Source organism: Pedobacter rhodius (assembly GCF_027213645.1).
Taxonomy (GTDB): Bacteria; Bacteroidota; Bacteroidia; order Sphingobacteriales; family Sphingobacteriaceae; genus Pedobacter; species Pedobacter rhodius.
Map to the genome: position 1 here is coordinate 865,072 of NZ_JAPWGL010000001.1, position 230,686 is coordinate 1,095,757.

At 39.0% G+C, this 230,686-nt stretch carries 162 protein-coding genes, 1 other RNA gene and 1 riboswitch (2 of these 164 running past the window's edge); of the genes, 88 read left to right on the plus strand and 75 right to left on the minus strand.

Annotated features, from left to right (window positions below; translation table 11 throughout):
• The 3 genes from O0931_RS03830 to O0931_RS03840 all read right to left on the minus strand — a co-directional run.
• Positions 1–462 carry the 5' portion of a nitrilase family protein gene (locus O0931_RS03830; RefSeq protein WP_269414223.1) on the minus strand. It extends 342 nt beyond the left edge of the window, so the window shows 462 of its 804 coding nt (coding positions 1–462); the start codon lies at positions 460–462; the stop codon falls past the left edge of the window.
• A 20-nt stretch (positions 463–482) separates the two neighbouring features.
• Positions 483–1,628, minus strand: a complete 1,146-nt coding sequence (locus O0931_RS03835; RefSeq protein WP_269414224.1) for a methionine aminotransferase — start codon at positions 1,626–1,628, stop codon at positions 483–485.
• A 181-nt stretch (positions 1,629–1,809) separates the two neighbouring features.
• Positions 1,810–2,649 (minus strand): CvfB family protein, encoded by an 840-nt coding sequence (locus O0931_RS03840; protein WP_269414225.1) that lies wholly within the window; start codon positions 2,647–2,649, stop codon positions 1,810–1,812.
• 260 nt (positions 2,650–2,909) lie between these two features.
• On the opposite strand from O0931_RS03840, the gene O0931_RS03845 reads away from it, so the two are divergent.
• Together O0931_RS03845 and O0931_RS03850 are read left to right on the plus strand one after the other, a co-directional pair.
• A complete protein-coding gene (locus O0931_RS03845) occupies positions 2,910–3,485 on the plus strand; it encodes a nitroreductase family protein (protein WP_269414226.1) in 576 nt (191 codons plus the stop codon).
• A gap of 167 nt (positions 3,486–3,652) precedes the next feature.
• Positions 3,653–4,105, plus strand: a complete 453-nt coding sequence (locus O0931_RS03850) for a 3-oxoacyl-ACP synthase (protein ID WP_269414227.1) — start codon at positions 3,653–3,655, stop codon at positions 4,103–4,105.
• Positions 4,106–4,495: 390 nt separating this feature from the next.
• Here the strand turns inward: O0931_RS03850 and O0931_RS03855 are convergent, their stop codons facing one another.
• The 4 genes from O0931_RS03855 to O0931_RS03870 all read right to left on the minus strand — a co-directional run bounded on the left by O0931_RS03855 (position 4,496) and on the right by O0931_RS03870 (position 8,901).
• On the minus strand, positions 4,496–5,665 hold the full coding sequence (locus tag O0931_RS03855) for an RsiV family protein (protein ID WP_269414228.1): 1,170 nt from the start codon (positions 5,663–5,665) through the stop codon (positions 4,496–4,498).
• Positions 5,666–5,703: 38 nt separating this feature from the next.
• Positions 5,704–6,585 (minus strand): polysaccharide deacetylase family protein, encoded by an 882-nt coding sequence (locus O0931_RS03860; RefSeq protein ID WP_269414229.1) that lies wholly within the window; start codon positions 6,583–6,585, stop codon positions 5,704–5,706.
• An 11-nt stretch (positions 6,586–6,596) separates the two neighbouring features.
• On the minus strand, positions 6,597–7,961 hold the full coding sequence (locus O0931_RS03865; protein ID WP_269414230.1) for a M1 family aminopeptidase: 1,365 nt from the start codon (positions 7,959–7,961) through the stop codon (positions 6,597–6,599).
• Between the two features lie 61 nt (positions 7,962–8,022).
• Complete coding sequence (locus O0931_RS03870) at positions 8,023–8,901, minus strand: polysaccharide deacetylase family protein (protein ID WP_269414231.1); 879 nt, start codon at positions 8,899–8,901, stop codon at positions 8,023–8,025.
• 175 nt (positions 8,902–9,076) lie between these two features.
• Here O0931_RS03870 and O0931_RS03875 point away from each other — a divergent pair, with 175 nt between their 5' ends.
• The gene (locus tag O0931_RS03875) at positions 9,077–11,584 is read left to right on the plus strand and encodes a S9 family peptidase (RefSeq protein WP_269414232.1); all 2,508 of its coding nucleotides are present in this window, start codon (positions 9,077–9,079) and stop codon (positions 11,582–11,584) included.
• Positions 11,585–11,970: 386 nt separating this feature from the next.
• Positions 11,971–12,858 (plus strand): SMP-30/gluconolactonase/LRE family protein, encoded by an 888-nt coding sequence (locus tag O0931_RS03880; protein ID WP_269414233.1) that lies wholly within the window; start codon positions 11,971–11,973, stop codon positions 12,856–12,858.
• A gap of 341 nt (positions 12,859–13,199) precedes the next feature.
• Here the strand turns inward: O0931_RS03880 and O0931_RS03885 are convergent, their stop codons facing one another.
• The 10 genes from O0931_RS03885 to O0931_RS03930 form a co-directional block, all read right to left on the minus strand.
• The gene (locus O0931_RS03885; RefSeq protein WP_269414234.1) at positions 13,200–14,840 is read right to left on the minus strand and encodes a TldD/PmbA family protein; all 1,641 of its coding nucleotides are present in this window, start codon (positions 14,838–14,840) and stop codon (positions 13,200–13,202) included.
• Between the two features lie 56 nt (positions 14,841–14,896).
• Complete coding sequence (locus tag O0931_RS03890) at positions 14,897–16,234, minus strand: TldD/PmbA family protein (RefSeq protein ID WP_269414235.1); 1,338 nt, start codon at positions 16,232–16,234, stop codon at positions 14,897–14,899.
• A 7-nt stretch (positions 16,235–16,241) separates the two neighbouring features.
• Positions 16,242–17,879 (minus strand): TldD/PmbA family protein, encoded by a 1,638-nt coding sequence (locus O0931_RS03895; RefSeq protein WP_269414236.1) that lies wholly within the window; start codon positions 17,877–17,879, stop codon positions 16,242–16,244.
• Positions 17,880–18,016: 137 nt separating this feature from the next.
• Positions 18,017–19,333, minus strand: a complete 1,317-nt coding sequence (locus O0931_RS03900) for a TldD/PmbA family protein (RefSeq protein ID WP_269414237.1) — start codon at positions 19,331–19,333, stop codon at positions 18,017–18,019.
• Between the two features lie 2 nt (positions 19,334–19,335).
• Positions 19,336–20,970 carry a TldD/PmbA family protein gene (locus tag O0931_RS03905; protein WP_269414238.1) on the minus strand — a complete coding sequence of 545 codons (1,635 nt, stop codon included), beginning with the start codon at positions 20,968–20,970 and terminating at the stop codon, positions 19,336–19,338.
• Between the two features lie 88 nt (positions 20,971–21,058).
• Complete coding sequence (locus O0931_RS03910; protein ID WP_269414239.1) at positions 21,059–22,846, minus strand: hypothetical protein; 1,788 nt, start codon at positions 22,844–22,846, stop codon at positions 21,059–21,061.
• Positions 22,847–22,848: 2 nt separating this feature from the next.
• Positions 22,849–24,981: a DUF4175 family protein gene (locus tag O0931_RS03915; RefSeq protein ID WP_269414240.1), complete on the minus strand. Its 2,133-nt coding sequence runs from the start codon at positions 24,979–24,981 to the stop codon at positions 22,849–22,851.
• On the minus strand, positions 24,968–26,335 hold the full coding sequence (locus O0931_RS03920; RefSeq protein WP_269414241.1) for a BatA domain-containing protein: 1,368 nt from the start codon (positions 26,333–26,335) through the stop codon (positions 24,968–24,970). The genes O0931_RS03915 and O0931_RS03920 overlap by 14 nt, the downstream gene beginning before the upstream one ends.
• A 2-nt stretch (positions 26,336–26,337) precedes the next feature.
• Entirely contained in the window at positions 26,338–27,225 is an 888-nt protein-coding gene (locus tag O0931_RS03925; protein ID WP_269414242.1) for a DUF58 domain-containing protein, read from the minus strand.
• On the minus strand, positions 27,218–28,222 hold the full coding sequence (locus tag O0931_RS03930) for an AAA family ATPase (protein WP_269414243.1): 1,005 nt from the start codon (positions 28,220–28,222) through the stop codon (positions 27,218–27,220). The genes O0931_RS03925 and O0931_RS03930 overlap by 8 nt, the downstream gene beginning before the upstream one ends.
• Before the next feature lie 151 nt (positions 28,223–28,373).
• On the opposite strand from O0931_RS03930, the gene O0931_RS03935 reads away from it, so the two are divergent.
• From O0931_RS03935 to O0931_RS03980, 10 genes are all read left to right on the plus strand, one after another.
• A complete protein-coding gene (locus O0931_RS03935; protein ID WP_269414244.1) occupies positions 28,374–29,003 on the plus strand; it encodes a DUF4159 domain-containing protein in 630 nt (209 codons plus the stop codon).
• 19 nt (positions 29,004–29,022) lie between these two features.
• Positions 29,023–29,796: an NIPSNAP family protein gene (locus tag O0931_RS03940; protein WP_269414245.1), complete on the plus strand. Its 774-nt coding sequence runs from the start codon at positions 29,023–29,025 to the stop codon at positions 29,794–29,796.
• Entirely contained in the window at positions 29,796–30,758 is a 963-nt protein-coding gene (locus O0931_RS03945) for a ligand-gated ion channel (protein ID WP_269414246.1), read from the plus strand. Before O0931_RS03940 ends, O0931_RS03945 begins: the two co-directional genes overlap by 1 nt.
• Positions 30,759–30,956: 198 nt before the next feature.
• Positions 30,957–31,316, plus strand: a complete 360-nt coding sequence (locus tag O0931_RS03950; RefSeq protein WP_269414247.1) for a response regulator transcription factor — start codon at positions 30,957–30,959, stop codon at positions 31,314–31,316.
• Between the two features lie 101 nt (positions 31,317–31,417).
• Positions 31,418–31,783: a transfer-messenger RNA gene (gene ssrA / locus O0931_RS03955) on the plus strand.
• A 464-nt stretch (positions 31,784–32,247) separates the two neighbouring features.
• Positions 32,248–35,160, plus strand: coding sequence for a SusC/RagA family TonB-linked outer membrane protein (locus O0931_RS03960; protein ID WP_269414248.1), 2,913 nt, complete (start codon positions 32,248–32,250; stop codon positions 35,158–35,160).
• A 19-nt stretch (positions 35,161–35,179) separates the two neighbouring features.
• Positions 35,180–36,667, plus strand: a complete 1,488-nt coding sequence (locus O0931_RS03965) for a RagB/SusD family nutrient uptake outer membrane protein (RefSeq protein ID WP_269414249.1) — start codon at positions 35,180–35,182, stop codon at positions 36,665–36,667.
• Positions 36,668–36,699: 32 nt separating this feature from the next.
• The gene (locus O0931_RS03970; RefSeq protein ID WP_269414250.1) at positions 36,700–37,248 is read left to right on the plus strand and encodes a discoidin domain-containing protein; all 549 of its coding nucleotides are present in this window, start codon (positions 36,700–36,702) and stop codon (positions 37,246–37,248) included.
• A gap of 185 nt (positions 37,249–37,433) precedes the next feature.
• Positions 37,434–38,786: a Gfo/Idh/MocA family protein gene (locus O0931_RS03975; protein ID WP_269414251.1), complete on the plus strand. Its 1,353-nt coding sequence runs from the start codon at positions 37,434–37,436 to the stop codon at positions 38,784–38,786.
• A 398-nt stretch (positions 38,787–39,184) separates the two neighbouring features.
• Positions 39,185–40,285: a phosphotransferase enzyme family protein gene (locus O0931_RS03980; RefSeq protein WP_269414252.1), complete on the plus strand. Its 1,101-nt coding sequence runs from the start codon at positions 39,185–39,187 to the stop codon at positions 40,283–40,285.
• A gap of 560 nt (positions 40,286–40,845) precedes the next feature.
• Here the strand turns inward: O0931_RS03980 and O0931_RS03985 are convergent.
• Positions 40,846–42,045 carry a pyridoxal phosphate-dependent aminotransferase gene (locus tag O0931_RS03985; protein WP_269414253.1) on the minus strand — a complete coding sequence of 400 codons (1,200 nt, stop codon included), beginning with the start codon at positions 42,043–42,045 and terminating at the stop codon, positions 40,846–40,848.
• A gap of 62 nt (positions 42,046–42,107) precedes the next feature.
• Entirely contained in the window at positions 42,108–42,500 is a 393-nt protein-coding gene (locus O0931_RS03990; protein ID WP_269414254.1) for a DUF1573 domain-containing protein, read from the minus strand.
• Between the two features lie 170 nt (positions 42,501–42,670).
• On the opposite strand from O0931_RS03990, the gene O0931_RS03995 reads away from it, so the two are divergent.
• Positions 42,671–45,091, plus strand: coding sequence for an alpha-ketoacid dehydrogenase subunit alpha/beta (locus tag O0931_RS03995; RefSeq protein WP_269414255.1), 2,421 nt, complete (start codon positions 42,671–42,673; stop codon positions 45,089–45,091).
• A gap of 232 nt (positions 45,092–45,323) precedes the next feature.
• On the opposite strand, the gene O0931_RS04000 is transcribed toward O0931_RS03995, so the two are convergent.
• The 8 genes from O0931_RS04000 to O0931_RS04035 form a co-directional block, all read right to left on the minus strand.
• The gene (locus O0931_RS04000; protein WP_269414256.1) at positions 45,324–45,932 is read right to left on the minus strand and encodes a DUF1684 domain-containing protein; all 609 of its coding nucleotides are present in this window, start codon (positions 45,930–45,932) and stop codon (positions 45,324–45,326) included.
• A 153-nt stretch (positions 45,933–46,085) separates the two neighbouring features.
• Positions 46,086–47,183, minus strand: a complete 1,098-nt coding sequence (aroC, locus tag O0931_RS04005; protein WP_269414257.1) for a chorismate synthase — start codon at positions 47,181–47,183, stop codon at positions 46,086–46,088.
• 92 nt (positions 47,184–47,275) lie between these two features.
• Entirely contained in the window at positions 47,276–48,544 is a 1,269-nt protein-coding gene (aroA, locus tag O0931_RS04010) for a 3-phosphoshikimate 1-carboxyvinyltransferase (protein WP_269414258.1), read from the minus strand.
• Positions 48,545–48,805: 261 nt separating this feature from the next.
• A complete protein-coding gene (locus tag O0931_RS04015; RefSeq protein WP_269414259.1) occupies positions 48,806–49,945 on the minus strand; it encodes a chorismate mutase in 1,140 nt (379 codons plus the stop codon).
• An 83-nt stretch (positions 49,946–50,028) separates the two neighbouring features.
• Positions 50,029–50,862, minus strand: a complete 834-nt coding sequence (locus tag O0931_RS04020; RefSeq protein ID WP_269414260.1) for a prephenate dehydratase — start codon at positions 50,860–50,862, stop codon at positions 50,029–50,031.
• Between the two features lie 571 nt (positions 50,863–51,433).
• Positions 51,434–52,399, minus strand: a complete 966-nt coding sequence (locus tag O0931_RS04025) for a sterol desaturase family protein (RefSeq protein WP_269414261.1) — start codon at positions 52,397–52,399, stop codon at positions 51,434–51,436.
• Between the two features lies 1 nt (position 52,400).
• On the minus strand, positions 52,401–53,459 hold the full coding sequence (gene aroB / locus O0931_RS04030) for a 3-dehydroquinate synthase (protein WP_269414262.1): 1,059 nt from the start codon (positions 53,457–53,459) through the stop codon (positions 52,401–52,403).
• Positions 53,459–53,665 carry an RNA-binding S4 domain-containing protein gene (locus tag O0931_RS04035; RefSeq protein WP_123205727.1) on the minus strand — a complete coding sequence of 69 codons (207 nt, stop codon included), beginning with the start codon at positions 53,663–53,665 and terminating at the stop codon, positions 53,459–53,461. The genes aroB and O0931_RS04035 overlap by 1 nt, the downstream gene beginning before the upstream one ends.
• A gap of 92 nt (positions 53,666–53,757) precedes the next feature.
• On the opposite strand from O0931_RS04035, the gene O0931_RS04040 reads away from it, so the two are divergent.
• Entirely contained in the window at positions 53,758–54,945 is a 1,188-nt protein-coding gene (locus O0931_RS04040) for a proline dehydrogenase family protein (RefSeq protein WP_269414263.1), read from the plus strand.
• A 100-nt stretch (positions 54,946–55,045) separates the two neighbouring features.
• On the opposite strand, the gene O0931_RS04045 is transcribed toward O0931_RS04040, so the two are convergent.
• From O0931_RS04045 to O0931_RS04065, 5 genes are all read right to left on the minus strand, one after another.
• Entirely contained in the window at positions 55,046–55,366 is a 321-nt protein-coding gene (locus O0931_RS04045; protein ID WP_269414264.1) for an Mpo1-like protein, read from the minus strand.
• Positions 55,367–55,373: 7 nt separating this feature from the next.
• Entirely contained in the window at positions 55,374–56,009 is a 636-nt protein-coding gene (locus O0931_RS04050) for an HAD family hydrolase (RefSeq protein WP_269414265.1), read from the minus strand.
• A gap of 74 nt (positions 56,010–56,083) precedes the next feature.
• Positions 56,084–56,284 carry a hypothetical protein gene (locus O0931_RS04055; protein WP_269414266.1) on the minus strand — a complete coding sequence of 67 codons (201 nt, stop codon included), beginning with the start codon at positions 56,282–56,284 and terminating at the stop codon, positions 56,084–56,086.
• Positions 56,285–56,336: 52 nt separating this feature from the next.
• On the minus strand, positions 56,337–56,519 hold the full coding sequence (locus tag O0931_RS04060; protein ID WP_269414267.1) for a hypothetical protein: 183 nt from the start codon (positions 56,517–56,519) through the stop codon (positions 56,337–56,339).
• 440 nt (positions 56,520–56,959) lie between these two features.
• Complete coding sequence (locus O0931_RS04065; protein WP_269414268.1) at positions 56,960–57,325, minus strand: hypothetical protein; 366 nt, start codon at positions 57,323–57,325, stop codon at positions 56,960–56,962.
• Positions 57,326–57,630: 305 nt separating this feature from the next.
• Between O0931_RS04065 and O0931_RS04070 the strand changes: the two genes are divergently transcribed.
• Positions 57,631–58,407: a helix-turn-helix domain-containing protein gene (locus O0931_RS04070; protein ID WP_269414269.1), complete on the plus strand. Its 777-nt coding sequence runs from the start codon at positions 57,631–57,633 to the stop codon at positions 58,405–58,407.
• 2 nt (positions 58,408–58,409) lie between these two features.
• On the opposite strand, the gene O0931_RS04075 is transcribed toward O0931_RS04070, so the two are convergent.
• Together O0931_RS04075 and O0931_RS04080 are read right to left on the minus strand one after the other, a co-directional pair.
• Positions 58,410–59,105 (minus strand): NUDIX hydrolase, encoded by a 696-nt coding sequence (locus tag O0931_RS04075; protein WP_269414270.1) that lies wholly within the window; start codon positions 59,103–59,105, stop codon positions 58,410–58,412.
• Position 59,106: 1 nt separating this feature from the next.
• Entirely contained in the window at positions 59,107–59,778 is a 672-nt protein-coding gene (locus O0931_RS04080; RefSeq protein ID WP_269414271.1) for an HAD family hydrolase, read from the minus strand.
• A 132-nt stretch (positions 59,779–59,910) separates the two neighbouring features.
• Here O0931_RS04080 and O0931_RS04085 point away from each other — a divergent pair, with 132 nt between their 5' ends.
• Positions 59,911–61,062 (plus strand): aldose epimerase family protein, encoded by a 1,152-nt coding sequence (locus O0931_RS04085; protein WP_269414272.1) that lies wholly within the window; start codon positions 59,911–59,913, stop codon positions 61,060–61,062.
• Here O0931_RS04085 and O0931_RS04090 read toward each other — a convergent pair.
• Genes O0931_RS04090 through O0931_RS04105 form a run of 4 tightly spaced genes read right to left on the minus strand, consistent with a single transcriptional unit; the run spans position 61,054 to position 63,881 of the window.
• On the minus strand, positions 61,054–61,893 hold the full coding sequence (locus O0931_RS04090; RefSeq protein ID WP_269414273.1) for an amidohydrolase family protein: 840 nt from the start codon (positions 61,891–61,893) through the stop codon (positions 61,054–61,056). The genes O0931_RS04085 and O0931_RS04090 overlap by 9 nt on opposite strands.
• Before the next feature lie 10 nt (positions 61,894–61,903).
• Complete coding sequence (locus O0931_RS04095; protein ID WP_269414274.1) at positions 61,904–62,233, minus strand: L-rhamnose mutarotase; 330 nt, start codon at positions 62,231–62,233, stop codon at positions 61,904–61,906.
• A gap of 1 nt (position 62,234) precedes the next feature.
• Positions 62,235–63,089, minus strand: a complete 855-nt coding sequence (locus tag O0931_RS04100) for a fumarylacetoacetate hydrolase family protein (RefSeq protein WP_269414275.1) — start codon at positions 63,087–63,089, stop codon at positions 62,235–62,237.
• Between the two features lie 27 nt (positions 63,090–63,116).
• Complete coding sequence (locus O0931_RS04105; protein ID WP_269414276.1) at positions 63,117–63,881, minus strand: SDR family NAD(P)-dependent oxidoreductase; 765 nt, start codon at positions 63,879–63,881, stop codon at positions 63,117–63,119.
• A 733-nt stretch (positions 63,882–64,614) separates the two neighbouring features.
• Between O0931_RS04105 and fucP the strand changes: the two genes are divergently transcribed.
• The 3 genes from fucP to O0931_RS04120 all read left to right on the plus strand — a co-directional run bounded on the left by fucP (position 64,615) and on the right by O0931_RS04120 (position 67,862).
• Positions 64,615–65,943 carry an L-fucose:H+ symporter permease gene (gene fucP, locus O0931_RS04110; protein WP_269414277.1) on the plus strand — a complete coding sequence of 443 codons (1,329 nt, stop codon included), beginning with the start codon at positions 64,615–64,617 and terminating at the stop codon, positions 65,941–65,943.
• A 33-nt stretch (positions 65,944–65,976) separates the two neighbouring features.
• Positions 65,977–66,765, plus strand: coding sequence for an L-fucose dehydrogenase (locus O0931_RS04115; RefSeq protein ID WP_269414278.1), 789 nt, complete (start codon positions 65,977–65,979; stop codon positions 66,763–66,765).
• Between the two features lie 77 nt (positions 66,766–66,842).
• Complete coding sequence (locus O0931_RS04120; RefSeq protein ID WP_269414279.1) at positions 66,843–67,862, plus strand: zinc-binding alcohol dehydrogenase family protein; 1,020 nt, start codon at positions 66,843–66,845, stop codon at positions 67,860–67,862.
• Positions 67,863–68,129: 267 nt separating this feature from the next.
• Here O0931_RS04120 and O0931_RS04125 read toward each other — a convergent pair whose 3' ends face one another.
• The 5 genes from O0931_RS04125 to O0931_RS04145 form a co-directional block, all read right to left on the minus strand.
• Positions 68,130–69,830 (minus strand): sodium:solute symporter family transporter, encoded by a 1,701-nt coding sequence (locus tag O0931_RS04125; protein WP_269414280.1) that lies wholly within the window; start codon positions 69,828–69,830, stop codon positions 68,130–68,132.
• A gap of 18 nt (positions 69,831–69,848) precedes the next feature.
• Positions 69,849–71,339, minus strand: coding sequence for an L-arabinose isomerase (araA, locus tag O0931_RS04130; protein WP_269414281.1), 1,491 nt, complete (start codon positions 71,337–71,339; stop codon positions 69,849–69,851).
• Positions 71,340–71,430: 91 nt separating this feature from the next.
• Positions 71,431–72,132, minus strand: coding sequence for an L-ribulose-5-phosphate 4-epimerase (locus O0931_RS04135; RefSeq protein ID WP_269414282.1), 702 nt, complete (start codon positions 72,130–72,132; stop codon positions 71,431–71,433).
• Positions 72,129–73,826: a ribulokinase gene (locus tag O0931_RS04140; RefSeq protein WP_269414283.1), complete on the minus strand. Its 1,698-nt coding sequence runs from the start codon at positions 73,824–73,826 to the stop codon at positions 72,129–72,131. Before O0931_RS04140 ends, O0931_RS04135 begins: the two co-directional genes overlap by 4 nt.
• A gap of 444 nt (positions 73,827–74,270) precedes the next feature.
• Positions 74,271–75,302: a GntR family transcriptional regulator gene (locus O0931_RS04145; RefSeq protein WP_269414284.1), complete on the minus strand. Its 1,032-nt coding sequence runs from the start codon at positions 75,300–75,302 to the stop codon at positions 74,271–74,273.
• A gap of 118 nt (positions 75,303–75,420) precedes the next feature.
• Between O0931_RS04145 and rhaT the strand changes: the two genes are divergently transcribed.
• The 5 genes from rhaT (at position 75,421) to O0931_RS04170 (ending at position 82,810) form a co-directional block, all read left to right on the plus strand.
• Positions 75,421–76,512 (plus strand): L-rhamnose/proton symporter RhaT, encoded by a 1,092-nt coding sequence (rhaT, locus tag O0931_RS04150; protein ID WP_269414285.1) that lies wholly within the window; start codon positions 75,421–75,423, stop codon positions 76,510–76,512.
• 27 nt (positions 76,513–76,539) lie between these two features.
• Positions 76,540–78,660, plus strand: coding sequence for a bifunctional aldolase/short-chain dehydrogenase (locus O0931_RS04155; RefSeq protein WP_269414286.1), 2,121 nt, complete (start codon positions 76,540–76,542; stop codon positions 78,658–78,660).
• A gap of 299 nt (positions 78,661–78,959) precedes the next feature.
• Entirely contained in the window at positions 78,960–80,243 is a 1,284-nt protein-coding gene (locus O0931_RS04160; RefSeq protein ID WP_269414287.1) for a sugar isomerase, read from the plus strand.
• A gap of 19 nt (positions 80,244–80,262) precedes the next feature.
• The gene (locus O0931_RS04165; RefSeq protein ID WP_269414288.1) at positions 80,263–81,648 is read left to right on the plus strand and encodes an FGGY-family carbohydrate kinase; all 1,386 of its coding nucleotides are present in this window, start codon (positions 80,263–80,265) and stop codon (positions 81,646–81,648) included.
• Between the two features lie 13 nt (positions 81,649–81,661).
• Positions 81,662–82,810 (plus strand): alpha-hydroxy acid oxidase, encoded by a 1,149-nt coding sequence (locus O0931_RS04170; RefSeq protein WP_269414289.1) that lies wholly within the window; start codon positions 81,662–81,664, stop codon positions 82,808–82,810.
• A 727-nt stretch (positions 82,811–83,537) separates the two neighbouring features.
• Here the strand turns inward: O0931_RS04170 and O0931_RS04175 are convergent.
• Positions 83,538–84,815: a peroxiredoxin family protein gene (locus tag O0931_RS04175; protein ID WP_269414290.1), complete on the minus strand. Its 1,278-nt coding sequence runs from the start codon at positions 84,813–84,815 to the stop codon at positions 83,538–83,540.
• A 140-nt stretch (positions 84,816–84,955) separates the two neighbouring features.
• A riboswitch (SAM riboswitch) is annotated at positions 84,956–85,063 on the plus strand.
• A 323-nt stretch (positions 85,064–85,386) separates the two neighbouring features.
• Here O0931_RS04175 and O0931_RS04180 point away from each other — a divergent pair.
• The gene (locus tag O0931_RS04180; RefSeq protein WP_269414291.1) at positions 85,387–88,554 is read left to right on the plus strand and encodes a SusC/RagA family TonB-linked outer membrane protein; all 3,168 of its coding nucleotides are present in this window, start codon (positions 85,387–85,389) and stop codon (positions 88,552–88,554) included.
• Between the two features lie 10 nt (positions 88,555–88,564).
• The gene (locus tag O0931_RS04185; RefSeq protein ID WP_269414292.1) at positions 88,565–89,998 is read left to right on the plus strand and encodes a SusD/RagB family nutrient-binding outer membrane lipoprotein; all 1,434 of its coding nucleotides are present in this window, start codon (positions 88,565–88,567) and stop codon (positions 89,996–89,998) included.
• Positions 89,999–90,719: 721 nt separating this feature from the next.
• Here O0931_RS04185 and O0931_RS20115 read toward each other — a convergent pair.
• From O0931_RS20115 to O0931_RS04195, 3 genes are all read right to left on the minus strand, one after another.
• Positions 90,720–90,836, minus strand: a complete 117-nt coding sequence (locus O0931_RS20115) for a GIY-YIG nuclease family protein (RefSeq protein ID WP_428982631.1) — start codon at positions 90,834–90,836, stop codon at positions 90,720–90,722.
• Between the two features lie 891 nt (positions 90,837–91,727).
• Positions 91,728–93,125: an IS4 family transposase gene (locus O0931_RS04190; RefSeq protein ID WP_269414293.1), complete on the minus strand. Its 1,398-nt coding sequence runs from the start codon at positions 93,123–93,125 to the stop codon at positions 91,728–91,730.
• Between the two features lie 114 nt (positions 93,126–93,239).
• Complete coding sequence (locus O0931_RS04195; protein ID WP_269414294.1) at positions 93,240–95,324, minus strand: AAA family ATPase; 2,085 nt, start codon at positions 95,322–95,324, stop codon at positions 93,240–93,242.
• Between the two features lie 316 nt (positions 95,325–95,640).
• Here O0931_RS04195 and O0931_RS04200 point away from each other — a divergent pair, with 316 nt between their 5' ends.
• From O0931_RS04200 to O0931_RS04210, 3 genes are all read left to right on the plus strand, one after another.
• A complete protein-coding gene (locus O0931_RS04200; RefSeq protein ID WP_269414295.1) occupies positions 95,641–95,874 on the plus strand; it encodes a hypothetical protein in 234 nt (77 codons plus the stop codon).
• A 154-nt stretch (positions 95,875–96,028) separates the two neighbouring features.
• Positions 96,029–97,234, plus strand: coding sequence for an HlyD family secretion protein (locus O0931_RS04205; RefSeq protein WP_269414296.1), 1,206 nt, complete (start codon positions 96,029–96,031; stop codon positions 97,232–97,234).
• Positions 97,231–99,450, plus strand: coding sequence for a peptidase domain-containing ABC transporter (locus O0931_RS04210; protein WP_269414297.1), 2,220 nt, complete (start codon positions 97,231–97,233; stop codon positions 99,448–99,450). The genes O0931_RS04205 and O0931_RS04210 overlap by 4 nt, the downstream gene beginning before the upstream one ends.
• 3 nt (positions 99,451–99,453) lie before the next feature.
• Here O0931_RS04210 and O0931_RS04215 read toward each other — a convergent pair whose 3' ends face one another.
• Both O0931_RS04215 and O0931_RS04220 read right to left on the minus strand, forming a co-directional pair.
• Positions 99,454–100,227: an HAD-IIA family hydrolase gene (locus tag O0931_RS04215; protein ID WP_269414298.1), complete on the minus strand. Its 774-nt coding sequence runs from the start codon at positions 100,225–100,227 to the stop codon at positions 99,454–99,456.
• Positions 100,228–100,856: 629 nt separating this feature from the next.
• A complete protein-coding gene (locus O0931_RS04220) occupies positions 100,857–101,933 on the minus strand; it encodes a fatty acid desaturase family protein (RefSeq protein WP_269414299.1) in 1,077 nt (358 codons plus the stop codon).
• A 288-nt stretch (positions 101,934–102,221) separates the two neighbouring features.
• On the opposite strand from O0931_RS04220, the gene O0931_RS04225 reads away from it, so the two are divergent.
• From O0931_RS04225 to O0931_RS04235, 3 genes are read left to right on the plus strand one after another with little or no spacing between them, the layout of a single operon-like run.
• Positions 102,222–103,727 (plus strand): ankyrin repeat domain-containing protein, encoded by a 1,506-nt coding sequence (locus O0931_RS04225; protein ID WP_269414300.1) that lies wholly within the window; start codon positions 102,222–102,224, stop codon positions 103,725–103,727.
• A 2-nt stretch (positions 103,728–103,729) separates the two neighbouring features.
• Positions 103,730–104,215, plus strand: a complete 486-nt coding sequence (locus O0931_RS04230) for a DUF2271 domain-containing protein (RefSeq protein ID WP_269414301.1) — start codon at positions 103,730–103,732, stop codon at positions 104,213–104,215.
• A 14-nt stretch (positions 104,216–104,229) separates the two neighbouring features.
• On the plus strand, positions 104,230–106,416 hold the full coding sequence (locus O0931_RS04235; RefSeq protein ID WP_269414302.1) for a PepSY domain-containing protein: 2,187 nt from the start codon (positions 104,230–104,232) through the stop codon (positions 106,414–106,416).
• A 322-nt stretch (positions 106,417–106,738) separates the two neighbouring features.
• On the opposite strand, the gene O0931_RS04240 is transcribed toward O0931_RS04235, so the two are convergent.
• Positions 106,739–107,743 (minus strand): FAD:protein FMN transferase, encoded by a 1,005-nt coding sequence (locus O0931_RS04240; RefSeq protein ID WP_269414303.1) that lies wholly within the window; start codon positions 107,741–107,743, stop codon positions 106,739–106,741.
• 1,088 nt (positions 107,744–108,831) lie between these two features.
• Here O0931_RS04240 and O0931_RS04245 point away from each other — a divergent pair.
• The 7 genes from O0931_RS04245 (at position 108,832) to O0931_RS04275 (ending at position 130,735) form a co-directional block, all read left to right on the plus strand.
• Positions 108,832–111,165, plus strand: coding sequence for a hypothetical protein (locus O0931_RS04245; RefSeq protein ID WP_269414304.1), 2,334 nt, complete (start codon positions 108,832–108,834; stop codon positions 111,163–111,165).
• The gene (locus tag O0931_RS04250) at positions 111,162–112,259 is read left to right on the plus strand and encodes a DUF928 domain-containing protein (RefSeq protein WP_269414305.1); all 1,098 of its coding nucleotides are present in this window, start codon (positions 111,162–111,164) and stop codon (positions 112,257–112,259) included. Before O0931_RS04245 ends, O0931_RS04250 begins: the two co-directional genes overlap by 4 nt.
• The gene (locus O0931_RS04255; RefSeq protein WP_269414306.1) at positions 112,256–112,672 is read left to right on the plus strand and encodes a hypothetical protein; all 417 of its coding nucleotides are present in this window, start codon (positions 112,256–112,258) and stop codon (positions 112,670–112,672) included. Before O0931_RS04250 ends, O0931_RS04255 begins: the two co-directional genes overlap by 4 nt.
• A gap of 1 nt (position 112,673) precedes the next feature.
• Positions 112,674–119,165, plus strand: coding sequence for a hypothetical protein (locus O0931_RS04260; protein WP_269414307.1), 6,492 nt, complete (start codon positions 112,674–112,676; stop codon positions 119,163–119,165).
• Positions 119,166–119,167: 2 nt separating this feature from the next.
• Positions 119,168–119,986, plus strand: a complete 819-nt coding sequence (locus O0931_RS04265; RefSeq protein WP_269414308.1) for a hypothetical protein — start codon at positions 119,168–119,170, stop codon at positions 119,984–119,986.
• Between the two features lie 634 nt (positions 119,987–120,620).
• Positions 120,621–130,460, plus strand: a complete 9,840-nt coding sequence (locus tag O0931_RS04270) for an RHS repeat domain-containing protein (RefSeq protein ID WP_269414309.1) — start codon at positions 120,621–120,623, stop codon at positions 130,458–130,460.
• Complete coding sequence (locus O0931_RS04275) at positions 130,457–130,735, plus strand: hypothetical protein (RefSeq protein ID WP_269414310.1); 279 nt, start codon at positions 130,457–130,459, stop codon at positions 130,733–130,735. The genes O0931_RS04270 and O0931_RS04275 overlap by 4 nt, the downstream gene beginning before the upstream one ends.
• A gap of 105 nt (positions 130,736–130,840) precedes the next feature.
• Here O0931_RS04275 and O0931_RS04280 read toward each other — a convergent pair whose 3' ends face one another.
• The 3 genes from O0931_RS04280 to O0931_RS04290 are packed head-to-tail and all read right to left on the minus strand — an operon-like array spanning position 130,841 to position 132,205.
• Positions 130,841–131,485, minus strand: coding sequence for an OTU domain-containing protein (locus O0931_RS04280; RefSeq protein ID WP_269414311.1), 645 nt, complete (start codon positions 131,483–131,485; stop codon positions 130,841–130,843).
• A 55-nt stretch (positions 131,486–131,540) separates the two neighbouring features.
• Positions 131,541–131,861 carry a hypothetical protein gene (locus tag O0931_RS04285; RefSeq protein ID WP_269414312.1) on the minus strand — a complete coding sequence of 107 codons (321 nt, stop codon included), beginning with the start codon at positions 131,859–131,861 and terminating at the stop codon, positions 131,541–131,543.
• 8 nt (positions 131,862–131,869) lie between these two features.
• Positions 131,870–132,205 (minus strand): helix-turn-helix domain-containing protein, encoded by a 336-nt coding sequence (locus O0931_RS04290; protein WP_269414313.1) that lies wholly within the window; start codon positions 132,203–132,205, stop codon positions 131,870–131,872.
• A 368-nt stretch (positions 132,206–132,573) separates the two neighbouring features.
• Here O0931_RS04290 and O0931_RS04295 point away from each other — a divergent pair, with 368 nt between their 5' ends.
• The 6 genes from O0931_RS04295 (at position 132,574) to O0931_RS04320 (ending at position 140,306) form a co-directional block, all read left to right on the plus strand.
• Positions 132,574–133,107, plus strand: a complete 534-nt coding sequence (locus O0931_RS04295; protein WP_269414314.1) for an REP-associated tyrosine transposase — start codon at positions 132,574–132,576, stop codon at positions 133,105–133,107.
• 416 nt (positions 133,108–133,523) lie between these two features.
• A complete protein-coding gene (locus tag O0931_RS04300) occupies positions 133,524–134,180 on the plus strand; it encodes a hypothetical protein (protein WP_269414315.1) in 657 nt (218 codons plus the stop codon).
• A gap of 925 nt (positions 134,181–135,105) precedes the next feature.
• Positions 135,106–136,908, plus strand: a complete 1,803-nt coding sequence (locus O0931_RS04305) for a hypothetical protein (RefSeq protein WP_269414316.1) — start codon at positions 135,106–135,108, stop codon at positions 136,906–136,908.
• 34 nt (positions 136,909–136,942) lie between these two features.
• Positions 136,943–138,592, plus strand: a complete 1,650-nt coding sequence (locus tag O0931_RS04310) for a hypothetical protein (protein WP_269414317.1) — start codon at positions 136,943–136,945, stop codon at positions 138,590–138,592.
• A gap of 1 nt (position 138,593) precedes the next feature.
• Positions 138,594–139,229, plus strand: coding sequence for a hypothetical protein (locus O0931_RS04315; RefSeq protein ID WP_269414318.1), 636 nt, complete (start codon positions 138,594–138,596; stop codon positions 139,227–139,229).
• A gap of 66 nt (positions 139,230–139,295) precedes the next feature.
• Complete coding sequence (locus O0931_RS04320) at positions 139,296–140,306, plus strand: PorP/SprF family type IX secretion system membrane protein (protein ID WP_269414319.1); 1,011 nt, start codon at positions 139,296–139,298, stop codon at positions 140,304–140,306.
• 1 nt (position 140,307) lies between these two features.
• Here O0931_RS04320 and O0931_RS04325 read toward each other — a convergent pair whose 3' ends face one another.
• Positions 140,308–142,308 carry a T9SS type B sorting domain-containing protein gene (locus tag O0931_RS04325; protein WP_269414560.1) on the minus strand — a complete coding sequence of 667 codons (2,001 nt, stop codon included), beginning with the start codon at positions 142,306–142,308 and terminating at the stop codon, positions 140,308–140,310.
• Between the two features lie 123 nt (positions 142,309–142,431).
• Positions 142,432–143,247, minus strand: a complete 816-nt coding sequence (locus O0931_RS04330) for a LytR/AlgR family response regulator transcription factor (protein WP_269414320.1) — start codon at positions 143,245–143,247, stop codon at positions 142,432–142,434.
• A gap of 667 nt (positions 143,248–143,914) precedes the next feature.
• Between O0931_RS04330 and O0931_RS04335 the strand changes: the two genes are divergently transcribed.
• The 3 genes from O0931_RS04335 (at position 143,915) to O0931_RS04345 (ending at position 150,298) form a co-directional block, all read left to right on the plus strand.
• Entirely contained in the window at positions 143,915–144,973 is a 1,059-nt protein-coding gene (locus O0931_RS04335; protein ID WP_269414321.1) for a hypothetical protein, read from the plus strand.
• 895 nt (positions 144,974–145,868) lie between these two features.
• On the plus strand, positions 145,869–149,042 hold the full coding sequence (locus O0931_RS04340) for a tail fiber domain-containing protein (RefSeq protein WP_269414322.1): 3,174 nt from the start codon (positions 145,869–145,871) through the stop codon (positions 149,040–149,042).
• A gap of 677 nt (positions 149,043–149,719) precedes the next feature.
• Positions 149,720–150,298 carry an RNA polymerase sigma-70 factor gene (locus O0931_RS04345; RefSeq protein ID WP_269414323.1) on the plus strand — a complete coding sequence of 193 codons (579 nt, stop codon included), beginning with the start codon at positions 149,720–149,722 and terminating at the stop codon, positions 150,296–150,298.
• Positions 150,299–150,699: 401 nt separating this feature from the next.
• On the opposite strand, the gene O0931_RS04350 is transcribed toward O0931_RS04345, so the two are convergent.
• Positions 150,700–151,752, minus strand: a complete 1,053-nt coding sequence (locus tag O0931_RS04350; RefSeq protein ID WP_269414324.1) for a hypothetical protein — start codon at positions 151,750–151,752, stop codon at positions 150,700–150,702.
• 380 nt (positions 151,753–152,132) lie between these two features.
• On the opposite strand from O0931_RS04350, the gene O0931_RS04355 reads away from it, so the two are divergent.
• From O0931_RS04355 to O0931_RS04385, 7 genes are all read left to right on the plus strand, one after another.
• Positions 152,133–153,266 carry a FecR family protein gene (locus tag O0931_RS04355; RefSeq protein ID WP_269414325.1) on the plus strand — a complete coding sequence of 378 codons (1,134 nt, stop codon included), beginning with the start codon at positions 152,133–152,135 and terminating at the stop codon, positions 153,264–153,266.
• A gap of 269 nt (positions 153,267–153,535) precedes the next feature.
• Positions 153,536–156,841: a SusC/RagA family TonB-linked outer membrane protein gene (locus O0931_RS04360; RefSeq protein WP_269414326.1), complete on the plus strand. Its 3,306-nt coding sequence runs from the start codon at positions 153,536–153,538 to the stop codon at positions 156,839–156,841.
• A 1-nt stretch (position 156,842) separates the two neighbouring features.
• Positions 156,843–158,213 carry a RagB/SusD family nutrient uptake outer membrane protein gene (locus O0931_RS04365; protein WP_269414327.1) on the plus strand — a complete coding sequence of 457 codons (1,371 nt, stop codon included), beginning with the start codon at positions 156,843–156,845 and terminating at the stop codon, positions 158,211–158,213.
• Between the two features lie 70 nt (positions 158,214–158,283).
• Positions 158,284–159,216: an ABC transporter ATP-binding protein gene (locus O0931_RS04370; protein ID WP_269414328.1), complete on the plus strand. Its 933-nt coding sequence runs from the start codon at positions 158,284–158,286 to the stop codon at positions 159,214–159,216.
• Entirely contained in the window at positions 159,217–161,520 is a 2,304-nt protein-coding gene (locus O0931_RS04375; protein ID WP_269414329.1) for a Gldg family protein, read from the plus strand.
• Between the two features lie 181 nt (positions 161,521–161,701).
• Complete coding sequence (locus tag O0931_RS04380; RefSeq protein ID WP_269414330.1) at positions 161,702–162,142, plus strand: hypothetical protein; 441 nt, start codon at positions 161,702–161,704, stop codon at positions 162,140–162,142.
• Positions 162,143–162,232: 90 nt separating this feature from the next.
• Positions 162,233–162,415: a hypothetical protein gene (locus O0931_RS04385; protein ID WP_269414331.1), complete on the plus strand. Its 183-nt coding sequence runs from the start codon at positions 162,233–162,235 to the stop codon at positions 162,413–162,415.
• A 211-nt stretch (positions 162,416–162,626) separates the two neighbouring features.
• Here O0931_RS04385 and O0931_RS04390 read toward each other — a convergent pair whose 3' ends face one another.
• Both O0931_RS04390 and O0931_RS04395 read right to left on the minus strand, forming a co-directional pair.
• Positions 162,627–163,592 carry a gluconolaconase gene (locus O0931_RS04390; protein WP_269414332.1) on the minus strand — a complete coding sequence of 322 codons (966 nt, stop codon included), beginning with the start codon at positions 163,590–163,592 and terminating at the stop codon, positions 162,627–162,629.
• Between the two features lie 5 nt (positions 163,593–163,597).
• Positions 163,598–164,797, minus strand: coding sequence for a PQQ-dependent sugar dehydrogenase (locus O0931_RS04395; RefSeq protein WP_269414333.1), 1,200 nt, complete (start codon positions 164,795–164,797; stop codon positions 163,598–163,600).
• 236 nt (positions 164,798–165,033) lie between these two features.
• Between O0931_RS04395 and O0931_RS04400 the strand changes: the two genes are divergently transcribed.
• Positions 165,034–165,222 carry a hypothetical protein gene (locus O0931_RS04400; RefSeq protein ID WP_269414334.1) on the plus strand — a complete coding sequence of 63 codons (189 nt, stop codon included), beginning with the start codon at positions 165,034–165,036 and terminating at the stop codon, positions 165,220–165,222.
• An 87-nt stretch (positions 165,223–165,309) separates the two neighbouring features.
• Positions 165,310–166,158 (plus strand): SDR family oxidoreductase, encoded by an 849-nt coding sequence (locus tag O0931_RS04405; protein WP_269414335.1) that lies wholly within the window; start codon positions 165,310–165,312, stop codon positions 166,156–166,158.
• Positions 166,159–166,314: 156 nt separating this feature from the next.
• Here O0931_RS04405 and O0931_RS04410 read toward each other — a convergent pair whose 3' ends face one another.
• The 4 genes from O0931_RS04410 to O0931_RS04425 form a co-directional block, all read right to left on the minus strand.
• A complete protein-coding gene (locus O0931_RS04410; protein ID WP_269414336.1) occupies positions 166,315–166,740 on the minus strand; it encodes a DUF1810 domain-containing protein in 426 nt (141 codons plus the stop codon).
• 48 nt (positions 166,741–166,788) lie between these two features.
• Positions 166,789–168,180: an amidohydrolase family protein gene (locus tag O0931_RS04415; RefSeq protein ID WP_269414337.1), complete on the minus strand. Its 1,392-nt coding sequence runs from the start codon at positions 168,178–168,180 to the stop codon at positions 166,789–166,791.
• A gap of 53 nt (positions 168,181–168,233) precedes the next feature.
• Positions 168,234–170,123: a serine hydrolase domain-containing protein gene (locus tag O0931_RS04420; RefSeq protein WP_269414338.1), complete on the minus strand. Its 1,890-nt coding sequence runs from the start codon at positions 170,121–170,123 to the stop codon at positions 168,234–168,236.
• Positions 170,124–170,210: 87 nt separating this feature from the next.
• Positions 170,211–171,341 carry a helix-turn-helix domain-containing protein gene (locus O0931_RS04425; RefSeq protein WP_269414339.1) on the minus strand — a complete coding sequence of 377 codons (1,131 nt, stop codon included), beginning with the start codon at positions 171,339–171,341 and terminating at the stop codon, positions 170,211–170,213.
• Positions 171,342–171,838: 497 nt separating this feature from the next.
• Between O0931_RS04425 and O0931_RS04430 the strand changes: the two genes are divergently transcribed.
• The 3 genes from O0931_RS04430 to O0931_RS04440 all read left to right on the plus strand — a co-directional run bounded on the left by O0931_RS04430 (position 171,839) and on the right by O0931_RS04440 (position 175,232).
• Positions 171,839–172,597 (plus strand): DUF72 domain-containing protein, encoded by a 759-nt coding sequence (locus tag O0931_RS04430; RefSeq protein WP_269414340.1) that lies wholly within the window; start codon positions 171,839–171,841, stop codon positions 172,595–172,597.
• Positions 172,598–173,223: 626 nt separating this feature from the next.
• Positions 173,224–174,414 carry a glycosyltransferase family 2 protein gene (locus O0931_RS04435; RefSeq protein WP_269414341.1) on the plus strand — a complete coding sequence of 397 codons (1,191 nt, stop codon included), beginning with the start codon at positions 173,224–173,226 and terminating at the stop codon, positions 174,412–174,414.
• The gene (locus tag O0931_RS04440) at positions 174,411–175,232 is read left to right on the plus strand and encodes a galactosyltransferase-related protein (RefSeq protein WP_269414342.1); all 822 of its coding nucleotides are present in this window, start codon (positions 174,411–174,413) and stop codon (positions 175,230–175,232) included. The genes O0931_RS04435 and O0931_RS04440 overlap by 4 nt, the downstream gene beginning before the upstream one ends.
• Here the strand turns inward: O0931_RS04440 and O0931_RS04445 are convergent.
• The 5 genes from O0931_RS04445 to O0931_RS04465 all read right to left on the minus strand — a co-directional run bounded on the left by O0931_RS04445 (position 175,229) and on the right by O0931_RS04465 (position 182,213).
• Complete coding sequence (locus O0931_RS04445) at positions 175,229–176,281, minus strand: glycosyltransferase (RefSeq protein WP_269414343.1); 1,053 nt, start codon at positions 176,279–176,281, stop codon at positions 175,229–175,231. The two genes, O0931_RS04440 and O0931_RS04445, sit on opposite strands and share 4 nt — an antisense overlap.
• 4 nt (positions 176,282–176,285) lie before the next feature.
• Complete coding sequence (locus tag O0931_RS04450) at positions 176,286–177,614, minus strand: bifunctional PIG-L family deacetylase/class I SAM-dependent methyltransferase (protein WP_269414344.1); 1,329 nt, start codon at positions 177,612–177,614, stop codon at positions 176,286–176,288.
• A complete protein-coding gene (locus O0931_RS04455; protein WP_269414345.1) occupies positions 177,607–178,752 on the minus strand; it encodes an acyl-CoA dehydrogenase family protein in 1,146 nt (381 codons plus the stop codon). Before O0931_RS04455 ends, O0931_RS04450 begins: the two co-directional genes overlap by 8 nt.
• Positions 178,749–179,840: a glycosyltransferase gene (locus O0931_RS04460; protein WP_269414346.1), complete on the minus strand. Its 1,092-nt coding sequence runs from the start codon at positions 179,838–179,840 to the stop codon at positions 178,749–178,751. The genes O0931_RS04455 and O0931_RS04460 overlap by 4 nt, the downstream gene beginning before the upstream one ends.
• A gap of 174 nt (positions 179,841–180,014) precedes the next feature.
• On the minus strand, positions 180,015–182,213 hold the full coding sequence (locus tag O0931_RS04465) for a hypothetical protein (RefSeq protein WP_269414347.1): 2,199 nt from the start codon (positions 182,211–182,213) through the stop codon (positions 180,015–180,017).
• A 450-nt stretch (positions 182,214–182,663) separates the two neighbouring features.
• Here O0931_RS04465 and O0931_RS04470 point away from each other — a divergent pair, with 450 nt between their 5' ends.
• The 7 genes from O0931_RS04470 to O0931_RS04500 all read left to right on the plus strand — a co-directional run bounded on the left by O0931_RS04470 (position 182,664) and on the right by O0931_RS04500 (position 193,485).
• Positions 182,664–183,263: an RNA polymerase sigma factor gene (locus O0931_RS04470; protein ID WP_269414348.1), complete on the plus strand. Its 600-nt coding sequence runs from the start codon at positions 182,664–182,666 to the stop codon at positions 183,261–183,263.
• A 74-nt stretch (positions 183,264–183,337) separates the two neighbouring features.
• Entirely contained in the window at positions 183,338–184,528 is a 1,191-nt protein-coding gene (locus O0931_RS04475) for a FecR domain-containing protein (protein WP_269414349.1), read from the plus strand.
• 189 nt (positions 184,529–184,717) lie between these two features.
• A complete protein-coding gene (locus tag O0931_RS04480) occupies positions 184,718–188,281 on the plus strand; it encodes a SusC/RagA family TonB-linked outer membrane protein (RefSeq protein WP_269414350.1) in 3,564 nt (1,187 codons plus the stop codon).
• Positions 188,282–188,328: 47 nt separating this feature from the next.
• Complete coding sequence (locus tag O0931_RS04485; protein WP_269414351.1) at positions 188,329–189,870, plus strand: RagB/SusD family nutrient uptake outer membrane protein; 1,542 nt, start codon at positions 188,329–188,331, stop codon at positions 189,868–189,870.
• A gap of 53 nt (positions 189,871–189,923) precedes the next feature.
• Positions 189,924–191,048, plus strand: a complete 1,125-nt coding sequence (locus O0931_RS04490; protein WP_269414352.1) for a TlpA disulfide reductase family protein — start codon at positions 189,924–189,926, stop codon at positions 191,046–191,048.
• Positions 191,049–191,052: 4 nt separating this feature from the next.
• Positions 191,053–192,165 (plus strand): AhpC/TSA family protein, encoded by a 1,113-nt coding sequence (locus O0931_RS04495; protein WP_269414353.1) that lies wholly within the window; start codon positions 191,053–191,055, stop codon positions 192,163–192,165.
• A 534-nt stretch (positions 192,166–192,699) separates the two neighbouring features.
• A complete protein-coding gene (locus O0931_RS04500; RefSeq protein WP_269414354.1) occupies positions 192,700–193,485 on the plus strand; it encodes a protein-tyrosine phosphatase family protein in 786 nt (261 codons plus the stop codon).
• Between the two features lie 46 nt (positions 193,486–193,531).
• Here O0931_RS04500 and O0931_RS04505 read toward each other — a convergent pair whose 3' ends face one another.
• A complete protein-coding gene (locus O0931_RS04505; RefSeq protein ID WP_269414355.1) occupies positions 193,532–193,813 on the minus strand; it encodes a hypothetical protein in 282 nt (93 codons plus the stop codon).
• A gap of 401 nt (positions 193,814–194,214) precedes the next feature.
• Here O0931_RS04505 and O0931_RS04510 point away from each other — a divergent pair, with 401 nt between their 5' ends.
• Positions 194,215–194,403 carry a cold-shock protein gene (locus O0931_RS04510; RefSeq protein ID WP_269414356.1) on the plus strand — a complete coding sequence of 63 codons (189 nt, stop codon included), beginning with the start codon at positions 194,215–194,217 and terminating at the stop codon, positions 194,401–194,403.
• 431 nt (positions 194,404–194,834) lie between these two features.
• Here O0931_RS04510 and O0931_RS04515 read toward each other — a convergent pair whose 3' ends face one another.
• The 4 genes from O0931_RS04515 to O0931_RS04530 form a co-directional block, all read right to left on the minus strand.
• Positions 194,835–195,965 carry a TIGR03364 family FAD-dependent oxidoreductase gene (locus O0931_RS04515; protein ID WP_269414357.1) on the minus strand — a complete coding sequence of 377 codons (1,131 nt, stop codon included), beginning with the start codon at positions 195,963–195,965 and terminating at the stop codon, positions 194,835–194,837.
• The gene (locus tag O0931_RS04520) at positions 195,962–197,272 is read right to left on the minus strand and encodes a DUF5690 family protein (RefSeq protein WP_269414358.1); all 1,311 of its coding nucleotides are present in this window, start codon (positions 197,270–197,272) and stop codon (positions 195,962–195,964) included. The genes O0931_RS04515 and O0931_RS04520 overlap by 4 nt, the downstream gene beginning before the upstream one ends.
• Positions 197,273–197,276: 4 nt before the next feature.
• Complete coding sequence (locus O0931_RS04525; RefSeq protein WP_269414359.1) at positions 197,277–197,960, minus strand: HAD-IA family hydrolase; 684 nt, start codon at positions 197,958–197,960, stop codon at positions 197,277–197,279.
• Between the two features lie 78 nt (positions 197,961–198,038).
• Entirely contained in the window at positions 198,039–198,617 is a 579-nt protein-coding gene (locus O0931_RS04530; RefSeq protein ID WP_269414360.1) for a helix-turn-helix domain-containing protein, read from the minus strand.
• Positions 198,618–198,767: 150 nt separating this feature from the next.
• Between O0931_RS04530 and O0931_RS04535 the strand changes: the two genes are divergently transcribed.
• From O0931_RS04535 to O0931_RS04555, 5 genes are all read left to right on the plus strand, one after another.
• Positions 198,768–199,343 (plus strand): HD domain-containing protein, encoded by a 576-nt coding sequence (locus tag O0931_RS04535; RefSeq protein ID WP_269414361.1) that lies wholly within the window; start codon positions 198,768–198,770, stop codon positions 199,341–199,343.
• A gap of 181 nt (positions 199,344–199,524) precedes the next feature.
• Positions 199,525–202,806, plus strand: a complete 3,282-nt coding sequence (locus O0931_RS04540) for a SusC/RagA family TonB-linked outer membrane protein (RefSeq protein ID WP_269414362.1) — start codon at positions 199,525–199,527, stop codon at positions 202,804–202,806.
• Positions 202,807–202,829: 23 nt separating this feature from the next.
• Positions 202,830–204,428, plus strand: coding sequence for a SusD/RagB family nutrient-binding outer membrane lipoprotein (locus O0931_RS04545; protein ID WP_269414363.1), 1,599 nt, complete (start codon positions 202,830–202,832; stop codon positions 204,426–204,428).
• Positions 204,429–204,558: 130 nt separating this feature from the next.
• Entirely contained in the window at positions 204,559–205,680 is a 1,122-nt protein-coding gene (locus tag O0931_RS04550; protein ID WP_269414364.1) for an alkaline phosphatase family protein, read from the plus strand.
• A gap of 164 nt (positions 205,681–205,844) precedes the next feature.
• On the plus strand, positions 205,845–207,365 hold the full coding sequence (locus O0931_RS04555; protein ID WP_269414365.1) for a choice-of-anchor I family protein: 1,521 nt from the start codon (positions 205,845–205,847) through the stop codon (positions 207,363–207,365).
• 941 nt (positions 207,366–208,306) lie between these two features.
• On the opposite strand, the gene O0931_RS04560 is transcribed toward O0931_RS04555, so the two are convergent.
• The gene (locus O0931_RS04560) at positions 208,307–209,035 is read right to left on the minus strand and encodes an esterase family protein (RefSeq protein WP_269414366.1); all 729 of its coding nucleotides are present in this window, start codon (positions 209,033–209,035) and stop codon (positions 208,307–208,309) included.
• A 61-nt stretch (positions 209,036–209,096) separates the two neighbouring features.
• Entirely contained in the window at positions 209,097–209,684 is a 588-nt protein-coding gene (locus tag O0931_RS04565; RefSeq protein WP_269414367.1) for a GDSL-type esterase/lipase family protein, read from the minus strand.
• A 536-nt stretch (positions 209,685–210,220) separates the two neighbouring features.
• Here O0931_RS04565 and O0931_RS04570 point away from each other — a divergent pair.
• From O0931_RS04570 to O0931_RS04590, 6 genes are all read left to right on the plus strand, one after another.
• On the plus strand, positions 210,221–211,495 hold the full coding sequence (locus tag O0931_RS04570) for a DUF4861 domain-containing protein (RefSeq protein ID WP_269414368.1): 1,275 nt from the start codon (positions 210,221–210,223) through the stop codon (positions 211,493–211,495).
• A 14-nt stretch (positions 211,496–211,509) separates the two neighbouring features.
• On the plus strand, positions 211,510–211,653 hold the full coding sequence (locus O0931_RS20200; RefSeq protein ID WP_487362614.1) for a cellulose binding domain-containing protein: 144 nt from the start codon (positions 211,510–211,512) through the stop codon (positions 211,651–211,653).
• 378 nt (positions 211,654–212,031) lie between these two features.
• Positions 212,032–213,495, plus strand: coding sequence for a patatin-like phospholipase family protein (locus tag O0931_RS04575; RefSeq protein ID WP_269414369.1), 1,464 nt, complete (start codon positions 212,032–212,034; stop codon positions 213,493–213,495).
• Between the two features lie 18 nt (positions 213,496–213,513).
• Positions 213,514–214,188: a hypothetical protein gene (locus O0931_RS04580; protein WP_269414370.1), complete on the plus strand. Its 675-nt coding sequence runs from the start codon at positions 213,514–213,516 to the stop codon at positions 214,186–214,188.
• Between the two features lie 73 nt (positions 214,189–214,261).
• Positions 214,262–214,588 carry a hypothetical protein gene (locus O0931_RS04585; protein WP_269414371.1) on the plus strand — a complete coding sequence of 109 codons (327 nt, stop codon included), beginning with the start codon at positions 214,262–214,264 and terminating at the stop codon, positions 214,586–214,588.
• 117 nt (positions 214,589–214,705) lie between these two features.
• Positions 214,706–214,885 (plus strand): fibronectin type III-like domain-contianing protein, encoded by a 180-nt coding sequence (locus tag O0931_RS04590; protein WP_269414372.1) that lies wholly within the window; start codon positions 214,706–214,708, stop codon positions 214,883–214,885.
• Between the two features lie 282 nt (positions 214,886–215,167).
• Here the strand turns inward: O0931_RS04590 and O0931_RS04595 are convergent, their stop codons facing one another.
• Positions 215,168–216,070: an AraC family transcriptional regulator gene (locus tag O0931_RS04595; protein WP_269414373.1), complete on the minus strand. Its 903-nt coding sequence runs from the start codon at positions 216,068–216,070 to the stop codon at positions 215,168–215,170.
• 234 nt (positions 216,071–216,304) lie between these two features.
• Here O0931_RS04595 and O0931_RS04600 point away from each other — a divergent pair, with 234 nt between their 5' ends.
• From O0931_RS04600 to O0931_RS04630, 7 genes are all read left to right on the plus strand, one after another.
• Complete coding sequence (locus O0931_RS04600) at positions 216,305–219,382, plus strand: SusC/RagA family TonB-linked outer membrane protein (protein WP_269414374.1); 3,078 nt, start codon at positions 216,305–216,307, stop codon at positions 219,380–219,382.
• A gap of 17 nt (positions 219,383–219,399) precedes the next feature.
• On the plus strand, positions 219,400–220,872 hold the full coding sequence (locus tag O0931_RS04605; protein WP_269414375.1) for a RagB/SusD family nutrient uptake outer membrane protein: 1,473 nt from the start codon (positions 219,400–219,402) through the stop codon (positions 220,870–220,872).
• 195 nt (positions 220,873–221,067) lie between these two features.
• Complete coding sequence (locus O0931_RS04610; RefSeq protein WP_269414376.1) at positions 221,068–224,328, plus strand: family 78 glycoside hydrolase catalytic domain; 3,261 nt, start codon at positions 221,068–221,070, stop codon at positions 224,326–224,328.
• A gap of 44 nt (positions 224,329–224,372) precedes the next feature.
• Complete coding sequence (locus O0931_RS04615) at positions 224,373–225,803, plus strand: L-arabinose isomerase family protein (RefSeq protein ID WP_269414377.1); 1,431 nt, start codon at positions 224,373–224,375, stop codon at positions 225,801–225,803.
• A 225-nt stretch (positions 225,804–226,028) separates the two neighbouring features.
• Entirely contained in the window at positions 226,029–226,898 is an 870-nt protein-coding gene (locus O0931_RS04620) for an AraC family transcriptional regulator (protein ID WP_269414378.1), read from the plus strand.
• A gap of 338 nt (positions 226,899–227,236) precedes the next feature.
• Complete coding sequence (locus O0931_RS04625; protein WP_269414379.1) at positions 227,237–229,732, plus strand: glycosyl hydrolase; 2,496 nt, start codon at positions 227,237–227,239, stop codon at positions 229,730–229,732.
• A gap of 9 nt (positions 229,733–229,741) precedes the next feature.
• Positions 229,742–230,686: the 5' end (the start) of a glycoside hydrolase family 31 protein gene (locus O0931_RS04630; protein WP_269414380.1), read on the plus strand. It continues 1,203 nt past the right edge of the window; 945 of the gene's 2,148 nt are visible here — the first part of the coding sequence; its start codon is at positions 229,742–229,744; its stop codon lies off the right edge, out of view.

Sequence of the window (230,686 nt, forward strand, 5' to 3'; positions counted from 1 at the left end):
ATCGTAGCAAATGGCCAATCTTATTTTCCAGCCTTTAAGTTCGACAATGAGTTTATTTTTTCCCGGGCTGAAGTTTTTATCTTCTTCTCCTAAACCGAATAAATGTCGTTTATCATAATATTTATAGTCGCCGTTTTGTTCCATCCAAATCAGGCGATTATAGTAATTTCCGTTTTCTTTTATAATTAAACTTCCGGTTACCACGCTGTTGTATTGATAGGCCATTTTTTGCATCCATTGCATGGTAAAACCACCCATTTCTTCCGCTAAAGCTTCCGAATTCATGCTGAAACCACTGTTAAACATTTCAGGTAAGATAATTAAATCGGTTTTTTCACGAACGCCCATAGATAATCGAAGCGCAAGATTTAAAAGATTTTTCTCTATGTTTTCCCAAAAAAGATAAGCCTGAAAAACGGTTACTTTCAGGTTTTCTATCTGCGTGTAAACAGGTGCTTCCATATGTTTAGTATTTCAGAATGTTAAACATTTTTTAATTTTTTTGCTGCTGATTCAAGGGTTAAATTTTCTTTGGCAAAGCAAAATCTGATAATTTTATGGTCGGTTGCTTTTTGGTAAAATGCAGAGACAGGTATCGTTGCAACTCCGAATTCTTTTATTAGCCTGATGCTGAAATCGGTATCCTTTTCATCGCTGATTTTACTGTAGCTCGCACACTGAAAATATGAACCTTTACAAGGTAACAACTCAAACCGGCTTTCAGCTAAAAGCCCTCTGAAAAAGTCACGTTTTTTCTCGAAGAAAGTTGCGATTCCACTATAATTGCCTGGTTCTTTAATGTAATCAGCTATAGCTTGTTGCATCGGACTATTAACGCTGAAAACATTAAATTGGTGTACTTTTCTAAATTCTTTAGTTAACGGTTCAGGAGCGAGGCAGTAACCCAGCTTCCATCCGGTAGCATGTAAGAGTTTGCCAAAAGAAGCAATAACGAAACTTCTTTTCTTTAATTCGGGGAAGAGCATTACACTTGTATGTTTTTGCTCATCGTATACTAAATGCTCATAAACTTCGTCGCTAAGGATTAAAATATCAGTTCCGCTAACCAACTTGATCAGCAATTTCATATCTTCTTCTGATAAAATACTACCTGTTGGATTTTGCGGAGAATTTAGTATAATCATCCTCGTATTTGAGGTAAAAAGCTTTTTTACCATATCCCAATCGATATCGTAATTTGGTGGTGCAAGCTCATATGTTTTTACCTGTCCACCTAAAAGCTTTATGGTTGGCGCATAACAATCATAAGCGGGTTCAAAAATTATCACTTCATCACCCGGATTAATTATCGCTGCCAGTGCCGTAAAAATAGCTTGAGTTCCGCCGGCAGTAATTGTAATTTCAGTATCAGGATTATATTTTACACGGTATAATTTTTCTACTTTTTCGGCAATTGTTTCCTTTAAGAAAGGGTTACCGGGCATTGGTGCATATTGATTGAAACCATCTTTCATGGCTTTACTAACCAGTTCAGTCAATTTCGGATCACAAGGATAATCCGGGAAACCCTGGGATAAATTGATGGCATTGTGCTCTGCCGCAAGCTTAGACATCACCGAAAAAATGGTAGTACCTATGCCGGGAAGTTTCGATTGTATATTCAGCATGTATAAGCGAAAATAGCAAAAAAAGCCTGAAAGATTATAGCCTAATTTACAGATGGATTACCAATCGCGGTGAGGATTTAAAAGAGAAGTTTAATTTAAATGAATTTTTTGCCACGGAAACACTGAATTTACAGAGGTTAAAGGCCGAGTCCATGTGTTTCCGCAGCTATTTTCGTAAAAACTAATCTTCATCTGTCAATAACCTTATCGAGTCATCAGAAAGTACAATCAGGCGTTCCTTATAAAGTGATCCGATCGTTTTCTTGAAAGCGCTTTTGCTAATCTGGAAACGGTGATAAATTTCTTCGGGAGAACTTTTATCGCCTAATTCGATTACGCCGCCACTCTTTTTTAAGGCAGCCAAAATCATTTCTTTTGAGTCCAGGATATGTCCATAACCACTAGGCTGCAAGGTTAAATCTATTTTACCTTCTACACGGATTTTTTTGATCCAGCCTTTCCGATGTTCGCCGATTTGAATGTTATCGAAAACCTCGTTGTGGTAAAGTAAACCGATATAAGTGTTGTTAATAATGGCATTAAAACCTAAATCCGTTTCTTCCGTAATTAACAAACTTACTTCATCGCCTTCCTCGAAATCAAAGTCTTCCTCCTCAACGAAATCGTATAATTTGGATGAGGCCAGCAAACGGTCGTTATTTTCATCCAGATACAAATAAACGACATATTTGTAGCCTTTTTGCATAGGTCTTTTTTGCGCTTTCGTTGGCACATACACATCTTTATCAATGCCTAAATCCATGAAAACACCATCATCGCCATCTGAAACGACTTTTAAAAAAGCAAAGTCACCCACTTCGGCATATGCTTTCTGGGTAGTGCCTGTTAACCGGCCATCTTTTTGGATGTACACAAAAACGCTGATATTATCGCCAATCTCCAAACCATTTGGAACATATTGATAAGGCAGTATGACTAATTTATCACCATCTGTTAAGTTTAAACCAGCTTCTGTTTTGCTTAAAACTCTTAATTCGTTATATTTTCCTATTTCAATCATAATTCGGGCTAACCATTTTCTTCAATGATTTATTTTGTAAAGTTAATAATCTTAAAAGGTTACACTGTATTTATTTTATTAGGGTGTCAAGTATCAAGTATCAAGTATGGAGTATCAAGTATCGAGTATTGAGTATCGAGTATCAAGTATTGGGTAAGGAGAATTAACTGGCAAGACATTAAAGCGTCAAATCTTTCAATTTGATAAATTTGCCTTTCGCTTTCAGCTTTAGTTTTTTAGCTTTTCGTTACTTTTACCAAATGAGTACAGCATACGAAACAATCGTTAAAATTATAAAAGAGCGGCGCAGTATTTTTCCTGCGAGTTATATAAATAAAGAGATCCCGGTTGGGGTGATTAATCAAATTTTAGAAACCGCTAACTATGCGCCAACACATAAATTAACGCAGCCCTGGCGCTTTGTCGTTATCAGAAAAGCAGGTTTGGAAAGGTTAGGTGCGGAACTGGGCAGTTTGTATAAAAACCTGGTCTCACCGCAACAATTTCTTCAAAAAAAGTACGACAGTTTTGCGGAAAAAACAAGTCAGGCAAACTGTATTATCGCTATAAATATGCACTTAAGTGGTAAGATACCTGAATGGGAAGAATTAGCAGCAGTATCCTGTGCTGTTCAAAATATGGCTTTAACGGCTGAAAGTTTAAAGGTAGGTGCTTACTGGAGTTCTCCGCCGTTAATTGATGATTTGGGTGATTTTTTAGGCTTAGAAGAAAATGAAAAATGTATCGGGCTTTTCTATATGGGTTATCACAACGAAAAACCATGGGCACCAAACCGTACTTCGATGGAAGAAAAGGTTCGGTGGATTGAGGAGTAGTAGTTTTTATATTGCTGAATTGTTTTATTGTTGAATTGTCTGAAGAATTTCTTAACACTTCAGCGATTAACAATCTGGTTTTATGTTGTTAATTCCATTATCCATCTTCCATTTCCCATCATCCATCTACCATTACCTATTTTCCATCAAACATCTTCCATCAAACCATGTCTTCTCTAAAATCTCAACTTTATCAGCTGTGCTTAACTTTTATTCAAAACAGGATAGAAAATATAGAATATTCAATGCGGCAAGCAAGGCAAGCATCAAACGATGATACAAAAAGCAGCGCTGGCGATAAATATGAAACCACCCGCGAAATGATGCAGCAGGAAATGGACAGAAACAGCAAACTATTGTATGAGGCCGGACAACAGAAAATCGCATTGCAGCAAATAGAAAACGTAAGTGCTGTTAAAGAAGTGAAAAACGGGAGTTTGGTTTTAACATCTGCCGGAAATTTTTACATCAGCATTAGTGCCGGAGAATTAAAAGTTGATGGTCAAACTTTCTTTGCCGTATCGCAAGCTGCGCCAATTGGCCGGCTTTTCATTGGGAAAAAAGCAGGAGATGAATTAAATTTTAACGGAAAGAAATATCTGATCTTGGAAGTTTTGTAAACAGTAGCGTTGACAACTCTTTTATCGTGCTTGACAGGAAGTTGTCAAAGCTGCGTTATTTAATTGATCGTCATTTCGGGCAAAGGCTGGAAATCTTTTTTTTGGCATTAAATGAATTTATTTTTTGCGTAATCTGTGCAATCGGCAGAAAGAGCATAATTGTTAATGATTAGTGGAAATATCTGATCTTGGAAGTTTTGTAAACAGTAGCGTTGACAACTTTTCTATTACGCTGGCCGGAAAGTTGTCAAAGCTGCATTATTAGCTGATCGTCATTCTAGTGCAGCTGATGAATCTTTTTGTTGCGTAATCTGTGAAATCTGCGGGAACAGCAAAATGGTTTAATACGATAATGGTCCGGGAAGATACATACCATGGAACTGATAAAGTTTATTTTATACCTATTCTCGATGCAAAACCCGGAACTAAATAGGGTTTAAGCTCCGTAAAAGGAATAAAAACGACAATTTGTCCTTGTGCATAACTTGCAACTTCGTATGGATTATACATAAATGCCAATCCGTTATCATTGAAATAGAAATTATTATTTGGTTTTAAAAAGTTATCGAAAAGTACTGTGCTGATTTTATCCTGGGGTTTAATGTTATATTGTTTTCTCAGGTTTTTTTCGAGTAATGTTTGAAGTGTATTCGAATTAATTTTTACTACATCACTTAAAACCATTTGTTTTTTGTTCATTACATCCAAACAATACAGTGTGCTGCTGTAATTGCCATGTGCACCTCCGGTGTAGGCATCAGCGAGGAAATTAACAACTACGAGGCCATTATCATTATAAGCTAAAGATTGCTGACTATTACTGGTGTAATTCATCCATTCAAGGAAACCCCTGTCCGGCCCATTTTTTTGCTGCTCTGCAATTTCTTTTTTATAATCAGCAAAATACGCATCAGCAATTTTCCTGAATGCCATCGCTCTGTCTAAGGAACCTAAGTTAATACCTGAAATACGTTTAAGTTGATTATCAAGCCATTTGCCGGATTCGTTATTTGTTTTTGATTGAAGGTATTCAAAACTAATTTCTGCAACTGGCGATTTTGGCTTGTCTGTAAAGGCTTTAACAGAATCCTGATAAACTCCCGTCGAAAAAGTATAGCTGCCTTCAGGGTATTTTTCGTCCAGTAAAACAGGATATTTTTTTGTTTTATCGCCGCTTTCCCAAATTCCTTTAAAACCTATGCCTGTCCATTTTAAGCTTATTTTAGCTTGCTTTGCGTCTTCATTGAAATAGTAATCATAGAAACTATTTTCGAAAAGTACAACGCTGTCTTTTCCGATTAAAGTGTCAGTAGAAAGGTTGAGCCATGAACCATCGTAGTAATAATCGCCATTATAATCGCCATTAAATTTTTGTAGATGCATAATAACCTGTTTACCGGCAATGGTTCCTTCTAATCTTTTATAAAAATTTTCGGTTAATTCTGTATTTACCTTTTTGTTACTGCCGGAAGTTGTATCATCACCGGTTTCCGTTTTGGAATTGGTGCAACTGGAAATGAGGAGTAATCCTAATGAATAAAAAAGAATTATATTTTTCATAAAAAACGATTAGTAAGCACAATAAGTTACAGCTGAGACTAGGTTTTTGTTTTATTAAAACTCTTATTAATGCTGTAATAAAGGTTTTTTGCCGTATATCTTCCAGGGTCGATTATGCGTCTGATGGTATAAAGCGGGTAGTTTTCATCTCTTGCGGTAGATAAAATAAATGCGGCTTTAAAACCATGTTCTTTTAATTTATGGAGATTAGCTGCTTTAAGAACACCATAAGGAAAAGCAAAATATTCTACCTTTTTACCAGTAATTTCTTCCAGTTTTTTGGTCGGTTTATCAATTTGGGTAGTCCAGTCTTCATCGGTAAACTGCGCGAAATTTTTATGATCGTACGTATGACTTGCAATGGTATTCCCTTCATCAGACAGTTGTTTAATCTGTGCTGCAGTCATATAATTAATCCGGCCTTTTCTGCCTATCGAAACCGTCATGATAAAATAAACCCCTTTAAAACTATACTTTTTTAGGGTAGAGGCACCCGTTGTAAACTGATCTTCATCGGTATCATCGAAAGTTATCATAATTGGTTTTTGGGGTAATTTTGCGCCGTATACCAGGTAATTGTAGAGCTGATCAGGTAAAATGGTATGGTAGCCGCTATCGGCCAGCATTTTAATGTGCTCCTTAAATTTATCAGGTGCAATTATGTCATCATGGGCCCTTTTGCTGTCGCTTGCAATCGTATTTCTGATTTGATGGTAACATAAAACAGGAACTTCGCGACGGCTTAAAATCGTTTTATTATCGGCAGGTTTTGTGTTGCCTGAATCGATTTTCACGGATTCCGAAGCGGGTTTATCTGTCGTTTTTTCTTTGCCCGAGTTATGGGTACAGGCCGTTAAAAACAATCCAAAAGCGGTAATTACGAAAAATGAAGCGTTTGTAGTTAATTTTGTTTTGTTCAATTTTATAATGTTTATTTAATTAAAGATACGGCGTTTTCAGACATAATAAACGATTTCTCATAAGCATCCCATTCTTTTTGTGTGATACCGGATTTCAGCGCATTTCTTTTGAAGAAATCATAATCTGTTAATTCATTTTTTGTTTTAAGGCATGTATTTAAAAATTTAAATACGCGCTTTTCGCCAATCATTTGTTCCAAGCCTCTGAGTAAAAACGGACCATATGAATACCTGTAGGTTCCAGACATACTATTCATGTCTTTTATCGTGTTTAAGGGGACTGCATTGAAATTTTTTAATTGCTTTCCTTTATTTTGAAAATAGGTTGTTGCAAACTGTTTTCCGAATTTTTCTTCAGTTGCCTTAACGGATAAGTATTCAGCTGTGGATTCTAAAAAGAACCAAAACAGTGTAGCGTTAGGTTGTAAAACATTTCCAAAATAATAATGGGCGATTTCGTGAGCGATATACGGGTAATCAGTAGAATCTTTCAGTTTAGCATGCTCTTCATCAATCATATCGCCAAATTTAGTTCCTGCAAATGCAATCGTTGGAAAGGCAACAAAAGCCCAGCTTCTGCCTTTATTATATTTTTCTACAGCATCATGTTCTATGAATACATTTTTTGTATCGTAAGGAATGTTTAAAGCCTTAAAATAATAGGCTTTCATTTCGGCAATATTATCTTCGAAAACATGAAGTTGTTTATTATTCAATTTTGTATTCAGAAATAAGGCACCCTTAGCTTGTTGAACAGCATAATCTCCGATAAAAAGCATAGGTGCTATGGCAATGTCAGATTTAAAAGTACCAACAGGTCCAGGTTTCGGCAAATCGCCATTTACGAAAATCGTTTTTGAATCTTTACTCGTTACCTGAATATCATAAGTCATTTGTTCGATTAACCTGTCGTTTTTTACATCATAAATGATTGGATACCATTTAGACTGATCGGCTGCCCGCATCGTTTTGCCATTGAAAGCGATTAATCCTTTAAAATCGATAAAGTTTAATGTATCCGTGTAAATTGGAAATGCTCCGGTATAAGTGATGTGTAATCGCTTGGGGTTTACGAGCACGGTATCTCCTTTTTCGGGAACATAAACCAAGCCTTCGCCACGCATTTTGCCATTATAAAATCCCGAATAACTTAAGGTTTTGTTCGAAGAATCTTTAATGGCTTTGATGTTAAAGCCCTTATTCAATAAAACCTGATAGTCGTTTCCTAAATCGGGGATATTGCTTAAAACGAAATCGCAGGTGATTTGACCTGTAGCCATTACAACTTCAACTTTGCCGCTTAAATGCGGGCTTTGCGCTTTAAGTGTGCAGAACGTAGAAACAAATAACAGAAGCGTAAAGATTTTTCTCATCATACCTGGTTATAAAAGATTTCAAAAAAGAAAACCCCAATTTTCATCTAGGTTTATAAAGTTACTAAAAACTATTTTTAATGCTATTGCTCAGTGTTTTCGGACTCCAGTAACCACTTGCAATAATTCTGCGGATGGTGAATAGCGGATCCTTTTCATCACGTTTGGTTGATAACTGGTAAGCCATTCTGAACCCGCGTTTTTTCAATTCCGGAATCCCTTCAGCATTCCATAAACCAAAAGGGTAGGCAAATTCTGTCATTTTTTTGCCCGTAATTTCTTCCAGTTTTTTAGTCGGTTTATCTAATTGTTCTTCCCAATCTTTACCGGAATATTTTTTAAAGTTTTTATGGTCGTACGTATGCGAGCCAATTACATTTCCTTCGTCTGCTAATTGTTTAATCTGTTCCTTCGTCATGTAATTTACAAATTTTCCCTTTCTGCCGATGGAAACCGTCATGATGAAATAAACTGCTTTATAGCCAAGCTTATCGAGGGTAGGGCGCACAACCGTAAACTGATCTTCGTCTGTATCATCAAAAGTCAGCATAATCGGTTTGCTTAGTAAAGCCGCTCCGGTATTCAAATAGGCATAAAGTTGATCGGGTAAAATGGTGTGGTAACCGCTATCGGCCAGCATTTTCATCTGGTCTTTGAAATTCTGAATTTCAACTATGTAATCTTTGCCAACCTTTCCATCAGTAGGTTTCCAGTTTCTAACCTGGTGGTAACATAAAATTGGCACTTGTTTTCTGGCGAGAATGGTCTTCGCATCAGCTGCTTGTATTTTGGAGACGTCTATTTTGCCCGACGTTAAGCCCGACTCTTTTGTGGTTTGTTGAGTAGAATCGGCAGCTTTACTGCTTTCTGGTTGCGAGCTGGATTGGCAGCTTGCAAATAGCGCTACGCCTGCAGTTAAAATGATTAAAAAATTGAATTTCATAAATAAGTATTTCATGCAAAACTATAAATTCTCCTAAAAAATAGTCGTTAAATAGGGTTGTGTTGATAAATAAATCATACCTGCAACTTTTTTCAAGCTATCGCATTTTTTACATGCCTGATGCAGCATAATTGTAGCTAATTGAATAATTTAGGCCACTCAAAACCAGGCATTAATGAATAAATTTTACAAACTCGTTTTATGCGCCCAACTTTTATCGTTTGCAGGCGTCGCACAAAATAAAACATTTACGATAACCGAAAACGCACAAACTCAACCTAAAGCAAATTACCAGCTGGCCTCCAGGTTTTCGCCTAATAAGCTTAAGAAAATGGTTTATTCCACTGCTGTAGATCCGCACTGGCTTAAATTGAGCAATCGTTTTTGGTATACGTTCGAAAGTCCGAAAGGCAAATTTTGGTATTTGGTTGATCCTGCAACAAAATCAAAAAAACTGCTGTTTGATAATGCAAAACTTGCTGCAGACATTACCCTAATTGTTCGCGATCCTTTCGATGCGGAACATTTGCCTTTGGAAAATTTAAAATTTGCAGCCGATGAAAAAAGCGTTTCTTTTGAAATAAAGAGTACGGTTGATGAACTAAAACCGGATAGAAAAGATAAGAAAGCTGCCGATTCAATGCAGAAGAAAATTTATGCTTTTAAATACGATTTGGCAACCACCAGGCTTACGGAGGTACCTAATTTCAGCAAACCTAAACCAAAACCCATGTGGGGTTCTGTGGCACCGGATTCATCGGCTATTATCTTTTCACGCAATTATAATTTGTATTGGATGGATAAAGAAAACTACAAAAAGGCGGTTAAAAATGAAGATGACAGCACAATAGTAGAACACCAGTTAACTAAAGATGGTGTAAAATTTTATTCATACGGAAACGATGGCGACGGGGAAAATAATGTAGAAAACGAAAAGAACAACAAAAAACGAAGGGGTGCTTATGTACTATGGTCGCCGAATGCCAAATACTTCGTTTTAGACAGAACCGACTCGCGTAAGGTTAAGGATTTATGGGTGATTAATAGTGTTACACCCGGTCGCCCAACTTTAGAAACCTACAAATATCAAATGCCGGGCGAAGCGGAAGCCCCTCAGGATGAAGTTTTACTTTTTGATTTTGCCGCTAAATCGTATAAGAAATTAAATGTTTCTGCTTTTAAAGACCAGAGTGTTTCGGTTTGGAGTAAACCATCTTTAAATAAAGACCGGGATAACGAATTTCGTCCTTCGGTTTGGTTAGGGAATGATAGTCAGTTTTATTTCTCCCGTACCAGCCGCGATTTAAAACGCATTGATATCGGTACGATTGAAATTGCAACTGGTAAGGTTACGCCTTTAATTGATGAACGTTTTAACACTTACGTTGAAGTAAACCGTCCGGGATTGATTAACGATGGAAAAGAACTGATTCACTGGAGTGAACGTGATGGCTGGGCACATTTTTATCTTTTCGATGGAAATGGTAAGCTTAAAAATCAGATTACAAAAGGCGCTTTCCATTGCGAAAGTATAGTGAATATCGATGAAAAAAAACGTGTTCTATATTTCACTGCAAACGGTCGCGAAGCGAAAGAAGATCCGTATTACCTGCACTTATACAGCATTAATTTCGATGGTTCGGATATGAAATTGCTGAATGCAGGCGATTTTGATCATTTATCGAACATGAACGATAACAATACTTATTTCGTGGATACCTATTCGAGGGTAAATACGGCACCAAAATCTGCCGTTTACGATAAAAACGGAAAAAAGGTGATGGATTTGGAAACAACAGATTTATCATTATTAATGGCTGCAGGATATAAATTTCCTGAACCATTTAAAGTAAAGGCCGATGATGGTATTACCGATTTATATGGCGTGATGTATAAACCATTTGATTTCGATCCGAATAAAAAATACCCCATTATTGAATACGTTTACCCTGGCCCGCAAACCGAAGCCGTAAACAAGGCATTCAGTAAAGGGATGGACAGAACGGAGCGTTTGGCCCAGTTTGGCTATATCGTAATCACGGTTGGGAACCGTGGTGGAAATCCTTCACGCTCTAAATGGTATCATACTTATGGTTACGGTAACCTTCGGGATTATGGTTTGGCCGATAAGAAAACAGCTATTGAACAACTGGCTTCAAAATATGCTTATATTGACGAAACAAGAGTTGGTATTACCGGTCATTCCGGTGGTGGTTTTATGTCTACAGCTGCAATGCTGGTTTACCCGGAGTTTTTCAAGGTGGCAGTTTCCAACGCAGGTAACCACGATAACAGCATTTATAATCGTTGGTGGAGTGAAAAACATCATGGCGTAAAAGAAATTGTTTCTTTAAAAGGCGATACTTCTTTTAAATACAGCATCGATAAAAACCCCGATTTAGCAAAGAATTTAAAAGGACACCTTTTATTAATGCATGGCGACGTAGATAACAATGTTCATCCGGCAAACTCCATTCGTGTGGCTAATGCGTTAATGAAAGCCGGCAAACGTTTCGATTTTCTGATTATTCCGGGTCAGCGCCACGGTTTTGGCGACATGACGGAATATGCCTTCTGGAAACTGGCCGACCATTTCAATAAATACCTGATTGGCGATTTTTCGAGTCCTGAAGATGTAGATTTAATCGAAATGGACAGGGATATTGAAAAAACAGGTAAATAGATGTTTTTATTTAGGTTTATCAATTCAACCCGACTTTGAGAATATATATGGCTGTTTATTAAGATGTTATGTCAGTTTGAGCCTGTCGAATACCTTTTTATAATCGATAACAAAAAATATTTGTCCTTCAATCGACTTGCTCCATGCAAGCCAGCTCAGGATTGACAAATATTTTTTGTTATCTTCCTAACTTATAGCATTGAGACTGTGGAAGGTAGGGATGAATCTTAAGCTTGTTTTATAATTATTACAAAGATTTCTCCGCTTCGGTCGAAATGACGACTTTTCGTCCTGTCATCTCGATTGTAGCTTCGCCCGAATCCGATAACTATCGGATGAAGATTTGAATCAAGTTGATGAATCTTCCCTGTAAATTAATATTATTCATGAAAAAATACGCCCTGATTCCAATTTTAATCTCGCTTTCATTGTCTTCATTCGCTCAATCTTCGAATCAAATTTTTATTCAGGACAGTTTGAAGTTAATTTCCTCACAATTTAAATTTACAGAAGGTGCTTCGGTTGATAAGCAGGGAAATGTGTTTTTTACCGACCAGCCAAATGATAAAATCTGGAAATACGATATCAATGGACAACTGAGTTTGTTTATGGATAAATCTGGCCGGGCTAACGGAACTTATTTCGATAAAAAAGGTAATCTGATTGTTTGTGCTGATGAAAATAACCAAATCTGGTCTATCGATAAAAACAAAAAGATAACGATTCTATTTTCCGATTTTGAAAGCAAAAGGGTTAATGGCCCGAATGATATCTGGCTGGATGCAAAGGGAGGAATTTACTTTACCGATCCCTACTACCAGCGTGATTACTGGGCCAGGCAAAAGCCTGAGCTTAATGGAGAAAAGGTTTACTATCTTCCGAAAGGAAAGAAAACTGCAGTTGTAGTCGCCGATGATTTTAAACGACCAAATGGAATTGTGGGTACACCTGACGGGAAATATCTTTATATTGCAGATAGGGTTGCGGACGTAACTTATCGGTACGAGATTAACAAAGACGCATCGCTGAGCAATCGCAAACTTCTTCTTAAACAAGGTTCGGATGGGATGACACTGGACAGCGATGGAAATATTTATATTACCGGAAAAGGTGTTGATATTTACAAGCCAACCGGCGAAAAAACCGGGCATATTGATGTGCCTGAGAACTGGTGCGGCAACATCTGTTTTGGCGGCAAAAATCGGAATATACTTTTCATAACGGCATCAAAATCTATTTATATGATTCCAACAACAGCAAAAGGCGTGGAATAAAATAAATAAGATTGTATCAAAGTTTCAGGCATTCATCCACGAAAAATTAGATTTTTAATGGTCGTCATTCCTGATTTAATTGCGAATCCTAATGCAAAATATTCTAACTCCCCGGTCTGTGGCTCACAGACCGGAATCAATACTTAATGGTTTGTGAGCCACAAACCATTAAGTATTGACTAGAAATCCTAATGCAAAATATTATAATTTTTAAAACTAGTTTCCCGTCATCTCGATCCGATAGCTATCGGATGAAGCGCAGCGAAACGACGAGAATTTAGCGCTTTAAGATTCCCGTATGCACGGGAATGACGTTATGAATATAAAATAACCACATTTTCTTACCCCAATCTTCTGCCTGTATTAATCACATTTACACCATTGAAACGAGTGGTCGCACTTCCGTGAGAGACGGCACTGGCCTGACCTGGCTGACCTTTTCCATCTGAAAAAGTTCCGCCTAAACGGTAATCATTTTTATCACATCGCTGAACACAAGAATTCCAGAATTCCTGCGTATTTGCCTGATAAGCCGCATCTTTAAACATGCCAACAATTTTGCCTTCCTTAATTTCGTAAGCCAATTGTGCACTGAACTGGAAGTTATAACGTTGCTGATCGATTGAGTAGGAGTTTCGGCCAAACATGTAAATGCCTTTTTCCACATTCTTAACCATATCTGCTGCACTTAAAGCTGCATTTCCCGGGGCTAATGAAACATTCGGCATTCTTTGAAACTGGATGCTGTCCCAGCTGTCTGCATAACAACAACCTTGTGAAGCTTTTAAACCCAATATATGTGCCTGATCGCGAATGGTTTGGTAATTTACCAGAATTCCATCTTTAATGATGTCCCAATTTCCGCACTTCACACCTTCATCATCATAACCAACGGCGCCCAAAGAACCGGTTTCTGTTTTATCGGCAAGGATATTGACTTCTTTGCTTCCAAAATTAAATTTTTTCGACTCCCATTTGTCGAGCGTCAAAAAGCTTGTGCCGGCGTAGTTTGCTTCATAACCTAAAACACGATCCAGTTCTGTCGGGTGACCAACAGATTCGTGTATGGTTAAAAATAGGTGAGAGGGATCTAAAACTAAATCGTACTTGCCTGGTGCAATCGGTTTGGCCTTAAGTTTTTCATCAACATGCACGGCTGCTTCGCGAACGTCTTCCAGGATGTCGTAGCGCTTCTTGTACATCGTTACCGGTCCGCCTTTAATTTTTTCCGAATCTTTTGGATTTAAATATTCAAAACCCATACCCATTGGTGCACTTAAAGCATTTCTGGTTTCGAACTTACCACTTGCTGAATCCGTTTTGGTTAAAGTAAAGGTTGGCCAGATTCTGTGGATATCCTGATCGATGTAAGAACCATCAGTTGAGGCAAAATATTTCTGCTCATTAATCATAAAAAGATTTGAGTTGATGTATTTTGCACCACCTTTCATGGCTTCACTGTTTACCTTTAAAAGTAAATCAACCTTATCCTTAATCGGCACTTCAAAAGCATTGATTTCGATTGGTGTTTTCCAGCTTACCTCGCCATAACCTTTTTGCGGTGCTAGCTGTACCGGTTCTTCCATTAACTTAGAATTCCCTTTTGCAATCGCAACGGCAGCTTCTGCGGCTTTGGCAATGCTGGCGTTATCAAGGTTATTGGTTGCAGCAAATCCCCAGCTTCCGTTGGCGATAACACGTACACCCAAGCCGTAAGATTCTGAATTCGAGATGTTCTCAACTCTGGTTTCCCTTGTTGCAACAACCTGATTTAAATACCTGCCGATGCGGACATCGGCATAAGTTGCACCTTTGCTTTTTGCTGCGTTAAGCGCAACATCGGCCATTTTTTTCTTCAGGGCTACATCAACAGGCGTTAAAGATTCTTCTACAGAAATAATTTTGCCAAAAGCAGGCATGTTGGGTATCATGGTTGCACCAAGTCCAACGCCTGTCATATATAAAAAATCTCTTCTTCTCAATTTTTGAAAATTTTAATGGTCATAAAAAGGGCGGTTAATTGCCTATCTTAAATTATCTAAATCGCATCCGATAAAGAGGTGAAAGTGAAATCCCTGATTTTCAAAGGCGGCAATATGTAGTTTATATTCGATTCTGCACTGACGGTCCTTTCTGATTTTCCTAATTCCTCTAAGTTGTTGAGCATAATTATCGGACTTTCGTTAAATCTAAAGTTTTTTACCGGAAACTTGATTTCTCCATTTTCGATGTAAAAGGTACCATCCCGGGTTAATCCTGTGAGTAGTAATGTTTGAGGATCAACAGGTCGGATGTACCATAAACGGGTTACCAGTATTCCCTTTTCAGTTCCTTTAATTAATTCTTCCAATGATTTTGTTCCGCCCTGCATGATGGCGCCGCCCGGAGTAGGAATAGATTTGATGCCTGTTTTTTGTGCCCAATAGCGGGAAGCATACAGGTTTTTAACGATACCTTTTTCAATCCAGTTTACTTTTTCCTGAGGGCGACCATCGCCCGACCAAACGGCTGTTGGAAGTTCCGGGTGCCAGGGATCGGAGTAAATATTTACCCTTTCATCTAACAATTGTTCTCCCATTTTTGTCTTACCGCCCGGTTTACTCATGGAGCTTCTACCTTCATCTGCACGCCTTGCATCCATATCAAAGAAAAGGTTCTCCAGCATCACCGCTACAGCTGTTGGTTCTAAAATAACGGTATACTTTCCGGGTTCTACAGCTCTGGCCGCAACAGAAGATAATGCTTTTTTTGCCGCAATTGCAGTAGCTGCTTCAGCATTTAATTTTGTAAAATCATTATAGCCTTTGGTGGCGTATCCGGAGCCCTTGCCATCTTCCGTTTTTACCGTAATATTAAAAGCCACATTAGTATACTTATTATACGCAAACAAACCTTTACTGTTCATCAATGCAGAAATACCCGCACTGTTGGAAAGAAAACCAGCAGCAGTTAATTTATTCGCTTTTGCTTGTTCGAGACTGGCTTGAACAGCATCTGCTCTTTCTTTTGCACCCATTTTTGCCGTAGACTCTGAAAAAGTTGGTGATTCCGGTCCATATTTCTGCGGACCCAGAAAAGGCATAAATTCAGGATTTTCTGGCGCTAATTTTGCCAATTCTTCTGACCTTCTTACCACTTTTTCTAACGAGGCATCGTCAAATTCATTGATGGTTGCGGTACCCGATTTTTTGCCAAATGCAGAAGTTACCACCAAACTATTTGTGCTGGTACCTCCACTTGTGGATACAGAGTTTCTGGCATATCGGATGTTACCGCTATCTGCACCCGATAAATTTATTTCGCATTGCTCTGCTTTTGAGTAGCTAAGTGTTTTAGTTAAAAGTGCTTTTGCTTGCTCTTGGGTTAATATAGGCATAATTTTATCAGATTTTCCTTGCGGTGTTGATCACATTAACTTTATTAAAACGTGCTGTAGCTGATCCGTGAGACACAGCACTTACTTGCATCGGTTGTCCTTTGCCATCAAAGAAAGATCCGCCCAGGCGATAGTCACTTTGGTCGCAAATTGCCACGCAGGAATTCCAGAATTCCTGCGTATTGGCCTGGTAGGCAACATCTTTAAGCATGCCCACAATTTTACCCGCTTTGATTTCGTAATAAAGCTGGCCACCGAATTGAAAATTATATCGCTGTTGATCTATAGAGAATGAGCCGTCTCCGATAATATAAATTCCTTTTTCCACATTTTTTATCTGCTCTGCAATCGTTAAAGGCTGTTTACCTGGCTGCAAAGAAATATTGGCCATACGCTGAAACTGTACATTACTCCAGTTATCGGCATAACAACATCCCTGCGAGTGTTCCAAGCCAAGTATGTGCGCCTGATCTCTGATGGCCTGATAGTTAACTAATATACCATCTTTAATTACATCCCATTTACCACATTTCACACCTTCATCATCATAACCTACAGCCCCTAAAGAGCCTGTTTCAGTTTTATCAGCTGTAATATTTACCTCTTTACTGCCATAATTAAATTTTTTACTTTCCCACTTATCCAAAGTCAGGAAACTGGTTCCGGCAAAGTTGGCTTCATAACCCAAAACACGATCCAGCTCAGTGGGATGGCCGCACGATTCGTGAATGGTTAACCATAAATGTGATGGATCTAAAACAAGGTCATATTTTCCCGGCTCTACCGATTTGGCTTTAATTTTTTCACCCACCTGTACTGCGGCCTGTTTTGCATCTTCCAGCATATCATACCTTCCTTTATATAAGGTACCTGAAGCGGTTTGTATCTTATCTTCTGCCCGGGCATTTAAGTATTCATAACCTTTGCCCATAGGGGCGCTTAACGCATTTCTTGTTTCAAATTTCCCTGTTGCTTTATCTATTTTGGTTATAAAAAAAGTCGGCCAGATGCGGTGGATATCCTGATCAATGTAAGATCCTTCGGAAGAAGCAAAATATTTTTGCTCATTAACCATAAATAAGATCGAATTGATATAATCAGCCCCGCCTTTAATAGCAGCATCATTTACAGCCAAAAGCATATCTGCCTTTTCCTTTATGGGCACCTCGAAAGAATTTTTTTCGATTGGTGCTTTCCATGTTACTTCTCCATATCCTTTTTGCGGAGCCAGTTTAACAGGCTCACTTTGAAGGCGGCCATTTTCTTTGGCAATAGCAACGGCAAGTTCTGCGGCTTTTGCAATGCTATCTTTATCCATTTTGTCAGTCGCGGCAAAACCCCAGCAACCGTTTGCAATTACCCTGATACCAATACCATAGGATTCGGTATTTGTAATGTTTTCAACTTTGTCTTCCCGGGTAACCACAAATTGATTAAGGTACCGGCCTACACGGACATCGGTATAAGTTGCGCCTTTAGAACGTGCAGCGTTTAAAGCGACATCTGAAAGTATTTTTTTTACTGCCGGATCAATATATTCTAAAGCCCGTTCTACAGGAATTTCGTTCCCGATAACAGGAATAGCCGGAAACATTGCAGCGGCAGCGCCGACACCGGCTAAATAAATAAAATTTCTACGTTTCAATGTATACTTTTTTTAATGTTTTAGAATGAAGCAAAAAACCGGCATTGGTTATCACTTAAAATTTGAATCGCCATTTACGTAAAGAGAAGAGTTTATTTTAAAGTCTTCTCAGAACTGGAAATGGCGATTCTGCTTAATTAAATAGCGTCTGATAATGATGTAAAAGTAAAATCACGGATTTTCATCGGCGGAATTAATCCGCTTCCTGTTCTTACCGGTTTACCCAATGCTTCAACATTGTTTAGCATAATTACCGGACTTTCATTAAACCTGAAGTTTTTAATCGGGAATTTGATTTCACCATTCTCAATATAGAAAGTACCGTCGCGGGTTAGCCCTGTTAATAATAAAGTTTGCGGGTCAACAGAACGGATGTACCAGAAACGCGTTACCAAGATGCCTTTTTCTGTGCTTTTTATAAGATCCTGTAAAGATTGATTACCGCCTTCGATAATAACACCACGGCTAAACGGAAGGGGTTCGACACCTTTTTGGGCCGCCCAATACCTGGAATAAGCCAGGTTTTTAACCACACCTTTTTCTACCCATTGCGTTCTCTTGATTGGCAAGCCATCTCCCGACCAGGTTGATGATGGTATCTCCGGATTTAAAGGGTCAGAATAAATATTTACATTTTCAGAAAAAAGTTGTTCGCCCAAACGGGTACCACCGCCTTTTTTACTCATAAAACTACGGCCTTCATCTGCACTACGCGCATCGAAACCCCTGAACATATTGCCTAAAATATCACTTGCGGCAAGCGGTTCCAAAATAACTGTATATTTTCCGGGCTCAATGGCTTTTGCGCCGGCCGAACCATTGGCTTTACCTGCAGCAATTTTACTAAGCGCAAGTGTATCCATTTTGGCCAGGTCGTTGAAATCTTGTTCTACATAGCCTGAACCGGTTCCTTGCTTGTTTCTTACCGTTACCGAAAAAGATACGTTTGTTCCTTTGTTGTAGGCAAATAAACCTTTCGAGTTCATTACCGCATTAAAACTTGTAGAATTTTCCAGGAAACCTGCAGCATCCAGGCCAGCTGCTTTTGATACGCTTAAGCTTTTACCAACCATTTCCGCCCTGGTATCGGGCGTCATAGCTGCGGTATTTGCATTGAATGTTTTCGATTCAGCAAAAGTTTGCGGGCCTAAGAGCGGCATGAACTCCGGATTTTCGGGTGCAAGCATTGCCAGTTCTTCTGCTCTTCTAACCACCTTTTCAAGCGAAGCATCATCGAATTCATTTATGGTTGCCGAACCGGTTTTTTTGCCGTAGGTTGAACTTACCCCTAAACTCATGGTGCTGATTTGTCCTGCTGTTGAAACTGCGTTACGGGCGTAACGAATGTTGCCACCATCAGAACCTCTTAAACTTACTTCGCAGAAATCGGCTTTTGAAAAGCCTACCACTTTTTTTAATATCGCCTGGGCTTCTTCTTTACTTAAAATCGCCATAATTATATTTTTCTTGCTGTATTGATAACATTAACTCCATTAAATCTCGCAGTAGAACTACCGTGAGAAACTGCACTACTTTGCGAAGGCTGACCTTTTCCATCATTAAATGAGCCACCCAAACGATAATCGCTTTCATCACAAACCGCGTTGCAAGAATTCCAGAATTCTTGTGTATTGGCCTGGTAAGCTACATCGTTTAACATACCAACGATTTTTCCTTCTTTGATTTCGTAGAAAATTTGTCCGCCGAACTGGAAATTATAACGTTGCTGGTCGATAGAAAAACTACCATCGCCAATGATATAAATGCCTTTTTCAACATTTTTAATCATATCATCAACGCTTAATTTCTCTTTACCCGGTTGAAGTGAAACATTTGGCATACGCTGAAACTGAACATCATCCCAGCCTTGCGAATAACAACATCCGTTCGATTCTGTTAAGCCAATAATATGTGCCTGATCGCGAATGGCCTGATAACTTACCAAAATGCCATCTTTAATCAAATCCCATTTCTTACATTTTACGCCTTCATCATCATAACCAACTGCACCTAAGGAGCCGACCTGGGTTTTATCTGCAACAATATTTACTTTATCGCTGCCAAATTTGAACTTTTTCGATTCCCATTTATCCAGGGTTAAGAAACTTGTACCTGCGTAATTTGCTTCGTAACCCAACACACGGTCCAGTTCAGTCGGGTGACCAACGGATTCGTGAATGGTTAACCAAAGGTGGGAAGGATCTAAAACCAGGTCATATTTACCTGGCTCAACCGATTTTGCCTTGATTTTCTCTGAAGCCACACGTGCAGCCTCTTTAACATCTTCAAGCATATCGTAACGGCCTTTGTAGCGGGTTACAATGCCACTTACTTTATCTTCCGGACGTGCATGCATATACTCATAACCTTTACCCATCGGCGAACTTAAGGAGTTTCGGGTTTTGAACTGGCCCGATGCCCTGTCGATTCTGGTTACATTGAAATTTGGATAAATGCGATGAACATCCTGATCGATGTAAGAGCCATCAGTAGAGGCAAAATATTTTTGTTCGTTAACGGCAAAAATTACGGAGTTAACAAAGTTAGCGCCGTTTTGCATGGCAATGTCGTTCACATTCAAAAGCAAGTCTACTTTCTCTTTAACAGGAACTTCAAAAGCATTAATCTCAATAGGCGTTTTCCAGCTTACCTCCCCATAACCTTTTTGAGGGGCTAATTGAACGGGTTCGCCCTGAATTTTTGAATTGGCCTTTGCAACGGCAACAGCTTGTTCTGCGGCCTTTGCGATAGCATCTTTAGTTACATTGTTGGTTGCTGCAAAACCCCAGCATCCGTTGGCCAAAACACGTATGCCGACACCATAAGATTCAGTATTGGCTACGCCCTGAACACGCTTTTCTCGGGTTGCAACGAACTGATTCAGGTAACGGCCGATGCGGATATCGGCATAGGTTGCGCCTTTGGATTTTGCAGCATTTAATGCAACATCGGCCAGTTCTTTTTTAATCTTCACATCAACTCCGTCCAGCGCCTGCAGAGGGTCTATGGGAGTTCCGAATGCGGAAAGGTCGGGAAGCAGCAAAGCGCCCATACCCATTCCGGATAAATAGAGGAAATCTTTTCTTTTCAATTGGTTCAGTTTAGGTGATTTACGATTCCAATATAGCCAATTATGCGTTAAAATGGCTACTTGGTTTATAACATTTTAGTTTCAAAAGTTATTTTGCGTCCAGAATTCTCGATTCGAACCATAAAAAGGCTGAAGCGAAAAGAAACCCAATAAAAAACCACCATAGGGATACGTCCTCCTGATAAAAAAGATCAGTCGTTGCCGTTTTCCGTTGTTGATTTTTCGATTTATCTGCAAATAAATGTGTTAAGTTTATTTTCTGTTGGTTTCTTAATGCCTGCCAATCTGTATTTCTGTAAACATAAAAGGACCTTGCAGACTGATTTACAGATAAATTGTTCCAGCCGTGGGTTGTCGGCCAAAAAACAGCATCCCATTCAAACGGAAGTTCGATATTTTGTCTTGGCCCCAGTTTTATACTGTCGATTTTTAACAATGGTACTTTTCCCGCTTCGGCAAGATCGACTACAAATCTTGTTTGCTCATTTATTGAAGGAAACTGTGGAAATGTTTTAACGGACTGAATTTCTAATTTTTTCCTTGCTGTTTTTGATAAAATTTCAGACCAGTACTTTGCATAATCATCGGTTTTGCCGGAAAGCAGCCAGTTAAAAGTGGAGGAAATTGAAGAAATTAATATCTTTCCCGAACCTATAATGGTACTGTTTACCAAAATTTTACCGCTTCCATCAATAATTACCGGCTGGTCGTTCCGAGCAGTTTTTAAAAATAAGGTTTGTTCCAAAGGTAACCTTGGGAATTTATAATTTTCATCCTTTAATAATAAACTCAACGGTTTGTATTTTGAAGCCGGCGACTCAAACCTGCTGAATTTTCCGCTAAGCGCGGTAGCGGGTTTAGGATTTGAAATTCTGATGAATAAACCCATTCCGGTATTTACTGCATTTTCTATTGATTGCCTTTCATCCGGGCCTATTGCCTTCAACGCTTCCTCATCAATGATTAAAACATCGAACTTTTTTAAGGAAGCAGTATTGATTCGGTTCAGGTTCAGGCTATCTATGTTCAGAAAATCCGAACTGTATTTGTTTTTACTTATCTGGCTTCTGAAAGCCAACGGGTATTGATTATCGTAAAGCCATTTCTTTAAAAACTTATATTCAAAATCAGGAAATGAAGCTAGAATTAAAACTTTCATTTGTGGTTGTTCGGCAACCAAAAATGGTACGGGTTCTTTTGCCAGCGTGTCGTTTCCCTGTAAAGCAATTAGCTGATAAATTGCGCTGCCGGTTTGTTTTGGCTGATTTTTGAATGAAAAACTTTTGGTAGATTTAGCTTCAACCGCAATAGAATCAATAGAATTTCCCAGTCCTTTAAATAAAAGTTTTACGTTTTTCCTGTTGCTGTTTTGATAAACGCCCTGAACCTTCAACTGTTCCGTGGTTTTAATTTCAGGTAGCCAGTTGGCCGAAATTATGCCATTTGGCTTTTCAGAAGGGTGAAAACTTATACCATAGCCTTCTAAGTTTTTTAATTCTTCATTGGCTAAGCCGTAACCATATACATTAATTTTTCTAATGTCTTTATGCGTGGCCAGGAAATAGGAGAGGTCTGGAATTGAATTCGCCTTGATGCCTTTAATTTCTGCTGAAGCAAATGAATATTTTGTGCCTTTTAATTTTGCAACGGAATCAGGATTTGTTCCTGCGGTAAGCAAAATTATTTCATTTGCGCTTTGCTTCAAATGCGTGTTATATGTTATTGGAATAATCAACAAAACAAAACAAGCTACAGCAATTACATTAGCCAAAACCCGCCAGATTAACCTCGCTTTACTTGCTCTGGAAAACTCTTTGTATAATAAAAAAGCTAATAAAAATAAGCATAAGGTTATAGCGATATATTTGAATTCCATAGCTATCTGCCTGTTTTATTTAGGTTATGAAAATAGTTTTGATATAAAGCCGAAGCCGGGAGCGCAACTGGTGTTTGCGGCTTTGCCGATTCACCTTTAATCATTTTTTGGATCGCCTGCTGGACGATCTCAATGTTTTTAGTTTGCAAATTTTTACCGGCGGATAGTTTTCTCAAACTCGTTAAAGCATTGAGGTAAGTCGCCGGATTATCGGCTGCAGCACCAATCATATACTTTTCCGTTTCACTTAGTAAAAATTTATCGCCTTCAATAAATTTTTTGCCCGATTTTCGGCTTTCTAACAATGCAAGTGCAGTTTTCAAATGCGCTAATCGCTGATCTTTCTGCGCTGCCGACATCTTTTGAACGGGCTGGGTAATTTTATCCAATTCACCGCTCAGGCGTTTTTCGGGTTTCAAGGCAGCTGTTTTAACTGTTGTTTTGGCTACATAAGCCCTTGATTTTTGCTGCAAATCTTTCAATAACCTCAATGCTTTATACTCATAAGGTAAGGCGTCCTGCGGTTTATAGGTTCTTAAACGCAACTCTGAATTCCACATTTCAGTTAAAACAGCTTTTAACTGCGCTTTCATTTCAGGTTCAAAGAAAGTGGCATCTTCGGCAATATCATGCTTGTGGGCGTATTTATCCATTATTGCTGTTACGTCGCCGAATTTTTCTTGTTCGCCCTTGCCTTCGGCATGTTCATCGTGGTCATCATGATCACCTCCAATTTCCGTTTCATTTTCTTCGCCCAAAAACTGGCCGTAACGTAGCCTCAAAAGCTTTTGATCGATACCCAAATCATTACTACGTGTTTTAAAAGCATCAGCAGAAAGCGTGGATTGCTCTTTTAGTAGTTTTTCTGTGTCAATTATAATTTGCCGCTGACTTCTGAAATACTCCGGAACGAGGTTTACGCCATTCGTCATTCCGGCCATACTCATCAGTTCAGTAGTATCTACGATCGAAACAAAATAAACATCAGAACGGCTCGACTGGCCATGGTTATCCATTGCCTTAATGAAAAAGTAAAGTTCATCGCCCGGTTTCATACCGAGGCTTTTCAAATCGATTTGCCTGCGCAGAGAAATACTTTTCTGGTTATTAAAACTGGTATTGAAACTCAATTTCTTTTCGGTGAAGCTCACGCCTTCGCCCTTTCCACTGGCCATTGTGGCTGAAATAAAAGCATCATTGATGCCATAATCATCACTTAAGGCAACATTTAAATTAAATTTTTGCGGCTGACCGATATCAATAGTGGTGCGTTGTTTTGGCTGTGTAATTTTGATGTGTACGGGTAAATCAGGAATAACTTCGATTTGATATAAATCTGATTTTTTGCCTTCTACCTCCAATTGATAAAAACCGGATTTTTCAATCGTTTTTGAAAAAGTCCAGGTTGTAGCCGCTGGATTTTGTGGTTTCAGTACAATCGATTCCTTGTCATTAAAAATGATTTTTAGATTTTTGATTGCAATATTGGTTTCGATGTTCCAGTTTACCTTAGCACCAATTTCTGCTTTAACCGAAAATTGTTTTTGTTTACGTTCCGATTTTCCGGTATAGACAGGTGGAATTACGGTTAAACGGAAATCAGAAATTTCTGCAGGTATATTTTCCTCCATTACCGGCGCAGAAGTTTGATTTGATGCAACGGATTGATATGCTTTCTGGATTTGAGGGATTTTCGTAATGGCAAAACTCATTAATAAACCCGCTAAAAGAATAGCTAAGCCAAGATAAAGTCTTTTTACCGGTTCTTTCGGAGGGCTAATTTCAGAAATTCTATTTTCAATTTTGGCGAGTTGTAATTTTTGCAGCATTGACAATTCAGCCGGATTTTGAAGCAGTAAATCGGCACTTTCTTCCAGTTCAGGGTATTTATTGTTTACATACCTGGAAAAATCTTTATCAGAGGCTTTCCAGATCGGTTTGGTGAACAACAAAATGGCCAAAACAAGCGGCAGAGTAATAGCAGAGAGCCATGGGGACAGGTGTAAAACGTACACAAAAACTGCCGATAAAACCAAGGCAATTGCTAAGCTTATCGCAAAAATGCGAAGCAAATAAAGTGTTATCCATCTTTTTCGCAAGCGATGTATCCAGTTTTGTCCTTCAGTTTTTAGCATAAATACCGTTTTTTTTACTGAATGATAAAATACGTTCGATAACAAAAATTATAAAAGCGACAATCCAGAATATTTGGTTTACCGGTTCATTTTGACTGGTTTTTACGGCTGCTATTATTTTATCGGTTTGAATAATTTCTTTTTGATTGATGGCTAAGCGTCTTTGATCAGCGGGGTTATTTTCAAAGCCAAAATTTTCTGCTTTTTCATTATTGATTATAACCGGCATTAAAGCCTTTACAAAGGTTTCGTCCCAAACCAATTGATTCCATTGCGGATTGAAGCGGCTGTAAAAGTGAAAAACAGATAAATTGTTTATGTTTTCCCTGGTTAAAATTGGATTTCCAAAGCCATCTGTCCAGGTTTTTTCGAAGGCTTTCGGTGCCTCAATTCTCTTTCTTGATTTAATTTTTTGCCCGTCAATATCAATAAAAGAAGTTTCAGTAATCACTTTTCCTTTTTCGTATTGAAATAAAGTTCCATTTGTATCAATTGCCGATTTGAATTTTCCTGAAACCGGTTCATCAGACAGCCAAAAACCAATATTTGCTTTTCCGCCAGGATTAATTTTTATCTGCCTGCCACTAAAACTGCCGATTGCATTTAAGGCGGCAATCAGGTATTTTTTATCTTGATTGCCAGGCGTTTCATAAATTACAATTTTAAGAGCTGCGGCGTCGTTATTTTTAACCGGAACATAAACAGTATTTGAAGGATTTGATTTTGCTTCATATTTCTTTCCGGCATAATCCGTAATCCAGCTGCTTAAAGTATCTGTCTGATTTAAAGGCTTCCACTTCAGCTTATATGAGATTTCAGGAAGTTTATAACCAAACTCATTCAAAGGGTTGTCTGCGAATAGGTAAACCGTATTTCCTGAAGGAACCACATTATTCAGTTGATTAAGCAGCGAGGTATAGCGCAATGTTCTTCTTTTTGAAGTCTCTGTATTTACTGTATCCTTTAGACTTAACGTGGTAAATCCGGTATCAAAATCATGAATTTCATAACCCAGTTTTGTTAAAGAATCGATGGTTTTTCGATTATCTTTAAAAACCCTGGGGAAATTCGATTTCCCGACCAAAATCCAGCCGGTACTTTTTCCTGATAAAGTTTTCCTGATAAAAGGCTGCGCGAGAATAAAAGCGGCAAGAATTAAAAGCAGACAGCGTAAAACAAGTAAAAGCCAATCGTTAATCCTGAAACTTTTTGAACTTGCCCTGGAACTTTCCCCTAATAGAGAAATGCTTCCAATTTTTAATATTTTACCTTGCTTAACATTCCACAAATGTATAATCAGCGGAATAATTAAACCTGCAAGCGCCAGTAAACCTATGGGATATAAAAATTGCACAGTTAAATTCTAAGTTTACTTCGTTGTTTTAAAAAATCTCTTAATGCCTGGTCTAATGGTTCATCCGTACACATGGTTCTGTAGAAAATCCGTCGGTCGAGCATTTTAACGCGTGTTTCTTCTAAATAATTTGCAAACTTGGTTTTATATTCCGCTCTCGCTTTTGTCTGATCGATTTGAATGGTTTCACCCGTTTCCAAATCTTCGAAAGTGGTATAGCCTTTAAAGTCTAAATCGAGTTCGTTTCTCGAAACCACATGGAAAACCACTATTTCATGTCGAAGCGTATTTAAGGTATCGAGCAGGTTGATGATTTCATCGTCGGTTTGGTATAAATCAGTTACAAAAATTAATAATTCGCGTTTTTGTGCGCCTGCAAAAAGTTCTTTATAATGTATTGGCTTGGTAAATGTTCCATCGGGATTTATCGATTCCAGCTGATAAAACAACCTGGTCAGATGTTGAAAATCCTGCTTTGGTGTCATCGAGAAAATCCCTGAATGCTGAAAAACGTATAATCCGATGGCATCGCCCTGTAAGTTGGCTAAATAAGCTAATGAAGCACCAAGGTATTTTGCATAATCGATTTTCGTGAAATCGCCATCACTGTGGTTCATCGAAGCACTGGCATCAATCAAAATCCGAACGGCGATATTCGTTTCCACTTCTGATTCGCGAATGTAATACCTATCCGAACGGGCGAACATTTTCCAATCCAGCGAACGCAAATCATCGCCCGGCTGGTAGCTTCTGTATTGGCTGAACTCTAATCCGGCACCTTTAATGGTGCTTTTGTTAATGCCGCTCATAAAACCGTCTATCGTCATCTTCGCCGATAAATTCAGTTCTTTAATCGCCATCAATACTTTCGGATCGAGTAGTTTACTCATTAATAATCGCTTTTGGTTTCGAAATCGCTTTAATCAACTCATCAGTTACCTTATCGGCCGATACATTTTCAGCTTCGGCCTTAAAGTTCATTAAAACCCTGTGGCGAAGAACCGGGTAGGCCATTGTTTGTAAGTCTTCTAAAATAACTGCATACCTTCCCTTAAATAAAGCTCTTGCTTTTGCCGTTAAAATTAGCGCCTGGCCAGCCCGCGGACCCGCACCCCATCTAACCCATTCTTTAACAAAAGCGACTGAAGTTGTATCCGGCCGGGTGGCACGGATAAGTTCACTTACATACGTTATTAAATCATCGCTGATACTGATTTCCCTGGTAATGGCCTGCAATTCTTTAATTTCCGCGGCGCCGATAATCGGGTTGATAACTAGTTTTTTACCCCCTGTCGTGCTGCTCAATATCCTCGCCTCTTCTTGCGCCGTTGGATAACCGATTTTGATGTATAAAAGGAAACGGTCTAACTGCGCCTCGGGAAGGGGGTAGGTGCCGGCCTGTTCAATCGGGTTTTGTGTGGCAAGAATAAAAAATGGCCGGTCTAAAGGATAGGTTTGTCCTCCGTAGGTTACCTCAAACTCCTGCATGGCTTCTAAAAGTGCCGACTGCGTTTTCGGTGGTGTTCTGTTTACTTCATCCGCTAAAACGATATTGGCAAATAACGGCCCTTTATTGAATTTGAAAAAACGCTTGCCTGTTACATGGTCTTCTTCCAATATCTCTGTTCCAACGATATCAGTTGGCATTAAATCGGGCGTAAACTGAATTCTTCTGAAGGAAAGATCCAAAGCTTGCGACATGGTTTTTACCATTAATGTTTTGGCCAGGCCCGGTACACCTTCTAAAAGGCAATGGCCTCCAGCCATTAAGGCAATCAGCATTTCTTCAATAATTACGTCCTGGCCGACAATAACTTTCTGTATTTCGCTTTTTAGTGAGGAGATCTTTTCGATCAATATTTTTAGGTTGCTTTCTGAACGCTCCAAAACGGTTGATTTTTTTAGTAAGTGAGATATTGTGCCTCAATATAGGGCTTAAAGGCAGATATTTTTAGCCCGACTGAAAGAATATCAAAAAATTTACAAGATAATCGCGATAAAAATCTGAATTAATAAAAATTGGCGGTAATTTAGGACGATGCAAAGATCTAAATTCACATTTGCGAGACTAAAGTATAATTCAGGCGATTGGGAAACGGATCAGCGTATGCCTTCAAATATCTTAAACTCACTATTGGAGTACACAACCATTCCATTGGATGAAGAGGAAAAAATTGTTGAGTTGAGTAGTCCTGATTTATTTAAATATCCTTTCTGTTATTTAAGCGGTCATAAACTAGTGCAATTCAGCCAGCAGGAGGCGGTAAATTTTAAAACCTATGTACATAATGGCGGTTTCGTTTTTGTTGACGATTGCAATCACGATATCGACGGTTTATTCGCCCGTTCTTTTGAAACACAGATGAGCAATTTATTCGGGCCAACCGCACTAAAAAAGATTCCGAATAATCACGGTATTTACAATTCATTCTTTAAATTTGAAAAAGGTCCGCCAACAACTTCATTTGAATTAAATGGCTGGGGTGACGATTTAGTGCACGATTACTTAAAAGCGATAACCATAAACAACAGAATTGGCGTTTTGTACAGCAATAAAGATTACGGTTGCGAATGGGATTACGATTTCAGAAACAAACGCTTTTTAGCCGAAGACAATACCAAATTCGGCGTCAACATTATTTTATATGCCATGGGCATAAACAGCTAAAAAACTAAAACCAAATATTTTGAAATCTACACTAACCAAACTACTCCTGCTTGCGGTAGTTTTAATAGCTGCGAACACAGGTGCTTACGCTGCTAAAAATCAATATTATTATCAACTCAAAGTTTACCATCTAAAAACTTCGGCGCAGGAAGCAATGGTTGATGCCTATTTAAAAGACGCGTTTATACCAGCAGTTCATCGTGCAGGTATAAATAGTGTAGGTGTTTTTAAACCGATTGCAAAAGATACCCTGGAGCAACTTGTATATGTTTTCATTCCATTTAAAAAGATGGATGATTTCTTAAAGCTGAACGAAACCTTAGTCAAAGACAAAGCATATTTGGAAGCGGGAGCTGCGTTTTTGAATGCGGAATATAATGCCCCTCCGTATACCAGGTTGGAGTCGATCATCTTGAAAGCATTTTCGGCGATGCCTGAGTTTGCCATTCCTAAGTTAACTACGCCAAAAAGTGAAAGGGTTTACGAGTTAAGAAGCTATGAATCGGCAACAGAGGGCCTTGCCATAAATAAAATCGGGATGTTTAATGATTACGAGGTAGCGATTTTTACAAAACTGGATTTCAATGCGGTTTTTTACGGACAGGTCATTTCCGGAAGTAAAATGCCAAACCTGATGTATTTAACAACCTTTAATAACAAAGCCGACAGAGATAAACATTGGATTGCTTTCGGCGAAGATTATAAGAAAATTAGTGGATTACCTCAGTATCAGCACAATGTTTCCAAAAATGTAACCCTGTTTTTATACCCGACAGATTATTCTGATTTATAATGATCAATACAAGATTTTTAATCCTGCTTTTCATTTCCCTGAATTTTGGTTATGCTGCTTTCGGTCAGGATAAAAAACCGGATACCGTTAAAACCGGGATCTATGTAACCAGTATTCATGATATAAATTTTAAGGATAAAGAATACACAATTGATTTCTGGCTATGGTTAAAATATAAAAACAAGGATTTTAATTTTGTAGATAACCTCGAAATTCCGCAAGCTAAAGAAGTAAAAAAATCATTTTCAACAATAGATACCAGCGAAGCGCAAACCTATCTTTTAATGAAAGTTCAATGCATCATGAAGGACTCGTGGACGATTAATAATTTTCCTTTTGATCATCAGGTACTGCGGTTGTCTATTGAAAATTCACAGTTTGATTCCGGCTCACTTATTTTTATACCCGATACCGTTGGCAAACAATTCGACCCACGTTTCACACTCCGTGGATGGGATATTGACAGCTTAACAACATCGGCCGGAATAAAAAAGTATGAAACTGCTTTTGGCGATGAAAGCATAAAACCTGCACACACCGAATACAGTAATTTTAAAGTACGCGTAGGGATTAGCCGGGATGCATTCGGCTTGTTTTGTAAAATGTTTTTAGGGATGTATGTTGCCTTCCTGATTTCCTTTATGTGTTTTTACATTCACTCCGACAGTATTGATTCGAGGTTTGGGTTAAGTGTAGGTTCGCTGTTTGCCGTAATCGGAAATAAATACATTATCGATGGCTCGCTTCCCGATACCGTAACTTTTACCCTTGTTGATACTTTACATGGCATAACGCTTCTTTTTATACTGGCCACCATAGTTTCGACGGCAATTTCTTTAAGGCTTATTAAAAAAGACAAATTAGCACAGGCCAATAAGTTTGATAGCAGGTTTGCTGTGATTTTATTAGCACTTTATGTCGTATTAAATGTTTTTTTCATAGTCAATGCTGTTAGTGCGTAAAGTTTTTTAATAGATTTTCCTCAAATCGTCGTTGCTGCGCAGGCGGGAACCCTAATGTTTTAGGGTAAGCTTTTGTTATTTTTCCTTAGGCTCATCCTTGCACCGGCTACCGACACCTTATTGGAGTTTTTAATGCATTATAAACCAAAACATTATCGGTATAGTTTGGTTACTATAATGAAATTAAAATTTATTGATATGGGCAAGCGAATCTGTGTGCTGGAAGATAATGACGCGATAAGGGAAATTATCAGCTTTATTTTAGAAGAAGCGCAATACGAAGTTAAATATTTTAAAAATATAAAAGAGTTTAAGCAAGGTGCAAATGGATTTAATGCAAATTTATTTCTGCTGGATGTAATGCTGCCCGATGGAAATGGTTTGGATTTATGTTGCGAATTAAAGGCTGATTCGGCAACAGCTGATATGCCTGTCGTTATGATGTCGGCGAATTTTTCTGCAGCAGAAATGTACAGCAGATGTAAGGCTGAAGACTATATTCATAAACCTTTTGATATTGATGATTTTGTAAGCCGGGTGGATGCTCAAATACATTAGCACGAGTTTCAACTTTTAAAATATCAATTTACATATCCATTGCGGCATATTTTTTGTATCTTTGTTGTTCTGTTTCGCAGGTTTTGCCTTCAAACGGAAATGGGGCCGTTCCTGGATTTGACAGGGTGGCGAGGGTTATGTTAGCATGCAGTGCGTTGTACGGAGAGCACTTAAAGTGAACGTTCACATTTTAGTTGGCGAAAATACTTACGCCTTAGCTGCCTAGTTTAGAACTAGCTAGCTTTTGTCCCTCTAACTGCTGCTGGGTTGGGTTAGAAACCGGGGCATCGAAACAACAAAGCTGGCCTTAAGGCGATGCGACTTAAGGTGAGATAAAGCATCTAAGGATTTAAATAAGGTCGGTTTTCAGCCCGTTTATTTCCCGAAAATTAACTGAAAAATAAGCATGTAGAAGGTATAATTTATCTCACAACTGGACAAGGGTTCGACTCCCTTCGGCTCCACAAATCTTTAAAAAATCCGCGAAATTTTAATAATCTCGCGGATTTTCTTTTTAATTACTATTGTTAAAAAAGCCTAGTCTTTTAAATTCATTATAAATATCCCCATCCATCAAACGTTTGCGCATCATTTGTTCGCAATCAATTTTTCTTTTTTTTGCTGCCCTTACTGAAATAATTATCATCAAAAAAAAATGGGCTGGTTCCCGTCCGAAATGGATTTCTTTCTTTAAAAATCTTTCCGCTAAATAAAATTACGGCTTAAAACAAAACGTTGCTTATCAAACGTTTGCGCTTCATTTGTTTGTGAAGCATTCCGGCCATCGCCCTATATTGGCCTAACCGATAACCAAAAAAATTATGGAAAAAGACTTCTATACGGCTGACGGATAGGTATTAACCTTTGCTTCAAAACCACCTATTCATGCTGTAACCACAGTATTCAAACTAACCTAACTAACCACAACAAAATGAAAAAACTATTACTTTTTTTAATCCTGCTATCTTCGATGCACAAACTCTATGCACAAGAGTTAGCTGTTTCAGGAACAGTAAAGGATAACAAAGGGCAACCAATACCCGGCATCGTTGTTACCGAATCAGAAAGAAATACTTCTACCCAAACCAATGGGGAGGGCTATTTCAGCATCAAAACATCAAAAGCTTCCACTTTAGTTTTCCGGGGCATTGGTTATACCAGCCAGAGCGTTAAAGCTACTTCATCTGTAATCAACATCAGCCTGGTTGAAAGTACAACCGATTTAAGCGATGTAATGGTTGTGGGCTACTCCACCAAAAAACGCTCAGAATTAAGCAGTGCGGTTTCCGTTGTTTCGGGCGAGAAACTAAATGATGTAACATCCGTTAGCCTCGGAACGCTTTTACAGGGTAAAGTGCCTGGTGTTGTTGCGTCTTCCGCTTCGGGCGATCCAACTTCAGGTTCCAGTATCGTTATACGCGGTGCAGGAACCATTAACGCCAGCACCGGTCCGCTTTATGTAGTAGACGGCAACATCGGTGGCTCTTATAACCCATCCGATGTAGAATCGGTAACCGTACTCCGCGACGCTGCGGCTACAGGGCTTTATGGTTCGAGGGCAGCAAACGGTGTGGTTATCATCACCACCAAAAAGGGTAAATCCGGCGAAACGCGTTTCAGCTTGAGTTCGGTTGTCGGTTTTGCGAAGGCAACCACAGGAAATTTTAAACTGATGGATGCGCAACAGCTTTACGATTACCAGTCTACATTTTTTACACCCGCCCCCGCATCGTTAAACAACAATACCAACTGGTGGGATCTGGCTTTCCGGAATGCGATGGTTAACAACCATACCTTAACCGCGAGTGGCGGTACAGAAAAAAGCCAGTTTTACATCGCCGGAAATTACTACAAAGAAGAAGGTACTTTAATAGATAACGACAAGACCCAGTATAGCTTACGGGCAAATTTAACTTCACAATTAACTAAAAGATTAAAGTTAACCGCTTTATTAAACGGTTTGTATGTAAACGATAATTACAATTCTGCCGGAACCGTTTACCAGGCGTATTTAAATTTACCTTACGATCCGGCTTACAATACCGATGGAACACCTGTTGATGCCCGTTATGGTACCTGGTATGGCCGCGACCGTTCCAACTTCCTGCATTCGCTGCAATACAATTATTCAAAAGCAAGAAGTTACCGCACAACCGCCGACTTAAACCTCGATTATAATATTTTAGATAACCTTACGCTTTCTACTTACAACAGAGCCAATATTTACAATTACCGCAGCAGCTCTTATTATGATAAAAGAACCAAAGAAGGCGCAACCAACAACGGCAGTGCATACCTTGGTAATTCTTTTTCTTCAACCTTATTATCTTCAAACCGCTTAAAGTACAATGTAACTTTTGGTCAGCATAACCTTAGCGTATTGGCCGTTGGTGAAATTGAAAAAGGCTATTCGGATTCGAACAGTGCCAGTGCAAAGGGGCTTCCGGCCGGCAGAGATGCTTTTAGTACCGCAACGGATATTATTAACAACCCTACAGGCGGGTACGATAATTACCAGTTTATAAAGTACCTGGCGCAAGCCGATTACAGCCTGGCCGATAAATACTTTGCCGTGGCCTCTGTAGTGAATGAGTATTCTTCGAGGTTTGGCAGCAATAATCCGGATGCAACTTTTTATCAGTTGGGTGCATCGTGGATCATCACCAAAGAAAAGTTTATGGAATCGGTTAAGCCCATCAGTTTTTTAAAGCTGAGAGCGAGTTATGGAACAACCGGTAATGCCGATGGTATCGGCTATTACGCCTCAATGGGCTTATACAATATCAATTCGAATGCAAGTTATGCCGGTTTGCCCGGTGCGGCGCCAAGCCAGATGGCTAATCCTGATTTAACCTGGGAAAAATCGAAATCCGTTAACCTTGGTCTTGATATCCAGCTTTTTAAAAGGATTGACATCAGCATCGATGCTTATCAGAAAACAAACTCTTCCTTACTTTTCTTCAGGGAATTACCGGCAACCACGGGGTACAGCGGCGTTTATGAAAACGTTGGCGTTATCCGGAACAGGGGATTGGAACTGAACATCACCTCGAAAAACTTCGTAAAAAAAGACTTTACCTGGGAAACAAATTTCAATATTGCCTTAAACAGAAATAAGGTGTTGGAAGTAAACCAGGGCAGATCCGAAGTGTATGCAGGTGCTTCTCAACCGATTGGCGTGGGCCATAATATGGACGAATGGTTTATGCCGGTTTGGGCAGGTGTCGACCCGGCGAATGGAAAACCACTATGGCAAAATTCTATTGCCGATGCAGATGGAAATAGCTATGTGCTTTATACAAATACTTATAACCTGGCCTCAAGGGTTTACACAGGAAAATCTTCCGCACCGAAATTTACGGGTGGTTTAAGCAATACCTTTTCTTATAAAGCGTTTACCCTGAGCACTTTCTTTAATTTTGTTTACGGAAACTACGTATACAATACCAGCCGTTTTTATTTTGATAACGATGGCTTGTATGAAAGTTACAACCAGATGCAGTTGGCCAATGGCTGGTCGCGATGGGAAAAGCCGGGCGATATCGCTACACATCCAAAACCGGTATTCGGCCGTTCTGATGCTTCCAACCAGACGTCTACCCGTTATTTAGAAAACGGAAGCTATTTAAGGTTGCGAAATGTAACCCTGGGCTACAATGTTCCTGCAAATTTTGCGAAGAAACTATACCTGCAAAATGCAAGAATCTTTGTAAGCGGCGATAACTTGTGGACGCTAACCAGGTTTTCGGGAACAGATCCTGAAGTTGATTTGGCCAGCGGCGATTCCAGTATAAAATACCCAACCAGCCGCAAATTTATGTTTGGTATTAACATTTCTTTTTAATTCTAACCTAGTTCAAATTATGAAAAAGAATATCATTCTAGCCGCTGTTTTAACCACGGTTTTAGCTACTACGGCCTGCAGAAAAGAATATTTCCCGTCCACCCAAATTGATGAAACTTCGGCATTAACCAATGCCGGCGACATTGAAACGGCTACCATTGGTACCTATGCATTGTTTAAAGATCTTAATTATGTAAGAAGCGGGCATTTCCTTACCGAATTCCCTTCTGATGAGGTTGCACAAGGTCAGAATTCTTCTGATGATTTAACCAACCTTTATAAATACACACACCTCATCAACTCTTCACATGCCTCATTATTCTGGAGCCAGTCTTACAAAGCTGCCGGAGCAGCAAACAAGATTATCCAGGTAATTGATGATAATGCAACAAGCGATCTGAAACAGTTAAAAGGCGAAAACCTGTACATCAGGGCAATGATGCATTTTAATTTAGTCAGGATATTCGGTCGGCCTTATTACCAGAATTCAGGTGATAACCCGGGTATCCCGATTTTAAAAGAAGGTTTAACCGACGATCAGAAACTTACCCTTCCACGAAGTAAAGTAAAGGATGTGTATGATTTTATCATCGCAGATTTAATTAAAGCAGCTGATTTAATGACCGTTGCCAAAACCAATCCATTTGCCTCAAAAGAGGTGGCTTATGCCTTATTATCGAGAGTTTATTTATACCAGGAAAATAATCAGAAGGCCATTGAATACGCCAGTAAGGTTATATCTTCAGGCAGGTATGCGCTTTTGCAGGGTGCTGAATACCAGACGTATTTCCGTGCTGCACCCGAAGGAAATAAAGAAACGATTTTTTGTACCAGGCACATCAAAACAGAAGATAGGGGCTATTCGGCCATCGGCTCCATGTATTACAGCGGCGATGCTAATGGTGTGGCACAAAATCAGGCCTTTAGCGGTTGGGGCGAAATTTATGCGTCTAAAAAGTACTTCGATTTTCTTTCCACCAATCCGGCAGATAAAAGGCTAAGCTTCATATCTTCCTACAAAGTAAATGGCGTTGTTCAGAATAATACCAAGCTAACGCCCAACACGCCCATGCATTATATAAACAAGTATAACCTTCAGGAAGGTATTGTTAACTTGAGCTCGCCTGTTTACCTGCGCTTATCAGAAATGTATTTAAACCGTGCAGAAGCCAATGCTAAACTGAATAACGACCAGCTTGCGCTTGATGATGTAAATATAATACGTACCCGGGCAGGAATTCCGAACTATACCATTGCTTCGGTAGCGGCAGCCGGAAAAAGTATTCTGGATGTGGTATTGGAAGAAAGATGGCTTGAACATGCTTTTGAAGGACAAAGGGCGTATGACTTATTCAGGAACGGACGTTCGATGATTCGTAATTATCCGGGCACACATGCGGTAAGCGGCAATGTAAACCAAACCGTTACAGCTTTTGATAACCGGGTGGTGTCCTATATTCCTTTAACAGAGATAAACAAGAACCCGGCGCTAACCCAAAATCCTTAGTTTCAGGCACAGATAAAACTAAATTTAAACAGATGAAAAAAATTATGTTGAGCCTGCTTGCAGGTGTAGCCTTGCTCATCACTTCCTGTGATAAAGCTGATGGCATATTATTCGAAGATAAATCTACAGCGATAAAAGCAGACAAAAGTAGCTGGACGGCAACCGCAGATAGTGAAACACCCGATGGATTGGAAAACACAGGCAAAGCCTCGGCTGTACTGGATAATAACCTGGCGACCTACTGGCATACCGATTATTCAGTAAGTAATCCTGATTATCCGCATTGGATTTTAATCGATATGAAAAAGGATTATAAACTAGTTACGGTGGTGGTAACCAACAGGCAGGGTGCTACACCGAATAAATCGGGCATGAAAAAATTCAGTCTTCAGGGCAGTAGCAACGGAACCACTTTTTCCAACCTCGGTACCTTTAATTTCGCCATAACAAATGATCCGCAAAGTTTTCCGGTATCATCTGCATCAGCTTATCGATATTTAAAATTAACCGCCCTGGAGAGTCAAACCGGAACAACAAAACATACTTTCCTGGCTGAAATAGATGTTTTTACGGTTAAATAATCCACTAACTTCGATCATTCGTGATCCGATAGCTATCAGATGGCGAGTGATTGATTAAAGTAAATAAGGAAGTCTTTTAAGATAATCTAAAGGAACTCTCACAACCAAAATAGAAATTAAAAAACCATATTAACCGGCTTTCAAAAGTTTAAGGCCGCTTAATTATAAAATTTAAAAACAGAAAAATGGAACGCAGAGCATTTATTAAAAACAGTACCATAACAGCTGCAGGGATTACGATTTTACCCAGCGGAAGTTTATTTGCCTCAAGTGATACCGCAAAAGTAAGGCTAGGTTACATTGGCGTTGGCGCCCGTGGAATGAGCCATATTTCTGAAGGTACACTTCGTGATGATGTAGAGATTGTAGCCATTTGTGATACGCAGGAACGCTCCTTAAAAATCTGCAGGTCTTTTATTGCAAAAAAGGGCAGGCCGGCAGCTGTTGAATACACCGGCGGAACGGATGCCTACAAAAAATTACTGGAAAGAAAAGATATTGATGCCGTTATCATTGCAACACCATGGCAGTTTCATAAAGACCAGGCTATTGATGCCATGAAAGCTGGGAAATATGTGGGTTGCGAAGTTATCGCCGGACTTACCGTACAGGATCATTGGGATATTGTAAATACCTCTGAAAAAACAGGCATGCCTTACATGACCCTGGAGAATGTTTGTTACCGCAGGGATGTAATGGCCGCCTTAAACATGGTGCGGCAGGGTGTTTTCGGAGAACTGGTGCACCTGGAAGGTGGCTATCAGCATAACCTTCGGAATGTATTGTTTAACAATGGTAAAGATTATTATGGTGGCGGTGTTGAATATGGGCCGAATGCACTAAGTGAAGCGCAATGGCGGACGCAATTTAATATTGACCGGGATGGCGATTTATATCCTACACATGGGGCTGGACCCATTATGCAGTATGCAAATATTAACAGGGGAAACCGCTTTACCAATCTGGTGTCTTTCAGTTCAAAAGCCCGTGGCCTGGCAGCCTACGTAGAAGATATGGCGCCCGGGCATCCGAATGCGAAGCTTAATTACAAAAACGGTGATGTAACCACTACGTTAATTAATTGTGCAAATGGCGAAACCGTGCTTTTAAGTCACGATACACATCTGCCGAGGCCTTATTCTATCGGGTTCAGGGTACAGGGAACGGACGGCATCTGGATGGATGTAAATAAATCTATTTATATAGAAAAAGATTCCAAAGGTGATGATAAATGGCAACCTGTTAAAGAGTGGTTTGAAAAATACGACCACCCGCTTTGGAAAAAATACGAAAAAGAAGCCGTAGGTGCAGGACACGGTGGTATGGATTGGTTTGTGTTCAATGGCTTTATCCAGGCGGTAAAACAGAAAAAACAAACGCCGATTGATGTTTATGATTCTGTAACCATGAGTGTTATTGCTCCACTTTCAACCAAATCACTTAAAGAAGGTAATATGCCTCAAAAGTTTCCTGATTTTACGAAAGATAAATGGAAAGAAAGAAAAAATGTTTTTGCAATTGATGATAGTGGGTTTTAAAATACCAGGTTCGTTAACTGATAGCCCCTGTTGATCCTATTTTCAGGAATGATGTGGAATATTTATTCGAAGCGCAAGACCAGTAGTGCTTGGTTGGCTTCGGTCCCGCTTTTGCTGCAAGTCCTCACTGCGTTCCGGGCTTTACGCTACAATCGGGGCTATGTTACACAGTTTGCTGCTTTTCGGTTGCTTTTTTTTGTGTACTGCCCCTTGTTTCTAAGCCCGATGGGAGCGGCATCCTTTTTGGGTAAAATATGGTTTAATTTTACCGGAAACTTCCCAAAAAGATACAGCGAACAAGCGGGGCTGCCGGCCGCCACAGGCAATGTACTTACGCTTTCTAAAAAAAATGGTAATTAAGATTAGGAATTAAATATCCTGCAATAAAAAATAAATAAATGATTGAAAAAGTGTTGAAAGCCTACGGACTGGATGATATAAAATGTGATGTTAAACCTTTCGGGAATGGTTTAATTAATAAAACCTGGAAAGTTTCCAGTAGTGATGCACAATATATTTTACAAAAAGTAAACACCAAAGTATTCCGGTTTCCTGAACGTATTGCGGAAAATACACTAATGCTGAAGAACTACCTGGATAGCGTTGCACCGCAATATTTATTTATTGCGCCATTAAGAACAATAACAGGCGATGTAATATTGGAAGATGGCGAATCTGTTTACAGGCTTTTTCCTTTTATTGCCGACTCGTATACCATTGATACGGTTACCGAAGCAGACCAGGCCTACCATGCGGCTAAACAATTTGGAAAATTCAGCAGGGTACTTGAAGCTTTTAATCCGGATGGCTTGAATGTTACAATTCCCGATTTTCATAACCTTACGCTGCGGACAGCACAATTTTTTGAAGCTTTAAAAAATGCTAGTCAACAGCGGTTGAAAACAGCAGATTGGGCAATAGATGTTGTGAAAAAATGTTTATGGATCGCAAAGCGATTTGATGAACTTATCGCAGGAAATGGTTTGAAGACCAGGGTAATACATCATGATACTAAAATAAATAATGTGCTTTTAAACATTAATAATGGTTTTGGTATAGGTGTTATCGATTTAGATACTGTAATGCCGGGCTATTTTATCAGTGATGTTGGGGATATGATGCGAACCTATTTATCGCCTGTAAATGAAGAAGAAACCTCGTTTGATAAAATTACCGTTCGTTCGGACATATTTTTAGCAATATATAAAGGCTATATGGAAGAAATGCACCGAAGTTTAACGAATACCGAAAAAGGACTGTTCATTTACAGCGGACAATTTATGATATACATGCAGGCACTCCGGTTCTTAACGGATTACCTGAATGGTGATATTTATTACCCGGTTGCCCATGCCGAACATAACCTTATGCGGGCGAAGAATCAGCTTGTTTTATTGATGGAATACACGAAATCTTCGGCAAATTTTGAAAAAATTATTAAAAATTATGAGCTTAGCGCCACCCTAACCCTCCCCAAAGGAGAGGGGGCTGCTTTTTGAAAATTTCTTGTTGTTTCCCTAAGCACAGTCTTGCCTCGGCTGGCCGCCGAATGGCTCTTACCTTTTTCTTGATAAAAAGGAACAAAACCGAGCATTTTCTGCGAGCTCATGAATGCGATTAAAAGCAATATAAACAAAGGAATAAATCAAGACTTGGACCTCTGATGTCGTATAAATTCGTTAAAGCTTTATTTTCGGCAACACAAGCCCCACGATGAAAAATCGGGGAGGACACGCTACCACGGTCAGTGGTGGTTAGAAAGAATTTGCAAAAACTTTAACGTCCTGAGCGTAGTCGAAGAGTCTCCTTCCGTCATTTCCTATGCCGGATAGCAGGGTGCTTAAGGACTTGATGTATATGCCTGCTGCTTTTTTCGGAAGACACTCATACATCCAGATCCCCTCCTTATTTCAAGGAGGGGCCGGGAGTGTTTTTTGCTGTTAACTATCGTTTGGTGTCTCACCAACCAGTAAAAAACGTTTATTAATTCGCCATCGGATAACGGTACTTAATTTTCCCGCTATTTCGCGGCTCGTAAATTACGAACCGGAACAACAAATTAAATCGTCCGTCCAGGGTATTGTTGTAAAGCAATTTCCAAACAATCCATTGCTTTATTTAAATCTTCGGTGTTTAAAACATAAGCCATACGCACTTCATTTTTACCAGAACCCGGTGTCGAATAAAATCCGGTTGCAGGCGCCATCATAACCGTTTGGTTTTTATGGCTAAAATCTTCTAAAATCCATTGGCAGAATTTATCCGCATCGTCAATCGGGAATTTGGCAACCACGTAAAACGCACCACCCGGATTCGGACAGAAAACACCATCTATATTATTTAAACGTCCAACTAAAGTGTCCCTGCGTAAAGTATATTCTGTATTTACTTTTTCAAAATAGGCATCAGGTGTATCAACGGCTGCAGCTCCGGCAATTTGTTCAACCATTCCCGGACTCAATCTGGCTTGCGCAAACTTTAATCCCGAAGCGATAACCTCTTTGTTTTTCGTAATTAAACAGCCTAAACGGGCGCCGCAAGCACTGTAACGTTTAGAAACCGTGTCCATAATTACAACATTTTCATCCAGTCCGTCTAAATGCATCGGCGAAATAAATTCCCGGCCATCGTAGCAAAACTCGCGGTAAGCTTCATCAGAAAACAAAAACAAATCGTATTTGACACAAAGCGTTTTTAAAGCTTCCAGTTCTGCTCTCGAATATAAATAGCCTGTAGGATTATTAGGATTGCATATAATAATTGCTTTTGTTTTATCGGTTATTAACTTTTCAAATTCGGCGATAGGGGGAAGCGCAAAACCATTTTCTATATAAGATAAGATAGGTTTTACAACGACATTACTCATGCAGGCAAAGCCGTTATAATTTGCATAAAAAGGCTCAGGAATAATAATTTCATCGCCCTCGTTAACACAAGTTTGCATGGCGATGGTTATGGCTTCAGAACCGCCAACCGTTACCAGTATATTTTCGGGCTTAATATTATAGCCTAGTTTATTGTAATATTCAGTCAGTTTTTCACGGTAAGCCAGCGTACCTTCTGAGGGTGTATAGGCCCAAACGTTAAAATCAATGTTTTTAATCGCATTTAACATGCCTTCAGGGGTTTCAATATCCGGCTGACCTATATTTAAATGAAAAACTTTTTTACCGTCTCTTTTTGCTTTATCTGCAAATGGGGTTAACTTTCTGATTGGTGATGCAGGCATCTGCAAACCTTTTTGTGAAATTTTTGGCATGGTGCAAAAATAAAAAAGTCCCGGTGAAAACCGGGACTTTTTAAATATTATCGTTTAAAAAATTACTTAGATGCCGAAGCAACAGTTTCACCTTTAATATAAAGTACTTTTACAGGTGTTTTAGCATTTGATGTTACCGTTACTGTTTTTGTAAAAGGTTGTGGAGCACCTGCAGCACTGAACGTTACTGAAATAGTACCTGTTTCGCCTTTTTTCAAAGGAACGGTTGTGTATTTCGGTACTGTACAACCACAACTTGCTTCTGCTTTTGTAATAATTAGTGGCTCCTCGCCAATGTTGGTGTATTTAAAATCATAAGTTACAGGTTTGTTGACTGTAATTTTACCAAAATCATGTGTTTCAGCTTCAAATTTAAATTCAGCAGGCTTAGTTTGTGCATTTGCCATCAAGCCAAAACCCATTACAAAGGTTAATAATACTAAGATCTTTTTCATATTTATGTATTGAAATCGTTTTTAAATTTACTAAAACAAATTTAATATTTATATATAGAAACAAAAACTATTCCAAATATTTTTTACTAATCCATATATAATTTTACAATTGATGATAAAGGCAAACTTTTAATTTTCCATATATTTGCCGCAACCAATATTTGATTGCGATGCAGAATGAAAAATTGATTACCAACTCTATTGATACTTCTGAACTAAGTTTTAATGATTTTAAATCTATTGTTATAAATGATTATAAAATAGCTTATGAGAGTAGGCAGGCCAGTATTTTAGGTCGCAGGGAAGTGTTAACCGGGAAGGCGAAATTTGGTATTTTCGGCGACGGAAAGGAAGTTCCTCAAATCGCGATGGCCAAAGCCTTTAAAAATGGCGATTGGCGCTCTGGCTATTACCGCGATCAAACTTTTGCATTTGCAGCCGGAATATCTACAATTAAGGAATTTTTTGCTCAATTGTATGCAAATCCTACCGAAGGCGCTGATCCTTTTTCAGGTGGCCGACAAATGAATTGCCATTTCGCAACTAAATCGGTTAATGAAGATGGCAGCTGGAATGATTTAACTCAAATTAAAAATGTTTCTTCAGATATATCGCCTACAGGAGGCCAAATGGCACGCCTCGTTGGTTTAGCTTATGCATCAAAATTATTCAGAAATAATAAAGAACTTGATTACCTAAAACATTTTTCTGTTCATGGAAACGAAGTTGCCTTTGGTACAATTGGCAATGCTTCAACATCAGAAGGTGTGTTTTTTGAGGCAATAAATGCTGCAGGTGTTTTACAAATCCCTATGGCAGTTTCCATTTGGGATGATGCCTACGGCATATCGGTTCCCGCAAAATATCAAACAACAAAAGAAGATATTTCTGAAGTTTTAAAGGGTTTTCAACGGGATGAAAAAAATCCCGGATATGAAATTTATAAAGTTAAAGGCTGGGATTACCCTGCATTGTGCGAGGTTTACGAAAAAGCGATAAATATTTGTCGTGAGGAACATGTGCCCGTGCTGATTCACGTTACCGAACTTACCCAGCCACAAGGCCATAGCACCTCAGGTTCTCATGAAAGGTATAAATCAAAAGATAGGCTAAGCTGGGAAAATGAGCACGATTGTATTGCAAAAATGCGCGAGTGGATGCTGGAATCGGCAATTGTATCTGATGAAGAACTTGCAGAATTGGAGAAAACAGCCAAAATTTTTGTTCGTAATGCACAAAAGGAAGCCTGGAACGAGTTTTTAGACAGTATGAAACCTGAGCAAAAGTTCGTGGTAGATTACATTTCAGCAATGGTTAAAAGCCAGCCTGAGCTTGCAAAAATTTCTTCCCAATTGGCTGCTACCGCAGATGCACAACGACGGGAAATTTTTGTAGCTGCCCGCAAAGCGATTAGATTGTCTGCCGGAAAACCTTCGGCAGAACGCGAAGCTTTGGTAAACTGGTATAAAAGTCAGGACAAATTAAACTATAACAGGTACAATTCGAAACTCCACACCAATGGCAGTGAAAGTCCTGATAAAATAACTATTGTAGATGCAGTTTATGATGAACTGTCGAAAATGGTCGATGGACGTGAAGTGCTGAATGCATGCTTTAATGAAAATTTTGCCCGTGATCCTCGATTAGTTGCTTTTGGTGAAGATTTAGGAAATATCGGGGATGTAAATCAGGGTTTTGCCGGCTTACAAACCAAATATGGCGAATTAAGGGTAACAGATACCGGCATTCGTGAAATGACCATTATGGGTCAGGGTATTGGCCTGGCGATGCGTGGTTTAAAACCAATTGCAGAAATTCAATACCTGGATTATCTGATATTTGCCTTAAATGTTTTGAGTGATGATCTGGCCTCGCTATCTTACCGTACAAAAGGCATACAAAAAGCGCCGGTAATCGTAAGAACCAGAGGTCATCGTTTGGAGGGTATCTGGCATTCCGGATCGCCAATAAGTATGATTCTTGGTTCGCTAAGGGGTTTGCATTTATGTGTGCCAAGAAATATGACCCAGGCTGCAGGCATGTACAATACCCTTTTCCGGGCTGATGAACCTGCAGTAGTTATCGAATGTCTTAACGGTTATCGTTTAAAGGAAAAGTTACCAAATAACGTCGGCGAATTTACAGTACCATTAGGAAAGGCAGAAGTTCTGGAAGAAGGAACTGATATTACTGTGGTTTCTTATGGTTCGACCTTAAGGATTGTGCAAGAGGCCGCAGAGGAGTTGGCTGCAATGGGTATTTCTGTTGAAATAATAGATCCTCAAACGCTTTTACCTTTCGATAAAACAAATGTTTGTGCTGCATCACTAAAAAAAACAAATAAACTTTTAGTGGTCGATGAAGATGTTCCGGGTGGTGCTTCTGCTTATATTCTTCAACAGATTTTAGAAGGCCAGAAAGGTTATTTTCATTTAGACGGACAGCCACAAACATTATCGGCAAAGGCACACAGACCACCTTTCGGTTCAGATGGCGATTATTTCAGCAAACCATCAGTTGATGATGTAATAGAAACCGTTTACCAGATGATGCATGATTCAAACCCGGCGAAATATCCTGCTATTTTTTAAAGCAAGCGTTAATTGATTCAGAGGGGCAGATGTGTATTTGCAACTGCCCGCTGTAAATTACAGGTTTGAATTTGACTTGAAATGATCTGATTTCACACGAATCAAATAAAAGCGGCTGTATCATAAATATGAAATGTTATCCTGAGCGAGCTTGCATTGAGCGAAGTCTATTGAAGGACAAATTTTTGTTTTAATTATCAAAAGTTCTTCGACAGGTGCAGACAGAAATAACTTATTTCCTGTGCTTCTTTTCCCCGGTATAAAGTTTTTCGCCGGCTTTGATTTCCAATTGTAAGTCATTTTCTTCAGGAGGTACCGGGCAGCGATAACCATCACTATAGGCACAATATGGATTATAAGCTTTATTAAAATCGACCTCAATTTTATTATTTACAATTTCTTTAGAACTTAAATCGATATACCTGCCACCACCGTACGTTTCTTTATTGTTGGTTTCGTCAGTAAAGGGAAGGAAAAGTAAATCCTTGTATTGAGGATTATTTGCCAGGGCGATGCTTTTGTATAAAGTCATTGTAATTGCTTGCCCATTTAAATTGAAATTGATTTTTGCGTAGCGATAAAACTCTTTACTTGTGCCGTCATAAGTCGGCATTTTGAAAACCTTTTCGTTTTTTAAAATTTCGACATTGGCTAAAACTCTATAAGTGCTGTCCGCATCATAAAAATGAAGATTTTGTAAATCATTCTCTTTTAAAGGCGAATTTGATTCCTTTATGAAATCTTGCTTGTACCCTTCGCGATGTTTGACGATTTGCTCGGAGTAAGACTGCGCAAAAGTGTTTAAGCCGATGAGTAAAAGGAGGAAAGGGAGAAATTTCATAATTTATTTTGCATATCTGTTGTTAGTTTGAGCCTGTCTAAGACCATTAAATTGCCATCTTTTCGCCTGAAATGCAACGAAACGGAGAAATCTTTAATTTATATTTCCTACTACAAAGATTTCTCGGCTGCGCTCGAAATGACGGCCTAGTACTTACACCACGCTCACTTTATTTCTTAAAAACTGGTCTGCCAAAACTAAAGCTGCCATCGCCTCAACAATAACAACTGCTCTTGGCACAACACATGGGTCGTGACGACCTTTTCCTTTAATTTCTGAAGCCTCGCCCGCTGCATTAATCGTTTGCTGGTTATGCATAATCGTAGCAACCGGTTTAAAAGCAACTTTAAAAGTAATATCCATTCCGTTTGAAATGCCCCCCAAAATGCCACCGGCAAAATTGGTGGTCGTTTTAAAAACTTTTGAATCAGCAGCTTTTGGTTGAGGAATATCGTTATGTTGAGAACCTCTTAATTCACTTCCGGCAAACCCGGAGCCATATTCAAAGCCATGAACGGCATTAATACTCAACATTGCCTTGCCTAAATCGGCATGTAATTTATCAAAAACAGGTTCGCCCAAACCGGCCGGGCAACCTTTAATTACACAGCCAATTTTACCGCCAACGGTATCGCCGTCTTTTCTTACTGAGTCAATAAATTCAATCATTTCATGCGCAGTTGCCGGATCGGCACAACGAACGATGTTTTCTTCCCTGATATTGAGCAATGCGGACAAATCATTGCTTTCTAAATTCGGTGCTTCAATGGTTCCAACCGATGTAACGTGAGCGAAAATCTCTATACCTTGTTGCTTTAAGAATAATTTGGCAATGGCACCTGCGGCTACACGGGCAGCCGTTTCACGAGCCGACGAACGGCCGCCACCGCGATGGTCGCGGATGCCGTATTTTGCATCATAAACGTAATCCGCATGGCTCGGGCGATATACATCAACGTTGTGTCCGTAATCTTTCGAACGCTGGTCTTCATTTGGAATTAACAAGGCAATCGGTGTTCCGGTGCTTTTACCCTCAAAAATGCCCGACAAAATCTGAACGGTGTCGCTCTCTTTTCTTTGCGTGGTAATTTTCGACTGACCTGGTTTACGCTTATCCAATTCTGATTGAATAAAATCCAGGTCGATAGCCAATTGCGCCGGGCAGCCATCAATAATTACCCCTATAGCTACGCCATGAGATTCGCCAAAGGTCGTGATACGAAATAGTTGTCCGAATGAGTTGCCTGCCATTTTTATTTTAGATTGATGATTTTGGATTTACGATTTTTTGAGTTGTTTTTCACCTTGATACTCGATACTTACTACTTGATACTAACTACTTGCTACTTGATACTAACATCAAACCCTGCCTTTTTCAAATCTTCCCAAAAATAAGGATAAGATTTTTCGACCACCTGCATTTCTTCAATTTCAACTTCGTTGATTAATAAGGCAAGCGGCGCAAAGGCCATAGCCATACGGTGGTCCTCGTAAGTAGCGATCGTAATTTTTTCCGGAAAATAAAGTTCATCTGTATTCAGTGTGTAAACCAAATTATCTTCGGTTAGCGTTACGCCAATTTTAGCAAGTTCATTTTGAAGCGCAGCAATACGGTCAGTTTCCTTTATTTTCAAGGTTTCCAGACCAGTAAAAGCCATGTTTTTACCTAATGCAGCTGCAATTACAATAACGGTTTGCGCTAAATCAGGACAAGTTTTTAAGTCTAAAACCTGATTGGATTCTAAAGACAGACCTAAATTGCTGATTGAAATTCCTTTGTCAGTTTTTTCTGTTGCAATTCCGAAAATTTTCATGATTTTCTGGATTTGGCTATCGCCCTGTAAACTTTTCTCTTTTAATGCAGGTAAACTGATTTCAGCTTCTTCAGCCAGGGCTGCAATGCTGTACCAATAAGACGCAGCGCTCCAATCAGGCTCAACAACTAATGTTGCTGCTTTAAAAGCTTGTGGTTTTATAGAAATTGAATTTCCTTTCCAGGAATGTTCGATACCTACTTCAGCCAGCATATCCAAAGTCATATCTACATAGGGCTTTGAGGTTAGTTCGCCCTCAATTTCTAAAGTTAAACCCTGAGGCAGGACGGGGGCAATCATCAGCAATGCTGAAATGTACTGACTGCTTACATCGCCTTTAATTTTAACTTCAGCTGTTTTCTGATTTAACGGGCCAGTAATATTCAACGGAGGAAATCCATCATTTTCTGCATAAGAGATAACTGCACCAATGGTTTTCAAAGCCTCAGCTAAAATACCGATCGGGCGTTGTTTCATTCGTTCGGTTCCGGTTAACAGAAAATTACCATTTTTTGCAGAAAGATAAGCAGAAAGAAAACGCATCGCCGTGCCCGCAGGTCCAACATCAACCGTTGTCGATTCCTGAATTCCGACTTCCGATTCTTCTTCCAGATTATTTAAAATACCATTTAGTGTAACCGTATCGGCAGCATTTGACAGGTTTTCTACTTTAACTAATTTATTGCTTAAAGCGCTTATAATCAAAGCTCTGTTACATTCGCTTTTCGATCCTGTTAACTGGATTTCCGTGTTAATATTCCTGGTTCCTTTAAAAGAAACTAAGGCATTTTTTGACATTTTATTCTGGTTTTATGCTCAATGAGTCGTCTTTAAATGTTCGTCATGTTGAGCCTGTCGAAACACTTTTAAATAGTTCGTCGACAAGCTCAGAATGACAATTCGTAAGATACAACGCCATTATATTTTATAAATCATTACTGTATGAGCAGTTGTTAAAAAGCTATCATTTTAAGATTGCTTCGTGCCTCGCAATGACGTGGTACTTTTGCTTTCGGTTTTCGTTTTTCGCTTTGCTCTTTAAGCTTTAGTCTTTCGGCTTTAAGCTTTCACTTCAGTATGTTGCTCAGCAGCAATTCCTTTTTCAGCTTTGCCTGCATTCATAATCTCCGTTTGTTTACGGATAGATTCACCGTGCATCAATTCTAAGAATTTTTCTGTGAAGTTTAAATCTAACTTTAAAGCTTTTGCGAAAGCATGACCTTTTTTAATGATGGCGTCCCAACGGTTAACCTGTAAAATCGTTACCTGATTATCACGTTTGAATTCGCCGATTTTTTCAACGATGGCCATACGCTCGCCTAATTTTTGCAATAAAACATCATCAATTTTATCGATTGATTTACGTAAATCAGCTAGTTTATCAGCGAAAGCTTCGTTTGGTGCCTCTGGCTCACGAACAGTTAATCGGTCTACCAATTCTGCCAATGCAGCTGGTGTAACTTGTTGTTTGGCATCTGTCCATGCAACTGATGGGTCAACATGCGATTCAATCATTAAGCCTTGCATATCTAAATCCAAAGCTTTTTGAGAAATGTAAGGGATCAACTCACGGTTACCGCAAATATGGCTTGGATCGTTGATGATTGGCAATTCAGGGCATAAAGTTTTTAATTGAATAGCCAGTTCCCACATGGGTTCGTTACGGAAAGAACTTTTTTCGAACGAAGAGAAACCGCGGTGAATCGCACCAATTTTAGTAATTCCGGCACCGTTAATACGCTCGATAGCGCCAATCCACAATTGTAAATCAGGGTTTACCGGGTTTTTAATTAATACCGGAACATCATGGCCTTTTAATGCATCAGCAATTTCCTGAACAGTAAATGGATTTACAGTAGAACGTGCACCAATCCAAAGGATATCTACACCGGCTGCCAAAGCCTCTTCAACGTGTTTTGCATTTGCAACTTCAACAGCGGTAGGTAAACCCGTTTCTGCTTTTGCACGCTTTAACCACTCTAAACCGATACTTCCGATACCCTCAAATTCTCCCGGACGCGTACGTGGTTTCCAGATACCAGCCCTTAAAACCGATACTTTACCGGTAGCAGCCAATAAATGTGCTGTTATTAATAATTGCTCTTCAGTTTCTGCACTGCATGGTCCAGAGATAATTAATGGTTCGTTGTTAACGTTTAACCAGGTGTTTAAAGGTTGGATGTTTAAATTAAGTTTCATGATTTATGGCTTGTAATATTTTATAATTCGATTGTTTAATTGCTTTATTGTTGCTGATTCGTAATTCTAAAATCGTAGTTTCTCTATACTTTATCATTCTTTAAATATTCTCCGAGAATGTTGAAATTCGAGGTGTACTTTAAGGCTTTCCTAACGGCCTTGTCATACCTTTCTGTGCTTGGCCATTCTAAGTCGACGTAAAAATAATATTCGTTTCGTTTACCCAGTACCGGCATAGATTGTATTTTTGTTAAGCTTACATCCTGCTCTGCGAAGATATTCAGCACTGTTGCCAGTGAGCCAGCTTTGTGCCCAACCTGAAAACAGATTGATGCTTTGTTTATTTTTTTACCCTCATCAGTTTTGTCTTTTTTAAGGATGAGGAAACGGGTATAGTTTTTCTTGTTTGATTCTACCCGGCGTTCTAATATATTTAGCCCGTAAAGTTCTGCAGCTAAGTTATTAGCGATGGCCATGGTATCCGTTAGTTTTTCCTCCTGGATGCGTTTTGCACAAGCGGCGGTATCGTTACTTTCCACAATCTTGATATGAGGGTAATCGTAAAAGAAATCGATGCATTGACGGATGGCAATAGGGTGGGAGGTTACAATTTTGATGTCCTCGAATTTCACACCCGGCAACGCCATTAAGTGCAATTGAATTGGCAAATATACCTCGCCAACTACTGAGAAGCCATAATCGCGGATTAACGTGTAGTTTGGTAATAAGCTACCTGCGATGGAGTTTTCGATGGCCATTACAACGAAGTCGGCTTCATTTTTCTCCAGCTTGTCGCAGGTTTCTTTAAATGAGTTACACTCTACAGTTTCGATGTTTTTACCAAAGAACTTGTAGGCTGCCTCTTCATGAAAAGATGCTTTAATACCTTGAATTGCTACTCTTTTTGTCGTTTCCATTTTTGCGTAAAACAAAAAAGTCCCGGCTGTTTGCCGGGACTTTTTTATACATTTTAATATTGTTATATATCTTTTTGCATATTAGCCCCGGCTCTCACTAAAATAGTAAAAGTAACCAAAGTAATATGTGTTGAATAATTTCATTTTTGTTTTTGAATGAGCCAAATGTAATAACAAAATTTAATTTGTCAATAGGAAAATGAAAATAATTTTAATAAAACTTAATTTTTCTTGATTTAGACCGTTTTTGAGATGGGTATGAAATGTGGTTTCAATTGTTATTGGAGGCTGTCGATGATAAACACTTTTTTGAGATTTGCAGGTATGCTCCTAGTATCCCCCGCGGGCGGGGGAATTAAAGGGGGTGGTTTTTTTAAGTATGCATTATTCTTAGCTAAAAAATCCTCCCCCTTGCCCCCTCAAGAGGGGGATAGCATGGTGCAGAACCTCTCGATTTTCAAAAAAACTCTAAACAAAAACGGTCTGTAAAATACAGACCGTGATTTATGATTTATGATTTTTTATTTCGCCATATAACCCACGATTTAAATCGTGGGTTATATGACTAAAGCTATCCCGTTGAGCTCAGCTCTCGTTGCTGGTCATTAAAACCCTTAACCTTATTGTTCTCTTTAGTCTGCTTTTCTAATTCTTCAGCCTCGCGTAACTCTTGTTGCATTAGCTTTGCAATTTTGGTGCTGCCATCGTGGCTCCAGCCCGGCGGATTAAGAATGTATCTCACCTTATCCATAAAAGTTGGGGCTTTTTTAACATCGGCAGTAAGGGCAATAAACTCATGGAAAATAATGTTAACCGGACCGGTATCTTTAGGTTGTGTTGTTAAGCCATATTTAATTTCATCTTCAGGTAATTCAGCCTGAAAAGTTCCAAACCATCTGTCCCAGAGAATTAAAACCATACCCATATTTTTATCGAGGTAGCGCACATTACTGGCATGGTGAACGCGGTGGTGCGATGGTGTTACGAAAACATATTCGTACCATTTCGGGAAGTTGATTTTATATTGCGTATGAACCAGGTTACCGTAAATCTGTGTAACCAGATAAGCAAAAAGTATATCCATCGCCGTGAAACCCATAAATGCCAAAGGCAAATAAAAGAACACACGATATAAAGGCTCGAAAACAGTAGAACGGAAACCCGTTGTTAAATTGAAATATTCTGATGAGTGGTGGGTAACATGCATGGCCCAGAAAAAGCGAACATAATGACCAACCGTATGCAGAAACCAATACAGGAAATCCTGCGCTAAAATCAAAACCAACCAATAAATCCAGACATTCGAGATTTGAAAAAGACGGAACTGATAGCAGTACTCCAGCAAAAAGAATGTTGCTGTTTTCATCCCCAGATTAATGATCACCGCCGCAGTCATTAAATAGATGTTCGTCCAGGTATCGCGTTTGGTGTATAATTTTTTGTCGTGTGCATAGCTGAAATACATTTCAACCAGGGTTAAAACGATTACAAAGCCAAATAACCCGCCGACAGAAATATCACTTCCGGTAAATTTCATTTTACAAACTGTTATAATAATCCAAACTGCTTAAAATATCGGCTGTACTTACACGGCAGTTAAACGTGCATTTGCCTGTCGTTTCTAAAAGAGAGAATAAAATATTACCATCCTCATTCTTTTTATCGCTTTGCATTAACGTTAAAAGCGTTTCGAAACTTTCTTTTTTAATATGGTATTTTGGATATAACGATAAAATATAATCGCTGATATCTTTCAGTTCTTCTTTCGTTAAACCGCTGTTTTTGATGGATAAGGCGGCCTCGCAAACAAAACCAATGGCAATCGCCTCACCATGTGTTAATGGATTTTCATCATTTGCTAAAGAATAACTTTCTACAGCATGACCAATCGTGTGACCGAAATTTAAAATCTTGCGCAGATTTTTTTCATGTGGGTCGATGGTTACCACTTCATTCTTAATCTCAACTGAGCGGTAAATATCTTCAGCAGATGGCCTTAGATAATCAGTAGTTTTTAATTTTTCGTAGTAGTCCTTATCGTAAATTAAACCATGTTTTATCATTTCGGCAAAGCCTGATAAAAGTTCACGCTGTGGCAGGGTTTTTAAGAATTCAGTTTCAATAAAAACCATTTGCGGAAGCGTAAAAGTACCCACCATGTTTTTAACATTATCGATATCAATCCCTGTCTTACCGCCAACCGAGGCATCAACCTGCGAAAGCAGGGTAGTTGGAACATTAATGAAATCGATACCGCGTTTATAAGTTGAAGCGATAAAACCGCCCATATCCGTAATCACTCCACCGCCTAAATTTATCATTAAACTTTTACGGTCGGCCTCAAAATCCAAAAGCGTTTTCCAGATGCCGATACAAAAATCGATATTTTTGTTTTCTTCTCCGGCAGAGGTTTCAATTAAATCGAAATCAGCAAAATCATCCAGCATTGATTGAAAAACCGGTAAACAGATTTCGCTGGTATGTTCATCAGCAAGAATAAAAACATTGCTGTATTTATTGCTTTCTAAAAGGTTTTTTAAGGCATCTAAATTGCTTTCGAAATAAAGCGAATGGCCTGCGCTTGTTAAGGTTTCCATTATATTACTTCGATTTTATCCTGTCCAAAAGTGATGATGTCGCCAACCCTGACTTTATAGCGTTTGCGAAATTCTACTTCTCCGTTGCATTTAACCAGGCCATCCATTACGGCAGCCTGGGCATCGCCACCTGTTCCAACCAAACCGGTTGCCTTCAGCAACTGGATTAATGGGATAAATTCGCCTTCTAATTTAAATTGTATCATTTTGCTGCAAAAATACGATTATTTCGAGGTTTTACGTTCGTAGAATGGATGCTTTTTATAATTTTGCATCCGTCTGACTTATTAAACACCAAATGATTGATTCATCCCCCAATAAACAACCTAATTTCGATAACACGGAAGTTGCTTTTCGTCAAAAGACCAATGCGGAATTAAAAAAGGCATTTTGGCTTTTTAAAATGATTGGCAATAACTTTTTAACCAAGGTTGGTCCAACGATAACTAATTTCTTTTTGAATATTGGATTGCCTATTCAGGGTGCCATTAAAGCAACTATTTTTCAGCAGTTTTGTGGCGGCGAAACCATCGCCGAGTGCGATAAAGCCATTGCTCAACTGGCAAAAGGTGGTGTAGGAACCATTTTAGATTATTCGGTTGAAGGGGAGGAAGAAGAAGTGGTTTTTGATGAAACCTGTCAGGAAATTATCCGTACCATTCTCCGGGCCGATGGCGACCCGAACATTCCGATTACCGTTTTTAAAATTACAGGCATCGGTCGTTTTGCCTTGTTAGAAAAGTTAGATGCGAAACAAACTCTAACGGACAATGAACAGGCAGAGTTTGATAAGGTAAAATTACGTTGTGAAATGATTTGCCGCACCGCTTTTGATAAAGGTGTGCCGGTTATGATTGATGCCGAGGAGACCTGGATTCAGGATACCATTGATGAATTGGCTTTAGATATGATGCGTAAATTTAATCAGGAACGCATAATTGTTTACAATACTTACCAAATGTATCGCCATGATAAACTGGCAGATATGAAAGCCGATCACTTAATTGCCAAAGCTGCCGGTTTTATTTTAGGTGTGAAAATGGTTCGTGGTGCATATATGGAAAAAGAGCGCAAACGTGCTGCTGAAATGGGCTATCCGTCGCCAATTCAACCCGATAAAGAATCATCTGATAAAGATTATAATGAATCGTTGCGTTATTGTGTAGATCATATTGAAGAAATAGCCATCGTTTGCGGCACGCATAATGAAGATAGCAGTCGTTTGTTAACTTACCTTTTAGAAGAAAAAAAAGTGGCGCATAATCATCCCCATGTCTATTTTGCACAATTATTGGGCATGAGTGATAACCTGAGTTTCAATCTTGCCGATGCGAACTACAATGTAGCGAAGTATGTACCTTACGGACCGATTAAAGCGGTAATGCCTTATTTATTCAGAAGAGCACAAGAAAATACTTCAGTTGCAGGACAGACCGGTAGAGAGTTAGGATTGATTGAAAGGGAATTGAAGAGAAGAAAGCTTTAGTTTACTGTATTGTATTGTCATTCTGAGGAACGAAATCTTGTTTCATAGGTTGCAGATTCTTCGTTCCTCAGAATGACAGCATGAGCAGATTTGCCGCAAATTATTTCCTCGCCACAAAACCCTGCTTTCCGGTTAGCAAATCATAAAACAAAATAAAATCGCTTGCTAAACTATAGCCTGGATATTGAAATGTGGCGGGTTTGTTTTTTTCGAAGAAAAAATGACCCACCCAGGCAAACCCATAACCTAAAACCGGCATGGCTAAGAAAAAATGCCAGTTATGGAACAGAAACCCGGTTATAAATGCAAGCACTACCAAACCTGTACCGATAAAATGCAAAATTCTGGAAGTTGTATTGGTATGCTGACTTAAATAAAACGGATAAAATTCCCGAAGCGATTTAATTTTTTTTTCTGCCATAGTCGATTTATAAAATTCCGTTTGCTTTCAGAAAAGAGGCTAATTGAGCTGGTTTCTCTGTCATTAACAACGTATTCAAGCCAACTTTTTTAGCACCCTCAATATGCTGCGGACTATCATCAATAAATAAAGTTTCTGCCGGATTTAGGTTATTCTCTTTCAAAACCTGCTCAAAAATATTTGTGTTTGGCTTGCGTAGTTTCATGTGTTGAGAAAAATAGGCTTTCTCAAAATAGTCATCGTAGTTGTTAATTTGAAAGGTTGTTTTCAGGTAGTTGATAATCCAATCGTAGTGGATATCGTTGTTATTACTCAAAAGAAATGTACGGTATTTTTCTTTGACTTTAAGCAGCAAATCGTGGTTTTCCTGGATGGTTCCAATTAATAAGCTGTTCCAGGCATCATCAATTTGCGCATCAGTAAGCCCAGGTTTATTTGCTGCCTTTCTAATCCCTGATCTGAATTCTGCAGGTGAAATTGCCCCGGTTTCAAAATCATCAAATAATTGATTATGTGCTTTATGTGCAAAGAAATTCTCAATGTCTGTGATGCCAAGCTTTTGAAATGAAGCCTGGGCAATTTTAAAATCAATGTCGAAAATTACATTTCCGTAATCGAAAATAATGTTTTTAATGTTTGGCATAAATGGTTAATAATCTGCCAAAAATATGCTTTATAAATTGTTTTTGAAGTTTAATTCAAAAAAACTATTTCAGCTTAACATATGTTTTTTACCTTTCTGATGTCTATCTGCTTTCCATTTTTCAGATGAAAAATAAAAAGCCAGAATTCATCATTATCTTTAATTTCAACTTCTTCAACCGTTCCGGATGCACCTTTTTCATTTCCAATAAGTACGCCCTTTTTAATCTCTAACAATGCTGATGTTGGCGTGTTTTCATTGATTATAACCATCATGTGCTAAATGTAATGCGTTAATATGTTAGCGTATTTTTTAAAAAAAAATCTTTTACTTTTTTATGGTTATTGTTCTGCCGGTAACCAAATTGAACACATAAGTCCGATATAAAGCATCTTCAATAATTTCTATACTTTCTACCAAGCCTGTTTTACTAAAAGTATCGGTAACCATATCTCCCTTTTTTACCGCTTGTAATTCTTCATTTGGCGTTTCATTATTCAATCTTTTCATTTGTTAAAGTTAGTCTTATATAAAAATAATTCCTCCTGGTTTTTGTTTTCATGATGGTCGCCATTTCGTTTACTGTGCGATTATTCAGCGTTTATAGTGGTGCAAAAAAGGCGTAATACCCTTAAAAAACCGCAGTTTGCGTAAAACACAGTTAAAACATATCAACGCTTTATTCCAAATAAGAATACTTATTTTTATAAAGTCTGTTTAATGTCATTTATTAATCCTATCTTACAGGATGGGAGATACACTTAATTTAATACTTGGCGTTATTTTTATTGCAGGCGGTTTCAGCGTTTTTTGCGTCATTTTTGGCGGTGGCAAAAAAGGTTAGCAAATTATTTTAGATCATTTTTCTTAACCGCAATTTGAAAATGAATGCTTATTCATTTAAATTAATTGCTTCTTTTATTGTATGCTGCATTTTTTGAAAAGCAGTATTAATCTACATTTGGAGATGAAGCACTTTTATTGGTTATGTCTGATAGTATATCTCCATTTAACTGATTAATCCATACCACAATTTCTTTTATTCGCAATTTTCCCCTTATATCTTTCGGTAAGTCTTTCGAATAAGTAAAACTGTAATCACTGAAGTTTTTAACATCACTGGTTGTTGCGATATAAAAATAGCCACCTTTATTTGCTTCCCACACATACCAGAAAAGTGTATCAGGTTCATTATAGTTGGTATGTTTAATGTGTGATGAATAAATATCCATTCTAACAACGTCCGGTAGAGGAACATCTTTTTTACAAGCAGTAAAAAAAGCGCACAATAATATAATGATTATATATTTTCTCATAACGTTTGACAACATCATAAAGATAATATAGTTTTAATTTTTATGAAAAAATGTCTAATTTTGTAATTTTAAAACTACATTTGTATTTTATTTTGATTAGCCTGTAGTCGTATAAATTTGTGTTAAATTATAAAACAATTTGTTTCGTTAGCAGTTTATACTCATTAAAATTGCTTTTTATACCATAGGGTGCGCTTTTTTAATCTATAAATACCGCTTCCCTGATGAAATTAAATTGCTTATATTGAAATGTAATTTTTAACAGATATGGCATGTCTAAATAAAAAAAGATTTTTTGATATAAAATGATACATCTTGAAATTATCAAGGGCAGATTTAAAAAGGATAAAGCTTTAAATGCAGAATTTCCGATAAGGCTGCTGGTTATTAAAGAAGCAACAGGTTTGTTATGTATGAATTCCGGCGATTATGTGCTTTCACCCGGGCGGGTGTTTTTCATCCCTGAAGAGGGCATAATACGTTTGGAAGCTGATGTCACATCTGCCTACTGGCTGAGTTTCAGTGGATTATTATATTCAGAATTTTTATTGCAGCATAGAGATGCCCAATCCAGAAATCTGTTTATGTCTTTATCCTTTAAAGATTTAACAAATATTCAGGCTCAAAAGGCATTTACTTTATTAGAACAGTTAAAAAGAGAAATCCTGGCTAAACGTGATGTTTCTTATCTTGCACAGTACCTGTCATTAATTCTCGGCTTTTCGGCCGTTTTAAATGCTGAGCTAATGGATTTAAATGTTGATGAGCTGCAGCAGGTTTTAAGATTCAGGGCTATTTTGGAACAATATTTTAAATCAGAAAGGTCGACTGAATTTTATGCTGCGGGTATGGGGATGAATTCGAGAAAATTAAATGCTTTTCTAAAAAAAGCATTTAATAAGAATTTGCCCGAATTATTATATGCAAGGCTTATCCGCGAGGCTGAAGAACTGCTGATTCATACAGATTATTCCATGTCGATGATTGCAGAAATACTTGGTTTTGGACAGGCAAATTCATTTGTAAGTAATTTCAAAAAAACGAAAGGCATATCTGCACTGGAATTTCGGAAAATAAATTAGTGCTATTTTGGCTTCGATATAAAGTTTAAAAAAGATTGGAATTGCGCTTTATGTTTTTGCTTATCCAGTTTAAAATAAAATGCACCCCTTCTCGAGCCGGATTTATCTTTTTCGGCCAGTTTAATCAATAAGCCGCTGGCTGTAATTTTTCTGATAAAGTTCCGGTTATCTATAGGCGAATCATAAACCTGTTCGTACAAATTCTGTAGCTGTGGAATGGTAAATTTTTTGGGTAATAATTCGAATAAAATAGGATGTAATGCAGCCTGATACCTTATTTTATCCATAGCTGCCTTTACCATAATGTTATGGTCGAAAATTAATTCCGGTACTTCTTTAAGCTTAAACCATTCCGCATGGTATTGATCATTTATTTGTTTGCTATACTTATGGATATCAATCAGCGCAAAATAAACAACGGAAACCGTTCGTTCAATCGGATCTCTATCCGGCTGTCCGTAAGCATGCAATTGCTCCAGATAAACATCATGCAGACCTGTAAGTTCCAGTAGGATACGTTTAGCTGCGCCATCTAAATCTTCACCAGGCCCAATAAAACCGCCCATTAAACTCCATTGGTTTTTTACGGGCTCTATCGCTCTTTTTATGACTAAAAGTTTAAGATGTTCGCCATCGTAACCAAAAATAATGCAATCTACAGCAACAAGAACAGGATTTTGATTTATATATTTTACCATTTTACAAGAACGTTTTTAAAATTGGATTTTTGAAGTTATCAATAAAACCTAAAATATTTAAATATCCATCAAATTCTTTAACATCATGAGTAGTTGTAAGTACAATACATTTCATTCCCGCATTTAATGCAGATTCTACACCTTTTGGTGCATCTTCAAAAACAAGGCAATCTGCTGGTTTAACGCCTAATTGTTCGGCAGACTTTAAAAAAGTTTCTGCATGGGGCTTGCTTATCCTAACATCATCAGCACTAACAATAGCATCAAAATAATTGCGGATTTTTAATCCGTCGATAACAAAGTTGATATTGAAACTTATCGCCGCTGAACCTATCGCCATTAAAATCTCATGTTGTTTGGCGGTTTCCAGAAATTTATCCAGCCCTTCAATAAGTGCAAGTTTTGAGAAATAGGCTTCCTGATAACGTTTTTCCTTATCAATAGACAGCGTCTGTATTTCTTCGCGTGTAAACCGATTTTTGCCGAAAATGCGTTCTAACACTTCATGATTTTTACCATACATTTCCTTCTTGACCAATTCATAAGAAAGATTTTCTTTTAAATCTTCGTTAATAATTTTATGCCATGCACGCGTATGGTATTCCATATCGTTTATCATGGTGCCATTTAAATCAAAAATAAAAGCTTTAGGTTTAAAATCTAAAATTTGCATATTATCGGCTAAAGTATGTGATTTTTTCCTGATGTAATAAATCCCTTTACCAATTATAAATGAAATTATATTATAATCGTTATAATAACGTTAATTATTTTATTACTTTAGCCTTAACCAAATTAAATCTTTATGAAAAAAAATATTCTTTCAGCAATATCCCTTGCCACACTATGTCTGTCTACTGCTTTATTTTCTTGTAACCCTTCAGCAGAAAAAAAAGCTGCGGAAGAAGTAAAAACTGATTCGTCGGGTTATCATACTACATTAGATGGTAAAAATGTTTCGCTTTATACATTGAAAAATAAGCAAGGTGCATCCGTTTCTATTACAAATTATGGTGGTAGGGTAGTTTCACTTTTAGTACCCGACAAAAATAATAAGTTAACAGATGTGGTTTTAGGATACGACAGTCTTGGTGCTTACCGTAAAAAAGGCGAACCGTTTTTTGGTGCATTAATCGGACGGTATGGCAATAGGATTGGAAAAGGAAAATTTAATCTTGAAGGAAAAGATTATCAGTTACAGCTAAACGACGGACAGAATACATTGCATGGCGGTAAGGATGGTTTCTTTTCTAAAGTATGGGATGCAAAACAGATTGATGCGCAGAAATTAGAATTAACTTATTCTTCAAAGGATGGCGAAGCAGGATATCCCGGCAAATTAGACGTTAAGGTTACTTATACTTTAACGGATGATAATGCCTTAAAAATTGATTATACGGCAACGACAGATAAAACGACAATCGTTAATTTAACCAATCATGCCTACTTCAATTTGAATGGCGAGGGAAACTCAACAATTCTTGATCACGAATTATATATTGATGCAAATGCGTATACACCAGTTGATTCGACATTGATTCCCACCGGTAAATTGCAGCCTGTAGCAGGTACGGCTTTTGATTTTAATAAAGCAAAAACGATTGGTAAAAATATTGAGGAGAAAGATCAGCAATTAACTTTCGGCAAAGGTTACGACCATAATTTTGCCTTAAATAAGCATGATGAAAAAAAGGTAATCGCAACCGTTAAAAGTACAATTACAGGCATTACCATGGAAGTTTATACGAGCGAACCCGGTCTCCAGTTTTACAGTGGTAATTTTCTAACCGGTGAAACCAAAGATGGGAAAGGTGGTAAATCTTACCCTCATCGTTCGGCATTTTGTTTAGAAACACAACATTTCCCTGATGCACCAAATCATGCTAATTTCGCGTCTACCGTACTAAAACCGGGCGAAATTTATAAAACAACAACAACCTATAAATTTTTAAAGTAAATCTTGACTTTCTAATTTATAGAAAGAAGATGCACAATTCAGGAAGAGGTTTTCCTTTTCCTGAATTGTGAATTTTGAAGCATATTTGGCAACCAGATTGAACCAGTCGGCATAAGGTCTGCTTAACAACACCACAGGCCAATCACTACCATACATTACACGATTGGTTCCAAAATGTTCGAAGATCACATCAAAACAGTTAAAGATCTCTATTTCCTTCCAGTTTTTCCAGTCTGCCTCTACTAATAAGGCAGAGAGTTTACAGTAAACATTTGGGTTTTGGGCAAGTATTTTAATGTTTTCAGCCCAGGTTTTTAAGTCCTGGCTTTTAACATCAGGCTTACCACAATGATCCAGCACATAAGGCTGATCGGCAGCTTTATCTACCAGTTTTATAATATCCGGAAGTTGATCGTGGTAACATAAAAGATCGTAGGTATAATTAAACTTTTTTAAGGTTTTGATGCCCCTAACAAAATCTTCAGATAAAATAAAATCAGCATTTTCTGCCTGAAGCACATGTCGCCATCCTTTGATTGTTTTAAATGAAGACCAGTAGTTCAGGCGTTCTTCTAAATTTTTATTTTTTAAATCAACCCAGCCTACAATACCTTTAATGATTTCATTTTGCTCGGCCAGGGTTAGCAGAAAATTATTTTCTTCTTCTGCCTGATTTGCCTGAACAGCTATGCAACCGGTAATTTGCAGTTCGCTATACGTTCTGATTAAATTTTTGGGTGTAAAATCTTTACGAATGGCATTCATTTCTTCATTAATCCAGGCATCTCTTACCGGATCGAAGTTCCAAAAATGTACATGCGTATCAATCATAACAATAAATTTAGAGTTTAAAAATATTTTCCATCATTATCCATTTCTCTCCCGGTTTGGCGCCAGGTAAAGCTTTTTGGTAATTCCACATTAACGTTTCCCATTCCTGAACTTTTTCATTTTCTAAATCTGCCTTTGCTTTAGCTTCCAGAGAAAATGAATCATTTACATCCATAATCATAAAAAGGCGGGTTCCTAAAAGATAAATTTCCAATTCTTCTATTCCAGCCGATTTTATGCTCTCCAGAATTTCCGGCCAAACGGCTTCGTGATATTCTTTGTAAGCTTCAATCAGCTTTTCATCATTAATTAAATCGAGTGCAAAGCAATATCTTTTCATGCTATATTTCATTATAAGCTTTAACAACTTGTTTGCTGCTTCCCAATCCATCGATACCTAATTCTACAACATCACCAGGCTTTAGGTACCAGGGCTCTGGTTTTTGGCCTAAACCAACGCCGGCAGGTGTTCCTGTTGTTATCACATCGCCAGGCAATAGTGTCATAAACTGGCTGATGTATGAAACCATAAAAGGCACATTAAAAATCAGGTTTGATGTATTTCCATCCTGTAACGTTTTGCCATTAACGGTTAACCAGAGACGTAAATTGTGAACATCCGCAATTTCGTCAGGTGTTGCAATAAATGGTCCGATAGGTGCGAAAGTATCGCAGCTTTTTCCTTTTACCCATTGTCCGTTTCTTTCTAATTGAAATTCACGCTCGCTGTAGTCGTTATGTAAAACATAGCCTGCAATATGTTTTAAGGCATTTTCTTCTGATACATAACTTGCTTTTTTACCGATTACGATTGCAAGTTCAACTTCCCAGTCTGTTTTTTTACTGTTTTTTGGGATAATTAAATCATCGTTGGGACCAACAATGGCAGATGTTGCCTTGAAAAATAATATCGGTTCTGCAGGAATTGCTGCATTTGTTTCTGCGGCGTGGTCTTTATAGTTTAGGCCAACACATATAATTTTTGAAGGCCGGGCAAGGGCCGCACCCAAACGTATGTTTTTATCAACTTCAGGTAAATTGGCATTTTGCACATCGGCTGCGAGTTTTTCTAACCCATCACCAGCAAAAAAAGCCTCGTTATAATCTGTAACCAGCGAAGAAACATCATAATATTTATCCTCTATAATCACACCTGGTTTTTCCGAGCCCGCTTCGCCAAATCGTATTAATTTCATTGTAAATTATTTATCTTATTTAGTATTTTAATTGTTTAAGGTTGTAAAGCCGCCATCAATAGGGTAGTCGCAACCCGTTATGAATGAGGCTTCATCGCTGCATAAATACAAAGCTAAAGCTCCAATTTCTTCAGGCTTTGCCATTCTGCCTATTGGTTGTGTTTTAGAAAGTTTTTCGAACATTTCAGGAATATTATCGGGATAGTTTTTTTGCAAAAAGCCATCTACAAAAGGGGTGTGAACCCTTGCAGGGGAAATGGAGTTACAACGGATGTTTTCTCCGATGTAATCTTTAGCAACGCTCATGGTCATTGCTTTAACGGCACCTTTTGCTGCGCTATACACAAAACGGTCGGGTAAGCCAACTAAAGAAGCGATTGAAGCCATGTTGATGATAACGCCGCCACCGGATAACCTTAACTGCGGTATTGCTGCATATAAACAATTATACACGCCTTTAACATTAACACGCATTACCCTATCGAAATCAGCTTCTTCAGTGGTATCTGCTTTGCCTATGTGGGCAATGCCTGCATTATTAACCAAAATATTGATTGGTCCGACTTGTTTAAAAATTTCATTAACAGCATTGTGGTCGGAAACATCACATGCATAACTAAATGCTTTAGAACCAGCGGCTTCTATTTCACTTAAAGTTGTTTCGGCCTGTTCAGTTCCAAGTTCAATAACATGAACTTCTGCACCTTGTTTGGCAAGTATTGTTGCGATGGCTTTTCCAATCCCGCTTCCCCCACCTGTAACCACTGCTCGTTTATTTTGTAATGAAAACATATTTTATATTATGGGTTTAAAATAGAAATAATTTAATAAAATTATCAATAGAATTGAGCAAAATCACATTTCTAAATAATTTTATTATGATTTTTTTGTTATCAGTTTACAAATAAAAAGGTAATTTTTGAATAAAATTTTCATTTTTTGCCTAAATATTAACTGATATTGTCATAAGGTTTTTTACATAAACAATAACAGTTTCAGTTTTAAGAAAATGAGATTTGTTTAATGTATTAAGGTTTAAGTTTCTTTGAAATTTACCACCGCAATCTTTCCATAACTTCTTAATAATTAAGCTTCGATACCATTAAGGCATTAAGTTATTCGGAGAACTATCACATATCTTTTCTTAATTTTCTTAACTTCTTAATGGTAAAGCTTTATATACCGTTAAGGCATCAAGGGTTAATGGCAAATTAGAATTAAAAACTTAATCTATTCATGATGCAATTGTTTCTTTGTACATAAACCTTCTTTAAATTTTAGTGTACTTACCGTTTTAATATGCAAATTGAAGCGATAATTCTGCATAATTTAGATAATGAATATATATTTTCGTATTTAAAAAACGTATATATTTGAATTTATGCTGTTTTGCTTTTTTGTCGATTTCTTAAATCGATTTCAATAAGTCTTAACCATTTATAAACTAAATTTAACAAACTGGCTTTGTGTGAATTATAAATGCACCTGACCAAATTTTAAATGTGATTAGCTAAAACCAAATATAATGAACCACAATACACAGCCGGGAATTGTAACCGACGGCAATTCGTCATCAGGAAAAAAATATTTATTACCACTCATTTTAATTACAAGCTTGTTTTTCTTCTGGGGGTTTGTACATAACCTCGACCCGGTTTTAATTCCTCACCTTAAAAAAGCATTTCGACTAACCGATTTAGAAACATCATTAGTAGACTTTTCAGTTTTTATCGCCTATTTCTTAATGGCTTTACCAGCTGGTTACGTAATGCGCAGGTGGGGCTATAAAAGCGGTATCATTTTGGGCCTTTCACTTTTTGCAATTGGCTGTTTGTTGTTTTTACCTGCGGCAGATACCCGTCAATATGTGTTCTTTCTAGGTGCCTTATTTATAATTGCCTGTGGATTAACATTTTTAGAAACAGCTGCAAATCCTTATGTAACAGTTTTAGGTCCGCCGGAAACCGCAACCCAAAGGTTAAATTTCTCACAATCATTTAATGGTTTTGCCGCGTTTATGGCACCAATTGTGGGTGGAAAATTTATACTTTCAGGGGTTAATTATTCGGATAGTGAATTAGCAAAAATGCTTCCGGAAGCTAAAGAAGCTTATTTGGCACATGAAGCGAGTAGTGTTAAAGGACCCTATTTAATTTTGGGCTTAATTATTATACTGGTTACCATATTGTTCATTTTTACAAAACTACCTGATATCAAAGAAGACAAAGAGGTAACAGAAGATAAACACAGAAGCGCTTTAGAAAAAATAATACACGCATTACGCCATAGTCATTTGCGCTGGGCGATTTTAGCCCAATTTTTTTATGTTGGTGCACAGGTTTGTGTATTGAGTTTTTTTATCAGGTTTATTACTGTATCGGCAAATATTGATGCCTCTGAGGCGAGTTGGTATTCTGGTGCAGCAGGCTTAGCCTTTATGGTAGGCAGGTTTGCAGGTACTTTTTTAATGAAATATATTGCACCGAACCGTTTATTAATGTTCTACGCATTAGCAAGTGCATTACTTACATCTCTAGCAATTTTTGGTACCGGTGCAATCACTATTTATGCCTTAATTGGTGTAGCATTTTTTATGTCTATCATGTTTCCGACCATATTTAGTATGGGAATTGCCGGCTTGGGTACCGATACAAAAATAGGCTCATCACTTATTGTAATGTCAATAGTTGGTGGTGCACTGCTACCATTGAGTTTAGGCTATATTTCTGACTTGACAAAAAATATTCAATACGGCTATTTAGTTCCGTTATTATGCTTTATAGTTATTCTTTTCTATGGATGGAAGGTTTGGAAACCTATACAAATTGAAGGAGAGATCAGCTTAAAAGATTAAATTTTCATGATTTTTAAGAATTACTAGTTTTATATGGATTTACAGTTAAAAGAAAAAGTTATTGTTATTACCGGTGCTGCAAAAGGCATTGGGCGCAGTATTGCAGAAGTATTTGCGAAGGAATACGCAATAGCAGTAATTGTTGGTAGAAAAGCAGAAGATAATCAGAAAGTAGTTGATGCAATTGCGGAACAAGGCGGTAAGGCTGCTCAATTTGTTGCAGAGTTATCTAATCCTGAAGATTGCGAAAAAGTAGTTTCAGCAATCGTTGCTAAATTTGGCCGAATTGATGGTTTGGTTAATAATGCCGGTGTTAATGATGGTGTAGGATTAGAAAGCGGAAATTATAAAGACTTCATGGCCTCACTACATAAAAACGTAGTTCATTATTATTTAATGGCACATCATGCTTTGCCCGAGTTAATCAAAAGCAAAGGTGCAATCGTAAACATTACTTCAAAAACAGCTGAAACCGGACAAGGAAATACCTCAGCTTATGCTGCCGCAAATGGTGGAAGAAATGCGCTTACGCGTGAATGGGCAGTCGAATTGTTGAAATATGGAATCCGTGTTAATGCAGTTGTTGTCGCCGAATGCTGGACGCCCGCATACGAAACCTGGATTGAAACTTTGCCTGATGCACAAGCTAAACTGGATGAAATTACAGCAAAGATTCCTTTAGAAAACAGAATGACTACTGCTGAAGAAATTGCAAATATGACCGCGTTTTTAATGTCAGATAAATCAAGCCATACAACCGGACAAATCATCCATGTTGATGGTGGCTATGTCCATTTGGATAGAGCTTTGGCGAATGCTTAATTCACGATGTCATCTTGAGCCTGTCGACAGATAATCGATAGTCTTCCACAAGCTCAGACTGAAAACAACTAAATAAAATGAAAACCCTTACCTGTACAACGCCGGGCGTTTTTGAATATTCAGAAGCAGAAAAACCAGAACTCAAAAGTGGGCATGCGATTATCAAGATAAAGCGAATTGGCATCTGCGGAACCGATTTACATGCATTTGAAGGTACGCAGCCTTTCTTTAATTATCCAAGAATTTTAGGTCATGAACTTTCCGGAGAATTGGTTGAAGCAGATGGCGCCGTTGGTTTTAGAATAGGCGAGGCCGTTACTTTCATTCCGTATTTCAATTGTGGCGAATGTATTGCCTGCCGGATGAATAAACCAAACTGCTGTGTTAAAATGCAGGTTTGTGGGGTACATGTGGATGGCGGAATGCGTGAGTATTTACAAGTTCCGTCCAAAACACTTTTACACGGTGAAGGGTTGAGTTATGATGAACTGGCTTTAGTAGAACCTTTGGCTATCGGAGCCCATGGTGTTCGCAGGGCTGATGTCCAACCTCGCGAATTTGTTTTGGTTATTGGCGCCGGTCCGATTGGCTTGGGGACTATGGAGTTTGCCAGGATTGCCGGTGCAAAAGTTATCGCCTTAGATATTAATGAAGACCGCCTGGCTTTTTGTAAAGATAAATTGAGGGTTGCCCATGTGGTTAATGCGCTGTCACCTGATGTCATTCAGCAACTTAGCAATATCACAAATGGGGATATGCCTACCGTTGTAATTGATGCAACCGGAAATCAGAAAGCCATAAATAATGCCATAAATTACATGGCTCATGGCGCCAGGTTTGTATTAATTGGCCTGCAAAAAGGCGATTTAATATTCAGTCACCCCGAATTTCATAAACGGGAATCTACTTTGATGAGCAGCAGAAATGCAACAATTGAAGATTTTGAACATGTGATCAAATCAATGAAAGCAGGTTTGGTAAATCCTACAAATTACATCACACACCAGGTAAAATTCGAAGAAGTAAAGGATGAATTTGAAAAATGGTTAGATCCGAAGAATGGTGTAATCAAAGCAATGGTTAGGATAGAGAATTAGTTTTTAGCCACAAATTCCGCCCCTAATTTGTCATTTGTACGCATGCAGGAATTTTGCTGCTTATTTTATACATCCAATAATTCTCCTGCAGATATTGGTGATTTTCGCAGATTTCCTCATCCATAAGTCGTCATTCCCGCGTATGCGGAATCTTAAAGCATTTGTAAAAACCATAATTAAAAATATTCGTTTATCATCAACTAATAAAAGAAAGGGCAATTTTCTACATGAAAATTGCCCTTTCTTTTATTATGAAGTTAAAGTTAATTACCAGAATTTTACGTAAATAAGTGTTATCAAAAGTAAGGTAACAACAATCAATACTAAGGTTGATGGAGCAACTTTAAACATCGATTTATCCAGTTCGAACGCTTTAGGGTTCACTTTCGGGCCTAATAAACTCAGTCCTACCATTACTATCATCGTGAACAAGAACGACAAACCCATACATATCAAGAATGGAATTTCATAAATGCCATCTTTATTAAGGTAGGCTGTGTATAAGAAATTATCGTGGCCAAACCAAATCGGTGCATAATTATTGAAAACAACGGAAAGCAAAAATCCGGTAATTAAACCTGCAATTGCTGCCGTGCCTGTAGTCCGTTTCCAGAACATACCCAAAATAAACATAGCAAATACCCCGGGACTTATAAAACCTGTATATTTTTGGATAAAAGTAAATCCTCCTTCACCACCAATACCCAATAAATCATCCCACGTTAAAACAACGGACATTACTATTGCAACAAAAATACTTACGCGGCCAATAACAACCAATTTCTTTTCACTGGCATCTTTATTAATGTATTTTTTGTAAATATCTAAAGTCCAAATGGTAGAAATACTATTGGCCTTACCCGCCAGAGATGCTACAATCGCTGCTGTTAATGCCGCCAGCGATAAACCCTTTAAGCCGTTCGGTAAAAAGGTTAATACCGCAGAATAGGCATTATCTGCAATTACTTTACCATCGGGTGCCATTTCATGTTGTAATGCGCCGTTCCTATGTAATACGTAAGCGGCAATACCTGGTAACATGACGATAATCGGCATCCCTAACTTTAAGAAACCGGCAAATAAGATACCTGTTCTCGCTGTTTTTAAATCGGCGCCCAGTGCTCTTTGCGTAATGTATTGATTACAGCCCCAATAGTTCAGGTTCACAATCCACTGGCCGGCAAAATACATGGCAATACCAGGCAAAGCCAGGTATTTATTTACATATTCCTGCGATGAATTTGCATCCGGTTTTGCTAAAATCATTTTAAAATGGTCTGGCGAATCTTTCATCAACATTTTGAAGCCTGCAATGGCATCTCTTCCTAATCCAAAGTGATCACTCACCATTGTTAACGCGATGTAAGTTGTAACTAAACCGCCCGCAATTAAGACAATTACTTGAATTACATCTGTAAAGCCAATTACTTTCATCCCGCCAAGGGTGATAATTAATGAGAATGCAGCTAAACCAACAACGATATATTTAAAATACATCGGGTCAACCATGCTGCTAATCGCAATAGAACCCAGGTATAAAATAGAGGTAAGGTTTACAAAAATGTATAAGAACAACCAGAATATAGCCATTATTAAACTTACCGTTTCATTGTACCGGGTTTGCAGAAACTGCGGCATCGTAAAGATTTTATTCTTGAGGTAAACCGGAATAAACCAAACCGCAACAATAATTAATGCAATAGCGGCTACCCATTCGTATGCAGCAACGGCTATACCCACCTGGAAACCCTGACCGCTCATACCGATAAACTGCTCGGCAGAAATGTTAGATGCAATAAGTGAAGCACCGATTGCCCACCAGGTTAAAGAACCTTCGGCAAGAAAGAAGTCGTGACTTCCTGATGTAGCTTTATTTTTCTTACTACTGTAAATCCAATAACCGTAAGCGGAGATTAAGATAAAGTAAAAGATAAAAACGGTGTAATCGACCGTTGAAAATCTGTTCATAATGGTTTTATTTGGTTGTTATTTATAAAAAACTTCATTCCAATGAAGCTCGTTTCTAAACTGGTTTATTTTGGTTTCAGCGCCGATGTTAATATACTCGATGCCTGCGATATTTGCAAAATCAGACAGGTGTTCGGTTGTTAAATTCTGACTGTAAGCCGTATGATGCGCGCCACCCGCGTAAATCCACGCTGCACAACCCGTTTTCATATCCGGAAGGGGTTTCCAAAGTACCCTTGCAACCGGAAGATTCGGTAAGTCGTGTTCCGCCTCAACGGCTTTAACTTCGTTAACCAATAAGCGGAAACGATTGCCCATATCGATTAAAGAAGCATTTAAAGCGTCGCCACCGGCAACATTAAAAACCAAACGGGCAGGATCTGCCTTGCCGCCAATTCCTAACGGATGAACTTCCAGGCTTGCCTTTCCTTTTGCTAATGAAGCATCAACTTCGAGCATGTGCGAGCCTAAAACCATAGAATTTGCGGGATCGAAATGGTAAGTGTAATCTTCCATAAAAGCATTTCCACCGGCTAAACCCGAACCCATAACCTTACAGGCGCGTACCAAAGCTGCAGTTTTCCAGTCGCCTTCACCTGCGAAACCATAGCCATCGGCCATTAAACGTTGCGCTGCGATGCCCGGAAGCTGAATCATGCCATGCAAATCTTCAAACGTATCAGAAAAACCTTTGAAATTACCATCTTCTAAAAACTTCCTCAAACCTAATTCGATTTTCGCCGCATCATAAACTGAAGAATGTCTGGCGCCACCGGCTTTTAAATCATCAGCCATTTCATACGTTTCCTCGTATTCCTTCAATAAATTTTGAACAGCATCTTCATCTACAGCGTTAATTATCGCAACCAAATCGCCTATACCGTAAGTATTTACCGAGAAACCGAATTTCATTTCTGCCTCTACTTTATCGCCATCCGTAACGGCAACATAACGCATGTTATCGCCAAAACGGGCAAATTTAGCGCCTTGCCAATCGTGCCATCCGGCTGCAGCCCGGCACCAGGTATCTATCTGCGAAGCAACTTCTTCATCTTCCCAATGGCCCACAACGACTTTTCTGTCTTTACGCATACGGGTTACCATAAAGCCAAACTCTCTGTCGCCATGCGCACTCTGGTTCAGGTTCATAAAGTCCATATCTATGGTATTCCATGGAATATCGCGGTTGAATTGGGTGTGTAGATGCAACAATGGTTTTTGCAAAACATTTAAACCTCTAATCCACATTTTAGCAGGGGAGAAGGTGTGCATCCAGGTTACCACGCCGATACAATTCTCATCGGTGTTTGCATCTTGTAAGGTTTCGAAAATTTCATCAGTATTTTTTACAATAGGTTTGTAAACCACCGAAACCGAAATTTTTGAATTGTTATTTAACGACTTTGCAACTTCTTCTGCATGTATTGCAACTTGTTTTAGTGTTTCTTCTCCGTATAAATCCTGCGTTCCTGTAATGAACCAAACTTGTAATTTTTTTAAATCAATCATTATATATTTTGTTTAATCGCTTAATTGTATTAATTGGTTAACTGAAAATAGCTTGCGCAATAGTCTGTGTGCTCAAAGACTGTATAAGTACTTATTCTTGCCCATAATAAGCATCAGCACCGTGTTTACGCTCATAATGTTTCTTTATTAAAGAATCTTTTAACCTTGGCGCATTTGCATTAATTTGTTCGGTTAGTATGGCCATTTGGGCAACTGCCTCTAAAACCGCACTATTGTAAACAGCCTTTTCAGCCGTTTTTCCCCAGGTGAAAGGTGCGTGGTTGCCTACCAAAATCATCTCTACTTCTTTATGGCTTAAACCCAAACGCTCAAAATGATTCATAATCTGGAAGCCGGTTTCATACTCATAATTTCCTTTAATCATCTCGTCATCCATTGGCGGAGCGCAGGGAATATCAACTGTTAAATGGTCGCCATGGGTAGTACCAAAAATCGGAATTGCTCTTTGTGCCTGTGCCCATGCTGTTCCGTAAGTAGAATGGGTGTGTACGATGCCTCCTATAGCTTCCCAATGTTTGTAAAGTACTGCATGCGTTTTGGTGTCAGAGGATGGGCGTAAATTTCCTTCAACGGTATTTCCGTCAAAATCCACGATTACCATTTTGTCAGCAGATAAATCCTCGTAAGGAACACCACTTGGTTTTATGGCAAATACGCCTTTATGTCTATCAGCAGCACTTACATTTCCGAAAGTAAAAAGCACCAAACCCAATTTTGGTAATTGCATGTTGGCTGCATAAGCCTGCTCTTTTATATCCTGATAATTGCTCATGATAGGTATGGTTTTACGTCTTTTTTATTGTATTTCTCAATATATCGGCCCAAGCCTAAATACTGTTGGTAATGCTGGCGATAAATTTTTCTGTTTTTGAGCTGCGGCTGATACTCTTTCTCAAATCCGGTTCCCATTGCTTTCATTGCGGTTTCGATATCCGGATAAATGCCTGCTGCAACCGCGGCGAACATGGCCGCACCCAAAGCACAGGTATGCTCAAAACGATGAATGCGGATTGGCATTTCCAAAACATCGGCCATCATTTGCATAATGTATGATGATTTTTTTGCCACGCCGCCAATACCAATAATTCCTTTTACCGGTACGCCTTGTTCTTTAAATCTATCTACAATTGCTTTCGCCCCAAAACAGGTTGCGGCTGCCAAAGCCCTGAAAAATCTTGGTGCATCCGTGCCCAGACTAAGTCCGGTGATGGCGCCTTTTAACTCCTGGTTGGCGTCTGGTGTTCTTCTGCCGTTCAGCCAGTCTAATGCTAATTCCGGGTAATCTTCATCCGGTAATTCTGAAGCTTGTTTGCTTAAATTTGCAATAATTTTATGTTCAAGTTCTTCTTTTAAAGCCTGGACGGTATGCGCATCAATCAGGGTTGATTCAGCTAATAAATTATTAATTGGCCAGCTAATCAGGTTTTTAAACCAGGCGTAGGCATCGCCAAAGGCAGACTGACCGGCTTCCAAGCCAGCCATGCCTGGGATAACCGAACCGTTTACTTGTCCGCAGATGCCATTGACCAGCTTGCCTTCCATATCTTTATTTGGCGCTACCAGAATATCGCAGGTACTGGTTCCCATAACTTTACTTAAGTAGTAAGGCTCGATTTGTCCGCCAACGGCGCCCATGTGTGCATCAAAAGCACCAACGCCTACAATTACAGCTGTGCTTAAGCCTAATTTATCGGCCCATTCGGCGCTTAAATTTCCTGCCGAAATATCCGAAGTATAGGTGTCTTTGAATAGCTTTTCACGATAACCTTTCAACAAAGGGTCTAAACTTTCGAAAAATTCTGCCGGAGGCAATCCATCAAATTCTTCGGCCCAAAGTGCTTTATGACCGGCAGCACAACGGCTACGCTTCATTTCTTTTACATCGGTTTTCCCACTTAGTAAAAATGGAATCCAGTCGCAATGTTCCACCCACGAAACGGTGCTTTTTCTTACCTGCGCATCAACCCTTAAAATATGAAGCAATTTAGACCAGAACCATTCAGAAGAATAAATTCCACCAACATATTTTAAATAGTTAACCGGAAATTTTGTGGCGTGATTGTTAATTTCTGCCGCTTCTTTTACAGCGGTGTGGTCTTTCCACAATACAAACATTGCATTTGGATTTTCAGCAAATTCAGGTTTTAAGGCTAATGGTGTACCGGTTTCGTCAACGGCCACCGGGCTGGAACCTGTGGTATCGATAGAAATTCCCCTTACAAAAGAAGCAGATTCGCCTCCCGCTTTTGCAATACAATCTTTAATGGTATGGGTTAATCCCTCAATATAATCTAAGGGGTGTTGCCTGAATTGATTGAGAGAAGGTTTACAATATTGGCCTTTTTGCCATCGTGGGTAAAGAAAAACAGAAGAGGCAATTTCCTTTCCGTTTGCGGTATCGACCAAAACGGAGCGGACAGAATCTGTCCCGTAATCCACGCCAATTACATAGTTTGCTGTGCTCATAACAATAAATAAATGTCTAATTAACGTTTATTTATTTGAATTAAAAAATTTTTGTTGTGTTTTTGATTGTTATAAATTTCAACATTGATTTGTGTAGCGTGTTTGAGTTGTTTTTTCGCAGATTTACGCGGATAAATACAGGATGCGGATATAGTTTCGTAGAAGGTTATTATGTTGTGTTATATTTTCCCGCAGATTTTCGCAGATAAGGAGCGCAGATTTACGCAGATAGATATATGATACGGATATAGTTTTACAGGAGTTTATTATGTTGTTTTATATTATTTCCGCAGATAAGGAGGGCAGATTTACGCGAATAAAAATAACAATGAATAAAATTTTGAACTATGGGTGTGAAAATCCCCGAAAATCTGCGGATAAAATCAGCATAAATCTGCGGGGAATTAGGTTAAATGATTTCATTTGCATCAGTGAGAAACCTTTTTAAAGCGACTTCCTTAAATTCAAATAAAAAGGAACATGTATTTTCTTCCTGATGTTATTTAAAATACAATTTGCAGTTTCCGTACCCAGCATGGCAAAATCAGTAGAAATGGTTGTAATGCCGTTTAAAATAATTCGTTTCAGAGGTATCTCATTATAAGAGATTACGCCAACATCTTTACCAACTTCCATTTCCAGGGCAAGTAATCTTTCAATCAGTGTAACCAAATCATCTTCCATTAAACTGATGTAAACTTCACCTTTGCCAATCTCTTCAATGATTATATTATCTACAACTTTATGATTAAAAGCATATTGCTGGCAAAATCTGTAAAAGCCATCCAAAATCTCTTTCGGGAAATAGGTATTTTTGGGGAAGATAATTTTTAAAGTATTGTATTTGGAAAGTGGTGTTAATGCCTGTTCAAGTGCATTGTAAATGTCCTGTGCAAAATTCTCATAAACAGCTGCATATTCACCGGTAATTCCGGGAAGTAATTTGTCGAGAATAATTAATTTTTCTCTTGGAATGGCATTTATAATGTCCTGCGCTTTTTCATCGCCTTCATTAAAATGAGGAATAATTACATAGTGTGTGTAACCATCTTTTTTATTATTCAGCAGGCTTTTAAAAAGAGAAAAATCGTTGTTGTAGATGTATAAGTCAATTGCAGCCTGTTCGCCAATGGCTTTCGTAAAGGAATCGTATATAATTTTTTTATGTGTACTTAACTTATTAAATAGCAGACAAATTTTAAGTTTCCTTGAAAAATCGGTGTTAATTACAAAATAACCTTTGCCCGGAATGGATTCGATAACACCAAGTTTTCTTAACCGGCGGTAACCTTTTTCTGCAGTATCTCTCGATATTTCTAAAACGAAACTCAATTCGTTTATAGAAGGCAGCATATTTCCATTTTGAATTTTTCCGGTTTCAATCGCATATAAAATCGTATTAACTAACTGCTTATATTTAGGTGTAGCAGAATATTCATCTATAATAATATGGCTGATTAAATCTTCGGATTTCAAAACGGTGGATTTATTTTTTCCAAATATAACAAATCACATTTCTTATTAGCATGACAGTACATAACAGTTAAGTTTATTTCAATTTCTACATTCGAAAACCAAATATAAAACCAATACTATGCAAGCAATTTTAGGCGTAATTTTTCATTTTATCGGCGGGTTTGCCTCCGGGAGCTTCTACATTCCTTATAAAAAAGTTAAAGGCTGGGCCTGGGAAAGCTATTGGATTGTTGGTGGTATCTTTTCCTGGTTAATTGTACCGCCTTTAGCTGCATTCTTAACCGTTCCAAACTTTACAGATATTATTGCAGGTACGAGTGGCAGCATATTATTATTAACCTATTTTTTTGGTGTTCTCTGGGGTATCGGCGGTTTAACTTATGGTTTAGGCGTTCGTTATTTGGGCGTTTCGCTCGGCAGTAGCATTATCCTTGGCTTATGTATGGTATTAGGGTCGATTTTACCATCTATTTATTTCGATTTCTTTCCGCAAGCAGGCAAGGATACTTTTACCATGTTTATTACAACTGATTGGGGAAGAATGGTATTGCTTGGACTTTTAGTCTGTGTTTTAGGAATTATTATCTGTGGTAAAGCAGGTACTATGAAAGAAAAAGAGATAAAAGCAGATGTAACCGACCCTCATGGAATGGAAGTTAAAACTGAATTTAAATTTGGTTTAGGCTTATTTGTAGGGATTGTTTCCGGCGTTTTAAGTGCCTGCTTCAACTTCGGCATCGAAGCCGGAAAACCAATGGCCGATGCTGCAAATGCAATATGGAAAGCCACTAATCCTTCAGAAAACGGAAATTTTCTTTTTCAGAATAATGTAACTTATATCATTGTGCTCTGGGGTGGTTTAACCACAAATTTTATCTGGTGTATGGTTTTAAATGCCAGGAATAAAACTTTTGGCGATTATACCAAAGCAAGTACTCCATTATTAAAAAACTACATTTTTTCTGCACTGGCAGGTACCACATGGTTTCTTCAATTTTTCTTCTACGGAATGGGCGAAAGCAAAATGGGCAATGGTGCCAGTTCGTGGATTTTGCACATGGCCTTCATCATTTTAATAGCGAATGTTTGGGGCTTGGTTTTAAAAGAATGGAAAGGCGTTTCGAAAAAAACCTTAACCACAGTTTTAGTCGGTATCCTCACCATCATTGCTTCCGTATTAATTGTGGGATATGGTAATTCAATTAAATAAATTTTAAAAAGTAAAATATCAATATAGATGTCTGTTAAAGAAACAAATTATAAGTACGTAAGTTACTTATGGGATGAAGAAGAGGCTGCAAAATTAGCCGGAGATGAAGTAGCATTGTTAATCTACCGCTCTAATTTATTGGGTGCCGATTTGCGTTTAACCAATTATGGCGGTGGCAATACGTCGTGTAAATTATTAGAAAAAGATCCGCTTACAGGTTCAGAAACTGAAGTAATGTGGGTTAAAGGTTCGGGTGGCGATTTGGGTACATTAAAGAAAAGCGGCTTGGCTGCGCTTTATGTAGATAGGTTGCGACGCCTGAAAAATATTTATCGTGGTGTAGAACATGAAGATGAAATGGTTGAACTGTTTAACCACTGTATTTTTGATTTAAGTTCGAAAGCACCTTCAATTGATACGCCTTTACACGGATTTTTACCTTTTGCGCATATCGACCATTTGCATCCTGATGCGGCGATAGCAATTGCGGCAGCAAAAGACGGGAAAAAAATAACCGAAGAATTATTCGGCGGAACAATCGGCTGGGTGGAATGGAAAAAACCTGGTTTTGAGTTAGGTTTAACTTTGAAAAAATGTTTAGATGAAAATCCGGGAATTCGTGGAATTATGTTGGGTTCTCACGGTTTATTTACCTGGGGCAATACGGCTTACGAAAGTTACATCAATACTTTAGATGTTATTGAAATCTGTTCTGATTATTTAGCACAGAACTATGGTAAAAAAGCTCCGGTTTTCGGCGGACAAAAAATAGAAAGTGCCGAAGCGGATAAACGCAAGAAACAAGCTGCAACATTAGCACCCGTTTTACGTGGATTATGTTCTTCAAAACAACACATGATTGGTCATTTTACAGATGATGTGCGTGTTTTGGAATTCATTAACTCAAATGATTTAAATCGCCTGGCACCGATGGGTACCAGTTGCCCTGACCACTTTTTGAGAACTAAAATCAGTCCGCTGGTTTTAACACTTGCGGCAGATGCAGACTTATCAGATACAAAAGCTTTAAAGGAAACTTTAGAGCCTTCTTTCGAGGCATACCGGGCAATGTACACCGATTATTATGAAACTTGTAAACATCCGAATAGTCCGGCAATACGCGATACCAACCCGGTAGTGATTTTATATCCCGGAATCGGGATGTTTACCTTTTCGAAAGATAAACAAACGGCAAGGGTAGCTGCAGAATTCTACATCAACGCCATTAATGTGATGAAAGGAGCTGAAGCCATTTCAGAATATACTTCGTTGCCGCATCAGGAAGCTTTTAATATTGAATACTGGTTGTTGGAAGAAGCAAAATTGCAACGCATGCCAAAACCAAAACCACTAACCGGCAAAATTGCTTTAATTACAGGTAGTGCCGGTGGAATTGGTAAAGCAATAGCGAAAAAATTTGTTGCGGAAGGCGGTGTAGTGATTTTAAACGACATGAATGCGGAACGTTTAACAGCTGCCGGACAAGAATTCGCAGCCCAGTTCGGTAAAGATTCTTACAGCATGGCAATTTTAAATGTGACCAGTCAGGAAGATATCAATGCTGCTTTCGATTCGGCTGCATTGGCTTTCGGTGGTATTGATATTGTAGTTAACAACGCAGGTTTGTCCATTTCGAAAACAATTGGCGACCATACCGAGAAAGATTGGGATTTATTGTATGATGTTTTAGTTAAAGGCCAGTTTTTTATCACACAGGCAGCAACAAATACCATGCAAAAGCAAAATATTGGCGGCGATATCATTAATATTGTAAGTAAGAATGCCCTGGTTAGCGGGCCAAATAATGCCGGTTATGGAAGTGCAAAGGCCGCTCAATTGCATTTAAGCAGGTTAAATGCTGCGGAATTAGGTACCGATAACATCCGTGTTAACGTCGTAAATCCCGATGCGGTAATCAGCGATAGCAACATCTGGGCTGGTGGCTGGGCAGAGGGCCGGGCTAAGGCATACGGCATTACCGTTGCTGAATTGCCGGCATATTACGCAAAGCGGACTTTGTTAAATCAAATTATTTTACCTGATGATATTGCAAATGCATGTTTCGCATTCGTTGGCGGCTTACTGCAGAAATCGACCGGAAACGTTTTAAACGTTGATGGTGGCGTTGCTATGGCATTTGTGAGATAACAATAGCCTTGGTTTGTGAGGATACAGTCCATGGATATAAGACAAAAGAAAATAATTGAAATATTAGCCCGGTTTGTGTCCTCACAGGCCGATACAAAATAAATATTGTGAAGCTAAATGAATTAGGACTGAAAATTTCCTGAATAATGTTAAAAATTAGTTTTAGTAAGTTGTTTCGAAAAGGCCTGCAGCTCATCGCAGGCCGAAATAACTTTTAAAGCAAAGTGGCGCATTCACAACAAGAATAAAATATTACCTAACCTCAGTTTGTTTATACAAGCTGTTAATAGAACAGACCCATGAATATTGAGCAGAACCAAATAGAAAAACATAACGACGCCCTGTTAACTTCGCATCAGCGTAAAATCAGCTTTTTAAAGGAAGAATGGTCGCATATTGATTTAGAAAATGTAATCCAAAAACTTGTTGATTTTCAAATCGCAATTCCGAGCTGGGCATTGGGTACCGGTGGAACACGTTTCGGCCGTTTTGCAATTACGGGTGGCGAGCCACGAACCATTGAAGAAAAAATTGAAGATGTAGGCTTACTTCATGCATTAAATGGTGCGAGCGGTGCTATTTCTTTGCATATTCCATGGGATATTCCACAAAATGCCGGGGCTTTAAAAAGCCTTGCCGCTGGTTATGGTCTGAAATTCGATGCCATGAACTCGAATACTTTTCAAGACCAGGCAGGTGCCGCACATAGTTATAAGTTTGGCTCTTTACAAAATGTAAATAAAGCTATCCGCAAGCAGGCAATCGAACATAATATTGAAGTTATAAAACATGGTATTGCGTTAGGTTCTGACGCATTAACGGTTTGGCTTGCCGATGGTTCTTGCTTTCCCGGTCAGCTGAACTTCCGTAAAGCATTTGAAAATACTTTAGAGAGTTTGCATGAAATTTATGCTGCATTGCCAGAAGACTGGAAAATGTTTGTTGAGTATAAAGCCTTCGAGCCAAATTTCTATTCAACCACGGTGGGCGATTGGGGGCAATCGCTTCTTTATGCGTCTAAACTTGGCAAAAAAGCATATACATTGGTCGATTTAGGTCACCATTTGCCGAATGCGAATATCGAACAAATTGTGTCGCTACTTTTAATGGAAGGCAAACTAGGTGGTTTCCACTTTAACGATTCTAAATACGGTGATGATGATTTAACCGCCGGAAGCATAAAACCTTATCAACTTTTCTTAATTTTTAACGAATTGGTTGAAGGAGTGGATGCAAAGGGAATGAATCATGCTAAAGATTTAGGCTGGATGATAGATGCTTCACATAACGTAAAAGATCCGTTAGAAGATTTATTACAATCTGTTGAAGCCATTATGATTGCTTACGCGCAAGCATTATTAGTGGATAGAAAAGCTTTAAATGCTGCTCAAGACAATAATGATGTGGCGAAGGCACAGGAGATTTTACAAAATACCTTCCGCAGTGATTTAAGAGCTTTAGTTGCTGAAGCCCGGTTAAGGGCAAATGCGGCTTTATCGCCGATTAATTTATACCGTGAACTTAGCGTTCGCCAGAATTTAGTAAAAGACAGGGGCTTAGGAACCGTTGCTACAGGTTTATAATTTAAAGAGGGGATAAAAAATGCCAAAAACCGTTGTCGCGATATTTGATGTAGGTAAAACAAATAAAAAATTGTTTCTGATTGATGAACATTATAACATCGTTTATGAGCGTTCGGCTCGTTTTGTAGAAACAAAAGATGAAGATGGTGAGCCTTGTGAGAATCTCGAAAGTTTGCGTTCTTCGGTTTACGATTCTTTAAATCAAGTGTTACAGTTAAGGGAATACGATATTAAAGCCATTAACTTTTCAACTTATGGTGCCAGTTTCGTTTACCTGGATGAAAAAGGTAATCCGCTTACACCACTTTATAATTACCTGAAAGAATATCCTGAAGCGCTAAAAAAAGAATTCTATGAAACCTATGGCGGTGAAGAGAAAATTTCTTTAGAAACGGCTTCACCCGTTTTAGGAAGTTTAAATTCGGGGATGCAGCTTTACCGGTTAAAAAAGGAAAAACCCGAAATATTTGCCAAGGTTAAGTATGCTTTGCATTTGCCTCAATATTTAAGTTACCTGATTACCGGTAAACCAGTCGCAGATATCACCAGTATTGGTTGTCATACACAGTTGTGGAATTTTGAGAAAAATGAATACCACAGCTGGGTTTTGAAAGAAGAACTGGATAAAAAATTTGGCAAATTTACACCTGCCGATTCAAGCCTGGAAACGAACTTTCAATCGCATCATGTAAAAGTTGGTGTAGGCCTGCACGACAGTTCAGCCGCCTTAATCCCTTACCTGGCCAATTTTTCGGTTCCATTTGTATTGCTTTCTACCGGAACCTGGTGCATCAGTTTAAACCCCTTTAACCAGGAAACATTAACCGAAAAAGAGCTTAAACAAGATTGCCTTTGCTACATGCATTACAAAGGAAAAGCCGTTAAAGCATCCAGGATTTTTGCAGGTTATGAACATGAAATTCAGTTAAAGCGTATTGCTGATCATTTCGATAGGGCAGCTTATATTTTTAAACACCTGAAATTTAACCCGGGGATGATTCTGAACCTCGCGAATAAAATCCCGGAAAATGCGCTGCTGCAAACTGAATTTTTGGCAAATTCTGCATTTCCTGACAGAGATTTAAGTCTTTTCAAAAATGCAGAGGAAGCTTATCACCAGTTAATTTTTGATTTAGTTAAGCAACAGGTATATTCGCTGAAATTAATCTTAAATCAGGGTGTTAAAAGAATTTTTGTTGATGGGGGCTTCGGTAAAAATGCAATTTATATGCATTTACTTGCTACAGCAATTCCTGATATTGAAGTTTATGCTTCATCTGTATCTCAGGCAACCGCAATTGGAACGGCACTCGCAATTAATGATGCATGGAATGAAAATGCGGCGCCAACTGATATGATTCAATTAAAATATTATTCTGCTATTCAACGTAGTACCCAATTTTAATACATTAATAAAAATGAGCTGGAAATATAATACGGATTACCCTTCGGTAGATGATTTACGGAATAAGGCAAAATCCAAAATGCCCCGTTTCGCTTTTGAATATCTTGATGGGGGGTGTAATGAAGACGTTAATCTTTTTCGTAATACCGCCGACATCAGAGATTTAGAATTACTGCCTTTTTACATCAGAAATTTTAAGGAAGTATCATTAAAAACACAACTTTTTGGACATACTTATGATGCACCCTTTGGAATTGCCCCGGTTGGTTTACAAGGATTAATCTGGCCGAATGCTCCTGAAATTTTAGCTAAAGCAGCTTTTGAACATAATGTTCCTTTCGTTTTGAGTACGGTAAGCACTTCATCTATTGAAAGGATTATGGAAATTACGGAAGGAAATGCCTGGTATCAATTGTATCATCCGGCAGAAAGCCAAATCACAGATGATATCATCAACCGTGCAGAAGCCTCAGGATGTAAGGTACTTGTCATTCTTTGTGATGTGCCGAGTTTTGGTTTTCGTCCGAGAGATATCCGTAATGGTTTGGCCATGCCGCCAAAAATGTCGGTAAGAAATATGCTTCAAATTTGTGGCAGACCGGAATGGGCCTTGAGAACACTTTTCCACGGACAACCGGCTTTTGAAACCATGAAACCTTACATGCCAAAAGGATTAAACATGAAACAGCTTGGATTGTACATGAATAAAACTTTTTCAGGTAGATTAAATGCTGAAAGGATTTCTTCAATTCGCGATAAATGGAAAGGTAAGCTGGTTTTAAAAGGGGTTGCAACTGAAGAAGATGCGCAAATGGCTGTTCAGTTAGGTTTGGATGGTATTATCGTTTCTAACCACGGTGGAAGACAATTAGATGCCGGTCAATCTTCTATTAAACCCCTAATTCAGATTGCCCCGAAATTCAAAGATAAATTAACTGTAATGATGGACAGTGGCTTACGCTCTGGTCCTGATGTAGCCCGTAGTATTGCTGCCGGTGCTGATTTTACGTTTTTAGGCAGAACATTTATGTATGGTGTTGGTGCCTTGGGCAATGCGGGTGGCAATCACACTATCGGTATGCTCAAAACTCAACTTAAACAAGTTATGGACCAGGTTGGCTGCGAAAGGGTAGAGGATTTACCGAAGCATTTGTCTACGTAAGTCGTTATGCCCAATTTAATTGGGAATCTTAAGCGGTAAATTGCCCGCATTAGGCATTAAGATTTCCGCCTGCACTTACTCACAGCGTCGTCATTTCGCGCGCAGCCGATAAATCTTTGTTTCCCGGTTTGTGTCCTCACAGACCGGTAATAATGCATCAAAACTTATGGTCTGTGGAGACACAGATCATGACAAGATTCCCGCCTGCGTGAGGTCAGCATTAATGGAAATGTTATACGATTGAATCGTAATGTTATTTCTGCACTCGTTAGAAACGAGCGCAAGTTGCATGTACACTTACTCACAACGTCGTCATTTCGAGCGCAGCCGAGAAATCTTTGTTTCCCGGTTTGTGTCCTCATAGACCGGGAATAATGCATCAAAACTTATGGTCTGCGGAGACACAGGCCATGGACGAGATTCCGCTTGCGTGGAACCAGCATTAATAGAATTGTTATACGATTGAATCGTAATGCTATTTCTGCACTCGTTAGAAACGAGCGCAAGCTGTATTTACACTTACTCACAGCGTCGTCATTTCGAGCGCAGCCGAGAAATCTTTTTTTCCGGTTTGTGTCCTCACAGACCGGGAATAATGCATCAAAACTTATGGTCTGCGGAGACACAGACCATGGACAAGGATCCTGCCTGCGTGGGACCAGCCTTAATAGAATTGTTATACGATTGAATCGTAATGCTATTTCTGCAGACACAGACCATAAACTAACTATTTCGTCAGCAAGCTATCTATTTCCGCATTAAACTCTTTTACAAATTCATCGTAATATTTAGCTGTTGCAGGGCCGTTATAGCCCGTGTGTATCTGCGCAACATTTCCTGTTTTATCAATAATTATTGTGGTTGGGAACGATAAAAATGAATTCAGCGCCGGCAGGGATTCAGCAACGGCTTGTTTATCGGCTTTACCGGCAATTACCTGGTCGTATTCAATCCCAAAGCGATTTTTGAAATTAGTTAATGCTTTTTTAACATATTCAGCATCTGTTTGTCTTTCGTAATGCAAAGCAATTACCTCGACACCGCGTTTCTTATTTTCTTTATACCAGGGTGCAATAAAACCGGCTTCATCCATACAGTTCGGGCACCAGCTTCCGGTAATGGTTAGTACCACAACCTTATTTTTATACTTCTCGTCCTTTAAGGAAATTTTCTTACCATTTACATCAGGGAAAGAAAAATCGAGGGTTTTATATCCATCTTTTAGATAAGTAAGTTTATAGGCATCAGGTAGGGCGGCATCTTTGTTCTTAACACCGGTGAAAGGTTGCGAACCCCTTGCACCTAAAATTTCACCAGTTAAAGTTCCGTCCTGGTTAAATGTTCCTTTGTAGTAAGATGGTGAAGAACCAATAAAACTCGACAGTTGGAATTCGTTTCCTTCTACAACCCCTTCAAGGTAACGGGAATCGCCTGTTACGCGTAAAAAAGTTCCGGTAAGTTTATTTCCTTTTTGCTTAAACAAGCCAACCGTTTTTTCTTCTTTGCCATCGGGTGATTTAAAAACGACATCATAACTGCCGGAATAATCTGCACCAGCCGCTTTTCCATTCGGTTCGAATCGATAATTTTTCTTTTCAGCTGAAATTTGAATTGCTTTCCCTGAACCGTTTTGTTTTCTTAAACTCCCATTAAGTGTGTTATCATTAATACCTAAAGCCAATTCATTATCAAACTGATCCAACTTAACGAAAATCGAATCGGCAGTTTGTTTAACCGGCCCGCCTTCAAAGCTTTCTTCGGCATTGCGGAAGTATAATTTTTTAACACCCGCTTTATCAACAATTTCAAAGTTAAAAGGTATCTCCAGGCCTTCTCTAATTTTAAATATGCCTCTCCAGTTGCCTTCGGCTGTAAAAGTTGTGTGTTTTAACTTACCTTTTTCAGGAACTTTTGTTCCTGCCGAAGCTAAACTTGTTTGTGAATAGGCGAGTGGAGAATTTATCGCAGCTATTGCTACGGCTATATATAATGGTTTTTTATTCATTGGGGGGGATAATTTAATCTACTAAATTGGTCGACAAATATACCGATGTATTCTCCAAAGAAAAAATATTTAAATAAAAATCTACAAAAACTATAGAGTAAATATAAATTGTTATATCTTTGCGCCAGTTATTTTAAAATTACTTATCAAGAAAGGTGGAGGGAATGGCCCTTTGAAGCCTTAGCAACCATCTATGAGAATGGAATTGGTGCTAATTCCATCCGGCTGGAATGTCGGGTAGTTAAGTCAGTTGAATGCGTTATCCCATGATTAATATATGGAGCAATCTGATTTACGGCTGCTCTTCCTTTTCGAGCTTTTCTGATAAGTTGTTTTTAATTCAAAAATCATTCAAATGAAAAAAACAGACGAGCAAAATCAAAACAATTTTATTTTCCTATACTCAATCGGTTATTTCCGAATGTGTAATCCCTGTTAAAGCTTAATCTTTTAACAGGCTCCTAAGGGCATCCAAATCTTAAATTTTCTATTGCTGAAAAGGCGGTTTTCAACCACCATGGAATTGCTATGCCTGATTATTATCCTTTTAACTAATCATTAATTAAAATTTATGTTCAAAAAACTCAAATTGCCGGTTATTATACTTTTGCTTCTTCTAACACAAAAGTTATCGGCTCAAAATTCAATCGTTACCGGAACGGTCAGGTCGGCTGATGGTGAGAGTATTCCGGGTGTATCCGTTTTGGTAAAAGAAACCAAACAAGTTGTTGCTACCGATGCAAAAGGTGCTTTTTCCGTCAATGCTTCCGATAAAAACACATTAGTATTCTCTTATGTTGGTTTTCAAAGCCAGGAAATTCTGGTTAATAAAAGTGCGGGCGCGCTAACCATAACTTTGCAGGCAAGCGAAAATGCACTGGATGAAGTTGTGGTAACCGCACTTGGTATTTCAAGACAGAAAAAATCATTAGGTTATGCGGTTCAGGAATTAAAAGGCCAGGATTTAGCTGAAGCGAAAGAATCGAACCTGGTGAATGCATTAGCCGGGAAAGTTGCGGGCGTTCGGGTCACAAACAGTCAGGGCGATATGGGTTCATCCCGGGTGGTTATTCGAGGGGAAACTTCTATCTCAGGCAATAACCAACCTTTATTTGTCGTGGATGGTGTTCCGGTTGATAATTCCCAATTAAATTCGGGAGGTGCCAGAGATTATGCAAATGCCATTTCAGATATTAATGCCGATAACATTGAATCGATAAGTGTGCTGAAAGGACCAAATGCTGCAGCACTTTATGGTTCCAGGGCAGCCGCCGGTGTTATTCTGATTAAAACTAAAACCGGAAAATCGAAAAAAGGTGTTGGCATTACACTTAATTCAAATGCTGTAATTGAAACGATAGCGACACTGCCGGTTTATCAAAACGCATTCGGGCAAGGTTCGGAAGGTAAATTCAGCTATGTTGATGGAAAAGGCGGCGGTATTAACGATGGTGTTGATGAAAGCTGGGGTCCGAAACTCAATGGTCAGTTAATACCCCAATTTTATTCGAAAGGTGTTGCGGTTCCTTTCATTGCACATCCTGATAATGTGCGTGACTTTTTTGAAACCGGCTATGCTTTAAATAATGGCATCGCGATAGCAGATGCTTCAGAGAAATTTGATTACCGTTTATCTTACAATAACCTGAAGCAGGTTGGTGTTATTCCAAATTCAGGTCAGGGAAAAAATAATTTCTCGCTGAACACAACATTAAAATTGACGCCGAAACTAAGCATCACGGCAAACGCAAATTACAGCAAACTTTCTTCCGATAATTTACCGGGAACAGGCGGCTCGAGGTCAACAAGTACCATGTTGCAGTTTACCTGGTTTGGCCGACAGGTCGATATCAACCAGTTGAAAAATTATTTAGATGAGAACGGCAATACCTTCAACTGGAACAACAGCTACTACAGCAATCCGTATTGGGTGGCTTACGAAAATACGGTTTCACAAAATCGTAACCGGTTAATCGGAAGCCTTGGTTTAAACTATAAAATTATCGATGGACTGGAATTCAATTTCCGATCGGGAACAGATTATTATAACGACAGACGGAAAATCAGAATAGCCTATGGCACCAACGGAACGCCATTTGGCTCTTATGCCGAAAGCGCTTTTACCGTAAATGAAAACAATACGGATGCAACATTAAATTTAAATAAGCAATTGAGCGCTGATTTCAGTATTGAAGGTTTATTGGGAAGCAATATCCGTTCCCGTTACATTGAACAAAACGACCAAAGTGCGCCAAGATTAGCGGTTGCAGGTTTATACTCGCTAAGTAATTCAAGAGACCCGCTAATTTCATCTAATAACTATAGTAAACTTAAATCTTATAGTGTTTATGCATCTGCACAGGTTGGGTTCAGGAATTACCTTTTTGCCAATGTTACAGCCCGTAACGACTGGTCGTCAACCCTGCCATCGCAAAACCGGTCTTATTTCTATCCTTCATTTAACGGAAGTTTAGTGCTTACGGAAGCCTTTGATATTAAGGGGACATTTCTTGATTATGCAAAAATCCGTGGCGGCTGGTCGAAGGTTGGTAAAGATGCCGATCCTTACCGCCTGGCAAATACTTATGTTTTTGGTGCGCCTTATGGCTCAAGTCCGCAATTAACCACATCTGCTACAGATTCAAACCCAAACCTAAAACCCGAAACAACAACTTCATCAGAATTGGGTGCAGAAGCGGTTTTTCTTAACAAAAGGGTACGTTTAGATTTAAGTTTATACAATACCAACAGTTACGACCAGATTTTGAGTGTTGATGTTAGTCCTTCTACAGGTTTCCGTTCAAAACTTTTAAATGCGGGAAAAATTAATAACAAAGGTATCGAGGTTCAATTGGGGTTAACGCCTGTTAAAAAGCAATTTACCTGGGACATTGATGTAAACTATGCGGTAAACAGGAGCAAAGTTGTGGAATTGGATGCTGCCGGTTTATTACAGAATTATGTAATTGCATCAAACTCCGCGCAGGTTATCGCTGCTGTCGGACAACCTTACGGAACACTTTATGGCAATGCCTATTTAAGAGATGCAAACGGAAGTATTGTTGTAAATGCGACCGGTGCGCCACAAACCGACCCGACTAAAAAAGTTTTGGGGAAATATACACCTGACTGGATTGGCGGCGTTTACAACACTTTCAGCTATAAGGGCATTAGTTTAGGCGTTTTGGTTGATGCAAGTTTCGGTGGTTCAATCTACAACGGTACATATGCAACAGGAACATACACGGGTGTGCTGGCATCAACCTTACCGGGAAGAGCGGCCGAATATGGTGGAATTTCATACTATTATCCGGGAAATGTTAAGGCAAACGGAACGGTTAGGGTTAATGGAACTGCACCCGCTGGCGTAACGGTTTACGATGATGGGATAATTTTTGATGGCGTAACCGCTGATGGTAAGAAAAATGAAAAAATATTACCGGCTCAGCAGTACTACAAATCATTCAGAACGATTGATGAGGCCAATATTTTCGACGCTTCTTATGTAAAACTTCGTGAGGTAAAATTGAGTTATAACCTGCCTTCAAAATGGCTGAAGCCTTTAAATCTGCAAGGTGTTTCGGTTTCACTAGTTGGCCGGAACCTTTGGATTATCCATAGAAATGTTGAAGATATTGACCCTGAAGTTGCGTTTAATACAGGCAACGGACAAGGTCTAGAAAGTCTCTCAAATCCAACCACACGCAGCTATGGTCTTAACCTTAACATTAAATTTTAATCTTCAAAAAATGAAAAATTATAAATTATATATACTTGCAGTTTTTGCTTTCGCGCTCTCTTCATGCGGTAAGGAGTTGGATGAAGTAAATATCAATCCGAATGCAACAGAAAATGCCCAGCCCGATTATTTGCTGACAGGTGCAATAAAAAATACGGCTGATGCTTACTGGAGCACCGCAAATACCATGAATTCTAGTTTGTTATTTGTTCAGCATTGGTCTAAAATACAATATACTGAAGAAGATCGCTTTATCTTTTCGAACAGTAGTTTTACATCGCTTTGGTCTACCGGTTATTCGCAAAGCATTACAGCGTTTAATAAAATAATCGAACTGGGAAATGCGCAGTCAAACCCAAATTATAAAGGTGTTGCACTGGTTTTGCGGTCATGGGTGTTTTTATTGTTAACAGATGCGTATGGCGATATTCCTTATTCGCAAGCGGGAAAAATTAACGATTATATCACACCGGCCTACGATAAACAAAAGGCTGTTTATTTCGGCTTGTTGGATGATTTAAAAACTGCTAAAAATACTTTGGATCCTTCCGGAAAAGCAATCGCAGGCGACGTAATTTACAGCGGGAATATTGTGAGATGGAAGAAATTTGCCAATTCGTTAAGACTTCGCATTGCCTTAAGAATAGCAGATAAGGAAGCGGCAAAGGCAAAATCTGTATTAGATGAAATCAAAGCGGATGGCGATTTATTTATCAGCGACAACACAGATAATGCACAATTAAATTACTTAACGTCGCCGCAACAAAATCCGGTGAGTGCATTGTTCGAAACCCGGGATGATTATCGCATCAGCAAAACGATTGTAGATAAACTGTTTGCACTTAACGACCCAAGGTTGCCGGTTTATGCAAGTAAAACACAAACGGCTACGCCGGAAGAATATATTGGCGTTCCGAACGGCTTAACAAATTCAGAAGCCAGTATTTTAGGCTTTGCGAAAACATCAAAACCCGGGGCATACTTTTTATTGCCACAAGCACCGGCTGTAATTTTTAGCTATTCAGAATTACTTTTTGATAGGGCAGAAGCAGCTGCAAGAGGATTTACAACTGAAAATGCAGCCGATTTATACCAGCAAGCCATCAAAGCATCGCTAAAACAATATAATATTTCTGATGCGGCGGCGGCTACGTATGCTGCGCAGGCATCGGTACAATATGATGCTGCAAACTATAAAAAATCAATCGGTGAGCAAAAGTGGATAGCGCTTTTCGGTCAGGGTTTGGAGGCCTGGGCAGAGCGAAGAAGGTTAGATTATCCACAGTTAACTGCTTCGGTAAATACGGTTTTAAACGGACAGATTCCGGTTCGGTTTATTTATCCGGGTACGGAACAATCCTTAAATGGCATAAGCTATAAAAATGCGGTTGCCAGTCAGGGTGCAGATTTATTAACCACGAAACTTTGGTTCGATGCTTTTTAGGGCGTTCGTCGTTCCCTTGCTTGGCAGAGATCCTAAATCGACGGGTTTAATCCGTATTGCGCATTAGGATTCCAGCCTTCGCGGGAAAGACGGCTTGAAAGCAAAGACGACTTATGAAGAAGAATTAATTTGATTGCTCAACTAGTAAAGTCTCCATAAGTCGTCATTCCCTGCTCGACAGGGAATCTTAAAGCGATGGGTTTTTATCTTCAGGTATTATGCATTAAGATTCCCGCCTTCGCGGGAAAGACGGCTTGAAAGCAAAGACGACTTATGAAGAAGAATTATTTGATTGCTTAGTAAGTGAAGTCTCCATAAGTCGTCATTCCCTGCTCGACAGGGAATCTTAAAGCAGTGGGTTTTTATCTTCAGGTATTTTGCATTAAGATTTCCGCCTTCGCGGAAAAGACGGTTTGAGGTGGAAAGAGCATTTGAGTATTGAGTTGCATGTCTCAATAAGTCGTCACTCCCTGCTCGACAGGGAATCTTAAAGCGGTAGTTATTAGTGATGAAGTATATAAAAAGATAATTAGAAAATTATACTACTATAAATCCTCATTAAATAAGTCAAGCCAATCAGGGTTTAGTTCACTGATTAATTTAATTTTCCAAGCTCTATTCCATTTTTTTATTCTTTTTTCTTCTGCAATCGCCTCCTCTATATTTGGAAAGAATTTAAAGTAAACCAATTTTTTACAATTGTATTTAGCTGTGAAGGAATTCAGATATTTTTTTGTTTATGTTCAATTACTCTTGTATACAAATCTGAGGTAACACCAATGTAATAAACAGTGTTATATGAATTTGTCATAATGTAAATACAACCACCTCTTTCCATGAAATAAATCTAGATATTCTTTTCAAAATTCAAGTATGAATTGATAGGCTTTTTAGGGAGATTTCCGCCTTCGCGGAAAAGACGGCTTGAGAGCAAAGACGACTTATGAAGAAGAATTAATTTGATTGCTCAACAAGAAAAGTCTCCATAAGTCGTCATTCCCTGCTCGAAAGGGGATCTTAAAGCGATGGGTTTTTATCTTCAGGTATTATGCATTAAGATTCCCGTCTTCGCGGGAAAGACGGCTTGAAAGCAAAGACGACTTATGAAGAAGAATTATTTGATTGCTCAACAAGAAAAGTCTCCATAAGTCGTCATTCCCTGCTCGACAGGGAATCTTAAAGCAGTGGGTTTTTATCTTCAGGTATTATGCATTAAGATTTCCGCCTTCGCGGGAAAGACGGCTTGAAAGCAAAGACGACTTATGAAGAAGAATTAATTTGATTGCTCAACTAGTAAAGTCTCCATAAGTCGTCATTCCCTGCTCGACAGGGAATCTTAAAGCGATGGGTTTTTATCTTCAGGTATTATGCATTAAGATTCCCGCCTTCGCGGGAAAGACGGCTTGAAAGCAAAGACGACTTATGAAGAAGAATTATTTGATTGCTTAGTAAGTGAAGTCTCCATAAGTCGTCATTCCCTGCTCGACAGGGAATCTTAAAGCGATAGGTTTTTATCTTCAGGTATTATGCATTAAGATTTCCGCCTTCGCGGAAAAGACGGTTTGAGATCAAAGAGGACTATGAAAAAATTACATGATTGCTCAACAAGTAAAGTCTCCACAAGTCGTCATTCCCTGCTCGAAAGGAAATCTTAAAGCAGTGGTTATATCTGTATTGCGTATTAGGATTTCCACCTGCCTGCCTACAGTAGCTACCATTAGGACACATCTTAAGTTTTAAACGCGGCGAGTTTCCATCCTTGAAAGATATCCTCAAATTTATCTAATCCTCTTTTTATGATGATAGGACCCGCTGGCTGTGATTTAACATTTCCCTTCCACCCCCCAAGTCTTGCGATAATCCAGCTTGCCCAGGAGAGTTTATTTTTTGGGTATGGATTACTTGTTTTGATTGTTTTAGGCAAATGATTTTTTTCAATGGCTTCCAGACAGTTAATTTCCTGCTCATCAAACACTTCACTAAGTTCCTGACAATCTTCTTTTCCATAAGCCAAATAAAGCTGCATTACCCTCAATGCCGCATTTAACACCATCAAAAATAGTTTTCTGATTGCCCATCCTGTTTCTAACTGACTCTCCTCTATCTGAAAACCCTGTTTCTTTAGTATCCGAAACAACTGCTCTATATACCATCGCTGTGTGTAGCGGTAGATTATATTCAGGGCTTCCTCTAAACTTAAGGTAGGCTGATCTGTTAACAGTCTCCAGCATACGCTATCTTTAGCATCATTGTTCTTTTCCCTTGCCTCTATGACGTATAGTTCTTTTTCTTCAGCTATCTCTTTGCCAACACCGTTGGTTGGCTTTTTAATGCTTACCTTTTGACACCTCACCTCCATTTCTGCAGTTCTTTTGGTTTTATCTTTACGCAGGTCGGCCGGTAAGGTTAGTAAGTATTCGCCCAGTACCGGGGACTCCTTTAATACCGAATGTAATCTGGAACCATCGGCCAATCTTCGGTTATCCCTGCTGCGAATGATCAAACTGGTACGATAATCCGGGATTAGGCAGAACTGCTCATAGATATCTCCCTCTCTATCCTGAATAATAGTGATATGGCTCGCTTCTGATAAAATAGCTTTGGCTTTATTACCCGCTTTAATCCATTTGAAAGATTCCTTTTCTTCCAGCGGTTCTCTTTTATAAACCTTGGTGGTATTATTTGACTTGTCTTTTGTACGATGCCATAACTGGAGGTCACAAAAGCCTAATATAGCTTCACTGCTGGCATCGAGTACCAAACTCACATGAGAAAGAAACCCTAAGCCTGTTTTATTTCCAACTAAACCCAGGCCGCTTGAGGGCTTAATGTTATTGGCATTCTTACTTAAACCGAAAGAACTGCTGTCCTGAATGACCAATACATCTTTACCTACAGTGTTTCTAGCACAACGCTGTATCATTTCCCTAATTAAATCCGACTCGTTAACTGATTCATTACACAAAAAACGATAAAAACCTTTCTGCTCTGCTTCGTTTTTTGTAGCGGAATGAATGACGGAGCTTCTGCTTTGAAGCAGCGATGAAGATATCAGCTCGGCTCGGCGCTCTAACCGTTTATCACCCAAAAGACCATCAAAATCCGGTTTATGTACTATACGCTCCATTCTTCAAAGATATTCTTTATTTGTGTCCTAATGGTAGCTACAGTAGACAGGCGCGGGAAGACGGATCGAATTGGGAAAGACGGTCTGAGCGCAAGACAGGGCAATGAAGTCTTTTTAAAAAAGCTCACTCGTTCCCAGGTAACCATTAACCGATTTTAAAATTTCGCTACCTATTTCTACTGCATTTCCAATACCGACACCTTTTATCGCGGCAAGCTGATCGGTCGTTTTAGGTAATTTTGTAGCAATTAGAAGAATTGCCTGTTCAGAAAGTACCTTATGTTCCGGAACATTCCTTTTCTCACTGATGATTTTTCTTATTCTTAAAAGTTCATTGAATAATTGTAGGTTGGAAATTTCTTTCGGATCAATAACAACCTTTGGTTTCCTGCCGGTTTGTACCGGCTCGTATCTGCTGCCTGCTTTATGATAAGCTTTTGTGTATTCGTTGATGTTAAATTCTGCCCAGGATAATTTGAGTAAGGATAGTTTTAGGGCTAAATCATTTATTAAATCACTTATCCGGTTCAATATCTTTTCTGATTTTTCATCAATGTAAACGTTCAACTCATTGAATTTATCTGCCTCGTTTAATACCATTTCAAGTTTTGGAATGAAGTATTTTGAGGCCTTGCTTAGCCGGTCGATAAATTCAGCCTCATCTTTTACAGCTTTGGTTTTTGATAAACCCGTAAATTCTTTTTTAATAAATCTGCCTGCAATACCAATAATTTCATCTTCCAAAACTTTGGTTATTTTATCAACAATTTCATGGAACGCCGTGTTTCCGGGATTGTTACCGAAACTCGATTTCTTTAACACGAGCCAGTTTTTCTGTATGGCCGTAAAATCAAGTAAATCATGAATCAAAGTCCATTCGTAATTTTTCGAGGCATTTGCTAAAGCAGCTGCATCCGGTTTTGAAACAACGGCATCTTTTGTAAACCGGATCACCCGTTCATCTGTAATTACATTCTCTGCTGTAATGGGCGATTTCAAAATTAAACCTTCCAGGCTTCTGCAGCGACTTAACGCAACATAGGCCTGGCCGTGCGTAAAAGATGAACTCACATCTACAATGGCATTATCAAATGTTAGGCCCTGGCTTTTATGAACCGTTATTGCCCAGGCTAATTTAAACGGATATTGCGAAAATGAACCGGTGTTTACTTCCGTAATTTTATTATCTGAAGGATTTAAGTTGTATTTAATGTTTTGCCATTCTTCCCGTTCAACCGCTAATTCTGTATGATCATCGCTAAATTTTACCTTAATACCCTCGTTTTTTATTTCCGTAATCACCCCTGCTTTACCGTTATAATAAAGCTTTTTGCCCGATGAATCATTTTTAAGGAACATCACTCTTGCCCCAACTTTTAATTCTAACACCTCATCAACGGGATAAGCATCTTTAGGGAAATCGCCGGTAATTTTGGCACCAAACTGATGAAGTTCACCATCCAGCTTTTCTAAATATTCCTGGTTAATTTGGGTAACCAGATTATTGTGCGTGGTTAAAGTGATGTAATCTTCTTTTTGAATCTCAGCCAAACTAACTTCATTACGCTTATTTAATTCGAGCAATAATTCTGCTGAGAGATTATTTTCTCTGATCCCATTCAAAATTTCCAGGAATGTCGGATCCGATTGCCTGTAAACTTTATCGAGCTGGAAAGTTGTAAGCGGATTTGAACGAATAACCAGGCTGTCGAAAAAATAAGGACTATTGTAGTAAGTTTTTAAAATGTGCCAGGCGTCATGAGCAATTGGCGAAAGCTGGTACAAATCGCCAATCATTAAAACCTGAACACCACCAAAAGGCAATTGTGATGATTTTACATTTTTTAGTGCGTCATCAATAAAATCCAGTATATCTGCCCGAACCATACTGATTTCATCCACAATTAAAAGCTCAAGGCACTTTAATAACTTAATTTTCTCTGATGAATATTTAATCGGCTCTGCTAAATGATTTGGAATAAGTGGCCCAAACGGAATCTGGAAGAAGGAGTGAAGCGTAACGCCTCCTGCATTTATAGCGGCTACAGCAGTTGGCGCAACAACAGCATAGTTTTTTTTTGTTGTTTCCCTGATGTGCCGCAACAAAGTTGTCTTGCCTGTTCCTGCTTTTCCGGTAAGAAAAATAGATTGATTGGTAGATTTAAGGAAATCGAGAATAAGCTGATGTTCGTGGGCCAAAGTATATTTTTTAAAGAGTTGAAAAGCACCTTAAGGTGATTCCATTTCAAAAATACAACGATTTTTTAAATGTTACTAAAAATGTTAGTATCTATTTGTAGATGCCTCGCGAAACGGTTTCAATTTAAAAATATTATATAATAAAGAACAACTTAAGGGTTTAACTTATTCTTTTTAGTGGTTGTTAATGAGGTTATTGTGAAAACTTAAACCGAATTACTTTCGTTTCTATACTAACACTACGCAAGTGGTGAATTATAAAAGGAGTAGCCGAAAACCTCAAATAGAGTAGGCATTATTAAAATTAGAAAACGTTATGAAACTTCAAGAGTTAAATTTAAACGAAATGAAAGAAATCAACGGTGGTGGTTTATTAGGTGGTAATGATTCAGCTAGTTCAGGCGGATTATTAGGTTCAATTGGAATTGGTAATTTATTATCTTTTTCTAATGAAACACAAGATGGAGATGAATCGAGTAAAACCTCATTCTCTTTAGGTAATAATATTGGTGGAAGCCTTCAAGGTTTGTTCCAAAGTATTACTGGCTAATTCGAATTTTAAATTCCAATTATAAAAAAGACCCGATTTATCGGGTCTTTTTTGCTAAAACTAATGCATAAACGTTCTAAATTAAAGGAATGACAATTTTGTTCTTTTGTTTTTGCAAAACCAAATGGTCTTATTTTCGTATATAATTTTAGATATGGATAGCGAAAAATACATATTTCCGAAAGAAGTTATCGAAAATACAGCAGAATACCATTTTCATTCACATAACTCGAACACAAAAATAATATACCAGGTGCTTCTGGGTACACTTGTTTTAGCATTTATTTCCATGTTTATAATTAGGGTAGATGTGAATGTTAAAAGTGCTGGCTTGTTTAGGCCAACTGCAGAGCGTAACGAAATCAAACCATTAATTGCAGGCAGAGTAGATTCGTTATTCATTAAAGAGAATATGCATGTAAAGGCTGGGCAGGTGCTTCTTACCATACGAAAAGAAAATATAGAAAGTCAGGACGCTTTAAATCAATTTCAACAAACTGATGTTGAAGACCAGTTATTTGATTTGGGTTTGCTTATAAATGCCTACCGAAGAAATGATTGGGCACAGAAATTACCTTTAAAATCAGGCGTTTATGGTCAGCAATATAGTTTATTTATGCAGAGGGTTACCGAAGCAAAAGCCAGATACCAGCTTGCTTTAAAGAATTTTGACCGTTATGCTTATTTGTATAAAAAAAAAGCTGTTTCTGCACTGGAATATGATGAGGTTAAATTAAAAAAAGATAATGTATTTAATGAACTTTCTTTAATTGGAGAAGAACAGGGCAGTAAATGGCAAACAGAACTTAACCAGTTAAGTATTCAAAATCAACAGCTTGATACAAAAGATAAGCAATATAATGAAGAAAAAGAATTTTACACCATAAGAGCACCATTAACCGGAACTGTTCAGGAACTTAAGGGGATTCAACCTGGGAGTTCAATTTCGGCAAATGAAATTTTAGGAGAAATTTCTCCTGATTCGGGATTGATTGCCGAAACCTATGTGGCACCTAAAGACATCGGCTTATTAAAGATTGGAACCAAGGCAAGATTTCAAATCGATGCTTATAATTACAATGAGTGGGGGATGGCAACAGGAAAAATCATTTCTATATCAAGCGATATTTTTATGCAGAATGACGCTCAGCCATTTTTTAAAGTCCGTTGTTTGTTAGATAAGAATAGCCTGAATCTTAAAAACGGCTACATTGGTAAAATAAAGAAAGGCATGACCTTACAAGCCAGATTTTTTGTAACCCGCAGAACTTTGTTCCAGCTCCTGTACGATAAGGCCGATGATTGGCTAAATCCAAATGTTATTCCGAAAACTAAAGAAACAACTTTGAGTAAATTATGAAATCTGAGCGCAACTTCTTTGGTGATATTTTAGCAAAATTTAAAGCAAATAAAAAAGCTAAAAGAACGATAATTAAACAACACGATATAACCGATTGTGGCGCAGCTTGTTTGGCTTCAATAGGTATTCATTATGGTCTCGATTTACCAATTGCCAGAATAAGGCAGTATGCATCTACAGATAAAAAGGGTACAAATGTTTTAGGATTAATTGAGGCCGCAACCAGGTTAGGTTTTTCGGCAAAAGGTGTTAAAGCTGATTATGAAAATCTTTTTGGTATTCCATTACCTGTTATTGCGCATGTTATACAAAATAATGTGCCGCATTATGTTGTTATATATGCTATTCATTCCGATTATATTGAAATAATGGATCCTGCTTATGGAGAAATGAAGCAGATTTCTCATAACGAATTCAGGCAAAAGTGGAGTGGTGTTTTACTAATGTTGCTTCCGGGCGATGATTTTACCGCTGGAACAGAGCGAATATCTTTGGAAAAGAGATTCATCTATCTTTTAATGCCTCATAAATCGATATTGATTCAAGTATTAATTGGCGCTGTTTTTTACACAATCCTAGGCTTATCAACTTCAATCTTCCTTCAAAAAATTGTAGATAATGTGCTACCAGAAGGGAATACAAATTTGTTGAATTTGATGGGAACGGTGATGATAATTATTATTTTACTTCAAATTTTTATCAATTACGCAAAAACATTACTAACCATAAAAACCGGTCAACAAATTGATGCAAGGCTTATTTTGGGCTATTATAAGCATCTTTTAAAACTTCCGCAACAATTTTTTGATACGATGCGTGTCGGCGAAATTATTTCTAGAATGAATGATGCCGTTAAAATAAGAGCTTTTATAAACGATGTTTTAATAGGTTTTTCGGTTAATGTTTTTATTCTGATATTTTCATTTGTATTAATGTTTACTTATTACTGGAAACTGGCGTTGATTATGTTAACGGTTATTCCTTTGTATGCAATAATTTATTACTTTTCCAACAAATTAAATCGCAGTACACAACGTAAGTTAATGGAGAAAAGTGCCGATCTGGAAAACCAGCTTGTAGAATCTGTAAATTCTGTTAGTACTATAAAACGATTTGGCCTGGAAAATTTTTCAAATCTGAAAACGGAAATTCGTTTTATCGATTTGTTGAAAACAGTTTATACTTCAGGAACTAACTCACTTTTAATCGGAAATGCAAGCAGCTTTGTTTCGAGTATTTTTGCTGTCATTTTGCTTTGGGCGGGCGCAACTTTTGTAATCCAAAATTTAATAACACCTGGAGAACTTTTATCATTTTATGCTATTATTGGTTATTTTACAGGCCCGGTAATTGGTTTAATTGGAATGAATAAAATTTTTCAGGATGCCAGGATTGCTGCAGACAGACTTTTTGAAATCATGGATTTGGAACGAGAAAAGACTGAAAACAAAACTGAACTTCTTCCTGACATGATTGGAGATATCGAATTTAAAAATGTAAATTTCAGGTATGGCACCAGGGTAACTGTATTTGAAGATTTTAGCCTCAAAATAAAAAAAGGTGCAATCACTGCTGTAGTAGGTGAAAGTGGTTCGGGTAAAACAACTTTACTTTCATTGCTCCAAAATATATATCCTTTACAATCTGGTAATATTATAATTGGCGAATTTGATATTAATTATTTAACCAATGAAAGTTTAAGGAAACTTGTTGCAGTTGTACCTCAGGATGTTCATTTATTTGCAGGCAACGTAATTGATAATATTGCAATAGGAGATATGGAGCCTGATATGAAAAAGATAATTCATATTTGCGGACAGCTTAATATTCTTGATTTTATAGAGCATTTGCCACAGGGTTTTGAAACTTATTTAGGTGAAAATGCAACAAGCCTTTCGGGCGGACAAAGACAAAGACTTGCTATAGCGAGGGCTTTATACCGCGAACCCGAAATTTTAATTCTTGATGAAGCAACTTCTTCTTTGGATTCTACATCTGAAGAATATATACACAATGCTGTCTCGGTTTTAAGGGCGAGTGGCAAAACAATCATTTTAATTGCTCATCGTTTAAGTACTGTTATTAATGCTGATAAAATTGTGGTATTAAGAAGGGGCGAGTTAATAGAAGAGGGAACCCATAAAGAATTGCTCAAGCAAAAAGGCATTTATACAGAAATGTGGATCAAACAATTTCCATTATTGGAGCATGTTTAGTTGTTACCACCAACTCAATGGAAACTTAATTTCATCAACAGAACTTGCAATTAAATCGGGTTTAAAAGCATAATGGCTCAATCTGTCTTTTGTAGAAATGCCTGACAGTACGAGAATGGTTTTGTAACCCATTTGTACACCACCCTGAATATCGGTTTCCATGGTATCGCCGATTACCGTCGTTTCAGAGGTTTCAAGGCCCAGAAACTTTCTTGCCGAACGCATCATAACCGGACTTGGTTTTCCGGTAACAAATGCTTTTCTACCGGTCGCTTCTTCAATCATTGCGGTTGTTGCAGCGATTCCTAAATTATTCCATCCCGGTTTTTTAGGCGATGGATCGCGATTGGTTGTTATAAATTTTGCGCCTGCCAATATCATATCCACGGCACGCTGAACCATTTCCAGGGTAAAATTTCTGCCTTCGCCCAATACCACAAATTCAGGATCGGTATTTACAAGCGTAATTCCATTTTCATGCAAACTGCTAAGTAAGCCACCCTCACCCAAAACATAGGCCGTACCATTCGGACTTTGGTCGCTAAGGAATTTACCGGTAGCCATTGCACTGGTATAAACATGTTTATCTTCCACTTTTATACCTAAACCTTTTAATTTTCGACGTACTTCTAAACTTGTTCGCTGACTATTATTCGTCATAAAGGCAAATGGAATGTCGTTTTTAATCAAATTATTGATAAACTTATCTGCACCGAAGATGAGTTCTTCACCGCTGTAAACCACGCCGTCCATATCAATTAAAAGTCCCTGTTTCATAAAAAAAAAGCTAAATAACGGTTAAACCCAAATATAAGATTTATATAATCGTTATTTATACACTTATTAATATGAAATGGTTAATTGTTCTTCCCGGGAAGGCGGAAAATTACTCGCTGTATTTTCTTTTGGCGGCGTAAGATTGGTACCACAAATAAAATACCCAAACCAATAGCACAGTGCTGTATATCAGTTCAGGTTCATAATAATCAGAACCTATTAGTATGATAACTGTGGAAATCAAAACCGTCAGAAAGAGATAGAAAAAATTTTTCATAACTTACTGATTTAATGGTTTTTGTATATTGTAAATATAACATAAATCTGAAAGCTATCCAAATCTAATGTCGTTTTTCAGAAATTTTTAACTTTTTTAACAAATAATAGAAGATTTATTTTAATAATCATAATTAATTACGTCGTTGTATGATTATTTTGATAAAATAGATATGAAGGGTCTTGTATTTTTAATACAAAATCAGGAAACGATAAGTTTTATGAGCAAAACAAGGTGAATGTTGCGGCGATAACCAGCCTATCTTGAAATATTTAACGATGTTATAGCTAAAGAGAAACATAAACAAGTTATTTAGCTAAATTTTTAAACGGTTTTATGAACGTTAAAAATATTAAGTTCTGCCCATCTTTTTAAGCATATTGAAATGCGAACGTAAAGCTAATGGAAAGGTTTTATTCTCATTATATACAATTCCATATTCTAAAGCTGTTGTTTTTACAATTTTTGAAATCCAGCCGTAATGGATATGGCAAATTTTAGGGAATAAATGATGTTCAATCTGTCTGTTTAGTCCGCCAAGGAAAAAAGCGGAGAATTTGCAGTTCGTTGCAAAATTAGCCGTCGTATTCATTTGGTGTTCAGCCCATGCTTCCTGCATATTGCCTTTTGCATCGGGTAAAGGAAATTCGGTGCCTTCAACAACATGGGCAAGTTGAAATACCAGGCCCATCGTAAAGCCCTGTGCAAAGTGCAGAATGATGAATCCGGTAATGACCTGGTACCAGGCAATATCCATCACCAGCATTGGTAAAACCAAAAAAAGAAAGTAATACAGTGCCTTATAAAAAAAAAGATTAAAGTATTCTATTTTTGGGTGATTGTTTGCGTGCGCCCCAACTGAGGTTTGAAAGAATTTTTTATAATCTTTTCTTAATACCCATGAAAGCGATGCAAAGCCGTAAAGCGGGAAGGCATACCACTGCTGAAACCGGTGAAAACTTTTTAATTCGTCTGAAGCGGCGATTCTGATTAAGCCTGGTGCCACCTCAATATCTTCATCATGGCCGGCAATATTGGTATAGGTATGATGTACTACGTTATGCGTAATGTTCCATACATAGGGATTTGCACCGAGCAGGTTAAAAAGAAAACTTAAAATCTTATTTACTTTTTTCGACTTTGAAAACGAGCCGTGAATGGCATCATGACAGATATTAAAACCAACAAATGCAGCAGTCATTCCAAGTAGGATGGTTAGCAGGGCAAGCGATAATAAGTTGAGCGGGAATATAAGAATAACAAGATACAGGATAACATAACTCAAAAGAAATATGATGGTTTTTAGCCACATACTAAAGTTTGCATTAGGTGAAATCTGATTTTCTTTAAAATGATGGTTTACCCGTTTGCGTAATTCCGCATAAAAAGGGCCTGCTGCTGCTGCAGGAAATTTTGCTTTTAATTTCATTGAAATGTGGGTTAAACAAATTGTTTCACCACTATTTCGTTTTAAGCAGCTCTGTAACTTATTATTTTTTGCGGGAATTTCCCTGCAGTTTTTTAGACTGTAAATATATAAACGAAAAAACCCTTTAAAGGGTTTGAGTGAAAATATTTATTTTTTTAAAATATTGTTATTTATCGCACAGGAAGGAAGTAACAAAATTTTGAAGAAAATAAAATGAATTTAGTTATTATTTAGACTAATTCTTATTAATTTTGGCTGCGCTTTAAAGTTCTTGTTAATAAACAGAAAATGAAAAAACTATTATTTGCCATAACCTTATTATGGTCAGTTACTGTGCATGCACAAAAGAATAGCCTTTTGGAATCGTCATTTTGGCAAAGCAAACCTGATGTAGATGCCGTAAAAGCTGAAATTGCGAAAGGTGCCAACCCGGCTCAGTTAAATCAGTCGAGCTTTGACCCGGTTGTACTGGCCATTAATGCCGATGCTCCGAATGAAACCATCAAGTATCTTTTAACTCAACCCGGAAACGATGTGGGCAAGCTCACTCATGATGGCCGTATTTATTTACACTGGGCTGCTTATCGTGGTAATGATGAGCTAACAGGTTATTTAATATCAAAAGGTGCTGATTTGAATTTAATTGACAGTCATGGTGCAAGTCCTCTAATCTTTGCAGCATCTGCCAGTCAGCCAAATACAAAGGTTTACGATTTATTTGCAGCGAAAGGTGCCAGCCTTAAAGCAGAAAAAAATGGTGCCGGCGCAAATTTATTGTTGTTAGCAATCGGTAATGATAAAGACTTAAAACTCACGGATTATTTTATCTCAAAAGGATTAGATTTAAAAAGTACAGATGCCGAAGGCCATAATGCTTTCGGTTATGCTGCTAAGTCGGGTAATGTTAGTGTATTAAAATCACTTATCGCAAAAGGCGTTCCGGTTGATAATGGTGCAATGCTGATGGCGAGTGAAGGCTCACGCAGAGGTCCGGCACCGGTGGAGGTTTTTGAATATTTAGAAAGCCTGAAAATAAAACCAACAGTATTAAGTAAAGATGGACGAAATGTATTGCATGCCATCGTTCGCAGGCCTGGTCAGAATGCTTTGATTGAACATTTTATTGCAACAGGCGTAGATGTAAATCAGGCTGATGTGGATGGAAATACGGTATTAATGAATGCCGCAATGTCGAATCGTGATACGGCCGCGTTTGCCTTGTTATTACCAAAGGTAAAAAATATTAACCAGGCAAATGCCAAAGGATTAACAGCCCTTGCTATGGCTGTGAACAGCAATTCTGCAGCAGTTGTTAATTTACTTATTGCAAAAGGTGCAAACCTAAACGCAGTTGACCGGGATGGAAATAACCTTGCCTATTATCTGATCCAGGCTTACCGCCCGGAGACTGGTCGCCCCGGACCGGCAGGTGCGTCTTCAAAGACACAGGATTTTGAACAAAAATTAGCCCTGTTGCAGGCTAAAGGTTTTAACATTACTACACCACAAAAAAACGGAAATACAGTATACCACCTGGCTGTAGCAAAAGGAGATATTGAGCTTGTAAAACGTTTTCAGGAATTTAATGCCGACGTAAATGCTAAAAATAAAGAGGGCATTACACCTTTACACAAAGCAGCTATGATTTCGAAAGACGATTCAATATTGAAATACCTTTTATCTATTGGTGCTAAAAAAGAATCCAAAACCAGTTTCGACGAAAGTGCTTTCGACCTTGCCAGCGAAAATGAATCACTATCAAAGGCTAATGTTTCACTCAGTTTCTTAAAATAAATATGACTAACTTCTTCAGGATAGCGCTGCTGGTAACATCAATTGCGTTTTTAAAACCAAACCAGGCAAATGCTCAGGCCGCAAAATATAAGTGTATGATTCAGATGACGAATTATATGGGTGAAGGCGCTTATATCGTTATTTCATTAATCGATGCTAAGGGGCAATATGAAAAAACCTTGTATGTGCTCGGCTCCGATAAAAAATGGTACAATAGTTTAAAAGAGTGGCATAAGTTTAATGCTAAAAAGCCGGCAAACATAAGCGCGATTACAGGCGCTTCATTAACCGGTGGCGACAGAGGGGTTTCCATTATCGATATTGATAAATCAAAAATCAATACAGGGTATAAGCTTCGCTTTGAGAGTGCGGTAGAAGACCAAAAATATAATGTTAAAGATTTGGAAATACCGCTTACTACAGAAGCACTTGCGGCTAAAAGTGAAGGGACCGGCTTTATACGATACGTACGTTTTAGCCCTAATTAGTTTTATTTAGGATAATGACGAATCATTTCTGGAGGTACAGCCACTTAGCACTGGCCGTATCTTCTTTTCTTTTTCTTCTGCTTGCTTCACTTACCGGTGCAATACTGTCTGCAGAACCAGTTTTCGATCGACTAAAGCCTTATGCAGCGAAAAATCTTGATGCGTTAACCTTAGCACAAGCCATTCCGGTTTTACGTGAAAATTATCTGGGTATTACAAAAATTTCTGTAGAAAGTAACCAATATGTTTTAGTTGAAGGAACGGATAAAGCCGGAGCGAATATTAAAGCTTATGTCGACCCCAGGACAGGCAAAATCGTTGGTAAGCCCACCAGGAAAAATGAGTTTTTTCAATGGGTAACGAGCTTGCACCGCTCTTTATTTCTCCACGAAACTGGTCGGGTATTTATTGGTTTAACGGCATTTCTTTTAATTTTAATTGCGTTTTCCGGGATTATGCTCACGATAAAACGCCAGCGTGGTATAAGACGTTTTCTGGCTAAAATACCAAACGATGGAACAACTCAATATTATCATACCGTTGCAGGCCGGTTATCGCTTGTTTTTATCCTGTTAATTGCCTTAAGCGGAACTTATTTATCCCTAAATACTTTGGGGATTATTAAACCGGTAAAAACCAATGTTGATGTCGACTTCGACAACATTAAATCAGGTACTCAGAAGAACCTAAAAGATTTCGATTTATTTAAGCGCACTAATTTAGCAGAAGTTCAAACCGTCGAATTCCCATTTTCGGAAGACGTTGAAGATTATTACACTTTGACATTAAAAGATAGGGAAGTCGCATTAAACCAAATTACAGGTGTTGTAATCGCAGAAAGCAAATATCCCTTTTCGGTATTGGTGAGCAACCTAAGCCTGGATATTCACACCGGGCGGGCTAGTGTTGTATGGGCGGTAATTTTGGGAACTGCCTCTCTCAGCATATTGTTTTTTATATATTCGGGTTTTGCAATTACTTTAAAAAGAATATCCGGCCGCACAAAAAACAAGTATAAAAAGGAGGAGAGTAATTACATTTTATTGGTTGGTTCAGAAAACGGAACAACAAACCGATATGCTTCTGCTGTTCTTAAATTGTTAATTAAGCGAGGTAAAAAAGCATACATCACTTCAATGAATGATTATACTGTTTATCCAAAGGCAGAACATTTCCTGGTTTTTACATCTACTTATGGGATAGGGGAGCCACCATCAAATGCCAATAAATTTCTCGCCTTAATTGATGAAAAACCTCAACCGAACCCAATTACTTATTCAGTGCTTGGTTTTGGTTCGAAGTCGTATCCTGATTTCTGTAAATTTGCTTTTGATGTTCACAATCAACTCTCTGCAAAAAGCTGGGCAATACCGTTAATTGATGTTCATACGGTTAACGATAAATCTCCCGATGATTTATCCTTATGGCAGGAATCCTGGTCGCAAAAAGCGGCTATTTCATTTCAGGATTTTTTCGGTCCGGGTAAGGAAAAGCCAAGGCAGTTGAGAAGTTTTTCAGTTCAATCGAACCTGAAATTTGGCGACACTTTCTTGATTGAGTTGAAAGGCGGCAGGAAGCTGAAAGCAAAATCGGGCGATTTACTGGCGGTTTATCCTGCAAACGATCACCGGGAGCGTCTTTATTCGATCGGAGTTATTGACGAAAAAATACAGTTAAGCATAAAACTTCATGAGAATGGATTAGGCTCAGGTTTTCTTCATGCTTTAAAGGTAGCAGATACGCTTCGGGCGAGGGTGGTTAAAAACGAACATTTTCATTTTCCTGCGGAATCTTCAGCCGTTGTTATGATTGCCAACGGAACCGGAATCGCACCCTTTCTAGGGATGCTCGATGAAAATAAAAACAATGTGCCCTGTTATCTATACTGTGGCTTTAAAAATACTTTGTCTTTTGAGCCATTTAGTGCATTTCTAACCGGTAAAGTTGCTGAATCAAAGTTAAGCAAACTCAATGTAGCTTATTCGAGAGCAGGTGTTAAACAATATGTCAGCGATTTGGTCGCTGTTGATGCGGATGTGATTGCCCAAAAACTCACTGAATCTGCTACCGTTATGATATGTGGATCGCTTTCCATGCAGAAGGATGTTTTAATGGTATTGGCGAAAATTTGTATTGATAAAACCGGACATCCGCTATCTTTTTATCAATCCAGGAACCAGATTTTAACGGATTGTTATTAAGGCCTCTAGCCTCCATCTGCCTGCCGGCACCTTCCTCCGGTGGAGAAAGGGTTTAAGAGTGGGAATTTACTACTATTCCCTCGAGTCGTCATTCCCGCGCATGCGGGAATCTTATTTGTAATACAAGTTTAAATATAATGGTCTTCGAGCCACAAACCATGAGTAGATTAACGGGCTTTTATTAATAAAAGATATTTAGTGCTTTTTAAAATAGATTGCTTCATCGTTCCTTATCAAAAAGACGTTCGTAATCGTCATGACGAAGCCGATTCTTCATCGGCTGTGTTAATCTTTCCCGGTCCGAGGGGTAATTATATTAATGTTATTTGATACGCTTAGGTAACTTTATTTTCGAAAGCACCGAATTGTTCTTCGATACTAAAAATTCGCCCTGGTCGGTAACCATGAGGTAACTGTATCCCGGGAATTTTTCAATTAGTTTTTTTCCGGCTTCAGCGCCTAAAACCATCGTAGATGTACTTAAACCATTTGCCATTTCTGCGCTCGGACCCATAATAGTAACGCTGATTAATCCGGTTGCCGGATAACCCGTTGCCGGGTTAATAATGTGTGCGTAGCGTTTACCGTTAAATTCCACAAATTTTCGATAACTGCCAGACGTAACAATAGCATTTTGTTTCATCGGCACTACAGCAAATATGGTATCTTCTTTCATGGGGTTGGTTATTCCAATTTCCCAGTTTCTACCATTTGGATTTTTGCCCCAGGTACTCATATCACCTGAAGCATTCACAATACCGGCTTTTATGCCTCTCGCCAGCATCATTGCCCGGCACCTGTCTGCTGCATAACCTTCGCCAAGTGCGCCGAAACCTATTTTCATCCCTTTTAATTTTAAAAAAATTGTAGATTGGTTTTTATCGATGATGATGTTTTGATAACCCACTTTCTCTACCGATTTTTTTATCGCTTCGGGTGATGGCATTTCTTTCATCGAGCCATCAAACTTCCAGATTTTATCCATAGCAGCAAAGCTGATATCGAATGCGCCGTTTGTAATTTTCGATAAATTAATTGCTCTTTCGGTTAAAAGAAGTAATTCCTTATCAACCTTTATCGGTTTAATTCCGGCATTTTGGTTAACGGTCGAAACCTGCGTATTTGGTTTCCAGTCGGATATCAGGTTTTCTATCCTGGAAATTTCTGCAATTACGGTATCGATGTTTGCTTCTGCAATTTCTTTTGTGGCTGCAACAAGGGTAATGTCAAATCGTCCGCCCATTAAGGTGGTTGTTCTTTTGCGCAGTACCTGGGCACTGGCATGGCATGACCATAAAATAAAGCAAATTAAAATGAAAGATTTCATATGTCCCAAAGATAGTATTATGATGATTTGTTTGGTATTGGTATGGATGTTTTGTTGACAGGGCCTCCATCCGTCTGCGGCGTCTTCCCCCGGGGTGGAAGCATTCAAGAGCGGGGATGTTAGCGTACTCCTTCCAATCGTATGCGGGAAGCTCATTTTATAATACATAAGTTTCAATTTTATGGGCTGTAAGCCACAGACAACAAAATATGGCTCAGTTGATTGGTTTTAATCATTTCTCATAGTTGGTCTGACGATTCAATCGTCTTTACATTATGCACTCGTTAGAAACGAGCGCAAGCGGGTTCCAGAAGTCGTCATTCTCGCGTATGCGGGAATCTTAAAGCGAATGATTTAAAAGCCTCCATCCGTCTGCCGGCACCATCCCCCAATCTGGCGCAAGCTTTTTTATTCACTAACTCTAGCGCAAGCGTCCCGCTTGTGCTTTAAACGGTAATAGGTTTAGGTTTTAAACTTTAATTGACATTAGATTAAATAGTTAGTTTTTCGAATATATGATTCGTCACAAGCGAGACGCTTGCGCCAGCATGGCAAAGACGAGCGCAAGTGGAATAGTATACTTTATATTCGGACTTTCTTCGGATTTCCTTCGGACATCATACGGAATTATGACAAATTTGTCCGAATAATACCCGTCTAATTATCGAAGAAAATTAAACTTAGGTAATATTATAATGCATAAATACTTATGGTTAATTCGCTTTTGAATCTATATATGTTAGCGTTTTTTGGTTAGGAATAAGCATAAGTCAAATTGGAACATGATGCTTAATTTGTTTACAGGAAAAATAAAGACGCCGGAAATTATTGAAGAAAAGTAAATAATCAAGAAACTGAAGATTTCGGACAGGTCTGCAGTAAAACTTTCATCATGTAATATTGCACGTTCATCAAGCAAATCTATCCTTCGGTGTAATGCAGCATTTCTTTGCCTTAAATCCAGCTAAAATATTTTCATCTTCGGTTAAGGTAAACCAAACACCGGACAAACAAGCAGATAAATGCATAGTACTATTCTAACCATAACGTGTGAATAATACTGTTTTTTACGCTGAAAAAATTAACGCATGACTGGAATTCAATTGAGAAACATTTTTCTTACTATTCTGCTGTTTTATAGCTATGCTGTATCTGCTCAGTTGAGCAGGAAGGATATAAGTGCCGACAGTTTAAAGAAGAAAACTGAATTGCTTATTGATAAAAATAAAAAGGCAGTTGAAAAAAGTTTTTCAAAAGAAAACCTAAAGGCTCGTTTTGACGAAAAAGTAGGACAAACCATTGTAGGTAAACTATTTAAAAAAGATACCGCTCAAATTCAAAAACCTAATGTATCGCTTAAAGATTTTTCGGTAGAGAATTCTACGCAATACATTAAAACTGATGAACCAGGTACAGGACGAAATTTTATAAACAGAATAGGCTTTTCCGGTCAGTTGGAATTATTTAAATTTCCTGTTGATCTTGAACTGGTTAATAATTTCAACCCGCTGAATAACTTTAACATTCAGGAAGGTAACCTGTTTAAATTTGACTTTGTTAAACCAGGATTTGAACAACTTTACCAATCGAAAGTTGGTGCTTTCAAAAACCTAAAAGAAAGAAGATTTAACGGATTAAATCCTGAAATACTTTTAAAGCAACAGCTAAATAAACAATTGCAACTTCTTTTGAAAGGTAAGCTCGCCGATTATCCACGGCTGCAGGCATATATTAATAATCCTCAAGCCTTAAAGGAACTGCTTGCAATGGATGAGCAACAAATTAAGCTGAAGTTAAAAAACCTGCTTGATGACACACAGGAACAGCTAAAAAAAACGGTTACTTCGGCAAATAATACGGTAAGCGGAATGGTACAATCAGAACGTGACGGTGCTGTTTCGGAAATTACAAATTATGTAATGCGCATTAAATCTGAAATTAATGCAGCCGGTTTGGATACGGAAACAATAACCTTGCTGCAAAACTTTGCCGAAAATAAAATCGACAGGCAAATGCTTCAAAGTTTTTTCATCAGCCAATTGAGTAAGCAATCCAAACTTCAAGGGGCAAATCATTTTTATTCAAAAATTAAAGAATTTCAGGCCGGTAATTTCGGACACAAGCTTCCCGGAAGTTTTATGAATCGTGATTTACTTTTAAACGGTGTTAACGTTAGTTTGAAAACAGCCAGAGGACCGGTCACTTTAGGTGTTGCCTCTAATCAGGATATCGGCGCCCCAAAAGATTTCGACTTTACCAACAGTACTTATTCTTTTCCGAAACTATACAGCTTTGTGAGTGTACCCACCACAAATTTTTCGTTCGGTATGGGGAAAATTTCGTGGACAGGCGTATTTGATAAAGAATTCAGCAAATCTTCAGGGGCATTTTCATCTGCGGTTCCTAAAAATAATATGGTTTTTACCCTATCTCAAAACCTTAATATCCAGCATCTGGGGAAACTGACCGTTGATATTTCGAAATCTGCTACACAACTTAAAAATTTGTCGCTGGTGAGTCCCGACCGTCTGATTATCGATCGCAATACAATGGGCAATTATTTCAGAGATGATTTTCTGGAAACCATGTCGGTAGGGCTTAATCATCAGATAGATGCGGTTAAAACCGGCCTGAGCAGCAATGTCTACTTTAACTATTCGGGTATTGGTTTTCAAAACCCCGGACAACAAGGACTGGCTAATATGAATATGCGTTTTGGCGGTACCATAAAACAAAACCTTTTTAAAAATAAGTTTACCATTTATCTGAAATCAGATATCAAGAATACACCTATCAGTGCGGAAACAAATGCGCATTGGCGGAATTTTAACGTTCAGGTTGATTCGAGGATAAGGTTCTCAAAATCTTATACCCTGAATTTTAAATATATTGAAAACGGTGTGAACAAAGTAGCTGAAACCAGCAGTGCAATGTACAGTTCACAAAAAATTCAGGCTGATTTTAACGGTAATTATAAAATTGGCGGCCATTACAGTTTTTCTCACCTCACTTTAGGAAAGCAAAAAATGAATAATCTCGGCAGTTTACAAAGTCCTGATTTCTTGATGCTTAATTATAGTCAGAGTTTGTTATTTAAGGATTTTTCTTTAAACGGTAACGCATTTTATAACCGCGAACTTGGCGGAACTGCTCTTTTAGGTAATATGCTCAATGCAGATGTTGCGCTTCAGTATTCATTGTTCCGGAACATTAGCCTGTCGAGTGGTTTAACTTATCTGAATAATGAACAAGTGGCAAAACAGGTGGGGCTTAAACAGAGCATCCAGCTTATGGTTAAAAAGCATTTTGATGTTAATGCCTACGTTGATTTGCGAAAAAATTTAATTAATCCATTGTATCCGGATTTATTTTCGACGGGCAGGGCAGAGTTTTCAATCCGATATTATTTAGATAAACAATGAGAATTTCAATATACATCCTGATGCTGCTGTTGCTGTGTAACTTTCAGAAAGTTATCGGGCAGGTTAACGTAAATTTTATTCCTGAAGTGTATGGAACAAGCATTAACGGATTGATGAATGTTACCATATTTTCAACATTACCACGCAATGATGTTAAACTGAATATCAATGTATCTGAATCAAAAGCAGGTAAGGTATTAACCATACAAACCGGTGTGTTTTCATTGATTCAGGGCACCAACCGGATTCCAGTTAATGTGGTAAGAAATGCCAGGATACTTTTAACTACCAATAAGATTGCTGATTATTTAAGGCGTAATGCTATCTTTCCGCAAGGGTTTTACGATTACGATTTCGAAATAATTGCAGCTTCATCAAGCGGGGAAATTATAACAGATCAAACTTTCAGTCATGATATCGTGCCTCCGGCTCCCCTGGATTTAATAGAGCCTTTTGATCATGATGAGATTTGTGAAAAAAGGCCTTTACTTACCTGGCAGCCTTCTATGCCGGCTGTAGCCGGAATGCTTTATGAATTGCAGCTTTCGGAGATTAAGGAAAATCAAAATGCAGTGGAAGCCTTAAATTATAATTTACCTATCGTTAACCAAAGAGGAATCGTTGCCAACATCCTCGTTTATCCGACAGTTTCAAAAGAGCTAATCCCTGGTAAAAAGTATGCCTGGCAGGTAACTGCTTATAAAGATCAAACGGTAATTAACCGTTCCGAAATCTGGCAGTTTACCGTCAATTGTAAAGATTCTATCGCAAATGTTGTGGAGAGCGAATATGGCTACAGGAGCATTGAAGATTTAAATAAAGGCAATTATTACGTTGCCGAGGGCTATGTTAAGTTCGCTGTGGTAAATTCTTACCAGGAGCAGAAATTAAAATACGAAATTACCTGTATTACTGATGTTAAATCAAAAGTACGCTCGTTGCCACGGGTTACTTTAAAGCGTGGACAGAACAAAATCAGACTTGACATCAGCAGGAATAGCTCCTTCAAAGATGGTTATTCCTATATCATGAGCGCCCATATGCCAAATGGTACAGTTAAAAGTTTAAGGTTTATTTATAAAGATTTAGAATGATGAGGAATTGTGTTTTTCTGATACTCCTACTTACGGTATGCAGTTGCAAACGAGCGCAGAAGACTTTACTGAAAGATGCTGATTTAACCATACAATGTATTCGAAAAGTTGATGCGGATGTGCCTGAACAGCTGAATTTTATGGTCAGGCTTTTTCCTGAAAAAGATAAACTTGCTGACAAAAAGGATCTGGGTGTTGACATGCAACTCCATATGGACAGCTGTTTTTATACGATACAAGATGGCGCAAAAAACTATCCGCTCCAGGTGATACCGGTTGCAAACGGTGTTAAAAATTGCTTTGAATACCTGCTGGTTTTCGATAACCCGGCAGGCGGCACGGAAAAGTACCGGACTTTGACCTACCACGACAAATTTATTAATAAAAAAACCTATCAATTGAATTTTGAGTAATATGAATAAGCTTTTTACAAGGACAAAAACCAGGCGAATTGCGACATTATTACTCCTGACCTGGGGTTTTAATCTTTTTCTGCCCCTGGGTACTTTTGCATTAACCTCAGGCCCTTCCCAGCCTGAGGCGCAGTCTTTTCAGCCTGCGGGTGTATCGGACATGGTTGATATTTTTAGTGGTGATTTTAAGTATAACATTCCCTTAATGGATGTAGATGGCTATCCGATTAACCTGAATTACCAGTCGGGTGTGGGTATGGATGATGAGGCGAGCTGGGTAGGCTTAGGCTGGAACCTGAATGTTGGTGGAATTAACAGGCAATTAAGAGGTATGCCCGATGATTTTGCCGGTGATGAAATTGAAACCGAACATTATGTCAAGCCTAAAGTAACGGTAGGTGGAAAAATAAACGCAAAAGCAGAAATTGGTGGTCGGTTTACCGGATCAGGCTCTCTTACATTTGGTATTTTCAGCGATAATTATACCGGTATAGGTGCGGAAATAGGTGCGAATGCAGGCATGTCATTTTCTCTGGTTAATGATAATATGCTTACCGCTGGTATGGGGATTGGTGTAAATTCTAATACTGCGAGCGGGGTTGATGTTAGTCCAAATGTATCACTATCCTTATCAGAAAATAGCAAGGGAAAGGCTACATCACTTGCTGGTCTTAGCGCTTCTTTAGGCTATAATAGCCGGTCGGGGCTTAAAACCCTTAATTTTGGCGCAAGTTATAAAAATTATAATATTTCTGCACCAATCGTATCTTTCAATACGGAACCCGTTATGCCTAAGGTTCAGATTCCTTATAAAACAAACTATGAATCTTTTAGTTTCAACGCTGGCGTAGCCGCTTATGGATTTTATTTTAGCGGTGGCGGTACAGGCTATAAAACGGTTCGTTCCGTTAAAAATCCTTTAATGAAAAATCCGGGCTATGGTTTTTTATACGCCGAACTTGGTAAAAATAAGCCCGATGCGGTAATGGATTTTATCCGGGAAAAGGAAAATCCGGTGATTCCCGAACTACCTAACCTGGCTATACCGGTACATACGCCGGATATTTTCACCTACAACAGCCAGAATGGATCAGGACAATTCAGGTTGTACAGGGGCGGAACCGGTAGTTTTTTTGATAATGAAACTTCAGATGAAAATGGTGTGCTAACTGCTGGATACGACGTAGGCTTTGGTAAGTATTTCCACTCAGGTGTCACTTTTTTCAAGCAAACCACTAAAAGTATTGGGAGGAAGTGGACAGCCAATAACGGTTACCTTCAAAACGGCGATTTCCAGAACGAGGATTTATCAAATCCGCGCCGGCAGCATGTATTTTTCCGTAAGGCAGATGAAAAAAATATTGAAGATGCCAGCCTATCCAATAAGTTATTATCCAATTCTTTACTTCGGATATCAACTTCGGGAAAGACGGCAAATACCGCTTTTTTAAATCAGACCAGTGTATCCAGTAATATCAGCCCCATTTATGATAAAATAGAAAAAAATACCAGGCAGGTACAAACCACTGCCATTTCCTATTTAACTGCAGGTGAAGCCAGCCTGGGTGGCTTAGATAAAACTATAAAAACCTATCCTTTTAACCAGGAGGGTAGTTTTAAGCCAGCTGCAGGACATTCGCTTGGTTACCAGGCAGGCGAATCAAGGGTTAGTGATAAAAGAAAGAAACACCACATTTCTGAAATTACGGTCAATAATGAGAATGGACAGCGCAGTGTGTATGGCATGCCGGTTTACAATTTGAAACATGAAGAATATTCTTTTGCGGTAGGCAGCGGCTATCAAAGCCAGGATGGTTTGGTGTCGATGGGTACAGGTGGTATTGTAAAATATAAAGGAATTGATCATTATTATCACAAAGAGAGCCAGTCGCCATATGCTTATAGTTACTTACTTACCGGCCTGCTCTCGCCGGATTATGTAGACAAAACCGGGGATGGAATTTCAGCTGATGATAATGGAACAGCCATTAAATTTAATTATTCTAAAATCTCTGACTATCACTGGCGTACACCATACCAGCAAAAATTTAATGGCGAGGTAAAAAATACAGCTGCTCTAAACCGGGCAATGCTTGCCGACCCAGATGATGATAAAGCTTCGATTATTTTTGGTAAAAAAGAGATCTGTTATGTACATACTATAGAATCTAAAACCAAAATTGCTTATTTTATTACGACCGACAGAAGAGATGCGCTTGGTGTTAGGGATTTGAAAGGCACACCAGATACGGATAACCGTCAGAAATGCCTTAAAGAGATACGCTTATATTCAAAAGCCGATACTATTAAACCCATTAAGGTGGTTAAGTTCAATTATTCTTATGAGCTCTGCCCAAATGTACCAAATGGTATGGATGCAGGCCAGGGTAAACTTACTTTAACCAGTGTATGGTTCGAATACGGCCTCACCCATAAAGGCGCCAATCATCCTTATGTTTTTAATTATAATGCCGCGCAAACAAATACGAATATCGCTTACGCCAATATGATGACTGACCGTTGGGGAAGCTATAAAACGGCAGCCGGTAATCCGGGTAATTTAACGAACGAGGAATACCCTTATAGTGAACAAAATAAAACCATTGCAGATGCAAATGCGGGTGCCTGGTTGCTTCAATCGATAACGCTTCCATCCGGCGGAAAAATAGAAGTAAATTATGAGGCCGACGATTACGCCTATGTGCAGGATAAGAGCGCAATGGAAATGGTTCATTTTGATATGGTGGGCAGCAATAACCTGGTGGGTACATCGACCATACGTGTCAAGATTAATGAATTGCCAGCAGCGGGTGAAGATGTAACAAGATGGTTTAAAAGGAATTACCTCAATGAATCTGATTATTTATATACCAAATCGTATGTTAAAGTCAGTACGTCGAATGCGCCAAGTGGTGGAAAAGACCATGATTTTGTACCGGTATATTGCAAAGTAAATAGTGTACAGATAAGAAATGATTCTGCCCTGGTTAAATTTGAAACGGTTAATGAAGCTAACGTTATTACTAACCCGATACGTTCAGCAGCCTGGCAACGCATTAAAAATGAATACCCGCGTTATGCTTATCCGGGCTTTCAAAACCGCATTGGTGATAATACCGGAGGTAGTGTAAGAACTGTAGTTTCAGCCATTGTAAGTGCAGCCGGTAACCTGGCCGAGCTGAAACAAAACTTCTACCAGAAAGCCAATAAAAGGGGGTATGCTAGTGAAATTGATTTGAGTAAGAGCTTTGCAAAAATTACCAAACGCACTGGCTTTAAAATTGGTGGTGGCACCCGGGTAAAAAAAATATCCATTAATGATAACTGGCATGGCTTTACCGGGAATGATGTTCCTGATGGTACGTATGGGCAAAGTTATGATTACACAACGCTTGTTGATGGCAAAAAGATCAGTAGCGGGGTGGCCACTTACGAACCCTCAGTAGGTAATGATGAGAACCCCCTTAAGCAACCTGTTCCTTATATACAGCGCATTAAAGGGGCTATAAACAATTATTTTGAACTGGAGGCGCCTTTTGCCGAATCATTTTACCCGGCACCGAGCGTTGGTTATAGTAAGGTAACGGTAAGGGATTTGCAAGCAGACGGAGGCGTTACCGAATTCCCTAAAACAGGCTTTGTGACCAATGAGTTTTATACGGCAAAAGATTTTCCGGTAAGGGTAAGGGTTTCGGATATGAACCGATATAACCCGAAGCCATCTAACCAATATTCTTTAATACGTACACAAACTGTTGAAGAAATGGTGCTTTCGCAAGGTTACAGCATTGAGCTTAATGACATGCACGGTAAGCCAAAGGCGAACCGCATTTTTAATCAATCGGGCGCCGAAATTTCTTCAACCGAATATAAATACCAGGTTGAGAAGCCTGATGCAACCGAACTCAAACTGAATAACCTGGTGCAGGTTGTTGATGTTTCAGGAGCGGTGAGTCCAAAAGTTGTCGGCCGGGATATCGAATTTTTTACCGATTTCAGGGAACAGGAAACAACCAATCTCGGAACGACAGTTAACTTTGGGCTTGATGTAATTTCAATTGGTTTTATTCCTATTCCAATCCCGCATCTTCCTTCTGGCAATAATAACGAATATAAGTTATTCCGATCGGCTTGTGCCATGAAGGTAACCACAACCACCGGAATCCTGTCAAAAGTGATTAAGCGGGAAAACGGTTCTACAATAGAAGTAGAAAATATTGCGTACGATGGTTTAACCGGGGAAGCCTTAATTACCCGGACCCAGAATGAGTTTAACCAGGATTATTATACCGTAAATATTCCTGCTTACTGGGCTTACCGTAAAATGGGCGGCGCCTATCAAAATGAGGGGGCAATCCTTCGAAACGTAAACCTGAATAGTTTTTATGAAGTAAATGAAAGCTACTGGACACTGCTTACCCAGGGCGATGAACTGGTTAACCTCGGTACCGGATTGCGGTACTGGGTTGTAGATAACCGCCAGGAAATTGATGGGCAAACCGGAATTGAAAGTGGTAAGATTTTGATTGATATACATGGTAGCCGGCTTTCATCGATTACCGGAGCAGCTATTAACCACCAGTTTAAGCTCATCCGTTCAGGTTATCGTAACCAGTTAACAGCCGGTATACAAAGCATTACCTGTATGAACAACCCGATACGAAGCGGAAAGCTTTCGCTTGCTGATGCGGTTGCATTGGGTAACCTGAAAGTGATATCGGCCTCGTCTACCACCTATGGCGATGAATGGCCGGTAGATGGTACAGGCCAGAATAGCAGTGTTGTGGAAAATACATCAAGAGTATTCACTTTCAAAAACGGACCTTCAAACGCAGCTTACGGCGCTTTACAAACAAGATTATATAATTTTTGTGAAGGCGAAATATCTTCAGATTACTGTGGTGAACCTTACTACTATTTTAACAATCCGGTACTGAATACCCGGCTAAACCAGGTTGGTGTGTGGCTGAATGAACCTAATGTAAATAACATTGGAGAGCCTATTGGTTTCAAAGCCAGTTTTACCGTGCCGGAGTCTAAAATATATTATTTCGGCTATGCAGGCGATGATTTTTTTAACATGAAAGTTGATGGGGTTTCTGTAGATGTTGAAAATCATTTATATTATTGGCAATTACATCCGGTTTACCTTACTGCAGGAACGCATGAAGTAGAGATAGGTGGCTATAACAACATATTGGATGACAATTCGGATACCAATAACCCGGCGAGTATCGCACTGGAAATTTACAACAATAGCCTGGAGAGCCTGGTGCATGTGAACAGTGCAGCAAATTTACAAATACTTTTTTCTACGAGAACCGCTATCCTAAATCCGGAATTACAGAGTTTCCGCACAATAAATGGCATTAAAACCTGGCGTTTCGGTAATGAAAATTTCTTTAACCCTTTTGTAAATGGTTTTAAAGGCAACTGGCGGGTCGCCTCGCAAAATGTTTACCAGGAAAACCGGCAGTACGATAATATTTTTGCCGCCGGTAAAAAAGGTATCAATGTTTCCAATTCAGGGTTTTTAAAAACCTTCATGTCTTATTACATTAAAAAAAGCAGTACGGAATGGGGTGTAAACCTGCAATCTTCAACCTGGATTGCAACCAACCGGGTTACGCAATACGATAAGTATGGACAGGAGGCTGAAAATAAGGATGCGCTTGACCGATATAGTGCGGCTTCATTTGATTTTGCCGGGCAAATGCCTGCTGCTGTGGCATCTAATGCCATGCGACGTGAAATTTATGCGAACAGTTTTGAAGATGTACTGAGGATGAACAGTGTTCCGGATACGAATGCCACTAAAGAATTTACGCTGGCTAACGGCAGTCCGCTTATCTCTGCCCGAACAAGAATAGTGTCGCACAGTGGTAATTATGCTTTATTAATTCCTTCAACAGGCATTAAAATTCAAACCATTAAACACACGCAGCAACAGCAAACCAGTACATACCTGGGCAGAAGCAATAAAAATGAATTTACCCTGCTGCCCGGCACCGGTTTGTACCCGCGTGGCTTTGAGCCTAAAACCGGGGGCAAGTATATTCTGAGTGTATGGATAAAAGATAATCAGCCGCTGAACCGGAATGTAAATATTAACGCTTCATCTGCAGGGAATGCAATTTCTTTAACCTGTAAAGCAGTTGTAGAAGGCTGGAAATTACTGGAAGGAACGATAAACATTCCTGGTGGAGTGGCCGGCAGCTATTCACTGAATATCAGTCCTTCTATCGGAAGTAATATATACCTGGATGATATCCGCATACACCCATATGATGCGCACATGAAATCCTATGCATATGATGAACGAAATTACAGGTTAATGGCCGAACTGGATGAAAATGCATTTGCTACTTTTTATGAATATGATGATGAAGGTTCGCTGGTGCGGGTAAAGAAAGAAACAGAAAGAGGCATTGTGACCATAAAAGAGAACCGTTCTTCTTACCGTAAAGGTGTAAATACAACTACAAGTTTATAAAGATGGAGATTATAAAAAAATATGTATCTGCTTTGGCGAAAAAAGTAAATTTTATCGCAATAACATGCTTTGTGATGCTGAGTGGTTTTGCCATTTTCGGTTGGGCATCTTTTAGAAGGAACGATTCGAAAACCGTTGTTAAAAAGGCTCCGGTTGAATCGTTTTACCATTCGGCCAAGCCAGACCCGGTGAAAATTAAATTGCTGTCAGAAGTGTGCAATAAGATGTCGCTCAACCAGGATGAACTTTTTATCGAAGGCATTATTAATGCAGGTAACGGTGCTGATTCAACCGATCGCATCGAGGCAGCAGATTATATTTTCAGCAAAAAAGGCGAGGCATTCTATTACAGGTTAGGGCAGGTTGAGACCATTAATAATGACGATTTAAGCATCTATGTTGATCATGGAATTAAAAAAATTATGATTTCTGCACCAAAAGAATATGGGGCTTTACCGGCAATTGCTGATGTGGGTAACTTACTTAACCGTATAGAAGAAGAAGGTTATGAATTAAAGGAAAAAGTGCAGGGCGAAAGTACAACACTTGCTCTTACAAATCCTAACCATGTAAGCTGTAAAGCCTATTCTGTTTCTTTTAATACGAAAACCCTGCAACCCGAAAAAATCTTTTGCCGTATGAGCAATTTTCAAAATCCGGAAGATGATAAGCTGGATAACCAGTTGGAAATTACTTTTAAAAAGATTGAAAAACATTCGGGCATTGAAAAATACCCAATTCAGAAGTATGTTCAGAAAGAAAAGGGAAATTGGGTATTAAATGCTGCTTTTAAAGAATATGAGCTCATTAACCTGCTTTAAACAAGCCGGTACAAATAAAATATTTAATCTACTGGTTGGTGTCTCACCGACCAGCTTTAAAGATTCCGGTCTGTGAGACACAGACCGGGAAAGTTGGATTACGAAAGGGTCTTCGACAGGCTCAGACTGACATAATGAGCTACTTTATACAATTGACATTGTGCAAGCAGTGGAAATGAAGATTAACCTACTGGTTGGTGTCTCACCGACCAGCTTTAAAATTCCGGTCTGTGAGACACAGACCGGGAAAGTTGGATTACGAAAGGGTCTTCGACAGGCTCAGGCTGACATAATGAGTTACTTTACAAAATTGACATTGTGCAAGCAGTGGAGTGGAAATGAAGATTAAGCTACTGGTTGGTGTCTCACCGACCAGCTTTAAAGACTCCGGTCTGTGAGACACAGACTGGGGGAAGTTGGATTACGAAAGGGTCTTCGACAGGCTCAGGCTGACATAATGAGTTACTTTATACAATTGACATTGTGCAAGCAGTGGAGTGGAAATGAAGATTTGACGAAAACAACTAAATGTCCTGTTGAAACAGGAATCAGCACAATGAAGATGAAACATTTGAATGAAGTTTAAACGGTTTATAACGAATACAGATAAAACGGATTGGGAAATAATAAGATTATGATTAAGGCTCTTGCTAAACTAATATTTGCGGTTTTTTTTACAGCGGTTTTTGCGGCGAATTGTTTTGCTGCAACAGAACCTTATGAAAACTTTATAAAAGGGAGTTTAAAGGTAAATGATACACTGGTTGTAAAGGATGAGAAATTCAGGAACCCGCTTTTTAACTGGGCTGAAATTTCGAACATTACCGTACAGAATACGGTTTACCTGAGGGTAATCGACGAGCAGCAGATAAGCCGGGATTTCAGCTGCCGGGTTAAAATTAAAATCGAATATTTTCAGCAGCCAAACCAGGTTTCACCTACCGTTATTGATTCAACCACCCTGTTTGTAAACTATAAAAAACAAGGTGGTTCAGTTTATAATGGTCTGGCCACTTATACTTTTAAAGATGGTTATCGGGTAAAGGTGACTGTTTTAGACCTTAGTTCGCCTGAATTCGGCAACCAGCTGCCCCCGGTATTTCAGTTAGGCAGTAACATTTTAATTGAGCGTAAATATGCATTTAAGCCCTTCTTGTTTATTAACCTCGACGGGCAAACGGAGAAGTCGGGCGGAAACTTGCAAAGAGGGGTAAATGCGGGGTCGGGTATTACCGGAAATTATCTGTCGCTTTCCTGGCAGGCGATACTTGGCTCAGAAGAATTTGATTTGGAGTGGGTAAGTATTGATGAAGATTCAGAATGGGCTACGCTGGCTACTTCGATGAAGAACGGGAATAGCAGCTTATCTAATGATGAACTTGCAGAATTGTTCCGAAACAATGCAACCCGCATTACGACGGCTGGACATGATTACCGGATTTCGCTCCTGTTTAACGCTAAATATATCGCGGCACGCATCAGGCAGGTTCAGTATACGACCGATGGATTCCGGTTAGAGGGCGACTGGTTTTATAAAAAAGACAACAGTGAAGAATATGCCATCTGGGATTTAAACTGGCACGAGCAAAATTTAAACTGGCAATATTCGGCCAGTTATGCCGAAGAGGGTAAAAAGAAGGAGGTGGTGAGTTATTTTGACGGTTCATTAAGGGGGCGCCAAACCGTTACCCTTAACACTTCAGATAGTGTAGCTGTTGTGCAGGAAAATATTTACGACGAATTCGGACGGGCAGCCATGAGTATTTTGCCTGCCCCGATAAAAGAAAGTGTTTTAGCTTCTTTACATTATTTCCCGGCGCTGAACAAAAACCTGAATGGAAAGCCTTATAGTTTTATTGATCTCGATACCACTTTGTGTGAACCATTACCGGGGCCATTAAGCACTTTATCCGGCACCTCCAGGTATTATTCACCTCAAAATGATTTTAGAAGTTTAAAGCTTTACAACAACTACATTCCGGATGCGCTGGGTTATCCGCTTTCCGTTACCCAGTATACACCGGACAACACCGGAAGGATAAAAATTCAGGGTGGCGTTGGGCGGACTTTCCAGCCCGATGCTTCGGTAAACAGCCATACCACGAAATATTACTATGGGAAACCCGAGCAATGGGAATTGGATCGGCTTTTCGGGAATGATGTGGGTTATGCCGAGCATTACCTTAAAAATATGGTGATGGATCCGAACGGGCAGCTGAGCATCAGCTATCTGAATGCAAGCGGTAAAACCATTGCAACTGCCCTGGCCGGGGATAATCCGCATAACCTGGATTCGCTGGCTTTAAATTCAAAAAATAGCATTGATGAATTACAAACGAGCCAGCTGTTAAAACCGGAGCAGTTTAATTTCGACGCCAGCAGCCTGAAACTCAAGGCTACCACAACCTACATGGCCACCATGAATGGTGCAGGTATGTTAAAATACAATATACAAAAACTCATTAGCCGCTACCCAAATACTTCATTTAAGCCCTGCAGCAATTGTTATTACGATTTAACCATACAGGTAAAAAACGATTGCGATACACCGGTTTACTTTAACCGTACGCCGATAAAAATCGGTTCGATGCTGGCTGATTCTACCAATACCGGATTGCATACCGATAGTATACAAGTGAATTTTCAAAAAATAGGCGCCTATTACGTGACCTTTGAATTTGCTTTAAGCAAAAACGTTATTGAAAATTTTACAGATGAATACATTCGCTTAGGTCAAATTAACGGTGCAGTGAAGCGTAAGGAAGATTTTATCCTTAAACAACTGGATTCCGCCCGGTTTATTGATTGTTTTTCTGATTGTAAAACGGCCTTGGAGAGGCTGGGGACCAGGAGTGAATTTACAGCAATGTTTAATGAACAGATGCGCCTGCTGGGTGATACCACCAGCTATTATGATGCTTACATCAATGGCTTATATGATAACCTGCTTTCTTCAGCCACTGCATTTCATAACAATTGCGATAACCTGCAACCTTCGCCCTGCGATACCTATAGAACAGCCATGCTTGCCGATATTAACCCGGGTGGCCAGTTTGCTTTGTTTGATGCTGCCGGAAATGTAATGGAACCGGCTTCGAACCTGTTATTCACCTTCTTCCGCCATGGCGCATTTGATGTACTAACGAACACCTCAGATCCCTTGCGGCTTGCCACACTGGTCAACAAAGAAGATGGCAGCGGAACTTTTTCACCCTATGATGCAGATTTTACATTAGCCGATTTACTTAAATACTGGCAACCAGCATGGGCGGAGCAATTTTTAACCTTCCACCCGGAATACTGTAAACTTAAATTTTGTAATGATAACAGCGCATCCGTGAAATGGGATGCAAAAATTGAGGAGATTACCTCTGTTACGGAACTGGCTCAAAAAATGGGTATAACGTATAATCGCAATACCATCTCCTGGCTTGCCAATGCCGATCCATTTTTTAATGCGGGCGGGGCAGGCAGTAGCTTTAAAACCAATTTCGTTACTGATTTAACCGAATACAGCATACGTATACTAGGTGCAAATGATTTATCTGTAAAAAATATTTCCGGCTTTGTTGATTTTCAGTTGTATTGCGCAGATACGACCGCAAGCACCAACAATATTTACAAAGGCCTCTGGAATAATTGCAGCCCGGTTGAAGATTGCCGGGTGGCAGATCGTGAATGGAACCTGTACAAAGGGATGTACCTGGAAGCCAAACTGCGTTACTTTAACGAGCTTCGGCAACAACGTTGTGCGCAAAGCAATAGCTGTACTATTGGCGAACCAATTGCGATAGTACCGGTTCCGCAGACACCGTCTGATTGTATTTATGACGGGCCAACGGTAAATTCTGATAAAAACATTGCGCTGCAGAAACTCGCTAATGTGCTTGATACCGATGGTTCGGGCGCTGTGGAAATGTGGCTGTACAGCACCAATTATACCAGCCGGCAGTTTATTGCGGCTACGCCCGATGTTAAATACATGATGCAGGCCTGCTTTAACGGAAGCCGGGTGAGTGTGGATATTTTTCATTTAAAGCAAACTGCACCTGATAATGTAGGTATCGTGCTTTCCAACCACATTACGGCCGACATTAGTGATTTGTTACCTATAAAACCCTGGATGCACCTGGCCGTACAGGGCTTAAATTCGGCAAACGGCGAACTGGAACTCTGGATAAATGGTAAGCAATATGCAGGCATTCCGGAAGCCTCTTCCGCGGGCTGTCCGTGGGGGATTACCAGTAATCCACTGAATTTGCCTGAAAACTTAAGCTCCATCCATCACCTGCGCTTGTACAGCGGCCGGAACATGACCCCTGATGAAATCAGGACAAATGCGGCAAGCGCTTGTTTCCTTGCTTCCGACCATACGGCGATGGACTGGTACCGCTTTAATGCCGGAAATACAGAGCAGCCACCTACCTGTGCAACATTGAGCTTTTTTTATGAAGCGGAGCAACTTTCTACAAACCAGTTCAGGGAAACGAATTACGCAATTGGTACCCGAAAAACCCACACCTTTATTAGCGGAAACGCTTCTGTACCGCCCGATGCCAGTCCGTATTGTGCAAACGGGACAGTACAAATGGTATTTCGTCCTTGCATTAATGTCTTATTCTCTTCTGTACCGACGCAGTTTAATAACGTATGGCAAATTACCTGTACTGAAAATTTTAATGTAGACTGTTCTGGAAATGGGAGTGCAATCTTATATGCAGAAAGTGGTTCCGGATCCGTATATTATCAAAATACGGTTGGCAATATCAGCGATGTACACCGGGTCATATCCGGTTATGCGGAAAATGATCCGCCGCCGTTAGATTGCAACACCGGTAATTCTTACCAGATTTATTATAACTGTTTAGTTGTTAGTTTACCCAATACTTCGGCTGTTATTACCTTCGATAATGTATGGGTAAATACCTGCCTTGGCGAATATAATGGTACCGTTCAGTTCAGATCCGCCGGTAAAACAACTAATGCTTCTATGGCGGTACAACCCGTTTCATCAGTCATGCAGCAAGCAATACGGATGAATGTCGATTTATCAATGGTAAAACCAGAAGATGCATTGGCCGAACTGGAAGCCAGTAAGCAGGATAATCAACTTATCCTCGCCGATTATAAAACTAAGTTTATTTATGCCATCACTAAAGCGGCTCCTGAAAAAGCAACCGCTGCAAAAGGCCAGGCTGTTAAAGCTGAACTTTTTGATGCAGCGGAACTTAAACCTTATTTTGCTGTTGAAGGTACAAAGGGCAGTTATTCGATATTCAGGAATGTTTATGTGGCTAAATACATTCCGCAGGAAAACTCCATCAAAGCAAGGGAGGCACAAACCCTGTTGAGTATATATGGAGGCGGCGGAACAGCTTCTGTACAAGGTAAAAGTATGCGTTCGGCAATGTTGGCCGAAAGTTCAAGCCCTAATGTTAATTCATTAACGGCACCATCTGTTTGTGTAACCCTGCTTGATGAATTTTATGGTCCGGTTCCATCAGCATGTACCTATCAAAATGATGCACCAGATCAGATGTATCAAACAACCATTGCATTAAAGGATAGTAACGGGCAACCGGCAAGCTTGCTGCAGGATGTTACCGTTCGGGTTAAATATACGGTGCGTGTATTTGGTCTTCCGGTTGAAACGACTACTAATAGCGTCGACATTACGATTCCGGCCGGGCAAACGATAGCACATTATTTGTATAATTTAAAAACTTCTACAAATAATGATGAGTCTAACATTTGCAATGTAGAAACACGAACATTGGAATGTATTGAAAGCATCAGCGGTGCATCCTTTTGTTCGGAAACGACTTCTTGTGCAGGAACTGTTTTAAATCCTCCAATTAATCCGAACCCTGCAAATTGTCCTGATTATTTAAAAACGAAATTTTCGCACTTCCCGGAGGCAGCCGCTGTAGATCCCAATGCTTTAAACGTAGATTCAATGGTAGCCGAAGGCCGTGTATTGCAAGCCCAGCAGTATGAGGATGCGGCAGAAGGGCAATCGCAACAGTGGATGACTAACTTAGCCGAAGGCTTGAAAAATTATTCTGCAGATACTACTGCACTGCTTCGTTCTAAACTAAAAGAATTGTGTTTACTGGCCAGCGATAGTACCCATATTTATGGGGCGACTACTTTACCTCCGGGTAAGTTTATACTGGTTGGCAATACAAGTTGCCGTACTTTTGGCGAGGTTATCAAAGCGGTGACCGGCATCAGCGATTTCACGCCTACCTTAAATCCATGGCTGATTTCAGGTCCATATCCTTATGAAGTAGTGCCTCAGCAAACCGAAGTGGTTATCAGTGCCACCAATACGGAACTATGCACAATGCTGGCCAACCTAAACCCTAATCATTTGGGCCAGGCCGATTTTTATGCACTACTGCAAAGCCAGTTTGGTCAAAGGATGACCCTCTCACCAGAAGAAGTTGGCTTCCTATTAAAAGGCTGCGATAACTGTAAATTCCTGTTGGAAAAAGATTTGGTATTGCCGCAGTTTTTAATCCCTGGCTTTAAAGGCTGCGTAAGTAAGGATGAACTGGGCATTGCCTATACCGAATTGATTGCTGCTTTTGGGCCGCAATTTTCCCAGACCATGGACAATGCCGAAACCATTGTAACCAATTATTTTAACCAGAAATGGGGCTTTACATTGAGTTTTGATGATTACAGAAATTTTGGTGAAAGTACTCAAACCCAGTTGTGCAACCTTCCTCCATATACTGAGGCAGCCGAAGACCGGTATGCCTGTGCCAAAACACTTATCGAACGGGCCCATGGCGATGGCAGCAGGGAATACCTGGATTACCTAACCGAAGCCCGCCGTACCTTCCAGGAATCTTATATCAGCATCTGTGCCGCTGCCCGGGCCGAGGTAAGCGTAAGCAGCAGGCAAAAGATTTTTCATTACACGCTTTATTATTACGATTTGGCCGGGAACCTGGTGCGCACCATTCCACCGGAAGGCGTACATTTCCTGAATACGAATGAGTTGGCAACTGTAGCCAAAGTACGCGCTGCGGGTAATATATCCTGTAATTATAACGGGCCAAATACGGTTTCAGATGAAGATGCCGCTTTACAGAAACTGTCGACGGTATTAAGCTCAACCGCATCGAACGCGGTGGAAATGTGGCTGTACAGCGATTTCAGCGGCAGCCGACAGTTTATTGCGGCCACGCCCGACTTGAAATACATGGTACAGGCCTGCCAGAATGGTAAATACCTGAATGTAGAAATTTTCAGTCTGAGCCAGAGTGCTTCGGGCAATATGGTCATCAATTTAACCAACCAGGTAACGGCTGATGTAAGTAATATTTTACCGCTTGCACCTTGGACCCATTTAGTGGTACAGGGGAATAACCTTTCGACCGGTGCTTTACAAATTTTTGTAAATGGTAAAGCCTATAACCCGGTTGGTGGTAAACCGGTAGCGGGTTGCCCATGGGCCATTGATGCGATGCCATTGCGGATGCCGAGGAATTTTACGGCAATGAAACATTTAAGGCTGTATGAAAACCGACTGATGTCAGCAGCGGAAATTAAGGCTAATGCGGAGAACACCTGCTTTATGGTGAGCGATACTACGGCTTTAAGCTGGTACCGTTATAACGTACCACAAGAAGGCGGACCAACCACCATTGCTTATAACTCTACGCAAGAGAGCCAGGTGGCCGGTATTTACCCTGAACACGGGCTTCCGACGACCTATGCCTACAATGCGACCAACCAGGTGGTGCAGCAGTATACACCTGATGGCGGAAGCAGTAAGTTCTGGTACGATTACCTGAGCCGTTTAGTGGTTTCGCAGAATGCGAAACAGGAAGCAGCCAAAGATTACAGCTATACCCGTTACGATGTTTTGGGCCGAATCACTGAAGTAGGACAGAAACACACCGGCACCAATGTACTGACCGACCCGGGCTACCTGGCGGGTACCACCATCACCAATTTCCAGGCCAGTGGCAATAACAGCCAGCTAACGGAAACCCTTTACGATGAAGCGGCACCGGCAATAAACGGTACGCCAAGCGGCCTGGTACAAAATAATTTAAGGAAAAGGGTAGCGGCTAGTATTTACCGCGAAACGCCGAACTCAGCAGCTATCAATGCAAGCTATTATAGCTACGATATGGCCGGCAATGTTAAAAAGCTTTACCAGCAGGTGAACGGGCTTGGACTGAAAACGCTGGATTATGAATATGATTTGGTGAGCGGGAAAGTAAACTTACTGGCTTATCAGCACGACAAACCGGATGCTTTTTATTACCAGTATAAATATGATGCAGAGAACCGTTTAACGGAAGCCTGGAGCAGTACCCAGGCAAATATCGTAAGTTATGGTTTTGGCAGCAGTTTGAACGACCCAACGCGGCGACTGGATGCCAGTTACCAGTATTACCTGCACGGCCCACTGGCCCGTATGGAACTGGGGCCAGGTTTAGCTTTGGTACAGGGCATGGATTATGCCTATACTTTACAAGGCTGGTTAAAAGGGGTGAACGGCACACACCTGGATGGTGCACAAAGTGATATGGGCCAGGATGGCACAGTAGTCGCAAAAGATGCTTTGGGTTATAGCCTGGGTTACTATGCCGGCGATTACCAGCCGATTGGGGGCAGCAGTGCATCGGCTTTTGCCTCTACTTATCAGCAAAATTTAGGTGACATTACCGGCAAAAACCTGTACAACGGTAACATCGGCAACAGTACCTATGCGATAGCTAAAATAAAAAATGGTGCAACGGTAGGTTACACCTATAAATACGACCAGTTAAACCGTTTGAAAGCCCTTCGCCAGCATGGCTTAAGCGGCACAGGTATCTGGACGAGCAATAGCCTGACCAATAATTATAAAGAAGATTTTAGTTACGATGGTAACGGAAATATCTTAGCCTTAATGAGAAACGACTCGATCGGGCAGGTGATGGACCAGTTAAGCTATCGCTACACGAAAAATGCTGCAGGGCAATTGGTACACAACAAACTGGCTGGGGTAAATGATGCGGTAAACAGCGGGCAGCAAGGTGAACTGGAAGGCAACACCAGTTACAGTTATGATGCGATTGGCAATTTAATAAAAGACAGCAAAGAAGGCATCACAAATATCGACTGGAGTGTTTATGGTAAAATAAAACAAATTAATAAAGCGAACGGCAACATTCAATATACGTACGATCCATCGGGCAACCGGGTAAGCAAATTGTACAACAATAAAACCACCTGGTATGTACGGGATGCACAAGGTAACAGCCTGGCGGTGTACGACAATGCGAATGGCCATTACAACTGGAAAGAACAGCAGCTATATGGCAGCAGTCGCTTAGGGATGTGGAAACCGGAACTGAATATCGATTCGGCAGGTGGTGCCAGCCTGAATAGCCTTACGGGTAACCGCAACTATGAATTGGCCAACCATTTGGGCAATACCATGGCGGTAATAAGCGACAACCGTTTGCAAACCAGCAATGGTTATGAAGCTGATGTATTGCACTCAAATGATTACTATGCATTTGGTGCTCAAATGCCGGGCAGAATGTTTAATTTAGCGGGTAGTTACCGTTATGGATTTAACGGTAAGGAGAATGATAATGAGGTGAAGGGCGAAGGCAACCAGCAGGATTACGGGATGCGGATTTATGACCCGAGGGTGGGAAGGTTTTTGAGTGTGGATCCGATTGCTAATCAATATCCGGAGTTAACGCCTTATCAGTTTGCGAGTAATACGCCAATTCAAGCTATTGATTTGGATGGGTTGGAAAAGTATCATTATTCATTGGATTTTGATAAAAAAGGTGCTGCATCGTTAAAGTTGACTTCTACAGAAAATTTCTCAGAATGGACTTGGAAACCAGAACTAGGCAATACAGCTTTTGGATTTCAATTATGGGAAAAGGTTAAAAATCCTTATAAGGAATACATTGTAAGCTATAATACAACAGAGTATCTAATTATAGCTCCAGTTGCGGCAAAAATGGAATCAACTTACAAATTGTCGTATGATAATCTGCCAAGTACAAGTACAGTACTTGATGGTTTAAGTGATAAAATTGAATCAACTCAAGTCAAGACTGCTATTGTTCAGGGGTTTGCAGGCGGATTGTCAACAGGAAGAGTTAGGAATAGGGCTTCAAAAGAATGGGAAGGACCTTTAGATTATTCAGGATTAAAAGAACCTAGGAAAGTTGGCCCAGGTATGGAAACCACGCCTTCCCAGCGACAACGTATATTAGATTATAATAAAAAAATGAACGGAGGAGTACTTAGAAGTGATGAGGATGGAAGTGTTATAAATATGCCAAAGAGCGTTCCTAAAGGAGGTAAAGCTGATATGAAACAGGCCGAAGTAGACCATGTCGAAGAAAGAGTTAATGGTGGTTCAAATAGCAATAGAAATTTAAGAGTGGTTTCTAAAGAACAAAATTTGAAAAAGGAATCTCAAAGACGAAAGCAATGATAAAAGCATTTAAAGAAAGCTTAAATACAGCTGTTTTTACAAGTAAGTATGTAATGAGCGATAATAGTCCAATAGTTTATATAGCTCATCATGAGGACGGTGCCTGGGAATTTTGGGGTAGTCAAATTATCGATGAATCTGAAATAGTTGTTGTTTCTTTGCAGCAGATTATCAAAGTTGACCCAACAATATTGGAGGTTTCGGATATTCCTATCGGTTTTAATGCTATTCGTGAAACGAAAGAAAAACCTTGGATAGTAGTCTCAAAAAATTAACTTGGTTTATAAATTAGCATCCTCAAGGTAATTGTAATAGCCACTACTTAATCTGACAGTTGGTTAGTTTTGACTAATTCAAGGTAATTATTCTCCTTGAGGGAGCTAGCGAAGCTTAATGTATTTTTGTTTTAGGGAGTTTTTTGCAACATTTAATAATGCTGTATCTCCGTTTGATGTTTCTAAACAATGATTAAGGAAGTCAAAAGTTAATTGTTTATTCCATCCAGCGCATGCAGCTGCTAATCCATATCTAGGGTCACAATAAGCAAGCTCTTTTCCTATACGGTCTTTATGCTTGTGTAAATCCCAAGATAATTTAATTAGTGTTTTTATTTCTTCTGCTGAAGGCATCATTTTGTCATATCCAAGTGGATTTAATGCTCCATCGACTATGGATAAGGAGCCTGTTTTTAATAATTCAATTATTGGTTTGGCGTCTTTTAAAGATCTTCGTTTTAGTCTAATATAGGTTTGTGCACCTGCATAACTTACCATACTATGAGGTGTATTTAATAAAACTATTTTACTGATTATTATAAGTGCTTTTTTATAATTTATTAAACCTAAAGCTAAAATCATTTCAACTTGAGTTTCCCATGTTTTTGTATTTTGGGATTCTTTTAAATAAGCGTTAAATAGACTTTCTCCAAGCTCAACGACATTATACTTAGCAATTTCCTTTGCACCCTTTCTTCTTTCACTAGATTTATTGGAGGTCAAAAAAGTTTTGATTATATCTAAAGTCATCTTCATCTTTATCGCAATCGTTCTGCTTTTGTTTAAAATAATTTATGCGGGCTATTTACTTTTGCTGCAATTCGCCGAGTTTAATCAGCCTTGCTTTAATTGCGTTATAAGAACGGTTGTGCAGAGTAGCAAGTTCTATAATCTTAGTGCCTTGATTAAACTGTTTTAATAAAACCTTATCTTCTTCGGTCGTCCATGGCTGTCCCTGGTTTCCTTTTTGTGCGAGGGCTTTGAGTTCGCTGAGTGCAAAGCGCAGGGCCCTGATTACCTGGGCCTGCCCGTAAGGGCTATCGATAGGGAATACCTCGCCTGTTGCAGGGTCAACACCTGCCGCCAGCTGCTCCAATACCTCGATATGTACGTTTTTGTCCTGCATGGGTTTATTTACATCGCGGCAATGTTCTTGAGTTTAGCGGCTTTGATGAATGCGTCTATCGCGGCAAATACGTGGCTTTTGGTATCACTGTCGAGTTCCTGTATGGCTTTTAGTTTTTTGAGAGTGTCGTTGTCAATCTGTGCGTATTCCCCGTCTTTTACGAGGTAATCGAGTGTAACGCCGAGTGCATCTGCAATCTTTGCGGCCACCTCTATTGATGGTACGTTTTCCCCCCGTTCGTACTTTCCGATGATGTCGCCTGAAGTACCTACAACCTTACCCAGGTCGCTCTGTTTTATTTTTTTCTGTTTTCGGGCGAAGGTCAATCTGTCTGAAAAAGCCATAAATAGGTCGTTTTTACGCGTTATAAATTAATAATAACCAAATATAGGTAACTTATGTGTCGGATAAAAATGCGATAGCCCCCCATCTAGCGCAAGCGTCCCGCTTGTGCTTTAAACGGTAATAGGTTTGTCAGCTCGCTAACTCTAGCGCAAGCGTCCCGCTTGTGCTTAAATTGTAATAGGTTTAGGTTTTTAAAGGCCAATTGATATGATTAATAATTAGTTTTTCGAATATATTGTTAGTCACAAGCTAGACGCTTGCGCCAGCGTTTGCTTAAATGCTTTGTTAGTTTAGCTCTTAAGCTTTTTTGAGGCGAGTATCTTTGCTTATTGCATTTAATTATCTGAATAAATTTTATATTTAAGTAATGAGTGTAAAATATAAAATCAGAGACCAGACCAAGTTATATTTCATCAGTTTTGCAGTAGTTTATTGGTTAGATGTATTTATAAGAAATGAGTATAAAGACATCTTAGTTGATAATTTAAAATATTGCCAAGAGAAAAAGGGATTGGAAATTTATGCCTGGTGCATCATGACAAGCCATATTCATTTAATTATTGGTTCTAGTGGCGAAAAAATGGAAGATATTATTAGAGATTTCAAGGGTTTTACATCAAAATGCTTAAAAAAAGCCATAGCAGAAAATCCGGTTGAAAGCAGAAAAGAATGGCTTCTTTGGATGATGCAAAGAGCGGGCAGTAAAAACAGTAATAATGAAAGTTTCCAGTTTTGGCAGCAGGATAATCATGCTATTGAACTATGGGATAATTATATGATGGAACAAAAGCTTGATTACCTTCATAATAATCCGGTTATTTCTGGAATTGTTGATGAACCGATGCACTATTTATATAGTAGCGCAAGAGATTATTCGGGTTTTAAAGGCCAATTGATATGATTAATAATTAGTTTTTCGAATATATGATTCGTTACAAGCGAGACGCTTGCGCCAGAGGGGGGTTCGTCACAAGCGAGATGCTTGCGCCAGAAGGGGACTGGATAGTTCAAAAAACTAATTTATATTTCCTTGTTCTCTGAACTTTAATTAGCTCCTTTTCAAATTCCTTTCATCAGGCTAAATCGTAGTTCCGACACGCAATTGCGGAGATTCATCAAAGTTGTTTTTAAGGGTGCATAATTATCTGCAAATTAGATTTGTTAGATAACGTTTTAACCAAACAAACCAAAACTAAGATGAAATATTTGTTTCTGCTCCTGCTTTCAGTAGCGGGCTTTAATGCTTATAAAATTGGTAATCTATTTATTTTAAACTGGAACAAATATATAGGTCTAATTGGATAGCAAAATAGTATAATGAAAAGAAAATTATTATTTTTCTTACTGGTTATTGGTTTAAGCAGTCAGGCACAAATAACAGCGATACATGGTATAATCGCTAAAAAGAAAACGGTTGCATCCGATTTGCTAACAGGTTATGCTTTTCTTAATTTATCGGTAGGGCAATCAGATGTTTCGATTACAAGAATTGGTAATACAGAAACCTGGAGATTATATAATGATGGCGTTGGTAAATCACAACCTGGTAAAAAATTTGTAAAGGGTAGTGCCTTTGGTATTCAAAAAAAGGCGAACACTTATCAACAAGTACTTTCAATCACTTATGTTCAGGGTAGTAATGGAAATTACATCGCTTTATCAATGGCTTTTGACGAAAATGGTAGCTTAAAAATAACGGCGAATCACGATGTCGATGTTATTGATGATACACCAACTACTCAACCAGGTATTGGTCAATATTCAATTTTTGAAGATATAAGTACTGGGACAAGCCCTTTATCTACACGTATCATCAGGCATAGTATTTTAGATGTGGATAAAACAACAGTTGTCTATTATAAGGATTACACGATTCATAATACTTCAGAAAATGACAGTGTGATAGACTTTGTTATGATTAGTCAGAACGGTGTGATAAACTATCCGCAAAGTAAAAATACCGTAGCCTATTAATGAGTATAGCGTTAGTGTAATAAAGCACAAGCAAAATATTGTCTTTTGATCACTTTCCGGCTAGTTTGATAGGTGCTAAATAATTCTGCTCTTGTGCTGGCTTTGCCTCGTATTAAGAATGATAATCTATATTTAAGCCACAGATTCGCAGATTATTTCTTTATAAATTTAAGTTAACAGATTTAACAAATCTTTATCACTGAAGCGCACCCCATCTAGTCTTAGCATCCCGCAATCTGGCACGAGCTTTTCTATTCATTAACTCTAGCGCAAGCGTCCCGCTTGTGCTTTAACACGGTAATAGATTTTGGTTTTTAAAGGCTAATTAATATTCGATTAATAATTAGTTTTACGAATATATGATTCGTCCCATCTGGCGCGAGCTTGTCAGCTCATAACTCTAGCGCAAGCGTCCCGCTTGTGCTTAAGCGGTAATAGCGTAATAGATTTGGTCTTCAACGGTAATTGTCTCGATTTATAATTAACTTTTCAAATATATGATTCGTCACAAGCGAGACGCTTGCGCCAGGAATGTTCTTAAATAGACTTTTATGTTATTTAAAACTGCAAATTTAAAATAGATTGCTTCGTCGTTCCTTGTCGCAACGACCACCTTGGAGTTTGGCATAAAGAATAATAAGTTATTGCATAAAAGATTGCGAAGCCGATGAAAAATCGGCTTCGCAATGACGGTATAGGGTTAATGTAGGGGAATTGTTTTAGGAGACTGGATAGTTCAAAAAACTAATTTATATTTCCTTGTATTTGAACTTTAATTACCTCCTTTTCGATTTCCTTTCATCAGGCTAAACCGTAGTTCCGACACGCAATTGCGGAGATTCATCAAAGTTGTTTTTAAGGGTGCATAATTATCTGCAAATTAGATTTGTTAGATAACGTTTTAACCAAACAAACCAAAACTAAGATGAAATATTTGTTTCTGCTCCTGCTTTCAGTAGCGGGCTTTAATGCTTATAGTCAGATTGCTGTGCTTAATGCCGATAGTGCCCGTTTAGGCAATCCGGCGGGTACCGGAACGGTAGCCCTGCATGGTACCACACTGATAAAAAATATTGCCGAAGGTAATGCTGCAGACAGTGTTTTGGTGAGGGGTAGCGATGGCGCGGTACGATTTGTTAAAAGAAGCAGTTTTGGCGCATTAGGTATTCCTTTTAGCAATGGAGATAACCTGCCCGGATCAAATTATAACGGGCGGTTTTTGTTTAATACTTCACTCCAAAAGTTTAGGATATATGATGCAACGGCCGGAACCTGGAAAGATGCTACGCCAGTTGATATGAGTAATTATTATACTAAAGCAAACATTGATTCTTTAACAACGTCGTTTGGAACGCAACTGTTCAACTTTGTACAAGATAGAGCACTTAATGCCGAGGTTTTACATAAAACCGGCAATGAAAATAAAACTGGCGATCTGGGGCTCGTTGGAACCTTTTCAGTTAATGGGTTGAGTTATTTTAATAACCTGCTTCAGGTTTCCAACCCCGGAACAGATCAGTATCTGCCAGTAGCTCACTTTTATGCCCCCAATAATACTGTTGCAGGTAATACTTCTCAATTTCGTTTTGGTACTGCAGGAACTTATAACAATGCGGCAGAATGGCGTTTTATGTATAATGGTGATCAAAGTAACTCGAACCGTATGGATTTTAGTTTTTTTGGACAAGGAAATCCAATAATAAGTTATACTGCAGAACGCAGGGTTGGTATTGGTACTACAACCCCTGCATACCTGCTTGATGTTAATGGAGAGGCCAGGATTAAAACCCAGTTACTATTGGGAGAAAATGCAATTTCCCATGGCAGTTATCAGGTAGATATGAGGCGTAATGGAACAGGAAATAGCCAGGGTGTTTTTATGGCCACTCAAAACGGATATGATATTGCGTTAAGACAAAATGCAGGTACAGATAACTTTGGTATTTATACTGAACAGACCAATACAGATGCATTCACACTTACGCAGTCCGGAAATGTTGGTATCGGAAACCTGACACCGAACGAAAAATTGGAAGTTTCAGGGAATATAAAAACGACAGGTGGAATAGCTGCTACCTCGTTCAATAAAGTAAATATTACTGCTCCTGTAAATGGTTCCACGCTAACTATTGCAGATGGTGCATCATTAATAACTTCAGGTGCTTTTTCGAACACCTTAACCACTACTGCTACCAGCAATAATACCTTGCCAAGCGGAACTAATACGCTTTACAGCACGAAATCTGCTTCTGTTACTTCGGCGCAACTGGCCACTACTTTAACAGATGAAACCGGTACCGGAACAGTTGTGCTTTCTGCTTCACCAACCCTTACGGGTACACCAACGGCACCTACTGCAGCATCAGGTACCAATACCACTCAATTAGCGACCACTGCCTATGTACAGACTGCCCTTTCAACGGTAAATATTAATACGCAAACAGCAAACTATACACTGGTATTGGCTGACGCCGGAAAATTCGTACAGCAGAATGTATCATCCGCAAATAATGTAACTGTACCTGCAAATGCTTCTGTTGCTTTTCCGGTAGGTACGCAGATTCTGCTTCGACAGATGGGATCAGGTCAGGTAACCGTTGTTGCCGCTTCAGGCGTTACGCTACAGTCGGCAGATAATGCCTTAAAAAGCCGGGTTCAGTTTGCGCCGATTACGCTGATAAAAGTGGCAACCAACACTTGGGCAGTAATGGGTGATTTGACGAATTAACGTTTATTCTGTATTAACGGTTAGAATTGTATATATGATGAGAAACCTGATTACTTTATTTTTTATTTTATTCGGTCTTTCTGCTGTTGCACAGGTAACGGTTGTACATGCAGATAGTGTTCGGCTTGGAACGGTTTCCGGAGTTGGAGGTGTTGCCCTTTATGGAAAAACATATTTAAAAAATTTGACTGAAGGTACATTTATCGATAGCGTACTGGTTGTTAATGGTTCTGGAAAAATCAGGTTTATTAAAAGAAGTGAATTTGCAGCTGGCGGTGGCGGTAATTATATTTTAGTTAATCCATCATCCCCGCAAGAAGCATCTATTGATATTTCAGGGATGATTACAGTAAAAGGTACCGCACAATTCGAGGGTCAGACCAATTCAAAAAACCGGAGGGTTTTATATGGAACAAACCCATATAGCCAACGAGATACCCAGCAAGGTTACATTGAGGAAACTACTTTAGAGAATTACTTAACGGGTGGCTTAAATCAATTTCACGTCCTTGGCTTCTTTTTTTCGGAAGCTTATTTCAGTAATAGTTTTGAAATGTTTTTTACCTCTTATGATGGCGCCATAAACCGAAAATATGTTGTAATTGAAGGTTATGGAGGCGGGGGAGATGGTGGTTTGGGTGAAGAGAATTCAACTGGCTGGTTTAAGATAATACCCAGCGAGGATGGTGGGACACGTGATGGCATGATCGATTTGGAAGCAAAATACATATACCCTTATGGTTGGTGGATTAGAATACGAAGAACGGTATCCGAACAGGATAATTATGATCGTTCATTTTCTCTGTATACAAAAACTTATCAAGGGACTTTTATACCTTATGATTCTGCCTACAATGGTGTAATTGGCTCTCAGACCGGAGTAGATTCAGTGGCTTGTACGAGCAGCTATGGCGGAAGGCGATATGCGCAGCGGATGGAAGTGTATGGTGCGCCCGTTAAACCAACTGATGTAGTAAGATTACAGGATTTAGGCGGTACACTCCCAGCATCAGGTAATGCATTTATACAGGCAAATCCTATTGAACCACAACTTGCTAATGTTGATTTGAATGGATCAATTGCCCTTAGAGGCGATAATGGAATCACTGCAAATAATGCCTCATTAGACAATTTAAATGTCGGTATTGCTAATATTAGAAGAGCAATTTTTAATTCAAATAGCAGTTCGTCTGGCAATTATGTAGAATTTGCGTCAGCTTTAGGTATTGCAAACTGGCAATTTAAAACGGATGATACAGAAGATGGTTTTGATATGTTTAGAATGGGTCTAGGCGGTACAGATGTTTTGCATTTAAGAGGTGACGGGCATTTGACATTACCGACCATTCCATCTGTTGCAAATGCAGATTATTCCCTTTTAGTACGCGACAATAATAGCGGCGAAATTAAACAAGTTGAAGTAAATGCAAATAGAGCTGCTTCTGCAGCAGAAATCAAACAATTTTCTGCCAAGGGAAGTGGAAATGGTTCATCTACAACAATCTCTATTCCGCACGGGCTTCCAAGTATTAATACATCGGCATCGGTTGTGGTAACGGCAAATAATGCTGCTGCTGCGGGAATAAGTTATGCAACAATAGATGCAGAATATGTCAATGTATTCTACACAATTGCTCCAGTCACGGGAACAAATAACCTGTCTTATTCTATTTCAATAAAGTAAGATGAAAAATTTTTTATTTATAACGCTGTTATTTTTATACTCAGTTTCTTCTGCGCAATCTGTCGCTGTGCATGGCATGTTGGCTAAAAGAAAGAGTAGCACAACTGTAGCGCCCATACAAACTGTTAACATAAATATGGATACCGAATCCAGAGGAGCAATTCCAAATTGGAATACCTGGATTTATAATAGTTCTGATGGCTTGAATTTATTAAATAGTGCTGGAACAACTACTGGTTTTAATCTGTTGAAAATCCAGGGCGGCTCCTGGACAGCGGAGAATGAAGGCAGTCCGGCAGGAGATTCAGAATTTCCGGGCGCTGTGCTTGCTTATATGATGAATGGAAATAACCTTACAATTGAACTTCGATTACAGGGATTGGATGCTTCAAAAAGATATGAACTCATTTTTGCAGCTTATCAGAATTATAACGGACCGGAAGATAATACCAATATAACCATTAATGGCATAACAAAAGCAACAGGGCTATCTAATGCCAATACAATTTACAAAACTAATTTTAGTGTTTCAAACCCCACATCGGGAATTATTAATATTACTTTCACTCCATACGATACTACTGGAAATGGCTGGACTTGTATAAATGCGATGATTTTAAAAGAGTATGCTAACTAATAGGAATGCATGTTTTTTAACTTAACTTTAAAATAATTATTAGAATTACAGATTTGAAAAGATAATTTGAAAATATTTATAGCGCTTTGTTTTTATTTAAGTTTTTTCCTTTATACAGCAGCCCAGCAAAAGCCGCAATACACGCAATATGTACTTAATAATTACCTGCTAAATCCTGCTTTAAGCGGGGTTGAAAACTATACTGATGTAAAACTGGGCTACCGGCAACAATGGGCCGGACTTGCTGATGCGCCTAAAACCGCTTTTGTATCTGCACATTGGGCGCTGGGCAGCGAGTATTTGTGGTCTAACGCACTTTCCTTTGATGAAAAAGGAAATGATCCCAGGAGCCGAAGTTACCAACAATATTATACGGCGTCTCCCGCACATCATGGTGTCGGTTTTTCAGCAGTAAATGATAAAGCCGGCCAGCTTACAACCACCGCCTTTAATTTAAGTTATGCTTATCATTTAATTTTAAATGATAAACTTAATATGTCTGTGGGTATAGCAGGTGGTTTTACCAGGATAGGCATAGATGCCAACCGGCTGCTGTTAGAAAATCCAAACGATCCTTCACTGGGTAATGCCATAGAAAGCCAGTTTAAGCCTGATGTTTCTGCCGGGATATGGCTGTACGGTTCCAGGTTTTTTTCTGGGATTTCTGTTCAGCAACTGCGGCCTCAGCAACTAAGTTTTTCTGACGATGGTAATTATAACCAGGGCAAACAGGTGCCGCATTTCTTTTTGACCGGTGGTTATAAGCTTTATGTATCAGAAGATATGCACCTTATACCGTCTGTAATGGTTAAAGCTGTTCAGGGTGTACCATTATCTGTTGATGCTAATCTTAAACTGGGGCTTAAAGATAAGGTGTGGATTGGTGCGGGTTACCGTAATCAAGATGCTGTAACGGTTATGGCAGGCGTAAATGTAAGCAGTCTCATTAACGTAACTTACGCTTATGATTTTACCACGTCGGGACTGAACCAGGTTTCTACCGGAAGCCATGAAATTGTGCTGGGCTTTTTACTAAATAATGTTTATAAAGTAATCTGCCCGAGGAATATGTGGTAAGCTACCGGAATAGTGTTATGGAGCCGCTATATTTTATTTCCTTATTAAAAAGATCGATACCGTTTATCAGGTAATAGTAGGCGCCTACCGGTACGCTTTGTCCATTTCTGTCGCCCTTCCAGGAATCAAACAGGTTGTTAGAAGAAAAGATGCGGTCGCCATATCGGTTAAATATATTGATTTGGAATTTTTTAAGGTTTGTGATGTTGATATTGAATTCATCATTTATGCCATCACCATTTGGTGAAAATGAATTTGGAATGAGTAAAGCAGAACTTTGCAGCATAACCAGGTTATTTACATTTGCCTCACTCATACAGCCGTTAACAGAAAAAGCGCGCAGGTTTATGGTATACACCCCTGCATTGGTATACAGATGTGTAGGGTTGGCTTCTGCTGAAATTGTTCCGTCACCAAAATCCCATTCATATGTTGTGGCATCCTGCGATTGGTTAATAAAACTGATGGGGGCGGGGACAGCAAATTTTCCGGGCAAAAGCGGGTCAGTTGTAAAACCGGCTATAGGTTTGTTTATAATAGCGGGGATGGTCATTATAGCCTGATCACTTTCACAACCGTTAAGTTTTATGCTCACACTATAATCGCCCGCCTGTCTGGAACTGGTTACGGGTACGGATATCGTAGCGGTTTCCGCTTTAAAGTTGTCTGGCCCAATCCAGCTATATATTGCATTTTCGACCTCGCTGATGGATAATACCAGCTGATCGCCAATACAGTAGCTTTTTTTACTGGCTGTAATTACCGGTTTATCGGGTTGAAAAGAAACATTAAAACTATAGCTGGAAATGGTGCTGCAACCCCGGGCTCCGATGGCTTCGAGTACAACTGTTTTTTTACCGGGACTGTTATAGGTTACCTCGTACGGCCCCTGGCCGCTCGCCGGCGCTGTATTGGCATCGGTGCCAAAATTCCATTTTAAGGCGTTGTAGTTAGCGCCTGTTGAGCTAAAAGTGAAACTTTGATTTTTTGAGCAGGGTGCATTCGCCTGCATACTAATTTTTGAAGAAGGGCCTTTAAATTCGCCCGTTCCGGAAAAAGAAATGGTAAAACCGTTGTTTCCGTTAGAAAAATTATCCACTAAAAGCGCATATACATGGTCGCTTACCATATCTACAAATTTAACAAAACCATCTTGCCCTGTTACACAGCCGGATTGCTCAGTTAAATCTGTAGAAGTATTATCCATACCGGTTTGGTAATAGATTGGCATACAGTTTACCCCACTTCCTGCAGCGCAGCGGATGGCATTTTTCGATAAAATATTCTTACAATCGCCGTTTACCCCTAAATCGTAAAGTACCCAGTCAATATCATCGGTAATGGCGGTAGGTGTAATGATAAAAGTAAGTGTTCCGTCGTTTGCAGCGGTCCAGGTATACCATGCTGAATTTGATTCGGTGCTTAAACAACTTCCTGCCGATTCCTTATTGTTGCTTCCGGCACCGCTGATGTTCAGTTCGGTAAAGGTTTCCTTATTACAAAGGATAGATGCTGAAGAACAATCCTGTCCGGGTTTTTTTGGTGGGTTATAATTATTGATACAAAGCTGGAAACTACCTGTTGCGTCGTTTTCGGCACTGATGCGGATGTAATATTCCTGGCCAATACTCAATCCGCCTTTATATAAGGTTGTTAAATTATTCGAACTGGTCATCGAGCCAATCAGTTCAGTTAAAAGTTTGTTTTCGAGCAGGTAAACAGCAGCCAGCGGATTAACTAAGGTGTTGGCATTGGTGCCCGATTTTCCGGTAATGTTTACAGATATATCGGTTGCAATTGCGGTAAACTTAAACCAGATGTCTTTACCTTCGCTGTTCCAGAAACTGCCTTTTTTATAACCGCTGGCTGTAGCATCCATGTTATTAAATGCACCGGATGCAGAACAATAGGCCGAAAGACTTTTTAATTCAATAGCATTCGCCATATCGTCATTTGTTGGAACGGCTGCTAAGGCATAAAGTTTTAAACCGTTGCAAAGCATCAAAACCGTTAAAAAAAGTTTTGTGTAAAACCCTGGTATATACTTTTTACGGTTATAAAGACAAACATTTTTTTGCATCCTAAACATTTGCAAACGATATCAGCTACGCAATAACTTAAATATTCAGGCACGTTTAAGTGCGTTTGAGTTTTCAAGATAAGGCTCATTATCAATTTCTTTAATTATTTTTGAGTCCCTCGTTCTTCCGGTTTTAATGGTATATAATTCAATAAAATCATTCAGTTCCTTTTTATAGCTTTTACCAACCTTAACCAAAATATCATTATCCAGGGTAATAATATCCCCGCCAATGGTTTTAATGCTGTCAACCGAGATGACAAAAGTTCGGTGGATTTGTATAAAGCCTGGTTGTCTAATGAGCAGGTTCTTTACTTCATCAAATAAGATGTAGGTAATTACGGTAGCGGTTTCGGTAAATATTTTCACATAATTACCCTGACTCTCAATGGCGATAATTTCATCGAACTTTACTTTGGTTAACTTGTTCTTATCTTCCCGGTTTTTTACAAAGAAAAACTTATCCGGTTTCTGTACTTTCATGGGAATCTGCACATTTACGCCTTCAAGAAATAATTTTTCTATGAGTTTGGAGAATTTTGAAAAAGAAAACGGTTTGTGTAAGAAACCATCGGCATGCAATTCATACGCTTGTGTGGCATAATGGCTATGCGCAGTTGTAAATACCAGTTTACGGGTCTTGTGCCGTAGCGCTGCACATAAATCAATACCTGAAATACCAGGCATTTCAATATCCATAAATATCAAATCGACAACTTCGCCTTTGCTGATTTCGCAAAGCGCAACAAGCGGATCCTGGTAATGTTTAACAAGATTTAATACAGGCATGTTACCTATATAGTCAGAAATAGCGTCCAGGCAGTCAGGCTGGTCGTCAATGGCTATGCAATTGATAATCATAAAGCGTTAAAATAGAGTTTTGTTTGGTGTATCTAAGATAGGTTTTAATTTACATTTCAGGCAAAAAAAATCATACAGAAATTTAGTTAATTATTTCCGGTCCCTAATCGAATTTCATGCACCTGATAATGCAGTGTTAATTTAGATTTTTTTTTTTATTTCTCTATATCTTTTCATCAGGCAATACCTTACTTCCAAAACGTTTTATGGTACTTTCGTCATATTTGCCTTTTGATAAAGCTAAATGTCTGCAGGTTTATCGGTTATTTGCGAAATGGACTAACCCATTGGCTGCGTAAGTTTTTAATTAAAAAGATTCTGCATTTCAGAGTATGCAGTCCGATACTTCGTTTCTCCAGGGTCAGAAATTTATAATGTCTCCTTCATCAAAGATTATGCTGAATTAATGGATTGCTAAATAATTTTTCTCTGCATAACAAATTGATAAACAATTCCTTTGAAAAAATAACAATTACTCCAATTACTATTCGAAAAAAGAAAAAAACGCGATACATCTGAATTTTCTGTTTAATTTTCATCAGGCAATACCGTACTTCCAAAACGTTTTCCATGCGTTTCATCATATTCACTTTCAGGTCATTTTAAAACGCTGCATATTAGTGCTTACTGTTTGATTAAAACCAGGCAGTATTACCAAACAACAGATATGAACTTCCGAAAAACGACAAGGAGATTAATAGTAAGCATTTTGCTTCTGGTAATGTCGAAAATGGCTATGGCACAAATTCATGTAATTAATGCCGATAGCCTTAAGCTTGGGGAAACCGCTGGTACGAATGGCATAGCCTTTTATGGAAACCCTTATTTTAAAAACATAGGACTGGGAAAACTTTCTGATAGCATTTTAGTTAGGCAGGCTGATGGTAAAATTAAATTTATGCCAAGGAGTTTAATGTTTAGTGGGGTTGGGGGAGGTTCTTACATACAGGCTAGCCCGTCTAGCCCGCAAAACGCTAACATTAGCTTAGAGGGAAATATTACGACTAAAGGCGGTCAATATGCTTACGGATTTATTGCGCAAGACGTTGACGGAAGCGCTAATATAAATTCTCATGTATCCGTAACCTGGTACGGCGTAACCGCTGATAATGGTATATATGATGGACAACATAAACAGTTGATAATGGATCCTATAGACGGATCTTTTAAATTTTCCGATGGAACTTATTTCACCCGCATAATTTCGCCTGTCCTTGAAAACTCCGCTACAGTAACTTTAAGAAATTTTAACGGAAACATAGCATTCACAGAAGATTTTGCAGCGGGTAAGACGGTAGGCGCTAATACTACTGGTAACGCAGCAAGTGCAAGTTCTGTGCCTTGGAGTGGTGTATCGGGAAGGCCGACATTAGAGAGCGGAACCTATACACCTATATTAACGAGCAATAGCGGTAGCGTGTCCGCTTCAATTTCAATTGGTCACTACATTAGAGTAGGAAATCAAGTATCGGTCAGTATAAATTTAGGCAGTTATAGTGGTTCATCAGGGGCTAACACATTTTATATAACATTACCTATACCCTCAAATTTAACAGCAACCGACGACGTTTCAGGTACGTGGAGTGTACAAGGTAGCGCAAGTTATCCAGCACAAAGAGTTGTCAGCGATGAATTGGGGGATAGGGCATATTGCGGTAGTATAGGAACTTTGCCCGGTATGACAGGCGGCGGAGGTAATATAACATTTACTTATACGATTAAATAATTTATAATAATAAATAATTATGGTTCTATCTGGTTTGATGTTGGTAATGGGCATATTAGGTATATTCTTTTTAAACGCTTTTTAAAGCAACAGATTTTATTGCAACTAATACATTTCAGCTTGCAATTTTTATTAAAGAAAACTTAGCGGTATGGCTTTGGGCATTCTATGTAATTCTTGTATCAATTTTGATTTTATATATTGAACCCAACGCAAATGAAGTTATAAAAAATCTTTTCGGGCTTGATTTAGCAAACAAAAAAACAGGCTGACTGTTGTTCGGTGCGGGGCTATGCGGTCTGCCCCATCGTCCTCGTTTGTAACGAGTATGAGTTAGAAAAGCGATTCTATCGCTAAATAAAAATTAGCTAATAGTCATAAATGGAACGTTAGCACTAAACTATTAGCCACAGATTCGCAGATTTTTTACAGTTACAAGCTAAGTTTTTTTATCACTGAAGCATGTTTTCCTGCCCGCAGTCAGGAACTTCACGGCATTACAATATTTCTGTGCTTTGGTTCTTTTCTAATGCGAGTATATTGATATTTTAATTTATGGAGTGAAAGAGACCATTCGAATTTTAAAAGCTTAATGGATATTCTGTTAAATAATTAGTTTTTGGAATATATTATTAGTCACAAACTAGAACCTAGCGCCAGAGTGTATATTAACCAGATATTTGTTGGCAGCCTGGTTAATCTTCAGTATACATCTGGCGTACGCATCCCGCCTGTAATAATGAGCTCTTTCCAAAATTAATTTTCATCAGGCAATACCGTACTTCCAAAACGTTTTCCATGCGTTTCATCATATTCACTTTCAGGTCATTTTAAAACGCTGCATATTAGTGCTTACTGTTTGACTAAAACCAGGCAGTGATACCAAACAACAGATATGAACTTCCGAAAAACGACAAGGAGATTAATAGTAAGCATTTTGCTTCTGGTAATGTCGAAAATGGCTATGGCACAAATTCATGTAATTAATGCCGATAGCCTTAAGCTTGGGGAAACCGCCGGCACGAATGGCATAGCCTTTTATGGAAACCCTTATTTTAAAAACATAGGACTGGGGAAACTTTCTGATAGTATTTTAGTTAGGCAGGCCGATGGTAAAATTAAATTTATGCCAAGGAGTTTAATGTTCAGTGGGGTTGGAGGAGGTTCTTATATACAGGCTAGCCCCTCTAGCCCGCAAAATGCTAATATTCGTACGAATGGAGCATTATCCGTTTCAGCAGGAAATAGTTCTATTGGTTTATCATCTGTAGGTAATGATGAAACAGGCATTTTTTATCGTCAATTTGCATTAGACCCTAATTCAATGCAATGGTATATTTATAGACAATCTGACGAAAAATATTTAGGGTTTTATCAATTTGGAAAGCAATTTCAGTTCTATGATGATTTTAATGAAAACGGATTGATGTACCAAAAGCCAATGAATAATTTACAGCCACTATCATTAATTAATAAAGGTTATGCAGATAATACCTATTCGTTGATATCTCCAACAGGTTCTTATATACAAGCTAGTCCATCTAGTCCGCAAAATGCTAATATAGATATTACCGGTAGTATTCAAAATGGGGGCTTTTATTCAGCTTCAGGCAGTATTGGATTATTATCTGCTCCAATAGGAGGGACTAACCATCCGAATATAGCAATTGGGGACCATGATACAGGTATAAATTGGTATGGCGATGGGGATATTGCTTTACGAGGAAATGGTAATGATTTTATAAGGTTTAGTCAAGGAAGTTTATTATACTTTCCTGTTAATCCACGGTTAGATGTTATTCCTACCCAAATATTAACAAGGGATGCTACTACAGGAGAAGTTAAATATGTGCCTTCGACTTCGCTTCAAAGTTCCGGAACTGGTGCAACGTCTGTGTTTGGACGAACGGGTGCTATTGCCGCACAATCTGGAGATTATTCATCTTTCTATTATCCTTTGAATGGTAATCCTAGCGGGTTTTTAACAAGTGTTCCTGTTCAAAGTTTTGCCAGTTTAACGGGTAAGCCAACTACGCTAACAGGTTATGGTATTACTGATGCATATCCTTTGAATGGTAATCCTAATGGTTTTTTGACAAGCGTTCCAGCACAGAGTTTTGCTAGTTTGACAGGTAAGCCAACGACTTTAGCAGGTTATGGTATTACAGATGCTGTTCCAGGTTCAAGAACTGTTAACGGGCAGTCATTGAGCGGCAATGTAAATATTAATGATATTTCCGGTACTTCAGGAAATACAACTTTATGGTTAGGCCAATCTGTAAACTGGACTGACGATGGTGTAAGCAATATTAATGACATTATTACAATGGGTAACAATGGTGTTGTTGGTAGGAGTAACCAAACGCAGGTTAGAAATTTTTTAGGCCTGAATTCTTTAGCTTATTCAAATGAAGATTTAAACAGATATGTACAAGGCGATAACCTTACAAGAACAACCGGAAAAACAAGCAATAATGTAAATGTTGCTTTACCTTCTGGTTTTTATGATGGTAATAGCACAACGGGTATGCCTAATTCGGATTGGTATCATTTAATTAATTCACGGCACGTAAATCAAAATGTTAATTATCAGATGCAGCTTGCAGGTCAATTTTTTAGTGGTAATGAATTTTATCTTAGAACTATTGCAAATGATGTTAATATGGGTTGGAAACGTATTACAACTGATAATAGATTAGGTAGTAATGCCTGGGAAAGCAAAACAAATTTATCTCAATATGTAAATGATTTGGGTAATTATGGCGGCTGGCTGCTTGCAGATGGCGCAACTTATGCAGGATTTGCAAGTAATGACATTAATTACCCATACATGAGATACAGCGCAAATAATGCCGTTGTCAGGCTATTACGTTATGATCAGGTAGGTTCTGGAGCTTTTTTAAATGGCAGCGTCGCGGCTGCAGCTAATACTGTTGTGCAAAGAGACAATAATGGTTATATACAAAATAGTTATATCAATACAACTGATGACGTCAGTCCATCTTTGGGTTATTTAATAGGTAAAAATGGTAGCGATAATTACCACAGGACCTACTCGCAAGCTACAGTACGCGCATTCTTAGGATTAGGTGCTAATGCATATGAATCAAAAACAAATTTATCACAATATGTAAATGATTTAGGATACGTTACGGCTAATGGATCGGTAAATTATGCAACGTCGTCTGGGTCTGCTAATTCATCAACCAAATTTATGTCGAGCTCGCATCCCGATAATTTTTATCTGGTTAATAATTGGGATGGTGCACGCTGGAATGTAACGTCAAATCATGGTGCTCCTGTACGTGTTGGTTGGGCTGATAATGCCGGAAGTGTTGACTGGAGCAATATATCAAACAAACCTTCAAATTATGCGGTTTCTGGTGGGCCAATAAGTCAGTTTGATAATGATTATGGTTATGCAAGAGCACAGGACATAACGCTTTCAACTGTAACCCTTAGAGGTAGCGATACGCCACATAACCTTTATTTCTATAAAGGCGCTTCAGATAATGTAGATCAGGGTTCTGGGATTAGTTTCTCTTCGGAGGCGGGTGGAAGTCCAACTTACTCATCGTCATGGCAATTAGGAAGCAACGGCGATATGGTAAATTTTGGTTTTGATGGTATCTGGCAGACTAATCTGAGAATTTATAGAAATGGACATGCCTGGTTAAGGGGCTATCTGAGTCAGGGTTCGGATATTCGGTTGAAAAAAAACATAAAAGAGTTAAAAAGCGTTTCTGAAAATTTAAGAGCTGTACGGGCGGTAGAGTATGACCGTGTTGACAATGAGGAGCATCAAATAGGTTTTATTGCACAAGATATGCAGAAAATTTTCCCAAATCTGGTGATTGAAAATGGAGGAGAAAAGAAGATGCTGGGAATTGCATACTCAAATTTTACGGTTCCTTTGTTAAAGGGCTGGCAAGAACATGATGTTCTTATTGCAGCGCAGCAAACAAAAATTAAAACATTAGAAGAAGAACTCGTAATTCAAAAAAATGAGCTGAAAGATCTTAAAGAAGAACTAAAACAGCTAAAAGAATTCTTGAAGGTTAAAAAATAATAGACGATATTTTATGATAATTGATAAAATTTTCAGTCTATTTACTCACCTCAAAATTCCAGCTTTCGAGAGTATGATAATAGGAAACTTAAATCTGCGTAAATCATCTGAATCTGCGGTAAAAATACCTGGTAAAACCTTATTCTATTTTTTTTATATATTTAAGTGCAAAAGATTATCCTGGCTTTAAAACCTAATTGTTATTCAATTAATTAGTTTTTTATTATCTCTCCAATTTGGTTACAATTGTATAAACCTAGTTCAAGACGAGACAGCTTTTTGATAATTTATTCGTCACAAGCGAGACGCTTGCGCCAGAGTGGCGAAATATAGGTCAGTTGACTGGTTTTAATCATGCCTCATAGTTGGTCTGACGATTTAAATTGTCTTTATATTATGCACTCGTTAGAAACGAGCGCAAGCGGGTTCACTAGCTCTAGCGCAAGCGTCCCGCTTGTGCTTAAATTGTAACAGGGTTAGGTTTTTAAAGCCTAATCGATATTCTGTTAAATAATTAGTTTTTCGAATATATGATTCGCCAGAGTATGGAGTTATAATCACCATAACCCACTGTAATTTAAACTCCTTTACTTGCCCGGCTGTAGCTAATTCAAGCTATTTTTACTATTATTGTGATCCTGTAAATAGATATTTACAAAAGCCTAAATTTTTGAATCATGTTTTCTTACAGCCAGTATACCGATCAGGAATTGGCAGGCTTTTTAAAGTCTGGCGACCGGCTGGCTTATGAAGAGATTTATCATCGCTATAAGTTTATATTGCACAACCATGCCTGGAACAAATTCAGAAATAAGCAGGAAGCAGAAGATGCCTTGCAGGAGGTATTTGCAAAGTTGTGGGATAAGCGTCTTTTGCTGGAGCCCAATGTTAACTTATCCGGTTATTTATATACCGCTGTAAGAAATTATTTCCTGAATTTTATCGCCAGGAAAGATGTTCAGGATCGTTATGTGTCTTACATACAAAAATTTGCAGAAGAACAAAGCGTCTTAACCGACCACCGTATTCGTGAAAACCAGCTTAAAGAACATATTGAAAAGGAAATTGAAGCACTTCCGCCAAGAATGCGGGAGGTTTTTGAATTGAGTAGGAAAGAACATTTAACGCACAGGGAAATTGCGGCCCGCCTGGGTACCAGTGAAGAAACGGTGAAAAAACAGATTTCAGCAGTACTTAAAGTCATGCGTGCTAAGTTTGGCCTTGTTGTGTATATCGGCTTTTTGCTGCACCGGTAGGCATTATACTTCAGGTTTTTGAATATACTGAAATTCTACACTCAAACCGTCTTTTCCGCGCAAGCGGAAATTCTAATACCCAATAAGAATAAAACCAACCGTTTTAAGATTCCCTGTCGGGCAGGGAATGACGAATCGCCCTAAATTATAAACTTAATAATACAATACGGCACGCTCGCGCAGGTGGACATCTTAATGCAGGAAAACTAATGCTTAAGATACTTCGGTTCCGGTCTGTGCGCCACACACCAGGGCGTTATAATCCAATACGTCATGCTCGCGCAGGCGGGCATCTTATAGAAAAAAACTAACGTCTAAGGGATATATCCATTCCGGTCTGTAAGCCACAAACCGGAGTGTTCGAATTTGAGTGTGCCATTTAAAGCCAGCGATTTGTACCGTTATTTCTTTACCACAACTATCTTTTCTACAAAAGCATCATTTGTTCCATTGGTAAGTGTTACTGCTTTATCGTTTTTCCAATAAGTAGCTATTGCCCGGCTTGAAGGTTGGTTATAGGTGTACCCTGCTGCATAAATATCATTATTTAAAACGGTAATACTTTCTACCGATGTGGTAAGCGGACCGCCGGTTAGTGAAACAGCCATCCCGTTTTTCCAGTATTTTGCCACAACCGAATTGCCATCGGAAGATGAACCTTGCCCGCCTACATAGACGTCGTTTCCCGAAACGGCTATGGAATTACCACGTGCATTTTGTGTTCCGTCGGCAATCGTTACAGGCGTACCTAAATTTTTTGAATAGCTGGTTTGAAGCTGACCCTGATTGTTGTAAGATACTGACCATGCCATATAAATATCATTACCTGATATGGTAATTGCCTGATCGGCAGCGTAGGTGCTGCGATTGGTAAGGTCGGCTACCTGGCCATTCTTCCAATAACAAACAATTGGTGTCGTTAAATCGATTGTTCGCTCACCCATAACATAAATATCATTATTCAGAATCGCAATTTTACTGGCAATCGAATTTGCTGTACCATCGGTCAGCGAAACAGGAACACCATTTTTCCAGTATTTTGCGATGTATATTGATGCGCCACTTTTTATTTCCTGACCGGCGATATAAACATCATTGCCTGCGATAAAAATATCATTTGCCATAGCGCTATTGGTTCCATCCGTTAAGTCGACACCTAAACCGTTTTTCCAGTATTTTGCAACATATTTACCATTTGCGTTCATCTGATAGCCGACTGCATATACATCATTACCCGATACTGCCATCCCCATTGCAGCCGAATTGGATGCGCCCAGTTTTACTGCAGTGCCGTTTTTCCAGTACGTTGCGATATAGCCATCACGTCCGGCAGCATAAACATCAGCTGTAGGCTGCGGTTCAGGGATATCTCCGCCTTTTTTTCGGCATGCGGTCAGGACAGTAATCAGCACAAGTACGGTTAACAAGTATTTAAGTAAATTTTTAATTTCCATGGTTTTCAAATCGTATTAAGCATATACATTTTTGACAATCAAATTGTTTGACCATTGATTTTTAAGTGCTATTTTCCCCGTTCCCGGTCTGTGCGCCACAAACCGGGGTGTTAAAATGAATAAAACCAATCGTTTTAAGATTCCCTGTCGGGCAGGGAATGACGAATTGCCCTAACCGGCTATCTTAAAGCAAAAACTAATTCTCAAAGTGTATCGGTTCCGGTTTGTGCGCCACAAACCGGGGTGTTCGCTTAAGTTAATGACATTGGGGTTGGTTTATCCTAATTTTCAATTAATTTCAACTATTTTCAATTTACAATACCCCCTTTGAAGCTGAAGTTTGTCTTACCAATATAAGGCCGAAAACAGCCTCCGGTATAATGAACGAAGAAGACATCAAACACATCCTGGATAAATATAAAGCGGGAAGCGCAAGCGATGAAGAAATTGCCTTGCTCGAAAGCTGGTATCTTCAGTTTAATTTGCCCGAACCTGAAGTCCTGAACGAACAGGAGCGTATGGAGGCTTTCAATAGGGTAGGGACACATTTAAACATCAACCCTAAGGTTAAAGTACGCAAAATATTCTGGCCGGGCGTTGCTGCGGCAGCTATCTTACTGATAGTGTTTTTAGCCGGCCTGATGCTGTTTAATAATCCATCGGGTGCCGACAAACAAATGGCACAGCGTGATGTGGCGCCCGGAGGCAATAATGCATTCTTAACCCTTAATGACGGAAAGAAAATCGACCTTTCCAGCGCTGAAAATGGCGAACTTGCCAAACAATCGGGTATAAAAGTAACTAAACTGGCAAATGGTCAGCTGGTTTATGAAATCTCTGCTTTAGCAAGCCAACCTGCAACATCAAATGCAGCCATCGCTTACAATACCATTGAAACACCAAGAGGCGGAACCTATATGGTTATATTACCTGATGGTTCAAAAGTATGGTTAAATGCGGCATCATCACTCCGTTACCCGACGGTTTTTGAAAAAAATAAACAGCGGAAAGTGCAGCTTAACGGAGAAGCCTATTTTGAAGTTACCCATAACAAATTAAGTCCTTTTCTGGTGGAAACAAACCGGCAAACGGTTGAAGTTTTAGGTACCCATTTCAATGTAAATACGTATACCGATGAACAGGCAGTTCGTACAACTTTACTGGAGGGTAGTGTAAAAGTAAACGCAGGTTCATCGCACTTGCTGATTAAGCCGGGCGAGCAATCTGTTTTAACCGGCAATAAATTAACAGCCATGCCGGTAGATGTTGAAGATATCGTGGCCTGGAAAAACGGATTGTTCCAATTCAGTGACGAGAACCTGGAAAGCGTAATGCGTAAAATTTCACGCTGGTATGATGTGGATATCGAATATGCTGATGAGCATATAAAACAGATACCTTTAACTGGTATTATTACGCACTTTACTAATATTTCGAAAGTGCTGAGGATGCTTGAACTAACCAAACAGGTTCATTTTAAAATTGAGGGCAGGAAAATTATCGTTTCAAAATAAATCAACAACCAATAAACTATTTATTCATTATTAACCAGACTTTATGAAGTAAAAGAAACCAACCTGAACCAAACCAACCAAACAGATAAAGAAATCGGAAGCGTTCGCGGCGCCCCCGATTAAATTTTGTCCGTTTTATCGAATACGTTAAACGTATTCCAATAGAGAATCAAACAATACTTATTTTAAAAACCGACTATCAAATGTATAAAAATTTTACAAGATTTTTTTGTACGCCTTCTGGCTATACGTATAAATTCCTTCGGGTTATGAAACTGACAACGATTTTGCTCTTTTCTGCTTTAATACAAGTAAGCGCTGCAAGTTTTGCTCAAAAAGTAACTTATGTAAAAAAGAATACAACCTTAAAACAGGTGTTTTCAGAAATCTACAGGCAAACAGGATATAGCGTACTGTTTTCGGGCGCAAAGGTTAAAAGCAACCAAAAAATAGATGCAAATTTTAAAAATGCAACGCTGGATGAAGTCCTTAAAAAATCTTTCGAAAATCAATCTCTTGAATATACAATCGAGGAAAAAACTATTGTAATCAGAGACTTAGATAAAGTCTTTAAAAATCCCTTTTCCTTTAGTGCCATAAAAGACACAACCGTAACAGTTAAGGGAAGGGTACTAAATGAGAACGGAACGCCATTAGCAGGCGCATCCATTTTATTTGAAGTTGCAAACGGGGCCACCTCATCAAGTTTTGCCGGTTCGGATGGTACTTTTAATCTGGCAGCTACTGTTAAAACAGATAAAAAAGCAATAAAGCTGACAATTAGCTATGTTGGTTATCAAACCGTGTCTTTTCGGGTTACAAAAAGCGATATGGGCGATATCAGGCTTGTACCAAAATCGACTGATTTAGAAGAGGTAAAAATCGTTATCGGTTACGGCACCACAACCAAAAAACTAAGTACAGGTAACTATGCTGTGGTAACCAGCGAAGACATTGAAAAACAACCCGTCGTAAATGTACTTCAGGCGCTGCAAGGGATGGTACCCGGTTTAACCGTTAATCAATCCAGCGGTTTTGCAAGTGCAGCCTTCAATGTTAAACTTCGTGGTCAAAATACAATGGCAGCCAATATTGGCGATGGTATTAATAACCTCAGCGAGCCATTATTTATATTGGATGGCGTGCCCATTATTTCTTCGGGAAATTCTACAAATTTAAATTTTGGCGTTAACAAGGGCGGACTCAGAGGACCAAGTGAGGGGCAGAGTCCTTTGTACGGCATTAATCCGGCAGATATTGAAAGTATATCCATACTAAAGGATGCCGATGCAACTGCAATATATGGCGCCCGTGGCGCAAATGGAGTGGTCTTAATTACCACTAAAAAAGGAAAGGCGGGTGTAACAACCGTTACCGCAAATGTATATACAGGATTGAGTTTGCAAACCAGAAAACTGGATTTAATGAACACAGCCGAATACCTTGAAATGAGGAACAGGGCATTTGTAAATGATAATATTACACCAACGGTTAGTAATGCTTACGACCTTAAAACATGGGACCAAACCAAGGATACCGATTGGCAGAAAGAGATACTGGGTACCGCGCATACAACAGATGCACAATTAAGTCTTTCGGGCGGCGATGCGAAAACAACCTATAGGCTAAGCGGTGGATTTAACAGTGCCTCACCACCTTTTAAAGGTGATTATACAGAAAGGCGATCATCCGGCTCGCTTGCATTAACCAATGTAGCATTTAATAACAAGTTGCATACTGCAGTTACGGTAAACTTCTCTTCAACAAACAGTAATCTACCGGCAAGTGACTTAACCAGGTTAATTTTTCTGGCACCAAATGCACCGGATTTACTCAACGCAAATGGTGACTTAAATTTCGCTGCCTATCCATCTTTTGGTTTTCCTTCGGATGCAATAGCATTAAAAAGGGTTTATTCAGCAAAAACTAAAAACCTGATTAGTAACCTGTCTTTAAAATACAATATTGTTCCCGGCTTGGATTTTAACGCTTCGTTTGGCTACAACCTCAGTAAACAGGATCAGCTTCAAACTGCTCCCTATGGCTCTTTTGATCCAAACTCAACTTCTACCGCTTTTTCCATCTTTGGAAATAACGATAGTCAATCCTGGATCATTGAACCCAATTTAACGTATCAAAAAAACATAGGGAAGCATAACGTCACAACACTTATAGGTTCTACATTTCAGGATACGGAAATAGAGGGGAATAGTATTACGGCAAATGGCTATGCGGATAATGCATTTTTGAGTTCTTTGGCCTCCGCATCAACCTTCAGCAACCCGATTACCTTTTATACGAATACCAAATTTGAATCTGTTTTCGCCAGAATTAGCTACGATTATGATCAAAAGTATTTACTTAATTTAACCGGCAGGCGCGATGGGTCATCCCGCTTTGCCAGTGGTAAAAAGTTCGGAAACTTTGGTTCTGTTGGTGCTGCCTGGATATTTTCGCAGGAGGAATTTGTGAAAAATAAGTTGGGCTTTCTTTCTTTCGGGAAAATAAGAGCATCATACGGTTTAGTTGGTGGAGATAATTTAAGGGATTATCAATACTTATCGAGTTTAACAACCGGTCAAAATACTTATCAAAATACGACCGCATTTCAATTAAGCAGGTTGGCTAACGATCAATTTAGCTGGACAACGAACAAGAAACTTGAAGCGGCAATTGCTTTAGGGTTTTTAAATGACAGGATTAATACAGAGTTCTCCTGGTACCGCAATCGTTCCGGCAATCAGCTCGTAAGTTCTCCGTTACCCATTACAACCGGGTTTACTTCTATTGTAGAAAATTTGCCTGCAGTGGTTGAAAACAAAGGAATAGAGTTTACCTTACAAACGCAAAACATAAAAAGTAAAAATTTTAGCTGGCGAACTGATTTTAACATTTCCAGAAACAGGAATAAACTCGTGTCATTTCCTGGATTGGAATCTTCAACCTATGCAGGCAGATACGCTATAGGCAGATCAATTAATAGCCTTGGCCTTTACCAATATACAGGGGTTGATGCAGCCAATGGTCAGTATACTTTTGCCGATGTTAACGGAAACGGTGTAGTAGATTTATTCGGTATTACTGATTTTATTTATAAAGATAATACGCCTTCTTATTTTGGGGGATTAAGCAATAATTTCAATTATAAAGGTGTTCAGTTAAGTCTCTTTTTCACATTTACCAAACAAATGGGCGTACTGAGGTTATCGAATGTATTGCCTGGCGCATTAGGGAGCGGACTTGGAAATCAATTAATTTTAGCCGAACAGTTAACCGGTAAGCCTGCCCTCGAAAATTTGACCACAAACGGATTCCGTAATGATAGATTCGCCTACTACGCTTCAGATGAAACGTTTGTAGATGCTTCTTACATTAGGTTACAAAACCTGTCGCTTGCCTACAATTTACCCTCCTCTCTACTGCAAAAAGCGAAGCTGAAAAATTTAAAAGTTTATGTACAAGGCGAAAATTTATTAACCATTACCGGCTACAGAGGTACTGATCCGGCATCACCTGGTTCATTTTCACTTCCTCCAAGAAAAATAATCACAGCAGGCATTCAAATCACACTTTAACATGAAACAGAAATTAATCATTATAAGTATACTCGTGGCCGGAATCAACGCCATAATGGGTTGTAAGGAATTTGTTGATGTTGATCCGCCTAAAACGGAAATTTTAACATCAGAGGCTTTTCTACAAGACAAATCAGCAACATCTGCTGTTCTGGGCATTTATGCCAATATGGTAAACGATAATAATTTTATATATAGTGGAATTACGATTTATTCAGGCGTAGCTGCCGATGAGTTTGCATCTGCGCAAGATGCAGAAGGACTTCAGTTTGAAAAAAATCAAATACTACCAACCAGTTCGATTATAAATTCGATGTGGACCGGCGCATACAAAAACCTTGCGCAAATTAACACTTGCATAGCCGGACTACAAGCTTCAAGTACGCTTACGCCGGCTGTGAAAGCGCAATTACTTGGCGAGGCCAAATTTTGCCGGGCTTACACCAATTTTTACCTGGTAAATCTTTTTGGTAATATACCATTAGTTACCGGGCTGGATTATAAACAAAATGCAGTAATTACCCAAAGTAGTTCTGCTGATGTTTATAAAGCGATTATAGCAGATTTATTAGATGCGCAATCTCAACTTAGCAATACGTATCCGACAAGTGGTAAAGTAAGACCAAATAAGTTCGCCGCAACTGCTTTGCTGGCCAGAGCTTATTTATATGTTAATGATTATGCAAATGCCGAAATTCAGGCATCAGCCGTGATTGCGCCGGGTACTTACGGACCTTTACCAGCATTGAACAGCACATTTTTAAAAGGAAGTGCAGAAACAATTTGGCAATTACTGCCACTTAGTAATTATTCTGCTACGCAGGAAGGTTATATCTTTTTAAGACAGGCCACAACTGGTGGTGGTTATTATTTTACAAGTGATTTGTTAAATAGCTTTGAAACCGGCGACAATAGAAAAACGGCCTGGATTGGTACAGCAACTGTTTCGGGTGTAACTTATAACTATCCGTTAAAGTATAAAGATGTTGGGCAATACCTGCCTGCAACGGTAAATGAAAATTACATTATGTTGCGTTTAAGTGAGCAATACCTGATAAGAGCAGAAGCGCGGGCACAACAAGGTAATCTAACCAATGCCCTGAGCGATATAAATGTAATTCGCAGCCGTGCCGGCTTAGCCAACTTTAACACTTCGGATAAAGCGACATTACTAAGCGCAATTGCCAATGAAAACAGGCATGAATTTTTTGCCGAATGGGGGCATCGCTGGCTGGATTTAAAACGTACAGGTACAGTTAATGCAGTATTATCTGCAAAGAAACCAACGTGGAAACCAACAGCTGCACTTTTTCCGATACCTCAATCGGAGATTACTGTGAACAAAAGCCTGGTTCAAAACCCCGGATATTAATTCAACAATATAACCTGGTTAGAGCGGTGTTAAAAACACCGCTCTAACCAGGTTATGCTTAAATTTTCTTATGAACAATCCTATTTTAAAAATCGAAAACCTGTCGCATCGTTATAGCCGCGACTGGGCAATTCGCAACATTAACCTCGAAATTCGTCAAACCGGTATACTGGGCTTACTTGGCTCTAACGGAGCCGGAAAATCAACCACCATGAACATTATGTGCGGGGTATTAAACCAAACCGAAGGCCAGGTTTTAGTAGACGGTGTGGATATGCGTACAAACCCGGAGGAAGCTAAAACAAAAATTGGTTTCCTGCCTCAAAGCGCTCCTTTATATATGGATCTTACGGTTGATGAGTATTTAATCCATTGCGCCTGGCTCAGACTTATGGATAAGAAAATCATCCCTGTAGCACTTAAGGAAGTAAAAGAGCGATGTGGCATCAGTCATTTCAGCAACAGGCTTATCAGCAACTTGTCTGGCGGTTACCGCCAGCGCGTAGGTATTGCGCAGGCCATTATCCACCGGCCGCAGTTAGTGGTATTGGACGAACCTACGAACGGCCTTGATCCCAATCAAATTATAGAAGTAAGGGCATTGATAAAGGAAATAGCATTGGACAGAGCAGTTATATTTTCATCTCATATCCTGTCTGAAGTACAGTTGCTTTGCAAGGATATCGTCATGATTGAAGGCGGGAAAATCGTTTTTGCCGATTCTATAGAAGCTTTTAATAATTATGTCGAACCGCATAGTGCAATAGTAACGCTGGCCAACCCACCACAAAAAAATGAAATCATGAAAATAGCCGGTATAACAGATGTTAATTTTCTAACTGATAACCAGTTGCGGGTATTTTTTAAGGATAGCCCACGTATTACAGAGCATATTGTACAAACCAGCGTAATCAATGGCTGGCGTCTTACGGAAATCAGCCTGGATAAAACATCCGTTGATGAAATTTTTGCTCAATTATCAAATAAATCCAATCAAAATTAAATGAAAACGACATTAAAAATCGCCAAACTGGAACTTAGTCTCCTTTTCTATTCACCAATTGCATGGTTCTTATCTGTTGTTTTTATATTCCAGTGTGCTTTACTTTACACATCGCAGCTCGAAACATACCTCGATTACCAAAATATCGGCGGTGGTATGCTAAATAATCTGCACAATTTAACGTCGGCTATTTTCGGCATCCGAACGGGCCTGTACGGTGATGTGCTCAAAAAGATTTACCTGTACCTGCCTTTATTAACGATGGGCCTCATCAGCCGGGAAATAAGCAGCGGCACCATCAAACTATTGTATTCATCACCGGTTAAAATAAGGCAGATTGTATTGGGTAAGTTTACATCCTTAATGATTTATAATTTATTACTTATAGCAATATTGGTGATATTTGTTATTTCAGCAACATTTAATATTAAACAGGCAGATACAGGCCTGCTATTGGCCGGCCTGCTAACCGTTTACCTGTTGCTATGTGCTTATGCAGCGATAGGTTTGTTCATGTCGTGCCTTACCGCTTACCAGATAGTTGCCGCCATAAGTACCCTTGTTGTTTTTGCTGTTTTAGCAAACATAGGCAACGTATGGCAGGATACGGAGGCCTTCAGGACCCTGAGTTACTGCCTTTCGATGAATGGCCGTGCTGAAAAAATTATTTACGGCTTAATAAATACTAAAGACATTGCTTACTTTATCATTATAATTTTCCTGTTCCTGGCTTTCAGTATCGTCAAACTGCATGCGGCCAGAGAAACCAAATCAGCTAGTTTAAAAATTGCCGGGCGTTACGTTTTGGTTATATTAATAAGCTTTACGGCGGGTTATATAACTTCTTTACCAAGTTTAATTGGGTATTATGATCCTACTGTAAACCGTTCGCAAACACTTACACCTACTACACAAAAAGTTTTAAAAGATATTGGTAATGCGCCACTCGAGATAATTTCATACATCAACCTGCTCGATCAGCGGTTTGGGCAAGGTGTACCGAGGTATCGTAACTATGAAAAAGAGCGTTGGGAACCCTATTTAAGGTTTAAACCTAATATTACATTCAAATATGTTTATTACTATGATGAGCCCAGTGCCGACCACATGTTACATAAATATTATCCGGATAAAACTTTAAAGCAAATTGCGGAACAAAATGCCAAACCGTTTAACCTCGACCTGAAAGATGTTAAATCGCCGAAAGAAATAAAAAAAATAATCAATCTGCAACCGGAGCGTAACCGTTATGTTATGCAGTTGAGCTATAAAGGGCGTAAAACTTTTCTGCGTTTGTTCGACGATCAGGCACAGTTCCCATCGGAAACTGAAGTAAGTGCCGCATTAAAACGCCTTACCGTAAAATTACCGAAGGTACTGTTTGCACAAAGTGAGTTTGAAAGAAGCATAATTAAACTCAGCGACCGGGATTATGGCCTAATTGTTAGCCAGATTACCAACCGAAATGCAATGGTAAACCAGGGATTTGATACAGACAGCATAGACCTGAATACCCAGGATATCCCGGCAGGTATTTCGGCGCTTGTAATTGCAGATCCCAAGGTTGCTTTTAAACCTGCTGTATTAGCTAAAATCAATCAGTATATCGATAAAGGGGGCAATTTGCTGGTCACTACAGAACCTGGTAAACAGGCGGTTATAAACCCGGTTATAAACCCTTTGGGTGTTAGCTTAATGAACGGTATCATTGTACAAAAAAGCAAGGATTTTAGTCCTGATGTTGTTAAAGCAGAGTTAACTGAAAAAACGGCAGGATTTTCACTAGATCTTAAAGGTAACTTTAATAGCCAGATAAAACTGAACATGCCGGGGGTTACAGGTTTAACCTACCGGCAAAATGGTGACTACAAAATTGAACCATTATTTGTTACGGACCCGAAAACATCGTGGCTGAGAGCGGATAAATTCATTCCAGACTCCATTGAAGTTGTTTTTTCTGCTGAAAAAGGAGATAGAAAAATTTCTGTACCGACAGCACTTGCATTAACACGTCAAATTAACGGCAAAGAACAACGTATTGTCATTGCCGGCGATGCAGATTTTTTAAATTCTACAGAAACAATGGGCTGGTATTCGGCTAATCGAAATTTTTACATGCCGCTTATGGGCTGGTTTACCTACGGCCAGTTTCCTATAGACACCAGCAGACCACGTTCTGAAGATGACCGTCTGAATTTAACAGATTCCGGGCTTATGACATTAAAGATTATTTACTTAGGCGTTTTGCCAGGATTGATTATACTGTGCGGTGCAGGTCTTCTAATCAGGCGTAAAAGAAAATAAAATTTAGGTTTAGTTAATGATGGCGGTAGGAGTGGATGCTCCGCCGCTTTTTTATTTAATTAATCCTGTTGTTAAGATTTTGAAACCAGTCAATAATTTTATTTCACAATAAACAAAACCTTCAGTCTACTGCTCATGTTAAATCTATAGTGCTCGAAGCCTTGCACGTTATTTATTTGCCATGAAAAAAGTTAAGAATCTTCTTGCCGGATTTGCAGGTGCGGTAAGCCTCAATATTTTACACGAAGGATTAAAGCATCGGGTAGCAGATGCGCCGCGTATCGACCTACTTGGAGAAGAGGCATTAAATGATTCGTTAAGCATATTTGGTAAAAAGATTAAAGACCCTGACAAACTTTATGCCGCCACCCTGGCCGGCGATTTGTTATCCAATACTTTATATTATAGTATGATTGGCGCCGGTAAGAAACACACCTGGACCAGGGCCATATTTTTAGGGCTAAGTGCCGGTATAGGTGCTGTTGAACTTGCAAAGCCTTTAGGTTTAAATGAGGGTACGGTAGCCAGAAACAATAAAGTAAAAACATTAACCATCTTGTATTACCTAACCGGGGCACTAGTTACGGCGGGTATAATTAAAGCATTTAAAAGCAGATCGTAAAAATGACGGGAATGTAAACTGTCTTTCAAAAGGCTTTCCTGTTCTTTCATAATTTAATCGCTTGGGTATTAACAACTAATCTTGAGATAAATGGAAAACAAATCAACAAAAAAACAAGAAGCGCATGAAGAGAAGATAGGTGTTATCCCTGTTTCCCAAATTGAAGGAAGTGATGCAGATGCTGATAATTCTGGTACAGCTTCCATCGGAAATCAGCAAGCAGAAACCGCCAAGTCTGATGCCGATACGGACGAGCAAACTGCTAAAAAATAAGCTTAGCGTAGAAAGCCATTACTTCATGGATAATTGAAATACCTGAGGTTAATGGCAATACAGGTATGCCAGGGCTATAATTATTGTAGCCCTGGCCTGTGCATTAACTGGTGTTTCAAATACCCGTTTTTCAAGGCTTTATGGTCCTTTCTGATAATAAAATTACTATTGTAAACGGAATCAGATTATTAGATGAACAGGTTAAATTTAATTAATTCAGAGGCTTAAAAACAGCGAGTTGTAACGAAAATTCCTTACTGGGTACCAATGTTGGATTGGAAAGCTCATTCAATTTTGAATTTAATACCCAAACCTGGCCTGCATCAAGTATTGCTGTTGAAGGTTGTGCAAACCGGTCTTCACCGGTTGTAGCGGCTTTAATTTTTGCAGACTGCCAGTTATCGGAACTTGAAATGCGGTAAATTTTATTTACGCTTTTGTTTTGCACTAAAATTAATTCACCCTGATCAAATAACAAACCATCTGCGCCCGGAAAAAGATTATCAATTTTAACCGTCGTAATATTTTTGGGATCATTAATATCAATTTTTAATATGGCGCCATTGCTGTTATTTACGGTAATTAAATAACCGGCAGGGTTAAATGCAATTCCGTTTAGTCCGATATCAACAGATTTAAATAATTCACTTTCTGCAAAAACATTTGCTTGTCCTTTAGCATCAACTTTGTATATCACAGGGGAGTAGCTATCTGTTAAATAAATATTACCCGCCTGATCGATGGTTAAATCATTTATAAAATGGTTTCCGGGATTAAGTGTTGCAAGGTTTATATCAAATTCGCGTTTTTTTGTTTTTAGGTTTATGCCGATGAGCCGGCCCATTTTTTTAAAAGTTTCCGGTTTACTGAAGCGGCTGTAATTCGGATTGGGGTCGCTCAGGCAAATCAGCAAGCGATTGGTTTTTGCGTCTACCTTCATTCCAAAACTGGAAATAAGATCTTCATCTTTATAGAAAACCTCGTAATTGCCGGATTTATCTACCGTACCTATGGTTCCGGTTTTTACGGAACTGATATAAAATGTTTTAGACGAAGCATTAAAAGCAACACCTTCCGGGTATAACATCGGAACATTAAATGTAATTCTAGGCGTTTGTGCGCATACACTTGTACACAGGCTGAATAAGAATAAACAGCCAAATATTATTTTTTTCATTTTCCTTATTTTGTTGCGGTTACGGAATAGATTACGCCACTTTCATCGTCAGAAATGAAAAGTGTACCCATATTTGAAATGGCTAAACCGGCAGGCCTTCCAAATCTGGTTTTACCATCGGCACTCAAAAAGCCGGAGAAAAAATCTTCAACACCGGTTGGTTTCCCTTTATAAAACTTAATGCGCTGGATTTTATAGCCTTCAGGATTTTTCCTGTTCCACGAGCCATGCCAGCACACCAGAGCATCGTCTTGAAAATCTTTCGGAAATGTTCCGGCCATTGTTAGAAATTTAAAATCTATCGGCGCACTGTGTGCAGGGAATTCCATGACAGATGGTTCGGTGCTTTTCGCGTAGGCACTTTTGGTTGTTCCAATCGGGTCTTCCCGGGTTTCGTCTACCTGTTGCTTTGCAAATACACGCGGCCAGCCATAATCTTTATCCGGTAAAATTCTATTCAATTCTTCCGGAGGAAATTCATCGCTTCTCCAGTCTGTACCGTTATCTACACCCCAGATTTCTTTTGTTTGCGGGTTCCAGTCAAAACCAATCGTATTTCGAAGACCTCTGGCATATATTTTCCTGGTCTTAAAATCCGGCGCAACCTGAAGTAAAGTTGCATGCTCGGCATTAGTTTCTGCACAGTCGTTACAGCTGCTGCCTACGCTGATGTAAAGCAGTTTGTCAGGGCCAAAAGCGATTACCCGGTTATCATGCTGACTGCCTTCGGGAAGATCTTTAATCAAAGTTGTCGTATCACTCAGGGAACCATCACTGTTAATTTTTCCTCTTTTTAAATCTGTTGAAGAGCATAGATAAAGATAACCATCGTGTATGGTAATTCCATGTACACCTAAAAATTGCGACCACACGGTTCGCAGGGTTTCCATTTTACCGTCGCCATCTTTATCTTCCAATAAAAGGACATCTCCAACATCACGGCGGGTAATATATAAACCACCGTTGTCATTTACGGCCATCATGCGTGGCTTTCCCAGGCCTGTAGCTACAGCCGAAACTTTAAATCCATCGGGAACTTTTAGTTGTGAGATTAACTTTTCATTAAAATCTTCATGTGCCGGATAAAAAGTACTGACACTAACCGTGGTCGGGGTTTTTGCGGGCAGGCCTTTTTGTGCATTAGCCGTCTGAATTGTCATTAAAAACAATAATAAAATGTATGTATGTAAGGTTATTCTTTTCATAGGTTTTTTTTAAGGCTAACAAGACGAATGAAACAAAAGTTTGATAAAAATTTGAGTTGCGTATAACTACCCTTTTAAAGCGATAAATAATCAACGTGATTTGAGGTTTATACCGATGTTGGATGTATTATGTCAATAGCTGTATTGTTTTGGTTTTCAAACAAATCCAATGATTAAGCGATTTTCCAAACTAAGTTGTCAAAGATTTTGTTCTGTTGTATATAATCTGATAACATATGGAAAATAACAGCATCGATCCGAAAGATCAGGCAGGACAAAATCGTGAGGATGAAAAACACGATAAATCAATAGATGAACAGAAACACGAAGACAATAGCGTGCAGGATGGATTGACGGGTGAAAGTGACGAAGAGGAAGATGTTTCAGGAGATCTTGCCGGAAATGCTGCCGGAAATCCGGAATAATTATTTTAAAGCCTGTTTGGATTCCTGTTCCTCAATAACTTTTGACAAGAACATGTTTACAAACTGGCTTTATTAAATTCTACATTTATGAAGAGGAAGATTCCTGAAAAGCAAACAACTCAGCCCGGTATTGAGGCCAAAATGAATCCCAGGCCGGAGGTGATCAAAAAAAGTTATCGGGGTGCTGAAAAACTAAAAGGTAAAGTTGCCCTGATTACGGGTGGCGACAGTGGAATAGGTCGATCTGTAGCGGTTCATTTCGCCAGGGAAGGCGCCGATGTGGCAATTGTATACCTGAACGAAGATGTAGATGCAAATGAGACCCGGGAAATGATCGAAAAAGAAGGCCGCTCTTGCCTGCTCATTAAAGGTGATGTCAAAAAGCCACTCTTTTGTACAAAAGCAGTCAATGAAGTATTAAAAAAATTCGGGCAAATCAATATCCTGGTTAATAATGCAGGTATGCAGGTTCCACAGAAAGACCCGGAATATATCGACAATAAGCAGCTGGAGGATACTTTTAAGACGAACATTTTTGCTTATTTTTATTTCGCACAGGAAGTTTTACAGCATTTAAAAAAGGGTGATTGCATCATTAATACCACTTCAGTTACTGCCTACCGGTCTTCGCCTAATTTAATTGATTACTCCTCTACCAAAGGTGCGATTACTTCATTCACGAGGTCGCTTGCAACCAATCTTGCTAAAACTGGTATCAGGGTGAATGCGGTTGCGCCTGGCCCGGTGTGGACACCGCTCATTGTAGCTACATTTGATGAAAAGAAAATTAAATCATTTGGTTCTGAAACGGCAATGGAAAGGGCAGGCGAGCCATCAGAAGTTGCGCCGGCCTATGTTTTTCTTGCTGCCGAAGATTCATCTTTTATCACCGGGCAGGTTATTCATGTAAACGGTGGTGAAGTCGTGAACGGTTAATTATATAAAATATACTGTAATTTCATAAGAAATGCCTCTGCCTGTTATAAACTCGGATAGAGGCATTTCTGTTGCTAAGGCTGCTATTTATGTGCTAAATGCGAAGCCGGAGGATTGGCTATAGCCAGCCTGGTTTAACTAAATGTTGTACTTGCTTTATTCATTTGTTAACCCCAATAAATTTAATGTGCTTTGATCCATTTGTCCATTGAAATATTTGTCTAAAACCGCTTTAAAAACGGGATGAGGGTTGTTGGTAAGGGAAAATAAAGTCATTGATGAATGCAGCTTAAGATCATCAGGCGTGCCCAGGATTTCGTTTGCAGATTTATCCCGAATATCGAGCAGGGCCTTTGAAATTTCAATAAGATGTTTATTCAGAACAGGATGTGCAAGATAGTTACTGGCTTCATCCAAATTTCGGAGAGAATAATTTTTAGAAATTTCACTTTGCCCCAGCCCGGCTAACTGAGGAAAGATATACCACATCCAGTGGGAAGTTTTAGCACCATTTTTAATTTCTGCCAGTGCTGTCGAAAACATCTGGTTTTGTGCATCAAGAAAATGTTGGAAATTGTTCATAGCAGTAAATATCATAATTTTTCATGCCGGCACCTGAATAATGATGCGCTAATTTACCTGGTAAACTTTACCCGCTTTTACAATGATTTTTTCAGCCAGAAAATTCCTGTAATTATCATACGGACTTTTGCTGAATATCAATAAATCTGCTTTTTTACCAGGTGCTATTGTGCCATAACTATCCTCAATACGCATCGCTTGTGCACCATTTAATGTCGCAATTTGCAAAATGTCGCCGATTGAAAAATCAGCCTCATGTAATAGCAGAAGTTCAGATAAAAGGGCTTTTCCACCATCTTTACAATCTGTGCCGATACGTATTTTTACGCCTTTATCATGGGCATCCTTAAGGTACTGCATCATTACGCCAAATGATTTTGCCAGCAATTGCTTTTGCCCGGGTGTATAGCTGGAAAGATCGGGGACATCCTGGTCGGATAATGATGTGTTAAAATAAGTTTTTCCCGCCAGCGAACCTAAAAAGTGAATTGCCGTACTTAAGGAAACCTCATTTTTAGCCATTTTATCAAACAAATTTTCAAGTTTACCATTCAATTCAGGATGTTCTTTGATGTAACCGTAAAACAGCAGGATTCTTGCGAGAAATTTATCGACATTATCATCATCTCCGATTCCATATTTTGTTTGAATAAGGCGGAATGTTTCTTTGGTATTCAATATTTCAGGTGGAATTGACAGCATGTGCTCAATGTTTTTCACACCCAGATCAATTGCATCTGAAATGGACGTCACATTATTATCGATGTGGGCACTTATCGTTAAATGTTGTTTATTTCCTTCCAAAATAACAGCCTTCATTTCAGGCGCCCTCAATCGCCAGTATATTTTAATGTGTTTTATACCGCTTTCTGCGTAAGAAATAACCTTGAGCCGTGCATCTTCCGGGTTCTTGACAACGACATGATTCATATAGGTTTTTCGTCCTTCCTCTGCTGAAACCATTGCGCCACCCGAAATATAAATGCCGGGGTATGCAGGTAAGGTGTTTTGCTGCCAGTTTAAAGAGGTAGCGATCCATCTTTCCGGCTGGCCCATATCGATGATGGTGGTTGTTCCATAACTTAAATAAGTATCCGAAAGTTTTTTCCGGTCTAAACTAACCGGTAATTTTTCATCGTCGCTTATTTTACCATATACATTTTTCAGATGTGTATGTGTATCAATAAAGCCGGGAACAATCAGGCGGTTATTTCCATTAATAATACTAACTGCATTGAAAATGAAGGAATTATCAACAACAGCTGCGATGATATCGGTATTGATTAAAACTGTTTGATGTTTGTGCAATTTCTTGGTTTTACTGTCGAAAACAGTAACGTTTTTAATTGCGAGATCGTAAGTTTTTGATTGCCCGTAACTAACGGCTGTACAAAAAATCAGCACAGTGAAAATTAGGTAAGCAAAATATTTTTTATTCATGTATAATATTATTTAATTAAGCCTGCAATACCTGCAAAGGATATATTTAAATGCTACAAAGCCCAGATGCGTACGCCAATCCAGCCATTTAAAATAAATATGCCTGTGAGATAACAAAGCATAATAATGGTAAATGTAAGGGTTATTTTAACGAACTTGTTTTTTAAAATATTCCATTGCTTAATAAGCAAAATGAGTGAAATTATAGTTAAGAAACCAAAACTAAGGGAAGTAAAAAATATAAATAAGGTTGTTGCATTTATAGATGAAAAAGCAATTTTATTAACCTCGTCGGTTATGCTCAATTTTCTGTAGGCCAGTAGTCCGCTCAAACCGGCCAAGGCAGGTAGTGCGAGTAAAAAGAATCTCTGGTAATTGATTTTCTTGAAAAGCAATAAAATAAGCGCAACAAAACCTAAAATTAGTGCGATTAGAATTGATAGTAAACCTGCATAAAAAAGGTATTGTTGAATTACAATTGGCGCCTTCGCTACTTTAGTAAAAAATTCGGATGTGTTATAACCCTGAAGAAAAGGCGTTCCATTTTCATCTTTTGAAAAAATAAAAGCAGGAATGATTTCGGACTGAATTCTAAACAGATTTCCGCGCACGTGAACAAGTGTATCGATATGCCCTCTATTATTTTTCAGTATAATTTTCTGATTTGAAAAACGTACCGTTACGCCGTTAAATATTTTCTGAAGAAAATCCCAACGGTCGTTTTTTGGATTGGCCAGCGCATAATAACCATCAAATTCCCTGAACCGGTCGAGATTTTCAACAGATGAATTCAGAAGAACAGGGGGAAGATCGCGTGTGATAAAGGATTCGATGATCTGAGAAATCCGCCAATTATTCTCTCCTGAGTTGTTGGCTATGGCATAAGCAATACCGTTTTTCCTATTGTAAAATATCCATGAACTGAATCCTTCTCCCAACCCCTCGTGTCCCCTGAAAGTTATTTTTTTATTATTTGCGAAGACTGCATTGCCCAAAGCATAGCCTGTTTGCAAACCATTTTTAGCCGCTAAAGAACTGTGGATGCTGTCCATTTCCACAGCGTTTTTTTCAGGGATTATATTTCCTGATTTGCTTTGATAATAATTAAGTAAACTAATGAGATACTTCGAAATGTCATCGGCACAGGATACCAGATTGCCAGCTGCGCCATTGCTTGCCAGGGTATATTCTGGTAAAACCTGATAATCATTTCCATTAAAATGATAGGCAGTTGCCAGATTTTGCATTTTGGTGTTATCCGTTAAAATGGCACTGTTTTTCATTCCTATTGGTAAAAGGATGTTGTTTTTTAGGTATTCATTTACCTTCATGCCGGAAAACTTTTCTATCAGGTAGCCTAAAACTTCATATCCGGGGTTGGCGTACGACATCCTTTCGCCTGGCTTCCACCTGGAGATAAGCGAATTTTTATGGAATTCCAAAACGGTAATCCCGTGCATGTTTTGACCGTCTTTAGCCATCATTCTTCCCAGTTGTACATCTTCAAATCCGGCGGTATGTTCGAGCAGGTGCACAACTCTTACCGGATTGCTTTTTTCCCACGCATTTTCAAATGGAATTTCCGGTGCAATTTTTTTGATTGGGTCATCCAGTTTAAATTTTCCTTCACTAATGAGCTTTTCAATGGCAAGTGCAGTAAACATCTTTGTTACGGAAGCAAATCTGAAAACAGTTTGGCTGGTTACCCTACTTTTCTGCGCTAAATTTGAGTAGCCTATTCCACCGGCATATATCACACCGGATCTGTTTACAATGGAAATCATAAGTCCCGGCATATGTGACTCGACTATTGCCTTATTAAGGTCAATAAGCATAGAATCGATACGGGCAGGAGGTAAAGATGGTTCAGGTTGCTGTTGAGCAGAAACATTCATGCCCAGCAATAAAAAAGCAATAAATACTAACGTACAATAATTTTTCATGTGATTAATTTTGAGGCAATCTCAAGAATTAATCCCTTGTCGGAGTTCTGTCTTATCCATCCGAACATCTTTTTAAAGTCGTATGGCTTAGCTACTTATAATTTGTCTTTTATATTCGGAAGGTGTTTGACCGGTAAGTTTCTTGAAAGCCGTGTTAAAAACCGTTTTGGAATTGAAGCCACAGGCATATGCGATACCAACCATATTCAAATGCTTATGCGCCTCTGAAACAAGTAAAATCTTTGCTTTATTAAGCCGGTAGGCATTTACGAACTGATAGAAGTTTTGATTAAAGCCCCGGTTTATTACATAAGATAGATCATGCACAGGATAACCCAGTGCGAGAGACAATGAAGGCAAACTAAGTGTTGCATCGAGGTAAATTTCGCTGGAAATCATAAAATCTTCGATTTCTTTTTTCTTCACCTGAATTTCTTCGTCGTTAACTCTGATTTGTAAAACCGGGCGTTCTTCTGCTTCAAAAATATCGATGATGTCTTTCAGAACGGGCTCGCTGTAAGCAAAAACTTCTTTTTGTTTCAGCGAATAATAGGCGATAAAAAAACTTGCCAGCAAATAAGCCGGGGCAGTGATTTTATCTGCGATTTCCAAATGGAAATAAACTGTATTTAACCATAATAGGTACATGGCCATTAGAAAGAACAGCAGGTAATACAGCCATTGCAGGTGAATGGGCTGAAGGTTAGATGTTAAAAGACGAATATTTTTCTGATGTTTTCTAACGCGCAGGTAGGCCAGCAGCCAGTAAATCAGGAATTGTAATTTGATGGCGAACGTTAATAAAACAATTCTGTAAAAATCTATAGATTTTAATGGTTCTGGATGTTCCTGCATCAAACGTTTTGTTGAAACATCATTAAAAAAATAGGGGAGCTGGTATAGTAAAAAAATAAGGCAGGGCAAAAAGTGGAACAGACTGATGCTTTTGAAGTGATGTTCCGGACTTGTAAAATAAACCACACTAAGATAAAGTGCCGGTGCCATGGCAAACATAAATAGTTCACTTAGGCCTTTAAGATGAGGAAAAATTAAATAGGTGCCGGATTTAAAAAATACGACATCAATAAGAGCGCTAAAAATGCAAAAAATGAATAAGGAAAGCCATCTGTTTGCAATGGTATTTATTTTCAGCGGATTGCTGATTAACAGCACGGATAGTAATAACAGCGCACCGCAAGTGAGGTTTTCAATAATCATTTGTTTTTACATTAAACAATGATAATAATTATCTGGGCCTAATGTAATCATTTGTATTTTCTGAAGCGCCGGCTATCTTAATTTAATTTTCTTTAAACTAAATCATTTAAAATATTAAGCCTTCAACCGCTGGAGGCTTAAGAGGCTAATTATGGTTGCCCGCTACCTCATTTTTTTTTAGTTTTCAGAATCTCCAAAAAAGAAGCAATTGTTTATAATTTGATTAATGAAAATAATTTGATTAATGAAAATAATTTGAATTATTGCAGGTTAGCATTTTCGCTTAAATAATTACGTTGGATTGCTCTGTTTCCGGTCTGTAAGACGCAAACCGGGGCGGACCCAAAAGAAACGGGCGCAATCTGCGCTGGTTTTTTAAGGTAATTAAAAATATCTCTGCTTGTAGTGCTATAGTTGATGAACAATACCTCATTTATCCTGTTGTAAAATAAACTGGTTTTGATGCCTATCGGCCAATTGGATAAGTTAATTAATTTATGAGCAAATTTTCCACTAACAAATACTTTACCGGCACCAGTGGACTGCTGTTGCCTGTTGCCAATAAATCATTTTATCCGCCGGCTTACCAGGATAAGAGCAGGCTTCAATACTATGCTTCACTATTTTCTTCGATTGAAATTAACAGTTCATTTTACAAAATACCCTTAGCTGCTACCATCAAAAAATGGGCATTTGATGTACCGGATAATTTTCGTTTCACTTTTAAGCTTTACAAAGAAATAACACATGCTAAGGAACTGAATTATAACCCCATGGATTTGGAAAAATTTATGGATAATATTAATCAGGTGGCCAATAAAAGTGCCTGCTTATTATTGCAGTTTCCTGCGAGTTTCAAAGTCAAAAACTTGCAAAAACTGGAGTTGCTAATCGCCGCTATTCGTTTAAAAGACACAAACAGGAACTGGAAAATTTCAATAGAATTCAGGAATGAAGAATGGTATAATGAAGAAGTTTATGAAGTTTTGGAAGCGCACCTTTGCGGACTGGTTGTTCATGATAAAGGTGGCTATGGCTCAGGTTATCATGATACAGCAACCGACTGGGTTTACCTGCGTTTCCACGGTCCGGATGGTAATTATAAAGGAAGTTATGATGAAAGTTTTCTGGCCGAATATGCGGGCTACATTAAAGACTGGCTGAAACAGGGCAAATCTGTATATACTTATTTTAACAATACAATGGGTGAAGCCTTAAATAATCTTGATACGCTAAAGAGGTATGTTTGTTCTTGATAATTTTTGTGTGCCTGCATTGTGCATTCAGATTTTTGCCTGCCTGCCTGCGGTCAATGTCATTAAGTTAAAAGAATAGAAAAATAATTGTCCGTCTGAGGGTTAATTTATTTTATAAAATGAGTATAAATGACGTAAAAATTTAGGGATAAAACCCTTGAATCGTCATTTGATAGCTATCGAATGACGGTTTGACAATGCGTCATTGACAGCTAGCTTGCACTGAGCGAAGTCTGATACCCCGGTTTGTGGCGCACAAACCGGAACCAACTGTCTTAATTGCGGATAAACCACCCCCAACCCCTCCTTGAAATAAGGAGGGGAGCTAATAAATACCCTTAACACCCCGGTTTGTGGCGCACAGACCGGAACCGGCACATTTTAAGAATAATTTTTTTCTTTAAGATGTCCGCGTAGTGAACTACAGGCTCATGGTAAGCTCGATTCGTCCTTCCCAATTTAATTGGGCATCCTAAAGTGGTAGTTATGATTTAGTTATCGTGTATTAAGATTTTCTTCTGCTTCCGGTAGGCAGGCAAGAAAAGATAGGTTAAGTATAGATTTTCAGAACTTTTATATTAAAACTAATGTTCTGAATATGACGCTAAAATATTGTCCGGCCCCCTATGGATTTAAATTTACATTCAAATACCGAAAAACGCTTTCAGCAGCCCATTCACAAGTCTTTAAAATTATCTATAATCGTACCCGCAAAGAATGAGGCCAATTTCGTTACCCATGCGTTAGACGCCTTGCGTAATCAGTATGATGAATCAGGGCAACCTGTTCCGCATGAAATTTACGAAGTATTGGTTTTAGCAAATAATTGTAGTGATGATACATTTAAAATTTGTGAACATTACCAAAGCGCGTACCCTGAATTTCGCTTGCATACTGAAGCCATAGAACTGTCGCCTGCAAATGCACACATTGGCACGGTAAGGCGTATACTTATGGATGCCGCCTATTGTCGTTTGATGAGGAAAGCTGGTCCGAGAGGCGTTATCGTATCAACTGATTCAGACAGTAAAGTAGATAAACACTGGGTTCATAACATCATGCTGGAAATGGATAAGGGCGTGGACGTGGTTGGGGGCAGGATTTTGCCTGGAGATACGCCAGCTTTGGCTAAAATACATCACTTGCGCGACGTCACCTACCGGTTTTTAAGAAGCCGGTTGGAGGCTGAACTCGATCCATGTACATCGAATCCATGGCCAAGGCATTTTCAATGCTATGGGCCAAGTCTTGCAGTCACCTGCGAAATCTATGAAAGGGCAGGCAGGTTACCGGCGATTCCTTACCTGGAAGATGAGGAATTCAGAAAAGCACTTAAACGTGTGGATGCAAAAATCAGGCATGCGCCAAAAGTACGGATACACACATCTTCGAGACTCCTAGGACGGGTAGCATTTGGCTTTTCGGTGCAATTGCAGCAATGGAACGATATGAGCATTAACCGTGAACAACAAATGGTTGAACCCCTGCAGCGTATAATTTCAGTGCTTCTGATAAAAAATGAACTTCGCCGGTTATGGGCATCAATTGCGGAAGGTTTTCAGGCAACTATAGATATAAAATCATTTGCTTTTAAAATTAATTATAATGCCCATAAGCTGGAACTACTAATAAATGAAAGCAGCTATTTTGAACCATTATGGGAGCAAATTGAAAAGCACCTTATGCTTCAATATTCAGATTTAAACGCACTTCAGCCCATTTCTGTAGCCATACAGGAATTCAGGGTATATTTTGCCAATAATGCTCATCACATTGTTCGTCGAAAAACAGACTTATTAGCGGCGGTAGCTTTATGACGGTAGATGTGTCTGTACTTTGCCTGGTTAAGGGTCGGCATAAAGCTTTAGAAAATCTGTTATCGGGCCTGTCTGCAAGCACAAAACTTCCCGATGAGTTCATCCTGGTTTTAATGAATGAAGAAGCGCGTGAACTTCCAAAAACGCCGTTCCCGGTTGAACAGGTAATTCTTAACCACCGCATGCCATTGCCGCTGGCTGCCGCCCGTAACCTTGCGTCAAAACATGCCCGGGGTAGACTACTTATTTTTCTAGATGTGGATTGTATCCCGGCGCCCGATCTTATAGAACGGTATCGGGCAGCAGATAGCGATGGACATTTGCTGAATGGCGAGGTTCGCTATCTTTCCGAAGGTGTAACCGATAGGAAAGGATTTCTTTCGGATTTAGATGCACTAAGTAAAGCCGATCCCATCCGGGCCGGACTGGAATCACTGCCTTACGAGCTCTTCTGGTCATTAAACTTCGCGTGTACGGCTAAAGATTATCGCAAAATAGGTGGTTTTGATGCGTCCTTTACCGGTTATGGCGCTGAAGATACAGATTTTGCCTTTATGGCAAGGCGTGCAGGAATACGTATGAAAAAAGTTTCAGCATTGGCTTACCATCAATACCATATTGATTATGCACCACCTGTTAATCACCTTGCAGATATTGTTGCAAATGCCCGGATTTTTTATTCAAAATGGGGTAAATGGCCCATGGAGGGCTGGTTAAAGGAATTTAAAAAGTTAGGCCTTATTTATTGGGATGACCAGTCACTTAAAATGCTGCGGATGCCGGATGAGGAAGAACTCTTACAGAGCAGAAAAAGTTAAATTTTGAAAAAATTGTTTCCTGTATCAATGATGGCCTGTGCCATTCGAAACAGTGCACCATTATCGATAATACCCTTCCAATCGGGTAACTGATAAGACAGCTGTTCAAAAATAGCTTTCCAATCCTGTGTAGTCAGGTCTTCAACTGCTATTATTTTAATGCCATTTCTATGCTGGATAGATTCTGCTTTTTGTTTTTGCTCCTGGAAAGGCCTTTTTTCCGGTATGCCAATAAAACGTTTATTCAGCGTGGCCACTTCCATTACCGTATTATGCCCGGTATTGCCAATAATGAACTGACAGGATTCCAGCAACGATTGAGGATTTGCAACCTTACCATGCCAAAACAAATTGGGAAGGGATTGATCCTGTTTAAACACGCCAACAACATGAAAAATATATTCAGGGCAGGCTTTTGCTATGTTTTTAATTAAACTTGTGTTTATAGAGGTTCCACCGCCTCCGATTAAGATGACGACATGTTTTGCGATTTCAGGTGTCTTTTCTGCTGCTCTTGAAAATCTGGAAAATCCACCGGTAAATACTGTTTTATTATAAATCCAGTCTTTTTTTCCAATATAGATATCCCCGGAAAAAGGCGCCAGGAGAATTTCTGCACTTTGGTAAGCCATTAAGTGTGGTAAATCATCACGCAGGCCATGCTGGCGTATCACAACCGTTGGCACGGCACACAACCTGGCCAGTAAAGTTACTTCTACCGATACATCAACAACCAAAAGCAATGGATATTCTTTCCGGAACAGTTCGGCCATGATGGCCATGCGGTCCCGTATGCCTTCAATGTTCAGGGGCGCGTAATGAAAGGTATCAGGTGCCTTTGTACCGGTATTATCTGACATTGCGGTATCTGGTACATCCGCAGGAAGATGGATTAATTGTATGTTTTCCATATTCTTTTCCTCTAATCCCTGTAACTGGCTGCCAAGCAAAATAACTTTATAGGCAGTAAGTTGCCGCGCAACCTGCAAAGTCCGCATCAGGTGGCCCGACCCGTGGTGGTGAACATAAAAAGCAATTGTAAACGACATCCGGTTATGTTTTTCTGTACACATCAAGGCGGTAATCTGCTGTTCGCTTCGCATCCAGATGAGATATTCCGATAGCATTAAAACACCCATGTACTTCATCGCCACTCAGCGGATATTCGGCTACAAAGTGTATCCAGTGCACCAGGATTAGTACGCCGCCAGGCAACAATGCATTTACGATCTGCTGCCTTGTTAATAAAAGATCGCTCATTGAAAGGTAATAGCCAACCTCGCTCATGATGATGAGATCAAAATTTCCGGTCGGGAAGTCTTGTGGAATACCGCCCAATAGGAATTCTACCTTATATGATTTGCCCAAACGCTGGCGCGCCCGTTCTAATGCTGTTTTGCTGATATCCATAGCAACCAGATGTTTGCAACGTTCGGAAAGCATTTCAGTCAGCACGCCGATTGAACAACCAATTTCCAGTGCGTTTGTGTAGTCAGCTTCCGGAATGGCCGCTATCGTAGCCAGGTATTTGTCCTGTTCATATGCACTTTTCTCGAAATCCCAGGGATCTGCCGATGTATGGTAGAGCGCATCAAAATATGTTTTGTCGAGCGTATTATCAGGATTAATTTTTTTTCTCTCCATAAAATACTCTTTTCCCTGCGTAAAGTTTGCAATAACATCAGGCAACAAAATAAAGCCTGTCGGGTCATCATCAATCAGGTGTGTTGTTTGAGATTTATGCATTTGAATGCATTGCATTTTCAATGCTGAATAATCGCTGATGTCGAGCGCCAGTGTTTCACCTGGCTGTAAATCCGGGATATCTTCCTGTACGGCATTTTCATACAACCAAATCGGATATTCCCATATCCGCGGACGGGGTATGTTAGCCTTTTCCAACGCCGAAAGCATAAGCTGGTGTGTTGCCCTGTGGTCGCAATGCGGATCCAGCTCGTAAGGAACCAGTATAAGATCTGGATTTAGCGCAATTAAATCTTCAGCTAACCTATCAGCCAGTCCGGCAAAGCCAGGCATTCCCTTTGCAGGCATGTTGCTGTCCTGCGCCTGGTAATATTTTAAAGCTTCATTTTTTAAACCAAGTAAATCCATCGCCTGCCGCAGTTCGTCTAAACGGATGCCGGCCAGCCTATCTGCCGGGTATTTCCGGGAATTCGGGTGCGAGCGGCTGCCATCGGTTGTAAGAATAATCTGCACTTGCGTACCTTGTGCTACCAAGGTAGCTATCAGGCCTGCGCAGCCCAAAGATTCGTCGTCGGGATGGGGTACAAGTACGAGGCAACGCTGAATTTCCTGAAGATCTTTAGCCATCAATGCAAGTGCGCCTGACCAAAAAATATTTTTATCAAACACGTTAATCATTGAATGCAGCCGGATTGTTAATAAAAAATTCAGCAACCTTTATCCTGGTAGCGTCAGGTGCCGGTTGTCTTAAATAAAAGCTGAGGTCGCGAAAAATTCTTTCCATCGGATAGGGCTCCATAAGTCCCCTTGCACCAACACACCGATTACAATCTTCCATCACACGAAGACAGATTTCTTCTATATTAACCCTTGTCATGTTTGCAAAAGCAATCAGTTCTTCGTTATGATTGCCATCATCTGCCCAGGTATCATAGTATTTTCCCGCTTGTTCAAGCCACATCCGGCCGGTGATTACTGCAGACATCATATTCGAAAGGCGAAGTTGTTGGAAAGCGTCTCCGGTTCTTTCGAGTTCCTCCAGATAACGTATAGTTGCCTGTGAAAGTGCTTCTGCGCCACCCAATTGAACAGCTGCAAAACGAATGGCACCTCCGTTAAAATAGGGTTGGTTAAGGTATATTCCCGGCTCGCCCAATAATTCGTTTTCGTGAACCTTATAGCCCGAAAAATTTACGGTATAACTGCCGGAAGCTTTCATACCCAGTGGTTTCCAGCTTTTCCGGTCGATTTTTTCCGGATCAATACCATCCATATCAATAATGGCCATTTGCCAGCCTGTGCGTTCGGGACAACTGATGTTTCCGGTGATCAATGCCCTGTTAACTAATGTTGCACCAGAGCAAAAAGTCTTGGAACCCTGTATTTCAAGACTGTTGTTATTTTTATTGAAGGTGATGCCATCCTGGCCCTGCGTATTCCAGATGCCAAAAATATGTCCTTCTTCTTTTACGCCACGATACCAGTTATCGCGTTGGTCATTACCGGCATACAGGTGTATCAGATAAAGGGTATTAATATGGCCTTCAAAAATCCGCCCGACAGAAAGGTTCGCTTTTCCTACGTCTTTCAGGAGTCTTAAAAGGGCAGGTGTATCAGGCTTATTAAAGTCTAAGGGTTCTCCGGGCAATACCAGTTGCAGTGCGCCACATTCCCGGAGCCAACGGAATTCTTCGACCGGCCCTGCAGGATTTTTTTCGGTTATTGCGGCCTGGTGTTCAATCTGCAAAAGAACACGATTAAAATGTTTCCGGCTGAATGCATTTTGTACGGTATGTATAGCGGTCGTATCGATCATATGGCGTATTTTAGTTTTTTTCTCCGTCCGGAAACACGTTCCAAAAGGCTTTCATAAGCCTTAATCATCTGCAGGAAACTGAATTTATGTTGTGCGTATAAATGAATTGTTTTTCTATCCAGTCTGATTGCTTTTTTTATGGCTTCAGCCAAGGCGTTTACATCAGCAAGTTCAACAAGAACACCTGTTTGCGCGTTGATAAGCTCTGGCAATGCACCCATTTTAAATCCGGCAATGGGTGTTCCGCAGGCCATCGACTCAGCCACAACAAATCCGAATGGCTCTTCCCAGCATGGGGTAATCAAACAAACACTGGCCATTCCAATTTCCTTGTTCAGCGCTTTTTGATCGAGTAATCCCAGTAGCGTGATGTCATCTCCTAACATCGGCGCAATTTCTTTATCAAAATATTTTTGGTCGGCAACGCCGCCAGCCACCCGTAAAGGTATTTTTGCTTTCCTTGCGGCCGCGATGGCCAGATGCAATCCTTTATCCGGATGAATCCGGCCAAACCATATCGCATACACGGCTTTTGAGGCCTCAGGGTAAAAAATCCAGTCTTCAAGAGGTATGCCATTAAGTATTACCGGACAATCTTTTACATGTTTTCTCCAATTGAAGGCGCTTTGCCCGGATACGGTAACATAATTAATTACCGGCTGTCGCCGCTCGGCAGCAATAGCCATATCCAGTTCATAAAATGGCGGTGTATGCAGTACGGTAACCATCGGGGTTTGAAGGGTACCCGCCATAGTGATTGGAATATAATGCAAACTGTTGTTAAATATAATATCAAGGCCGTAATCGTCGATTTTCGTCATTAATCCGAAATAGGCATGATGCTCTGCAATATATTCTGAGGGAAGATCTTTCTTCTTTTTTCTTATGCCCGTTGTTTTATCATAATGATTATCGGAAAGAATGGGTTCCAGAGGAAGCGCAGGATCAGAAGCATCACTGGCAAACAGCATTACATCATGGCCCATCGCAACCAGGGCAGTTGTTACCTGGTGCGTAAATACTTCAAGTCCCCCTGCAAACGGCGCAATAATAGGGTGTTTGAGGTGTGCAATGATTCCGATTTTCATAAGGGATTGGCTATTGATTTTTGCTTGTATTCTAAATAGACACCAAAAAGCAGAAGAAGGTTTTCAAAACTGTGCATATGGCAGGATAAATTAAATAAGCACTGGTTAATTGTTTGATGAATCTGCGTTGATTATAAAGCGCAGATCAAATTGTTATCAGGTATTAATGTATTATTAAGATTTTTTCCAGTTGAGGTGTACCATTTTATTGCCCTTTAAAAAGATTTCTAAATCCTGGCGACGGTCTTTTGGAGTTTTAAATGCTTCTGAATCTTTAATTTCAAAATTCAGTTTTAATGCATTTCTGGAATTGTTATCCGGTACTATCCGAAGCCGGTAGTCTATCCGGGTGTCTCCCAGTAAATGAAATTGCACGGTGTTTTTGCTTTTCCTGATTCTCCCAATCGGGCAATCGGTGAAAACAAGAAACGGTTCTCCATCAATTTTGATAAAATGACGTGGCAGGATTCCAAATGCATTTCCCGCTCCGTAAACTTCCTGCCCTACAGCACCGCTTTTTTCTATGCCATCGTGTATATCTTCCAGTGCAATCCATAATTTCCGATCGACTTCACCGGTTTTTACTTCATCAGAAATCATCTCCTCAGGGAGCATTGGCGGGTAGTAGTAAGGCGCACGCTCAACCAGGTAACGGATAAATTCGCTGCATAACAATCGCACACTTGGCAGAATTTCGACGCCTTCAGCATGCAAAAGATAATCGTGAAACGCGCAAAAAACTTCCTGTTCTTCATAAGCAGCAGTATAAGGCGCATCACTCAGCGGGAAAAGTGCGAAAAAAGTAGGGATGTATTTTCCAAACCCGTAATTGCAATCCCATAATTGTATATTTTGAAAGATAGAGGCCAGGCACCTGTAGCTTAAATTAAGATACCGTTCATTGCCGGTGAGTTTATATAGCCGGAGCAAGGCGCCGGCACCAAAAGCCGTATTATTTGCCTGGTACATGATATTATACCCCACAGTTGCAAGCTTTTTAGCGGCGATTTCGGCTTCTTTTAAATATTTTTTCTCGTTTGTAAGTTCATAGGCCTGCAGCATAACGTGCGTATACAAGCCTGCAACATCCTGTTCGCCACCTGCTCCGGGTTTAGTTTCTGCCTTGATAATTTCCAGGGTATCCATTTTATAAAATACAGGCCATTGGTATTTAAACTTATGTGCCACTTTAATCGCATAGCCAAGAGAATTGAGAAAAAGTTTTTCTGCCTGTTTATCGCCTTTGAGGGCTAACCTGGAAAGGTTAAGTAACGGATGATGGAGGTACCAGGAATCCATAACCATAGGCATTTTTTGTTCTTCTTCGCCTTTCAGTTTGTCTTCAGCAGCAGGATGCCAGCGCACAAGCGTTTTTAACTTTTCGCTGTAAAAAGGTGCAAGTCCCTCTTTAATAACTTTCATTACATCCAGTGTTTTACCACTCCATTCCGAATAATCCACCAATGGTAAAAGAACGGCAAGCTGCACCATTATTTCAGGAGGGGTGTCGTAATCGCATACATAAGCATTCAGGTATTTGCTGCCACTAACCATCGACCAGCAACCCGGGTTTTCAATTAAGTCTTCCAGTCCTTTTTCAAGAATATCCGGCCAGTGTGTGTAACGCGTTGCAGGTTTAGGGACTTGCAAATAAATTTCACTAAGCATGTCGAGATAGTCGGTGGCTTGATCAGACGTCAAAATAGCACCGGTTTTAAAGCCGATACAAGCGTCTGAAATGGTATATTTTATCCCGGCCTTTAATGGTTTATCTTTTGTTTCGGGAAGGGAAAGCCCGATTTCAGGAAGACTACCGCCCACAACTTCGGCAAGAGATGTTCCGGTTTGTTCTGCATAAGGCGAAAGTTCTGTTAAGTTTTGAAAATAAAGGATGCGAAGATCTCGTTCCGGAAGAGAAAAATACAAAAGTCCGGACCTGGTACCAATTTGCTGTACATGGACTTCACCTATTGATTTTACCGGTTGTTTTGCATGGTTTGTTGTTAAGATATCCCTTGGCCAATACGGGATAAACAGCTCATCTGATGGAATAAGTGTGCATTTATATTTCAGTATAATTAGTTTTTCAAAGCTGAAAGCAATGCTTAAATCAAAGATTCCTATAATGCTTTTAATATGAATTGAAATACCATCAGCTGTTTTTTTTAACTTCAGGTCTTTACCCACGCCCCCGGGTACATAACATGCCCTGAAATATACAGGTGTGTAACTCAAATTTGAAACCGCTACCCAGATGGACTCTTTTGTTGCTGATATCCTTAAAGATAAATCTTGAAAATGCTCACTGTGAATTACTTCATTATTTTCAAATTCATCCATTGCAGTCAATGCCCATGGTGATAATCCGCTCATAAAAGTTAATTTAGGTTATTAAGGTCTTTGTTTCACAACATGTCTTTTTACCATAAAGTTTTACTAATGCTATTGGCGACTATAAAACGATTAGAATTCCCGGTCAATTGGTAATGTTGAACAGGCAGTTAAAATTTATATGTTATTTAATTGCTAATCTATGTCTGCTATGGGCTGCATACTGTATTGATTAAACTTTATAAAACGGTTCCGGGGTAATTCCAGGCAATTTAGGATTGTAATTACAATCACTTAAAATATTGAGAACAGTTCATTAGCAGAAGGAACATTATCCGGAGCTGTCCCGGATATCTTTATCAAAAGGGGGATTTTGTAGTAATTAACTTTTAACGATTGTATAATAAATTATATTTGAAAATTTGAGTGCATCAGAATACATAAAAATGTATTAATATTGGACTTAACTATTTAATTTCTTTTAAACAATATATGGCAATCGCCCCCCTCCATAATGAGCAGGAATTGCTGGCTAAAATAGCCCGGGGGGATGAACGTGCTTTTACTGAACTTTTTGAAGGTTACTATGGGGCATTGGGCGAATTTGTATTTAAGCTAACCGAATCATTACCTGTAACGCAAGAAATTGTTCAGGATGCTTTTATTAAAATTTGGCTGAAGCGCGAATCTTTAACTGAATTGAAAAGTTTTAGCAACTACCTGTTCATCATCTGCAGAAATCAAACCTATAATCATTTAAGGAAAATAGCCGGAGAACGTAATCTTCAGCAACAGGTTAATCAGTACTTAAATGAAAACAACGAGTTGCAGGATGATGATGTCGCAATCGACCAATATCGTCTACTAATTGATCAAGCTATAGATAAGCTGCCTGAAAAAGCTAAAAAAGTATATCTTTTAAGCAGACATGAGCGGCTTAAGTATGATGAGATTGCTCAGAAATTAAATATTTCTCCGGAAACGGTAAAAAAACATATCCAGTATGCTGTTAATTTTATTAAAAATGACATTAATTCCCGAATGGATATAGGTATTGCGGTCATTTTAATGAGTTCGATGGTTATTCGCTGATTTTTATATAAAATAACTACCCCTTTTTGTGTGCAGTTGTGTCTTTAGTGTAAAATATCTATAAGCCGGCTATTATGCAAAATACAAGACTAACGCTTTTATTTAATAAATATTTAGATAAATCTGCTACCCCGCAGGAACGGGCGCAGCTTTTTGCCTGGCTTAGGGATTCATCAAACAAATATGATATAGAGCAGGAGATGGAAAAGCTGTGGACTAATTTTGCAGTTCAAACTAATCCGTTTTCTGAGCAGGATAAGGTTGTGATGCTGGAAAAAATTCTTCACTTTACGAAGGAAGAAAGCGTGACATCACAAAAACCGGTTAAAATTTACCGTTTATTTCAAAAATGGGCGGTTGCCGCAGTGATTACCATTGCAGTAATGGCCGGAGGTTATTTTTATTATGTTCAACAAAATCAACGGGTTGAAACAGTTGCTTATCAAAATGATATTGCTCCTGGCAGAAAAGGTGCTACACTCACGTTGGGCGATGGGAAAAAGATTCTAATCAAAGATGCTTTAGCGGGTAACCTCGCAAACCAGTCTGGCGTAAAAATTTCGAAAACTACTGATGGCCAGATTGTTTACGAAATTGCAAATGATAAATCTGATAAAATTGTTTACAATACCTTATCCACTACACGGGGGGAGCAAACCCAGGTGCGTTTGCCTGATGGCACTGTTGTTTTTTTAAATGCCGAATCTTCTTTAACCTATCCAACAAATTTTTCTAAATCGGGTGAAAGGCGGGTTTCTTTAACAGGGGAGGGTTATTTCGAAGTTGCCAAAGATAAGAAGCATCCCTTTATCGTAAAAACAGATAAGCAGGAAGTCGCCGTTTTAGGAACGCATTTTAATATTAATGCGTACCGTAATGAAGAAAGCATTAAAACCACCTTAATTGAAGGTAGGGTAAAAGTTTTCTCTTTCCTGTTAAGACATGAAATTACGCTAAAGCCGGGGCAGCAAGCTGTTTTAAATCAGCAAGCGCTCACAACTAACCAAGCTAATATTGATGAGGCGCTGGCCTGGAAAAATGGTGAATTCAGATTCGACGATAAAAGCATTTCTGAGATTATGAAACAAATAGCCAGATGGTATGATGTAACGGTTATTTTTAATGATCAGGTACCAAATGGTTATTTAAGTGGATCAATTTCGCGGAATAGAAATTTAAGTCAGGTACTTAAAATGATAGAAAAAACAAAAGAAGTTAAATTCAGAATTGATGGGCGAAAAATTTATGTAAACAAATATAACTAAACTAAACAACTATAAATAAACCGAACTGTATGAAGAAATATTTATGAAAGAAAATTAAAACATAAAAAAACCAGCAGTACATAAAGCACCCCTGGTTTTGTCTGGCTCAGCCAATAAAATATCAACCGTTTAACCGCAGTATGCCGCCGCTTCGAAACAAAGGCAAGCTGCTAAACCAAACCTAAACAAATGTATAAAAATTATACTAAGAAACTTCGTATGTCCGAAGGGCATATCCTCAAACTATGGCTTATTATGCGCTTAACCATCGTAATACTAATCGCTTCTTTAATGCAGGTCAGTGCAGCCAGCTTCGCACAGAAGATTACCCTGTCTGCAAAAAATGCTACGCTAACCCAGGTTCTTGATAAAATAAAAGCACAATCCGGTATTGATTTTCTGGTCTCTTCAGAGATTCTTAAAAATTCTAAAAGAGTTTCAATAGATGTAAAAAATGCAGAATTAAAAATTGTTTTAGGTGAAATTTTTAAAGACCAGTTACTGGATTATACCATCGAAGATAAATTTGTTGTGGTTTCCAGAAAAGAGCGCAGCCTAAGTGATAAAATTATAAGCTTTTTTGCTGCTAATCAAATGCTTACCGGTACGGTTACCGATTCAACAGGAACTAATTTGGCTGGTGCCACCGTAACAATTGTGAAAACAGGATTAAAGGATGGGGTTAGTATAAGAATGGTGTCTGATGAAAAAGGCGGTTTTCGCTTTTCGCTTGAGCCGGGTCAGTATCGACTATCCATCTCTTATATAGGCTATGTTCCATACCAGAAAGACATTACCATAGCAAGTGAAGCTATTGACCTGAAAATTGTATTGGCAAGCCTGAAGAATCAATTGGATGAAGTTGCAGTGGTGAATACAGGCTATCAAAAATTCGCTTTAGAACAGGCAACCGGATCTTACAATGTCATTAGCAAAGAACAATTAGAAAAACCTACAAATGATATTATTTCAAGGCTGATCGGAACTACAGCGGGCGTACAAACGCGATCTACCGCTTCAGGAGGGTTAAATATAGAAATACGCGGTAAAAGTAATTTAGTTCAGGGCGCCAATTCATCTCCGCCGTTAATCGTGATTGACGGGTTTCCGGTAACCAGCACTTTGCTTGGCCCCACAGGATTAGTGAATCCAAATGACGTAGAGAGCATTACTGTATTAAAGGATGCGGCTGCAGCGGCTGTTTGGGGTGCAAAAGCAACCAATGGCGTAATCGTGATTACGACTAAAACGGCTAAAAAAAATCAGCCTTTAAAGATCGATTTCTCTGCTTTCGTGTCATTTTCACCAAAGTTCGACTTAGGTTATGCCACAGGTTTGGCTTCACCTGCTGAAACGGTAGATTACGAAGCCATGGTATACAACAACTACGGCACCTCTGCTATTACAAATTCCAAATTTAATACCGGGAAAAGAAGTCCTGCCTTAACTGCTCTGAACGAGAATTTTTTAGGCTATACAACGGCAGCCGAATTAAGTGCCACGCTGGCGCAACTCAGAACACAAGATAATCGCCAGCAAGTAAGCGATAATTTATTGGCCAATCCACTTACCACCCAATATAATTTAAACTTATCCGGTGGTAGCGAAAAAATGAGGAATTATTTGGCCATGGAATTTCAGACAGATCAATATAATTTAAAAGGCAATAAGGACCAGCAATATAGATTTAATTATAAAGGAACGGCTAGTGTAGCTAAGTGGTTAGATGTTAACATTGGTGTAAATGCACAGTATAGTAATGCTACTGCAAATGGTTATGCATTAAGCAGCATAGCAGGAATATCGCCCTATGCTTTATTAAAAAATGCCGATGGTAGCTTAACAGATGTACCACAATACTATCAGCAAATGGTATCAAGGCTTTATACAACCAGTAATTTTCCATATTCTTTTACCTTCAATCCCATTGAAGAAATTAATAACCGTAATATACAAACACCGGAATATAATGCACGCTTACAAGGCGGATTAACCTTTAAAATAATACCAGGGCTAACATTTGATGTAAGAGGCCAGTTTGAGTACTTCCAGCGCTACAACAGGGATTATGAAAACGACCAGACATTTCTGGCAAGAAGTACCGTTAATACTGCAGCTACTGTAGCGGCTAATAATACAGTTACCCTAAATCTTCCGGTAGGGGGCATTTTGCAGAACCAGCAATCGGCTTCTACCAATAAATATTATTTCCGCCATCAACTTAACTTTGTGCGCAGTTATAATGACAAACATCAGTTTAATGCCATTGCCGGATTAGAGTATAGCAACTCAATTTTTAAATCAAATAACGCACCTAACAGCTATGGATACAACGATAACACCTTGTCGGTAGGTACCCCAAATTTTGCAGCGAGCACCAACTGGCTGGGTAACAGCAATTTTTTTAGTCCGCTAAGTTCATATTCATATTCTACACAAGTTTTTTATTCGCTTTTTGCGAGCGGAGCGTACACTTACCTTAAAAAATACACCGTCTCTTTCAGTGCACGTACAGATGCTTCTAATTTAATCACAGACAATCCCAAATACAGGTACCGCCCGTTTGGATCTTTGGGTTTAAGTTACGACATCAGTAAAGAAAATTTTATGCGTAGCGCAACCTGGTTGGATAGGTTAAACATTAGGGCAACCTATGGATACAACGGCAACGTAAATGCAGCAAGCAGTCCATATACAACATTGAATTTGAGTACTTCTCCAAATGTTTTTACCGGCGATCTTACGGCGCAGGTACGTACACAAGGCAATCCATTTGTAAGATGGGAACGTACAGGTACGCTAAATTTGGCTACTGATTTTTCTATGTTCAAAGGACGATTGACCGGGTCTGTAGATTATTACGATAAAGTTGGCAAAGATTTATTAACCACAGTAACCGTACCCGCAGTTAATGGTACAACCAGTACTGTTTTTAATGATGCCTCACTAAGCAACAGGGGGATAGAGTTGGTTTTAGGTACTACTTTGCCTATTCTTAACAACAAAATCGTGTGGCGCGGCAGCGTAAACCTTGCCTATAATCGCACTAAGGTAATAAACATCATAAATACGGCATCCGCATATAGCAGTTTTATCACTGGTAACAACTATATAACCGGATATGACCCTAATACGGCCTGGGCATTTCAATACGCAGGTCTTGTGGGTGGTGTAGCTTCTATAAAAGGCCCGGATGGAACAACTTATCCGATAACCAGCATACCAACTACTTCTGATGCACGTACTTTTTTACAAAATACAGGAACATTTAATCAACCTTATAATGCCGGAATGGTTAACTCATTTAAAATTTACGATTTTAATCTATCCTTCATTGTAACAGGTAAATGGGGTGGTGTATTCCAAGGTCAGGCGTTTAATTATCCGACATCATCACAGGGCTATATTTTGCCAAATGGCCAGTTATCAGCTGTGCTTAATGGCGATCCGAATACGATGTTAACTTTTCCTGCAAATACAACAAGCTCACTTACGCCGTATACGCAAACCGCCAGATTTATGAGTTACAATTATTTGAATGCTGCTTTATTAAGGATGCAGGAAATTAATTTGAGTTACAACATTCCTGTTGGTCTGCTTGCGCATGCAGGTTTTAAAAATGCCACCATAGGAGTACAAGGAAACAATTTGTTTAGTGTTTTTGCGAACAAGACCGGGCAAGATCCTGAATTTGTGCGGGGTAACTTAAAGCAAGTGGCTCTATATACTTTCAATATAAGAGTTGGGCTTTAACGAACAGATTAATATCATATAGATTCATTATTAAATATAATAATATCATGAAATTGAAAACAATATATAGCGCATGTTATCTGATTATTGCAAGCACAATGCTGGCAATGGTAACAGGTTGTGAAAAAGATTTGAATTTGCGCCCGTCAAAAGGATCTGGAGTGGTCATTACACAAACTTCAGACTTAGATGCGCTTTTAAATAATTACACTAGTTTTTGTAACGAAATAAACCGTACCGCAATTTATAGTACCGATGATTTTCAGCTCGATACGGGTATCTACAATGCACTCCCTTCCAGGTATCCGATAGATGGAATTGAATTTGGCACCTGGGACACCCAATATATTCCAACAGATTTTTCAGAGCAATTTTGGAGCGGGGAATACAGTAAGATTTATCAGGCTAATTTAGTGCTATCGTATGTAAATAAGGTAACCGGACCAGATAAGCAGAAGGCAGATTTAGCTGCTGATGCATATTTTATAAGGGCTTACAGTTATTGGGAGCTCGTTAACAATTACTGCCTGCCATACAGCCAGGCAAATCTTAATGAACCGGGCCTGCCCATTAAATTATTACCGAATTACGAAGAATCTTTAGTTCGTCAGTCATTGGGGGCAACTTATAAGCAAATTCAGAACGATCTCAATGAAGCTTTGAAAACGACCGTTCCTTTGGTGCAGAATGGGGTTAATCGCAGTTGGCGGGCAAATATTACAGCTGTAAATGCATTTGCAGCTCGTTTTTACCTGAGTATAGGTGATTATGCCGCTGCATTAAAGTATGCAAATGCTTCTTTGTCTTCTTATAGCACTTTGGTTGATTATAATAGTGGAATGCGTTATGGTACTCCTGCTAGCGTTACGGTAACAAATAAGAACGGCACCAAGCAAACCGTTACCATCCAATATCCGTACACACACGATAGAACAGATGTTAGTTACCAGCTAACCTGGCCAGAATCAACCTATTTCAGGGTATTAAATTTTGGTAATTCACTTAACTGGTTTATACCAAGCCAGGCTTTACTAAATCTTTATGATAAAACTAATGACCTTCGCTATAAATATAATATTGTTCAAAATTTCTCTTATGTAAGAGGGCTTATTAACCCTGCCTATGGTTATCCGGGTTATATATTTTATGGTGAAACAGCTATACCTCTGGGGCCCACCACTGCCGAAATGTATTTGATAAAAGCGGAATGTTTAGCCAGGACTAACGACGTACCCGGCGCAATGGCAGCGGTAAATGTGTTGCACCGTGCCCGTACGGTTACCGGCTCTCCCGATCTTATTGCGACCACACAAGCTGCAGCTATTACCAGTATATTAGAAGAGCGCAGGCGGGAAATGCCATTCAGGCAACGTTGGAGTGATGTAAAGCGATTGAACAATAACGATTATGCAGGCGACAATGTTGCGCCCTTTACACGTTTGTTTTACCAATACAATTCTTCGTCGACAATAAAACCACTCGTGTTTCAAACGTTCACATTGCCTGTAAATTCGAGGCGTTTTGCCGTGCCAATCCCTCAAAACGACATTAACAACAGTAATGGTCAAATCACTCAAAATACCTATTAATTTTATTTATAAAGCTACAAAAGATCAGAATTATGAACTTTAAAAAAATAGTTATGGCATCAATGTTTTTGTTGATGTCGCTGCATATACTCGCCCAGACTAAAACTTTTACGCTAAAAGGGAAACTGACCAATGTAAAGGATGGTTCAAAAATCTGGTTCTATGCCTATCATCCGGCGCTCCAGAAAGACTCGGCTATTATAACCAATGGTACATTTGAATTTAAAGGAAATCTGACAGGCCCGATCCAGGCGCAATTGTTTTTGCCACATGGTCCAAAATTTAAAGTGATGCTGCCTTTAACTGGTGCATATGATTTCCTTAACCTTTACCTGGATGAAGGGGTAATCAAGGTAAATGGAACAGATTCGGTTAAAAACATGCTCGTATCGGGTTCTATAATTAATGCAGAAGACCAAAAACTTTCCAAAACATTAAATGTGCTTGAAAATAAAATCTTAACCATAAGATCCGAATTTAAGCAGGCGCCGGTTGAGCAACAGAAAGATCCGGCTTTTATGAGTGCGTCAGATAATAAAATCATCAAACTCTGGAAAGAAATAGAAGCTGCAAAACTTAAGTTTGCAAAAGAAAATCCTGATTCGTACGTGAGCCTGAATGCCGTTTTTGAATTGACCCGGGGCAGAACTATGAATTATCATGTACTTGATACCGCTTACCAATCGCTTTCTGATCGCTATAAAAATACTGTTTTAGCAAAAAATACAAAGCAAATGATACTAACAGGTATAAATACAACCGTTGGATCTCAGGCAGTAGATTTTTCCCAGCCAGATGTTAATGGCAAGATTTATAAATTATCTGATTTTAAAGGCAAGTACGTTATGCTTGAGTTTTGGGCTTCCTGGTGCGGGCCATGCAGGGCAGAAAGCCCAAATCTGGTAAAGGCTTATGAGAAATATAAGGATAAAAACTTCACGATTATGGCCATTTCTTTAGATAAAAAGCGGGATGAATGGCTTAACGCAGTAAAAGAGGATAAAATTCCGTATTTACAACTGGGCGATCTTAAAGGCCCTCAAGTAAGTGAAGTGGCAATTTCATATGGCATTCAATCCATTCCTGAAAGTTACATAATTGATCCAAATGGTAAAATCATCGCTAAAAATCTTCGTGGCGAAGCGCTGAACAAAAAATTAACTGAACTATTTAATTAGCGAAATGAAAATTAATTTGAGACTGATAATAGCCCTGTTTTTTTGTCCGATGGCTTTACTTGCACAAAGTGGCGATTATATAATTAAGGGCAAAATGGGCAACTTTAATATCCCGGCAAAAATCTTTTTAAACTACCGTTCTTCAGAAGGGAAAGATATAAAAGATTCGTGTGCCTTGGTAAACGGCAAATTTGAACTTAAAGGTTACGTAAGTAACCCGGTTAATGCTGCGCAGTTAAGGTTAAAACGTTTTAAAGGCGATGTAAACAATGGAATAGCAATTTGGCTTGAGCCGGGTACAATGGAGGTTGATGGTACTGATTCATTGGCAAAGGCTACAATTACCGGCTCTAAATTAACGGCTGATGCGCAAAAATTAAATGCTATGTTAAAACCACTGTACGAAAGGATGTATAAGCTTAATAAAACAGATAAAGACTTCGACATTAAGGCAAAGGAGATTCAGGAAGAGCGAATAGCAATACTTCGGAATTTTATTGTGTCAAATCCTAATTCTTTGGTGAGTTTATCCGAATTACGAGGGTCTTATGGTCCATTGAAATACAATAACAAACGTGGAATTGAGGAGGTTGAACCTATATTTAATAGCTTTTCAGCTACAGTTAGAAATTCTAAACTGGGTAAAGAATACAAAGCAACATTAGAAGACTGGAAAAATGTCGGGATTGGTAAGTTAGCACCTGATTTCACACTCTATAATCCCGACGGCAAGCTTGTAAAACTATCTGATTTTAAGGGAAAATATGTGCTTGTCGATTTTTGGGCTTCCTGGTGCGGACCATGCAGGAAAGAAAACCCGAACCTGGTTAACCAATATAAACTTTTCAAGGATAAAAACTTTGAGATTTTAGGCGTGTCTATCGATGTAGAAAAAGACTGGCCAAAGTGGATAAAGGCAGTCAATGATGATGTTATGACCTGGCCTCAGGTGGCTGGAAAGGTACAGGATAATGAGGCACGCTTAAAATTTCATGTACAGAGTATTCCCGATAACTTTTTAATTAACCCCGATGGATATATTCTTGCAAGAGGACTTCGGGGTGAAGAGTTAAATATAAAGCTTGCTGAAGTATTGACTGAAAAAAGTAAGAGGTAAAATATTAAAAAATAAAAATAGATTAGTTTAGTGATGAGGCATGTGCTGGATGGATTTCCAGCCATGTTTTTTTGAGCTTTTTAAAAAATAAATTTGAGCTTTCTACAACAATTATTATGTTTAATTACTCAATTTGGGATTGTAATTATAATCACTTAAAATATCTAGAACAATTCATTAGCAGAAGGAACATTATCCGAGCTGTCCCGGATATATCAAGCCGGGGATTTACAGGGCGATCGATTGCCATTATGCTTAATTTGGACATACCATAAATATCGTTCAGATTTTATTCTGATGATGAATGAGTTCGGCATGATGTGTCATTTTAACCAGAAACTCAACTAATTTAGCTTACCGTAACACAATTCATCGTAAATTAAGCTGTTATAATTATGTTTGTAAAGATAAATCATATAACAAACTAATCTTATGATTACCATGCGTTACACGTTTGTTTGGATAAGCCTGATGTTTACACTATGTTGTTCCTGTAAACAAAAAACAGGAGAACAGAAGATAAAATCTCTTAACTTGAAAACAATTGACTATGTAACGGTTGGGAAAATGATGGATACCATCACTCCACCATACGTTGTTGATGCCATGCATGGCAAAAAACATGTTATACTTATCGGCTGCGATCACAATCGCAATCCGGATCATCTGCAGGTAAAAATTATTGAAAGTCATTTCGAGGGGTTGAAACCCCAAATTGCTTTTAACGAAGGCGGACAGGTAGCTGATAGTGTTCATTTTGATTCTTTGCGTGAATCCGTTGCGAAGACCGGAGAAACCGGCTGTCTTAAATTTCTGAGCGATAAATACCACATTAAAATGATGGATGGCGACATGAGCGATAGTCTGGAATTTAAGCTTATGCTTCGTAAAACAGCGAAAGATAAACTCTTTTTGTATTATGTAATGGAACGTGTAGTGATTCCGTATCTTTCTGGCGCATACGGGAATGTTCCATTCGACGCGCTTTACCAAAAGGCTATAAAATCGTGGTTTATAAAACCTGGTTTCCCGTTAAAAGCAAACGAACAAACATTGGGTTATTTCAAGCAACTTTACCAGAAACATACCGGTCATGTTTTTGTTCTGAAGTTTTCCGACGATATCGAACGGTTTGATTATATTAATCCTGACTGTCAGTTTTGTGAAATTGGGCGGACATCGAAAATGACCAGGGACAGCGTTCTGTTATCGAAAATTAGCGCTTCTTTGAAGAAATTTGACCGGGTTATTGTGACATTTGGCTATGGCCATGCTATAGCGCTTAAGCCGGCTATTCATCAGCTGGTCGCTGGAGAATAGTAAAAATTGAAAGTAATATGATGTTTTTGAATTTAAGTATAGGTCATCAATGGGCAATACCGTCATCTTCGATATGCTTTAAAATAAATGTTTCCCAATTTACGTGGCCTACATAGCTGCTAAGCATATCTAAAACAACCGTAGGCAAATTATCTGCGTCTGGAATTAAGCCTAAAAACCGCTTAATACTGCGTTCACTTATGTAATTTCCGCCTTCAAGAAAAATAGCGATTGATATTTTATTGCAATCTTCAGGTTTAACTTTTGTTGTACCGTATTTAAACAACAGTTCAGATCTTAGTCTGAGAAAATCATTTTGATTGTACATCTGGTTACCTTTTTCCTAAAATTAAGCACTTAAAATATATATTACAAGTGTAAAAACATTCCTTATTTGTGTATTATGTATTAGTTCTTTTACACAATACGGATCATTTTTTATCCTCATCCCCTGTCGGCTAGTAAATGCCTGAAGACTTGCGCGTTCATGGTTGGGAAAATACTTTAAATATCAGCTCTACTCCAATCGGGCGTTCAAATGCTTTTGCCGATAGTGAACGCGTTAAAATTCCCGCTAGGGAAGGATGGAAACATACAATAAAATGCCTGCGCACATAATGGTCTGAAAGAGCGGGTTTTTGAGTCGAAAATGCTCAAAATAGCTGATAAATAATTTGATGATTTAATTTTTAAATATATTTTTAACAAAAAATAAAAATCTACATCAACATGAAAAACGGTACAGTAAAATTTTTTAATTCAGAAAAAGGATTTGGTTTCATTAAAGAAGAGAGCGGGAGTGAAATCTTCGTTCACGCATCCGGGCTTATCGATGAAATAAAACAGAATGATAAGGTGGAGTATGAAATTCAGGAAGGTAAAAAAGGACTAAATGCAGTAAAAGTCAGGGTGGTTTAATCGCCAGGAATAATTATACCCTAATATAAAACAAGTATTTTGGTATTAACCTGAAATTATCGTCATTCTTAATTTATTGAGTATGACGATAATTTAATTTTGGTTTAGTGTCGTAAGTATTGAATAGTTTACCATTTAAGGAATATAAGATTTATTTAATTGGACGCTTTGGTAATAAAATAGAAAAATAATTTTTTTGTTTACCACCTGAGACCCCTTAGTTCAGCTCAGGAAATATTATATCACACTTATATTATTTTCTCAGGTATCTTAGGTGGTGAAGAATAGCTAATCATTAAAGAAATAAAGACTAAATTTTTTTGTTTACCACCTAAGAAACCTTAGTTAAACTCAGGAAATATTATGTTACACTTATATTTTTCTTAGGTGTCTGAGGAGATTAATAACAGGAGTTTATATTTTATTAAAGATTAATCAAACTTTGAAGCAATAACCTGCTCGCAGAGCCCGAAAGATAAGGTCATTCCGTTTCCGCCGAGGCCATTAATAATGGTAACATTTGGTTCTGCCTGCCATACAACTTCGGTTTGGCCACCAGTCATTTTCGGATATATGCCATTCCAGGTTTGTATCACACGGGTATCTTTCAGGGCTGTAAATGTTTTAAGGTATTTTAAAATCATTTCATTTATAAAATCCCTGTCGAAAGGATCGTGTACAAGACCATATTCATGTGAATCACCTATGGTAATTTCACCATTATGGTTTTGGGCGGCCATTACGTGGATGCCCCATTTTAAATATTCGGCATAGTCGCCTTCATATCGTTTTCGTAATTCGGGTAATGATGGTGCAGCCTGGAAGCCTGGATAATGAATCAGGCTTAAGCTGCCACAAAGTGCCGGTCCAATCCGCCAGTTTTCCGGCTGAGCGGCAAATCGAAGCATTTGTAATTTGCATTTTGTAATGCCGAATGAACGGAAAAGTTCCGGGTATAATGTTTCGAATTCAGCACCACTGCAAACAAATATTTCATCTGCCTGCCACGAATTATTGCCTGATTTTACAATTGATTTTTCCACATGGCTTATTGCCGTATTCCAGTAAAATTTAACGCCGTATTTTTCTGCAAGATGTTCTGCGATTTTTCCAATCGCTACCCTTGCCTCCACAATCATTTCGTTTCCACTCCACAAGGCACCTTTTAAACCATCCGGATTTATTCCTTCCGATTTCTTTAAAGCATCGGCGGGGCTTAATAAAGCACAGTCCCGGTATGCCTGGTTTATGGTAACATATTCTTCCAAAACCTGAAGTTCATCATGGTGGTAGGCAAGATGTAACGAACCAACCTCATCATGCCAGATGCCAGCCTCCATACAAATTTCTTTCCAGATACGGCGCGACAGCATGGCCCGATCAAAAAGAGGACCTGTAGGCTGCCCGATAGGCCATACCATCCCGAAATTCCGGATGGATGCGCCAACTGCCCGTTCATTACGCTCAAATATGGTTACCTGGTAACCTCTTATGGCGAGCGCACGTGCAGTAGCCAGTCCTACAATTCCTGCGCCGATTACGATTGCAGATGGTTTATTCATATTGTCGAAAATTTTAAATTATGATGAGTACTATTATTTCTGCGTGCAGACTGATAAAAATAAATTAAAGATAATATGGAGCAAATTGTTCCTACAACAGCAACAACACCAATACCTTCAATAAAGAATGTACCCCAGCTAATGTTTGGCCGTCCGAATTCTTTAACCAGTAAAACACTAACGCTTGCCAGGTAGCCAATTGAATCCGCCAGGTACATAACGAAACCTACATTGCTTTTGACGTGGAAAGTGGCAATCATCCTTTCGAAAAATATGGCGTTATAAGGAATATAACCAAGATAAAGACCAAGTCCGGCCATGGTCATCCAGGTAACAGGATTTATCACATGGGCTGTGAATAGCAGGGTAGAAGTGCCTATCAGTATACAGCCACCAATTATAAGCAAATGTATAACGCTAAAGGCCTTCAGGTTTTTTTTGATCAGGAATAACAGGCTCATAGCAAATAGAACCACGATCGATATCCGGCCATCTATTTTAGCGTAAATGTTTTTGTCTTTAATCCCGATACTGTCCCAAATCTCCACTTCAAAATTGTCGCGTATATCCCGCATAACCGTTAACAAAACATAAATGAGTAGTGTAAGTATAATGCCAGGCAAAAAACGAAGTATAAACTGTTTTCTTTCTTTCGCATTCATCGGCTTGCGCTCCGTTCGCATTAATTTGTCTTGTGCTGTCGGTAAAGGCATCAGGTCTAACAGGAATACAAAACCTGCAAGCGGCAATACAAATAGTGCGCCGGCAATAAAAGGCATAAAATATTCACTCACCTGATAAGAGTGGATTAAAGTTTGGCCAACTGTTTTAACAAAACCCGAACCAAATATCAGGCTGATTGATAATACCGATGCCATAAACTCAGTTGAACGCCGCCCCTCCAGGTAACCAAATATTAAACCCCAGATTAAGCCAAGCGGAAAACCGTTCAGAAAGAGAAAAAAAATATTATAAGGTGCAGGTACAAGCGCAAAGCCGAGTAAGGCCATCCAGGCGCTGCCAACCAGTAATAAAATGGTGAGCCCTCTGCTTTTTCCTTTCAGTTCTGCAATAAAACGGATACCATAGAATTTACTTAAAGTGTAGCCAATAACCTGAGCAATAACCAGCCATACCTTATAATCAACCTTCATAAAGCTTTGGTCTGTATAAGTGCCTGCTGCAAAAGCTTTTCGGAAAGCATACATGCATGAATAAGCACCAAAGGCTGCTAAGGCGGCCAAAACAGAAGTTAACCAGTATGGCCAGCCTGCGATATTGGCTTTTAAGTTTTCCCGGATCGCCATAACCTTAGTCAATTATATCAAGGATATCGGCGATATCATCTATAATATGGGTTGGATGATAAGGTTCGAGTGCTTCATGTGTAAATGCGCCTGTTGTTACCGCAATAACAAATTTGCAACCCGCATTCTGGCCTTCTCTAACATCAACTTCAGTATCTCCAACCTTCGCAACTTCACTGGCATCAGAAATGCCAGCAAGTTTCATCATCGAATAAATCATTGCAGGGTTGGGGCGACCCTCTTTTACCTCGTCCGAACCAATCAGGTAATCAAAAACACCCTTTTCCCGCCATTTTAAACGCGTCACAATTGTTTCGGCAATGTCTTTAGAAAAGCCTGTGTTAATACCAACTTTTATACCTGCATTACGTAGTGTTTTCATGGTTGATTCCGCATTGGGAAGCGATTCCAATAAATGTGTCTGCTGGTAATAACCGATCATCAGGCGAATAAATTCCTGGTGAATATCATTAATAAGAGATTGGGTTATTTTATTTGCATCCGGTTCGTATTGATGCAACATTTTGGTAATTGCCAGGCTTTTCTCATAACCCATTAAAGGATTTATGACTGCATCAGGAACCAGGTAGCCAAATTTGTGAAGTGCGGCTTTAAAGGTTTCCGTTACCTTATTCTCGTCTCTGACCGTTGTACCGGCCATGTCAAATACAACTAATTTAATGGACATTGCTAAATAATTTTGTTTAGCAATATTAAACTAAGTTTATTAATTATAAACTAACGTAATGTTAAGTTATGTTTAAATTTAATCTGGGTTTTCAAAAAAATAAATGACCAGCATAATCGCTTTTTCAGTCCCCGGATTTTTGGGTGTATGAGATAAGCGGCCATCGAAAAGCATGGAGTCGCCCTGATTTAACCGGTAAATGCTTTTATCGAAGTGGTATTCTACACGCCCGCTTAAAATGTATTTGTATTCGTAGGCCTCTGTTTTTACCTGGGGCCTTGATGCATTTGGCTCCAGCTCGAGGATTACAATATCGACAGTCGATTTTTTAATAGACTGTGTGAAGATTCTATGGTAATGAAAGCCTCCCGCATGTTCTTTTTCAAAATAATCGTATTCTTCTTTTCTCCGGATGATTAATGGGAATTCCTGATGGCCGGATTGGATATCCTTAAAGAAAATATTCAGGTCGATTTCGAGCGCCCTTACAATATCAATAAGCACAATAAGCGAAGGAATTGTACGGCTGTTTTCTATTTGTGATATAAGTCCTTTGCTGACATTTGCCCTTGATGCAAGTTCCTGTACCGTAATGTTCTTTTCCCGGCGTCTTTCTTTAATGCGGTTGCTAATTTGAATGAGTACATCATCTTCCATCGGTATCTCTTATTTGTGAATTGGCGGAAATTAGATAATAAATTTAAAGAAGGCAAGAAATTAATTTATTTTCATCTGATGTGTATTAAATTATAAAAATTTAATCCTGAGCTAACATGAATCTGTTTCTTTTGCATTCATTTTACCATTATGGAACAGCTTTTAAAACCAGAAGAAATTGTTAAGGAAATTTTTGCCTTGTATGAAAATCATGGTCATGAAGATTACATCGGTGAACCGGTTTCACAATTAGAACACATGTCTCAGGCGGCGGGTCTGGCTGATGCAGAAGGTTATGATGATGAAGTTGTGCTGGCTGCTTTTTTTCATGACATCGGACACCTTTGCGTTTCAGGTGCAGAAGCGGGTAGTATGAATGGAATGGGGAATATCGATCATGAAAAAATCGGAGCCGATTACTTGCGTAAACGGGGTTTCTCGGCCCGGTTAACATCATTGGTTAGCGGCCATGTTCTGGCTAAACGGTATTTAACTTACAAGCATCCCGAATATTACGATAAACTCTCTGAGGCCAGTAAAACCACTTTAAATTTTCAGGGAGGTGTGATGACCGAAGAGGAAGCAGCGGTCTTTGAAAAAAATCCGGATGCAGGCTTAATCATCAGGATGCGCCACTGGGATGACGAAGCTAAACTGACCAAGATACCGGTAAATAATATTGCACATTTAAAGGAACTGGCCCTAAATCACCTTAATCAAATCTAATTTGTATTTACATAATGTTAAGATATTTTAACTTTATTGTATTGGTTTTATTAACATTTCGATGCTGCCTTAATTTTAAATCAATAATCATTTAAAGTTTACTTAATTTAAACTTAGTTTACAAATAATAAACAAATTTTAATATTGCTGAATAATTCTAAACTAAAATTATTTAGCAGAAATGGAACATTTTTACCCCCAGTTAAAAAGGCTTGTATTCTTTGTGTGGTGCTGCCTTTCACCATTTATTTTATTTGCCCAAAATAAAATATCAGGTACCGTTAATGATGAAACCAATCAGCCGCTTTCGGGCGTGAGCGTGATGATTAAAGGTTCCAAATCCGGAACAACTACAGATAACTACGGGCGTTTTCTTCTTACAGCCAACCCTGGTCAGGTGCTCGAATTCAGGTTTTTGGGATTTGTTACCCAAGAAATAACCGTTAATAATAATAATGATGCTGTTGTTGTTAAACTGGTTGGTGATAATAAAACACTTAATGAAGTAGTGGTTACCGCTTTGGGTGTTAAAAAAGAAAACCGAAAACTTGGTTATGCTGTTTCAACGGTTAAAGGTGAGGATTTAACGCTTGCGCGTGATCCAAATCCAATTACGGGTTTAATCGGAAAAGTAGCCGGTTTGTCTGTAGGTCCGTCTGCCGAACTTCTGGGAGCCCCTAATGTTTCGATACGTGGCAATACAATTTCATTATATGTAGTAGATGGTTTCCCGATTAATACAGATACCTATAATATCAGTCCTGATGATATTGAAACGTACACGGTATTAAAAGGTCCGGCTGCTGCGGCACTTTATGGCAACAGGGCATCTTACGGCGCAATTTTGATTACCACAAAAAAAGGTAATAAAAATAAAAAAGGATTAACCATTGATATAAATAGTAGTACCGTGCTTAACAGTGGTTTCCTGGCTTTCCCACGGGTGCAGCATTCATATGGTGCAGGTGAAAATACATTTTACCAGTTTGTGGATGGAAAAGGCGGTGCACCGGGTGGTGTTGATGCGGATTATGATATCTGGGGCCCTTACTTCAATGGCCAGTTGATTGCTCAATACGATAGTCCTGTAATTAATGGGGTTCGCCAACCTACACCATACACGGCTCGTGGTGCAAATAACCTCACAAATTTTCTGCGTACCGGTTACCAGACCAATAATAACCTGGCGCTCACATCAAATGGCGATAACTATACCATTCGCTTTTCTGCATCTCAGCAACATCAGGACAGCTACATTCCCGAACAATACCTGGACATTGCAAATGCGAATATATATGCGTCTTTTAACCCAAGTCCACGCTGGAAATTTGAGGGTAACGTTAATTTCAACAGGCAAACGACTGATAATTTTCCGGATGTACAATATGGTCCGAATAGTTTAATTTACAACCTGGCCATCTGGACAGGTGCCGACTGGGATGTGAACGCCCCTGATATTAAAGCCATCTGGCAACCTGGAAAAGTAGGTATTCAACAGCAGTTTGCTGAATACACCCGTTACCATAACCCATGGTTTATGGTTAAGGAATGGACCCGTGGCCATTATAAAAATAATACAACCGGTTATTTATTGGCCAACTACAAGATTAATGATAACCTGAACGCCACCTTGCGTAGCCAGATAGATACCTATAATATTTTACGTACCGAAAAAATGCCGTTTTCTGCACACCCTTACGGACGTGAGGGTAATGAAGGCGATTATCGTGAAGACAGGCGCGATCTTTTTGATAACAACACAGAGTTAATGGTGAATTACGATTACACGATAAAAAACTTTGTAAATCTTTCAGGTTTGATAGGCGGGAATATGCGCAACATGTCTTATAACTCGAACTGGGTTTCGACCGACTACCTGAACGTACCGGGTGTTTATGCATTCAGTAATTCCAAAAACCCGGTGCAGGCAACAAGTTTCAGTTCAGGGATGCGGGTATTAAGTGCTTATTATTCATTGGATGCGAGCTTTGGTAAGTTTGCTACGGTTTCAACCACCGGACGGATAGATAAATCTTCAGCTTTCCAGGTGCCTACAACCTATTTCTATCCAAGTTTATCTATTGCGACCGTTATATCAGATTATGTTAAAATGCCATCTTTCATCAGTTTTCTGAAAGCAAGGGCTTCTTATTCCAATATCCGTTCTGATGCCACCGCGACCACAATCGGTCCTGCACCTTTCAGTTCGATTACCGCTTTTGGGGGCAGCACAGGTTCATCTTTATTTAATAATCCGCTGGGCTATGGTACAACTTATAATTCACCATACAATGGTCCGGATTATTCGCTTAATACTTCATACGCAACGAGCAAACCGTATAACAGCCAGACAGCGGGCTATGCATCAGATTATTTATATCAGAATGGAATCAAAACATCAACCCGTGTGAATTATGAAGAAGGTTTCGACATTAAGTTTTTGAAAAACCGTCTTGGCTTTAGCGGAACTGCATTTCAATATATTGATGGACCCAGAATTCTTCCAAATGCCATTTCAACTTCCACAGGTTATACAGTTGAATATTTAAACGCATTAAAAACCAAAAAAACAGGATATGAGGGCTCTTTAAGCGGAGATGTATTTTTAAATCCTGACGGTTTCAGCTGGAACATTTTGGCAAATATTTCAACTTATAAGGAAGTATATAAAGAACTTCCTCAGGGGCAGAGTACTTATGCTACATTTTTTAAGGCGGGCGACCGAACAGACAAATTATATGGAACGGCTTTCGTACGTACACCCGACGGCCAGATTATAAATGATGCAGCAGGTAAACCACTGGTAAATCCTACAGCACAGTTTTTAGGCAATGAAATCGGAAAATTCAGCTGGAGTATATATAACAAATTCCAATATAAAAACTACAGCCTGGGCATACAGTTCGATGGTTCTGTTGGCGGGGTAATTATTGATTATATGCATAATAAAACCATGCGTGGCGGCGCAAATGCGGAAACTGCTGAGGGTGCCCTGGGTGCTGCCCGTTACCAGGATTGGCTAAATTTCGGGAAAGCAGGTTATAATGGTACCTATGTTGGAGAGGGTGTTACCATTTCCAATGGCACAGCCATTAACTACGATTCTAATACAGGTGCTGTACTAAATTATGCTGCCCTGCAATATGCACCAAATACGCGTGTTGCCTTTGTACAGGATTATGTAAGTAAATATTATAACGTAGATGAAGCGAACCTGATGAGCAAAACCTTTACAAAATTAAGGGAAGTAACATTAGGTTACACATTTCCAAAAGAACTGCTCGCCAAATCCTTTATTCAAAAGGCATCCGTATCACTTTACGGACGTAATTTATTGTACTTCTATAAAGATAAGCGCTTTAAAGATGTAGATCTTGATCAGTATAACTATGCAACAGCGTCAACCGGCTTACAATCGCCAACTGTTCGCAGCTATGGTATTAACCTAAACATATCATTTTAATCCCCCCCGACATGTCCATAATTATGAAAAAGATAATCTATATATACCTGTTCCCGATTGCACTGATGGTGTTTATAACAGGATGTAAAAAGAGTTTTGATGAACTCACTTTAAATAATAATAAGCCCAATAGTGTATCGGCGGCTCTATTATTGAATGGCGTATTAAACCGCTTACCGGATTTACCGGATGGCCAGAAAGAAATTTACGGGCAGTATTATTTATACAACTACGACTATTACGGAAACAACCGTTATGATTTTGGCAGTGGTGACGACTATTACACCACGCTGAAAAACGTTGTTGCAATGGAACAACAAGCGCTGGCAACCGGCGGAGCTGCTGTAAATCCATACGAAGCCTTAGGTAAATTTTTTAAAGCCTATTTTTTTAGTAAAATGAGCCTGGAAATGGGCGATATTCCAATGACGCAGGCTTTAAAAGGCCTCGATAATCTTGAGCCTGTTTACGATACGCAAAAAACCGTAATGCAGCAGTCGCTCGCCTGGCTGGAAAGCGCCAATACAGATCTGGATATGATTATCAAAAACCCTTCAGTAGCAGGTACCGGCTCTGGTGCAACTTTAAGCAATGACATTTATTTTAAAAATGACTTAACTAAATGGCAGAAAGCAGTGAATGCCCTGAGGATTCGTTTACTAATTCAGTTAAGTAAAAAAACTGCAGATGCGGATCTGGGCATTATCTCACAATTTGCATCAATAATTGGTAATCCTGCAAAATACCCGCTAATGACGAGTAATGCGGACAACCTGCAATATATCTTTATTGCGCCTAACAATTATTACCCAATGAATCCGAATAATTTTGGACAGAGTGGTTCGAGAAAAAACACCTCTGCAACCTATATCGGACTGCTTACTCAACTTAAAGATCCAAGGGTTTATGTTACCGCAGAACCATCAAGAGACCGGGTAGATAATTTAAAACAAAGCGCAACAGATTTTGCATCTTTTGTAGGGGCCGATGCAGGTTTGGACTTAGGTGTTATGTATAACAACGCGGGCTTACAAAAGTATTCTTTTATTAACCGTAAATATTTTTATTCGACCTATACGGGTGAACCAAGTATACAAATTGGTTACCCTGAACTGATGTTTAATATTGCGGAAGGAATTAACCGCGGATGGGCAAATGGTAATGCAGAAACGTACTATACTGCCGGAATCAAGGCTTCTATGGCATCTTATGGTATTCCTGAAAGCGGAAGCTTTACTGCCTACTTTTACAGGCCGGGTTCAACAGATGTAACTGCTTCATCGAATTATGACACATTTACCATTCCGGTAGATTTTAACACTTATTATAATCAGGCAGCTGTAAAATATACAGCAGGTACTACAGGAATTACCCAAATCTTACAACAGAAATACCTGGCTTTATTCAGGCATTCGGGACTTGAATCATACTTTACTTATCGGCGTACCGGGATTCCGGCTTTTACCACAGGGCCGGGAACAGGAAATGGAAGCCGTATAGCCCTTCGCTTTAAATATTCATCAGCAGAACGGACGTCAAATGCTAAAAACTACCAGGCTGCATTGGTGAGTCAGTTTGGTGGTAATGATGATATTAACGGTGTGATGTGGATACTTAAATAATATTTTTTAATCCCGGGGCTGTCTCATAAATCAATTTATCTTAGGATATTGTCAGGTTGAGCTTGTCGAAACGCCAAAAAAGGCAGTTTGTGCAAGTCTTTCGACAGGCTCAAAATGACATTTCGTATTTATGAGACACCTCTTTATTGAAAAACCAGAAATGAAAAAGTTAATTCTATTTATCGGTTGCCTGGTGCTAACGGCGACTTCCTTTTCACAATCTGCAAAGACTAAAAACCTTATCATCGTTACCTTAGATGGCATGCGATGGCAGGAAGTTTTCAGGGGAGCGGATTCGGTACTTATTCATTCTAAATATACAGAGGATAGGGAAGAAGTGCAGAAAAAATACTGGAGTGCATCCGCAACCGAAAGGAGAAAAATGTTGTTTCCCTTTTTATGGAGTACCATAGCCGAACAAGGTCAGCTATATGGTAACCGGGATGCCGGCAATAAGGTTGAAGTTTCAAATCCATATCGTTTCTCTTATCCGGGTTATAATGAATTATTTACCGGCTTTCCGGATAAGCGGATGAATACCAACGATGCCATTCAAAATCCAAATATGAATGTATTGGAATACCTGAATAAGCAGGATGGGTTTAAGGGAAAAGTAATTGCATTTTCTTCCTGGGAACGGTTTCCGCAGATATTAAATACCAGTCGTTCGGGTTTGCCGGTTTATTCAGGTTATGCCGATTTAAAAAATAAAGATGCTAACGCCAGGTTAACTTACCTGAATGAGTTACAGCATAGTGTGCCGCATTACCTGGGCGATTCCACCCGACTGGATTTTATCACTTATCAATTCAGTAAGGAATATCTGAAACAATATAAACCCCGGGTGCTTTACATTGCTTTTGACGAAACCGATGATATGGCCCATGCGGGCAATTATAAATTTTATCTCGACCGGGCAAAGCAGCAAGATGGTTATATTAAAAATCTTTGGGAAATGCTTCAGGCAGATCCGTTTTACAAAGACAGTACTACTTTACTGATTACCTGCGATCATGGCCGGGGTGATGAGCCAATGGATAAATGGAAAGATCATGGCGCAGCTGTTAAAGGGGCAGAAAACACCTGGTTCACTGTTATCGGACCCGATACACCCGGTAAAGGTGAGGTTAAAACACAAACTATCGTTTATCATAAACAACTTGCACAAACCATTTCTCAACTTTTAGGTTTCGACTTTAAAAGCCATGCAGGTCATGAGGTGGGAGATGCAATTAGCACAGTATTAAAGTAGCGTTCGTAATTGACTTTGATATTTACGATTTTATTTGGGCTTAAAAAACTATCAGATTGATTGTAACCTTTTAATCCTTAATGATTTCTTAATGAAATGATAATAAAACGGCACTGACAATTAACGTTGGTGCCGTTTATTTTTGCAGCTCAGATAATAAACCAATGAACTGTAAAAAACTCTTTTTTGCCATATTAATGGCATCGGTGATTAGCACCTCCTGTAAAAAAATATCAGAGCCTATTGAAGAACCAATAACGATTGTACCTGAAGATATAGCAAGTTTTAAGGAAATCGCATCAATTGATCTTGGTGGCGAAACCTCAGCAGAAATTTCAGCCTACGATCCATCAACAAAGAAGCTTTTTGTGGTGAGTAACGAAGGTGGCGCTAAAGTTGAGGTTGTAGATTTAAGCAATTACCCGAGTCTTTCAAAATCCAAAACCATAAATTTTTCAGCCAACGCAGGCATAAACAGTGTTGCTGTTAGCAATGGTTTACTGGCCATTGCTCTGGACGGCGCTGATAAGCAGGGAAATGGCGATGTTGTCGTTTTAAAAACATCGACGTTAGAAGAGGTTAAAAAAATTACAGTTGGTGCGATGCCCGATATGGTCACTTTTAGTCCGGATGGCAATTATATCCTATCCGCTAATGAAGGAGAACCTAGTGATGATTACACCGTAGATCCAAAAGGAACGGTATCAATCATTAACATTAAAGATAATTACTCGGTAAAAACACTTGATTTCGCAGGATTTGAATCGCAGAAGGCAAACCTTGTGGCGGCAGGTTTCAGGATTTATGGTCCAAAGGCAACTTTTGCGCAGGATATAGAACCCGAATACATCGCAGTAAGTGCTGATTCAAAAAAGGCTTATGTAACCCTCCAGGAGAACAACGGCGTTGCAGAGATAGATATTGTTTCAGGTACGATTACTAAAATTAATCCACTTGGTACAAGAGACATCAACCTTGCCGAAAATCCTTTCGATGTGAGCGATAAAGACAATAAAATTGCGCTGTCGAACTGGCCGATTAAAGCTTTTTACCTGCCTGATGCAATCTCTTATTTTACAACCGGAGGCATATCTTATGTAGCACTGGCAAACGAAGGAGATACAAGGGCCTGGAAAGGATATGATGAAGAGGCCAGGGTAAAAAGCTTAAAGCTGGATCCGACAAAATTTCCAACGGCTGCAACCTTACAGCTTGATGCAAACCTGGGCCGGTTAACGGTAACGAAAGCTTTTGGTGATACCGATGGCGACGGAGATTATGACGAATTATATGCAACCGGCGGGAGAAGTTTAAGCATTCTGAATGCAAGCACAGGCGCATTGGTTGCAAACATAGGCAAGGATTTAGAGCAGCATGTAATTGATGCAGGTAAATATGATGATGAGCGTTCGGATAATAAAGGGGTAGAAGTTGAAGGTGTAACGGTAGCGGAAGTGAATGGAAGAACACTGGCTTTCATCGGCATGGAACGTGTAGATATGATTGCCGTTTATGATGTGACCACGCCGGCAATGCCTAAATTTGTTCAGTTATTTTCTACCGGAGATGCACCTGAAGGGGTATTGTTTGTTAAACCGAAAGATAGTCCGAATGGCAGAAGTTTACTAGTTGTTGCCAGCGAGGGCGATGGAACGGTTAAATTTTTCCAGCCAAATAAATTGTAGAAATAGACTATTTTAATAAAAGCTAATTATCATTTTAAGTAATGATTTATGTAATCTATCGGTCGGTGTCTCACCGACCGATATTTTTTTAAGTGAACTTCTAAAGGGTCAGTCTTACCGACCGGATTTAAGTACAAAGATTTCTCGGCTGCGCTACCATTGACGTTATTTTTTAACTCAATGATATACATCAAGTTATGGACTATGTGTGTTTGCGTTTTATAAGGCCTTGGCACTGTTTCTCCGTTCTGCTTTAAACCGGCCTAACAAATTTTTGGGGATGTATTATCCAAGCCAAAGCACAACCTTAAATACAAAAACGGCGTAGCCCTCATGAATACCTATTAAAACAAAAAATACTTATGAATAATTTTCAGCCGGCAATTATTAATTAGTTATTATTGTTTTTAACTGTATTAATGAGCTCGCAAAATGCTCGGTTTTGTTTCTTTTGTTGCCAAACCTGCGAAGCAAGCTTGAAGACCAATAAAAATATAAACTTCTCTGAAAAACAAAAAAGCCTGTCCGGCCAGGACAAATAAACACCCCGCCCTGCGGTCACCCCTCTAAAAGAGGGGAATGCAAATGGTAAACGTCATTTATATTGATTTTTACAAAATAAATTATCCCTCGAAATGACGAATTCCGCTCCGGATTTTCGGCTGAAGCACAGCAAGTTGCTTTTTTATATTAAACAGAAGGAAATCTTTGAATTTAGTTTTTCAGGTACAAAGATTTCTCGACCGCGCTCGAATCCGATAGCTATCGCATGACGAATTCCGATCCAGTTTTTTAGTTGAAGCAAACAGGTCGCTTACTAACGCCCCGGTTTGTGCCTCACAGACAGGTATCAAAATTTAAGGTTTATGGTCTGTGAGACACAGACCATGGGGGCAAAAAGCAGAAAATATTGTCATCCTGAGCTTGTCGAAGGAGTTTTTTTAAATGTAAAGCGGAACCATTTTCCGCCAGTAATGGGGGCGATGCGCATTGCTTTCCCAGGTATGAAACTGGTTTTGAATTCCTTTATTCCATAAGGTTTGGCTCAGGTATTGATTTGCGCCAAGGAATGGATCGGTTTCACCTACCGCAAGTATAATTTCCATTTGCCTGAGGTGGTTAATTAGATGGTTGTCGCTCAGATTAGTGATGAACTGGGCGGGCATATTCAGATAAACTACCTCATTACGGAATCCATTCATCAGATCTTTGAAATCTCCGGGCGCATCTGTTAAGTCGTATCGCCCGCTAATGCCAACAGCTTTTCTAAACAGCCATGGATACTTCATCGCGAGGTTTATGGCATGATAGGCACCCATACTGCAACCCGCGGTTTCTATGTAGCCTCCATTGTTTTTTAAATAAATCAATGGCAGCACTTCATCTAAAACATATTTTTCATATTGCAGGTGCCGGTCAATCCGTACCGACGGGAATACATCATCATTGTAAAAACTCTCTGCATCTATACTATCCAAACAGAAAAGCTGGAGCTCGCCATTTTCGATTAAAGATTTAAGGGCATCTACAATGCCCCAGTTTTCGTAATCGTAAAACCTTGCCATACGGGTAGGGAAGAACAATACGGCACGGCCGGAATGCCCAAAAACCAAAAGTTCCATATCCCTTTGCAGATTATTGCTGAACCATTTATGGTATTCTCTGTGCATATTTAAATATTAACTGAAAATAATGCTTCGATGTTATTTACATATTAATAAATGGTAATGATTAAGCTAGTTTTTCAAGAATAATTTCCTTCCACAACAGGTATCCTGCTGCACTTAAATGAAGGCCGTCATGGTCATAATATGCCGGATTTGGGTTCCCGGATTTATCGAGCATTTTTTTAAAAACGTTAATAAACTTCCAGTTATCGTTCATCCTGATGATTTCGCTTTCAATAAGGTTATTGGTATACTTAAACTGTTCAGCCATCTGCCAACGGGAAATACTTGGCTTCAGGGAGATAAAATAACAAGGTATCGGGCCAAAACTTCGCATGGCTTTTACGACTAATTGTTGAAAAAATATAAATATTTCTTCGGGGTTTCTGCCATCACCTAAATCATTATCACCGGCATAAAATACGAATGCCTCAGGTGTGCAGTCTGCCATAATCCGTTCAAAAAACCAAACGCAGGCGGCCAGTGTCGACCCGCCAAAGCCAAGATTGAGTACCTTCCGCCCAGGAAAATCTGCTTCTAATGAATGCCATAAGCGTATTGATGAGCTTCCATAAAAAATAATTGGATCACTATGCTTTTTCCTTTCATTTAGGTGTTCTAATTGCTTAACCTCCTGTTCATACCAGTACATACTGTGAAGATAAAATTAATGCGTCGTAATAAAACATTATCCAATGTTAAATTTTAACTATAAGTTCGTTAAGCTATTCTTAGTAGCCGGCCTTTTTTTGTTGTCAAACCTGCGAAGCAAGCTTGAAGACCAATAAAAATATAAGCTTGTCTGAAAAACAAAAAGCCCGTCCGGCCGGGACAGGTAAAACACCCCGTCCTGTAGGGCACCTTCTAAAAAAGGGGAATTCTCTAAACGTTATTATACTCAGATAATTTTCAATGAATTTAAATTAAATCTTGCCGATTTTTATGGCCGGTTATTTTGGAACATAAACATGAAGTTATTTTAATAGGCGGCAATATTGCCAGGGCAAGTGTATTATTAAAAGCGAGGTGCGGGCATTATTAAATTTAAGCGCCTTGCAGGTATATTAAAGCGTACAGTGCTTTTGGAAGAAGCTGCCACAATCGGGGTGGCTTATTGTTTGGAAAGATGTTGCCGCAGAAAAAATTATAGTTTAACTTCGAAATCATTTACTGACTATTAAATTAAATATGAGATTTTACTTCTTTATCCTGTTATCGATATGCTGGGCACCGGCTTTTTGTCAGGAAAAAAATTTTATGCTTTACAATCCTGCGCCTGTAGCCAGGATGGACGAATTGGTTATACTCAGGAAAAAAGATTTAATTAATAAAATAAAAGGCCTGGATGATAAAAAATATGTAGCCATAAAAGATGTAAATAAACAGCTACAGTCCTTGCAGTTTGATGATTTGGATAAGGATGGCAGTTGGGATGAGGTTATTTTTCTACATTCGTTTAAAGCCAATGAAAAAGCTGTATTTTCAATAAGTATCCGTGATGAAAAACCCAAAAAAGGGCTAAGGCGTGCCCATGTAAGGCAACGCAGAAAGAATGCGGATGACACATTCGGACCAAATATTCCCAATGATGCAATACCCGCCGGGCAATTAAATACAAATTTTAGCAAAGTAAAATTACCGCCTTTTTTAACAGAGGGCCCCGCCTGGGAAAACGATATGGTGGGTTTCAGGCTGTATTTCGACATCCGGAACGGGAAGGATATCTGGGGAAAAACAACCAAGGCGATGATGATGGATACCGTGGGGGTAAATCCGGCAGTTATTTACCATAATAAAGCCTCATGGGGGATGGATATATATAAGGTAGGCTCATCACTAAGTGCTGGCGCTTTAGCTTTATCCCTTAAACTCCCCGATGGAAAAGATTCACTGATTCGGTTGGGTGGGGTAAATATGGGTAAGGTAATTTATGAGCAAGTAGCAGACGGACCATTGAGAGCTATTTTTAGAATGCACTACCCTGAATGGAATTTCGCAAAAGGTTATGGACCGATATCGCTCACTGAAGAAATCAGCATTTGGGGTGGTCAATACTATTATCAGAGTCGTATCGTTGCTGAGAATATGCCTGAAAATGCAAATCTGGTTACCGGGTTTGCCAATTTATACGGACTACAAGCGAGTGAAATGAATGGAAAACATGCCAGGGCTTTATATTCATACGGCTTGCAAAGTGAAAATAAAGATAATCTCGGTTTAGCAATTATCGTTCCCGATCAATTGGTTAAAGCTTTTAAACAAACAACCTCGTCAGAAAAAGATATAAAAGACAGTTACCTGGTTTACTTCCAGTCTAAAAAGCAAAAAATTGAACCCACTTTCCGGTTTTATGCCTGCTGGCAGGCCAGCGATTACCGGTTTTCTGATTCTGCAAAGTTCAATTTGTTTTTAAATGAGCAGCTTAAGTTAGCAGACCAGCCCCTAAATTTGAGCTGGAAGTGATGTTTGTTTATTAAATTGTCAATTTATCTTCTAACTGGTCTAATTTTAATGAAACAAATGATTATTCTTATCTTCCGGTAGCACCATTTGCCATGAATCCTAACATTACGGTATATTATCAGGGTGCCCTTATTTATGGCACGGAGCTTACTCAGTAATTATAAATAACCTTCAACCTTTAAAATTTATTTATTTGCTTAGTAAAAGAGATCAGTCCCGATGGATGCTCTCTTTTTATATGATTAAATCTGATGAAAAGCTTTGTATTGAAGAATTAAATAATTTTATATCCAGCCGAAATTTAAAATTTTCGTACTGTTTTAACATCATTTCATAAACTTTTTACTTCGCAGTTTACCTCATTTATTCTTGCAAATACTTAATTTTAAGTATTTTTTGTTGTTCCGCTTACATTTAACTTTATTAACCAATTCTTCAACCTTTTTAAACTTATGACAAAGTGCTAACCATTATCTTATTAAATAGATTTATGGCAAACTAAATCATAATCAATTAACTATGGATAAATAAATTTTATGGCAAAAGCGAATATTAAAGTAGAAGATTTTATTGCCGACGGCAGGGTTCAAAATGTTCTGCAGAAACTTAGGGCTAAGTTTGGAGATAATTACGAAAGGCTTGTGGTTTCTGATACGCTGGATGACCGAGAGAAAAATCAATACGTTAACCTGGTTCAAAAGGGTGGAGGTGTGCTGGGCGTTGCGTTGGTGGGTTATACCTATATTCTGGAAGCGGTTGGCATTCGGTTTTTAAGATTAGCGGGTACCAGCGCAGGTGCAATCAATACGGCATTAATGACCGTAATTGATGAAAAAAACAAACCAAAATCCGAAAAGATATTAAAGTACCTCTGTGAAATGGATTTTTTCAGTTTCGTAGACGGGCACCCTTTTGCGCGCTGGTTAATAAAAAATGTGGTGTCTAATAAGAGTTTTAAAAAACGGGTTAACTTTTTAATAAAAGGCTTGCTAATGGCATTGGTTGGCTTATTTTTTATGGACATTTTGTTTATTGGTTTTTCTAACTTTTATGACTGGGGCCGGGTTGCGGCAATCACGTCAATGGTGTTTACAGGCATCATTATGTTAATTATGGCCTTCATGGTTTTTTATGCCGTTTATATCTTTGAAAAGTTAAAAGTTTCGGGCTATGGCATTAATCCCGGAAATACTTTTTTATCCTGGATAAAACAACGAATGGATGAAAATGGGGTGAGTACCGTTGCGCAGTTAAATAAAAAAGCATCAACCATCCCAAATTTTGAGATGAGGCCAGGAAGTAATGCAAATGCCAGCTCACTTGCCGGTGATGTTACCTTCATAGTATCTGAACTGGTTACCGAAAATAAAATTCAGCTGCCGCTCATGGCCGATTTGTTTCGTGTTGATGAACAAAATATGCATCCGGGAGAATTTGTAAGGGCGTCGATGTCCATTCCGATTTTCTTTGAATCTCACATGATAAGAAATATACCTGTTCAGGAAATTAAAATACAGGAAGCCTGGGACAAACACCTGAAGATTGATAAAACGCAAATACCTTCTACGGTACGTTTTGTAGACGGCGGAATGTTATCTAATTTTCCGGTAAGTATTTTTTATAACCCGAAAGTTTTAGAACCGCGACTTCCGGTATTTGGGATTGATCTAGATGATGTAGATCCAAAAGATAAAACCAGAAATGAATCTGATAAATGGAGTTTAACCGGGTATATCTGGAAGCTGTTCAATACGGTTCGGTATTATTATGATAAAGATTTCTTAGAAAAGAATTTAGTATTTAAAAGAGGAATTGGCAGCATTAAACTTTTTGAATTTAACTGGCTGAATTTCTTTTTAACAGATAAAGATAAGCTCGATATGTTTTGTAAAGGCGCAGAAGCAGCTGGCGCTTTTCTCGAAAATTTCGACTGGCAGGAATACAAAAGATTGAGAACCGAAATGCAAATTAACTTTAACCAGGAAGCGCAAAAAAACTAATAAACTAAACCTAATATCATGACATTAAACTGGATTTATTTCATTGGCTATTTTAACCTTATGTTGATTTGCTCTTTTTTTATGTCGAGGTGCGCCAGGTATTTTTACACCTATAATAAAACGATTAGGAAATTCTCGATCCTGGATCTTCAGTTTCCAGCTACACCTCAATCCTTAAAAAATCTTATAGAAGGAATAGGATTGCTGGAAGGCGTTTCTAAAAAAGTATTTAACGCATTAAGGCTGCAGCTTATTATAGACTTTTTCTTTATGCCCGGAGCCTATCTTTCTATTCTGTTTTTATGCCTGAAAACCGCCTCTAAAAGTGGTCCGGTTGGAGAAGTATTTTTCCTGGTATTGGCCTATGCGCAACTTATCGCCTGGTTTTGCGACTTTGTTGAAAATGTATATTTATTATTTAAAATCCATGCGCCGGATGAAATGAGTAAATGGTTTTTTAATGTGTATAAAGTGCTCGAAATTGCAAAATGGGGACTTTCTTCTTTTGGCTTATTCTGCAGCCTTTCTGCTTTGCTGTACTTTTGGCTTAGGGGCTTTTTTTACGTAGAACATACCATTTACCTGCTTGTTTTAATCGTTGAAATTGTAATTTTTATCCTGGCCAATAAGCTTATGAACAAGCCTGTTTTAATAGAAAAATTAAAAAAAGAAGGGTTGAGTTACCATTTGTAGTATTCCTATGGTTCAAGCAGGCTTAAAGGGTTAAATTTTCAATTCATGAACAAAATGCATTCTGGTCGGCGGTATGCAGATATTTTCTTTACTGGTCGATTTCAATACGGGTAATCCTGATGCCTGGCTTAATTGGTATGGTGCTACAGATGAGGTTGGAAAAGTTTACAAGCAGCCCTTATCAGGTGATTATTTTGTAATTACTAAACAGATTAAGCATAGAAACTCAGGCCGAAACGTTACAAGAGCAGAAGTTTGGTATGATGTATATGCTGATTACATTTGGGATAGCGATGAGCAGAGCTATATGGGCGTGCTTAAGCTTGGTACATTTAAAGAGGATATAGATATGAATACCAGACAATCTACCGGATCTGGTTGGAATCAGGGTGTTCAATAAAAAATTAACTCAATAATAAAATAAAGCAGAGCGTTGGATTCTATTGCTGCATTAGAATTAAAGAGATTTTCGAGTATATGCGCTAAAGAATAAAAATATGGTTTTTTACAAACTCTAATGGAGAACGGGCCGCTGAAAACCGGTGAAACCAAAAGCATAAAGATTGTACTTAACAAAGATGCTTTTTCTTATTACGATGAGAAGAAGAAAACCTGGGTAGCCGATAGCGGGAAATACCTGATTGATATAGGGAATTCATCAAAAGACATTAGGGTAAGCAAAGCGGTTATGTTATAGTCTACCAGTATCTGATTCAATCAGAATTTTACGTTTGTTTTTTTTTAAATCACCACCTAAGACACCTTAATTAACCTAAGAAATATAAACTTAAGCTTATATGTTCTAAGGTTTCTTAGGTGGTGAAAATCTTTACGATTAGTGAATTGATGTAGAAAGCTATCAAGTTAGTTTCCTTTTAAATTCCTTCAACTTGTCACGTTGAGCCTGTCGAAACGCTCACTACAAAGGTTTTGAGCAGTTGAGCAGATATGTAAATTGTTAATCCTGAGTAAATGGTTTCTAAACCTTAGCCGATTTCATTTTTACGTTCTGCATATCCCGGTACTGGTTAGGGGTAAAGCCGGTTTTGTCCTTGAAAATTTTGGAAAAATAAAAATTTGATTCGAAGTTTAAATCATAAGCTATTTGCTTAATAGATTTTTCAGGATTTAATAAATGTTCTTTCGCTCTTTGTATTTTAAGTTGTATCAGGTATTGTCCCGGCGATATGCCGACATAGGTTTTAAATATTTTTCTGAAATACGAATAGCTTACTTTTAGTTCGCTGGCCACCTCTTCTGGGGATATGTTCTCGTCGATATTAGCCCTTAATATCACCCGCGCTTTATCTATCATTTTAACCAGTTCTTCTTTACCATTAAAATCGACCTGCCTTGTACTGCTATGGATATGACCCAAAAGATACAGCACAGCGCCGGATATTAAGGATTGGTAGCCAGATTTTTCTTCTTTGGTTCTTTCTATAATTTCGAGCAATGTATTTAATATCCGCTCATTAAAACCTAAATCTGTAATTGGATTCTCTTTGGTAAAGAAATTGTTTGACACCAGGTTATCTATAATTCCGCCCTGAAAACCAATCCAGTACTCATCCCAGCCTGTAGCACTGTTCGGCTTATAACGATGCCTTTCTCCTGGAAATAAAAGAATAATATTGCCTGCTGCTACTTCCAGTTTTCCTGCCGACTCTGATTCAAATATACCCTGGCCTTTGGTAATGTATATAAGCTGAAATTCATTTAGTATCCGGCCATTCTCCCAGGTGAAATTATGGTGCGAAGGATGGTTTTTATAAGGATAAGCCTGATTGGGTTCGATGCGGGTACAGCCGGCATTAAGTACATACAATCCCCAGATTTTTTCCTCATCACTAACTGGAAGGTATTTAAAATAGTTAATCATATCCCTTAATTGAATTTATGCAATGTATTTCAAATGGTATAATTTTTTCAAAATAGTGAACTCCGGTTTAAAAGAATGGTAAAAGTCAAAATTTATATCTGAATAATCAAATCGTGTATTTCTACAGGCAAAGCAAGCATTAGTTTTACAATTGATAACTAACTCAAATAGTTACTAACCAAATACTAAAAATTTATGGAGATTTTTACATTTAAAAACCTTTTTAGGAAGGTTATGCTCAATTACTTAATTGGCATCTGCGCAACTGCGTGTTTCTTTTTAATTTCAGAACCCTTAATGGCCCAGCAACAGCCGATAACCGTTTCCGGAAAGGTGACGTCTTCTACGGGCGAGGTATTGCCAGGCGTAAGTATTGTTGTTAAGGGAAGTCAAACTACGGCGAGTTCCGATGGCGACGGAAATTATAAGATAGCCGTTCCAAACAGTAATTCCGTACTTGTTTTTTCCTTTGTCGGATTTAAAGCTGCCGAAATTCAGGTCGGAAACAGAACCGTTGTTAATGCAAAATTAACGGAACAAACCCAGTCATTGGATGATGTTGTTGTGGTAGCCTATGGAAATACCACGCAAAGAAGTTCTACAGGTGCACTTCAAACGGTTAATGGTAAAGAACTTCAGGATATTCCCGCGGCCCAGGTTACCCAGAAGCTTCAGGGTAAGCTTGCAGGTGTACAAATTAACCAGGCATCAGGAAAGCCGGGCCTGGGTTTACAGGTTCGTATACGTGGCGGTGCTTCTATTAGCACAGGTAATGCGCCGTTATATGTTGTTGATGGTTTCCCGATAGCGGGCGATATCAGTAACATCAATCCGGATGAGATCGAAAACATCACCGTATTAAAAGATGCTGCATCAACCTCTCTTTATGGTTCAAGAGCTGCTTTCGGCGTGGTTGTGGTAACCACCAAAACGGCAAAATCCGGTCAAACCAATATTTCGGCAAATGTATATACAGGTACACAACAGGTGCCGAAAAAAGGCAGGCCTGATATGATGAACGGAACAGAGTGGGCGCAATTTAAAAAAGAATATTATGAAGATTTGGGTCAGCCTGTACCTGCTGCCTTACAAAATCCATCGCAGTACGGTGAAGGGGTTGATTGGTATGATGCCATGTTACGTTCAGCACCTATAACCAATTACAGCGTTTCCATTAACACCAATAAAGAGAATTTTAGTAACGCCGTTGTTGCAGGTTACTTTAAACAGGATGGTGTATTGCTGAACTCGAACTATGAACGTTTTTCTGTTCGTGTAAATTCGGTTTTTAAATTAAATGAAAAACTAAAGTTAGGTTTAAACTTAGCGCCAACACATACGGTAAACAATTCACCATCAACAGATGGAATGTTTTTTGGTGGCGGTGGTTTAATTAACAATGCTTTGTTAACCCCACCTATATTGAACTATCAGAACCCTGATGGCTCGTACCCGGTTTCCGTAACCACACCCGGAATTACCTCTTTCCCAACACCAAACTGGGTAAGATCAATTCAGGACATTACCAATAAATCAAAAGACAACAGGATACTTTCGAATGGCTATTTAGAATATGAGCCAATTCCGAAATTGGTTTTAAAATCAAGCATTAACGTGGATTTTGCGCAATCCTTATTTCACTCGTTCCAGCCTTCTACAGCATCAAGAGGCTTTGCTTCTGCACCGAGTGCGCTTTCAGCAAACTTATTCGATTCAAATTATCAATACTTATCCTGGTTATCTGAAAATACTATCGGTTATTCAAAACAAATTAAAGACCATAATTTTGATATATTAGGTGGTTTTACCAAACAGAAATATCGCAGTGATTACAGCACCATCAGTGGTTCTAATTTTCCGGATGACAGGATAGAAACAATTTCTGCAGCCCTGATAAAAAACAATTCTACTTCTGATATTCAGGAATGGAGCCTGGTTTCGTTTCTTGCGAAATTTAATTACAGTTATAAAGGTAAATACCTGTTGGCAGCGAGTATACGCCGTGATGGTTCTTCACGCTTTGGCGTAGATAAGAAATGGGGTAACTTCCCGTCCGTATCTGCTGGTTGGGTAGTTAGTGAAGAATCTTTTCTACAAAATTTTAAACCAATCTCTTTCCTTAAAATTCGCGGTAGCTATGGTATAACAGGAAATAATAACTTGGGAAACTATCAGCAGTATGCCAGTGTAGCAAGTGCGGTAAACAGTCCTTTCGGTTCTACAACTGCGAGTGGAATAGCGGTAAACAGTTTAGGAAACACACAATTGTCGTGGGAAACAACCAAGCAGCTCGATTTAGGTGTTGATTTGGCCATATTGAATAACCGCATCAATTTTACTTATGATTATTACACTAAAAAAACCTCTAATCTTTTATTCTCTTTATCTGTTCCGCGTGAATCCGGATTTTCATCTTTTACCGGTAACGTTGGTGAAATCAAATTCTGGGGACATGAATTTGCGCTTACGACGAACAATTTAGTGGGTAACTTTAAATGGAATACCAATTTTAATATTGCTTTCAGTGATAATAAGGTATTGGCATTATCTTCATTAAGCAACGATTTATATGTTTCTGATGGTACCGCCCGTACCATAACCAGGGTTGGTGAAAGAATCGGTCAGTTCTGGGGATTGATACAGGATGGTGTTTACAAAGACCAGGCTGACTTTAATAATTCGCCAAAAAGTGTAAACTCACAGGTTGGAACAATTAAGTTCAGGGATTTGAATGGCGATGGCGTAATTAAATATGGTGATGCAGAAGGAGACAGAACGGTTATTGGTAATCCGTTCCCGAAATTTGTGTTCGGTTTTACGAACAGCTTTGCTTACAAAAACTTTGATTTATCTATTGTAGCGAGTGGTTCTTATGGAAATGATATTGCCCGAATGATGGATGAAGGTACGACAAACCTGGACGGTGTATTTAATGTACTTAAAGAGGTAAAAGATCGCTGGCGTTCGCCTCAAAACCCGGGTGCAGGTAAATACGGCAAAACAACGGCCTCTACCGGAGATGACCGTGCGCAGTTTCATACCCGCTTTGTTCAGGATGGAAGTTATTTAACCATAAAAAATATTGCATTAGGCTACAGCCTTCCGGTAGAAAAAGTAAAATGGTTAAAAAGTGTAAGGGTCTTCACCAGTGTACAACAAGCTTTTGTGTTTACAAATTATGATGGTATAAATCCTGAAATTGGTACCGATCTTAACGGTAACGCACCAAGCTCGTTAAAACAAGGTTTAGACTATTCAGCTTACCCAGTACCGAGAACATTTACTTTCGGTTTAAATGTAAATCTTAAATAACCCTTAATCTGACAATCATGAAAAAAAATATAATTTTATCATTTATCCTGGTAATGTCATTGGCAGGATGTAAGAAATCTTTTTTAGAGATTCCTTCTAAAACTTCATTAAGTACAGCAGTATTCTTTAAATCTGAAAGTGATTTCCAACAGGCTATAAATGGCGCTTACGCACCTTTAAGAGCTTTATACAGCGGTAATAACGGTGCCTGGGCAATGGGCGAACAACGCTCTGATAACACCACTTACAAATACAACCCTAATGACAGGGGTTCAATTCAATCGGAATATATTAAAGATTTTACCGACGATGCCAATAGCCCGGTTTCCGCAAACAAATACTTTACAGATTATTCAATTATTGCCAGGGCAAACCAGATATTGGATCCTATAGATGGGGTGGATTTTAATGTTACATCAAAGAACAACATTAAAGGGCAGGCTTATTTCTTACGTGCGTTTGCTTACTTTGATTTAGTTCAGTATTTCGGTCAGGTTCCAATTCACTTAAAGCCGGTAACGACGTTGAATGAAACTTCTGCACCACTTTCTACTGTAGAAACTATTTATAATCAGATTATTTCTGATGCAAAACAAGCTGCAACTTTATTGCCTAATAAGGCTGCACAGGAAGCTGGTCGCGCAACATCAGGCGCAGCTAAAACCTTACTTGGAAACGTTTACATTGTTTTAAAGAGATGGGCTGAAGCAGAAACAATATTGAAAGAGGTAACCGGATATAGCCTCTTATCAGATTACAATAACGTTTTTAGTCCTTCACAGAAAAATAATAGTGAATCTATTTTTGAAGTACAGTTTAAAGAAGGTAACGAAGGTTTGGCCAGTAATTTCTTCTATACCTTTTTGGTTCAGCCGATTTCTGCTGCAGAAATTACCGCGGTAACCGGGATACCGGAAGTTCCAAGAACCATACAGGGTTTTAACCTGCCAACACCGGATATTATTGCAGCTTACGAACCAAATGACAAACGTAAAGACGCATCAATTGGTTACCTGACTGCCGGTGGTGTTACTTACCCTTATATCAAGAAATATGCCCATGCGCATGCAAACACCAACAACACGAATGATAACTGGCCGGTTTACCGTTACGCTGAAGTTTTATTATTCTTAGCGGAAGCTGCAAATGAGCAAAACAGACCTGGAGATGCATTAACCTATCTGAATATGGTTAGGGCTAATCCACGTACAGGGTTAGCGCCTAGCATTGCTGCTGGTCAGGCTGCAGTTAGGGATGCAATTTTAGCAGAAAGAAGGGTAGAACTGGCTTTTGAAAACAAAAGATGGTTAGACTTAGTGAGAACGGGCAATGCTGATCAGGTAATGAAGGCTTTTGGAACAAGATTTAAAGCAAATCCTCAAAGCTATTATTTCCCTGCGGGCATAACGCCATCACCTTCATCTTATACAAATATCAGGTTATTGTTTCCACTTCCGGCTTCAGAAGCGGCATTAAGTCCTTATTTTTAGTATTAGATAAAATGTGTCATGTTGAGCTTGTCGAAACACTTATTAAACTTTTATAAGTCCTTCGACAAGCTCAGGATAACAACCTGAGTATATTACCAGCTCTTTTACAAATTATACAATTTTTTAAATTAAATTTTATGGAGAAAATATTATCGTTTTATTAATATCTTCTCCATATCCTTTCTACCTCATGTTATGCATCAATTCCGGAAATATTTTATAGCCTTTTTATTTATAATCGTGGCGAATGCCGTTTGCTTAGCAAAACCGGCAGAATTAAAACCTGCAAATTTAAAATGTGAGCTGTACAGTAATCCGCTCGGTATAGATGTGCTTCAGCCTGGTTTGAGTTACACCATAACTTCTGATCTGACCAGCCGGGATATTCAGCAAACTGCTTATCAAATCATTGTGTCTGGTTCAGCGCAGGATTTACAAAAAGACAATGGAAACTTATGGAATTCAGGTAAGGTAAATTCAAGCCAAATGGCTTTCATTAAGTATTCAGGTTCAAAATTAAAATCAGGAAGGAAATATTTTTGGAAGGTAAGGATATGGGATAATAAAGGGAATGTTTCTAAGTGGAGTTCGGCAGCGACCTGGACGATGGGTATTTTAGCCGATCGGGAATGGAATGCAAACTGGATAAGTGCCGCGGGTGCTGAGAAATTTGCACTTACGCCGTTTGGCTATCGTGCGGAAACCAGCTTATCCGATACGGAAACAAAATGGGTACAGGTTGATTTGAAAAAATCAGCTCCGATATCGTCGGTGCGGCTAACACCGGTGTTTTTCGAAGATCGTGCCGGATACGGTTTTCCTTCACGCTTCAAAGTAGAAATAGCCGATGATGAAAAATTCTCTAATCCTGTTATCATCGCAGATTATACCACCACAGGATTAAAAAACCCTGGTTGGAAACCTTTATCGATTCCGGTTAAAAATACATCAGGAAGATTTGTAAGGTTAACCGCAAATAAATTTTGGAAATGGGGTAACAGTTTTCAATTTGCGCTCAGGCAGATGGAAGTTTTTTCAAATGGAAAAAATATAGCCGCAGGAATGCCGGTAGACGCATCAGAAAGTAGTGAGAAAAACGGATGGACAAAGAAGAATATAACAGACGAGCCTGAAGACCGCAAATCGCTTCCAAATTATTCATCAATGTCGCTCAGGAAAGAGTTTGCAGTAAAGTCGAACTTGGTTAGGGCAGTTGTGTTCATTAGCGGTATGTCTGAATTCGAATTGAGTGTAAACGGCCGTAAAGTTGGTTCAGATTTACTTGCACCAGGATGGACAGAATACAAGAAAACCATTTTATACAGCACCTACGATATTACAGACCGACTTTTGACAGGGAATAATGCTGTCGGAATTATTTTAGGAAACGGGATGTATAACATTCAACCCGATTCAATACGTTACGTGAAATTTCTTAATGCTTATGGGCCGTTAAAAGCTATCGCACAGATACGTTTAGAATATTCGGACGGGACGGTAAAAACGGTTGGTACAGATAAATCCTGGCAGGTATCACCCGGACCGATAACCTATTCAAATATGTTTGGAGGAGAAGATTATGATGCCAATCTCGAAGCTGATGGCTGGAACAAACCCAACTTTAAAACAAGCTACAATTGGAGTCAGGCTATCGAAACCCCAGGACCCGGAGGTAAATTAAAAGGTTTATCATCCGCTGCCCCGCAGGTAAAAGTGATTGAGGTTAAGAAAGCCGTTAAAATTAAAAAAATTAAAGACAACCTATGGATTTATGATTTCGGACAAAATGCTTCCATGATGCCACAACTCACAGTTACCGGTCAAAAGGGAGATTATGTTCGTATTACGCCGGCAGAACTTTTAGGTGAAAATGGACTTATCGATCGTAAATCAGCTACGCAGGATGGCGTAAGGCCGGCCTGGTGGCAATATACATTGAAAGGGAAGGGAAAGGAAAGCTGGAAACCGAAATTCTTTTATCAGGGTGCAAGATATGTACAGGTAGAGTTATTTACGGCTAAAAAAGGTAGTAAACTACCGGTTGTAAACGAGCTGGAAGATCTGATTGTACATTCCTCATCTACACCTACCGGGAAGTTTGCCACTTCAAACAAACTGTTTAATCAAATCTATGATTTGGTAAGATGGGCGCAAAGAAGCAATATGCAAAGTCTTATGACGGATTGTCCTCATCGCGAAAAAATGGGCTGGCTGGAAGAAAATCATTTAAACGGACCGTCTCTGAGGTATAATTTCGATATGTCACCGCTATTTAGAAAAACAATGAGCGACATGGCAGATGCACAGGAACCAAGTGGTTTTGTGCCGAACATTGCGCCTGAATATTTTATTGCCGGTTCTGCTGATATAAGTAATGGTATGCGCAATTCAACAGAATGGGGCAGTTCCTTTATCATCGTTCCATGGCAGCAATATTTGTTTTCGGGCGATATCTCCTTGCTGGAACGTTATTATGACAGAATGAAAGGTTATGTTAACTTTTTGGCTTCAACGGCTAAGGATAATATCATCACGATTGGTCTGGGCGATTGGTATGATATCGGTCCGAAACCGGCATGGGGTTCTCAGTTAACGCCTGAGCCTTTCACCGGAACGGCCATATATTATTACGATAACCTGATTATGTATAATGTAGCAAAACAACTTGGTAAAGATAAAGATGCTGCTTTTTTTAAGGAATCAAGTGATCGGATACGCACGTCTTTCAACGAGAAGTTTTACAATAAAGAAACGGGTTTATATGCCACCGGTTCGAACACAACCTGTGCCATGCCTTTGTTTTTTAATCTGGTTGAACCCGAAAACCGTTCAAAACTATTTAATGCCCTGGTTGATACCATTCGTAAAAACAACAACAGTTTTAACTCCGGTGAAGTAGGCTATCGCTTTCTGTTACGAGCGCTGGCTGATGGTGGTCGTTCAGATGTCGTTTACGACATGAACAACCAGTCTGATAAACCAGGATATGGTTATCAGATAAAAAAAGGTGCCACCAGCCTTACCGAAAAATGGGACGCCGGTGTAGGTGATTTTGGTTCGCAAAACCATTTCATGTCGGGACAAATTAATGAATGGTTTTTTAATGATTTAGTTGGAATAAGCCCCGATGAATCCGGTCCTGGTTTCAGGAAGATAATTATTAAACCGGCTTTCATTAAAGGTCTGAATTGGGTAAACGGCGAATTCAAATCAATAAGCGGAGACATTTATAGCAGCTGGAAACGCGTATCAAACGGAATTAATCTTGATGTGACCATTCCTGCAAATACAACAGCAACTATTTACATTACTTGTTCTGATAGCAAATTAATTACTGAAAGTGGATTACCGGTAAATACTATTAAAGGATTAAAATTTATAAAGTCCGAATCAGATAAATTAGTTTTTGAAGCCAAATCAGGCATTTATCACTTTCTCATAAAAAATAAATCCTGATTTTATCTGACTAATATTTTACCAAACAAATACCATGAAATACTATGAATAACAACACATTTAAGATCGGTTTATTTGGCATCGGTTTAGATACTTATTGGGATCAATTTGAAGGCCTTGAAGCACGATTAAAAGGTTATCTTTCTATTGTCGAAGATAAGATTTCCGCTATACATGCTGATGTACTTAACCTTGGATTAATAGATACCACCGATAAAGCTTTCGAAGCCGGCGATCGGTTTAGAGCAGAAAAGGTAGATCTTATATTTTTGTACGTAAGTACATACGCACTGTCATCTACCGTTTTGCCTATCGTTCAGCGGGCTAAAGTTCCGGTTATTATCTTAAATATTTCTCCGGAACCCGCTATTGATTATGAAAAGTTTAATCAGTTGGACGACAGGGTAAAAATGACCGGTGAATGGCTGGCGTACTGTTCTGCTTGTCCGGTACCGGAAATTGCCAATGTATTTAACAGAACCGGAATAAAATTCTACCAGATTACAGGTATGCTCCACGATGATCAGGAGTGCTGGAACGAAGTTGCCCAGTGGATAGAAGCAGGAAGAGTTGCCAGCATAATGTCGTACAACCGGTTAGGTTGCATGGGGCATTACTACAGCGGGATGCTCGATATCTACACCGATAAAACGCAGCAATATGCGCATTTTGGTGGGCACATCGAATTGCTGGAAGTTGATGAGTTAGCTGCTTTAAGAAAAACGATAAGCGAAACTGAAATTAACGAGCGTATAGAACATTTTAGAAATCAGTTTGACGTGGAAAGTGATTGCTCTACAGAAGCTTTAATTGCTGCCGCTAAAACATCAGTCGCACTTGATCAATTAGTAGATAAATATAAACTGGGTTCGATGGCTTACTACTATAAGGGCACAGGTAATCAGGAAAATGAAGATACCATAAGTTCCATTATTCTTGGAAATTCTTTATTAACCGCCCGGGGAATTCCTGTTGCAGGTGAATATGAAATTAAGAATGCACAGGCCATGAAAATTATGGACAGCTTTGGTGCAGGCGGCTCTTTTACGGAGTATTATGCAATGGATTTTAAAAATGATGTTGTACTTATGGGGCATGACGGCCCCGGCCATATTGCAATTGCTGAAGGAAAAACTAAAGTAAAACCATTAAAAGTTTACCACGGAAAAGTTGGAAGCGGACTTTCTGTAGAAATGTCGGTTAAAAATGGCCCGGTAACCTTACTTTCTGTTGCGGAAACTAAAGACGGAAAATTAATGCTTTTAGTAGCTGAAGGTGAATCTGTAAGCGGTCCGATTTTACAGATTGGCAATACCAACAGCCGTTATAAATTTAGTATAGGCGCAAGGAAATTTGTAAATGAATGGAACTCAAACGGACCAGCACACCATTGCGCCGTAGGTATCGGGCATATTGCTGATAAAATTGAAAAGCTTGGAGCGTTGTTAAATATGCAGGTTGTAAAAGTCTGCTAAGCGAATTTTGAATTATCTGTTTATTGGTTAAAAAAAGAATATTACCATTAATAAATTAAGCGTTATTAAGCTTATAGCTAAGCCTTTTTAAAAGTTTAATTTTTTTAATAATTAAAAAGTGAATATTGTCAAGGGATGTAAAAAAACCGCATTACAGGCTTCAACGTAATTAGTCTTTAAATAGGGGCTTAATCCGTTAACGACAAGTTTCTAACTACATATTTTATGAAACCTCAACACCTTAATATTATCAACATAGAGAGCCAGTCTTTTAATGTAAGAAAAGATTTTTATCCAAATATTAATAATCGATGGCATTATCATAAACAACTCGAACTCATTACTTTCCATAAGGGAACCGGAACGCAGTTTGTAGGAGACAATATCCGGAATTTTGGTCCCGGCGACGTTGTTCTGATTGGGCGTGACCTGCCTCATTACTGGAAATATGATAATTGTTTTCTCAACGATAAAGATAATCAAACACCGTATTCAACGGTTATTCACTTTTTTGAAAATTTTTTAGGCGACCGGTTTCTAATGTTGCCCGAAGTTGGCAATTTTAGATCTTTATTGGAAATGGCGAAAAGAGGTATTCTGATAAAAGCCGATGATGCTACTGAAATAGCAACCCAGATTGAAGCAATTTATGCTTCAGAAGGAATTGTAAGAATAATACGCCTATTGGAATGCTTAAATACGATTAGCAAAATTCCAACACAAACTTTGCTAACCAGTATTGGCTTCAAACAGGATTTTAAAGAATCTGAAAACGAACGAATGGATAACATATACAATTTCGTAATCAGCAACTTTAAAAATAAGATAGAACTCGATGAAGTAGCTTCTATAGCCGGCATGTCTGTAAGTTCATTTTGCAGGTATTTTAAAATGCGAACCGGAAAAACATTTATGAAATTCCTGGCAGATATGCGGGTAGGCTATGCATGTAAACTAATACTTGATAACAAGTTAAATATGAAGAGTATATGCCATGAATCTGGATTTAATAATTTTTCCTGTCTTCACAAAAACTTCAAAATAGTTACCGGAATGACTCCGAAAGACTATAGACACCACCACAACATAAAGTGAAATTAACATAGTTGCACAGATTTGTTAACTAATATGTTAATATCGTTTAATGATTTGTCAATTTCAGCAAATTTCCGATGTGTAAAGTTTGTTTCTTTGAATAAGTAACAGCTAACCAAATTTATTGACGGGTAGGGAAAAAGAATTTTCACCTGTCAAAATCTATTATATGAGAATAAAACGCCAGAACCTGAATCGACACATGATTATCAATTTGGTTCTTTCTGAAATAGATTCTGTTTATAAATAAATGAACACGTAATAGCCGGGAGACTGTTTTTTAAGAAATGAAAATAAATGATTAAAATTTAAAGAGTTTTTTTTAAAACGAACATATTATGATTAATCCTGTTTGCACACGTTTCTTTTTATTTTTTATAACGCTGACATTCACGCTCCATTCAAAAGCGCAGGTTAAAGATGAATTAAATCCTGAGCAAGCTTTTTTAAATCCCCCTGAAAGTGCCAGGCCTGGTGTATTATGGATGTGGATGGGTTCTAACCTGAGTAAAACAGGTATAACTAAAGATTTGGAAGCCCTTAAAAAAGAAGGGTTTAACAGAACAACCATGTTTAGTCTGGCCGATGTTACAACACCCTGGGCAGGTGAAATAAATAAAAGCCCTACACCTGAATTAATTTCCTGGACAGAACCCTGGTGGAAACTGGTTCGCCATGCTGCAGAAGAATCGAAGCGATTAAATATGGATTTCGGCATGTTTAACGGACCATCTTATGAGTCGAGCGGAGGACCATGGATAACACCGGAGTTGTCTATGCAGGAAATTTGCTGGGGGCAGACTGCCATTACGGGAAGTAAACACATTAGTTTAAAGATTAATAAACCTAAGGTAAATCCGCGGGGAAATACACCATGGCCGATATATAATCCAAAAACAGGTTTGGTTGAGAAACCTGAAATTGAAGAACGGAATACATTTTACAGGGATATTGCATTGATCGCGCTGCCGGCAAGCGGTGTTGTAGCAAAGCAAAATGTTATTGATTTAACCGCCAAAATGAAAGCCGACGGACAGCTGGAATGGGATGCTCCGGCTGGGGATTGGATTATTTACCGGTTTGGACACACCACTACGGGTACGCTGATTCAGCCGGCACAATGGAAAGCGACAGGTTTAGAGTGCGACAAAATGAGCCAGGAAGCAATAGATTTTCATATGGATCATGTAATCGGCGAAATACAAAAACATTTGGGTGATTTGATAGGGAATGGCTTTACCCATGTTCACTTCGATAGCTATGAGGCAGGCGACCCAAGCTGGACCGCCAAAATGCGGGAAGAATTCTCCGCCAGAAGAGGTTACGACCTACTTCCTTACCTGGCAACTTTTGCTAAGCGCACAGTAGGAAGTAATGAAGATTCTGATAAATTTAAAAATGATTTCAGTGCAACCATAAAAGATTTGTACAGAGATGTATATTTTGCAACCATTGCCAAAAAACTAAAAAAAGCCAACCTCACTTTCTTAGCAGAGCCTTATGGAGGTCCGTGGAGGCAAGATGAAATTATGCCTTTTGTTGGGAAAGTAATGACGGAATTTTGGACACATAAAGGGAAATATGCACCTTATGAATTAGATCCAACGGTTGCCGCATTAAGAAAATCAGGGCAGAATATTATTGAGGCCGAAGCTTTTACCGGCGATCCTAAAGACAGCAAATGGGATGAAACACCGGCGTGGATAAAATCGATGGGCGATGCATCTTTTTGTGCAGGCGTAAACCGGTTAATATTACACCGTTTTGTTCAGCAACCCTGGGATGATAAGTATAAACCAGGGGCAACAATGGGGCAGTGGGGAACGCATTTTGACCGTACGCAAACCTGGTGGGAACCCGGTAAGGCGATGGTTGAATACTGGAAACGGTGCCAGGCATTACTGCAATGGGGAAGGATTCACGATGCTAAAGATGATTTTATCATTAGCGCAAAAACCGGAAATGCAGATATAAATCATATCCATAGGAGCGCAGACGGCATTGATATTTATTTTGTAGCCAATACAAACCGGGCGCCCGGAAATGCAAAATGTAGCTTTAGTGTTTCCGGAAAGCAACCCGAACTTTGGGATCCTTTAACAGGCACAATGCGTGATCTTCCTGAATTTGAAGAATTAAATGGCTCTACAAGCATTCCACTTAATTTTGAAGATTCCCAGAGTTATTTTATCGTATTTAGAAAACCTTCAGGAAAAAAATTAAACGGAACGAATTTTCCGGTAACGAAACAACTTGGCTTACTTGATGGTAGCTGGAGCGTAAAATTCGATGAGGCATGGGGCGGTCCAAAAAAACCGGTTAGTTTTACAGCGTTAACCGACTGGACAAAAAATGCAGAAAATGGTATTAAATATTATAGTGGTACCGCAGTATATACAAAGCTTTTTGACGCTGCATATCTAAATCAGAATAACAAGGATTTAATGCTCGATTTAGGTATTGTTAAACATATCGCTAGTATTAAACTGAATAATGTTGATCTTGGGGTGGTTTGGACAGCACCATGGCATTTAAAAATTCCTCAGGGATTGTTAAAGAAAACAAATAATAAGATTGAAATTGCCGTAACCAATGTGTGGGCCAATCGTTTAATCGGCGATGAGCAGGAACCAGCAGATATGGAATGGCTTCCTGGCCACATGAATAGTGGTTCATTTTTAAAAGAATTTCCGGATTGGTTTTTAAACAATAAACCCCGCCCATCAAAAGGCCGGTATACTTTTACAACCTGGAATTATTTTACCAAAGATTCTGCCTTAATCCCTTCCGGTTTATTGGGGCCGGTTCGCATTGTTAATTCTGAAAATAAGTAATCCGTTTACATGAATATAATAAAATACAGTACCCTGGTTTTTTTCATATGTTTCGTTGGCATTAAGGTTAATGCGCAGCAATTGGAATGGGCAGAGGTGGAGCCGGGCGTATGGAAAACAACCGTTGGAAATCCTGAAAAATATAATCTTCTTACAGCATCAGGTGTTGCGCCTTATCACGAGGCCCTGCTGAAGCTGGAGAAATCTAATTTTCCCCTTTCAAAAACAGATATTACCACAAAGGTTGTAGACGGCAAAACGTATCTTAAGTTTCCCCTGCAAAAATCGGAACAGATATTCGGCTTCGGGCTTAATTTTAAAACCGTAAATCAAAGGGGAAAAATTCTTGAACTTCATGTAGATCATTATAACGGAAGCGACAACGGACGAACGCATTCGCCAACACCATTTTATGTCTCATCAAAAGGCTACGGTGTATTTATAAATAGCGCCCGTTACCTGAAAGTGTACGCCGGTTCGGCAGTTCAGCGGGATAGTAAAAACCCGCCAAAGGTGCAGGATAGGAATACAGATCCGGATTGGGATCCGCATCCATATTCAGATGGTGTCGAAATTTTGGTGCCGGCAGAAGGTGTAGAGGTTTTTGTCATGGGCGGACCAACACCCTTGAATGCTGTTCAGCGGTTTAACCTTTTTAATGGCGGAGGTTGTTTACCGCCACGCTGGGGTTTAGGTTTTACACAAAGGGTAGAGCGGATGACAGATGCAAAAGGCGTATTTCAGGAAGCAAAAGATTTCGAAGAAAAAGGCTACCCGCTCGATTTTATCGGACTTGAACCCGGCTGGCAAAGTAAATCCTATCCAAATACATTTGAGTGGGATAAAAAAAGATTTCCTGAACCTGAAAAAATGGTAAAGGAACTGCTGCAGAAGAATATCCGGCTCAATTTATGGATAAACCCTTATGTTTCTCCTGATGCACCATTCTATAAA

Coding starts and splice junctions, on each gene's coding strand:
- O0931_RS04265 (WP_269414308.1), top strand. CDS start 119,168: ATGGAGATTATAAAAAAATATGTATCTGCTTTGGCGAAAAAAGTAAAT.
- O0931_RS04275 (WP_269414310.1), top strand. CDS start 130,457: ATGATAAAAGCATTTAAAGAAAGCTTAAATACAGCTGTTTTTACAAGT.
- O0931_RS03835 (WP_269414224.1), bottom strand. CDS start 1,628: ATGCTGAATATACAATCGAAACTTCCCGGCATAGGTACTACCATTTTT.
- O0931_RS04560 (WP_269414366.1), bottom strand. CDS start 209,035: ATGCACAGAGAATACCATAAATGGTTCAGCAATAATCTGCAAAGGGAT.
- O0931_RS03845 (WP_269414226.1), top strand. CDS start 2,910: ATGAGTACAGCATACGAAACAATCGTTAAAATTATAAAAGAGCGGCGC.
- O0931_RS04205 (WP_269414296.1), top strand. CDS start 96,029: ATGGATAGCGAAAAATACATATTTCCGAAAGAAGTTATCGAAAATACA.
- O0931_RS04260 (WP_269414307.1), top strand. CDS start 112,674: ATGAATAAGCTTTTTACAAGGACAAAAACCAGGCGAATTGCGACATTA.
- O0931_RS04085 (WP_269414272.1), top strand. CDS start 59,911: ATGAAAAAAAATATTCTTTCAGCAATATCCCTTGCCACACTATGTCTG.
- O0931_RS04490 (WP_269414352.1), top strand. CDS start 189,924: ATGGCATCAATGTTTTTGTTGATGTCGCTGCATATACTCGCCCAGACT.
- O0931_RS04315 (WP_269414318.1), top strand. CDS start 138,594: ATGAAAAATTTTTTATTTATAACGCTGTTATTTTTATACTCAGTTTCT.
- O0931_RS04215 (WP_269414298.1), bottom strand. CDS start 100,227: ATGAAACAGGGACTTTTAATTGATATGGACGGCGTGGTTTACAGCGGT.
- O0931_RS04000 (WP_269414256.1), bottom strand. CDS start 45,932: ATGAAATTTCTCCCTTTCCTCCTTTTACTCATCGGCTTAAACACTTTT.
- O0931_RS04170 (WP_269414289.1), top strand. CDS start 81,662: ATGAGCTGGAAATATAATACGGATTACCCTTCGGTAGATGATTTACGG.
- O0931_RS04410 (WP_269414336.1), bottom strand. CDS start 166,740: ATGAACAATTTCCAACATTTTCTTGATGCACAAAACCAGATGTTTTCG.
- O0931_RS04050 (WP_269414265.1), bottom strand. CDS start 56,009: ATGCCAAACATTAAAAACATTATTTTCGATTACGGAAATGTAATTTTC.
- O0931_RS20115 (WP_428982631.1), bottom strand. CDS start 90,836: ATGGAAAGAGGTGGTTGTATTTACATTATGACAAATTCATATAACACT.
- O0931_RS04580 (WP_269414370.1), top strand. CDS start 213,514: ATGACATTAAACTGGATTTATTTCATTGGCTATTTTAACCTTATGTTG.
- aroA (WP_269414258.1), bottom strand. CDS start 48,544: ATGTCAAAAAATGCCTTAGTTTCTTTTAAAGGAACCAGGAATATTAAC.
- O0931_RS04310 (WP_269414317.1), top strand. CDS start 136,943: ATGATGAGAAACCTGATTACTTTATTTTTTATTTTATTCGGTCTTTCT.
- O0931_RS04445 (WP_269414343.1), bottom strand. CDS start 176,281: ATGTCGTTTACAATTGCTTTTTATGTTCACCACCACGGGTCGGGCCAC.
- O0931_RS04510 (WP_269414356.1), top strand. CDS start 194,215: ATGAAAAACGGTACAGTAAAATTTTTTAATTCAGAAAAAGGATTTGGT.
- O0931_RS03950 (WP_269414247.1), top strand. CDS start 30,957: ATGGGCAAGCGAATCTGTGTGCTGGAAGATAATGACGCGATAAGGGAA.
- O0931_RS03975 (WP_269414251.1), top strand. CDS start 37,434: ATGGAACGCAGAGCATTTATTAAAAACAGTACCATAACAGCTGCAGGG.
- O0931_RS04415 (WP_269414337.1), bottom strand. CDS start 168,180: ATGAATAAAAAATATTTTGCTTACCTAATTTTCACTGTGCTGATTTTT.
- O0931_RS03960 (WP_269414248.1), top strand. CDS start 32,248: ATGAAAAAACTATTACTTTTTTTAATCCTGCTATCTTCGATGCACAAA.
- O0931_RS04355 (WP_269414325.1), top strand. CDS start 152,133: ATGAACGAAGAAGACATCAAACACATCCTGGATAAATATAAAGCGGGA.
- O0931_RS03970 (WP_269414250.1), top strand. CDS start 36,700: ATGAAAAAAATTATGTTGAGCCTGCTTGCAGGTGTAGCCTTGCTCATC.
- O0931_RS03865 (WP_269414230.1), bottom strand. CDS start 7,961: ATGATGAGAAAAATCTTTACGCTTCTGTTATTTGTTTCTACGTTCTGC.
- O0931_RS04450 (WP_269414344.1), bottom strand. CDS start 177,614: ATGATTAACGTGTTTGATAAAAATATTTTTTGGTCAGGCGCACTTGCA.
- araA (WP_269414281.1), bottom strand. CDS start 71,339: ATGATTGATTTAAAAAAATTACAAGTTTGGTTCATTACAGGAACGCAG.
- O0931_RS04575 (WP_269414369.1), top strand. CDS start 212,032: ATGGCAAAAGCGAATATTAAAGTAGAAGATTTTATTGCCGACGGCAGG.
- O0931_RS04115 (WP_269414278.1), top strand. CDS start 65,977: ATGGATTTACAGTTAAAAGAAAAAGTTATTGTTATTACCGGTGCTGCA.
- O0931_RS04465 (WP_269414347.1), bottom strand. CDS start 182,213: ATGAGCGGATTATCACCATGGGCATTGACTGCAATGGATGAATTTGAA.
- O0931_RS04235 (WP_269414302.1), top strand. CDS start 104,230: ATGACGAATCATTTCTGGAGGTACAGCCACTTAGCACTGGCCGTATCT.
- O0931_RS04615 (WP_269414377.1), top strand. CDS start 224,373: ATGAATAACAACACATTTAAGATCGGTTTATTTGGCATCGGTTTAGAT.
- O0931_RS04535 (WP_269414361.1), top strand. CDS start 198,768: ATGGAACAGCTTTTAAAACCAGAAGAAATTGTTAAGGAAATTTTTGCC.
- O0931_RS03915 (WP_269414240.1), bottom strand. CDS start 24,981: ATGCTAAAAACTGAAGGACAAAACTGGATACATCGCTTGCGAAAAAGA.
- O0931_RS04385 (WP_269414331.1), top strand. CDS start 162,233: ATGGAAAACAAATCAACAAAAAAACAAGAAGCGCATGAAGAGAAGATA.
- O0931_RS04470 (WP_269414348.1), top strand. CDS start 182,664: ATGGCAATCGCCCCCCTCCATAATGAGCAGGAATTGCTGGCTAAAATA.
- O0931_RS04300 (WP_269414315.1), top strand. CDS start 133,524: ATGAAAAGAAAATTATTATTTTTCTTACTGGTTATTGGTTTAAGCAGT.
- O0931_RS04240 (WP_269414303.1), bottom strand. CDS start 107,743: ATGAAATCTTTCATTTTAATTTGCTTTATTTTATGGTCATGCCATGCC.
- O0931_RS04155 (WP_269414286.1), top strand. CDS start 76,540: ATGTCTGTTAAAGAAACAAATTATAAGTACGTAAGTTACTTATGGGAT.
- O0931_RS04250 (WP_269414305.1), top strand. CDS start 111,162: ATGAGAATTTCAATATACATCCTGATGCTGCTGTTGCTGTGTAACTTT.
- O0931_RS04220 (WP_269414299.1), bottom strand. CDS start 101,933: ATGAAATTAAAAGCAAAATTTCCTGCAGCAGCAGCAGGCCCTTTTTAT.
- O0931_RS04565 (WP_269414367.1), bottom strand. CDS start 209,684: ATGTACTGGTATGAACAGGAGGTTAAGCAATTAGAACACCTAAATGAA.
- O0931_RS04140 (WP_269414283.1), bottom strand. CDS start 73,826: ATGAGCACAGCAAACTATGTAATTGGCGTGGATTACGGGACAGATTCT.
- O0931_RS04015 (WP_269414259.1), bottom strand. CDS start 49,945: ATGAAACTTAATTTAAACATCCAACCTTTAAACACCTGGTTAAACGTT.
- O0931_RS04035 (WP_123205727.1), bottom strand. CDS start 53,665: ATGATACAATTTAAATTAGAAGGCGAATTTATCCCATTAATCCAGTTG.
- O0931_RS04390 (WP_269414332.1), bottom strand. CDS start 163,592: ATGAAAAAAATAATATTTGGCTGTTTATTCTTATTCAGCCTGTGTACA.
- O0931_RS04285 (WP_269414312.1), bottom strand. CDS start 131,861: ATGCAGGACAAAAACGTACATATCGAGGTATTGGAGCAGCTGGCGGCA.
- O0931_RS03945 (WP_269414246.1), top strand. CDS start 29,796: ATGATCAATACAAGATTTTTAATCCTGCTTTTCATTTCCCTGAATTTT.
- O0931_RS04625 (WP_269414379.1), top strand. CDS start 227,237: ATGATTAATCCTGTTTGCACACGTTTCTTTTTATTTTTTATAACGCTG.
- O0931_RS04475 (WP_269414349.1), top strand. CDS start 183,338: ATGCAAAATACAAGACTAACGCTTTTATTTAATAAATATTTAGATAAA.
- O0931_RS04430 (WP_269414340.1), top strand. CDS start 171,839: ATGAGCAAATTTTCCACTAACAAATACTTTACCGGCACCAGTGGACTG.
- O0931_RS04340 (WP_269414322.1), top strand. CDS start 145,869: ATGAACTTCCGAAAAACGACAAGGAGATTAATAGTAAGCATTTTGCTT.
- O0931_RS03850 (WP_269414227.1), top strand. CDS start 3,653: ATGTCTTCTCTAAAATCTCAACTTTATCAGCTGTGCTTAACTTTTATT.
- O0931_RS04525 (WP_269414359.1), bottom strand. CDS start 197,960: ATGTCCATTAAATTAGTTGTATTTGACATGGCCGGTACAACGGTCAGA.
- O0931_RS04405 (WP_269414335.1), top strand. CDS start 165,310: ATGAAGAGGAAGATTCCTGAAAAGCAAACAACTCAGCCCGGTATTGAG.
- O0931_RS04210 (WP_269414297.1), top strand. CDS start 97,231: ATGAAATCTGAGCGCAACTTCTTTGGTGATATTTTAGCAAAATTTAAA.
- O0931_RS04330 (WP_269414320.1), bottom strand. CDS start 143,247: ATGATTATCAATTGCATAGCCATTGACGACCAGCCTGACTGCCTGGAC.
- O0931_RS04295 (WP_269414314.1), top strand. CDS start 132,574: ATGAGTGTAAAATATAAAATCAGAGACCAGACCAAGTTATATTTCATC.
- O0931_RS04455 (WP_269414345.1), bottom strand. CDS start 178,752: ATGATCGATACGACCGCTATACATACCGTACAAAATGCATTCAGCCGG.
- O0931_RS03995 (WP_269414255.1), top strand. CDS start 42,671: ATGCAGAATGAAAAATTGATTACCAACTCTATTGATACTTCTGAACTA.
- O0931_RS04100 (WP_269414275.1), bottom strand. CDS start 63,089: ATGAAATTAATACGATTTGGCGAAGCGGGCTCGGAAAAACCAGGTGTG.
- O0931_RS04605 (WP_269414375.1), top strand. CDS start 219,400: ATGAAAAAAAATATAATTTTATCATTTATCCTGGTAATGTCATTGGCA.
- O0931_RS04495 (WP_269414353.1), top strand. CDS start 191,053: ATGAAAATTAATTTGAGACTGATAATAGCCCTGTTTTTTTGTCCGATG.
- O0931_RS04065 (WP_269414268.1), bottom strand. CDS start 57,325: ATGAGAAAATATATAATCATTATATTATTGTGCGCTTTTTTTACTGCT.
- O0931_RS04185 (WP_269414292.1), top strand. CDS start 88,565: ATGAAAAATTATAAATTATATATACTTGCAGTTTTTGCTTTCGCGCTC.
- O0931_RS04180 (WP_269414291.1), top strand. CDS start 85,387: ATGTTCAAAAAACTCAAATTGCCGGTTATTATACTTTTGCTTCTTCTA.
- O0931_RS04280 (WP_269414311.1), bottom strand. CDS start 131,485: ATGACTTTAGATATAATCAAAACTTTTTTGACCTCCAATAAATCTAGT.
- O0931_RS04245 (WP_269414304.1), top strand. CDS start 108,832: ATGACTGGAATTCAATTGAGAAACATTTTTCTTACTATTCTGCTGTTT.
- O0931_RS04515 (WP_269414357.1), bottom strand. CDS start 195,965: ATGAATAAACCATCTGCAATCGTAATCGGCGCAGGAATTGTAGGACTG.
- O0931_RS04620 (WP_269414378.1), top strand. CDS start 226,029: ATGAAACCTCAACACCTTAATATTATCAACATAGAGAGCCAGTCTTTT.
- O0931_RS04570 (WP_269414368.1), top strand. CDS start 210,221: ATGAGATTTTACTTCTTTATCCTGTTATCGATATGCTGGGCACCGGCT.
- O0931_RS04125 (WP_269414280.1), bottom strand. CDS start 69,830: ATGAACAGATTTTCAACGGTCGATTACACCGTTTTTATCTTTTACTTT.
- O0931_RS04255 (WP_269414306.1), top strand. CDS start 112,256: ATGATGAGGAATTGTGTTTTTCTGATACTCCTACTTACGGTATGCAGT.
- O0931_RS04505 (WP_269414355.1), bottom strand. CDS start 193,813: ATGTACAATCAAAATGATTTTCTCAGACTAAGATCTGAACTGTTGTTT.
- aroB (WP_269414262.1), bottom strand. CDS start 53,459: ATGGAAACCTTAACAAGCGCAGGCCATTCGCTTTATTTCGAAAGCAAT.
- O0931_RS04360 (WP_269414326.1), top strand. CDS start 153,536: ATGAAACTGACAACGATTTTGCTCTTTTCTGCTTTAATACAAGTAAGC.
- O0931_RS04460 (WP_269414346.1), bottom strand. CDS start 179,840: ATGAAAATCGGAATCATTGCACACCTCAAACACCCTATTATTGCGCCG.
- O0931_RS04590 (WP_269414372.1), top strand. CDS start 214,706: ATGGAGAACGGGCCGCTGAAAACCGGTGAAACCAAAAGCATAAAGATT.
- O0931_RS03890 (WP_269414235.1), bottom strand. CDS start 16,234: ATGCCTATATTAACCCAAGAGCAAGCAAAAGCACTTTTAACTAAAACA.
- O0931_RS04585 (WP_269414371.1), top strand. CDS start 214,262: ATGCAGATATTTTCTTTACTGGTCGATTTCAATACGGGTAATCCTGAT.
- O0931_RS04075 (WP_269414270.1), bottom strand. CDS start 59,105: ATGGTAAAATATATAAATCAAAATCCTGTTCTTGTTGCTGTAGATTGC.
- O0931_RS04610 (WP_269414376.1), top strand. CDS start 221,068: ATGCATCAATTCCGGAAATATTTTATAGCCTTTTTATTTATAATCGTG.
- O0931_RS04045 (WP_269414264.1), bottom strand. CDS start 55,366: ATGGCAGAAAAAAAAATTAAATCGCTTCGGGAATTTTATCCGTTTTAT.
- O0931_RS04365 (WP_269414327.1), top strand. CDS start 156,843: ATGAAACAGAAATTAATCATTATAAGTATACTCGTGGCCGGAATCAAC.
- O0931_RS04380 (WP_269414330.1), top strand. CDS start 161,702: ATGAAAAAAGTTAAGAATCTTCTTGCCGGATTTGCAGGTGCGGTAAGC.
- O0931_RS04200 (WP_269414295.1), top strand. CDS start 95,641: ATGAAACTTCAAGAGTTAAATTTAAACGAAATGAAAGAAATCAACGGT.
- O0931_RS04600 (WP_269414374.1), top strand. CDS start 216,305: ATGCTCAATTACTTAATTGGCATCTGCGCAACTGCGTGTTTCTTTTTA.
- O0931_RS04400 (WP_269414334.1), top strand. CDS start 165,034: ATGGAAAATAACAGCATCGATCCGAAAGATCAGGCAGGACAAAATCGT.
- O0931_RS04520 (WP_269414358.1), bottom strand. CDS start 197,272: ATGGCGATCCGGGAAAACTTAAAAGCCAATATCGCAGGCTGGCCATAC.
- O0931_RS04345 (WP_269414323.1), top strand. CDS start 149,720: ATGTTTTCTTACAGCCAGTATACCGATCAGGAATTGGCAGGCTTTTTA.
- O0931_RS04375 (WP_269414329.1), top strand. CDS start 159,217: ATGAAAACGACATTAAAAATCGCCAAACTGGAACTTAGTCTCCTTTTC.
- O0931_RS03935 (WP_269414244.1), top strand. CDS start 28,374: ATGCAAAGATCTAAATTCACATTTGCGAGACTAAAGTATAATTCAGGC.
- O0931_RS04165 (WP_269414288.1), top strand. CDS start 80,263: ATGCCAAAAACCGTTGTCGCGATATTTGATGTAGGTAAAACAAATAAA.
- O0931_RS04025 (WP_269414261.1), bottom strand. CDS start 52,399: ATGAAATTTACCGGAAGTGATATTTCTGTCGGCGGGTTATTTGGCTTT.
- O0931_RS04095 (WP_269414274.1), bottom strand. CDS start 62,233: ATGAAAAGATATTGCTTTGCACTCGATTTAATTAATGATGAAAAGCTG.
- O0931_RS04435 (WP_269414341.1), top strand. CDS start 173,224: ATGGATTTAAATTTACATTCAAATACCGAAAAACGCTTTCAGCAGCCC.
- O0931_RS04270 (WP_269414309.1), top strand. CDS start 120,621: ATGATTAAGGCTCTTGCTAAACTAATATTTGCGGTTTTTTTTACAGCG.
- O0931_RS04225 (WP_269414300.1), top strand. CDS start 102,222: ATGAAAAAACTATTATTTGCCATAACCTTATTATGGTCAGTTACTGTG.
- O0931_RS04335 (WP_269414321.1), top strand. CDS start 143,915: ATGAACTTCCGAAAAACGACAAGGAGATTAATAGTAAGCATTTTGCTT.
- O0931_RS04540 (WP_269414362.1), top strand. CDS start 199,525: ATGGAACATTTTTACCCCCAGTTAAAAAGGCTTGTATTCTTTGTGTGG.
- O0931_RS03855 (WP_269414228.1), bottom strand. CDS start 5,665: ATGAAAAATATAATTCTTTTTTATTCATTAGGATTACTCCTCATTTCC.
- O0931_RS04175 (WP_269414290.1), bottom strand. CDS start 84,815: ATGAATAAAAAACCATTATATATAGCCGTAGCAATAGCTGCGATAAAT.
- O0931_RS04440 (WP_269414342.1), top strand. CDS start 174,411: ATGACGGTAGATGTGTCTGTACTTTGCCTGGTTAAGGGTCGGCATAAA.
- O0931_RS04485 (WP_269414351.1), top strand. CDS start 188,329: ATGAAATTGAAAACAATATATAGCGCATGTTATCTGATTATTGCAAGC.
- O0931_RS03965 (WP_269414249.1), top strand. CDS start 35,180: ATGAAAAAGAATATCATTCTAGCCGCTGTTTTAACCACGGTTTTAGCT.
- O0931_RS04550 (WP_269414364.1), top strand. CDS start 204,559: ATGAGACACCTCTTTATTGAAAAACCAGAAATGAAAAAGTTAATTCTA.
- O0931_RS03840 (WP_269414225.1), bottom strand. CDS start 2,649: ATGATTGAAATAGGAAAATATAACGAATTAAGAGTTTTAAGCAAAACA.
- O0931_RS04020 (WP_269414260.1), bottom strand. CDS start 50,862: ATGGAAACGACAAAAAGAGTAGCAATTCAAGGTATTAAAGCATCTTTT.
- O0931_RS03875 (WP_269414232.1), top strand. CDS start 9,077: ATGAATAAATTTTACAAACTCGTTTTATGCGCCCAACTTTTATCGTTT.
- O0931_RS04425 (WP_269414339.1), bottom strand. CDS start 171,341: ATGATTATTGAAAACCTCACTTGCGGTGCGCTGTTATTACTATCCGTG.
- O0931_RS04040 (WP_269414263.1), top strand. CDS start 53,758: ATGATTGATTCATCCCCCAATAAACAACCTAATTTCGATAACACGGAA.
- O0931_RS04350 (WP_269414324.1), bottom strand. CDS start 151,752: ATGGAAATTAAAAATTTACTTAAATACTTGTTAACCGTACTTGTGCTG.
- O0931_RS04420 (WP_269414338.1), bottom strand. CDS start 170,123: ATGAAAAATTATTGTACGTTAGTATTTATTGCTTTTTTATTGCTGGGC.
- O0931_RS04395 (WP_269414333.1), bottom strand. CDS start 164,797: ATGAAAAGAATAACCTTACATACATACATTTTATTATTGTTTTTAATG.
- O0931_RS03880 (WP_269414233.1), top strand. CDS start 11,971: ATGAAAAAATACGCCCTGATTCCAATTTTAATCTCGCTTTCATTGTCT.
- O0931_RS04120 (WP_269414279.1), top strand. CDS start 66,843: ATGAAAACCCTTACCTGTACAACGCCGGGCGTTTTTGAATATTCAGAA.
- O0931_RS04105 (WP_269414276.1), bottom strand. CDS start 63,881: ATGTTTTCATTACAAAATAAACGAGCAGTGGTTACAGGTGGGGGAAGC.
- O0931_RS04080 (WP_269414271.1), bottom strand. CDS start 59,778: ATGCAAATTTTAGATTTTAAACCTAAAGCTTTTATTTTTGATTTAAAT.
- O0931_RS04060 (WP_269414267.1), bottom strand. CDS start 56,519: ATGAAAAGATTGAATAATGAAACGCCAAATGAAGAATTACAAGCGGTA.
- rhaT (WP_269414285.1), top strand. CDS start 75,421: ATGCAAGCAATTTTAGGCGTAATTTTTCATTTTATCGGCGGGTTTGCC.
- O0931_RS03980 (WP_269414252.1), top strand. CDS start 39,185: ATGATTGAAAAAGTGTTGAAAGCCTACGGACTGGATGATATAAAATGT.
- O0931_RS04480 (WP_269414350.1), top strand. CDS start 184,718: ATGTATAAAAATTATACTAAGAAACTTCGTATGTCCGAAGGGCATATC.
- O0931_RS04055 (WP_269414266.1), bottom strand. CDS start 56,284: ATGATGGTTATAATCAATGAAAACACGCCAACATCAGCATTGTTAGAG.
- O0931_RS04230 (WP_269414301.1), top strand. CDS start 103,730: ATGACTAACTTCTTCAGGATAGCGCTGCTGGTAACATCAATTGCGTTT.
- O0931_RS04070 (WP_269414269.1), top strand. CDS start 57,631: ATGATACATCTTGAAATTATCAAGGGCAGATTTAAAAAGGATAAAGCT.
- fucP (WP_269414277.1), top strand. CDS start 64,615: ATGAACCACAATACACAGCCGGGAATTGTAACCGACGGCAATTCGTCA.
- O0931_RS03990 (WP_269414254.1), bottom strand. CDS start 42,500: ATGAAAAAGATCTTAGTATTATTAACCTTTGTAATGGGTTTTGGCTTG.
- O0931_RS03900 (WP_269414237.1), bottom strand. CDS start 19,333: ATGGCGATTTTAAGTAAAGAAGAAGCCCAGGCGATATTAAAAAAAGTG.
- O0931_RS03925 (WP_269414242.1), bottom strand. CDS start 27,225: ATGAGTAAACTACTCGATCCGAAAGTATTGATGGCGATTAAAGAACTG.
- O0931_RS04325 (WP_269414560.1), bottom strand. CDS start 142,308: ATGCTTTGCAACGGTTTAAAACTTTATGCCTTAGCAGCCGTTCCAACA.
- O0931_RS04135 (WP_269414282.1), bottom strand. CDS start 72,132: ATGAGCAATTATCAGGATATAAAAGAGCAGGCTTATGCAGCCAACATG.
- O0931_RS03910 (WP_269414239.1), bottom strand. CDS start 22,846: ATGGAATTCAAATATATCGCTATAACCTTATGCTTATTTTTATTAGCT.
- O0931_RS04290 (WP_269414313.1), bottom strand. CDS start 132,205: ATGGCTTTTTCAGACAGATTGACCTTCGCCCGAAAACAGAAAAAAATA.
- O0931_RS04530 (WP_269414360.1), bottom strand. CDS start 198,617: ATGGAAGATGATGTACTCATTCAAATTAGCAACCGCATTAAAGAAAGA.
- aroC (WP_269414257.1), bottom strand. CDS start 47,183: ATGGCAGGCAACTCATTCGGACAACTATTTCGTATCACGACCTTTGGC.
- O0931_RS04160 (WP_269414287.1), top strand. CDS start 78,960: ATGAATATTGAGCAGAACCAAATAGAAAAACATAACGACGCCCTGTTA.
- O0931_RS04305 (WP_269414316.1), top strand. CDS start 135,106: ATGAAATATTTGTTTCTGCTCCTGCTTTCAGTAGCGGGCTTTAATGCT.
- O0931_RS04595 (WP_269414373.1), bottom strand. CDS start 216,070: ATGATTAACTATTTTAAATACCTTCCAGTTAGTGATGAGGAAAAAATC.
- O0931_RS03870 (WP_269414231.1), bottom strand. CDS start 8,901: ATGAAATTCAATTTTTTAATCATTTTAACTGCAGGCGTAGCGCTATTT.
- O0931_RS04190 (WP_269414293.1), bottom strand. CDS start 93,125: ATGGAGCGTATAGTACATAAACCGGATTTTGATGGTCTTTTGGGTGAT.
- O0931_RS03985 (WP_269414253.1), bottom strand. CDS start 42,045: ATGCCAAAAATTTCACAAAAAGGTTTGCAGATGCCTGCATCACCAATC.
- O0931_RS04545 (WP_269414363.1), top strand. CDS start 202,830: ATGAAAAAGATAATCTATATATACCTGTTCCCGATTGCACTGATGGTG.
- O0931_RS04370 (WP_269414328.1), top strand. CDS start 158,284: ATGAACAATCCTATTTTAAAAATCGAAAACCTGTCGCATCGTTATAGC.
- O0931_RS04090 (WP_269414273.1), bottom strand. CDS start 61,893: ATGATTGATACGCATGTACATTTTTGGAACTTCGATCCGGTAAGAGAT.
- O0931_RS04555 (WP_269414365.1), top strand. CDS start 205,845: ATGAACTGTAAAAAACTCTTTTTTGCCATATTAATGGCATCGGTGATT.